General features: G+C 63.3%; 153 protein-coding genes, 2 tRNA genes and 1 pseudogene (1 of these 156 only partly in view). 72 read left to right on the top strand and 84 right to left on the bottom strand.

The window, feature by feature from the left end:
• Positions 1–108 precede the first annotated feature (108 nt).
• The 3 genes from mksF to mksB all read right to left on the bottom strand — a co-directional run bounded on the left by mksF (position 109) and on the right by mksB (position 4,899).
• The gene (gene mksF, locus CFY91_RS04885) at positions 109–2,910 is read right to left on the bottom strand and encodes an Mks condensin complex protein MksF (protein WP_093985219.1); all 2,802 of its coding nucleotides are present in this window, start codon (positions 2,908–2,910) and stop codon (positions 109–111) included.
• A complete protein-coding gene (mksE, locus tag CFY91_RS04880) occupies positions 2,907–3,584 on the bottom strand; it encodes an Mks condensin complex protein MksE (protein ID WP_093985218.1) in 678 nt (225 codons plus the stop codon). The genes mksF and mksE overlap by 4 nt, the downstream gene beginning before the upstream one ends.
• Positions 3,585–3,660: 76 nt before the next feature.
• A complete protein-coding gene (gene mksB, locus CFY91_RS04875; protein WP_093985217.1) occupies positions 3,661–4,899 on the bottom strand; it encodes an Mks condensin complex protein MksB in 1,239 nt (412 codons plus the stop codon).
• A gap of 254 nt (positions 4,900–5,153) precedes the next feature.
• On the opposite strand from mksB, the gene CFY91_RS04870 reads away from it, so the two are divergent.
• The 7 genes from CFY91_RS04870 to CFY91_RS04840 all read left to right on the top strand — a co-directional run bounded on the left by CFY91_RS04870 (position 5,154) and on the right by CFY91_RS04840 (position 12,166).
• Positions 5,154–6,251, top strand: coding sequence for a carboxynorspermidine decarboxylase (locus CFY91_RS04870; protein ID WP_093985216.1), 1,098 nt, complete (start codon positions 5,154–5,156; stop codon positions 6,249–6,251).
• Positions 6,252–6,275: 24 nt separating this feature from the next.
• Entirely contained in the window at positions 6,276–7,514 is a 1,239-nt protein-coding gene (locus tag CFY91_RS04865; RefSeq protein ID WP_093985215.1) for a saccharopine dehydrogenase family protein, read from the top strand.
• A 180-nt stretch (positions 7,515–7,694) separates the two neighbouring features.
• On the top strand, positions 7,695–9,245 hold the full coding sequence (locus CFY91_RS04860) for a 2-isopropylmalate synthase (RefSeq protein WP_093985214.1): 1,551 nt from the start codon (positions 7,695–7,697) through the stop codon (positions 9,243–9,245).
• Complete coding sequence (locus tag CFY91_RS04855) at positions 9,242–10,042, top strand: energy transducer TonB (protein ID WP_093985213.1); 801 nt, start codon at positions 9,242–9,244, stop codon at positions 10,040–10,042. The genes CFY91_RS04860 and CFY91_RS04855 overlap by 4 nt, the downstream gene beginning before the upstream one ends.
• A complete protein-coding gene (gene rimI / locus CFY91_RS04850; protein WP_093985212.1) occupies positions 10,026–10,481 on the top strand; it encodes a ribosomal protein S18-alanine N-acetyltransferase in 456 nt (151 codons plus the stop codon). The genes CFY91_RS04855 and rimI overlap by 17 nt, the downstream gene beginning before the upstream one ends.
• Before the next feature lie 84 nt (positions 10,482–10,565).
• Entirely contained in the window at positions 10,566–11,213 is a 648-nt protein-coding gene (can, locus tag CFY91_RS04845) for a carbonate dehydratase (protein ID WP_093985211.1), read from the top strand.
• A complete protein-coding gene (locus CFY91_RS04840; RefSeq protein WP_093985210.1) occupies positions 11,210–12,166 on the top strand; it encodes a DMT family transporter in 957 nt (318 codons plus the stop codon). Before can ends, CFY91_RS04840 begins: the two co-directional genes overlap by 4 nt.
• Here CFY91_RS04840 and CFY91_RS04835 read toward each other — a convergent pair.
• Complete coding sequence (locus CFY91_RS04835) at positions 12,105–13,109, bottom strand: AraC family transcriptional regulator (RefSeq protein ID WP_093985209.1); 1,005 nt, start codon at positions 13,107–13,109, stop codon at positions 12,105–12,107. The genes CFY91_RS04840 and CFY91_RS04835 overlap by 62 nt on opposite strands.
• 133 nt (positions 13,110–13,242) lie before the next feature.
• On the opposite strand from CFY91_RS04835, the gene CFY91_RS04830 reads away from it, so the two are divergent.
• From CFY91_RS04830 to CFY91_RS04810, 5 genes and pseudogenes are all read left to right on the top strand, one after another.
• The gene (locus CFY91_RS04830; RefSeq protein WP_093985208.1) at positions 13,243–14,859 is read left to right on the top strand and encodes an FAD-binding dehydrogenase; all 1,617 of its coding nucleotides are present in this window, start codon (positions 13,243–13,245) and stop codon (positions 14,857–14,859) included.
• Between the two features lie 20 nt (positions 14,860–14,879).
• Positions 14,880–16,610 carry a thiamine pyrophosphate-binding protein gene (locus CFY91_RS04825; protein WP_093985207.1) on the top strand — a complete coding sequence of 577 codons (1,731 nt, stop codon included), beginning with the start codon at positions 14,880–14,882 and terminating at the stop codon, positions 16,608–16,610.
• Positions 16,611–16,691: 81 nt separating this feature from the next.
• Positions 16,692–16,947: pseudogene (locus CFY91_RS04820) on the top strand (tyrosine-type recombinase/integrase); the annotation flags it as partial.
• A 48-nt stretch (positions 16,948–16,995) separates the two neighbouring features.
• Entirely contained in the window at positions 16,996–17,274 is a 279-nt protein-coding gene (locus CFY91_RS04815; RefSeq protein WP_093985206.1) for a type II toxin-antitoxin system RelE/ParE family toxin, read from the top strand.
• Between the two features lie 11 nt (positions 17,275–17,285).
• Positions 17,286–17,591, top strand: coding sequence for a HigA family addiction module antitoxin (locus CFY91_RS04810; RefSeq protein ID WP_093985205.1), 306 nt, complete (start codon positions 17,286–17,288; stop codon positions 17,589–17,591).
• Between the two features lie 152 nt (positions 17,592–17,743).
• Here CFY91_RS04810 and CFY91_RS04805 read toward each other — a convergent pair.
• Positions 17,744–17,820: transfer RNA gene (locus CFY91_RS04805), tRNA-Met, on the bottom strand.
• Between the two features lie 214 nt (positions 17,821–18,034).
• Here CFY91_RS04805 and nosR point away from each other — a divergent pair.
• The 7 genes from nosR (at position 18,035) to tatA (ending at position 26,146) form a co-directional block, all read left to right on the top strand.
• Complete coding sequence (gene nosR, locus CFY91_RS04800) at positions 18,035–20,215, top strand: transcriptional regulator NosR (RefSeq protein WP_093985204.1); 2,181 nt, start codon at positions 18,035–18,037, stop codon at positions 20,213–20,215.
• A 39-nt stretch (positions 20,216–20,254) separates the two neighbouring features.
• Positions 20,255–22,174, top strand: coding sequence for a TAT-dependent nitrous-oxide reductase (nosZ, locus tag CFY91_RS04795; protein ID WP_093985203.1), 1,920 nt, complete (start codon positions 20,255–20,257; stop codon positions 22,172–22,174).
• Between the two features lie 165 nt (positions 22,175–22,339).
• A complete protein-coding gene (locus tag CFY91_RS04790; protein WP_093985234.1) occupies positions 22,340–23,602 on the top strand; it encodes a nitrous oxide reductase family maturation protein NosD in 1,263 nt (420 codons plus the stop codon).
• Entirely contained in the window at positions 23,599–24,522 is a 924-nt protein-coding gene (locus tag CFY91_RS04785) for an ABC transporter ATP-binding protein (protein WP_093985202.1), read from the top strand. Before CFY91_RS04790 ends, CFY91_RS04785 begins: the two co-directional genes overlap by 4 nt.
• Positions 24,522–25,352 (top strand): ABC transporter permease, encoded by an 831-nt coding sequence (locus tag CFY91_RS04780; RefSeq protein ID WP_093985201.1) that lies wholly within the window; start codon positions 24,522–24,524, stop codon positions 25,350–25,352. Before CFY91_RS04785 ends, CFY91_RS04780 begins: the two co-directional genes overlap by 1 nt.
• Positions 25,353–25,378: 26 nt before the next feature.
• Complete coding sequence (locus CFY91_RS04775) at positions 25,379–25,972, top strand: nitrous oxide reductase accessory protein NosL (protein WP_093985200.1); 594 nt, start codon at positions 25,379–25,381, stop codon at positions 25,970–25,972.
• Between the two features lie 15 nt (positions 25,973–25,987).
• Positions 25,988–26,146: a twin-arginine translocase TatA/TatE family subunit gene (gene tatA, locus CFY91_RS04770; RefSeq protein WP_093985199.1), complete on the top strand. Its 159-nt coding sequence runs from the start codon at positions 25,988–25,990 to the stop codon at positions 26,144–26,146.
• A gap of 15 nt (positions 26,147–26,161) precedes the next feature.
• Here tatA and CFY91_RS04765 read toward each other — a convergent pair whose 3' ends face one another.
• The 16 genes from CFY91_RS04765 to CFY91_RS04690 all read right to left on the bottom strand — a co-directional run bounded on the left by CFY91_RS04765 (position 26,162) and on the right by CFY91_RS04690 (position 40,586).
• Positions 26,162–26,671 carry a DUF2878 domain-containing protein gene (locus tag CFY91_RS04765; RefSeq protein WP_093985198.1) on the bottom strand — a complete coding sequence of 170 codons (510 nt, stop codon included), beginning with the start codon at positions 26,669–26,671 and terminating at the stop codon, positions 26,162–26,164.
• A complete protein-coding gene (locus CFY91_RS04760; RefSeq protein WP_093985197.1) occupies positions 26,664–27,935 on the bottom strand; it encodes an SAM-dependent methyltransferase in 1,272 nt (423 codons plus the stop codon). The genes CFY91_RS04765 and CFY91_RS04760 overlap by 8 nt, the downstream gene beginning before the upstream one ends.
• A complete protein-coding gene (locus CFY91_RS04755) occupies positions 27,922–28,734 on the bottom strand; it encodes a DUF1365 domain-containing protein (protein WP_093985196.1) in 813 nt (270 codons plus the stop codon). Before CFY91_RS04755 ends, CFY91_RS04760 begins: the two co-directional genes overlap by 14 nt.
• Positions 28,731–29,978 (bottom strand): NAD(P)/FAD-dependent oxidoreductase, encoded by a 1,248-nt coding sequence (locus CFY91_RS04750; RefSeq protein WP_093985195.1) that lies wholly within the window; start codon positions 29,976–29,978, stop codon positions 28,731–28,733. The genes CFY91_RS04755 and CFY91_RS04750 overlap by 4 nt, the downstream gene beginning before the upstream one ends.
• A complete protein-coding gene (locus CFY91_RS04745) occupies positions 29,975–30,751 on the bottom strand; it encodes an SDR family NAD(P)-dependent oxidoreductase (protein WP_093985194.1) in 777 nt (258 codons plus the stop codon). Before CFY91_RS04745 ends, CFY91_RS04750 begins: the two co-directional genes overlap by 4 nt.
• Positions 30,748–31,173 (bottom strand): nuclear transport factor 2 family protein, encoded by a 426-nt coding sequence (locus CFY91_RS04740; protein ID WP_093985193.1) that lies wholly within the window; start codon positions 31,171–31,173, stop codon positions 30,748–30,750. The genes CFY91_RS04745 and CFY91_RS04740 overlap by 4 nt, the downstream gene beginning before the upstream one ends.
• Positions 31,166–32,596, bottom strand: a complete 1,431-nt coding sequence (gene phrB, locus CFY91_RS04735; RefSeq protein ID WP_093985192.1) for a deoxyribodipyrimidine photo-lyase — start codon at positions 32,594–32,596, stop codon at positions 31,166–31,168. Before phrB ends, CFY91_RS04740 begins: the two co-directional genes overlap by 8 nt.
• On the bottom strand, positions 32,593–33,522 hold the full coding sequence (locus CFY91_RS04730) for a MerR family transcriptional regulator (RefSeq protein ID WP_093985191.1): 930 nt from the start codon (positions 33,520–33,522) through the stop codon (positions 32,593–32,595). The genes phrB and CFY91_RS04730 overlap by 4 nt, the downstream gene beginning before the upstream one ends.
• 3 nt (positions 33,523–33,525) lie before the next feature.
• The gene (locus CFY91_RS04725) at positions 33,526–34,485 is read right to left on the bottom strand and encodes a YbgA family protein (RefSeq protein ID WP_093985190.1); all 960 of its coding nucleotides are present in this window, start codon (positions 34,483–34,485) and stop codon (positions 33,526–33,528) included.
• A 179-nt stretch (positions 34,486–34,664) separates the two neighbouring features.
• Positions 34,665–35,033 carry a PilZ domain-containing protein gene (locus tag CFY91_RS04720; protein ID WP_101193231.1) on the bottom strand — a complete coding sequence of 123 codons (369 nt, stop codon included), beginning with the start codon at positions 35,031–35,033 and terminating at the stop codon, positions 34,665–34,667.
• A gap of 176 nt (positions 35,034–35,209) precedes the next feature.
• A tRNA-Trp gene (locus CFY91_RS04715) sits at positions 35,210–35,285 on the bottom strand.
• 51 nt (positions 35,286–35,336) lie between these two features.
• Positions 35,337–36,590: a serine hydroxymethyltransferase gene (gene glyA / locus CFY91_RS04710; protein ID WP_093985188.1), complete on the bottom strand. Its 1,254-nt coding sequence runs from the start codon at positions 36,588–36,590 to the stop codon at positions 35,337–35,339.
• 104 nt (positions 36,591–36,694) lie between these two features.
• Positions 36,695–37,189: a TIGR00645 family protein gene (locus CFY91_RS04705; RefSeq protein WP_093985187.1), complete on the bottom strand. Its 495-nt coding sequence runs from the start codon at positions 37,187–37,189 to the stop codon at positions 36,695–36,697.
• 73 nt (positions 37,190–37,262) lie between these two features.
• Entirely contained in the window at positions 37,263–37,598 is a 336-nt protein-coding gene (locus CFY91_RS04700; RefSeq protein WP_093985186.1) for a PA4575 family protein, read from the bottom strand.
• A 50-nt stretch (positions 37,599–37,648) separates the two neighbouring features.
• Positions 37,649–40,117, bottom strand: coding sequence for a Lon protease family protein (locus tag CFY91_RS04695; RefSeq protein ID WP_093985185.1), 2,469 nt, complete (start codon positions 40,115–40,117; stop codon positions 37,649–37,651).
• A 145-nt stretch (positions 40,118–40,262) separates the two neighbouring features.
• The gene (locus CFY91_RS04690) at positions 40,263–40,586 is read right to left on the bottom strand and encodes a TraR/DksA family transcriptional regulator (RefSeq protein WP_093985184.1); all 324 of its coding nucleotides are present in this window, start codon (positions 40,584–40,586) and stop codon (positions 40,263–40,265) included.
• A gap of 192 nt (positions 40,587–40,778) precedes the next feature.
• On the opposite strand from CFY91_RS04690, the gene CFY91_RS04685 reads away from it, so the two are divergent.
• Positions 40,779–41,267 carry a DUF3015 domain-containing protein gene (locus CFY91_RS04685; RefSeq protein ID WP_093985183.1) on the top strand — a complete coding sequence of 163 codons (489 nt, stop codon included), beginning with the start codon at positions 40,779–40,781 and terminating at the stop codon, positions 41,265–41,267.
• A gap of 70 nt (positions 41,268–41,337) precedes the next feature.
• Entirely contained in the window at positions 41,338–43,182 is a 1,845-nt protein-coding gene (locus CFY91_RS04680) for an Lnb N-terminal periplasmic domain-containing protein (RefSeq protein ID WP_093985182.1), read from the top strand.
• Positions 43,183–43,232: 50 nt separating this feature from the next.
• Here CFY91_RS04680 and gdhA read toward each other — a convergent pair whose 3' ends face one another.
• Positions 43,233–44,570: an NADP-specific glutamate dehydrogenase gene (gene gdhA, locus CFY91_RS04675; protein ID WP_093985181.1), complete on the bottom strand. Its 1,338-nt coding sequence runs from the start codon at positions 44,568–44,570 to the stop codon at positions 43,233–43,235.
• A gap of 188 nt (positions 44,571–44,758) precedes the next feature.
• The gene (gene ettA / locus CFY91_RS04670) at positions 44,759–46,426 is read right to left on the bottom strand and encodes an energy-dependent translational throttle protein EttA (RefSeq protein ID WP_093985180.1); all 1,668 of its coding nucleotides are present in this window, start codon (positions 46,424–46,426) and stop codon (positions 44,759–44,761) included.
• On the opposite strand from ettA, the gene CFY91_RS04665 reads away from it, so the two are divergent.
• Positions 46,425–46,715 carry a hypothetical protein gene (locus tag CFY91_RS04665; protein ID WP_093985179.1) on the top strand — a complete coding sequence of 97 codons (291 nt, stop codon included), beginning with the start codon at positions 46,425–46,427 and terminating at the stop codon, positions 46,713–46,715. The two genes, ettA and CFY91_RS04665, sit on opposite strands and share 2 nt — an antisense overlap.
• 271 nt (positions 46,716–46,986) lie before the next feature.
• Complete coding sequence (locus CFY91_RS04660) at positions 46,987–51,162, top strand: EAL domain-containing protein (RefSeq protein ID WP_188390275.1); 4,176 nt, start codon at positions 46,987–46,989, stop codon at positions 51,160–51,162.
• A 21-nt stretch (positions 51,163–51,183) separates the two neighbouring features.
• Here the strand turns inward: CFY91_RS04660 and CFY91_RS04655 are convergent, their stop codons facing one another.
• Genes CFY91_RS04655 through CFY91_RS04640 form a run of 4 tightly spaced genes read right to left on the bottom strand, consistent with a single transcriptional unit; the run spans position 51,184 to position 55,735 of the window.
• A complete protein-coding gene (locus CFY91_RS04655) occupies positions 51,184–51,759 on the bottom strand; it encodes a cob(I)yrinic acid a,c-diamide adenosyltransferase (RefSeq protein ID WP_093985178.1) in 576 nt (191 codons plus the stop codon).
• A gap of 35 nt (positions 51,760–51,794) precedes the next feature.
• Positions 51,795–53,813 (bottom strand): ATP-binding protein, encoded by a 2,019-nt coding sequence (locus CFY91_RS04650; protein ID WP_093985177.1) that lies wholly within the window; start codon positions 53,811–53,813, stop codon positions 51,795–51,797.
• Between the two features lie 56 nt (positions 53,814–53,869).
• Entirely contained in the window at positions 53,870–54,775 is a 906-nt protein-coding gene (locus CFY91_RS04645; protein ID WP_093985176.1) for a putative 2-dehydropantoate 2-reductase, read from the bottom strand.
• The gene (locus CFY91_RS04640; protein WP_093985175.1) at positions 54,776–55,735 is read right to left on the bottom strand and encodes a GGDEF domain-containing response regulator; all 960 of its coding nucleotides are present in this window, start codon (positions 55,733–55,735) and stop codon (positions 54,776–54,778) included.
• Between the two features lie 163 nt (positions 55,736–55,898).
• Between CFY91_RS04640 and CFY91_RS04635 the strand changes: the two genes are divergently transcribed.
• Together CFY91_RS04635 and CFY91_RS04630 are read left to right on the top strand one after the other, a co-directional pair.
• Complete coding sequence (locus CFY91_RS04635; RefSeq protein WP_093985174.1) at positions 55,899–56,378, top strand: YajQ family cyclic di-GMP-binding protein; 480 nt, start codon at positions 55,899–55,901, stop codon at positions 56,376–56,378.
• A 105-nt stretch (positions 56,379–56,483) separates the two neighbouring features.
• Positions 56,484–57,317: a mechanosensitive ion channel family protein gene (locus tag CFY91_RS04630; RefSeq protein WP_093985173.1), complete on the top strand. Its 834-nt coding sequence runs from the start codon at positions 56,484–56,486 to the stop codon at positions 57,315–57,317.
• An 11-nt stretch (positions 57,318–57,328) separates the two neighbouring features.
• Here the strand turns inward: CFY91_RS04630 and CFY91_RS04625 are convergent, their stop codons facing one another.
• The 16 genes from CFY91_RS04625 to dksA form a co-directional block, all read right to left on the bottom strand.
• Entirely contained in the window at positions 57,329–57,637 is a 309-nt protein-coding gene (locus tag CFY91_RS04625) for a DUF2845 domain-containing protein (RefSeq protein WP_093985172.1), read from the bottom strand.
• Position 57,638: 1 nt separating this feature from the next.
• Positions 57,639–57,950 (bottom strand): DUF2845 domain-containing protein, encoded by a 312-nt coding sequence (locus tag CFY91_RS04620; RefSeq protein WP_093985171.1) that lies wholly within the window; start codon positions 57,948–57,950, stop codon positions 57,639–57,641.
• Positions 57,947–60,901 carry a DUF748 domain-containing protein gene (locus CFY91_RS04615; RefSeq protein WP_443096543.1) on the bottom strand — a complete coding sequence of 985 codons (2,955 nt, stop codon included), beginning with the start codon at positions 60,899–60,901 and terminating at the stop codon, positions 57,947–57,949. Before CFY91_RS04615 ends, CFY91_RS04620 begins: the two co-directional genes overlap by 4 nt.
• 59 nt (positions 60,902–60,960) lie before the next feature.
• On the bottom strand, positions 60,961–61,977 hold the full coding sequence (locus CFY91_RS04610; RefSeq protein WP_093985169.1) for a class I SAM-dependent rRNA methyltransferase: 1,017 nt from the start codon (positions 61,975–61,977) through the stop codon (positions 60,961–60,963).
• Positions 61,978–62,139: 162 nt separating this feature from the next.
• Positions 62,140–63,321, bottom strand: a complete 1,182-nt coding sequence (locus CFY91_RS04605) for an acetyl-CoA C-acetyltransferase (RefSeq protein ID WP_093985168.1) — start codon at positions 63,319–63,321, stop codon at positions 62,140–62,142.
• A gap of 83 nt (positions 63,322–63,404) precedes the next feature.
• On the bottom strand, positions 63,405–65,069 hold the full coding sequence (gene pgi, locus CFY91_RS04600) for a glucose-6-phosphate isomerase (RefSeq protein WP_093985167.1): 1,665 nt from the start codon (positions 65,067–65,069) through the stop codon (positions 63,405–63,407).
• Between the two features lie 91 nt (positions 65,070–65,160).
• On the bottom strand, positions 65,161–65,541 hold the full coding sequence (gene panD / locus CFY91_RS04595; protein WP_093985166.1) for an aspartate 1-decarboxylase: 381 nt from the start codon (positions 65,539–65,541) through the stop codon (positions 65,161–65,163).
• 79 nt (positions 65,542–65,620) lie between these two features.
• Positions 65,621–66,472, bottom strand: coding sequence for a pantoate--beta-alanine ligase (gene panC / locus CFY91_RS04590; protein ID WP_093985165.1), 852 nt, complete (start codon positions 66,470–66,472; stop codon positions 65,621–65,623).
• On the bottom strand, positions 66,469–67,269 hold the full coding sequence (gene panB, locus CFY91_RS04585) for a 3-methyl-2-oxobutanoate hydroxymethyltransferase (RefSeq protein ID WP_093985164.1): 801 nt from the start codon (positions 67,267–67,269) through the stop codon (positions 66,469–66,471). Before panB ends, panC begins: the two co-directional genes overlap by 4 nt.
• Positions 67,270–67,372: 103 nt before the next feature.
• Complete coding sequence (folK, locus tag CFY91_RS04580) at positions 67,373–67,882, bottom strand: 2-amino-4-hydroxy-6-hydroxymethyldihydropteridine diphosphokinase (protein ID WP_093985163.1); 510 nt, start codon at positions 67,880–67,882, stop codon at positions 67,373–67,375.
• A 1-nt stretch (position 67,883) separates the two neighbouring features.
• The gene (locus CFY91_RS04575; protein ID WP_093985162.1) at positions 67,884–69,290 is read right to left on the bottom strand and encodes a polynucleotide adenylyltransferase PcnB; all 1,407 of its coding nucleotides are present in this window, start codon (positions 69,288–69,290) and stop codon (positions 67,884–67,886) included.
• A 636-nt stretch (positions 69,291–69,926) separates the two neighbouring features.
• Complete coding sequence (locus CFY91_RS04570) at positions 69,927–71,336, bottom strand: sigma-54-dependent transcriptional regulator (protein ID WP_093985161.1); 1,410 nt, start codon at positions 71,334–71,336, stop codon at positions 69,927–69,929.
• Positions 71,337–71,379: 43 nt separating this feature from the next.
• Positions 71,380–74,328, bottom strand: a complete 2,949-nt coding sequence (locus CFY91_RS04565) for a sensor histidine kinase (RefSeq protein ID WP_093985160.1) — start codon at positions 74,326–74,328, stop codon at positions 71,380–71,382.
• Positions 74,312–74,488, bottom strand: a complete 177-nt coding sequence (locus CFY91_RS04560; protein ID WP_093985232.1) for a hypothetical protein — start codon at positions 74,486–74,488, stop codon at positions 74,312–74,314. The genes CFY91_RS04565 and CFY91_RS04560 overlap by 17 nt, the downstream gene beginning before the upstream one ends.
• Before the next feature lie 78 nt (positions 74,489–74,566).
• Positions 74,567–75,451, bottom strand: coding sequence for a tRNA glutamyl-Q(34) synthetase GluQRS (gene gluQRS / locus CFY91_RS04555; RefSeq protein ID WP_093985159.1), 885 nt, complete (start codon positions 75,449–75,451; stop codon positions 74,567–74,569).
• A 92-nt stretch (positions 75,452–75,543) separates the two neighbouring features.
• On the bottom strand, positions 75,544–75,987 hold the full coding sequence (gene dksA, locus CFY91_RS04550) for an RNA polymerase-binding protein DksA (RefSeq protein WP_093985158.1): 444 nt from the start codon (positions 75,985–75,987) through the stop codon (positions 75,544–75,546).
• Positions 75,988–76,179: 192 nt separating this feature from the next.
• On the opposite strand from dksA, the gene CFY91_RS04545 reads away from it, so the two are divergent.
• Both CFY91_RS04545 and sfsA read left to right on the top strand, forming a co-directional pair.
• On the top strand, positions 76,180–77,361 hold the full coding sequence (locus CFY91_RS04545) for a pyridoxal phosphate-dependent aminotransferase (RefSeq protein WP_093985157.1): 1,182 nt from the start codon (positions 76,180–76,182) through the stop codon (positions 77,359–77,361).
• Positions 77,351–78,061, top strand: coding sequence for a DNA/RNA nuclease SfsA (gene sfsA, locus CFY91_RS04540; RefSeq protein WP_093985156.1), 711 nt, complete (start codon positions 77,351–77,353; stop codon positions 78,059–78,061). Before CFY91_RS04545 ends, sfsA begins: the two co-directional genes overlap by 11 nt.
• Before the next feature lie 11 nt (positions 78,062–78,072).
• Here the strand turns inward: sfsA and yjgA are convergent, their stop codons facing one another.
• Positions 78,073–78,594 (bottom strand): ribosome biogenesis factor YjgA, encoded by a 522-nt coding sequence (gene yjgA, locus CFY91_RS04535; protein ID WP_093985155.1) that lies wholly within the window; start codon positions 78,592–78,594, stop codon positions 78,073–78,075.
• An 84-nt stretch (positions 78,595–78,678) separates the two neighbouring features.
• Here yjgA and pmbA point away from each other — a divergent pair, with 84 nt between their 5' ends.
• Positions 78,679–80,025: a metalloprotease PmbA gene (gene pmbA, locus CFY91_RS04530; protein WP_093985154.1), complete on the top strand. Its 1,347-nt coding sequence runs from the start codon at positions 78,679–78,681 to the stop codon at positions 80,023–80,025.
• A 102-nt stretch (positions 80,026–80,127) separates the two neighbouring features.
• On the opposite strand, the gene CFY91_RS04525 is transcribed toward pmbA, so the two are convergent.
• The 10 genes from CFY91_RS04525 to CFY91_RS04480 form a co-directional block, all read right to left on the bottom strand.
• The gene (locus CFY91_RS04525; RefSeq protein ID WP_093985153.1) at positions 80,128–80,400 is read right to left on the bottom strand and encodes an HPr family phosphocarrier protein; all 273 of its coding nucleotides are present in this window, start codon (positions 80,398–80,400) and stop codon (positions 80,128–80,130) included.
• A gap of 10 nt (positions 80,401–80,410) precedes the next feature.
• Entirely contained in the window at positions 80,411–81,268 is an 858-nt protein-coding gene (rapZ, locus tag CFY91_RS04520; RefSeq protein ID WP_093985152.1) for an RNase adapter RapZ, read from the bottom strand.
• An 8-nt stretch (positions 81,269–81,276) separates the two neighbouring features.
• Entirely contained in the window at positions 81,277–81,741 is a 465-nt protein-coding gene (ptsN, locus tag CFY91_RS04515) for a PTS IIA-like nitrogen regulatory protein PtsN (protein ID WP_093985151.1), read from the bottom strand.
• 4 nt (positions 81,742–81,745) lie between these two features.
• Positions 81,746–82,054 carry a ribosome hibernation-promoting factor, HPF/YfiA family gene (gene hpf, locus CFY91_RS04510; RefSeq protein WP_093985150.1) on the bottom strand — a complete coding sequence of 103 codons (309 nt, stop codon included), beginning with the start codon at positions 82,052–82,054 and terminating at the stop codon, positions 81,746–81,748.
• Between the two features lie 99 nt (positions 82,055–82,153).
• Positions 82,154–83,644 (bottom strand): RNA polymerase factor sigma-54, encoded by a 1,491-nt coding sequence (locus CFY91_RS04505; RefSeq protein ID WP_093985149.1) that lies wholly within the window; start codon positions 83,642–83,644, stop codon positions 82,154–82,156.
• A 137-nt stretch (positions 83,645–83,781) separates the two neighbouring features.
• Positions 83,782–84,507: an LPS export ABC transporter ATP-binding protein gene (gene lptB / locus CFY91_RS04500; RefSeq protein ID WP_093985148.1), complete on the bottom strand. Its 726-nt coding sequence runs from the start codon at positions 84,505–84,507 to the stop codon at positions 83,782–83,784.
• On the bottom strand, positions 84,507–85,037 hold the full coding sequence (gene lptA, locus CFY91_RS04495; protein WP_093985147.1) for a lipopolysaccharide transport periplasmic protein LptA: 531 nt from the start codon (positions 85,035–85,037) through the stop codon (positions 84,507–84,509). The genes lptB and lptA overlap by 1 nt, the downstream gene beginning before the upstream one ends.
• On the bottom strand, positions 85,024–85,602 hold the full coding sequence (gene lptC, locus CFY91_RS04490; protein ID WP_093985146.1) for an LPS export ABC transporter periplasmic protein LptC: 579 nt from the start codon (positions 85,600–85,602) through the stop codon (positions 85,024–85,026). The genes lptA and lptC overlap by 14 nt, the downstream gene beginning before the upstream one ends.
• Positions 85,599–86,123, bottom strand: coding sequence for a KdsC family phosphatase (locus tag CFY91_RS04485; RefSeq protein WP_093985145.1), 525 nt, complete (start codon positions 86,121–86,123; stop codon positions 85,599–85,601). Before CFY91_RS04485 ends, lptC begins: the two co-directional genes overlap by 4 nt.
• A 2-nt stretch (positions 86,124–86,125) precedes the next feature.
• A complete protein-coding gene (locus CFY91_RS04480; RefSeq protein ID WP_093985144.1) occupies positions 86,126–87,100 on the bottom strand; it encodes a KpsF/GutQ family sugar-phosphate isomerase in 975 nt (324 codons plus the stop codon).
• A 212-nt stretch (positions 87,101–87,312) separates the two neighbouring features.
• Between CFY91_RS04480 and CFY91_RS04475 the strand changes: the two genes are divergently transcribed.
• The 10 genes from CFY91_RS04475 (at position 87,313) to hisC (ending at position 95,281) form a co-directional block, all read left to right on the top strand.
• Positions 87,313–88,125 carry an ATP-binding cassette domain-containing protein gene (locus CFY91_RS04475; protein WP_093985143.1) on the top strand — a complete coding sequence of 271 codons (813 nt, stop codon included), beginning with the start codon at positions 87,313–87,315 and terminating at the stop codon, positions 88,123–88,125.
• On the top strand, positions 88,122–88,919 hold the full coding sequence (gene mlaE, locus CFY91_RS04470) for a lipid asymmetry maintenance ABC transporter permease subunit MlaE (RefSeq protein ID WP_093985142.1): 798 nt from the start codon (positions 88,122–88,124) through the stop codon (positions 88,917–88,919). Before CFY91_RS04475 ends, mlaE begins: the two co-directional genes overlap by 4 nt.
• Entirely contained in the window at positions 88,919–89,386 is a 468-nt protein-coding gene (gene mlaD, locus CFY91_RS04465) for an outer membrane lipid asymmetry maintenance protein MlaD (protein ID WP_093985141.1), read from the top strand. The genes mlaE and mlaD overlap by 1 nt, the downstream gene beginning before the upstream one ends.
• Positions 89,387–89,417: 31 nt before the next feature.
• Positions 89,418–90,056 carry an MlaC/ttg2D family ABC transporter substrate-binding protein gene (locus tag CFY91_RS04460; RefSeq protein ID WP_093985140.1) on the top strand — a complete coding sequence of 213 codons (639 nt, stop codon included), beginning with the start codon at positions 89,418–89,420 and terminating at the stop codon, positions 90,054–90,056.
• Entirely contained in the window at positions 90,053–90,361 is a 309-nt protein-coding gene (locus CFY91_RS04455) for an STAS domain-containing protein (protein ID WP_093985139.1), read from the top strand. The genes CFY91_RS04460 and CFY91_RS04455 overlap by 4 nt, the downstream gene beginning before the upstream one ends.
• A 91-nt stretch (positions 90,362–90,452) precedes the next feature.
• Complete coding sequence (locus CFY91_RS04450) at positions 90,453–90,692, top strand: BolA family protein (protein ID WP_093985138.1); 240 nt, start codon at positions 90,453–90,455, stop codon at positions 90,690–90,692.
• 25 nt (positions 90,693–90,717) lie between these two features.
• Positions 90,718–91,983: a UDP-N-acetylglucosamine 1-carboxyvinyltransferase gene (murA, locus tag CFY91_RS04445; protein ID WP_093985137.1), complete on the top strand. Its 1,266-nt coding sequence runs from the start codon at positions 90,718–90,720 to the stop codon at positions 91,981–91,983.
• A 64-nt stretch (positions 91,984–92,047) separates the two neighbouring features.
• Entirely contained in the window at positions 92,048–92,680 is a 633-nt protein-coding gene (gene hisG / locus CFY91_RS04440) for an ATP phosphoribosyltransferase (RefSeq protein ID WP_093985136.1), read from the top strand.
• A 131-nt stretch (positions 92,681–92,811) separates the two neighbouring features.
• Positions 92,812–94,122: a histidinol dehydrogenase gene (hisD, locus tag CFY91_RS04435; RefSeq protein WP_093985135.1), complete on the top strand. Its 1,311-nt coding sequence runs from the start codon at positions 92,812–92,814 to the stop codon at positions 94,120–94,122.
• Positions 94,123–94,228: 106 nt separating this feature from the next.
• Complete coding sequence (gene hisC, locus CFY91_RS04430; protein WP_093985134.1) at positions 94,229–95,281, top strand: histidinol-phosphate transaminase; 1,053 nt, start codon at positions 94,229–94,231, stop codon at positions 95,279–95,281.
• 62 nt (positions 95,282–95,343) lie between these two features.
• On the opposite strand, the gene CFY91_RS04425 is transcribed toward hisC, so the two are convergent.
• On the bottom strand, positions 95,344–96,330 hold the full coding sequence (locus CFY91_RS04425) for an outer membrane protein assembly factor BamD (RefSeq protein WP_093985133.1): 987 nt from the start codon (positions 96,328–96,330) through the stop codon (positions 95,344–95,346).
• Between the two features lie 146 nt (positions 96,331–96,476).
• On the opposite strand from CFY91_RS04425, the gene rluD reads away from it, so the two are divergent.
• The 3 genes from rluD (at position 96,477) to clpB (ending at position 100,898) form a co-directional block, all read left to right on the top strand.
• Positions 96,477–97,451: a 23S rRNA pseudouridine(1911/1915/1917) synthase RluD gene (rluD, locus tag CFY91_RS04420; RefSeq protein ID WP_093985132.1), complete on the top strand. Its 975-nt coding sequence runs from the start codon at positions 96,477–96,479 to the stop codon at positions 97,449–97,451.
• Positions 97,441–98,169, top strand: coding sequence for a peptidoglycan editing factor PgeF (gene pgeF / locus CFY91_RS04415; RefSeq protein WP_093985131.1), 729 nt, complete (start codon positions 97,441–97,443; stop codon positions 98,167–98,169). Before rluD ends, pgeF begins: the two co-directional genes overlap by 11 nt.
• Positions 98,170–98,333: 164 nt before the next feature.
• Positions 98,334–100,898 carry an ATP-dependent chaperone ClpB gene (gene clpB / locus CFY91_RS04410; RefSeq protein WP_093985130.1) on the top strand — a complete coding sequence of 855 codons (2,565 nt, stop codon included), beginning with the start codon at positions 98,334–98,336 and terminating at the stop codon, positions 100,896–100,898.
• A 63-nt stretch (positions 100,899–100,961) separates the two neighbouring features.
• On the opposite strand, the gene CFY91_RS04405 is transcribed toward clpB, so the two are convergent.
• Positions 100,962–101,930: a polyprenyl synthetase family protein gene (locus CFY91_RS04405; protein WP_093985129.1), complete on the bottom strand. Its 969-nt coding sequence runs from the start codon at positions 101,928–101,930 to the stop codon at positions 100,962–100,964.
• A 265-nt stretch (positions 101,931–102,195) separates the two neighbouring features.
• On the opposite strand from CFY91_RS04405, the gene rplU reads away from it, so the two are divergent.
• The 5 genes from rplU (at position 102,196) to CFY91_RS04380 (ending at position 105,792) form a co-directional block, all read left to right on the top strand.
• Positions 102,196–102,507 (top strand): 50S ribosomal protein L21, encoded by a 312-nt coding sequence (gene rplU / locus CFY91_RS04400; protein ID WP_093985128.1) that lies wholly within the window; start codon positions 102,196–102,198, stop codon positions 102,505–102,507.
• 25 nt (positions 102,508–102,532) lie between these two features.
• On the top strand, positions 102,533–102,790 hold the full coding sequence (rpmA, locus tag CFY91_RS04395) for a 50S ribosomal protein L27 (protein WP_093985127.1): 258 nt from the start codon (positions 102,533–102,535) through the stop codon (positions 102,788–102,790).
• 119 nt (positions 102,791–102,909) lie between these two features.
• On the top strand, positions 102,910–104,133 hold the full coding sequence (gene cgtA, locus CFY91_RS04390) for an Obg family GTPase CgtA (RefSeq protein WP_093985126.1): 1,224 nt from the start codon (positions 102,910–102,912) through the stop codon (positions 104,131–104,133).
• Positions 104,134–104,199: 66 nt separating this feature from the next.
• Positions 104,200–105,318, top strand: coding sequence for a glutamate 5-kinase (proB, locus tag CFY91_RS04385; protein ID WP_093985125.1), 1,119 nt, complete (start codon positions 104,200–104,202; stop codon positions 105,316–105,318).
• 9 nt (positions 105,319–105,327) lie between these two features.
• Entirely contained in the window at positions 105,328–105,792 is a 465-nt protein-coding gene (locus CFY91_RS04380; RefSeq protein ID WP_093985124.1) for a CreA family protein, read from the top strand.
• Positions 105,793–105,850: 58 nt separating this feature from the next.
• Here the strand turns inward: CFY91_RS04380 and rpsT are convergent, their stop codons facing one another.
• Positions 105,851–106,126 (bottom strand): 30S ribosomal protein S20, encoded by a 276-nt coding sequence (gene rpsT, locus CFY91_RS04375; RefSeq protein WP_093985123.1) that lies wholly within the window; start codon positions 106,124–106,126, stop codon positions 105,851–105,853.
• Positions 106,127–106,284: 158 nt separating this feature from the next.
• Between rpsT and murJ the strand changes: the two genes are divergently transcribed.
• The 6 genes from murJ to ispH all read left to right on the top strand — a co-directional run bounded on the left by murJ (position 106,285) and on the right by ispH (position 113,655).
• On the top strand, positions 106,285–107,832 hold the full coding sequence (gene murJ / locus CFY91_RS04370) for a murein biosynthesis integral membrane protein MurJ (RefSeq protein ID WP_093985122.1): 1,548 nt from the start codon (positions 106,285–106,287) through the stop codon (positions 107,830–107,832).
• 73 nt (positions 107,833–107,905) lie between these two features.
• A complete protein-coding gene (gene ribF, locus CFY91_RS04365; protein ID WP_093985121.1) occupies positions 107,906–108,844 on the top strand; it encodes a bifunctional riboflavin kinase/FAD synthetase in 939 nt (312 codons plus the stop codon).
• Positions 108,845–108,859: 15 nt separating this feature from the next.
• Positions 108,860–111,691 carry an isoleucine--tRNA ligase gene (gene ileS, locus CFY91_RS04360; RefSeq protein ID WP_093985120.1) on the top strand — a complete coding sequence of 944 codons (2,832 nt, stop codon included), beginning with the start codon at positions 108,860–108,862 and terminating at the stop codon, positions 111,689–111,691.
• Positions 111,692–111,706: 15 nt separating this feature from the next.
• Positions 111,707–112,207: a signal peptidase II gene (lspA, locus tag CFY91_RS04355; RefSeq protein ID WP_093985119.1), complete on the top strand. Its 501-nt coding sequence runs from the start codon at positions 111,707–111,709 to the stop codon at positions 112,205–112,207.
• Positions 112,200–112,637: an FKBP-type peptidyl-prolyl cis-trans isomerase gene (locus tag CFY91_RS04350; protein WP_093985118.1), complete on the top strand. Its 438-nt coding sequence runs from the start codon at positions 112,200–112,202 to the stop codon at positions 112,635–112,637. Before lspA ends, CFY91_RS04350 begins: the two co-directional genes overlap by 8 nt.
• 73 nt (positions 112,638–112,710) lie before the next feature.
• Positions 112,711–113,655 carry a 4-hydroxy-3-methylbut-2-enyl diphosphate reductase gene (ispH, locus tag CFY91_RS04345; RefSeq protein ID WP_093985117.1) on the top strand — a complete coding sequence of 315 codons (945 nt, stop codon included), beginning with the start codon at positions 112,711–112,713 and terminating at the stop codon, positions 113,653–113,655.
• Between the two features lie 65 nt (positions 113,656–113,720).
• Here the strand turns inward: ispH and CFY91_RS04340 are convergent, their stop codons facing one another.
• From CFY91_RS04340 to CFY91_RS04310, 7 genes are all read right to left on the bottom strand, one after another.
• Positions 113,721–114,143: a type IV pilin protein gene (locus CFY91_RS04340; protein WP_093985116.1), complete on the bottom strand. Its 423-nt coding sequence runs from the start codon at positions 114,141–114,143 to the stop codon at positions 113,721–113,723.
• A 1-nt stretch (position 114,144) separates the two neighbouring features.
• Complete coding sequence (locus tag CFY91_RS04335; RefSeq protein ID WP_093985115.1) at positions 114,145–117,945, bottom strand: pilus assembly protein; 3,801 nt, start codon at positions 117,943–117,945, stop codon at positions 114,145–114,147.
• 13 nt (positions 117,946–117,958) lie between these two features.
• A complete protein-coding gene (locus CFY91_RS04330; protein WP_093985114.1) occupies positions 117,959–118,591 on the bottom strand; it encodes a PilX N-terminal domain-containing pilus assembly protein in 633 nt (210 codons plus the stop codon).
• Positions 118,588–119,406: a prepilin-type N-terminal cleavage/methylation domain-containing protein gene (locus tag CFY91_RS04325; RefSeq protein WP_093985231.1), complete on the bottom strand. Its 819-nt coding sequence runs from the start codon at positions 119,404–119,406 to the stop codon at positions 118,588–118,590. The genes CFY91_RS04330 and CFY91_RS04325 overlap by 4 nt, the downstream gene beginning before the upstream one ends.
• Positions 119,403–119,975 carry a type IV pilus modification protein PilV gene (pilV, locus tag CFY91_RS04320; RefSeq protein ID WP_308809871.1) on the bottom strand — a complete coding sequence of 191 codons (573 nt, stop codon included), beginning with the start codon at positions 119,973–119,975 and terminating at the stop codon, positions 119,403–119,405. Before pilV ends, CFY91_RS04325 begins: the two co-directional genes overlap by 4 nt.
• A 4-nt stretch (positions 119,976–119,979) precedes the next feature.
• On the bottom strand, positions 119,980–120,516 hold the full coding sequence (locus CFY91_RS04315; protein WP_093985113.1) for a GspH/FimT family pseudopilin: 537 nt from the start codon (positions 120,514–120,516) through the stop codon (positions 119,980–119,982).
• Between the two features lie 156 nt (positions 120,517–120,672).
• On the bottom strand, positions 120,673–121,176 hold the full coding sequence (locus tag CFY91_RS04310; RefSeq protein ID WP_093985229.1) for a GspH/FimT family protein: 504 nt from the start codon (positions 121,174–121,176) through the stop codon (positions 120,673–120,675).
• 99 nt (positions 121,177–121,275) lie between these two features.
• Between CFY91_RS04310 and thiO the strand changes: the two genes are divergently transcribed.
• On the top strand, positions 121,276–122,370 hold the full coding sequence (thiO, locus tag CFY91_RS04305) for a glycine oxidase ThiO (protein WP_093985112.1): 1,095 nt from the start codon (positions 121,276–121,278) through the stop codon (positions 122,368–122,370).
• 46 nt (positions 122,371–122,416) lie between these two features.
• Here thiO and pta read toward each other — a convergent pair whose 3' ends face one another.
• Both pta and CFY91_RS04295 read right to left on the bottom strand, forming a co-directional pair.
• Positions 122,417–124,498 (bottom strand): phosphate acetyltransferase, encoded by a 2,082-nt coding sequence (pta, locus tag CFY91_RS04300; RefSeq protein ID WP_093985111.1) that lies wholly within the window; start codon positions 124,496–124,498, stop codon positions 122,417–122,419.
• Positions 124,499–124,545: 47 nt separating this feature from the next.
• Positions 124,546–125,733 (bottom strand): acetate kinase, encoded by a 1,188-nt coding sequence (locus tag CFY91_RS04295; protein WP_093985110.1) that lies wholly within the window; start codon positions 125,731–125,733, stop codon positions 124,546–124,548.
• Positions 125,734–126,219: 486 nt separating this feature from the next.
• On the opposite strand from CFY91_RS04295, the gene CFY91_RS04290 reads away from it, so the two are divergent.
• The 5 genes from CFY91_RS04290 (at position 126,220) to CFY91_RS04270 (ending at position 130,042) form a co-directional block, all read left to right on the top strand.
• A complete protein-coding gene (locus CFY91_RS04290) occupies positions 126,220–126,705 on the top strand; it encodes an FKBP-type peptidyl-prolyl cis-trans isomerase (RefSeq protein ID WP_093985109.1) in 486 nt (161 codons plus the stop codon).
• A gap of 145 nt (positions 126,706–126,850) precedes the next feature.
• On the top strand, positions 126,851–127,333 hold the full coding sequence (locus CFY91_RS04285) for a glutathione peroxidase (protein ID WP_093985108.1): 483 nt from the start codon (positions 126,851–126,853) through the stop codon (positions 127,331–127,333).
• A 126-nt stretch (positions 127,334–127,459) separates the two neighbouring features.
• Positions 127,460–128,179 (top strand): nitroreductase family protein, encoded by a 720-nt coding sequence (locus CFY91_RS04280; RefSeq protein WP_093985107.1) that lies wholly within the window; start codon positions 127,460–127,462, stop codon positions 128,177–128,179.
• A gap of 104 nt (positions 128,180–128,283) precedes the next feature.
• Positions 128,284–128,877 (top strand): TetR/AcrR family transcriptional regulator, encoded by a 594-nt coding sequence (locus CFY91_RS04275; protein ID WP_093985106.1) that lies wholly within the window; start codon positions 128,284–128,286, stop codon positions 128,875–128,877.
• 55 nt (positions 128,878–128,932) lie between these two features.
• Entirely contained in the window at positions 128,933–130,042 is a 1,110-nt protein-coding gene (locus CFY91_RS04270) for an NADH:flavin oxidoreductase (protein WP_093985105.1), read from the top strand.
• Here the strand turns inward: CFY91_RS04270 and CFY91_RS04265 are convergent.
• The 3 genes from CFY91_RS04265 to CFY91_RS04255 are packed head-to-tail and all read right to left on the bottom strand — an operon-like array spanning position 130,011 to position 134,032.
• Entirely contained in the window at positions 130,011–131,228 is a 1,218-nt protein-coding gene (locus CFY91_RS04265) for a glycosyltransferase family 4 protein (protein WP_093985228.1), read from the bottom strand. The genes CFY91_RS04270 and CFY91_RS04265 overlap by 32 nt on opposite strands.
• Before the next feature lie 45 nt (positions 131,229–131,273).
• A complete protein-coding gene (gene cysZ / locus CFY91_RS04260) occupies positions 131,274–132,023 on the bottom strand; it encodes a sulfate transporter CysZ (RefSeq protein WP_093985104.1) in 750 nt (249 codons plus the stop codon).
• A 32-nt stretch (positions 132,024–132,055) separates the two neighbouring features.
• Positions 132,056–134,032 (bottom strand): sensor domain-containing diguanylate cyclase, encoded by a 1,977-nt coding sequence (locus tag CFY91_RS04255; RefSeq protein ID WP_093985103.1) that lies wholly within the window; start codon positions 134,030–134,032, stop codon positions 132,056–132,058.
• A gap of 169 nt (positions 134,033–134,201) precedes the next feature.
• Here CFY91_RS04255 and CFY91_RS04250 point away from each other — a divergent pair, with 169 nt between their 5' ends.
• Positions 134,202–135,038: an ATPase gene (locus CFY91_RS04250; RefSeq protein WP_093985102.1), complete on the top strand. Its 837-nt coding sequence runs from the start codon at positions 134,202–134,204 to the stop codon at positions 135,036–135,038.
• Here the strand turns inward: CFY91_RS04250 and CFY91_RS04245 are convergent, their stop codons facing one another.
• From CFY91_RS04245 to olsB, 3 genes are all read right to left on the bottom strand, one after another.
• On the bottom strand, positions 135,039–135,341 hold the full coding sequence (locus CFY91_RS04245; protein WP_093985101.1) for a hypothetical protein: 303 nt from the start codon (positions 135,339–135,341) through the stop codon (positions 135,039–135,041). It abuts the gene before it with no gap.
• 174 nt (positions 135,342–135,515) lie between these two features.
• Positions 135,516–136,289, bottom strand: coding sequence for a lysophospholipid acyltransferase family protein (locus CFY91_RS04240; protein ID WP_093985100.1), 774 nt, complete (start codon positions 136,287–136,289; stop codon positions 135,516–135,518).
• 42 nt (positions 136,290–136,331) lie between these two features.
• Positions 136,332–137,102, bottom strand: coding sequence for an L-ornithine N(alpha)-acyltransferase (gene olsB, locus CFY91_RS04235; protein ID WP_093985099.1), 771 nt, complete (start codon positions 137,100–137,102; stop codon positions 136,332–136,334).
• Between the two features lie 138 nt (positions 137,103–137,240).
• Here olsB and CFY91_RS04230 point away from each other — a divergent pair, with 138 nt between their 5' ends.
• The 6 genes from CFY91_RS04230 (at position 137,241) to CFY91_RS04205 (ending at position 141,804) form a co-directional block, all read left to right on the top strand.
• Positions 137,241–138,119, top strand: a complete 879-nt coding sequence (locus CFY91_RS04230; protein ID WP_093985098.1) for an acyl-CoA dehydrogenase middle domain-containing protein — start codon at positions 137,241–137,243, stop codon at positions 138,117–138,119.
• A 65-nt stretch (positions 138,120–138,184) separates the two neighbouring features.
• Positions 138,185–139,297: a serine hydrolase domain-containing protein gene (locus tag CFY91_RS04225; protein WP_093985227.1), complete on the top strand. Its 1,113-nt coding sequence runs from the start codon at positions 138,185–138,187 to the stop codon at positions 139,295–139,297.
• Positions 139,294–139,611, top strand: coding sequence for an amidase (locus tag CFY91_RS04220; protein ID WP_093985097.1), 318 nt, complete (start codon positions 139,294–139,296; stop codon positions 139,609–139,611). The genes CFY91_RS04225 and CFY91_RS04220 overlap by 4 nt, the downstream gene beginning before the upstream one ends.
• Positions 139,608–140,780 (top strand): phospholipase D-like domain-containing protein, encoded by a 1,173-nt coding sequence (locus CFY91_RS04215; protein WP_229727177.1) that lies wholly within the window; start codon positions 139,608–139,610, stop codon positions 140,778–140,780. Before CFY91_RS04220 ends, CFY91_RS04215 begins: the two co-directional genes overlap by 4 nt.
• Positions 140,781–140,869: 89 nt before the next feature.
• Positions 140,870–141,451, top strand: coding sequence for a DJ-1/PfpI family protein (locus tag CFY91_RS04210; RefSeq protein WP_093985095.1), 582 nt, complete (start codon positions 140,870–140,872; stop codon positions 141,449–141,451).
• A 38-nt stretch (positions 141,452–141,489) separates the two neighbouring features.
• Positions 141,490–141,804 carry a ribbon-helix-helix domain-containing protein gene (locus CFY91_RS04205; RefSeq protein ID WP_229727176.1) on the top strand — a complete coding sequence of 105 codons (315 nt, stop codon included), beginning with the start codon at positions 141,490–141,492 and terminating at the stop codon, positions 141,802–141,804.
• Between the two features lie 199 nt (positions 141,805–142,003).
• Here CFY91_RS04205 and CFY91_RS04200 read toward each other — a convergent pair whose 3' ends face one another.
• On the bottom strand, positions 142,004–143,206 hold the full coding sequence (locus tag CFY91_RS04200; protein WP_093985094.1) for a GGDEF domain-containing protein: 1,203 nt from the start codon (positions 143,204–143,206) through the stop codon (positions 142,004–142,006).
• A 272-nt stretch (positions 143,207–143,478) separates the two neighbouring features.
• Between CFY91_RS04200 and CFY91_RS15980 the strand changes: the two genes are divergently transcribed.
• Complete coding sequence (locus CFY91_RS15980) at positions 143,479–143,841, top strand: DUF2946 family protein (RefSeq protein WP_165765299.1); 363 nt, start codon at positions 143,479–143,481, stop codon at positions 143,839–143,841.
• Positions 143,842–143,939: 98 nt separating this feature from the next.
• Positions 143,940–146,222, top strand: coding sequence for a TonB-dependent receptor (locus CFY91_RS04190; protein ID WP_093985092.1), 2,283 nt, complete (start codon positions 143,940–143,942; stop codon positions 146,220–146,222).
• A 54-nt stretch (positions 146,223–146,276) separates the two neighbouring features.
• On the opposite strand, the gene CFY91_RS04185 is transcribed toward CFY91_RS04190, so the two are convergent.
• The 3 genes from CFY91_RS04185 to CFY91_RS04175 all read right to left on the bottom strand — a co-directional run bounded on the left by CFY91_RS04185 (position 146,277) and on the right by CFY91_RS04175 (position 150,212).
• On the bottom strand, positions 146,277–146,579 hold the full coding sequence (locus CFY91_RS04185) for a hypothetical protein (protein WP_093985091.1): 303 nt from the start codon (positions 146,577–146,579) through the stop codon (positions 146,277–146,279).
• A 24-nt stretch (positions 146,580–146,603) separates the two neighbouring features.
• Positions 146,604–148,607: a peptidase U32 family protein gene (locus tag CFY91_RS04180; protein WP_093985090.1), complete on the bottom strand. Its 2,004-nt coding sequence runs from the start codon at positions 148,605–148,607 to the stop codon at positions 146,604–146,606.
• A gap of 81 nt (positions 148,608–148,688) precedes the next feature.
• Positions 148,689–150,212, bottom strand: a complete 1,524-nt coding sequence (locus CFY91_RS04175) for a fumarate hydratase (protein WP_093985089.1) — start codon at positions 150,210–150,212, stop codon at positions 148,689–148,691.
• 218 nt (positions 150,213–150,430) lie between these two features.
• Here CFY91_RS04175 and CFY91_RS04170 point away from each other — a divergent pair, with 218 nt between their 5' ends.
• From CFY91_RS04170 to CFY91_RS04160, 3 genes are read left to right on the top strand one after another with little or no spacing between them, the layout of a single operon-like run.
• Positions 150,431–151,561 carry a GGDEF domain-containing protein gene (locus CFY91_RS04170; RefSeq protein WP_165765298.1) on the top strand — a complete coding sequence of 377 codons (1,131 nt, stop codon included), beginning with the start codon at positions 150,431–150,433 and terminating at the stop codon, positions 151,559–151,561.
• Complete coding sequence (locus tag CFY91_RS04165) at positions 151,551–152,483, top strand: iron-sulfur-binding ferredoxin reductase (RefSeq protein WP_093985088.1); 933 nt, start codon at positions 151,551–151,553, stop codon at positions 152,481–152,483. The genes CFY91_RS04170 and CFY91_RS04165 overlap by 11 nt, the downstream gene beginning before the upstream one ends.
• 50 nt (positions 152,484–152,533) lie before the next feature.
• On the top strand, positions 152,534–153,295 hold the full coding sequence (locus tag CFY91_RS04160; protein ID WP_093985087.1) for an enoyl-CoA hydratase-related protein: 762 nt from the start codon (positions 152,534–152,536) through the stop codon (positions 153,293–153,295).
• Here CFY91_RS04160 and CFY91_RS04155 read toward each other — a convergent pair.
• The 5 genes from CFY91_RS04155 to CFY91_RS04135 all read right to left on the bottom strand — a co-directional run bounded on the left by CFY91_RS04155 (position 153,285) and on the right by CFY91_RS04135 (position 160,058).
• Entirely contained in the window at positions 153,285–154,916 is a 1,632-nt protein-coding gene (locus tag CFY91_RS04155) for a methyl-accepting chemotaxis protein (RefSeq protein WP_093985086.1), read from the bottom strand. The genes CFY91_RS04160 and CFY91_RS04155 overlap by 11 nt on opposite strands.
• A 141-nt stretch (positions 154,917–155,057) precedes the next feature.
• Positions 155,058–156,149 (bottom strand): DUF1513 domain-containing protein, encoded by a 1,092-nt coding sequence (locus CFY91_RS04150; RefSeq protein WP_165765297.1) that lies wholly within the window; start codon positions 156,147–156,149, stop codon positions 155,058–155,060.
• 3 nt (positions 156,150–156,152) lie between these two features.
• A complete protein-coding gene (locus CFY91_RS04145) occupies positions 156,153–157,226 on the bottom strand; it encodes an imelysin family protein (protein ID WP_093985085.1) in 1,074 nt (357 codons plus the stop codon).
• A gap of 8 nt (positions 157,227–157,234) precedes the next feature.
• Complete coding sequence (locus tag CFY91_RS04140; RefSeq protein WP_093985084.1) at positions 157,235–158,665, bottom strand: di-heme oxidoreductase family protein; 1,431 nt, start codon at positions 158,663–158,665, stop codon at positions 157,235–157,237.
• A 76-nt stretch (positions 158,666–158,741) separates the two neighbouring features.
• Positions 158,742–160,058, bottom strand: a complete 1,317-nt coding sequence (locus tag CFY91_RS04135) for an imelysin family protein (protein ID WP_093985083.1) — start codon at positions 160,056–160,058, stop codon at positions 158,742–158,744.
• Positions 160,059–160,259: 201 nt separating this feature from the next.
• Between CFY91_RS04135 and CFY91_RS04130 the strand changes: the two genes are divergently transcribed.
• Together CFY91_RS04130 and CFY91_RS04125 are read left to right on the top strand one after the other, a co-directional pair.
• On the top strand, positions 160,260–160,832 hold the full coding sequence (locus tag CFY91_RS04130; protein ID WP_093985082.1) for a LemA family protein: 573 nt from the start codon (positions 160,260–160,262) through the stop codon (positions 160,830–160,832).
• A 1-nt stretch (position 160,833) separates the two neighbouring features.
• Positions 160,834–161,721: a GIDE domain-containing protein gene (locus tag CFY91_RS04125; RefSeq protein ID WP_093985081.1), complete on the top strand. Its 888-nt coding sequence runs from the start codon at positions 160,834–160,836 to the stop codon at positions 161,719–161,721.
• Between the two features lie 3 nt (positions 161,722–161,724).
• On the opposite strand, the gene CFY91_RS04120 is transcribed toward CFY91_RS04125, so the two are convergent.
• From CFY91_RS04120 to CFY91_RS04110, 3 genes are all read right to left on the bottom strand, one after another.
• A complete protein-coding gene (locus CFY91_RS04120; RefSeq protein ID WP_093985080.1) occupies positions 161,725–163,788 on the bottom strand; it encodes a putative bifunctional diguanylate cyclase/phosphodiesterase in 2,064 nt (687 codons plus the stop codon).
• A gap of 203 nt (positions 163,789–163,991) precedes the next feature.
• Positions 163,992–164,573, bottom strand: coding sequence for a superoxide dismutase (locus CFY91_RS04115; protein ID WP_093985079.1), 582 nt, complete (start codon positions 164,571–164,573; stop codon positions 163,992–163,994).
• A gap of 184 nt (positions 164,574–164,757) precedes the next feature.
• Positions 164,758–164,835, bottom strand: partial view of a LysE/ArgO family amino acid transporter gene (locus CFY91_RS04110; RefSeq protein ID WP_093985078.1) — the final stretch only. It continues 519 nt past the right edge of the window; the window shows 78 of its 597 coding nt (coding positions 520–597); its start codon lies beyond the right edge, outside the window; its stop codon occupies positions 164,758–164,760.

Below are 164,835 nucleotides of genomic sequence, written 5' to 3'. Positions count from 1 at the left end.
CACCTTGGCATCGGGACGCATCATGGGATGAACTCCAGTGAAAACGGGAGCTCAGCATCCAATGATCTGCGGCCTATGGGCAGGTGGGGTTTATGGAGCGCTTACGTTTCAGCTGGGGCTGGGTAAGTTCTCGCGACGCTTGATGTACTTCCAGTCAGCTTCGTCGATGTAGATACCCGCAGGGCCGCTGCCGGCCTCGAGGTCAATGGCCACGTGCGCGCACACCTGCGGCTTGACCGAAGCGAGGATTGGTACGAAGCCCAGTTGCAGGCTGGTTTCAATCAGGGCCTGTTGGTTACGTTCATCAATGTCGGCTGCCTCGTCGAGATAGTAGGGCAGGCGTACCTTGCCGGCCTGCTCGCGATCCATGAGGTGCAGCAGCAGATACATATTGGTCAGTGCCTTGATGGTCATGGTCGTGCCGTTCGACGCCGCACCATCGATATCGGTATGGATGATTGGTTGTCCACCCATCTTGGTGATCTCGAAGGCCAGTTCAAACAGGTCCTTGAGGCCCAGTTGGTTGCCATTCGCCGCGACCAGGCGGGCCAGGTATTCCTTGGCTTCCTCGTTGCGCGCATCCTGATCGGCTGACTGGCTGAGGTCGAAGACCGACAGGGTTTCGCCCTCCTCGTATTGCCCGGCACTGTGAATGATCTGGTCGATGTGTCGCAGGGCTTCCTTGTTGGGAGCCAGTACGATGCGGAAACTCTCCAGGTTGGAAACCTGGCGCCGGTTGATCTCGCGGTTGAACAGCGCCAACTGGTGTTCCAGATTGTCATAGTCGCTGCGGATATTGCGCAGGGTACGGGCGATATCGGTTACTGCGGCACGTCGTGCCTTGGCCAGGGTCAGCGCTTCGTCCTGGCGGTGCTGGTAAGCATTGAGCAATAGTTGCAGGCGTCGCTCGGGATCGTCTTCGCTGTCGAACTTGGCTACGCCTTTGAGGCGCACCTGGGCATACAGCGCTTCGATCTGCCCGTCGATGCGCTGCAATGCCTGCCAGCTGTCCTGGTAGTCGTTGAGCAGCGGCAGCAGGTTGTCCAGGCTGTCATCCAGCGCGTCCAGGCAGGGCTGGCCGAAAGGCAGGCTGGCGGGTAGTAACTGGCGGCGCCGCAGGGCGTCATCCAGCGTGCGCTGTTTGGCTTCCATGTCGGCCAGCTGGCGGTTGACCAGCTGCAGTTTGGCGGCCAGTTGTTGAACGCGCTCGGTGAAGCTGTCGCTGTGCCGCTGGCATTCGTCCTGTGCTGCCTGCAACTGACTGAGTAGCTGCAGTTTGTCTTCTTCTTCAACCGCCAGTGTTTCCAGTCGACGGTAATCTTCCAGCGCCTTCTGGGCATCCAGTACGGCCTGGTAGAGCTGCTCGGCCTGAGTCTTGCTGGCCGCGCGATCGGTGGCCACGGCCTGTTGTGCCTTGAGCTGCTTGAGTTCGCGCTCCAGGCGATCCTTCTGGTCGCGCAAGGCGGCACGGTCAGCCAGTGCCTGCAGTGCCGGAGGTTCGATGCTGGACAGGTCGATGCTCAGCCCAGGGGCCTGGAAGTGCTCGCCCTTGAAGTGCGCGAGGATGGCTTCCAGTGTCGGAATCCAGGCCTCGCCCTCGGTCTGAATGCCTTTTTCACCAACCGGCAAGCTGAACAGCTGACCATTGAACAGGCGCATCAGACGATCGACATCGGCCTGCGAGAACTCTTCGCGCAGGCGTGCGTAGCTGTTGTTGTCCGCGTGATCGAACTGTTGGCGAACCGCTTTGAGGCGTTGCTGCAGGTCGCGCAGGCGTTCTTCGATGTCGCTGGTGGAAAACTGGCGGGCCTGGGCCAGCGCGCCGGCCAGTTCGTCATGCGCGTCCTTGGCCGCCAGCAACTGCTCTTCCAGTGGCCTGGCATCCTCCAGCAAGGCAAAGCGATGCTTGAGCACGGCCAGTTCGCCCAGCCAGCGTTGCAGTTCGCTGATCTCGCGCTGCAGGCGCAGTAGTTCAGCGGTGCCGTGGCGTTGTTCTTGTTGCAGGCCGTCCTGTTCGCGCTGGTAGTGTTCGGCCTGGATCAGCAGCTCTTCGCGGCGGGCACCGGCATAGTCCTGCCAACTGCCGAGCAGGTTGTCGAGCAGTGGCGACAGGCGATGCAGCCGGCCGCGCAGGATTTCACGCTGTGTCACGCCGCTGGCCAGTGCTTCGATCAGCGGCGCGGCATTGACCAGCGCCTGGTAGTCCTGCTCCATGCGGCGCACGTCGCGGAATGCCTCTTCCGTGGCGGCGATATAGTCGACGCTGCCGGAGCGCAGACTGTGCTCGAAGGCATCGAGGAACAGCTGCTTGAGCTTCGCCGCGGTAATCTCGCGCATATGCAGCAGGTTGATGAACAGTGCGCGGAAGGTCTTCAGGCTTTGTTCGCTGGTCGAGCGCAGAGGGATCAGTGTCAGGTCCAGCGGTATGCTGGTATGCCCGCCGACCAGCAGTCGGCGCAGCTCCTCGGGCTTGATTTCATAAGCCTTGAGGCCGTGCTGCTCAAGGTTGGCGAACAATTCGCGTTGGCGCAGGCAGGTACCGTCTTTCTGGTAGTGGGCCAGATCCAGTGCGCCCTGGTAGGCGAAGAACTGGTGGCCAAAGCCCCCCCCGGGGCCGCGACCGGCTACGCCGATGACATGCGGGCCGTGGGGCAGGGCGACTTCCACGAGGATGTAGCTAGTGTCTGCGGCAAAGTAGAACTTGCGCGATTGCTCCAGGCTGTACTTGCCGAAGCTCATGTCCGACATGCGGGCCAGGATGGGGAACTGCAAGGCGTTGATCGAAGCCGACTTGCCCAGGTTGTTGGCGCCGTACACCGACAACGGGTGCTCCAGCGGGAAGATCCCCAGGCTGTAGCCGGCGGTATTCAGCAGGGCAAAACGGCGAATGCCATAGCTTTCCTGGCTCATTGCAAGTCCTCCTGAGCCGCACGCTCCGCGGCGATGGCGCGGGCCAATTGCTGTTCTTCGTCGTCATCTTCAGCGGCGCTGGCGGATTCGCTGTCGTCGCCCAGCGCGGGGGTGGGCAGGGGCAGGTGGCTGTGCAGGCTGGCCGCCAGGTCGCGATCCTGCTGCACGGCCAGGCACACATCGAGAAAGCGGTGCATGGGTGCCAGGAAGCGATACACCCCCTGTTCTTCGCTGGCGAAGCCCAGCTGGGTGAGGCGGCGCATGATTTTCTCTTCCAGTTCGTCCTGGCTGGCGACTTCGGCCTGGACGAACAGGTCGCTGTATTTGTCCAGCAGGCCGGGCAGTTCATCGCGGCCCAGGCTGCCGCCATCCAGCACGCTCAGGGGATCGCGCCCCTGGTCGGCGAGGTGTTCGACGAGGATGAAGGTGAACAGTGCCAGGCGTTGCGCAGTCTTGTTGACCTGGGCGCCCATCTGTTCCGGGACGAAGTAATAGAAACCGCGGCTATCGCACACCAGCTCGAAGCCCTGTGCCTTGAACAGTGCGCGATAGGCGTCCTGCAGGGTGTTCAGCTGGGCATACAGCTCGGCATCGCGGCGGCTGATGTGGCCACCCTTGAGCAGCTCGCGGAAGATCGCCGCCAGCAGGGTCATTTCTTTGAGGTCGATGATCATGCGTGGGCCTCACAGACAGAGGGCGGTTGTGCGGGATGGCTGCCAGCACCAGCCGCTGCAAGAAAGGACAGACCGCTCATGCTTGGCGTCCTGTCAGGGCATAGGAACTCAGGCTGACCTGATGTTCGCGGGTCAGGTAGTCGCGACGTGCCAGGCGCTCGCGCTGGAAGCGGCTGTCGCGCGACAGGCGGGAAAACCAGTAGAGCAGCTCGTCGGTGGCGCCCTCGGGCACCTGATCGAGCAGCCATTGCATCAGGTCCGGCAGTGGCAGGGCCTGCTCGCAACGCTCGATCATCTCCCGCGCAGTCAGTGGCGCCCGGCTGGGCATGTGGCGACGTGTCCCGCCTGCCCGCGGGAAATGCGCCGGTTTGGCTTCAAAGCGCGCCAGCGCGTAGACATAGGCTTCCACCTGGTTGGCCGTGCCGAGGAAGATGCTTTGCGGACGGCTGAACAGCGGCAGCGCAGCTTGTGGGACGCCGTCCAGGCCCTTGCGGCGGATGGCTGCCAGGGCCAGCGCGGCGCCGCGGGTCACGGCATTGTGACGGCGCGCTTCTTCACGCAGCGGCAGGAGCAGCTCGCGGGCGCGGCGCAGCGTCAATTGCGCGGTGGTCTGCATGTCGAGAATGCGTGCGTGGGTGCGTAGCAGCAGGTCGTCATCGACCAGTTGTCCCAGGCGCTGCTGCTCGCCGAGCAGGTGCAGCAGGACCTGTTCGGCGCGTCGCACGCCCTGCTCGAACGCGCCGTCGGCTGCCACCAGCTGGATCATTGGCTCGACGTACTCGTCCCAGGTGGCCAGTACCTCGGCGTAGCGTTGGCGCAGGGGAATCTGCCGGTCCGAGGTCTTGGCACGCTCGGCCACGCCAACCAGCGCCTGCTCATCGTTGGCGAGCTTCTTCAGGACGTCACGCACACGCATGTCGAGCAGGCGTAACTGGCGGGCGAGATCCTGGCTGTCGCGTTGCGCGAAGGCCTCCTGGATATGCCCGGCCAGGCGTTCCAGGTGGCGCAGGTAGGCTTCGATTTCCAGGCACAGGCCAAGCCGGTGTTCACGGCGCAGGTAGGCGAGGAAGTCGTGAATCTGCGCGTTGAGCTCAAAGCGGTTGGGGCTCTTGGCCACGGGCACGAGGATGTCCAGGCGGATCCACTGGTCAAGCAGGGCGGTGATTTCCGCCGCATCGGCCGTGCCGCGTTGAGCGGCCAGTTGGGCGCGCAGTTCGACCAGACTGAGCGTGCCGCTGTCAAAGCGTTCGCACAGTGGGTCGAGCAGCGACCAGTGTTCGGCAAGGGCGCGTAGCACGCGCTTGGGGTCAATCATGACGGGCTGTCTGGGCTGTCCATAATGGGCGCGCATTGTACTGCAGGGACCCGCGCGGTCGTGGAAAAACTCGACAGATCGGTGCTGCCGTGGATTGTCACAATGCAGCCATGCAGACGCTACATGCTGGCCAACAAATGACGAAAGGGTCACGAATACCCTTTCGATCCTGGCCGCGCATAGGCACAATTCGCCTCCGCTTTTCGGGGTGGGGACGCGGTGCCCCAGGTGGCCGGACCAAGAGGGGCCAGAAGATGCTCAAGACGCCTTACTATCTGATCGACAAGCAGAAGCTGCTGGGCAACCTGCAGAAGATTGCCTATGTGCGCGAGCACTCCGGGGCCAAGGCCCTGCTGGCACTCAAGTGCTTTGCCACCTGGTCGGTGTTCGACCTGATGGAGCAGTACATGGACGGCACCACCTCCAGCTCGCTGTATGAGCTCAAGCTTGGCCGGCAGAAGTTCGCCGGTGAGACGCATGCCTACAGCGTGGCCTGGGCGGATGACGAAATCCCCGAGATGCTGGAAAACTGCGACAAGATCATTTTCAACACCATCAGCCAGCTGGAGCGTTTCGACGCAGCGACCGCCGGGGCCATTCGCGGCCTGCGCGTCAACCCGCAGGTAAGCAGCTCCGACTACCTGCTGGCTGACCCGGCGCGCCCGTTCAGCCGCCTCGGCGAGTGGGACCCGGTGAAGGTCGAGGCGGTGATCGGCAAGATCTCCGGCTTCATGTTCCACAACAACTGCGAGAATGGTCGTTTCGAGCTGTTCGACGAAATGCTCGGGGTGATCGAAGCGCGCTTTGGCCACCTGCTGCACCAGGTCGAGTGGGTCAGCCTGGGCGGCGGCATCCATTTCACCGGCGAAGGCTATCCGCTGGAACAGTTCTGTGCGCGACTCAAGGCGTTCTCCGAGAAGTACGCCGTGCAGGTTTACCTGGAGCCGGGCGAGGCAGCCATCACGCAGAGCGCGTCGCTGGAAGTGACAGTGCTCGACACCCTCTACAACGGCAAACACCTGGCCGTGGTGGACAGCTCGATCGAGGCGCACATGCTCGACCTGCTGATCTACCGACTGAATGCAAAGATGGCGCCTTGTGCCGGCGAGTACACCTACATGGTGTGCGGCAAGTCCTGCCTGGCCGGCGACATCTTCGGGGAGTACCAATTCGATCGTCCGCTGGCCATCGGCGATCGCCTGTCGTTCATTGATGCGGCGGGGTACACCATGGTCAAGAAAAACTGGTTTAACGGACTCAAGATGCCGGCGATCGCCGTGCGCCAGCTCGACGGCAGCGTCGAAGTGGTTCGCGAGTTTGGTTTTGACGACTACCTGCAGAGCCTGTCCTGACGGCCTGCGATTGGGGGAGCTAAATTGAAGAAAAACGTTCTGATCATCGGTGCGGGAGGTGTGGCCAAGGTTGTGGCCCATAAATGTGCACAACACAATGATGAGCTGGGCCAGATCGCCATTGCCTCGCGCAATGTCAACAAGTGCCGGGCGATCATCGACAGCGTGACGGCCAAGGGCAGCCTCAGGCAGCCGGCCGAGCTCAAGGCCTATGCCCTGAACGCGCTGGATATCGAGGCGACCAAGGCGCTGATCCGCGAGACCCACTCGCAGATCGTCATCAACGTCGGCTCGGCCTTCCTCAACATGTCGGTGCTGCGCGCCTGCATGGATACCGGTGCGGCGTATCTCGATACCGCGATCCACGAAGAACCGGGGAAAATCTGTGAAACCCCGCCGTGGTACGGCAACTACGAGTGGAAACACCTGGCCGAATGCCAGGAGAAGGGCGTCACCGCCATTCTCGGCGTGGGCTTCGATCCGGGCGTAGTCAACGCCTGGGCGGCGCTGGCGGCCAAGCAGCATTTCGATCAGATCGACTCGATCGACATCCTCGACGTCAATGCCGGCTCGCACGGCAAGTACTTCGCCACCAATTTCGACCCGGAAATCAACTTCCGCGAGTTCACCGGTCAGGTGTGGAGCTGGCAGAGCCGCCAGTGGACCAGCAACAGCATGTTCGAGGTGAAGCGGACTGATGACCTGCCGGTGGTCGGCGTGCAGAACCTGTACATGACCGGGCATGACGAGGTGCACTCGCTGTCCAAGCACCTCGATGTGCCGAACATCCGTTTCTGGATGAGCTTTGGTGATCACTACATCAACGTCTTCAGCGTGCTGAAGAACCTTGGCCTGCTCTCCGAGCAGCCGGTGAAAACCGCCGAGGGTGTCGAAGTGGTGCCGCTCAAGGTGGTCAAGGCCGTACTGCCCGATCCGGCTTCACTGGCGCCGGGCTACAGCGGCAAGACCTGCATCGCCGACCTGGTCAAAGGCCGCAAGGATGGCCAGGCGCGCGAGGTGCTGATCTACAACGTCGCCGACCACGCCGAAGCCTATGCCGAGACCGACAGTCAGGGCATTTCCTATACCGCCGGTGTGCCACCGGTCGCTGCCGCGCGGCTGATTGCCCGTGGTGACTGGGACGCCGGGCAGATGGTCAACGTCGAACAGCTACCGCCGGAGCCCTTCCTGCACCTGCTGGACGAGATGGGGCTGCCGACCCGCATCAAGGATGAACAGGGCGACCGTCCCTGGGATCAATAAGGGCGTATCCGCTCGCCAGCCATCAGCAAAAGCCCTGCGGTCCTGGTCGTGGGGCTTTTTGCTGTCTGCCACGCGCCAGCGTGCAGCTGCTCCTTCCCGCCCGCGGTATTTCACGCGACAATCACTGGTATGAGGGCCCACCCGGCAAGCGTGGGTTGAGATAGCCGTGAGGAGTTTTCCATGAGCAGCAATGATCGCGTCATCATCTTCGACACCACGTTGCGCGATGGCGAGCAGAGCCCCGGCGCGTCGATGACCAAGGAAGAAAAGCTGCGCATTGCCCGGGCCCTCGAGCGCCTGCGTGTAGATGTCATCGAGGCGGGTTTTGCGATTGCCAGTCCCGGTGATTTCGAAGCGGTCAAACTGATCGCCGACAGCATCAAGGACAGCACCGTGTGCAGCCTGTCGCGGGCTGTCGATGCCGATATCGAGCGCGCCGCCGAGGCGCTGCGCGGGGCCAATTCCGGGCGTATCCACACCTTCATTGCCACCAGCCCGATCCATATGCAGTACAAGCTGCGCATGCAGCCCGATCAGGTAGTCGAGCAGGCGGTGCGTGCGGTGAAGAAGGCGCGCAACCTGTGCAGCGACGTGGAGTTTTCCTGCGAGGACGCCGGGCGCTCGGAGATCGACTTCCTCTGCCGCATCATCGAGGCAGCCATCGATGCCGGCGCACGCACCATCAATATTCCGGACACTGTCGGCTACGCCATCCCGCACCAGTACGCCGACACCATCCGCCAGCTGCTGGAACGCATCCCCAATGCCGACCAGGCGGTGTTCTCCGTGCACTGCCACAATGACCTCGGCCTGGCCGTGGCCAACTCGCTGGCTGCGGTGGTCGCTGGTGCGCGCCAGGTCGAGTGCACCATCAACGGCCTGGGCGAGCGCGCTGGTAACGCCGCGCTGGAAGAAATCGTCATGGCCATCAAGACCCGCCAGGACCTGCTCAAGGTGCATACGCGCATCGAGACCGAGCATATCCTCGCCGCCTCGCGTCTGGTTTCCGGCATCACCGGGTTTCCGGTACAGCCGAACAAGGCCATCGTCGGCGCCAATGCCTTCGCCCACGAGTCGGGTATCCACCAGGATGGCGTGCTCAAGCACCGCGAAACCTACGAGATCATGTCGGCGCAGTCGGTGGGCTGGAACACCAACAAAATGGTCATGGGCAAGCACTCTGGACGTGCGGCGTTCCGTGCCCGCCTGGAAGAGCTGGGTATCGAGCTGGCCGGCGAGGCGGAGCTGAACGCGGCCTTTGCGCGCTTCAAGGAGCTGGCCGACAAGAAACACGAGATCTTCGACGAAGACCTGCAGGCGCTGGTCAGCGACACGCTGGCCGAGGAAGCGCCGGAGCACTTCAAGCTGGTGACCCTGGAAGTGGCCAGCAAGACCGGCGAGGTGCCCCAGGCGCAGATCGTGGTCAGCGTGGCAGGGCAGGAGCAGCGTGCCACGGCGCAGGGCTCAGGGCCGGTAGATGCCGCCTTCAAGGCCATCGAGTCGATCGCCCATTCCGAGGCCAGCCTGCAGCTCTATTCGGTCAACGCCATCACCCAGGGTACCGACTCGCAGGGTGAAGTGACGGTGCGTCTGGAGAAGGGCGGGCGCATCGTCAATGGCAACGGCGCCGACACCGATATCCTGGTGGCATCGGCCAAGGCCTACATCAATGCGCTGAACCTGATGCAGGCCGGAGCCCCCAAGGCCCATCCGCAAGCGGCTGACGTGTGATCGAAGAAAGCCGTCGTCGTGCCTACCTGAGCGCCATGCAGGTCGACTGCTGGCTGCCGCGCCTGTTGCTGCCGTTTGCCGCGCCCTCGCGCCCGGACTGCCTGGCCGAAGTGGTTGCCGCACCCAGCCTGACGCCGCCGCGCCCGGCCAGTGCCGCGCCCGCGCCGAGCGCAGTGCCGGCCGAGCCGGCGTTGCCCGGAGAAGTACTGGCGCGCCTGCCATTGCGGCGTCCGGCGCCCGTTGCCCGTGCGCCACTGGAAACCCCGGATAGTCCGCCCGAGGTGCCGGTCGAGCCCGTCGCCCGTCCGGTTACTCCGCGTTTTACCCTGCAGTTGTACCGCGCCGGCGCTTGCCTGCTGCTGGTTGAATTGCCGACCGGTGAGCCGTTTCAGCGGCGCGATCCCTCCTACCTGCTGCTCAAGGACCTGCTGCGCGCTGCCGGTCTGCCGGACAGCCCGCAACTGCTTGGCGAACCGCTGCGCTGGCCGTTGCTCAATAGCCGTGATTTCGACCAGGGCCCGCAGGCGGCGCGTGCGGTGATCGAGGACCTGCTGTACGCCCAGCGCGAGCGTGGCGAGCAGTGGGCCTGCCTGTGGTTGCTCGGCCTGCCGGCACTGCGCTATGCCGCGGGAGCGGATAGCCAGGATTACCTGCGCGAGCTGGACCTGGCGCAGCTGGGGCGTGCCTGGGCGCTGCCGGGGCTGGAGTTGCTGATCGACGAACCGCAGCGCAAGGCTGCGCTGTGGCAGGCCATGCAGGGTGTGCAGGCGCGCTGGAGGGATGATGAGCCAGGTTGAATTTAGCCCCATGCAGGCCGCCGATCTGGATACGGTGGTGGCCATCGAACAGGCGGCCTTCTCGCATCCCTGGTCGCGTGCCCTGTTTGCCGACGCGCTGAACAGTTACCAGTGCTGGGTGATGCGTGTGGACGGCGAGCAGGTCGGCCATGCGGTGTTGCAGATGATCCTCGATGAGGCGCACCTGCTGAATATCACCGTGGCGCCGGCCTGGCAGGGGCGTGGCCTGGGGTTGCGGCTGTTGCAGCAGATCATGCAGGAGGCCGGGCGCCAGGGAGCATGCGAGTGTTTCCTGGAGGTGCGCGCGAGTAATCAGCAGGCCTACCGGTTGTACGAGCGCTATGGCTTCAATGAAGTCGGCCGGCGTCGTGACTACTACCCGGCCGCCCAGGGCGGGCGCGAGGATGCTCTGCTGATGGTTTGCACCCTGCTCGACTGATGCGCCACTGTGACCCTTGCCGGGGCAGGCCAGTCCAACCGGGCCACGCACTGAGAATGACAGCCCCGCCGGGAGAGCTGACGGATGAATGAGCTGCAACACCTGTTCGACAACAATGCACGCTGGGCCGAAGCGATCAAGGAGGAGGACCCGCAGTTCTTCGCCAAGCTGGCCCAGCAACAGCTGCCGGAATACCTGTGGATTGGCTGTTCGGATGCCCGCGTGCCGGCCAACGAGATCGTCGGCTTGCTGCCGGGTGATCTGTTCGTGCACCGCAACGTCGCCAACGTGGTGCTGCATACCGATCTCAACTGCCTGTCGGTGATCCAGTACGCGGTGGACGTGCTCAAGGTCAAACATATCCTGGTGACCGGTCACTACGGTTGCGGCGGTGTGCGGGCGGCGATGCAGGACACCCAGTTCGGCCTGATCGATGGCTGGCTGCGCAGCATTCGCGATCTCTGCTACGAGCAGCGCGAGCACCTGGCGCAGTTCGCCTGCGAGGAGGAACGTGTCGACCGGCTGTGTGAGCTCAACGTGATCCAGCAGGTGGCCAATGTCAGCCATACCAGCATCGTGCAGAACGCCTGGCATCGCGGCCAGTCGCTGGCCGTGCATGGCTGCATCTACGGTATCCGCGATGGTCGCTGGAAGAACCTGAATGTCACGGTCAGCAGCCTGGAGCAGGTGCCGCCACAATATCGCCTGCGCTCGCCTGTTCGTGTGACATGACCCGCCCGCTGCTGTGGGCCTGGCTGGGTCTGGCCCTGGCCAGCCTGTGCTGGGCGGGCAATGCCCTGGTAGCTCGTGCCTTTGCCGGGGATATTCCGCCGTTCAGCCTGGGTTTCTGGCGTTGGGCGCTGGCCCTGGGCTTGTTGTTGCCGCTGGCTGGAGCCTCGCTGTGGCGACATCGTCAGCTGCTGCGCCGCGCGGGCTGGCGCCTGTGGCTGGCCGCGCTGCTGGCCATCACCACCTTCAACAGCCTGCTGTACAGCGCCGCGCATAGCACGGCGGCGATCAATATCACCCTGCTGAGTACCTGTTTGCCGCTGGCGACCTTTCTCATGGCCGGCCTGTTGCTCGGCGAGTGGCCGCCGCGGCGTGCCTGGTTGGGGTTGTTACTGGCGTTCGCCGGGTTGCTCTGGCTGCTTTCGCGGGGGCAGTTGAGCTTGCTCTGGCAGTTGTCCTTCAGTCGCGGTGATCTGCTCATGCTGCTGGCCACCCTCGACTGGGCGCTTTACTCGGTGCTGCTGCGCCGCTGGCAAGGCTATTTCCAGGTGCCGCCGCTGACCCTGCTGACGGCCCTGGTGCTGCTCGGCCTGCCATTGCAGGCGCCGCTCTACCTGTATGAGTTGAGCCAGGGGCTGCGTTTCGCGCCAAGCTCGGGCAACCTGCTGGCGATTGCCTACACCGCCGCCTGTGCCTCGGTGCTCGCCTACTTCCTGTGGAACCAGGGCGTGCGTGTGCTGGGCGCTGCACGTGCGGCGATGAGCAATTACCTGATGCCGGTGTTTGCCGCGCTGCTCGGCAGCCTGTGGCTGGATGAGCAGCTGCAGCATTACCACTGGAGTGGGGCGGCGCTGATTTTCAGTGGCCTGCTGCTGGCCGGGCGCGGTACAGGCTTCAATGCGCCGCGCGTGCCGCCAGCCGCCACGGTTGGGGCGCCTGGCCGCTCCAGCGTTTGAACGCGCGGGAAAACGCAGTCTCGTCGGCATAGCCGAGGTGCAGGGCCAGGTCGGTGATCGACTGGTTGGATTGACGCAACTGCTGCCGTGCTTCGGCATAGCGCACTTCATCGAGCAGCCGGCGAAAGTTCAGGCCCTGCGCGTGCAGCGCCTGTTGCAGGCTGCGTGGGTGCTTGTCGAGCAGACGGGCAACCACCGGCAGGCTGGCTTCGCCAGTGGAGAGAATCGACTGCAGGACGAAGCGAATCCGTGTGGCCAGGTCATCGACCAGTTGATGACGCTGGGCATATTGCTGCAGCAGATGGGATTTCAGCTGCTGACGTTGCTCCAGAGGTCGCAGGGTGGCGGTCGCCGGATCGGCGACCAGCGCAGTGAGCGGTTGCTCGAACAGCACCGGGCAGTTGAAAAAGCGCTGGTAGTCGCTCGGCTGCCCCTGGCAGGCGTGGCGGATGAGAAGCTGGCGCAGTTGCCACTGCTCGCCAAACAGGCTCTGCATGGAACGATGCACCACGCCCAGACCCAGTTCGAGCAGCTGCCGCTGGTCGACGTTTTCCTGCAATTGCAGGCGGTATTCCACCTGCAGATGCTGGCGGTCCAGCCTGGCCTGCAGAGCTATGCCCTGGGCGTGCAGGTGCACGTACTGCTGGGTGAGCTTGAGGACATCGGCAAAACTCTCGGCCTGGGCGAGCAGCAGGCCGAAGGGGCCTAGCACCAGGTAGTCGTGGTATTCGCTGAGTTGCAGGCCGAAGCTCGGGCATTCGGCCTGTGCCGCGGCGAGGCTGAGAACCTGGGCGAAGCGCGCATAGGGCAGGTAAAGATCCTGGCGACGCAGCAGCAGTGGGTCGAGCTGGCACTGTTGCAGCAGCGCATGGGGATTCAGCCCATGTTGTCGACACAGGCTGTCGAAACCGATGAATACGGCACTGCGGGCTATCTGGGTCATCGCGGCGTGTGGCTCGGCGTGCGGTGCTCCAGCGTGCCTGTGTATTCGTAAAATGTCAGCCTTTGCTTCGTAAAATGTCAGGCTGCATGACGGTTCTCTGCCTATTCTCTGCGCAGCAACAGGAGAAGCGGTCATGTCGAGTAAGCAATACCACTGTGACACCCTGGTTATCGGTGCCGGCCTGGCCGGTATTGCCACGGCCCTGGAGTTGCTGGATCTGGGGCGTAGCGTGCTGTTGGTGGATGGCGCGCCGCGCAGTCAGTGCGGTGGGCAGGCCAATGATGCCTTTGGCGGATTGCTGCTGTGCGACACCCCGGAGCAGCGGCGCAACGGCGTACATGACTCGCCGCAGTTGTTGCTGGATGACTGGCTGCGCAGCGCTGCTTTTGCCGAGGAAGACCTGTGGGGGCAGCGCTGGGCGGCGGCCTACGCCGAGCGCAACCGGGCGGACATCTACGACTGGCTGCGTGCGCGGGGCATTAGCTTCTTTCCGGCGGTGCAGTGGGTGGAACGGGGCAATCACGGCGATGGCAATTCGTTGCCGCGCTATCACGTGGCCTGGGGCTGTGGACGTGGCATTGTCCAGCCGCTGGTGCGGCAGCTCTTCGAACACTCCGCGGCTGAGCGCCTGCGCAGCCTGTTCGAACACCGCGTGGAGCGCCTGCTGCAACACAACGGGGCGATTGTCGGCTGCCAGGGGCGCGGCCCGGACGGTGACTTCAGCCTGGCGGCCGAGCAGGTAGTGTTGTGCAGTGGCGGCATCAACGGCAACCTAGAACTGGTGCGGCGTCACTGGGACCCGCTCTACGGACCCTGCCCGGACAACCTGCTCAACGGTACCGATCCGCGTGCCGACGGTGCTTTGCATGGCGAAGTGCAGCGCCTGGGCGGCCAGGTAGTGCGGCTGGGGCAGATGTGGAACTACGCCGCCGGCATTGCCCACCCGCAACCGCGCTTCCCGGCGCATGGCATCAGTCTGATCCCGGCACGTTCGGCGCTCTGGCTGGATGCCAGTGGCCGGCGCATCGGCCCGCAGCCGCTGGTGACCGGCTTCGATACCCATGACCTGTGCAAACGGATTGGCCATCTGCCCGGGCAGTACGGTTGGCAACTGCTCAATTGGCGGATTGCCATCAAGGAACTGGCGGTGTCCGGTACCGATGCCAATCCGTTGTTCCGTGACCGCAAGCTGTTGCGTCTGCTCTGGCAGACCCTGACGGGCAATCAGGCGCTGGTGCGCGAGTTGATCGACACCTGTGCGGATGTGCTGGCCGCCGACAGCCTGGAGGCGCTGGCTGCACAGATGGCCGAGCTGGCCGGCGATGGGCGACTGGACCTGGCGGCCATGCGTACCGATATCCAGCGCTACGATGCCATGCTGGCGCGGGGCCCGGCGCTGCACAATGATGAACAGTTGCGCCGCCTGCAGCAGTTGCGGCAATGGCGCAGTGACCGCCTGCGTACTTGCCGCTTCCAGGCGATCCTCGATCCCAAGGCCGGACCGCTGATCGCCATCCGTACCCGGCTGATCAGCCGCAAGAGCATGGGTGGCATGCTGACCGACCTGCAGTCGCGGGTGCTCGATGCCCAGGGCCAGCCAATCCGCGGGCTGTATGCCGCTGGCGAGGCCGCGGGGTTTGGCGGCGGTGGCATCAGCGGTATCCGTTCGCTGGAAGGCACCTTTCTCTCCAACTGCATCTTCAACGGCCGGCGAGCGGCGCAAGCCATCGCCAACCGTCCGACACAATAATGACAAGCGAGGACCGACCCATGAAGAAAACCGGCGCAGCACTGGCGCGCTTTGCCCTGGAGCAACTGGGCGTCAGCCACACCTTCGGCATTCCGGGGGTGCACAACACTGAGCTGTATGACGAGCTGAACGCCTCGCCACACATCCAGCCGGTGCTGGTCGCCCACGAGTGCGGGGCGGCCTTCATGGCCGACGCCTTCAGCCGCACCGGGCAGCGTATCGGCACGCTGGTGATCGTCCCGGCAGCCGGGGTGACGCATGCCGCCAGCGGCATCGGTGAGGCGGGGCTGGATGGCATTCCCATGCTGATCATTTCCGGCGGTATTCATAGCGAGAATGGCCGGCAGTACCAGTTGCACGATATCGACCAGCATGCCCTGCTCAAGCCGATCACCAAGGCGACCTTTCGCATTCTCAGCCATGCCGAGGTGATTCCCACGCTATACGAGGCCTACCGCATCGCCACAGGTGGCGAACCGGGGCCGGTGTTTGTCGAACTGCCCTACAACATCGGCAATTTCCTCGGCGAGGTCGAGGACATGCCGTTGTTCCAGCCTGCGCCTCCAGCTGCGACGGCCGACCAGCAGACCCTCCGCGAGATGGCCCGGCAACTGGTTGCGGCGCGTCATCCCGGGTTGTTTCTCGGCTGGGGGGCAATGGCTGCCCAGCGCGAACTGATCGAGCTGGCCGAATGGCTGGGCGCGCCGGTCTGCACCACCCTGCAGGGCTTGAGTGCGTTCCCGGCCAATCATCCCCTGCATGTCGGCATGGGCTTCGGCGCCTATGCCGTACCCGCTGCCGAGCAGGCCTTCGCGGCATGTGACTGCCTGCTGGCGGTGGGCACCCGCTTCTCGGAAATCCCCACCGGCAGTTACAGCATGCCGGTGCCGGAACAGTTGCTGCACATCGACATCAACCCGCAGGTGTTCAATGCCAACTTCCCCGCCAGCCTGTGCCTGGCAGGTGATGCTGCGCTGATTATTCCCGCCCTGCTCGGTGAAGTGCGCGCGCTGCTCGGCCAGCCGCGCAGCAGCAGCCTGCCGGCGCAGATTGCCCGTGACAAGGCCGCCTACCTGCAGCAGTGGCTGCAGCACGACAGCGGCAGCCGGGTCAATCCGGCCGTGTTCTGTCAGGCCCTGCGCGCACAGCTGGCCGACGATGCGCTGGTGGTGGCCGATGATGGCAATCACACCTTCCTGCTTGCCGAGCTGCTGCCCATCCACGGTCCGCGCGGTTTCATTTCGCCCAGTGACTTCAATGCGATGGGCTACTGCGTGCCGGCCGTCATCGGTGCCAAGCTGGCCAATCCGCAGCGGCAGGTGGTCGGGGTGGTGGGCGATGGCGCGTTGCGCATGACCGGACTGGAGCTGGTCACCGCCAGTAGTCTGCAGCTAGGCGTGCCGCTGTTTGTGTTCAACGACGGCGAGCTGTCGCAGATCGCCCAGGCTCAGGAAATTCCCTACAACCGCAAGACCTGCACGGTGCTCAAGCCGCTCAACCTGGCCGCACTGGCCGAAGCCACCGGTGCGGCCTTCCTGAGTATCGAAAGCAATGCCGAGTGTGCCGCCGGTATCGCTCAGGCCATGCAGCTGGCCGAGGCCGGGCAGCCGGTTCTGGTGGATGTGCGCATCGACTACAGCAAGCGCACGCGCTTTACCGAAGGCGTGGTCAAGGCCACCCTCAAGCGCTTCACGCCGCGCGATAAGGTACGGGTGATCGGCCGCGCACTGTGGCGCCGCGTGACCGGCTAGACCGAGGTACAGCCACCCCGTCACGGCAGGGTGACGGGGTGGCTGAGCAGGTTCCTGCCGGCCAATAAAAAGGGGCCTGCCTTGTGCTGCCGCTCGGCATTCCGCAGTGCCTACCAGCGTTGCGGCTTTGATACTCCGGGGCAGATGACCCACATTCTTCGGCATACCTTCGCCAGCCATTACCTGATGGCCGGAGGCGACATTCTCGGCCTGCAGCGGATCCTGGGGCATTCCTCAATCACCATGCCCCATGCGTTACGCGCACCTGTCGGCTGATCACTTGGAGTCTGCATTGCGCTTATCTCCGCGTGCTCAGATTGGCAGCGTGACAGCTTGAGTGGGGCGGTGTATGGTCATATTAACGCTTAACGTTAAGGATTAAAGCGTGAGCCTGAGTTTCAGATGTGCAGAAACCCAGGCTCTGTTCGAGTCAGGGAGTTCAAGGCGCTGGGCTAACGTGCTTAACGTGGCCACGCGGAAACTGACGATGCTGAATGCGGCTGTTGAACTGCGGGGTCTGCGCTCGCCATCGGGTAACTGGCTGGAGCAGTTGCAGGGTGATCGCGCTGGCCAACATAGCATCAGGGTTAATGATCAATGGCGGATCTGCTTTGTTTGGACTGACTCGGGTCCAAGCCAAGTAGAAATAGTCGACTACCACTGAGGAGGTGGAACATGGCAATCAACGGCATGCGCCCCGTCCACCCTGGTGAAGTGCTGCGCGAAGAGTTCCTTGAGCCGCTGGGAATTACCCCGGCTGCATTGGCTCGCGCTCTGCATGTGTCGGCTCCGACCATCAATGACATTGTGCGGGAGCGTCGGGGGATCACTGCCGATACGGCGATTCGCCTGGGCCGTTACTTCGACACGTCCGCGCAGTTCTGGATGAATCTGCAGACGGAATACGCCCTGGCGACTACGTATGCGGTGGCCGGCGAAGAGATCGAGCATGAGATCGAACCGCTGCGGGCAGTCGGCTAGCAGCAATCGCCCTGGGGCCTGTTAGCGTCAACGGTTCAAGCTGAGATCGGCGCTGAAGGCCTTGGGCGACGATGTAGGCAAGGGGTAGTCACTTTGTAGTCACTACCCCAGAAAGCACAAAGGCCTACCCGAAGGTAAGCCTTTGTTTTGTATGGTAGCAACGAGTGGACTTGAACCACCGACCCCAGCATTATGAATGCCGTGCTCTAACCAACTGAGCTACGTTGCCATTTGTGGCGCGCATTATTCTCTTGCTCTTGTGCGCTGTCAACCTTGGCGGGCAAATTTTTTTCTTTGTGCATTCAGTCGCTTAGCGATGCTCATTGAGAGCGCATAGTGGGTGCGGTATAGCGCCGCACAAACTCTTTCTTGACCAGGGTCAAGGGCAGTCTAAGGTTAGTCGGTAACCATGCACGCATCTTAACGGGCAAGTCAGAATTCTCATGTTCAGCCACGGGCGAGTCGGTACAGGGTTGCAGCTATCCATAAGATGGCTGTTGGTGTGGGGGCTGGTGCTGGCGGGGATGCAGCAGGCCCTTGCGGATCCACCGGGCGCGCTAGAGCGTGAGCGCATGCTGGTTGCCTTCCCGGCGCTGACCAGTATCTCCGAGCCTGCGGGCGAGTTTGCCGTACGTACCCTCAAGGCTGGGGAGGACGTACTGGGCTACGCCTTTCAGAGTAAGTCGGTGATCGATTTGCCGGCTTATTCGGGTAAGCCGATCAATATGCAGGTGGTGCTGGATCCTCAGGGGATCATCCAGGATGCCTATGTGCTTGAGCACCATGAGCCGATCCTGTTGACCGGTATTCCCGAGTCGAAACTGCATGAGTTCTCTGCCAAGTACACCGGCATCGGTGTTAACCAGCGCGTGGTGGTGGGGCGTTCCAGTGATCCCAATGCAGTGACTGTGGATGCGGTGACGGGGGCCACGGTGACGGTCATGGTACTCAGCGAGACCGTGATGCGTGCCGCGCATAAAGTGGCAGTGTCGCTGGGACTGGTCGAGGCGCATGCCGCGATCAAGAGTAAGCCGGCCACGATTCGCCAGGCTGTCTACAGCCCCAGCGATTGGACAACCCTGACCGGCAATGGGGCGATTCGCCGGCTGCTGCTGACCCGTGGGCAGATCGACCAGGCCTTTGTTGGCAGTGAGGCCGAAGGTATTGATGAAGCAAGTGCCGAGCAGAAAGATGACACCTTCATCGATCTGTATGTGGCGCATCTCAATGCTCCGACCATCGGGCGCAATCTGCTTGGCGACAGCCAGTACGACTACCTGATGGGGCAGTTGAAAGAGGGTGAGCAGGCCATCGCGGTACTTGGCAATGGGCTGTATTCCTTCAAGGGCTCGGGTTATGTGCGTGGTGGGATTTTCGACCGCGTACAACTGCGCCAGTTTGGTGACCTGATCAGCTTCCGCGATCTCGATTTTCAGCGCCTGGATGATGTCTATCTGGACGGCATGCCGGCGTTTGCCGAGAAAGCGATTTTCATCGTGCGCAACCAGTATGCCTTCGATCCGGGGTCGGACTGGACGCTGGAGCTGTTGGTGCGTCGCCAGACCGGTCCTGTGGATGGCGTGTTCACCAGCTTCGAGATGTCCTACCAGATCCCTGAGGACTATATCGAGCGGCCACTGCCTACGGCTGAAGAACTGGCAGCCATCGAGGAGGCCAATCGGCCGATGTGGGTGAACATCTGGTATGCCAAGAGCTTCCAGGTGGCCGTGCTGGGCGCGGCATTGTTGCTGCTGATGGCCATTTTGTTCCTGCAGGATCGTTTTACCCGCTATCCGGCTTTCCTGCACTGGTTGCGCCGAGGCTATCTGATGTTCACCGTGGTGTTCATTGGCTGGTATGCCCTGGGGCAGCTGTCGGTGGTCAATGTGCTGACCTTCGTGCATGCGGTGATGCAGGACTTCCGCTGGGAGCTGTTCCTCAGTGACCCGGTGATCTTCATGCTCTGGGTGTTCACCGCAGGGAGCATCCTGCTCTGGGGGCGTGGCGTGTTCTGTGGCTGGCTATGCCCGTTCGGTGCCTTGCAGGAGCTGATCAACGAGGCTGCACGCAAGCTGAAGATTCGTCAGTACGAGCTGCCCTTCGCCGTACATGAGCGCTTGTGGGCGGTGAAGTACATCATCCTGCTGTTGCTGTTCGGCCTCTCACTGGAGTCGCTGGCCACGGCCGAGCGTTACGCCGAGGTCGAGCCCTTCAAGACCGCGATTACCCTGAAGTTCGGCCGTGAGTGGTGGTTCGTGGCCTACGCCGTGCTGCTCCTGGTGATCAATATCTTCACCCGCAAGGTGTACTGCCGCTATATCTGCCCGCTGGGGGCGGCCTTGGCCATACCGACCAAGCTACGCCTGTTCGACTGGCTGAAACGCCGCAAGGAGTGCGGTCAGCCTTGCCAGCTGTGCGCCAATGAATGCGAGATCCAGGCCATCCACCCGGATGGACGGATCAATGCCAACGAGTGCCACTACTGTCTGGATTGCCAGATGACGTACCACAACGAGCACAAGTGTCCCCCGCTTATCGCCCAGCAGAAGAAGCGAAAGCGCGACAAGGCGGCCCCGGCCGACCCGCAGCTGATCCCGGTAGTCGAGATGGATCCGCGCACTTAATAACGAGAAAGAAAAATCCCCTTCCCAAGGAGAAACACCATGTCTAACAGCAAGAAACCCGAGAACGAGGTGGAAAAAACCGGCCTGAGTCGCCGTGGCTTCCTCGGCGCCACAGCCATGACCGGTGCCGGTGCTGCCCTGGTGGGGGCTGCGGGTCTGGGTTCGGCGGTGATGAGCCGCGAATCCTGGGCGGCAGCGGTCAAGGATGCCAAGCTGAAATACCATGTGGCCCCCGGTGAACTGGATGACTACATCGGTTTCTGGAGCGGTGGCCACCAGGGCGAAGTACGCGTGCTGGGTATCCCGTCGATGCGCGAGCTGATGCGTATTCCGGTATTCAACGTCGATTCGGCTACCGGCTGGGGCATCACCAACGAAAGCCGGGCGATCATGGGCGAGAGCGCCAAGTTCCTCAACGGCGACTGCCACCACCCGCACATCTCGATGACCGACGGTAAGTACGACGGCAAGTATGTGTTCATCAACGACAAGGCCAACACCCGCGTTGCACGTATCCGCCTGGATATCATGAAGTGCGACAAGATGATCACTATCCCCAACTGCCAGGCCATTCACGGTCTGCGCCTGCAGAAGGTGCCCTACACCAAGTACGTGTTCGCCAACGCCGAATTCGTCATCCCGCACCCGAACGACGGCAAGATCTTCGACCTGCAGCATGAAAACAGCTACACCATGTACAACGTCATCGACGCCGAGAAAATGGAAGTGGCCTTCCAGATCATCGTCGACGGTAACCTCGACAACACCGATGCCGACTACACCGGGCGTTTCACTGCAGCGACCTGTTACAACTCGGAAAAGGCCTACGACCTCGGCGGCATGATGCGCAACGAGCGTGACTGGGTTGTGGTATTCGATATCCACGCTGCCGAGAAAGCGGTCAAGGCCGGCAAGTTCATTACTCTGGGCGACTCCAAGGTGCCGGTACTGGATGGTCGCAAGAAAGGCGACCAGGACAGCGAATTCACCCGCTACATCCCGGTGCCGAAGAACCCGCACGGCTGCAATACCTCTTCGGATGGCAGGTACTTCATCGCCAACGGCAAGCTGTCGCCGACCGTCTCGATGATCGAGATCGCCAAGCTGCCTGACCTGTTTGCCGGCAAGCTCAAGGATCCGCGCGATACCATCGCCGCCGAGCCGGAGCTGGGCCTCGGCCCGCTGCATACCACCTTCGACGGCCGCGGCAATGCCTACACCACGCTGTTCATCGACAGCCAGGTGGTGAAGTGGAACATGGCTGACGCCGTGCGTGCCTACAAGGGTGAGAAGGTCAACTACATCAAGCAGAAACTCGATGTGCACTATCAGCCGGGGCACATCCATGCGTCGTTGTGCGAAACCAGCGAGGCTGATGGCCAGTGGCTGATTGCCCTGTGCAAATTCTCCAAGGACCGCTTCCTGCAAGTCGGCCCGCTGCACCCGGAGAATGACCAGCTGATCGATATTTCCGGTGAGGAAATGAAGCTGGTGCACGACGGCCCGACCTATGCCGAGCCGCATGACTGCATCCTGGCGCGCCGTGACCAGATCAAGCCGAAGAAGATCTGGGAGCGCAACGATCCCTTCTTTGCCGGCACTACCGCCATGGCCAAGAAGGACGGCATCAACCTGGAGACCGACAACAAGGTTATCCGTGACGGCAACAAGGTGCGTGTCTACATGACCTCCATGGCACCCAGCTATGGCGTGCAGGAGTTCACCGTCAAGCAAGGCGATGAAGTCACCGTGGTCATCACCAACATTGACCAGATCGAAGACGTGTCGCACGGCTTTGTCATGGTCAACCATGGTGTGAGCATGGAAATCAGCCCGCAGCAGACGGCCTCGGTGACCTTCGTGGCCGACAAGCCCGGCCTGCACTGGTACTACTGCAGCTGGTTCTGCCATGCCCTGCACATGGAGATGGTTGGCCGCATGCTGGTAGAGCCGGCCTGAGTCCTGCCGGTGGATGTCCCGTTGCTTGTGCGACGGGGCAGCCGGGAGGCTTAGTGTCTATTGTTCCTGCCAGTCAGCAGACGGGCAGGAACAATTCTCTGGCTAGCTAAGGACAATTTCGTGCAGCTTTTCTCGGCGACTCGCCTGCGCCTGCTGGCGTTGTGCATGCCTCTTTTTTTCAGCGCGTCGGCCTTGGCCGAATCGCGCGCGATCACCGAGCTGCCGCTGCAGGCGCTGGGTGATGATCGCTGGCAGCTGCCTGCCGGCGATTATTTCGGACAGTTCCATATCGAGAGCAGTCTGAGCCTTGAGTGTGCGCCAGGCGCGCGCATTGATGCCCAGGGAAAAGGGCACGCCCTGTTGATCAAGGCGCCGCAGGTGCGCGTACAGGGCTGTACCCTGGAAAACTGGGGCCATGACCTCACCCAGATGGACTCGGCCATCTTCGTCGGCCGAGGTGCCGATGGCAGCGTGATACGGGGCAACCAGATACGCGGCCGTGGTTTTGGCATCTGGCTGGATGGTAATCGTGACGTGCAGGTGCTGGATAACCAGATTAGCGGCGACGCCAGCGTGCGCTCGCAGGATCGTGGTAACGGCATCCACCTGTTTTCCGTGAAAGGCGCGCGGATTCTCGGCAATACCGTACGCGAGGCGCGGGACGGCATTTATATCGACACGTCCCACGGTAACCACCTGGAAAACAATCTGCTGGAAGACCTGCGTTACGGCGTGCACTACATGTTCGCCAATGACAACACGGTGATCAGCAACATCACCCGGCGTACCCGGACCGGTTTCGCCTTGATGTCCAGCCGCAACCTGACGGTGGTTGGCAATCGCTCGGAGTTCGACCAGAACTACGGCATCCTGATGAACTACATCACCTATTCGCGCATTTACGACAACTACGTCAGCGATGTGCAAAGCGGCTCTACCGACGGCGACAGCATGATCAGTGGCGCCGAGGGCAAGGCGCTGTTTATCTACAACACGCTGTTCAACGATATTCGTGGCAATCATTTCCAACGCAGTGGCCTGGGTGTGCACCTGACCGCCGGCTCGGAAGGCAACCGCATCACCCTCAACAGCTTTATCGACAACCAGCAGCAGGTGAAATACGTCGCCATGCGTACCCAGGAGTGGTCGATTGATGGGCGTGGCAATTACTGGAGTGACTACCTGGGCTGGGATCGTAACGGCGATGGCTTGGGCGACGTGCCCTATGAGCCCAATGACAATGTCGACCGTCTGCTGTGGATGTACCCGCAGGTGCGTCTGCTGATGAACAGCCCGAGTATCGAAATGCTGCGCTGGGTGCAGCGTGCCTTCCCGGTGATGAAGTCGCCGGGCGTGCAGGACAGCCACCCCCTGATGCGTATGCCGACGGAAAAACTGCTGCCGGCAGCCAAGGAAACCCGACCATGAATGCAGTGGAAATCCAGCGCGTCCAGCAGCGCTACGGCAGCATGCAGGTGCTGCACGATCTTGACCTGACCCTCGGTGAGGGTGAAGTGCTGGGGCTGTTCGGCCACAACGGTGCGGGCAAGACCACCACCATGAAGCTGATTCTCGGCCTGCTCAGTGCCAGCGAAGGCAGCGTACGGGTGCTCGGTGGCGCGCCGGGCGATGCCCAGGTACGCCGTCTGCTTGGCTACCTGCCGGAGAACGTGACGTTCTACCCGCAGCTAAGCGGTCGGGAAACCCTCAGTCACTTTGCCCGTCTCAAGGGGGCGGAGCAGCGGCAGGTCGATCAGTTGCTCGAGCAGGTGGGGCTGGCCGGCGCGGCGCGGCGTCGGGTGAAAACCTATTCCAAGGGCATGCGTCAGCGCCTCGGGCTGGCGCAGGCTTTGCTGGGCACACCCCGTCTGTTGCTGCTCGACGAACCCACCGTGGGCCTCGACCCGATCGCCACCCAGGCGCTCTACCAGTTGATCGAGCAACTACGCAGCCAGGGCACCAGCATCATCCTCTGCTCCCACGTACTGCCGGGGGTGGAGCGCTATATCGACCGTGCGGCAATTCTCGCCAACGGACGCCTGCAGGCGGTGGGCGACCTGCCCAGCCTGCGTGCCGCGGCCGGTTTGCCCACGCTGATCCGCGCCAGCGGGCTGAGCCAGGCCCAGCACTGGCAGGCACGGTTCAGCGAGGCCGGGCATAGTGCCAGCAGCAGTGCTGAAGGCCTGCTTGAGGTGGCGGCGCACAATGGTCACAAGCTGGGCCTGTTGCGTCAGTTGCTGGGCGAAGGGCAGGTCGCGGACGTGGAAATCCAGCAGCCGTCCCTGGAGGACCTGTACTGCTACTACATGCAGCGTGCGGAAAGCACCGCGCCTGCCGGGGAGTCGTGATGAATCAGATCTGGAATATCGCCCGCAAGGAACTCAGCGACGGCCTGCGCAATCGCTGGTTGCTGGCCATCAGCCTGTTGTTCGCCATGCTCGCCGCCGGTATCGCCTGGCTTGGCGCAGCCGCCTCCGGGCAGGTGGGGTTCACCTCGATTCCGGCGACCATTGCCAGCCTATCCAGCCTGGCGACCTTCCTCATGCCGTTGATTGCCTTGCTGCTGGCCTATGACGCCATCGTCGGCGAGGAGGAGGGCGGTACGCTGCTGCTGCTGCTCACCTACCCACTGAGTCGTGCGCAGATCCTGCTAGGCAAGTTCATCGGCCACGGGCTGATCCTCGGTCTGGCTACGCTGATCGGTTTCGGCTGCGCAGCGCTGGCCATCGCCGTGCTGGTCGCCGATGTCGAGCTGGGCATGCTGGTCTGGGCCTTTGCCCGCTTCATGCTGTCGTCGACGCTGCTGGGCCTGGTGTTCATCGCCCTGGCTTACCTGCTGAGCAGCCTGGTGCAGGAAAAATCCAGCGCAGCCGGGCTGGCGCTGGGCGTGTGGTTCGTCTTTGTGCTGGTCTTCGACCTGGCCCTGCTGGCGATCCTGGTGCTCAGCGAAGGGCGCTTCAATCCCGAACTGCTGCCCTGGCTGCTGCTGCTCAACCCCACCGATGTGTTCCGCCTGATCAACCTGGCCGGTTTCGAGGGGGCCAGCAGCATGGTTGGGGTGATGGCTTTGGGCAGTGACCTGCCGGTGGGCAACGGTCTGCTCTGGCTGTGCTTGCTGGGTTGGGCGGGGCTGGCGCTGGGCCTGGCGTTTCTGGCCTTCCGCCGCCGCGAATTGTGAATCCTCCTGGGTGTAAGGTGATGACGATGCAAATCAATCTGGCAAAAAGTGCGGCGCTGGCCGCGTGTCTGTTGGGTGCCAGCCTGCTGGCCGGGTGTGGGGAAAAAGCCGAAGAGGTACGCGAGATCGTGCCGGTAGCCATCCATGACAGTGATGAATGCCATGTCTGCGGCATGATCATCGAAGAGTTCCCCGGAGCCAAAGGGCAGGCGGTGGAAAAGCGTGGCGCGGTGCGCAAGTTCTGTTCCAGTGCGGAAATGTTTGGCTGGTGGCTGCAGCCGGAAAACCGCCTGGCCACGGCAAAAATGTTTGTGCATGACATGGCGCGCAGCGACTGGCAGGCTCCCGATGATGAGCACCTGATCGACGCCAGCACGGCTTACTACGTGGTAGCGCCCAACCTGCAGGGGGCGATGGGTGTGCCGCTGGCTTCCTTTGCCGAGCAGGCGGCTGCCGAGCAGTTCGCGCAGATGCAGGGCGGTCAGGTGCTGCGCATCGACGACATCACGGCTGAGTTGCTGCAACAGGGCGCCGCCATGGGACATGGGCATGCGCCCATGAGCCAGCAAACCGACAGCCAGGCTGCCGAAGCCGGCCATGACGCCCACGCGCACCATTAATCGAGGAGCAGGACCATGGGAATCAGTGTCTGGCAATTGCTGATCATTTTGCTGATCGTTGCCCTGCTGTTCGGCACCAAGCGCCTGCGTGGCCTGGGCAGCGACCTGGGAGGCGCCATCAAGGGCTTTCGCCGTGCGGTGGGCAGTGACGAACAGCCCGGTGAGAAATCCTAAGCGCCTGAGGGTGGGTCACTGACTGGCCAGACGTTGCCGTTGCAGGCTGGCGAAACCATGCAGCAGCGGTAGCAAGACGGCCCAGCAGCCGGCGAGGATCAGCAAGCTGGGCCACAGGCCCAGCGGCATCCCGACACCGGCCAGTTGCGCGCCAGCGTAGTAGGACAACGGCCCGCCACATGCGCCGAGCAGGCTGGCACGCCACCAGGGCCGTGCGCTCCAGGCCAGGCAATGATTGAGCGTGGTGCCGAACAGCAGCCACAGGGTGGCCAGCCAGAGTGGCAGCAGCAGGCTGTCGCCAGCAAAGTCGAGCACGCCCATTTGCAGCAAGGTACTGTCCAGTGCCGCGCCGCTCAGCAGCACGCTGACCAGTAGACGGCCTTCGGCGTGCCAGCCGGCCACCCAGCGCAGGTGGATGGCCAGCAGCAACGGCACGCCGAGCAGCAACCAGGGCTGCTGGGCGGCGAATACGCAGAGGAACCAGCCGAGCTGAAACAGCAGGGCGTTGAGCAGCAGTTTATTCATCGAACTTTCCCAGGAGCGGCAATGGCCGGGCCTGCGGCTTGGCCAGCAGCAGGTGCGCGGTGCCGATGCTGCGCTCGAGGAAGCCGCCTTCGCAATAGCACAGGTAAAACTCCCAGAGACGGAAGAAGTACTCGTCGTAGCCCAGTTCGGCCAGTTTGCCGCGCGCCTGGCGCAGGCGTTCGTGCCAGTGGCGCAGGGTGCGGGCGTAATGCAGGCCGAAATCTTCCAGGTGGTGCAGGTTGAGGTCCGTGTCGCGGCCAACGATTTCCAGCATCTTGTGTACCGAGGGCAGGGCGCCGCCGGGGAAGATGTAACGCTGGATGAAGTCCACCGAGCGGCGGGCCATTTCATAGCGCTGCTCGCGGATGGTGATGGCCTGCAGCAGCATCAACCCGTCGGGTTTGAGCAGGCTTGCGCACTGGCGGAAATAGGTGGGCAGGAAACGATGACCCACCGCTTCGATCATCTCGATCGACACCAGCTTGTCGTATTCGCCACGCAGGTCGCGGTAGTCCTCTAACAGCAGGGTGATACGATCCTGCAGGCCCTGAGCCTCGATGCGCGCCTGGGTGTAGGCAAACTGCTCGCGCGACAGGGTGGTGGTGGTCACCCGGCAGCCGTAGTGGCTGGCGGCATAGATGGCCATGCTGCCCCAGCCGGTGCCGATTTCCAGCAAGTGATCGCTGGGCTTGAGGTCGAGCTTCTGGCAGATGCGCTCCAGCTTGTGTAGTTGCGCCTGCTCCAGGTCGTCGCAACCGGGCGGGAACATCGCCGCCGAATACATCATGGTCGGATCAAGGAACTGCTCGAACAGGGCATTACCCAGGTCATAGTGCGCGGCAATATTGCGGCGCGCGCCGCTGCGGGTATTGCGGTTGAGCCAGTGCAGGGCCTTGACCAGCGGTCGGCCGAGGCTGGCCAGGCCACGCTCCATGGCGTCGAGTACGTCGAGATTGGCGACGAACAGGCGCACCACGGCGGTCAGGTCGGGGCTGCACCAGTAACCATGGATATAGGCCTCGCCGGCACCGATCGAGCCGTTGCCGGCGATCAGGCCCCAGGCAGCGCTGTCGATAATTTCGATCTCGGCATGCGGACCGTGCCCACCCGGGCCGAACTCCATGCTTTCGCCCTGTTCGATGACGCGCAGCTGGCCATGGCGCAGTTGGCCAAGCTGGCGCAATACCGCGCTGCGCAGCAGGCCATTGGCCAGGCCGGTGTGGCTGAACAGGCGCGCTTTGCCGGTGAGGCTAGAGGTTTTCATCGGCTGACTCCTTGTGACGAAACTGAGCGACCTGGAACTGGCCCAGGGCCGCCTGATGGTCATGGATGGGGGTACGTTTGAGCAGCAGGCGCAAGGCCTGCCAGTAGATGCCTAGCACGGCCTTGCCGGTCATCCACGGAAAATGCCGCAGGTAGCGATGCAGGCTGCGCTGGTCCAGTGGCTCGCGGCGCAGGCTGAGGCTGGCATCGAACAGCTTGAGCGGGCCCTGCCAGTCGGCCATGTGAATGCCCAGGCGCTGGCCCGGTGGGCTGAAGTGCATGTGGTAATCCACCTCGCGGGGCAGGTAGGGCGAGACATGGAAACACTTCGCCACCGCGAAGAACTGCGGGCCGTCGCCCTGGGCGGGTAGCACGTAGTGATAGCGTTCGCGCCAGGGGGTATTGCTGACCTCGACGAGGATCGCCTGCAACTGTTCCTGGCGATCGAAACAGTAGAAAAAACTGGCCGGGTTGAAACTCAGTCCCCAGCAGCGCAGCTGGGTGAGCAGACGGACCGGGCCGTCGATATCGCGGCCGAGCGCCTCGTGCAGACGCTGGCGCACCGCTTCACGCAGTGACAGGCCGCTGCCGGTCAGGCCCGGCAGGTAGTCCTGCTCGCGGAACGCCAGTGGCCGCCAGCGCTGCGAGCCCAGGCAGCGACTGAGTTGCAGGAGCTGCGGCAGTTCGTCGAGGTCGAGGTAGAACAGGCCGATGGCATAGTTGAAGGCGTGCGCACGCGGAGCAAAACGCCGGTGCCCAACCTGGCCGAGGTACAGCGCGCTGTGCTGTAGCGCGCTCACAGTTGCTCCCCGAAGGCGCTGGCCACGCGCAGCGCGCTGACCACGCCGTCCTCGTGGAAACCGTTGGCCCAGTAGGCGCCGCAATAGTAGCTGTGCTGCACACCATGGATTTCTTCCCAGCGTGCCTGGGCGGCCATGCCGGCCAGGCTGTACTGTGGATGGGCATAGCGAAAGCGCGCCAGCACCTTGTCGGGTGCGATCGCCTCGCTCTGGTTGAGGCTGACGCAGAAGGTCTGCGGGGCCTTGATGCCCTGCAGGATGTTCATGTTGTAGGTGACCGCCGCCGGCTGCTGGCGTGGTCCGCCCAGCCGGTAGTTCCAGCTGGCCCAGGCCAGCGGGCGGCGCGGCAGCAGGCGGGTGTCGGTGTGCAACACCACATCGTTCTCGGCGTAGGGCAGGGCTCCGAGAATCTGTTGTTCGGCTTCGCTGGGTTTTGCCAGCAGGGCCAGCGCCTGATCGCTGTGACAGGCCAGTACTACCTTGTCGAAGCGTTCGCTACCCGCTGCGCTGTGTACGGTGACGCCGCTGGCATCGCGTTCGATGCGCTGTACCGGGCAGTTGCTGCGGATGTGCTGCAGGAAGTCGCGGGTCAGCGGTTCCACGTAGGCACTGGAGCCGCCCTCGATGACATACCACTGAGGGCGATCACTCACCGAGAGCAGCCCGTGGTTGCGGAAGAACCGCACGAAGAATTGCAGGGGGAAGCCGAGCATGCCTTCCAGCGACATCGACCAGATCGCTGCGCCCATCGGCACGATGTAGTGGTCGATGAAACGCTGCCCATAGCCATTCTGCTGCAGGTATTGGCCCAGGGTCAGGTCGGCGGCGATGCGCCCTTCCTCCAGGTCACGCAGCGCTTCGCGGTTGAAGCGCAAGATATCCTGCAGCATGCCCCAGAAGCGCGGTGACAGGAGGTTGCTGCGCTGGGCGAACAGGCTGTTGAGGTTATTGCCGTTGTACTCCACGCCGCTACGTGGGTCGTGTACGGAAAAGCTCATCTCGGTGGGCTGGTAGCGCACGCCAAGCTGGCGCAGCAGGTGGATGAAGTTTGGATAGGTCCAGTCATTGAAGACGATAAAGCCGGTGTCGATGGCGTAGTGCTGGCCATCCAGGCTGACCGGTACGGTATGCGTATGCCCGCCTACCCAGGACTCGGCTTCGAAGAGGGTGATGGCATGGCGGCGATTGAGCAGGTAGGCGCAGGTCAGGCCGGCAATGCCGCTGCCGATGATGGCGATCTTCATGGTCGTGATTCCTTGTGAACGGGGCGCGCCAGGCGGCGGCCAATGGCCAGCTGCCAACGTTGCGGCAGGCTGCCCAGCAGGCGCAGCAGGCTGATGAAGGGGCCGGGGAAACGGATTTCCAGCGGGCGCGCCGGCAGGCGCGTGATGATCTCGCTGGCGGCACGCTCGGCTGTCCAGCGCATCGGCATGGGGAAATCGTTACGCTGGGTCAGCGGGGTGTCGACAAAGCCGGGGCTGATCAGCGTGACTGCGATGTCCTCACTGGCCAGGGCAATGCGTAGGCTTTGCAGCAGGTAGCGCAGGCCGGCCTTGGAGCAGCCGTAGGCTTCTGCGCGGGGCAGCGGCAGGTAGGTGACCGAACTGCCCACCGCGACCAGTTGCGCCTGTCGGCCGCGGCGCAGCAGCGGCAGGCCCGCCTCGATGGCATAGGCCACCGACAGCAGGTTGCTACGCAGCATGCGTTCGATACTGGCTGCCTGGAAAGCGCCCGCTTCGACATATTCGCAACTGCCGGCATTGCACAGCAGCATATCCAGTGCGCCCCAGTGGGCATCGATGGCCTGGGCGATGGCCTGTACCTGGCTCTCCTGACCGAGGTCGCCCGGCAGGACCAGCACCTGTCCGGGATAACGTTCGGCAAGGGCCTGCAGCGGCGCCTCACGTCGCGCGCTGAGGGCCAGGCGTGCGCCCCGCTCGAGCAACTGTTCGGCCAGTGCCAAACCGATACCACTGCTGGCACCGGTCAGCCAGATCCGTTGTTCCGTCCAGCTCATGCCAACCTCCGTTTCAACCAGGCAATCACCCGCCCGAGTAGTGGCAGGTGTTCATACAGCAGGGCGCCGGCATCGAAATAGTCGCGATGGCGGTAGACCCGGCCATCTCGCCACAACAGGTGCGAGCAACCGTCCACGCGGATCAGCGCACCACCTGCCAGCCGCGGGTGGCGGTAGCTCATGGTCCAGCGCAGGTAGCCTTCGCCTTCGCGCAGGGTGTCGAAGGCGTAGACATCGAAGCGTAGTTCGCGCACGTTGCTGTACAGCTCGGCAAAGTAGCGCTGCAGGGCCGCCAGGCCCTGTATCTCGTGCAGCGGATCGCGGAACAGGATGTCCTCGCTGTACAGCTCCGCGAGCTGGTGCAAGTGTGCGGCATCCAGACTGGCGAAACGCTGGGCGAAGTGGCGCAGGAATTCACTCATGGCTGCGCTCCAGGGCCTTGAAGGCGGCCAGTGCGCGGCTGCGGCTGGCCGCCAGGTCGACCAGCGGACGTGGGTAGTCGGCTATCCCGAACAGACCGCCGAGCCGCGCTGGGTCATGGATGTCGCGCTTGTTCAGACCGGCCAGGGCCGGCAGCCAGTGGCGAATGAAGGTCCCGTCCGGGTCGAAGCGCTGCGACTGGGTAACCGGGTTGAACAGGCGGAAGTAGGGCACGGCATCGGTGCCGGTCGAGGCGCTCCACTGCCAACCGCCGTTGTTGGCGGCCAGGTCGCCGTCGATTAGCTGCTCCATGAAGAAGCGCTCGCCATGTCGCCAGTCGATCAGCAGGTTCTTGCAGAGGAACATGGCGACGACCATGCGCAGGCGATTGTGCATCCAGCCGGTGGCGCGCAACTGCTGCATGGCCGCATCGATCAGCGGGAAACCGGTGCGTCCTTCCTGCCAGGCCAGCAGCTGGTGTGGGGCATCGCGCCAGGCCAGTGCCTCGGTCTCGTGGCGAAAGGCACGGCCCATGGAGAGGCGGGGATGGGCGACGAGGATATGTTTGTAGAACTCGCGCCAGAGCAGTTCGTTGATCCAGCAGACCACCCCGGGGTTGCCGCTTTCGAACTCGCCCTGGTTGTGCTGCAGCGCCGCGTGCAGGCATTGGCGGGGCGACAGTACGCCGGCCGCCAGATAGGGCGACAGCTGGCTGGTACCGGGCAGGGCCGGCAGGTCGCGCTGGCGGTCGTAGTCCTCCAGCCGCGCTTCGGCGAAGCGCTGCAGACGTTGCAGGGCTTGCTGTTCGCCGGCCGGCCAGAGCTGGCGCAGACTGTCCGTGGGGCGGGCAAAGCCACTCACCTGCTCGGGCAGCGGATCGCTGGCCAGGGGCAGCGCGGGTTGCGCACGCGGGCGTGGCAGGGGCGTTGGCAGGTGACGGGCGAGTTGTCGATAGCAGGCCTTGCGAAACTGGCTGTACACCTGGAAGCACTGTCCAGACTGGGTCAGCAGACTGCCAGGGGCGAACAGCAACTGGTCGAGATGGCTATGCCAGGCGACGCCCGCGCGGGCCAGGCAGGCGGCTACCGACTGATCGCGACGGGTTTCATTGACGCCGTATTCGGCGTTCACCTGCACGGCACGTACCTGCAGTTGCTGGCAGAGGGTGAGGAGCAGCTCGCCAATGTCCTGCCAGTGCTCGACCTGGCGAATCAGCAGTGGTACGCCGAGGGCGTTGAGCTCGTCGCGCAGTGCGTGCAGGTTACGCAGCCAGAAATCGACCTTGTTCGGCGAGTCGTGGTGCGCCTGCCACTGGGCCGGGCTCAGCACATACAGGGCTACGGTCGGGCCATTGGCCATGGCTGCGTTGAGTGCCGTGTTATCGGTACTGCGCAGGTCATTGCGCAACCAGTAGAGCTGAGTCATGCGGGTGATCCTTGTGCGCTGCCAAGCAGTTCCAGATGTTGCAGGCTGTGCAGGGCGGCCAGCGGGCCGGCAGCCAGGTGCAGGCCTGGCAGGTCCTGCAGGCTCGCTGCATGAATCTGGCTGGCTGGGCCGGCGAGCAAGAGCGGCACCGGACTGCTGGCCAGCAAACGGGGCAGTTGTTGTTGCAGGAGGGGGCTCGGCAGGCTGTCGCTGGCATACAGCAGCAGGGCTCGCGGCTGCATGTGTTCAATGGCCAGCAGCAGTTCATTGGCCGGCAGCGGCCAGTCGAATACCTCGCTGGGGCAGGCCGCGCTGACACATAGCCAGGCGGTCAGCCAGAGGCCAGGCTCAAGCGGACGCTGCGAGAGGTTGACCAGCAGCAGCGGGGCACCGCCCAGCTGGCGATTCTGGTGATAGAGGCGCGCGCCGAGTTTGCTGCGCAGCCAGGAGTGAAAAAACACCCGCTCCAGCTCGGCGCCGAACTGGCCTTGCCAGCGTTGCTGCAGGCTGTCGAGTAACGGCAGGAGCAGCTGTGCGCAGAGGGTAGCGGGTGGATAGAGGGTAAGCGCCTGGTTGAACAGGTCATCCAGGCGTCGCTCGGCTTGCTCGGCGATGGCTTGCAGAAGCTGCTGGCGCTGCTCCTGCCAGAGGTTGTGCGCCAGCGGCTGGTGTTCCTGGCGTTGCAGCAACTCGCTGACCTGGCCGACCGAGACGCCGCGCCCCAGCCAGGTGAGAATCTGTCGGATGCGCTCCACCTGGCCCGGTGGATACAGGCGGTGGCCCTTGCCAGTGCGCTGTGGTTGCAGCAGGCCATAGCGTCGCTCCCAGGCGCGCAAGGTGACCGGATTGACGCCGGTCTGCCGGGCCACGTCACGAATCGGCAACCAGCCGGCAGCCAGTGCGCTGCTGTAATCTTCGGGCTGCATGGTTTAGAGCGCGTTGCGCAGGCTGAGGCGCTCCGGATGCGGCTGCAGATAAGCCTGCTGCGCCACATAGGGATGCGGATGGCGACGGAAGTGGTACTTGAGCAGAGTCAGCGGAACCACCAGCGGGACGATGCCTTCCCGGTACTGCTCAATGAGTTGCACGGTATCGCGCTTCTCCTCGGCACTCAGTGCATGCTTGAGGTAACCGAACAGGTGCTGCAGTACATTGCTGTGGCTGCCGCGGCTGGCGGTACGACGCAAGGCCTGTATCAGGCGGCTGAAATAGTCGGCGGCAAACTGCTCAAGGTCATGCTGGGCAATGCTGGCCAGTTGCCGGCCCAGTTCTTTGTAGGCCTGCGGATTATTGGCCAGCAGCTGGTACTTGTAGCGTGCGTGAAATTGCAGCACGCCACGTCGGCTCAGGCCGGCTCGGCACAAGCGTTGCCATTCGGCATAGGCGTATACACGGGTGATGAAGTTCTCACGCAGCACCGGGTCGTTCAGGCGGCCGTCTTCTTCTACCGGCAGGTCGGGGCGCAGCGCCATGAAACGGGCTGCATAGATACCGGCTGCCCCTCCCTCGGCCGGATAACCATTGTCCTGATAGAGCTTGACCCGCTCCATGCCGCAGGACGGCGACCTCTGCATGAGGATATGCCCGCAGATATCGTCGAGTTCGCCGGCCATGCGTTCGGCGTAGTCGCGCAGCGCATCAGTGACATCCAGCTCGCGCTGGACGGTCCCTACGGCACGCGGAGATTGCGCATCACCGACCAGGCGGATCGGTTGGCGGGGGGTGCCGAGACCGATGCCGACTTCCGGGCATACCGGAACAAACTCGAAATGTTCGGCCAGGCTCTGGCTGCACAGGCGCGATTCCTTGTGGCCGCCGTTGAAGCGCACGTTGGCGCCGAGCAGGCAGGCGCTGATGGCGAGCTTGGGCTTGGGCATCGACGTATGCATGGGGCCTCCTAGGATGTGTTGTACAAATCTGATTTGTTGTACAGCTTGTGTTCATCTTAGGTGTGCTGTTGTACAAGTCAATGCTTTTGTACAGTTAGGTCGGAAAAGTTGTACATAAAGATGGCGGGCACACAGCAAAGCGCCGCCCGGAGGCGGCGCTGTGCAGGTGGGCAGCAGTGTCAGTTGTCGCTGAGGGCGGCGAGCTCGCGTTCCAGCAGGCTGCTGTCGCCCAGGTTGAGTTCGACCAGGCGGCGTAGGTGGCTGATCGATTCGAGATCGATGTGCTGGCAGAGGAAGCCCAGTAGTCCCTGGCTGTCGCGGGTGAGCTGGACGTCCATCTGTACCTGGGTGCCGTCATCCAGGCTCAGGCGTGCCGTGAAGGGTTGTTGCGGATCGCCGTGCCAGATTGCCGGGCAGCGTACCAGCAGGCCGCGCAGGGAGATGTCGAGCAATTCTACCGGCCACTGATGATCCCCCTGGCTGAGCACGGTGGCGGCGTCGAAGGCAATGCGCTGGAAGCGCCGGCGCTCTTGGCTGGTATCGGTCATTGCTGCACTCCTGACTGGGTTTTCCACACTATAGCAAGTGTCGGGCAGAAGACGTTGTACGGCGTGTGCGTGGCGTGGCAACGCCAACGCATGGCTGGTGCGGGGAGTGCAGGGCAAGACTGGGTCGGGTAAAACACAAAGGCCCGACATAGTGCTATGCCGGGCCTTTGCCTGTTTGGCAGGCCAGGAGGGAATCGAACCCCCAACCTGCGGTTTTGGAGACCGCCGCTCTGCCAATTGAGCTACTGGCCTAAACAGTGAATGAGTAGCAGGTTGGGCCTGCCACTCAGGTAACGCAGTGTATCAGTTGCCGTACACCGGCAGACGGGCGCAGACGGCCTTGACCTTCTCGCGTACGGCGTTGATCACCGACTCATCGCCCATGTTCTGCAGGATGTCGCAGATCCAGCCGGCCAGTTCGCGGCACTCGGCTTCGCCGAAACCACGGGTGGTGACGGCCGGGGTGCCGATGCGCAGGCCGGAGGTAACGAAGGGCGAACGCGGGTCGTTCGGCACGCTGTTCTTGTTCACGGTGATGTAGGCGCGACCCAGAGCGGCGTCGGCGTCCTTACCGGTGATGTCCTGCTTGATCAGCGAGAGCAGGAACAGGTGGTTCTGCGTGCCGCCGGAAACCACGTCGAAACCGCGCTCGATGAACACGGCAGCCATGGCCTGGGCGTTCTTCACCACCTGCTGCTGGTAAGCCTTGAACTCAGGCTGCAGGGCTTCCTTGAAGCACACGGCCTTGGCGGCTATGACGTGCTCCAGCGGGCCGCCCTGGCCGCCCGGGAACACAGCGGAGTTCAGCTTCTTCTCGATCTCTTCGTTGGCCTTGGCCAGGATCAGGCCGCCGCGCGGGCCGCGCAGGGTCTTGTGGGTGGTGGTGGTGACCACGTCGGCGAACGGTACCGGGTTCGGGTACACGCCGGCGGCAACCAGACCGGCCACGTGGGCCATGTCGACGAACAGGTAGGCACCGACCTTGTCGGCGATGGCGCGGAAACGGGCGAAGTCCAGCACCTGCGAGTAGGCGCTGAAACCGGCGATGATCATCTTCGGCTGGTGCTCGACGGCCAGGCGCTCGACTTCGTCGTAGTCGATCAGGCCAGCATCGGTGATGCCGTACTGCACGGCGTTGTAGATCTTGCCGGAGAAGTTGACGCTGGCACCGTGGGTCAGGTGGCCGCCGTGGGCCAGGCTCATGCCCAGTACGGTGTCGCCCGGCTTGACCAGCGCCTGGAATACCGCGGCGTTGGCTTGCGAACCGGCGTGCGGCTGGACGTTGGCGTAGTCGGCGCCAAACAGCTCTTTGGCGCGATCAATGGCCAGTTGCTCGACGATGTCGACGTACTCGCAACCACCGTAGTAGCGCTTGCCCGGGTAGCCTTCGGCGTACTTGTTGGTCAGCACACTGCCCTGGGCTTCCATGACGGCCGGGCTGGTGTAGTTCTCCGAAGCGATCAGCTCGATGTGATGTTCCTGGCGCTGGGCTTCTTGCTCCATCGCGGCAAACAGATCGGCGTCGAAACGGGCGAGGGTCAAATCACGGCTGAACATGGCAGTCCTCTGCGGGGCGATGCTGGAAAAAGGCGGGCATTCTAACTCAAGGTTGGGGCGCTGGCATATGAAAGGCCGTCATCGGCATGACAAGTGGCGTTCACTCAGTGGTCATGCTTGGTCAGCTTGTCCAGATAGCCCATGGCGAACGCCGAGGCGACGAAGGTCAGGTGCAGGATGACGTACCACATCAGCTTGCTGTCGGGGATGTTCTTGGCATCCATGAATACCTTGAGCAGGTGGATCGAGGAGATGGCCACGATGGATGCCGCGACTTTCATCTTCAGCGAGCCGGAGTCCATCTTGCCCAGCCAGTTGAGCTTCTCCTTGCCTTCATCGATGTCCAGCTGCGAAACGAAGTTCTCGTAGCCGGAAATCATCACCATCACCAGCAGGCCACCGACCAGGGCCATGTCGATCAGCGACAGCAGCACCAGAATCAGGTTGGCCTCGGCCATGCTGAAGACATTGGGCAGGATGTGGAAGACTTCCTGGAAGAACTTCAGTGCCAGGGCCAGCAAGGCAAGCGACAAGCCGAAATAGATGGGCGCCAGCAGCCAGCGCGAGGCATACATGGCGTTTTCCAGAAAGCGTTCCATGGGGTGACTCCAAGCCGGAAAAAACGGGTCGCAAGTATACCCGTGGCCCCAATCCAGACAAGCGCGAGCCCATTCACAGATGTTGCGGGCAATGCCAGGGACGGCTATGCGGCTGGTGCTGGAGACGGCGTAGCTCGGCTTGGAGCGGCAGGCTCCACAGTGCTGGCTGGGCGCTGCTCTGGTAACCCAGCGCCTGCAGGTTGGCGATGATGGCTTGCAGCCCGCGCTGCGCCTGTAGTTCACCGTGGAACGGACCCTGGCTGCGCAGCGCACTGACTGGTTCGCCATCGCGGCCGGCGGCACATAGTATCCACCACAGGCCGCTGCCATCACGCAGGGCGCGGGCCTGGCATTCGATGCGCAGGCGCAGGCCGAGGCAGTCGCGGATCAGACAGAAGGTCGTCGGCATGGCGGCAGTCCTCGCAGCGGGGCTTATCCGCAGCTTAGCAGCCGCCTGGGTCAGGCGCCGTCGCCGCTCTTGGCTTTGTCCGCGGCCGGTTGGCGGGTGCGCCGCGATTTGCTGACCGGGGCTTCTTCGGCCTTGTCGTTGTCGTCGTCCAGGCCCTGCTCGGCAATCTCGCGCAGGCGGGCTACCACGCGGGCATTCAGGCTGCCCTCGGGGAAATTCCCCTGCGCATCGGCCTCGCCAGCCGCCTCGCCGGCCAGCAGGCTGAGTGCCTGGTCGGCATGGCTGACGGCAAATACGTGGAACTGTCCGGCGTGCACTGCCTGCAGCACGCGTTCGTCGAGCATCAGGTTGCTGACGTTGGCACGCGGGATAATCACGCCCTGCTCGCCGCTCAGCCCGCGCGCCTGGCACAGGCGGAAGAAGCCTTCGATCTTTTCGTTGACCCCGCCGACCGCCTGCACTTCGCCGAACTGGTTGATCGAGCCGGTGATGGCAAAGCACTGCTTGAGCGGCGCACGGGCCAGTGCCGAGATCAGTGCACAGACCTCGCCGAGGGCCGCGCTGTCGCCATCGACGTAGCCGTAGGACTGTTCCAGGGCGATGCTTGCGGAAATTTCCAGGGGAAACTCCTGGGCGTAGCGGCTGCCCAGGTAGCCGGTGAGGATCATCACGCCCTTGGAGTGAATCGGCTGGCCGAGGTTGACCTCGCGCTCGATATCGACGATGCCGCTGCCGCCCGGGTAGACGGTGGCGGAAATTCGCGCCGGCACACCGAAGGCCGAGTCGCCCACCTCCAGTACGGTGAGGCCGTTGCACTTGCCGATGGCCGCGCCGGCGCTGTCGATAAGGATGGTGCCATCGAGCATGTCGTCGAGAATGCGCGCCGACACGCGTCCGGTGCGGTCGGCCTTGGCCTTGAGGGCGCGTTCGATATGGCCGACGTCGGTCAGCTCGGCACCGGCCAGCTGACGGACGAAATCCGCTTCGCTGACCAGCTGGAACAAGTCGCCGATGCGTGCCGACAGGCGTCCCTGGTGTTCCGCCAGGCGCGCGCTGTAGGTGGCCAGGCGGGCCACGGCGGCCGCACTCAGCGGGGCCATGCCTTCTTCGCTGGTACGGGTTTTCAGCAGCTGGGCGAACTGTTCCAGGCTGTCCTCGGCCAGGGGGATCTCTTCGTCAAAGTCCACCAGGACGCGGAACATCTCCTGGAAGTCCGGGTCGAGGTCCTGCAGGGTGTAGTACAGCTCGCGGGAGCCGATGATCAGCACCTTGACCTGCAAGGGGATGCGCTGCGGATTGAGGGTGACCGTGGCGATGCGCCCCAGTTCGACCAGCGGCGCTTCCATCTTCAGCTGGCGCGAATGCAGGGCGCGCTTGAGGGCGTCCCAGACAAACGGTTCGGAGAGCAGTTTCTCGGCTTCGACGATCAGGTAGCCGCCGTTGGCACGGTGCAGCGCACCGGCGCGCAGCTGGCGGTAGCTGGTGTAGAGCGCGCCTTGGTCGGTGTTGTACTCGATGCGCCCGAACAGGTTGTCGTAGGTCGGGTGCGGCTCGAAGATCACCGGCGCGCCGGCGCCCTCGGCATGGCCGACCAGCAGGTTGGGGGCGTACTGCTCTTCGAGCAGCTCGCGCCGCTGCAGTTCGGGCTTGCTGTCGTCGACCAGTTGATCGACCACGGTGCGCCGCAGGTTGTCGTGCATGGCCTGCAGGTAGGCGAGGATGCCGGGGTTGTCGGCATGCCGTTGCAGCAGCGGGTCGAGCAGCGGGGCCAGGGCCTGGCTGATGGTTTCCTCGTTGAGCTGGCGTAGCTGGTTGCTTGACTCGCGCTTCCATTGCGGGAGGTTGACCAGTTCCTCGTTGAGGCACTCCTCGAGCTGTGCGATGTCCTCGTGGAACTGCTCGCGGACACTTTCGGGAAGCTGAGCGAACTCGGCCTCATCCAGCGCCTTGCCTTCCTGCATGGGGGTGAAGGCGATGTTGCTGCTGTCGCGGTACAGCGCGACGTTCTTTTCCAGCGCACGCTTTTCCAGGTTGTCCAGGGCGCGGTCGTAACGCTGGTTGAAGGCGCGGTCGATGGCGCTTTTCTTCTGTTGGTAGGTCGGCGCCTCGAACACCGCCGGGAAGGTGGCGAGCAGGTTGTCGATCAGCTGGCTGATCTCATTGCAGAAGCTGGCCGCCTGTCCTGCCGGCAGACCCAGCGCATGGGGCTCGCGGGGTTCGGCGAAATGGTTGATATACAGCCAGTCGCCCGGGGTGGGCTGGCGCTTGGCTTCGGCACGCAGGTAACGCTGGCTGAAGGAAAAGCGTCCCGTGCCCGACTCGCCCATGACATACAGGTTGTAGCCGGGGCGCGGCATGGCCACGCCGAACTGCATGGCTTCCACGGCGCGCTCCTGGCCGAGCACGCCGCGGAACGGTTCCAGTTCATCGGTGCTGGCAAAGCTGAACTGCTCGGGGCTGAACGGGCGGGCGAGGGACTGCACGGGCAGGCGCAGCGCGTTGGCAAGGGTATCGGGCATGGTGAATCCTGGGGGCGGTGGGGCGAATGCGCAGGCACATCACTGCATTGGGCGAACATTCTGGCCGTCACCTGCCCCGCCAGCAAGGTTGGCCGGCTGCACTCAGGCAGCCTGGAGCGTCCTTGCCGGCGTTTCCCGAGGCCTGTCAGCTCGCCTGGTCGGCGCAGTGCAGGCAGTATTCCGCCGCCGGCAGGGCTTGCAGGCGGGCGGGACTGATGGCTTCACCGCAGCGCTGGCACAGGCCGTAGCGGCCCTCGGCCAGGCGTAGGCGGGCCAGGCCCACCAGGCGCATGCCGGCTTCCGCTTCGGCGAGCAGGGCATTGAGTACCTCGTCGTTTTGCCGTTCCACGGCCTGTTCGGCGAAGTCGGCAGCGTGCGCCTTGCCAAGGTCGTGGCGAATCGCCGCAGCGCGCTGGCTGTATTCGGCAAGCAGTTGTTCCAGTGCGGCGGCGGGGTCGAACGTAGACATGCGGGCACCTCGGTGTGCAGGAGAGTGCTATCAGTGTGGCGCGTGTGGTGATGGGCGCCGTGACATGGATCAAACGTTGTATTTTGCGGGCTATTGCCGGCTCTGCGCCTTGACAGGGCGCGGCGCTTGCAAAATGCTGACACACAGGTTGGCAATGACGCCGACCCCATGACCAGAAGAAGAGATCAGCATATGAAACGAGTTCTGTTTGCTAGCTTGCTTGCAGTCACCTCCGCCAGCGCCTTTGCCGAGGCTCCGGGCGGCCCGAACTGTGGCTGGGGCAACATGCTGTTCAAGGGCCACAGCGGCATGCCCTCGCACTTTGTCGCCTCCACCACTAACGGCACCTCGGGCAACGCCACCTTCGGCATGACCTCGGGCACCAACGGCTGCTCCACCAGCGGCGTACTGACCTACGGTGGCAAGCCGATGCTGGTACTCAGCGGCATCATGGACGAGCTGTCCGAAGACATGGCCAAGGGTGAAGGCGAAGCGCTGACCACCTATGCCGTGGTACTGGGCGTGGCGCCGGAAGACCGCGCGCATTTTGCCGCGGTGACCCAGGCGCACTTCAGCGAGATTTTCAGCGCTGCCGATGTCAACGAGCAGCAGGTGCATGAAGCCACGCTGGCCGTGCTGAAGGCTGACGCGCGCCTGGCCAAGTACGCCAAGCAGGCCTGATTGGCGTTCTGACCCTCCCCGCGGCGGCCGGTGCACATCGGTCGCCGCTGCTTTTTCCGGTTGTCCCCCCATGCGAAGATTTTTCTTGCCGCTGCTCCTGGCCAGCGCTGGCGGCGCTCAGGCGGCTGCGTCCGCGTTGCCTCTGGCCGAACTGGCTGAACAGCCGTTCTGGCTGGCACTGGGACATTACGAAGCGGCGCGCCTGGGTGGCTGGCGTAGCCATGTCGACGATGCGCAGTTTTTCCTCGCCGAGCAGGGCGCGCACGATCCGCAGGCCGAACTGCGTGCGACCCTGGCGGCCCTGTACGCGCCGCTGAGCGACGCCGATCAGCATGCGCAGTGCCGCTACCCGGCGCGTACCCGCTGGCTGCGCGAGCAGTTGCAGCTGGATGATCTGCCGGCGGTGACCTGCAGTGAATACGAAGCCTGGCTGGCCGACGTCAATCCGCACAGCACGGTTTTGGTATTCCCCGCGGCCTACCTGAATAGTCCTTCGTCGATGTTCGGACACACGTTGCTGCGCATCGACCCGCCAGACTTTGCGCAAAGCACGGCGATGCTCAGCTATGCGCTGAATTTCGGCGCCTATATCGAGGGTAGCGACAACAGCATCCTGTATGCCTGGAAAGGCCTGATGGGTGGCTACCCCGGGCTGTTTGCCCTGCTGCCCTACCGCGAGAAACTCAGCGAGTACAGTCGTCTGGAAAACCGTGACTTGTGGGAGTACCGGCTGAATCTCTCGGCCGAGGAAACCCAGCGCATGGTCGAGCATGTCTGGGAACTCAAGCAGGTTCGCTTCGACTATTACTTCTTTGACGAAAACTGCTCCTATCGCCTGCTGGAACTCCTCGAGATTGCCCGTCCCGGCCTGCGGCTGACCGAGCAGTTCCCGCTGACCGCGATTCCCGCCGATACGGTCAAGGCCGTCAAGCAGGCGGGGCTGGTCGAGCAGATCGACTACCGGCCGTCGCGCGAGCGTGAACTGCTGACCCGCAGTGCCGGGCTGGACGCCACTGAACAAGATTGGGCTCTGCGCCTGGCCGATGATCCTGCCCGGCTGGAGGACGCACAGTTCCGCGCGCTGCCCTTGCCGCGTCAGGCCCAGGTGCAGGATACCGCCTATCGTTTGCTGCGCTACCAGGCGACGGGTGAGGCGCGTGACAGCCAGGTGGCACAGCGCAGCCTGCGTCTGTTGCAGTCCATCAACCGCAACCCTCCCGAGCCCTTGCAGGTCGAGCGGCCGGGGTTGCCGGAAGAGGGGCATCAGTCACGTACCTGGCAACTTGCCCTGGGTAGCCAGGAGGGGCGCAGCTACGCCGAGTACGGCTTGCGCATGGCCTATCACGACCTCAACGACAACGCGCAGGGCTTCCCGTTGGGTGCGCAGATCGAGATCCTGGGGATGCAGGTGCGTCAGTACGAAGGCAACCACTGGCAGCTGCAGCGCCTGGACCTGGCCAATATTCGCTCGCTGACTCCGCGCAACCGCCTGTTGCAGCCGATCAGCTGGCAGGTCGGCGGCGGCCTGGAGCGTGTGCCGGGCGAGGACGGCCAGCGCGAGCTGGTCGGGCATCTCAGCGGGGGTGCCGGCGGCAGCTGGCAACTGAGCGAGAGGCTGCTGGGCTTCGCTATGGGTACGGCGCGGGTTGAGCACAATGCCCAGTTCGGCAACCTGCTGGAGCCGGCGGTGGGTTTCAATACGGGGATCTTGTGGCGCAACGGGCTGGGTAATCTGAGCCTCGAGGGGCGTGGCGACTACTTTGCCAATGGCGAGGTACGCCGCAGTCTGGCGCTGCAACAGCAGTGGGAGTTGGGTGCTGATCTGGCGCTACGCCTGGCGGCGCGCCGTGAGTTTAGTCAGTGGACGCCAGCGCAGAACGAGGTGCAGCTACAGCTGCGCTGGTATCACTATTGAGCGGGGAGCGCCTGCCCGGGGCCAGATGGCTCGGGCAGGCGTCGGCGGGGTCAGACCACGCCTTGGGCCAGCATGGCGTCGGCTACCTTGACGAAGCCGGCGATATTGGCGCCTTTGACGTAGTTGATGCGGCCGTTTTCCTCGCCGTAGTGCACGCAGGCGTGGTGGATGTTCTGCATGATGCCATGCAGGCGCTCGTCCACTTCGCCGGCTGTCCAGTGCAGGCGCATGGCGTTCTGGCTCATTTCCAGGCCGGAAGTGGCCACGCCGCCGGCGTTCGAGGCTTTGCCCGGGGCGTAGAAAATGCCGGCCTCGACGAACAGGTCAACCGCTTCCAGGGTCGACGGCATGTTGGCGCCTTCCGCGACGCAGAAGCAGCCATTCTTCAGCAGGGTGCGGGCATCGTTGCCGTCCAGCTCATTCTGCGTGGCGCAGGGCAGGGCGATGTCGCAAGGCAGTTGCCAGGGACGCTGGCCCGCGAGGAACTGCAGGCCGTAATGCGCGGCCATTTCGCTGAGGCGGCCGCGGCGGACGTTTTTCAGGTCCATCAGGTACTGCCATTGCTCTTCGCTGAGGCCCGCTTCGATGAACAGGGTGCCTTCGGAATCGGACAGGGAAATCACCGAGCCGCCCAGCTCCATGACTTTCTGCGCGGCATATTGGGCCACGTTGCCCGAGCCGGAGATGGTCACGCGCTTGCCATCGAAATCCTGGCCATCGCGCTTGAGCATTTCCTGGGCAAAGTACACGCAGCCGTAACCGGTGGCTTCCGGACGAATCAGGCTGCCGCCATAGGTCAGGCCCTTGCCGGTGAGCACCGAGGTGAACTGGTTGGACAGGCGCTTGTACTGGCCGAACAGGTAGCCGATCTCGCGGCCGCCGACGCCAATATCACCGGCCGGAACGTCCAGGTCGGCGCCGATGTGGCGGTACAGCTCGCTCATGAACGACTGGCAGAAGCGCATCACTTCACCTTCGCTCTTGCCCTTGGGGTCGAAGTCCGAGCCGCCCTTGCCGCCGCCCATGGGCAGCGAGGTCAGCGAGTTCTTGAAGACCTGCTCGAAGGCGAGGAACTTCAATACGCCCAGGTTGACCGACGGATGGAAGCGCAGGCCGCCCTTGTAGGGGCCGATGGCACTGCTCATCTGGACACGGTAGCCACGGTTGACCTGTACCTGCCCGGCATCGTTGACCCACGGTACGCGGAACAAGATGACCCGCTCAGGCTCGACCATGCGCTCGAGGATGCCGGCATCACGGTAGTGCGGGTTGGCTTCGAGGAACGGCCAGAGGCTGCGCAGGACTTCCTCCACGGCCTGGTGGAATTCGGGTTGTTCAGGGTCACGCCGCTTCAGGCGGGCGAGGAAGGCATCAACGTTTTCGCTCATGGCAGTTCTCGATAGCTCAAAAAATGGGAGTACGCGTTTTTGCGCGGACTCTACCAAAGGAGGCGTGCCTTGCAATAGAGCAAAACGTCGCTTTCATGTACTTTTTTGGTGCAAAAACATAAAAGCTTGTGTGAAAACAAGAAAAAACGGAGCCATTAAGGCTCCGTTTCGGTGCGGCTTGCGCCCTTTTATTGGGCTAGCTTCTTGTAGCGTACGCGGTGCGGCTGCGCAGCGGCATCGCCCAGGCGCTTCTTGCGGTCGGCTTCGAATTCGCTGTAGTTGCCTTCGAAGAAGTTGACCTTGCCGTCGTCCTCGTAGGAGAGGATGTGCGTGGCGATACGGTCGAGGAACCAGCGATCGTGGGAAATCACGATGGCCGCGCCGGGGAAGTCCAGCAGCGCTTCTTCCAGGGCGCGCAGGGTTTCCACGTCGAGGTCGTTGGACGGTTCGTCGAGCAGCAGCACGTTGCCGCCCTGCTTGAGGGTCAGGGCCATGTGCAGGCGGCCGCGCTCACCGCCGGAGAGGTCCTTGACGAACTTCTGCTGGTCGGCGCCCTTGAAGTTGAAGCGCCCGACGTAGCCGCGCGACGGCACCTCGTAATTGCCCACCTTGATCATGTCGAAGCCGTCGGAGATCTGCTCCCACACGGTTTTGCTGCCGTCGAGCATGTCGCGGCTCTGTTCGACGCTGGCGATCTGCACGGTTTCACCGATCTCGATGGTCCCGGAATCCGGCTGCTCCTTGCCGGTGATCATGCGCAGCAGGGTCGACTTGCCGGCACCGTTGCCGCCGATCACGCCGACGATGGCGCCTTTGGGGATGCTGAAGGACAGGTCGTCGATCAGCACGCGATCACCGAAGGACTTCGACACGTTATGGAAGTCGATGACCTTGTCGCCCAGGCGCGGGCCGGCCGGGATGTAGATCTCGTTGGTTTCGCTGCGCTTCTGGAATTCCTGCGACTGCATTTCCTCGAAGCGTTGCAGGCGCGCCTTGGACTTGGCCTGACGCGCCTTGGCGCCCTGGCGTACCCATTCCAGTTCGGCCTTCATGGCCTTGGCGTGCGAGGCTTCGGCCTTGGCTTCCTGGGCCAGGCGGTTGGCCTTGGATTCCAGCCAGCCGGAGTAGTTGCCCTCGTAGGGGATGCCGTGGCCACGGTCGAGCTCGAGAATCCAGCCGGCGACGTTGTCGAGGAAGTAACGGTCGTGGGTAATGGCTACCACGGTGCCGGGGAAGTCGTGCAGGAAGCGCTCCAGCCAGGCCACCGAATCGGCGTCCAGGTGGTTAGTCGGTTCGTCCAGCAGCAGCATGTCGGGTGCCGACAGCAGCAGGCGGCACAGCGCCACGCGGCGCTTCTCGCCACCGGACAGGTGTTCGATCTTGGCGTCCCATGGCGGCAGGCGCAGAGCGTCGGCGGCCACTTCCAGCTGGCGCTCCAGGTTGTGGCCGTCGGAGGCCTGCAGGATGGCTTCCAGCTTGGCCTGCTCGGCGGCCAGCGCATCGAAGTCGGCATCCGGCTCGGCGTAGGCGGCGTACACCTCGTCGAGGCGCGCCTGGGCTTGCTTGATCTCGCCTACGGCCTCTTCGACGATGTCGCGCACCGTCTTGCTGGGGTCGAGCTGCGGCTCCTGCGGCAGGTAGCCGACCTTGATGCCCGGCATCGGCCGGGCCTCGCCGTCGATCTCGGTATCGACGCCGGCCATGATGCGCAGCAGGGTAGATTTACCCGCGCCGTTCAGGCCCAGCACACCGATCTTGGCGCCAGGGAAAAACGACAGAGAGATGTCCTTGAGAATTTCACGCTTGGGGGGAACGACCTTGCTCACCCGATGCATGCTGTAGACGTATTGAGCCATGACGGACCTTGCTAGCGATCTGAAATTAAAGCGCGTTGGCGGCGATTGGCTCGCCCGCGCGCGCGTGGCGCAAAGCTACCGGAATGCGCCAGACAGGGCAAACCACCCGGCGCCTGCGGCTGGCACTTTGCCGGTGAAATCGGCATTCTTGCAGGTTGGCAGGCAACCCCTGATGTGCCGGATGGTCAGACTGGTGGTGCTGCCTGTGTCTAGCAGGCCGTTGGAAAACTACCTGCGTTGGCAATACAGCGTTGAAAACAGCCTCAAAATGCTCATTTACAACACGTAAACTGCGCTTTTGACTCACTGCGTTCGCCCTGCGGGCCAGCCTGCGGCTATTACTCCGCTTCGCTACGTTGCGGCCGTTTTCGCCTTGTCTTGCCTGCCTCGCCTACGTTTTTCAACGACCTGCTAGCAGGCCGTGCGATGCGGCATTGTTTTTGCTTTTTCTGTAAGCCTCCGGCCATGCGCCGGGCGTGGGTTTGCCTTCTTCATGTATCAATTCATCCGGTGCCTGCCGGCTGACTACGGGAATGTTGTCCTTGTCCGATCTTGCACACATGCCAGCCACACCGGTTCAGCCTCCCTCCCAGGGGCGTGGCGCCTACCAGGGCATGCTGGTCGTGCTGTTGCTGGTGATGTTGTTGCTACTTGCCTGGCAGCTGCACCAGCAGTACCGGCAGGCGCAGGAAGCCGCGCAGCAACGCAGCCTGGATAGTGCCGAGCAACTGCTCAGTCAGGTGAGCCTGACCCTTGAGCTCAAGGCGCAAGTAGCCAGTGCCCTGCTCAGTCGGCAGGCGGCGCAGCCGCTGCAGGGCGCGCTGCGTGACGAGCTGCTGTTCAGTCTGCAGCAGCTGTTCCCCAACCTGCACAGCCTGGCCTGGGTTGGCCCACAAGGGTTGGTGGACAGTGCCGAGCCGGCCTTGCCGGTCGAGATGTGGCAAACCATACGGCAGCGACAGGGTGAGCAGCCCTATTACCTAAGCTGGCTGGAGGCGCCGCAGTTATTGCAGATGAGTCTGCGTCAGGCGGAACGTCCGGGGCACTACTGGCTGTTGCGCATGCATGCGCAGGCCTTGCCGTTGTGGTTGCCGGCCAGCCAGAGCGAACAGGCGCAATGGCTGCTGTTCGATCAGGTCAGCCAGCAAGTGCTTTGGCACAGTCGCGGAGGGCGTGTACAACCCGCCCCGCTGAGTGCCGAGCAGGCGGCTCGCAGCCTGCGCCGTCTGCCCCTGCCGCACAGCGATGGCGAGATCATTGCCTTGAGTCCGGCACCCGGCCTGTTGCAGGGGTGGCGGCAGTCGCTGGCCATGCAGCTGCTGTTCTTCGTGCTGTGCCTGCTGCTGGCCTTGCTGGTGCTTTATGCGCTGTTGCGTGAGCAGCGCCGCCTGCGCGAGTTGCATGCCGGCTCGCAGCGCTCGCTGTTGCAGGCCGCCAGTGCTCTGGCGGCGATCGACGAGCAGGTGCTGGTCAGTGACTGTCAGGGCCAGCTGCGTTTTCTCAATCGGCGTGCCGAACAGATGTTTGGCCTGAGCTCCGCCCAGGCCGGCCAGTATCGCCTGGCTGAGCTGCTGCCTGGCGTGCAGCTGGATGCTGACGCGTCGAGCGAGGATGAGCTATTGCCGCTGCTGCAAAATGGCACGACGCGTCTGTTTGCCGTGCACCGCAGCGAGTTGCAGGATGCTGGTGAGCGTCTCGGGCTGGTCTGGGTGTTGCGTGATGTCACCGAGCAGCAGCAGGCCCTGGCGGTGCTCGATGACACCCGGCGGCGTTACCAGGATATTTTCCAGGGGGCCGGTTGCGGTTTGTGCGTGCTCGACCTCAGTGCCTTGCGTCAGCGCCTGCAACAACTGCAGGTGCGCGACCAGGCACAGTTGCTCGACTGGTTGGCGGAGGATGGCCAGCGTCATGCCGAGTTGCTGCAACTGCTGCGCATCAGCGAGATCAATCAGCTGGGCAAACAGTTGCTGGGGGTGGCTGATGCCCGCCAGGCCTGGCGGCTACTGATCGACCATGGTCCGCTGGAGGCCGGCTCGGCGCGCCTGCATTTGCTGGTGGCACTGCTCGGGCGTCCGCAGCACCTGGCCATGGAAAGCTGCATTCGTACTGCCCAGGGGGAGACGCGCTACCTGTGGCTGACCCTCAATCTGCCGGATAACGTGGCTGATCTGGATGCGGTCACCCTGAGCATGAGTGACATCAGCAGCCGCAAGAGCAGCGAGCTGGCCCTGGTCGAGCGTGAGCACTTCTGGGGTGAAGTGATTCGTGCCGTGCCCGACCTGTTGTATGTGCACGATATTCCCGGACGTCGCGTGCTGTTCAGCAACAATCACCTGATGACGCAGTTGGGCTACGACACGGCGCAGTGGCGTGCGCTGGGCAACAATCCCTGGGAGAAACTGCTGCACCCCGACGACGGGGAGCTGTACGGGCGCCTGCGTAATTTGCAGAAGGTGATTGGCAATGGCCAGCTGATGCAGTTCGAGCTGCGCTGGCGACATCGTAACGGGCACTGGCACTGGTTCGACATCCGCGAGCAGGCGCTCAGTCGCGATCACAACGGGCGGGTCAGCCGGCTGATCGGTATCGCCAAGGACATTACCGAGCAGATTGCCGCCCGCGAGGCGTTGCGTGCCAACGAACAGCGCTACCGGCTACTGGCGGAAAGCACCAGCGATGTGATCGTCACCACCGACCGTGACCTGCGCCTGAACTACGTCAGCCCTTCTGCAGAAAAACTCTTCGGCTACGATGGCGATTGGCTGCTGGCACATGGTTTCGACAGCCTGATCGCCGTGCCGGCGCAGCTGCAACCTCTGCTCGCGCTGCTTGCCCAGGTTCGCCAGTTGCAGGGACAGCCGGCGCGCCTGCAGGCCTGGCGGGCGCGTTTCAATACCGAGGTGTTCGTCCTCGACTGCCTGCGTGCCGATGGCAAGAAGATTCCCGTCGAGCTGCGGGTCAGCCTGCTCTGGGACGAACAACAGCGCTTGCTCGGCCTGCTCGGCGTGGGGCGCGACATCAGCCAGCAGCGCCGCGCCGAGAAACAGCTGCGCATGGCGGCCACGGTGTTCGAACACTCTACCGCGGCGATTATGGTGACCGACCTGGTCGGCTACATCGTGCAGGTTAACGAAACCTTCGGGCGCATCAGCGGTTTTGCCAGTGGCGAGGTGATCGACCAGCAACCGGCCATGCTCATGGCTGACCGCCAGCAGGTTGCCAGCCTGCAGTTCATCCGCCAGCGCCTGGCCGAGCAAGGCAGCTGGGAGGGGGAGTTGTGGTTGCGCCGCAAACAGGGTGAGCCTTTCCCAGCCTGGGTCGGGATTACCGCAATTCGCGATGATGATGGCGACCTGGTCAGCTACGTGTGTTTCTTCAACGACATCAGTGAGCGCAAGGCCAGCGAGCAGCGTATCCATCGACTGGCCTATTACGACAACCTCACCCAGCTACCCAACCGCACGCTGTTCCAGGACCGCCTGCATACCGCGCTGCAGCATGCTGCACGGCATGAGCAGTGGGTGGCATTGATGTTCCTCGACCTGGACCGCTTCAAACCGATCAACGACTCGCTGGGCCACGCGGCGGGTGACCGCATGCTCAAGGAAGTTGCCCAGCGCCTGCTGACCTGCGTGGCCGATGAAGATACGGTGGCGCGCATGGGCGGCGACGAGTTCACCCTGTTGCTGGTCGCCCAGGAAAGCCGCGACCAGGCGCTGCACCGGGCCATCCGGGTTGCCGAGCGTATTCTGGAACGCCTGCAGCAGGCTTTCGTACTGGAGGGGCGCGAGTTCTTCATCAGTGCCAGTGTCGGCATCGCGCTGGCCCCGCAGGATGGCACTGAACTCAGCCAGTTGATGAAGAATGCCGATACCGCGATGTATCACGCCAAGGAAAAGGGCAAGAACAACTTTCAGTTTTACCAGGCCGAGATGAACGCCCGCGCGCTGGAGCGCCTGGAGTTGGAAAGCGACCTGCGCCATGCCCTGGAAGCCGGGCAGTTCTGCCTGTACTACCAGCCGCAGTTTTCCGGTGACGGCAAGCGCCTGATCGGGGCCGAGGCTCTGCTGCGCTGGGCACATCCCCGCCGCGGCCTGGTGCGCCCCGATGAGTTCGTGCCGGCGCTGGAGGAGTTGGGCCTGGTGGTGCAGGTCGGTGACTGGGTGTTGCAGGAGGCTTGCCGTCAGCTACAGGCCTGGCAGATGGCGGGCCTGCAATTACCCAAGGTGTCGATCAACCTGTCGGCGCGGCAGTTTGCCGATGGCCAGCTGGGGGCGCGGATCGCCGCCACCCTGGCGCAGGTCGGCCTGGCGCCGGCGGCCCTGGAGCTGGAGCTGACCGAAAGTATCCTGATGCGTGATGTGGCTGAAACCCTGCAGGTCTTGCGTGGCCTCAAGCGCCTGGGCGTGGGGGTGGCGGTGGATGACTTCGGTACCGGCTATTCGTCGCTCAACTACCTCAAGCAGTTTCCCATCGATGTGCTGAAGATCGACCGCAGCTTTGTCGACGGGGTTCCCGATGGCGAGCAGGATGCGCAGATTGCCCGCGCCATCATCGCCATGGCGCACAGTCTCAATCTGCGGGTGATTGCCGAAGGTGTCGAAGAGCAGGCGCAGCTGGACTTCCTGCGCGAGCATGGCTGCGACCAGGTACAGGGCTACCTGTTTGGTCGGCCTATGCCGGCAGCCTCATTCGCTGCGCGTTTCAGCGGGGCGGCCCTGTTCATCCTTGAGTAGCGGCCGCCGGGCAGGTCGGGGTCAGCGACGCTCGGCGGCGCGCCAGAGGATTTCGCCAATATGCATGCGCTTGCCAATCAGCCGACTGCCGACAAACAGCAGGTCGGAGAGACGATTGAGGTAGGCCAGGCCCGTACCACGTAGCGGCTCCAGGGCGTTGAGCTGCTGGCAGCGGCGTTCGGCGGTGCGCGCCTGGCTACGGCAGACATGCGCCTGGGCGAGCAGTCGTGAGCCGCCCGGCAGGATGAATTCCTTGAGCGGGCCGACCTCTTCGTTCCAGCGGTCGATGGCCTGTTCGAGGACCTCGATGTCGCTGTCCTGCAGGGCCTGGTATTCGGGCATGGCCAGCTCGCCGCCCAGATCGAACAGGCGATGCTGGCAAGGCTCGAGGACCTCGAGCAGTTCGCCGAGGGCCGGCCACATGCTCTGTTGTTCGACCAGTTCGGCGATCAGCAGGCCCAGCTGGCTGTTGAGCATGTCCACCTCGCCGATGGCTTCGATACGTGGGTGATCCTTGGCAACCCGGCGGCCATCGGCCAGCCCGGTTTCACCCTGGTCACCGGTGCGGGTGTAGATCTTCGATAGGCGATAGCCCATGACTGGCAGTCCTTCTCGACATGACGGGGCGGGCATTATTCCGTGTCTGCCCCTGCTTGTGCAGGGGGCGACGGTAAAACACCAGGTAGCGGCAGGCGCAGGGTGAAGCAGGTGCCCTGGCCGGGGCGGGCCTGTACGTCCATCTGCCCCTTGTGGTTGTTGGTGATGATGAAATACGACACTGACAGGCCCAGGCCGCTGCCCTGGCCGACATCCTTGGTGGTGAAGAACGGCTCGAAGATACGCTTGCGTACCGCGTCATCCATGCCCATGCCATTGTCCTGCAACTCGATCTGCGCCCAGGCACCACAGCGTCGGGTGCGCAGCAGGATGCGTCCGGGCGGGCTACCTGCGGGGCGCTGCTGGATGGCCTGCGCAGCGTTCTTCAGCAGGTTGAGCAGCACCTGTTCCAGTTCGCTGGCAATCACCGGCACGGCGGGCAGGTCGCTGGCATAGTCGCGCTCGATGTGCAGGTGCTGGAAATCCAGGCCTTCGACCAGCGCAAAGTCGTTGCCGGCGATTTCCAGCGCTTGCTCGAGCAGGGGCTCCAGTGCACAGGGGTGCAACAGGTGGTCGCTGCGCCGGCTGAAGCTGAGCATGTGCCGCACGATGCGACTGGCCCGGCTGCCGGCCTGCTGGATACCTTCCAGCAGGTGGGGGATGTCACGCGCCTGCAGGTAATGGTTGACTGCTTCCAGGCGCACGCCGCTGCTCAGTGCAGCGTCCTGGTTACGGGGCAGGTCGACAGACAGGCGCCGGCGGATGTTCTGTACATTGTGCAGGATGGCGCCCAGTGGATTGTTGATTTCATGGGCCATGCCGGCTGCCAGGCCGCCGATCGACAGCATCTTTTCCGACTGTACCATCAGCGCCTCCATGGCCAGACGTTCGGTGATGTCGTCGATGCGGATCACCAGACCATGTTTGCCGCTCAGTGGGTAGAGGGTCAGGTCATAGTGACGTGGCTGGCCCTGGGCATCGGGCCAGCAGACCCGCTCGATACGCTGTACCTGCTGGCGGGCCAGGCACTGCTGCAAGGGCAGCAGGTAATCGCGCAGCGCGGCGAAGGCCTGGGTACAGGGGCGGTGCAGGGCCTGTTCGGCCGTGCAGCCGGCCAGGCGGCTGGCCTGCTGGTTCCATTGGCTGACATAGAGTTGCTCGTCGACGGCGATCAGTGCCGAGGGCATGGAGTCGATGATGTCGTTGAGGTATTTCTGGAAACCGGTGAGCTTCTTCTCGATCTTGCTGCGCACCTGCACTTCCAGGGCCAGCTTACGGTTGCTGCGCTCGTGCGCCTCGCTCTGCTGGCGGGTTTGTGCATGGGCCTCCTGCAGCTCGCGTTCGCGGTTGGCCATGCGTTCGAGCATGGTGTTGAAGGCCGTGGCCAGGCTGCCGATCTCGTCCTGATTACCGGGGCGGGCGCGCAGTGCATAGTTTTCTTCGCGGGTGACCCGCTGCGACAACTCTTCCAGGCGGCGGATCGGCCGGGTGATCAGGCGGCGTACCTGGCGCAATACCCAGACGCCGAACAGCAGGCTGCACAGCAGGATCACCAGGCTGGCGCTGAGCGTACCGGTATAGAAGGCGCCCGGTACTTCGCTACTGGCCACCAGGAGCAGGTAGCCGGGCTGCCTGGCCTGTTCGGGCAGGGCCTGCAGCAGGCTGGCGCGAAACTCCTGCTGTTGCCAGTTGGCCAGTGCGCTGGCCTGTTCCGGCAGTGGCAAGGGGCTGCCGCGCTGCAGTTGCGCGAGCAGGTTGCCCTGGCGGTCGTACAGTGCGGCGGCACGCAGGCTGGTATAGCTATCCAGGTGCTGCAGCACGGCCTGCGCGGCCTGTGGCGAACTCAGCGCCTGCTGGCTGAGGGCCGGGCTGGCGATCAGGCGAGCCAGGGTGTGCAGCGATTGAGGGGTCAGGCTCTCCCGGGAGATCCAGTAGGCGGCACTGATGAACGCCAGGTTGGCCAGCAGCAGTACGGCCAGCAGGAGCACCAGCAGGGCTGCCAGCAGCTTGTGGCCGACCGGCAGGTTGTCGAGGCGTTGACGCAGCTTGTTCACACGGCAGTCTCCACGGCTGTGCGGCAGGGTAGCCTGTGTGCCGGACGGCCGCCAGCCTAGGCGCGGGCTGCTGCCTGACGCTCCTGCAGGCGTTGCAGCAGGTCTTCCAGTACCGCTAGGTGCAGTCCGTGCAGGCGCGCCTGCTGGCAGGCATAGCCGAGCAGGTAATCGGTCTCGGTGCGCCGGCCCTGGCTGACGTCCTGGTGCATCGAACTGAAATTGGCGGCGGTGGCGGCGATCACTTGCATGACTTCTGCCAGCAGGCCCTGGGCTGCGCTGCTTTGCCCGCAGGCCTGGAGTAACTGCTGGAGGGCCTGACAGAGGGTCTGCAGCGCCTCCTGATGGTCGCGCAGCTGGCCATTGCGGCAGTCGTGCAGCACGCTGAGTGGATTGATGGCGCAGTTGATGGCCAGCTTGCGCCACAGTCGACTGAGGATGTCGTCGCTCCAGCTGTGGGCAATGCCAGCCTGCTGCAGCTCTGCCAGCCAGCTGGGCGCCGCACTGGCGCCGCGCAGGTCGCCCAGCCAGGTATGCCCCTGGCCGGCAAATACCACCTGGAAATCTGCCTGGCGGAAGGCCCCTTCGGTACTCGACGCGGCCAGGCAGCGTACACCGGGCAGGCTGTCGGCAACGGCCTGCTGACTGCCCAGGCCGTTCTGCAGGAGGATCAATTCGGCGCCAGGTTGCAGACGTGGGGCCAGTTGGCGTGCCGCTGCTGGCGCGTCATAAGCCTTGCAGGCCAGTAGCAGGCGCTGGATGGGCGGGCTGTCCGTCACGCTGTGCGCGGGGAGGCGGTAATGCTGCGCCTGGCCGTGCTCGACCAGGGTCAGCCCGCCGGCACGCTGATAGTCGGCCAGGCGTTGCCGGTCGCGCAGCAGCAGGCCCACTGGCAATCCGGAACGGGCCAGGCGACAGGCCCACAGACTGCCCAGGCTGCCGGCTCCGAGGATATACCAGGTCATTCAGTGAGGCAGGCGGGTGGCAGCCATGCGGCCGCTGGCAATGGCTTCCGGAAGCAACTGGCGGGCTTCGGCGAACAGTTGCTCGGCATTGATCGGTAGCGCCTTGCCGTCCATGCCGACCAGGGCGATGGCCGCCTTGACGCTGACAAAGCCTTCGCTGGTCTTGAAGGCCTTGAGATTGAGCCCCTCATGCAGGCGCTTGAAGCTGGTCGGCGAGCATTCCTGGAGGTTTTCCAGCAGGGTGATGACGGCAAAGTGCTCGTCGTCCAGGCGCGCCAGCACATCCAGCGGGCGGACCAGTTGCTGCAGGCGGCGGGCCACGCCACGCTGCAGTTCCTGTAGATAGGCAGGGCCATGTTGCAGGCGCAGGTTGTCCACGCCCTGCAGGGCGACCAGCAGGAAACATACGGCGCCGCCGCGGGTGTCGACCTGGCGTAGGCTGTCCTGCAGGCGCTGTTGCAGCAGGCGGGCATTGCCCAGCCCGGTCAGTGGGTCGACCAGATTGCGCTGTTCGAGGCTGGCGATGTTCTGGGTGAGCAGGCGGTTTTCGATGAGCAGGCGCTGCAGGGTGTTGCACAGGCGATCAGCGGCAAAGACCCGGGGTAGCAACTGCTCGTTCATCTGGCCCTTGTTGATGAAGTCGTCGACACCGTGGTCGAAGGCTTCGCTGAGGGCGTTGTCGCCTTCCTTGCCGGTGAGCAGGATGACATAGGTGTAGTGGTTGATGCTTTCGTCGAGCTGGCGTACCTGGGCGGTCAGTTGCAGGCCGTCGGTTTCCGGCATCAGCCAGTCGGCGAGCAACACGCTGGCCGGGCGCTGTTCCAGCTGCTGCAGGGCATCGGCCGCGCTGTGGGCAAAGCGGATGTCCTGGTAGCCGGCCTGGCGCAGGCTGCGGCCGATCATGGCGCTGGAGAACTTGGCGTCGTCCACCACCAGGATGCTGAGTTGAGGATTGGGCATGCGTGTCTCGCTGGTCGCTGAGGCGGAGCGGATCATGAGGTGGCATGGCTGCCGAATCCGCAGTGTTTTGGGAGGCTCAGTTATAATGAGCCGGCCTTTTTATCGTCAAGCCAGGTACGCCCCATCCGTGATGGGCTTCGTACCGTTTATCAGGAGAGTTTTCATGCCTTCGTTCGACGTGGTGTCCGAACTGGACAAGCACGAGGTTACCAATGCCGTGGACAACGCTGTTAAGGAACTGGAGCGGCGCTTCGACCTGCGTGGCAAATGCAGCCTGGAGCACAAGGACAAGACCGTGACGATTACCGCCGAGGCCGAGTTCATGCTTGAGCAGGTGCTCGACATCCTGCGCGGCAGCCTGATCAAACGCAAGATCGATTGCCAGTGCCTGGAAGTCAAGGACGCCTATGCCTCGGGCAAGGTCATGAAGCAGGAGGTGCTGCTGCGCGAGGGGATCGACAAGGAGCTGGCGAAAAAGATCGTCGCGTTGATCAAGGACTCGAAGATCAAGGTGCAGGCGGCCATTCAGGGTGAGCAGGTGCGGGTGACCGGCAAGAAACGCGATGAGCTGCAGGAAGTGATTGCCCTGCTGCGCACGCAAAGCCTGGGGATGCCCTTGCAGTTCAACAACTTCCGCGACTGATGCGCAGCGCCGGGGGAACCCGGTGGCTTGTCGCGGGTCGGACAATGGACGTCGCCTGGTTGCGCCAGGCGACGTCTTTTTTTGTGGCAAACCAAGGAGGTAGGCATGGAGATGAACGTGCAACAACTGGAACACTGGCTGGATCGCTCGGAGGCCTGGCTGCCGGTTGTCATGCAATATGCCGGACAGTTGCTGCTGGCCTTGCTGACCCTGACGGTGGGCTGGTGGCTGGTCAACGGTTTGACCCGACGGGTCGGCAATTTGCTGCAGTCGCGTCAGGTGGACCCAACCCTGCATGGTTTTATCGGTAGCCTGGCGAACATCCTGCTCAAGGTCCTGCTGCTGGTTAGCGTGGCCTCGATGATCGGCGTGGAGACCACGTCGTTCATTGCCGTGATCGGTGCCGCCGGCCTAGCTATCGGCCTGGCGTTGCAGGGCAGCCTGGGCAATTTTGCCGGCGGGGTGTTGATTCTGCTGTTTCGCCCTTTCCGGGTGGGGGAGTGGATTGAGGCACAGGGGGTCAGTGGTACGGTGGACAGTATCCAGATCTTCCACACGACGCTGCGCAGTGCCGACAACAAACTGCTGGTATTGCCGAATGGCAGCCTGTCCAACGGGGTGATCATCAACCACTCGCGGCAGCCGACCCGTCGTGTGGACATCAACCTGGGCATTGCCTACGGTAGCGATGTGCAGCAGGCCCGCAGCGTGTTGCTGGCGGTGGCCGAGGACAGCAGGGTGCTGCGTGATCCCTCGCCACAGGTGGTGGTAACCGCGCTGGGCGACAGTGCCATCAACCTATCGTTGCGCCTGTGGGTCAATTCGCCGGACTACTGGCCAGTGCTGTTTGCCTTTACCGAGCAGGCCCAGCAGCGTCTGGCTGCGGCCGGTATCGAGATCCCCTTTCCGCAGCGCGTGGTGCACCTGCGCCAGGCGTGACGGGCGGCGCGTCAGCGGCCACGCCGGCTGCTGATGCGCACCAGGCGGTTACCCTCGAAACGCAGGAAGTAGTACATGCCATTGTACGGCCCGTAGCTCCATTCCTCGACGGCCACTTCGTGAAGGAAACCGTAGTCGTCGCGGCGTTCCCGGTAGCCCAGCGGGTCGCGGCTGTTGGGTTCGCCGCACTTGCTGTGTACTTCATGGCTGCTGTCGTCCAGGCTGACCAGCTGGTTGCCGCAGCGGTGGGTGGAGGCGGCCTGGAGCAGTGCGGGACTGCCCAGCAACAAAACCAGGCTCAGCAGGTGGCGGGGCGACATCTCAGCGGTTCCTCTTGCGTTCGATGCGCACCAGGCGGTTACCTTCGAAGGTCAGGATATTGAGCATGCCGTTGTTCGGGCCGTACACCCATTCCTCGATCAGCAGCTCGCGGCGCTCGTAAGGGCCGAGGGTATAGCCTACCGGGTCGCGGTAGCGCGGCTCGCCGCAGGCCTGTAGTACTTCGAACTTGCGATCACCCTCGCTTACCAGGCTGCTGCCGCAGCGCAGGCTGTCGGCCTGCGCTGGCAGGCTGGCTCCGCTCAGCAGCAGAAGGGTGAGGGCTAGGTGAGGTAGCGCACGGTAGTGGTTCATAGGCTATCCAGATGCAGGCGGGTTTCGCTGGCCCGCTCGGGCTCGCCGGCTTCGACGCTGACGTCGAGCAGATAGACGCGGCTGTCTTCCAGGCCGGCTTCACTGACCAGGAAGTCCTTGATGGCGGTAGCACGGGTCTGTGCCAGTTGGCGCAGTAGCAGGTTGCTGCCTTGCCAGTGTTGCAGCAGGGCCTGGCGCAGTTGCGCAGTGCGTTGCTCATCGTCTAGCTCGCGCCAGGCCGCTGGGGGCTGTTGCTTGAGGCGCGCGCGATAGATGCCTTCCAGCAGCGCCGGCTTGTCGTCTTCGGGAACCTGCAGTTCACGTGCCGAGGCGGGCACTCGCTCACCACGTCGTTGCAGGAGACGGTACCAGGTGTACTGGTATTCGCGCTCCAGGCGGGCTGCAGCGACGTGCGGGCCATCGGCGGCCGTGCTGGCCAGCGCTTCGATTTCCAGGCGCAATGCCGGGCGGTCCTGCAGCGCTTTGCCCAGCGTGCGTAGATTGTCCTGGGCCGCACCATCCAGTTGCTGGCTGCCGGCGGCGAAGGGCACCACACTGAGGTCGGCGTTGTTGCCGCCGACTAGCCCGGCGACGAACTTGAAGGGCGCCTGGGCAGCGCGCAAGACCAGGTTGCGCAGGGTCTGCCAGACGATCGGCATGACACTGAACTCGGGGTTGTTCAGATCGCCCTGCACGGGCAGGCGGATCTCTATCTTGCCTTCGGTATCCTTGAGCAGGGCCACGGCTAGACGGATGGGCAGGTCGACGGCATCCGGGCTGTCGACTTTCTCGCCCAGTTGCAGCTGCTCCAGCACCACAGCGTTGTCGGCATTCAGCTTGCCCTGTTCGATGCGATAGTGCAGGTCGAGGTTGAGCCGGCCCTTGCGAATGCGGTAGCCGGCGAACTTGCCGGAGTAGGGGGTCAGGGTGGTCAGTTCGACGCGCTTGAACTGGGTAGCGATGTCCAGTTTGGCCAGCGGGTCGAAGGGGGTGAGCTGGCCCTTGATGCTTACCGGCGCATATTTGTCGACCTTGCCGCTGATATCCACGCGGGCGGCACTGTTGCGCTGGCTGTCGAGCATGCCAATGCGTCCGTGCAACTGCTGGATGGCGGTGGCGAAGCTGGGCATCAGGCTGAAGTCGGCAAAGTTTGCCGAGCCGTCGTTGATGGCGATACCGCCGATGCGCAGGGCCAGGGGGCTGCCCGGGGCGGCTGCGGGAGGCGCGCTGGCGGGCTGGGGTATCAGCAGTTCACCCAGGTTGGTGGTGCGGTCTTCATTGATGATGAAGCGCACATAGGGCTGTTGCAGGTCGACGCTGGCGATGTGCAGGTGCTCGCCGTGCTGGTAATCCAGGCCGTCGAGGTTGAGTTTTTTCCAGCGTACGAAATCGCGTCCCTTGAGCTTGTCGAGGCTGTGCAGTTGCTCGACCTGCGCGGCGCCGCGTACCTGCAGTTGCAGGGGCGTGCCGTCGCGCAGGCTGACCTGCAGCTGGCTGCCGAGCAGGCCGCTGCGCAGCTCAAGGCGCACATACGGATTGAGATAGCCCTGAGCCAGGCGTAGATCGAGCTGCTGGGCATCGATGGTCAGCTCCACGGCCAGGGGTTGCAGTTGTATCTGGCCACTGCTTTTGAGGCGCCCCTGTTTGCCGACCTGGCTCTGCAGGCTGACCGGGAAGGCTTGGGCTGAGCGGCTGTCGAAGTTCTGCAGGCTCAGTTGCAGCTGGCTCAGCTCCAGGGCCAGCGGTGGATTGACGGTGTGGTCGGCAAGGTGCAGCTGGTAATCACGCAGGTCAAGCGCCTTGACCTGGATATGCCAGGGCTGGTTACTCGTTTCAGCCGTTTCAGCCGTTTCAGCCGTTTCACTGGACTCGTTTGGCGGCGTAGCTGCGGGCGGCGCAGCGGGGGTCGTGCGGCCAGGCGGTTGAGCCAGCACTTTCTGCCAGTTCAGCTGGCCGTCGGCTTCGCGGCTTAGCCAGGCTTGCAGTGCCTGGCTATCGATACGCCCGAGGTGCAGCTGCTGCTTGGCCAGGTCCAGTTGTCCATCGTGCAATTCCAGGCTGGCCAGCTTGAGCAGGGGCTGGTCGCTGTCGCTGTGCAGGGCCAGGGCGTTCAGGCGGGTATGCAGCTGTTGCAGGCGCAGGTCGGTGCCCTGGCTGAGATCCAGAGTGTACTGAGCGGCTACCTGTAGTTCTCCGCCCTTCAGCTGCAGCGGCAGATGTTCGCGGACATAAGGCCAGAGCGCCTGCAGTTGCACATCGCGCAGGCTGAGCTGGCCGCTGGACTGCAGCGGTTGCAGCTGCAGCGTACCCTGCCAGTCGAGCTTGCCACCTTGCGCTCCCTGGGCGCTGAGCTGCAGTGCGGCGTGCTCCGTGGCGCGGGTGTCGAGGTGCAGCAGCTGCAGATCGAGGTCCTGGTAGTCCAGGGCAATGGGTTCGGCGAGGCGCTGGTCGGCGAAGGCCAGGGCGCCCTGGCGGATGGCTAGACGCTCCAGACGTATTGCGGGCATGGGGCTGTCAGCGGATTCGCTGGGCGGCTCGCTGGTCGGGCCGGGTTTGAACAGCTGTGCCAGATTGAGTTGACCGTCCGCGGCAAAGGCTACGGCAATCTGCGGCTGCTGCAGGCGTACTTCACCTAGGTTCAGGCGACCTTGCCACAGGCTGCTCCATTGCAGGTCGGCATACAGCTGCTCGAGACGAATCGGCTCCTGCTCGGGTGTGCCGATACGTAGCCCCCAGGCCTGTACTTCCAGGGTGAAGGGATTGAGCTGCAGGCGTTGCAGACTGGCAGCTTCGCTGGCCTGCAGGCTGAGCTGCTGGTTGATCAGGCGCAGGGCCAGACCGGGAATCAGCAGAAAGCCCAGCAGGCTGTAGAGGGTGAGGGTTACGGCAAGCGCGCGCAGGGCGCGGGTCAATCCTTTGGGCATGGCTAACGGCCTTTGTGACTCATGCATAAACGCGCTGGCATGCCAGCTCGCTCGAGTATGGCACGCCTGGGCCGGGCGACGAATGATCAGAAGCGCAGAATGAGCGTCTTCAGCGGCGGTTGAGCGTCGTGCGAGGGAAAGTCAGCGGCTGGCAGTAGTTGTTGCCAGTCGCGCACCGGGCGACCCAGTTTGCTGGCGCAGCGCAATACCTGTTCCAGCCAGTCGCTGAAGGCTACCTTGGCCAGGTTGTTGTTGCAGACCAGGATGCCGTCACGTGCCGTGGTGAGGATCGCCGGTTTGAGCAGGCTCTGATAGTCGCGCAGCAGGTCCACCGTGCCGAAGGCACTGCGCGCCCAGGCCGGCGGATCGAGGAACACCATATCAAACTTGCGTTGTTCCAGGCGCGGGTAAGCCGGCAGGGCCTGGCCGCGGCGCCGCGCCAGGGGCAGGCCGGCCCACTGGCGGATGGCCGGAAAATAGTCGGACTGCACGAACTGCATGGCCGGCAAGTGCGGGTTGAGTTGGGCATTCTCCCGGCCAACCTGCAGGTTGCCCTCGGCAAAGTCGAGGTTGACCACCTCGCGGGCGCCACCGGCGGCGGCACACAGGCCGACACCACAGGTGTAGGCGAACAAGTTGAGCACGCGTTGCCCGGCGCTGTTGGCCTTGACCCAGGCACGTGCCTGGCGCAGATCGAGGAACAGCAGCGGATCCTGCCCGGCATGCCGGCCGCGCACCCGGTAGTGGATGCCCCATTCCTGGCCCTGCTGATCGGCCAGTGCCTCGGCGCTGGCGCTGTACACGCTGTCACGCCGGTCGATACGCGAGTTGCCAGCGCTACGGTCGTTGTAAACCAGCTGCAACGGGCTGGCGAGTTGTGCGCAGCACAGGGCATGCAGGTCCAGCAGGGCTTCGCGGGTCAGTGGCTGGTGGAAACTCTGTACCAGCAGCTGGCTGCCATAGCGATCCACGGTCAGGCCGGGCTGGCCTTCCTGGCTGCCGTGGAACAGCCGATAGCAATCGGTCTGTTGTTGGTGCAGCTCGGCCAGCAGCGGCCGGCGGGCATCAAGGGCGGCGCGCAGCGCCTGGTCGAGAGAGGACATGCGCGGCGTCTCGAAATGAACGGGTGCGCAGTCTACCAAGAAAAACGCCGGCTCCAGGCCGGCGTGACTTCGTGATCAGCGCAGCTTCCGAGCGCTACACCTATTCGCGAGCAGGGCTCGCTCCTGTGCTACAGGGCTGCGCTGTGGCGTATTGCGCCAGGATCAGCTGCGCTCGATGGCCAGTGCTACACCCTGACCGCCGCCGATGCACAGCGTGGCCAGGCCCTTCTTGGCGTCGCGCTTGATCATCTCGTGCAGCAGGGTCACCAGTACGCGACAGCCGGAGGCGCCAATGGGGTGGCCGAGGGCGATGGCGCCGCCGTTGACGTTGACCTTGGCGGCATCCCAGCCCAGCTCCTTGCCTACGGCCAGGGCCTGGGCGGCGAAGGCTTCGTTGGCTTCGATCAGGTCGAGGTCGGCCAGTTGCCAGCCAGCCTTGCTCAGGCAACGCTGGGTGGCGCCGACCGGGCCGATGCCCATGATTGCCGGATCGACGCCGGCATTGGCGTAGGCGGCAATGCGCGCCAGTACCGGCAAGCCGAGGGCCTGGGCCTTGCTGGCGCTCATCAGCAGCACGGCAGCGGCGCCGTCGTTGAGGCTGGAAGCGTTGCCGGCGGTAACACTGCCATCCTTCTTGAAGGCCGGCTTGAGCTTGGCCAGCGACTCGGCCGTGGTGCCAGCGCGCGGCTGCTCGTCGCTGGCGAAGCTGACCGGTTCGCCTTTGCGCGAGGGGATGAGGATCGGGGTGATTTCATCGGCGAAGCGCCCGGCTTCGATGGCGGCCACAGCCTTCTGCTGCGAGGCGGCGGCGAAGGCATCCTGCTCCTCGCGGCTGATGGCGTACTTGTCCACCAGGTTCTCGGCGGTGATGCCCATGTGGTAGTCGTTGAAGGCGTCCCACAGGCCGTCCTGGATCATCGTGTCGATCAGCTTGCCGTGGCCCATGCGCTGGCCGGTGCGTGCGGCGGGCATGACATAGGGCGCCTGGCTCATGTTCTCCATGCCGCCGGCGATTACCACCTCGGCGTCACCGCAACGAATCGCCTGGGCGGCCAGGTGCAGGGCCTTGAGGCCGGAGCCACAGACCTTGTTCAGGGTGAGCGCCGGTACGGCGTGCGGCAGGCCGGCCTTGAGCGCGGCCTGGCGGGCGGTGTTCTGCCCGGCGCCGGCGGTCAGTACGTGGCCAAGGATTACCTCGTCAACCTGGGCCGCCTCCAGCCCGGTTTGCTCCAGCAGGCGGCGGATGACCGCGGCGCCCAGGTCTACGGCGGCGACATTCGCCAGTGAACCCTGGAAGCTGCCAATGGCGGTACGGCTGGCGGCTACGATGACGACGTCTTGCATGCAATTCTCCTCTGCGCCCGCGTGCGGGCAGGGTGGGCCGAAAACACCGGCCATCTTGGCACAGCCGCGCTAGAGCGGCCAGTTCAGCCGCGATGGCGGTTACGGAAGAAACTCACCAGGCCGGCCGTGGAGGCATCCAGTGGCTGTCCACTGTCCTGGCCCTGTAGGTGCTGATAGACCTGACGTCCCAGCTGCTTGCCCAGTTCTACGCCCCACTGGTCGAAGGCATTGATGCCCCACAGCACGCTCTGTGCATAGACCTTGTGTTCGTAGAGGGCGATCAGTGCGCCGAGGCGGCGCGGGCTGACACGCTCCAGAATCAGCGTGTTGCTCGGCCGGTTGCCGGGAATCACCTTGTGTGGGGCCAGGCGTTGTACGTCCTGCTCGTCCAGGCCCTGGGCGCGCAGTTCGGCGGCGGCCTCGGCGAGGGTCTTGCCGTGCATCAGCGCCTGGCTCTGCGACAGGCAGTTGGCATACAGCCACTGGTGGTGATCGGCCAGCGGCTGATGGCTGACCACCGGCACGATGAAGTCGGCGGGAATCAGCGGCGTGCCCTGGTGCAGCAACTGGTGGTAGGCATGCTGGCCGTTGCAGCCGACGCCCCCCCAGATCACCGGGCCGCTCGGCGTGTGCAGTGGGCTGCCGTCCTGGCGTACCGACTTGCCGTTGGATTCCATGTCGAGTTGCTGCAGGTGGTCGGTGAAATTGCGCAGGTAATAGTCGTAGGGCAGGATCGCATGGCTCTGCGCGCCCCAGAAGCTGCCATACCACAGGCCCAGCAGGGCCAGCAGTACCGGCATGTTGCGGGCCAGCGGCGCCTGCAGGAAATGCTGGTCCATGCAGTACGCGCCGGCCAGCAGTTCCTTGAAGTTGGACATGCCGATGGTCAGGGCAATGGGCAGGCCGATGGCCGACCACAGCGAGTAGCGTCCGCCCACCCAGTCCCACAGCGGGAAGATGTTCTCGGCACGCATGCCAAAGTCGATGGCCGCCTGCGGGTGGCTGGTGACGGCGACAAAGTGCCGGTGCAGGCCGCTTTCGCTGCCCCCCTGGGCGAAGTACCAGGCGCGTGCCGCCTCGGCATTCTTCAGGGTCTCCAGGGTCGAGAAGGACTTGCTGGAAACGATGAACAGGGTGGTGGCGGCATTCAGCTGGGCGGTGACTTCGCGGAACTCGCTGCCATCGATGTTGGCCAGGTAGTGACAGTGCACGCCCTTCTGGTTGAACGGCTGGAGCGCTTCGGAAACCAGTTGCGGTCCGAGGAACGAGCCGCCGATACCGATGTTGACCACGTCGGTGATGGCCTGCTCGCTGTAGCCGCGCCACAGCCCGTTATGGATGCGCGCAACCAGTTCGGTCATCTGTTGCAGCACCTGGTGGACCTGCGGCATCAAGTCCTTGCCCTGCAGGTACAGTGGCTGGCCAACCGGGCGACGCAGGGCCGTGTGCAGGGCTGGGCGGCGTTCCGAGGCGTTGACCTCGGCACCCTCGAACAGCGCGCCGATGGCTTGGGACAAGCCAGCCTGCTCGGCCAGTTGCAGGAGCAGCGCGAGGCTCTGCTCGTCGATCAGGTTCTTCGAGTAGTCGAGAAACAGTCCGCAGCTTTCCAGGGAGTAGCGCTCGAAGCGCTGCGCATCGCTGGCGAAGGCTTCGCGCAGGTTGAAATGCTGCATGGCCTGGCGCTGCGCATGCAGGGCCGGCCAGGCGGGCAGGGCGGTGATGTCCACGGGGTTGAGAAAATGCGCCATGCCGGCAAAGTCCTTATGTCCTGCGGGAAATGCCCGGGCAGAAAAAAGCCCGGTGCTGACCGGGCCTGATTCTAACCGCAGTTGCCGGGTTTCAGGCGAGCTGCACGGGAATCGCGTTGCTGGTGTGGCTCAGCTCGTTGCCGGGCGCCATGTACAGCATGCGCGGCTGGAAGTGCTCCAGCTCGGCTTCGCTGTAGTGGGCATAGGCGCAGATGATCACCCGGTCGCCTACCTTGGCCTTGTGTGCCGCGGCGCCATTGACCGAAATGATCCGCGAGCCTTCCTCGCCACGGATGGCATAGGTGGTGAAACGTTCACCATTGTCGACGTTGTAGATCTGGATCTGTTCGTATTCGCGGATGCCGGCCAGGTCCAGCCATTGGCCGTCGATGGCGCAGGAGCCTTCGTAGTCGAGCACGGCGTGGGTGACTTCGGCGCGGTGCAGCTTGGCCTTGAGCATGATGGCGTGCATGGCGTTTTCCTCCTCGGGACGCGGCGGCGGCAGAGTGTGCCTAAGGGGGCTGCGCCGATCAAGCGCAGCACGCAGGGATTCAGTCGAGACTGAACTGCAGGTTGTCGATCAGTCGGGTTGTGCCTAGGTATACGGCGGCGAGCAGGACCAGCTGGCGATCGCTGTCCTGTACCTCGCGCAGCTGGACGGCCTCACGCAGCTCCAGGTAGTCGGGGCGCAGCCCGGCATCCTCAAGTTGCTGGCGGGCGGCAGCCAGCAGAGTGGACTGCGCAGACGGCTGGCGACGGATCTCTTCGGCCAGTTGCTGCAGGGTGCGATACAGCAGGGGCGCCAGGGCGCGTTGGCTTTCGTTCAGATAACCGTTGCGTGACGACAGCGCGAGGCCGTCGGCGGCACGCACGGTGGGCTCGCCCATGACCTGGATGGGCAGGTTGAGGTCGCGCACCAGCTTGCGAATGACCGCCAGTTGCTGGAAGTCCTTCTCGCCGAATAGCGCCAGGTCGGGTTGCACCATGTTGAACAGCTTGCAGACCACCGTGGCCACGCCCTCGAAGTGTCCAGGGCGACTGGCGCCGCACAAACCTTCGGAAACCAGCGGCACGCTGACGCGTGTCTGCTGCTGCATGCCGTCCGGGTAGACTTCCTCGACATCAGGGGTGAACAGCAGGTGACAACCTGCGCCGACCAGCTTTTCCTGATCGGCGACCAGGGTGCGTGGGTATTTGTCGAGGTCTTCGTTGGCGCCGAACTGCAACGGGTTGACGAAGATGCTGGCGACCACGAAATCAGCGCGCTGGGTGGCTTTTTCCACGAGAGCGATGTGCCCGGCGTGCAGGTTGCCCATGGTGGGTACCAGGGCGATACGCTTGCCCTCGCTGCGGGCACGGCTGACGGCGGCGCGCAGTTCGCGCAGGCTCTTGACGGTGATCATGCGGAGAATCCGTGTTCGGCGGCAGGGAACTCGGCGGCCTTGACCGCGCGGACATAGGCGCTGAAGGCGCCGAGCAGGCTGTCCTGGCCGCTCATGAAGTTCTTCACGAATTTCGGCGTGCGCCCGGATAGCGACAGGCCCAGCAGGTCGTGCATGACCAATACCTGGCCATCGGTATCCACGCCGGCACCAATACCGATTACCGGGATCTGTACGGCACGGCTGATTTCGGCGGCCAGTGCGCTGGGCACACATTCCAGCAGCAGCATCGCCGCGCCGGCCTGCTCCAGAGCCATGGCATCGGCGAGCAGTTGGCGCGCCTGGGCTTCGCCGCGCCCCTGCACCTTGTAACCACCGAACACATTGACCGACTGCGGGGTCAGGCCGAGGTGTGCGCAGACCGGTACGCCGCGTTCGGCCAGGCGGCTGATCGGCTCGGCCAGCCAGGCGGCGCCTTCCAGCTTGACCATGTGCGCGCCGGCCTGCATCAATGCTGCGCAGGAGGCGTAGGTCTGCTCCAGGTTGGCGTAGCTCATGAACGACAGGTCGCTGAGGATCAGCGCGCCCTGGTTGCCACGTTTGACGGCAGCGGTGTGATAAACCATGTCGGCCAGGCTGACCGGCAGTGTGCTGTCATGGCCTTGCACTACCATGCCCAGTGAGTCGCCAATCAGCAGCACATCGACCCCGGCCTGGCAGGCCAGTTTGGCGAACGTGGCATCGTAGGCCGTGAGCATGGCGATTTTTTCGCCTTTTTGCTTGAGCGCCTGCAGGGTGCTCAGGGTTACAGCGGGCATTTTTCTCGTCCTCATCGGCGCCGCCGGCACGGGGCTCGGGGCAACGGGACGCCTATAGTCCAGATGGGGGGGCGCCAAGTCAATTGCGGGTGTTACCCCGGTGTTACGCCGTTACCTCGTCGAGCAGGCGCTCTTCCAGGCGCTCCAGGCCCTGGTAAGGGCACTGTGCGAGCAGTTCGGTCAGCCGCCGTCCGTCGGGCAGGATCAGTTCCCCGGCGATCTCTGCCAGCGGATAGAGCACGAAGGCGCGGGCGTGCATGTGGTAGTGCGGTACCTGCAGGCGTGGTAGGTCGATACGCTGCTCGCCATACAGCAGGATATCCAGGTCGAGGGTGCGCGGCCCCCAGCGCTCCGCCTTGCGTTGACGGCCGTGGGCCTGCTCGATGCCTTGCAGGGCGTCGAGCAGCGCTAGTGGGGCCAGTTGGGTGTGCAGGCCGGCCACGGCATTCAGGTAGCGGGGCTGGTCGGGCGGGCCGAGAGGGTCGCTGGCATAGGCCGAAGACAGAGCCAGCAATTGACTGTCGGGCAATCTGGCCAGCGCCTGACAGGCATCGCGCAGTTGTGCCAGGGGCTGGGCAAGGTTGCTGCCCAGACCGATGTATACCTGTGGCACCTTACTCGCCTGCCTGCTCGCTACGTGGCCCGCGTCGCCGCTTGCCGCCACGGCGACGTTTGCGTGGTGCGGCACTGGCGGGCTCATCTGGCGTGGCACTGTCGCGCTGGCCTAGCTGGCGAATCATCTGGCGCCGCTGGCTGTCGCTGGCCTCCTGGTAGAGCGTCCACCATTCGCCCAGGCCATCGGTCTGCTCGCCGGCACTTTCGCGCAGTAGCAGGAAGTCGTAGCCGGCGCGGAAACGCGGATTCTCCAGCAACAGGTCGGCACGCTTGCCGCTGCGCCGAGGCAGGCGTTCCTGCATGTCCCAGATTTCCCGCATGGGGATGGTGAAGCGCTTGGGTACGGCGGTGTGCTTGCATTGCTCGATGACCAGTTCCTGAGCCGCATCCTGCAAGGCCACGCTGGCCGGCAGGCCGCGCTCCTGCAGTTGTGCCGCGCGCGGTGCCAGTGCCGGCCAGAGCAGGGCGGCGAACAGGAAGGCCGGGGTGACCGGTTTGCCCTCGGCAATCCGCTGGTCGGTATTGATCAGTGCCTGGCGAATCAGTGCCTCGCTGTAGCGCGGGTTGCGCTGCAGCGCCTTGGCGCTGGCCGGGAACAGCGGGGCGAACAGGTCGTACTGGCAGAGCAGGTCGAAGGTGATCTCGGCCTGGCCACTGAGGAACAGCTTGAGTACTTCCTCGAACAGTCGTGCCGCCGGAATGTCGCGCAACAAGGGGGCGAGGCGGCGAATCGGGGCTGCGGTGTGCCGCTCGATGTCGAAGTCCAGCTTGGCGGCAAAGCGTACCGCGCGCAGCATGCGTACCGGGTCTTCCTGGTAGCGTTGCTCGGGGTTGCCGATCAGGCGAATCAGCTGATTGCGAATGTCGTGGACACCATGCGCGTAGTCGAGGATGCGCTCGCTGCCCGGGTCGTAATACAGCGCGTTGATGGTGAAGTCGCGGCGCTCGGCGTCTTCTTCGAGGGTGCCGTAGACGTTGTCGCGCAGGATGCGTCCGCTTTCGTGATGCGCCGACTGCTGGTTGTCGGGGCGTGCCTGCTCGACATGGCCGGCGCGGAAGGTCGCTACTTCGATGATTTCGCGGCCAAAGTGCACGTGCACCAGCTTGAAGCGCCGGCCGATCACCCGGGCATTGCGAAACGCCGCGCGTACCTGTTCCGGGGTGGCGCTGGTCGCTACATCGAAGTCCTTGGGGGGCAGGCCGAGCAGCAGGTCGCGCACACAGCCACCCACGGCATAGGCCTGGTAACCGGAGTGCTGCAGTCGTTCGATCACGCTCAGCGCGTTACGACTGATCTGCTGGCGCCCCAGCGGATGCTGGCGCTTGCTGAGCACCAGCGGCGTGGTGCGTGGATGGGGCTGGCGTTTCCGTGGTGAACGCAAAGACTGGATCAGCTTTTTCAGCATGGGGGGCACTGTGTGGCGAATGAGGCGGCCGTTTACAGGCTTGACCGCAGAAGTGCCGCGGATTCTAGCACCGCTCGCCGGCAGGGTGAACGAAGTGGGTAGTCCAGGAAGCACAAGGGGGAGCCTAGGCTCCCCCTCAAATCACTGCGTGCTCTATTGTTATTATTGTCGTGGGCTTGCTTTTCTTGTTGTTTGACCCGGTCCCACTGGCTTGTGACCTGGGACAGCCCTCAGATCGAGGGGTAAGAGCAAACGGATTGCTTTGGTCGCTGGTGGGTCTCGGAGCCAAGGCTCTTTGCAGTTCGGGCGCTGCCTTGAGGCAGTTTTATTGTTCTCGGACTGCTGCCGGGATTCCCCGGCCGACCAACCCTCTCCAAAAGAATCAGTTAGCTGCGCCTCCGCCTTGTTGTTCTTGTTGTGCTGGAGTCGTTGCGTGTTGTTCTTGTTATGGGTGTGCGGTTCTTCTTGTTGTTGTGCCTGATATAAAGCATTTGCTGTGCCAGTTTTTGTTTTTTCTTTTAAAACAATGAGTTATGTTTTTTCCATTGCTGAATGAGCATAAAAAAACCGGGGCCTCGTTACCGTAAGCCCCGGTTCTGTTACGTCTCGGCCTGTGGGTAACAGGCTGGTTGCGGATTATTCGCTGCCCGCTGCGCTCTTGCGGCGCGGAATACCCAGGCGCTGGCGGCGCTCCCACAAGCACTTGCGGCTGATGCCCAGCTTGCGGGCCAGTTCGGTCTCGGTCATGTGATCCTGGTGCTCGAGCACGAAGTGCTGGAAGTAATCCTCCAGCGACAGGTCTTCACTGGGCTCCAGGCTGACGGCGGCCGCGCTGTTGGCGAAAGGATCGCCGTCGACTTCGAGATCCGGCTCGATATCGATACCCAGCAGTTCGGTGGAAATCTGCGGGCCTTCGCAAAGAATCACCGCGCGTTCAATGGCGTTCTCCAGTTCCCGCACGTTACCCGGCCAGCTGTACTGGCGAATCGCCTGTTCAGCTTCGCTGGCAAAATGCAGTGGTTCACGCTCCATGCGCTGACATTGCCGGGCGAGGAAGGATTGTGCGATTTCCAGCACGTCATTGCCGCGTTCGCGCAGCGGGGGGAGGCGCAGAGATATCACATGCAGCCGGTAGTAGAGGTCTTCGCGGAACTGGCCGATCTTCGACAGGGCCTTGAGGTCGCGGTGGGTCGCGGCGATCAGGCGCACATCGACTTTCTGTGACTGTACTGAACCGACCCGGCGGATCTCGCCTTCCTGGAGCACCCGCAGCAGGCGGGCCTGCGCCTCCAGAGGCAGTTCGCCGATCTCGTCAAGGAACAGGGTGCCACCATCGGCGGCCTCGACCAGGCCGGCCCGGCCGGCGCTGGCTCCGGTAAAGGCGCCTTTTTCATGGCCGAACAGCTCGGATTCGATGAGGGTTTCCGGAATGGCGGCGCAGTTCACCGAAATCAGTGGCGCTTTGGCTCGCCGTGACAGGTTGTGCAGGGCGCGTGCCACCAGTTCCTTGCCGGTGCCCGACTCGCCCTGGATCAGTACGTTGGAGTCGGTGGGGGCTACTTTGCGAATCTTGTTGTACAGCTCCTGCATGGGCGCGCAGGAACCGATGATGCCCAGCTCGCCAGTGGCCTGGCTGGGCGGTGTGCCAGTGGGCGAGGAGGACTGTTCGACGCTGGTTGGGCCGCGCTCGACGCGCTGGCGTTCGCTGAGGATACGCGCCACGGCCTGGAGCATTTCGTCGTGGTCGAAGGGTTTGGCGATGTAATCGACGGCACCCATTTTCATCGAGTCCACGGCCGAACGCAGACTGGCATAACTGGTCATGATCAGCACCGGGGTGCCCTGGGCCAACTTGATCAGTTCGGTGCCGGGCGCGCCCGGCAGGCGCAGGTCACTGACCACCAGGTCGAATCCGGGGATGTTGAAGCGCTCCTGGGCTTCCTGTACCGAGCCTGCCTCGCTGACCTGATACTGGTTGCGCTCCAGCAGACGGCGCAGGGCCGAGCGGATGATGGTTTCGTCTTCGACGATGAGGATGTGTGACATCAATGCGTTTCTCTCGACGGTCTGGCGGCCTGGTTACGGCCTGCTAGTTCGCTGGGGACGTCGTGTCGACATGGCGCGGCAGGCTGATCCGCAGGCGTGTGCCACGCCCGCTGTGCGGATCGACCGGGCTGTCGATGCTGATCTGTCCATAATGCTCTTCCACGATTGAATAGACCAGCGCCAGGCCGAGCCCGGTGCCTTTGCCAGGGTCCTTGGTGGTGAAGAAGGGCTCGAAAACCTGCTGGCGAATCGCCTTGGGAATCCCGCTGCCCTGATCTTCCACCAGCCACTCCACGCTGTGCTCGCTGGCCTGGCTGCTGATGCGGATCAGTCCGCCGGCGGGAGAAGCATCGCGGGCGTTGCTCAGCAGGTTGATGATGACCTGCGCCAGGCGTTGCGAGTCGCCATCCACCCAGTGTTGTGGGTCGCACTGGTTGCGGAATTCGACGTCCACGGCATGTCGGTTGAGCGAGAGCAGGGCAATGGCTTCCTCGGTGACTGCGGCCAGGCACACCGGCTCGCTGCTTTGCTGGCGGCCGCCGGCATGGGCAAAGTTCATCAGCGACTGGACGATGCGTGACACCCGGCGGGTCTGCTCGATGACTTGGCTGCTGATTTCGTTGATCTCCGCATCGCCCTCCCGCTCTTCACGCAGGTTCTGCGCCAGGCAGGCGATGCCGGTAATGGGGTTGCCGATTTCATGGGCCACGCCGGCGGCCAGGCGGCCAATGCTGGCTAGTCGCTCGGAGTGGGCCAGGCGATCTTCCAGCAGACGGGTTTCGGTGACGTCCTCGACGAGGATTACCAGGCCGCTGTTGCCGGGAGCCAGTGGTTCCTCAATGGCCGCCTTGTGCAGGTTCAGCCAGCGTGCCTGGCCATCGACACTCAGGCGCTGCTTGTGGCGGTGCGGCTCGCTCTGTCGGCTGAACTCTTCCAGCAGGTTGCGCCAGGGCGCTTCCAGGCTGCCCAGCCGCGAGCCGACCACGCGTTGCGCAGATATTCCGGTGAGTTGCTCCAGGGCGCGGTTCCACATGAGGATTTCCTGGTCCTTGGCCAGTGAGCAGACCCCCATGGGCAGTTCCTGCAGGGTTTGCCGGTGGTAGCGGCGCAGGCTGTCCAGTTCAGCGGCCAGGCCGGTGAGGCGCGACTGATAGTCCTCCAGGCGGCTTTCAATGAAGTGGATGTCTTCGCTGACGTAGCTTTCGCTGCCGGATTTGTAGGGCAGGAAGGTTTCGATCATGTCCTGTGCCACGCTGGGCCCCATCAAGCCGGACAGGTTGGCTTCCAGGCGGTCGCGCAGACGGCGCAGGGCGTAGGGGCGGCGCTCGTCGAACGGCAGTTGCAGGTCCTGCAGGGCCTGCTCGACTTCGCGCTGAGCGGTGATGGCGCCCAGTGGCTTGCTCAGTTGCGCAGCGAATTCCTGCGGCGAATTGGCCAGCAGTTCGCGTCGCTGCGGGCGACGAACGTTATCCACGGTGCAGGCGTCGGCGGCGCTTTGTTCCTCGGCGCTGCTGCGGCTGAACAGCGAAACCAGGGTGAACACCGTGACGTTGGCGGCCAGTGAGGCGATGGCGGCGAGGTGCCAGTTGTTACTGTCCAGGTGCAGGGTGTAACCGGCCAGGTGCAGGCTTTGCAGTTCAGTGATCAGCGGCAGCAGCATGCTGACCAGCCACAGGGCGATGCCGGTGAGCAGGCCGGCGATGAAACCGCGGCGATTGGCGCTGGGCCAGTAGAGAACGGAGAGCGTGGCGGGGAGAAACTGTAGTGTGGCCACGAAGGCGACGATGCCCAGGTTGGCCAGGTCCTGTTCGGCTGCCAGCAGCAGGTAGAAGCCATAGCCGGCCATGATGATGGCAATGATCAGCAGGCGACGTGTCCATTTCAGCCAGCGATAGATGTTGCCGCCAGCAGGTGGCTGGTACAGCGGCAGCACCAGGTGATTGAGCACCATGCCGGACAGTGACAGGGTCGAGACGATGATCAGGCCGCTGGCGGCAGACAGGCCGCCGACGTAGGCGACCAGGGCCAGCAGATCATTATCCAGTGCCATGCCCAGGCCCAGGGTGAAGTATTCCGGGTTGGTGGTAGCGCCCAGGCGCAGGCTGGCCCAGAGGATCAGCGGTACCGCCAGGCTGAACAGCAACAGCAGCAACGGCAGGCCCCAGCTGGCGCTGACCATGGCGCGTGGGTTGAGGTTCTCCGTGAAGGTCATGTGATACATGTGCGGCATGACGATGGCCGAGGCGAAGAACACCAGCAGCAGGGTGCGCCATGGTCCCTCCTGCAGGGGCGTGTGCAATTCGCTGAGGCTGGCTTGGTTCTGTTGTAGCCAGACCTGCAGTTCCTGCGGGCCGTCGAACACGCCATACAGCGCATACAGGCCAATGGCGCCCAGGCAGAGCAGCTTGACCAGCGATTCGAAGGCAATGGCGAAGACCAGTCCCTGGTGTTTCTCGCGGGTGGCGATATGGCGTGCGCCGAACAACATGGTGAACAGCGTGATCAACGCACAGAAACCCAGGGCAAAGCGCTCCTGCAGTGGTTCGCGGGTGAGGATGCCTACCGAGTCGGCGACGGCCTGGATCTGCAGGGCCAGCAGCGGCAGCAGGCCGAGCAGCATGAACAGGGTGGTCAAAGCGCCCGCCCAGCTACTGCGAAAGCGGAAGGCGAACAGGTCAGCCAGCGAGGACAGCTGGTAGGTGCGGGTAATGCGCAGGATCGGGTAGAGCAACACTGGAGCCAGCAGGAAGGCACCGGACACCCCGAGAAAGCTGGCCAGGAATCCATAGCCGTACTGGTAGGCCATGCCTACGGTGCCGTAGAAGGCCCAGGCACTGGCGTAGACCCCCAGTGACAGGGTGTAGGTCAGCGGATGACGCATGATCCAGCGCGGAATCAGGCCACGGTCGCTGATCCAGGCAACACCGAACAGGGTTAGCAGGTAGAGGCAACTGATCAGGATCAGTTGGCCGAGGTCAAAGCTCGTCAGCATCGCGTTGGCTCTGCAGGATAAGGGTTACCACGATGAGGATCAGCCACAGCAGGTAGGGGCGATACCAGGCGCCGCTGGGCTCGATCCACCAGTCCATGATGGCTGGAGAGAACAGGTAGATGCCGACCACCAGGATCAGCACAAGGCGATAGATGTACATGACGAGCGATGAGTCTCAGGCAGCAGGCTGCCAGTTATAAGCGCTGGGCTTCGGCTTGGCGAGTGCTGCGTGGCGTCGTCACGGCAATTGTGCTTCGGCCAGGCTCGCGCAGCGTGGAATGCGCGCCGCCTGCCAGTGCGTGATGGCCCAGCGCATCACCTCGTGCGGCATGGCGTCGTGCAGCGCTCCGGGAGGCTGCTGGCCGAGCGCACGCAGGGCGCGCAGCAGCAGGGGGGCAGCCTGTTGCGCGGGCAGCGGTGGCGAACGGTAGCGCTTGCCCAGCTTCTGTCCGTCCGGCTGGATGATCAGCGGAACGTGCAGGTAGCGCGGTTGCGGCAGGCCGAGCAGTTGTTGCAGGTAGAGTTGGCGTGGCGTGGAATCGAGCAGGTCGGCGCCGCGCACGACATCGGTCACACCTTGCCAGGCGTCATCCACAACCACTGCCAGCTGGTAGGCGAACAGGCCGTCGCGGCGGCGAATGATGAAATCGCCGGCCTCTTGCAGTGCCTGGCTGAACATACCCTGCACGCGATCGGTGAAGTGGTAGGTGCAGTCCGGGACACGCAGGCGGATGGCTGTACCCTGTAGGGCATGACCGGCTGCGCGGCAGGTGCCGGGGTAACGGCCGGCATGGCCTTCCAGTTGCTTGCGCGAGCAGGTGCAGGCATAGGCCAGGCCACGTTCCAGCAGCTGTTCGACAACCGCGGCGTAGGCCGCCAGGCGCTGGCTCTGGTAGAGCACCTGACCATCCCATTCGAAGCCGTAGTCTTCCAGGGTGCGCAGGATGGCCGCCTGCGCGCCGGGCATCTCGCGGGGTGGGTCGAGGTCCTCCATGCGCAGCAGCCACTGGCCGCCGGCATGGCGGGCATCCAGGTAGGAGGCCAGGGCGGCGACCAGCGAGCCGAAGTGCAGATAGCCGCTGGGCGTCGGGGCGAAACGCCCGATGTAGGCAGAGTCGGTCATGGCGTGCAGGCTACTGGCTGTGGCAGATACATGCCAGTCTGCAAAATGCCGACGGGGCGCCTTGGCGCCCCGTCGTGCTGCAGCGAGTGGCCTCAGGAGCCGAGCTGCTTTTCCTTGATTTCCGCAAGGGTCTTGCAGTCGATGCACAGGGTCGCTGTCGGACGGGCTTCCAGGCGGCGGATGCCGATTTCGACGCCACACGAGTCGCACCAGCCGTACTCGTTGTCTTCGATCAGTTGCAGGGTTTCGTCAATCTTCTTGATCAGTTTGCGCTCGCGGTCGCGGGCGCGCAGTTCAAGACTGAACTCTTCTTCCTGGCTGGCGCGGTCGGCCGGGTCGGGGAAGTTGGCGGCTTCGTCCTGCATGTGATGCACGGTGCGATCCACTTCCTGCATCAACTCAAGTTTCCACTTGTTGAGGATGTCGGTGAAGTGGGCGCGCATGGCCTCGCTCATGTACTCCTCGCCCTTCTTTTCTTTGTAGGGTTCGAAGCCACGAATCAGTTGGCTGTTTTGTTGCTTTGCTTTTGTGGCCATGGATGGCTGCCTCTCACTTGCTCTAATCCATCGCGCAGGGGCGTGTCCCTTGCTCGCGGTGCGAGCCCTGCGGCTGCGAGCGGGCGAACTTACCAGAAGCCTAGCAACGATGCCACTCCCGCATGTCGCACGTGCTGCCGCTTTGGCAGGCCTTGGGTACAATCGCGTGTTTTATCCTTGAAGGATAGGCCAATGGCCCGGATTTACAGTGCGCGCAGTCGCGCCATCGAACCTTTCCATGTCATGGCGCTGTTGGCGCGTGCCAACCAGTTGCAGGCGGCCGGGCATGATGTGATCCATCTGGAGATCGGCGAACCGGACTTTTCCACGGCCGAGCCGATTGTGCGTGCCGGCCAGGCGGCGCTGGCCGCCGGGCACACCCGCTACACCGCGGCCCGCGGCCTGCCGGCGCTGCGCGAAGCAATTGCCGGTTTTTATGCGCAGCGCTACGGGGTGTCGGTCGACGCCGAACGCATCCTGATTACCCCCGGTGGCAGCGGTGCCTTGTTGCTGGCCGCTGCCTTGCTGGTTGATCCGGGCAAACACTGGCTGCTGGCTGATCCGGGCTATCCCTGCAACCGGCACTTCCTGCGGCTGGTCGAGGCGAGTGCGCAACTGGTGCCGGTCGGTCCGCAGCAGCGCTACCAGCTGGATGCAGGCAGCGTGGCACAGTATTGGAATGCCGACAGCGTCGGGGCTCTGGTTGCTTCGCCCGCCAACCCGACCGGCACCCTGTTGCAGGCAAACGAGCTGGCCGCGCTGTCCGGCGCGCTGAAAGCGCGTGGCGGGCATCTGGTGGTGGATGAGATTTATCACGGCCTGACCTACGGCTGCACGGCCGATACGGTGTTGCAGGTGGATGACCAGGCGTTTGTCCTCAACAGCTTTTCCAAGTATTTCGGCATGACCGGCTGGCGTCTCGGCTGGCTGGTGGCGCCTGACGATGCGCTTGGCGAGTTGGAGAAACTGGCGCAAAACCTCTATATCAGCGCGCCGAGCATCGCCCAATATGCGGCGCTGGCCTGCTTCAGCGATGAAAGCCAGGCGATTTTCGAGCAGCGTCGCCAGGCCTTTGCCGAGCGCCGCGACTACTTGCTGCCTGCGTTGCGCGAGCTGGGTTTTGCCATCGCGGTAGAACCGCAGGGGGCGTTCTATCTGTATGCCGATGTTTCGGCCTTCACCGACGATGCCTTTGCCTTCTGCCGCTATTTTCTCGAAGAGCAGCATGTGGCCTTTACCCCGGGGCTGGATTTTGGCCAGCACCTGGCGAGCCGGCATGTGCGTTTTGCCTATACGCAAAGCCTGCCGCGTCTGGAACAGGCGGTCGAGCGGATTGCCCGCGGTCTGCGTCAGTGGTCAGGTCATGCACTTTGATCCGCCCTTGCAGGAAGCGCGCCTGCTGCGCCGTTACAAGCGCTTCCTGGCCGATGTCGAGACGCCGCAGGGCGAGTTGCTGACCATCCACTGCGCCAACACCGGCTCGATGCTCAACTGCCAGGGCGAAGGTGCTCGTTTGTGGTTCAGTCGCTCGCAGGACCCCCGACGCAAGCTGCCGGGCACCTGGGAACTGGTGGAAACCCCGCAGGGGCGCCTGGCCTGTGTGAATACCGCGCGCGCCAATGCGCTGGTGGAGGAGGCGCTGCTGCAGGGGGTGATCAGTGAGCTGGCAGGCTTCACCCGGCTGCGTCGTGAAGTGCCGTTTGGCGAGGAAAACAGCCGCGTGGACTTTTGTCTGGACTACCCCGGCGGGCCGGCCTATGTCGAGGTGAAGAGCGTCACCCTGGGCTTTGCCAACAGCCCGTTGGCGGCTTTTCCCGATGCGCGCAGCGTGCGGGCCTGCAAGCATCTGCGCGAGCTGGCGCGTCTGGCTCAGCAAGGCGTACGGGCTGTGCAGCTGTACTGTGTCAACCTCAGCGGGGTCGATGCTGTGCGGGTCGCCGAGGAAATTGATCCCGCGTATGCCGCCGAGTGCCGCCGAGCGCGGGACGCCGGGGTCGAGTTCCTGGCCTATGCCAGCCACCTGGATGTACAGGGTGTCTGGCTGCGCGAGTCTCTGCCGGTGTCCTGCGCTTAGGCTGGGGGCCTTCAGCGCAAGCCGCGCTGGCGCTCGTCGAGTTCGCGGATGTACTTGAAGACCTTGCGTGCGGCGGCCGGTGGCTTGTTGTGGGCCGCTTCATGCTGGGCATGGCGGATCAGCCCGCGCAGGTGCTGGCGGTCGGTATCCGGGTAGTCGCTGACGAACTGTTCGAGGGTCTGGTCATCGCCATTGAGCAGGCGGTCACGCCAGCGCTCCAGGGCATGGAAGCGTTCGTTGTATTCGCGGGTGGAGGCGTCCAGCTGGTCGACCAGCGCGCGAATCGCCTCGACATCAGCGCTGCGCATCAGTTTGCCGATGTATTGCAGGTGGCGTTTGCGGGCAATATGCGCATGGTGCTTGGGGGCGTCGAGCAATGCCTTGTGCAGGGCGTCGCTGAGTGGCAACTTGGCCAGCATGTCGGGCGTCAGGGTGGTCAGGCGCGCGCCCAGCTCCTGCAGTTCGTGCAGTTCGCGCTTGATCTGGGATTTGCTCTTCTCGCCAGAGAAGTCGTCATCGAAAAAATCGGCCATGGGCAGGGTCCAGTGGGAAACCTGCCCATGATAACCAGTCCGGCAGCGCTTGTCCGAGCGACTGCCGGGTAGTGGAGTAAGGCAATGAGTGCAGTGCAAGGGGTAGGGCCGCAAGCTCAGCAACAGCTGGCCGAGCAGGTCGAACAGATTATCGATGAGGCGCGCCGGCAGGGCGCCAGTGCCTGCGAGGTGGCGGTGTCGCTGGAGCAGGGGCTGACCACCAGTGTACGCCAGGGTGAGGTGGAGACCGTTGAGTTCAATCGTGACCAGGGCTTTGGCATTACCCTCTATCTAGGGCAGCGCAAAGGTTCGGCGAGCACCTCGGCCAGCGGCACAGAGGCCATTCGCGAAACCGTGGCCGCCGCGCTGGCGATTGCCCAGCATGCCAGCGAGGATGACTGCGCTGGCCTGGCCGACGCGGCGTTGATGGCCCGCGAGCTGCCCGACCTGGATCTTTACCATCCCTGGTCGATCGAGCCTGAGCAGGCCATCGAGCTGGCCCTGCAGTGCGAGGCCGCAGCGTTTGCCCATGATCCGCGCATCCGCAATGCCGATGGCAGCAGCTTGTCCAGTCACCAGGGCTGCCGGGTCTATGGCAACAGTCACGGCTTCATCGGCGGCTACACCAGCAGCCGGCACAGCCTGAGCTGCGTGATGATTGCCGAGCAGGCCGGGCAGATGCAGCGTGACTACTGGTATGACGTGAACCGTCGCGCTGAGCGCCTGGAAAGCCCCGAGCTGATTGGTCGGCGTGCTGCTGAACGGGCGGTTCGGCGTCTGGGTGCGCGTTCGGTGCCGACCTGCGAGGTGCCGGTGCTGTTTGCCGCCGAATTGGCTGGTGGCCTGTTTGGTCATCTGCTGGCGGCGATTTCCGGTGGCAACCTGTACCGGCGCTCCTCGTTCCTGGTGGATGCATTGGGCCAGACGCTGTTCCCGGAGTGGATGACCATCGATGAACGCCCGCGGCTGCCGGGTGGACTGGCCAGTGCGGCGTTTGACGGCGATGGTCTGGCCACCTACGACAAGGCGTTCATTGAGCAGGGGCGTCTGGTCTCCTACGTGCTGGGTACCTACTCCGGGCGCAAGCTGGGCATGCCCAGCACCGCCAATGCGGGCGGTGTGCACAACCTGTTCGTCAGCCATGGCACGGATGACCAGGCCGCGCTGCTGCGGCAGATGGGGCGTGGCCTGCTGGTCACCGAGCTGATGGGGCAGGGCGTGAACTTGGTGACCGGTGACTATTCGCGGGGAGCGGCAGGCTTCTGGGTGGAAAACGGCGAGATCCAGTTCCCCGTCGAGGAAGTGACGATCGCCGGAAACCTGCGCGATATGTTCCGCCAGATAGTCGCGGTGGGCGCTGATCTGGAGTGGCGCGGCAATGTGCGTAGCGGTTCGCTGCTGATCGAACGGATGACCGTGGCGGGCAGTTAAGAGCAGGGTGTAAACACCAGCCCTGCACTGCACATCGCGGCGGGGCTTGGTTGCTCAGGCGGGCCGTGGACGGGCCGTTGATGTGCTTGCGACGTGCAGTCGCTATTCGCCTTCCTCGAAGAAGTCCTCGATCAGCGCGCACAGCGCGTCCAGCGCTTCTTCGGCCTGTTCGCCTTCACCATGCAGGCGTAGCGGCGTGCCCTTGCCGGCCGCCAGCATCATTACCGACATGATGCTTTTGCCATCCACCAGGCTGCTGTCGCAGCGCCCCAGGCGAATCTGGCAGGGGAAACGATTGGCCACGCCGACGAACTTGGCCGCGGCGCGGGCATGCAGGCCGAGCTTGTTGATGATGGTGATGTCGCGCGCGGGCATGGGCTGGTCCTTAGTGCAGATCGCGATGGCGAATTTGCACGTTCTTCAGCAGTGGACGCAAGGCTTGTCCGAGGCGTTCGGCCAGGTAGACCGAGCGGTGTTGGCCGCCAGTGCAACCAATAGCCACGGTGACATAGGCGCGATTGCTCGCGGCAAAGCGTGGCAGCCACTTGTGCAGGTAGGCCAGCAGGTCGTTAAGCATTTCGCCGACATCGCTCTGCGCGGCCAGGTATTCCTGTACGCCCTGATCCAGTCCGGACTGGGCGCGCAGTTCAGGCTTCCAGTAGGGGTTGGGTAGGCAGCGCACATCGAATACCAGGTCGGCATCCACGGGGGCACCGCGCTTGAAGCCAAAGGACTCGATCAGGAATGCGGTGCCGGGCTCGGGGGTGTTGAGCAGACGCAGCTTGAGAATATCGCGCAGCTGATAGAGGTTCAGCTGGGTAGTATCGATACGCAAGTCGGCCAGGTCGGCAATACTGCCGAGCAGGACCTTCTCGTCGGCAATAGCCTCGCCCAGTGAGCGCTGGTCGTTGGTCAGCGGGTGGCGGCGTCGGGTTTCGGAAAAGCGCTTGAGCAGGGTCTCGTCAGCAGCATCCAGATACAGGACATGGCATTGGATATGCCGGGCGCGTACGTCAGCCAGGAGTTCGGGAAAGCGTTGCAACTGGCTGGGTAGATTGCGCGCATCGATGGATACGGCGACCCGTGGATGCATCAGTTCGGTATGCAGCAGAGCGCGTTCGGCCAATTCCGGCAGCAACGCTGCCGGCAGGTTGTCGATGCAGTAGAAACCATGGTCTTCCAGCACATCCAGTGCCGTACTCTTGCCCGAGCCGGAGCGGCCGCTGACGATGATCAGCTGCATGGCCAGGCTTAACTGCCGCTCTGCACGGCCAGTACCACCTGCAACAGGGCCTCGTTGCTGTCGGCCTGGCGCAGGCGTTCCCGTACGTCGGCGCGATCGAGCATGCTGGCGATCTGTCGGAGTAGTTCCAGGTGTTCGTCGGTAGCTGCTTCCGGAACCAGTAGGACAAACAGCAGATCCACCGGGGCGCCGTCGATGGCGTCGAAGTCCACGGGGGCATCCAGGCGCAACACGGCGCTCAGTGGCTGGCTGCAACCGGGTAGACGGCAGTGGGGAATGGCGATGCCGTTGCCAAAGCCGGTCGAGCCAAGCTTCTCGCGGGCAATCAGGCTTTCAAAGATTTGTTGTGCATCCAGGTCGGGCAGGTCGCGGGCAATCAGCTGAGCGATCTGTTCGAGGACGCGTTTCTTGCTGCCGCCCGGCACGTTCACCAGGGAACGGCCGGGGGTCAGGATATTTTCGAGACGGATCATGGGATCAGCGGACGGTTGCGCCCTGCTGGCGGTCGAGGTGCTTTTCCTTGTGCTTGATCAGCTGGCGGTCCAGTTTGTCAGCCAGCAGATCAATGGCCGCGTACATGTCTTCATGCTCGGCGTTGGCGACGACTTCGCCGCCGGCGATGTGCAGGGTGGCTTCGATTTTCTGCTTGAGCTTCTCGACCTCAAGGATGATCTGCACGTTGGTGATCTTGTCGAAATGGCGCTCCAGACGGCTGAGTTTCTCGCCGATGTAGTCGCGCAGGGCGTCGGTCACATCCAGTTGGTGTCCACTGATGTTGACTTGCATACCGCTTCTCCTTGTTGCCCGGTGGGTAGTGACAGGCTAGCTCAGCCGTCGGGGTAATTACTTGGCCTGAATCAATTTCCGGCCGTTGTCTGAGTGTATTCAGAGTAGCCGCTTGCGTTCGCTGGAGGGTGCAATACCCAGTGACTCGCGGTATTTGGCCACTGTACGGCGGGCTACCTGAATGCCTTGTGCTTCCAGTAGACCAGCGATCTTGCTGTCGCTCAATGGCTTTTTGCTGTTCTCCGCCGCCACCAGTTTCTTGATGATGGCACGTATTGCAGTGGACGAGCATTCGCCGCCTGCTGCCGTGCTCACATGGCTGGAGAAGAAGTATTTCAGTTCGTAAATGCCCCGTGGGGTGTGCATGTATTTCTGCGTGGTAACCCGCGAAATGGTTGACTCGTGCATGCCCACTGCTTCGGCAATGTCATGCAGCACCAGCGGCTTCATGGCCTCGTCACCGTAGTCGAGGAAGCCGCGTTGGTGTTCGACGATCTGGGTCGCCACCTTCATGAGGGTTTCATTGCGGCTCTGCAGGCTTTTGATGAACCAGCGGGCTTCCTGCAGCTGGTTGCGCATGAAGGTGTTGTCGGCGCTGGAGTCGGCGCGGCGTACGAAACCGGCGTATTGTGGGTTGACGCGCAGGCGTGGCATGGCCTCCTGGTTAAGTTCGACCAGCCAGCGCTCATTGTCCTTGCGCACGATGATATCGGGCACGATGTATTCGGGTTCGCTGCTTTCGATCTGTGCGCCGGGGCGTGGGTTGAGGCGCTGGATCAGTTCGACGACCTGGCGCAGTTCGTCTTCCTTGAGGCGCAGGCGCCGTCCCAGTGCGGCATAGTCACGGCTGCCCAGCAGGTCAAGATGTTCCTCGACCAGGCGTTTGGCTTCTTCCAGCCAGGCGGTTTGCGCAGGCAGTTGACGCAGTTGCAGCAGCAGGCACTCACGCAAATCGCGTGCGCCAATACCGGCGGGCTCGAATTGCTGGATGCGGTGCAGAACGGCCTCGATCTCGTCGAGTTCGACATCCAGTTCGGGATCGAAGGCTTCGAGGACTTCTTCAAGGGTTTCCTCAAGGTAACCCTGGGGGTTCATGCAATCGATCAGGGTGACCGCGATCAGCCGGTCCTTGTCGCTCATCGGCGCCAGATTGAGCTGCCAGAGCAGATGGCTGTGCAGGCTTTCGCCGCTGCTGGTGCGGCTGGTGAAGTCCCATTCATCGTCATCATTGCTCGGCAGGCTACTGGCGCTGGTCTGGTAGACATCTTCCCAGGCGGTATCGACCGGCAGTTCGCTGGGAATGCGCTCGTGCCACTCACCTTCTTCGAGCTGTGCTTCGTGTTGTTCGCTGCTGGTACTGGCAATTTCCTGCGGGCTGGTCAGGGTCAGACTGTCGCCTTCGGCCAGCGGGTCGCTGTTGTCGAAGTCTTCGCCTTCTTCCTGGCGTTCGAGCATCGGGTTGGATTCCAGCGCTTCCTGGATTTCCTGCTGCAGGTCCAGTGTCGAGAGCTGAAGCAGGCGAATGGCTTGTTGCAGCTGCGGTGTCATCGTCAGCTGCTGGCCCATCTTGAGTACGAGCGATGGTTTCATAGCAGGGGGCTAGCACCTTGTTTGCCGGCGCCTTCGCGCCATCCACTACAGGGCGCCTTGAGGCGCCGCCAGGAAGCAAGATATATGCCTGATTTTTTGCGCTTTGCCTAGCAGGTCGTTGCCTGAGAGGCGCGGCTTTATAAGCGGAACTCGTGGCCGAGGTAGACTTCCTTGACGTGCTGGTTGGCCAGAATGGCTTCAGCGTTACCTTCGGCAATCAGTCGCCCTTCGCTGACAATATAGGCGGTTTCACAGATGTCGAGGGTCTCGCGGACATTGTGGTCGGTGATCAGGATGCCGATGCCGCGATTCTTCAGGTGGTGGATGATCTGCTTGATATCGCCCACCGAGATGGGGTCGACACCGGCAAAGGGTTCGTCGAGCAGGATGAACTTGGGTTCGGTGGCCAGGGCGCGGGCAATTTCCACGCGGCGCCGTTCGCCGCCGGACAGGCTCATGCCCAGGCTGTCACGAATGTGGTGAATATGGAACTCCTGCAGGAGGTCCTCCAGGGCCTGGCGGCGACCGGCGCGATCGAGGTCCTTGCGGGTTTCCAGGATCGCCATGATGTTGTCGGCAACGCTCAGCTTGCGAAAGATCGAGGCCTCCTGGGGCAGGTAGCCGATGCCGGCACGGGCGCGGCCATGCATGGGCTGGTGGCTGAGATCCTGCTGATCGATGAGGATGCGCCCCTGATCAGCCTGTACCAGGCCAACGATCATGTAGAAGCAGGTGGTTTTGCCGGCGCCGTTGGGGCCGAGCAGGCCGACGATCTGCCCGCTGTCGATGCTGAGGCTGACGTCGCGAACCACCTGGCGGCCTTTGTAGCTCTTGGCCAGGTGCTGAGCTTGGAGAGTTGCCATTATTGGGCCTGGTTCTTGCGCGGTTGCAGGATCATGTCGATGCGCGGACGCGGCGTGCTGATGGCATTGCCGCTGGCACGACCGGCGTTGACGATCTGGCGGCGCGTGTCATAGACGATTTTTTCGCCCTCGAAGGTGTTGCCCTGCTGCACGACCTTGGCCTGATCGATAAGGATGATCCGTTCGTTGGCGGCAAAGTACTGGATAGTGCGGCCGTAGGCCTTGACGATGTCCTTGTCGACGGCCGGCTTTTGTTCGTAGTAGGCGCGATTGCCGACCGCCGTGAACACTTCGATATCACCATTCTTGTCTTGGGTGATGGTCACTGTGTCGCCGGTGATCTTCAGGGTGCCCTGGGTGATCACCACGCTGCCGCGGTAAACGGCTACACCCTGGCGTTCGTCCAGTTCGGCACTGTCGGCCTGCACGCGGATGGGTTGCTCGCGATCGCTGGGCAGGGCCATGGCGACGCTGCTGGCGCAGGCCAGGGCGAGCGAAAAAAACAGGGGGATTGGGTTATCGAACCTCATGCTGGCCTCTTACGTTGGACAGCAGGTGCATCCGGCTGTCTTGCAGGTACGCTTTCATTCCTTGTGCCGTGGTCACCCCGTTGGCGGCGTCGATTCTAACGGCTTGCCGGGTTTCGGCATATTCCTTGTCGGGAAAAACCGTCAGCCGGCTGGTGGTCAGCAGGGTCGGGCGGCCGCGTGCGTCGGTACGGGCAATGCGTACATTGTCGATCAGTTCCACCTCGCTGCCGTCGCCCTTGGCTTCGCCGCGGGTGCTTTGTACATGCCAGGGGTGTGGGTTGCCGCGGTATAGCAGCAGGTCGGGCTGCTCGACCAGGGTTAGTTCGCTGCGCTGCAGGTGCTCCAGGCGCGGGGCCTGCAGGCGGTAGTCGAGGGTGCCGTCGGCCTGGTACTGCACGGTTTCCGTGCCGATGATGTAGAAGTCCACCTGCTCGGCGCTGCTGGTGTTGGCGGTCCGGGCCAGAAAGGTTTCCGGTCGGATGTTCCAGTAGCCCAGCGCCAGCAGACCAATAAGCACCGGCAAGCCCAACAGGACCGGGCGCAGGTTTTTGTTCGGTCGTTTCACAGGTAGGCCGCCTGTGCCTGTTCGAGGGTGCCCTGGGCACGCATGATCAGTTCGCAGAACTCGCGTGCGGCGCCCGCACCGCCGGCGGCACTGGTAATGCCGTGAGCGTGCTGGCGTACGAAGGCATCAGCGCTGGCTACGGCCATGCCCAGGCCCACCCGGCGGATCACCGGCAGGTCGGGCAGGTCGTCGCCGAGGTAGGCAACTTCCTCGTAACCCAGGCCCAGTTCGCCGAGCAGCTGCTCCAGTACCACCAGTTTGTCCTCACGCCCCTGGATGAGGTGTTGGATGCCCAGGTTGGCGGCGCGTCGTTCAACCACTGGCGAACTGCGTCCGCTGATGATCGCGGTTTGTACGCCGCTGGCGATCAGCATCTTGATGCCGTGGCCGTCCAGTGTGTTGAACGTCTTGAATTCACTGCCGTCGGCCAGGAAATACAGGCGCCCATCGGTCAGCACGCCGTCGACGTCGAAAATGGCCAGGCGTACGGCCTTGGCGCGTTGCAGTAGGGCATTGCTCATGTTCAGAGAACTCCGGCACGTAACAGATCGTGCATGTTCAGGGCGCCCACCGGACGGTCGTTGCCGTCGACTACCACCAGGGCGTTGATCTTGTGGTCTTCCATGATTTTCAAGGCTTCCGCGGCGAGCATCTCGGGGCGAGCGGTCTTGCCGTGCGGGGTCATCACCTCGTCGATTGCCGCGCTGCGCAGGTCAATGCCCTTGTCCAGCGTGCGGCGCAGGTCGCCATCGGTGAAGACGCCGGCCAGGCAGCCGTCACCTTCAAGAATTACCGTCATGCCCAGTCCCTTGCGGGTCATTTCCAGCAGGGCTTCACGCAGCGAGGTGCCGCGGGCGACGCAAGGCAGGCGCTCGCCGCTGTGCATGACGTGCTCAACCTTGAGCAGCAGGCGCCGGCCCAAGGCTCCGCCGGGATGCGAGAAGGCGAAGTCTTCGGCGGTGAAGCCGCGTGCCTCGAGCAGGGCAATGGCCAGGGCATCGCCGAGCACCAGGCTGACCGTGGTGGAGGCGGTGGGTGCCAGGTTCAGCGGGCAGGCTTCCTGCTCGACGCTGGCGTCAAGGTTGACTTCCGCGGCCTGTGCCAGCGGAGAGGCGCTATTGCCGGTCATGCTGATCAGGGTGATGCCCATGCGCTTGATCAGTGGTAGCAGCGTGACGATTTCCGAGGTGCTGCCCGAGTTGGACAGGGCCAGCACCAGGTCATCACGGGTGATCATGCCCATGTCGCCGTGACTGGCCTCGGCGGGATGCACGAAGAAGGCGGGGGTGCCGGTGCTGGCCAGGGTGGCGGCTATCTTGTTGCCGATATGCCCGGACTTGCCCATGCCGACCACGACCACGCGGCCCTTGCAGGCGAGGATCAGCTCGCAGGCACGGGTGAAGTCGCCGTTGAGGCGGGCACGCAGGCTGTCGATGGCTTGGCGTTCCAAGTCGATGGTGCGTTGCGCGGAGTGCAGCAGGGTGCGTGTGTCGGTCATGGGCGTAACAGCTGGCAACAAAAGATGCAGAGTATACCGCCAAAGCCCGGTATGCCTGCCAGTGCCTGTGTTGCAGGCTGTGCGCTGCAGATGCTGCCGGATGTTGCCAGGTTGGGGTGCGCGGGGGGCGGTGGTATAGTGCGCGGCCAATTCGCCGGGGCGCGAGATGCCGGCCCGGCCAGCGACAGGACGAGGGTCGCCAAGGAGAGATGATGAGCGTCGATAATGCCTATGCCGTCGAACTGAAAGGACTGACCTTTCGGCGCGGTGCGCGCACCATTTTCGACAAGGTGGATATCCGTATCCCGCGTGGCAAGGTCACCGGGATCATGGGGCCGTCCGGTTGCGGCAAGACCACCTTGCTGCGCCTGATTGCTGCGCAGTTGCGCCCACATGCCGGCGAGGTATGGGTGAACCAGTGCAACCTGCCGCAACTGTCGCGTAGCGAGCTGTTTCACATGCGCAAGCAGTTCGGTGTGCTGTTCCAGAGCGGCGCGCTGTTTACCGATCTCAATGTATTCGAGAACGTAGCCTTTCCGCTGCGCGTGCATACGCACCTGCCGGAGGAAATGATCCGCGACATCGTGCTGATGAAGTTGCAGGCGGTGGGCTTGCGAGGTGCCGTGGAACTGATGCCGGACGAATTGTCGGGCGGTATGAAGCGTCGTGTAGCACTGGCTCGGGCGATTGCTCTGGATCCGCAGATTCTCATGTATGACGAACCGTTCGTCGGTCAGGACCCGATTGCCATGGGGGTGCTGGTGCGCCTGATTCGGCTGCTCAACGATGCGCTGGGAATTACCAGCATCGTGGTATCCCATGACCTCGCCGAGACGGCGAGCATTGCCGACTATATCTATGTGGTCGGTGATGCACGGGTGTTGGGGCATGGCACGCCGGCGGAACTGATGGTCTCTGAGGATCCGCAGATTCGCCAGTTCATGCAGGGGATTCCTGATGGACCGGTGCCTTTTCATTTCCCCGCCGTGGATTATCGGAGCGACTTGCTGGGAGGTGCGCAATGAAGCGCCGCAGCCTGTTGGAACGGGTGCGTCTGCTCGGCGTCAGTGGCCTGGCGGTGCTGCAGGCCATGGGGCGTGCCGTGCTGTTCCTCGGTCATGCGCTGATCGGTCGCAGCGGTACGCGCAATGGTTTTGCCCTGCTGGTCAAGCAGCTGTATGGCGTGGGCGTGCTGTCTCTGCCGATCATCATCGTCGCCGGCGTTTTCATCGGTATGGTGCTGGCCCTGCAGGGCTACAGCATTCTGGTTGACTACGGTTCGGCGCAGGCCGTCGGGCAGATGGTCGCGCTGACGCTGCTGCGTGAGCTGGGGCCGGTGGTCACCGGCCTGCTGTTCGCCGGGCGTGCCGGTTCGGCGCTGACCGCGGAAATCGGCAACATGAAGTCCACCGAGCAGATTTCCAGCCTGGAGATGATCGGCGTCGATCCGCTCAAGTACATCATCGCGCCGCGCCTGTGGGCCGGCTTCATTTCCATGCCGCTGCTCGCCGCCATTTTCAGTGTGGTGGGAATCTGGGGGGGCGCCATGGTCGCGATCGACTGGCTGGGTGTGTATGAGGGCTCGTTTTGGGCCAACATGCAGAACAGTGTCAGCTTCTATGACGATGTGCTCAATGGCGTGATCAAGAGCGTGGTGTTTGCCTTCGTGGTGACCTGGATTGCGGTATTCCAGGGCTATGACTGCGAACCCACCTCGGAAGGTATCAGTCGTGCCACAACCCGTACCGTGGTCTATGCCTCGCTTGCCGTGCTGGGACTGGACTTCATCCTGACTGCCCTGATGTTTGGAGACTTCTGATGCAAAACCGCACCCTGGAAATCGGTGTCGGCCTGTTCCTGCTGGCCGGACTGCTGGCGTTGTTGCTGCTGGCCCTGCGGGTCAGCGGGCTGACGGTCAGCCCGAGCGCCGAGACCTATCGCATACAGGCCTATTTCGACAACATCTCCGGCCTGACTGTACGGGCCAAGGTCACCATGGCCGGCGTGGTGGTCGGCAAGGTCACGGCCATCGATCTGGATCGTGACAGCTACATGGGGCGTGTGACTCTGGAGATCGACAAGCGCGTCGATAACCTGCCGGTCGACTCGACAGCTTCGATTCTTACTGCGGGCCTGCTCGGCGAGAAGTACATCGGCCTGAGCGTAGGGGGTGAAGAAGAGGTTTTGGTGGACGGCAGTACCATCCACGACACCCAGTCGGCTCTGGTTCTCGAGGACCTGATCGGTAAGTTCATGCTTAATTCGGTCAACAAAGACAGCGAGTGATGGCGGCGCGGGCTGCCTGGAGGAAAAACAGATGTTCAGTCGTGTTCGTCAACTGGCCCTGGGGCTGCTGCTGGCCCTGCCGCTGAGCGCCCTGGCAATGCCGGCTGCACAGCAGGTTGTGCAGCAGACCACCGACACCCTGCTGGCTGACCTGAAGGCTAACAAGGTGCAGTACAAGGCTGATCCGGCGGCGTTCTACGCCAGCCTGGAACGCATTCTGGGCCCGGTGGTCGATGTGCAGGGAATTGCCCGTGGGGTGATGACTGTGCGCTACAGCCGGCGCGCCAGTGCCGAGCAGTTGCAGCGTTTCGAGGAAGAGTTCAAACGCAGCCTGATGCAGTTCTACGGCAATGCCCTGCTTGAGTACGACAATCAGGATATTCGCGTACTACCGGTGGCCAATGCCCAGGATGCCCAGCGCAGCACGGTAAACATGGAGATTCGCGATGCCCGCGGCACGGTCTACCCGCTGTCCTACACCATGGTGCGCCTGGATGAGCAATGGAAGCTGCGCAACATGGTGATCAATGGCATCAACGTCGGCAAACTGTTCCGTGACCAGTTTGCGCAAAGCATGCAAAGCAATCGCAACGACCTGGACAAGACCATTGCCGGCTGGGCTGAGCTGGTGGCGCGCTCCCGCCAGGGCGAGCAGGCTGCAGCGCAATGAGTGAAGCCCAGGTCAATCTGCAGGGTAACTGCCTGAGCCTGAGCGGTGTGCTCGACTATACCAGCGGGCCGCAGTTGCGCGAGCAGGGCGGGCGCTTGTTGCGAGGGCTGGCTGGCGAGCAGCTGCAGATCGACTGTCAGGCCGTCAGCAAGTCGAGTAGTGTCGGTCTGGCGTTGTTGCTGGCCTTCATGCGTGACGCTCAGGCGCAGGGCAAGACGGTACGCATTGTCGGCCTGCCCGAGGACATGCGGCAGATTGCCGAGGTCTGTGCGCTGGATGAATGCTTGCCGCTGGGCGACAGCTGAGGTTTCGCCGGCGCGGGGCTTTTTGTATGATGGCCGGCTCCGAGAGGGGCCGTAGTCGGCTCCTTGGTTACCCGCTCGAATGAGGACGCCCATGCAGGCTGTTGAAGTGAAGCGCCTTCTTGAAGAGAAGATGGCCAATACCCAAGTCGAGATCGAAGGTGAAGGCTGCAACTTCCAGCTCAACCTGATCAGTGACGAACTGGCAGCCCTGAGCCCGGTCAAGCGCCAGCAACAGGTATATGCCCATCTCAATCACTGGATTGCCGATGGCAGCATTCATGCCGTCAACATGAAATTCTTCTCCCGCGCCGATTGGGCGCAACGCACCTGAGCGCCCGGCGGGCCAGAGACCCTATATGGACAAGTTGATCATTACCGGCGGCACACGCCTGGACGGTGAAATCCGTATTTCCGGCGCGAAGAACGCCGCGCTGCCGATCCTGGCAGCTACCCTGCTGGCCGATACGCCGGTAACGGTCGGCAACCTGCCGCACCTGCATGACATCACCACCATGATCGAGCTGTTCGGTCGCATGGGTGTGCAGCCGGTGATCGACGAAAAGCTCAATGTCGAGGTGGATGCCAGCACCATCACCACGCTGGTGGCACCTTACGAGCTGGTCAAGACCATGCGCGCCTCGATCCTCGTGCTGGGGCCGATGGTGGCACGCTTTGGCGAAGCCGAAGTGGCCCTGCCGGGCGGCTGCGCGATTGGCTCGCGTCCGGTCGACCTGCACATTCGCGGCCTCGAAGCGATGGGCGCGAAGATTGATGTGGAAGGCGGCTATATCAAGGCCAAGGCCCCTGAGGGTGGCCTGCGCGGCGCGCACTTCTTCTTCGATATCGTCAGCGTGACCGGTACCGAGAACATCATGATGGCAGCAGCCCTGGCCAAGGGGCGCAGTGTGCTGGAAAATGCTGCGCGTGAGCCGGAAGTGGTCGACTTGGCCAACTTCCTCAATGCCATGGGCGCCAAGGTCAGTGGTGCTGGTACCGATACCATTACCATCGATGGCGTCGAACGCCTGGGTGGCGGGCGTTACAACGTGATGCCTGACCGCATCGAGACCGGCACCTATCTGGTGGCGGCGGCGGCTACCGGTGGACGCGTCAAGCTCAAGGATACCGATCCGACCATCCTCGAAGCAGTACTCGCCAAGCTGCAGGAGGCCGGTGCGGAAATCACCAGCGGCAAGGACTGGATCGAGCTGGACATGAAGGGCAAGCGTCCGCGTGCGGTCAACCTGCGTACCGCACCCTATCCGGCCTTCCCGACTGACATGCAGGCGCAGTTCATTGCCCTCAATGCGGTCGCGGAGGGGACGGGTACCGTGATCGAGACCGTCTTCGAGAACCGCTTCATGCATGTCTATGAAATGAACCGCATGGGCGCGCAGATTCTCGTTGAAGGCAATACCGCGGTGGTCACGGGCGTGCCGAGCCTGAAAGGGGCACCGGTGATGGCTACCGACCTGCGGGCATCGGCCAGCCTGGTGATTGCTGCGCTGGTGGCCGAAGGCGAGACGCTGATCGACCGCATCTACCACATCGACCGTGGCTACGAGTGCATCGAGGAAAAACTGCAGCAGCTGGGCGCGAAGATTCGCCGCGTGCCGGGCTGATTAGCCAACCCTTACTGCCTGCCCGGCGTAGCGCCGGGCTGCCCGTTGCCAAGGAATTCGCTGCATGCTGACCATCGCCCTGTCCAAAGGCCGTATTCTCGACGACACCCTGCCGTTGCTGGCGGCGGCGGGTATCGCACCGACCGAGAATCCGGAAAAGAGCCGTAAGCTGATCATCCCCACCACGCTGGACGATGTGCGCCTGTTGATCGTGCGCGCCACCGACGTCCCGACCTATGTCGAGCACGGTGCCGCGGATATCGGCGTGGCCGGCAAGGATGTGCTGATGGAGTACGGTGGCCAGCTGTACGAACCGCTGGACCTGCGCATTGCCCAGTGCAAACTGATGACCGCCGGTAAGGTGGGCGCTGCCGAACCCAAGGGGCGCCTGCGCGTGGCCACCAAGTTCGTCAACGTTGCCAAGCGTTACTATGCCGAACAGGGGCGCCAGGTAGACATCATCAAGCTGTATGGCTCGATGGAGCTGGCGCCGCTGGTCGGCCTGGCCGACAAGATTATCGATGTCGTGGATACCGGAAACACCCTGCGTGCCAATGGCCTGGAGCCCCAGGAATTGATTGCCACCATCAGCTCGCGGCTGATCGTCAACAAGGCGGCGATGAAAATGCAGCATGCGCGCATCCAGGCGCTGATCGAGACCCTGCGCGAGGCGGTCGAGGCGCGACATCTGGGCTGACTTTTCGCACGGCACTGCGCTGCCCGTGCATATCCCGGCCCTATCCGTGTCATAGAGACTTTTCTCGGGCGTCCAGGCGGAGGGCTTGCTAGTCTAGCGACGCCCGAGTATTTGCCATCAAGAGGCTCGTCATGACTGCACCTACCGCTATTCGCCGACTCAATGCCGCTGACCAGGACTTTGCCCAGCATCTGGATCATCTGCTGAGCTGGGAGAGCGTTTCGGACGACGCGGTCAACCAGCGCGTGCTGGAGATCATTCAGGCGGTACGCGTGCGTGGCGATGCCGCGCTCGTCGACTTTACCCGGCAGTTCGATGGCCTGGACGTTGCCAGTATGGCCGAGCTGATCCTGCCACGTGAGCGTCTGGAGCTGGCGCTGACGCGGATCAGCAGCGAGCAGCGTGCGGCTCTGGAAAAAGCCGCCGAGCGCGTGCGGGTATACCACGAGCGGCAGAAACAGGACTCCTGGAGTTACACCGAAGCCGACGGCACCGTACTGGGGCAGAAGGTTACTCCGCTGGATCGCGCCGGCTTGTATGTGCCGGGTGGCAAGGCCTCCTATCCCTCGTCGGTGCTGATGAATGCCATTCCGGCCAAGGTGGCCGGGGTGCCGGAAGTGGTCATGGTGGTGCCGACGCCGCGTGGCGAGGTCAATAAACTGGTACTGGCCGCCGCCTGTATCGCCGGTGTCGACCGGGTCTTCACCATCGGTGGGGCGCAGGCGGTTGCCGCGCTGGCCTACGGCACCGAGAGCGTGCCGCCGGTGGACAAGATTGTCGGTCCGGGCAATATCTATGTGGCGACTGCCAAGCGCCACGTGTTCGGCAAGGTCGGTATCGACATGATCGCCGGCCCGTCGGAGATTCTCGTGGTCTGCGATGGGCAGACCGACCCGGACTGGATCGCCATGGACCTGTTTTCCCAGGCTGAACATGATGAGGATGCCCAGTCGATCCTGGTCAGCCCGGATGCAGCGTTCCTCGACCGCGTAGAGCAGAGCATCGAACGCCTGCTGCCGACTCTGGAGCGCGAGGCGATAGCACGTACTTCGCTGCAGGGGCGCGGCGCGCTGATTCAGGTCGCCGATATGGCCCAGGCTATCGAGGTGGCCAACCGTATCGCCCCCGAGCACCTGGAGCTGTCGGTAGAGAACCCCGAGCAATACCTGGCGCAGATCCGCCATGCCGGTGCCATTTTCATGGGTCGCTACACCGCCGAAGCACTGGGCGACTACTGTGCCGGGCCTAACCACGTGCTGCCGACCTCCGGTACTGCGCGCTATTCCTCGCCGCTGGGTGTGTATGACTTCCAGAAACGCTCGTCGATCATCCATTGCTCGGCTGACGGCGCCTCGGAACTGGGCAAGGTGGCGTCGGTGTTGGCGCGTGGTGAGTCGCTGACCGCGCATGCGCGCAGTGCCGAATACCGCATCAAGGGCTGAAAAGCCGATAAAAGCGCCGGGGGCTGAAGGTTGGACGAGGTACATGCTGCTTTCGTCCAGCCTCCAGCCTTCGGCCTCCAGCGATTTTTAGAGGAGAGAAGGGCAGATGAGCAAATTCTGGAGCCCCTTCGTCAAGGACCTGGTGCCCTATGTGCCGGGCGAGCAGCCCAAGCTGAGCAAGCTGGTCAAGCTCAATACCAACGAGAATCCCTATGGGCCTTCGCCCAAGGCGATTGCCGCCATGCAGGCCGAACTGAACGATGACCTGCGCCTGTATCCTGACCCGAATGGCGAGCGCCTCAAGCAGGCGGTGGCCGACTACTACGGGGTGAGCAGCAAGCAGGTGTTCGTCGGCAACGGCTCCGACGAGGTGTTGGCGCATGCCTTCCATGGCCTGTTCCAGCATGGCCAACCCTTGCTGTTCCCGGATATCAGCTACAGCTTCTACCCGGTGTATTGCGGTCTGTACGGCATCGACTTTGTGCAGGTGCCTTTGGATGAACAGTTCCAGATCCGCGTGGAAGATTACGCTCGGCCCAATGGCGGGATTATCTTCCCCAACCCCAACGCCCCGACTGGCCGGGTCTTGGCGCTGCAGGCCATCGAACAGCTGCTCAAGGCCAATCCGCACAGCGTGGTGCTGGTGGATGAGGCCTATATCGATTTCGGGGGCGAAACGGCAATCAGCCTGGTCGATCAGTACCCCAATCTGCTGGTCACCCAGACCCTGTCCAAGTCGCGCTCGCTGGCCGGGCTGCGGGTCGGCATCGCAGTCGGCCATCCGGACCTGATCGAGGCGTTGGAGCGGATCAAGAACAGCTTCAACTCCTATCCGCTGGATCGCCTGGCGATTGCCGGTGCTGCGGCGGCGTTCGAGGACAAGGCGTACTTCCAGCAGACCTGTCGGCAGGTGATCGATAGCCGCGAGCGCGTGGTGGCCGGGTTGCAGCAGCTGGGATTCGAGGTATTGCCGTCCGCAGCCAACTTCGTGTTTGCCCGCCATCCGCACAAGGAAGCCGCCCAGCTGGCCGCCGGCCTGCGCGAGCAGGGGGTGATCGTGCGTCACTTCAAACAGCCGCGCATCGAGCAGTTCCTGCGCATCAGCATCGGTGACGAGGCGCAGAACAGCGCGCTGCTGGACGCCCTGCGCGGGCTCTGAAAACAGGCATTAAAAAGCCTCTGTCAGGTTGCCCTGGCAGAGGCTTTTTGTGGCGCGTTGACTTAGTCGAACAAGCCAAAGGTCAGGCGGCTGAACCAGCTGCGCTTGGCCGGCTGCTCCTGTTGAACGCCTTCGAGCAGTTCGCTGGGGATGGCCTCGGCGGCGTCTTCGTATTGCTTGATGACGTCCTGGCTGGCACGGGTCTGGCCCGGTGGCAGCGGGTCGCTGCTTTCCAGGAAGCCCAGTGCGGTGCGCGACAACCAGTTGCGCTCGTCGGCTTCGCTGACGCGCGGCTGGAAGCTGCCGCTGGCCAGCGACGGATGCTCTGGGTAGTTGAGCTGCAGGGTTTCCAGGCTGCTGGCGGCCAGATCATCCAGGGTCAGGCGCTGGTAGGCTTCGACCATGATGGCCAGGCCATCGCCGACGGCCGGGGTTTCCTGGAAGTTCTCCACCACGTAGCGGCCGCGGTTGGCGGCGGCGACATAGGCCTGACGCTTGAGGTAGTAGTGGCCGACATGCACTTCGTAGGCAGCCAGCAGGTTGCGCAGGTAGATCATGCGCTGCTTGGCATCCGGGGCGTAACGGCTATTCGGGTAGCGGCTGGTGAGCTGGGCAAACTCGTTGTAGGAGTCGCGTGCCGCACCGGGATCGCGCTTGGTCATGTCCAGCGGCAGGAAGCGCGCCAGCAGGCCGCGGTCCTGGTCGAACGATGCCAGACCTTTCAGGTAGTAGGCGTAGTCGACGTTGGCATGCTGCGGATGCAGGCGAATGAAACGCTCGGCGGCGGCGCGTGCAGCCTCCGGTTCAGCATTCTTGTAGTAGGCGTAGATCAGTTCCAGCTGGGCCTGCTCGGCGTAACGGCCGAACGGATAGCGTGATTCCAGGGCCTTGAGGCGGGCGATGGCGCTGCTGTAGCTGCGCGAGTCGAGATTGTCCTGGGCCTGCTGGTACAGCTGGGCTTCACTGAGGTTCTCGTCCACCACTTCCTTGGACGAACAGGCGGCGGTGAGGCCGAGAATGGCGATCAGCAGCAGGTGTTTCACGTGCATGGCGGCTTGCGTCCCTGTGACGGCCGGCTGTCGTGTGCGTAGCCGTCCTGTTATGATGAGCGCCCCGCTTCGGTCGGGGCAAAGACGCCGTATTTAACCACAAGCGTGCCGCCGAAACCAAAGGCCGCACCCCGCCGCAGTAGCCCATGTCCAACTCGCCGATCCAGACTATTCATTTGCAGGCCGAAGTGCCTTACGAACTGGGCAGCCAGCGCCTTGACCAGGTCGCCGCGCAGCTGTTCCCGGAGCACTCGCGTTCGCGCCTGAGCGCCTGGATCAAGGAGGGGCGTCTGACCGTGGATGGCGCCGTGTTGCGTCCGCGCGACCCGGTACATGCCGGTGCGCTGCTGGCGTTGCAGGCCGAGCAGGAGGCCCAGGGCGAATGGCTGGCCCAGGACATTACACTGAATATCGTCTACGAAGACGAGCACCTGCTGGTCATCGACAAGCCTGCCGGGCTGGTGGTGCATCCGGCTGCCGGGCATGCCGACGGTACGCTGCTCAATGCCCTGCTGCACCATGTGCCGGATATCGTCAATGTGCCGCGCGCCGGTATCGTGCATCGCCTGGACAAGGACACCACCGGGCTGATGGTGGTGGCCAAGACCATCGAGGCGCATACCCAGCTGGTGGCGCAGCTGCAGGCGCGCAGTGTCGGGCGCATCTACGAGGCCATCGTGATAGGCCAACTGACCTCTGGCGGCACGGTGGATGCGCCGATCGGGCGCAGTTCGGCGCAGCGTCAGCGCATGGCGGTGACCGCCGGTGGCAAGCCCGCGGTGACCCACTACCGGGTGCTGGAGCGCTTCCGCTCGCATACCCATGTGCGCGTCAAGCTGGAGACTGGGCGTACCCACCAGATTCGTGTGCACATGAGTCACATCGGTTATCCGCTGGTGGGCGATCCGGTATATGCCGGGCGTTTTCGCATTCCTCCGGGCGCTAGCCCGACCCTGGTGCAGGAACTCAAGAGCTTCCCTCGTCAGGCGCTGCATGCGCGCTTCCTCGAACTGCAGCACCCGGCCACCGGGCTGCGCATGAAGTGGCAGTCAGCGCTGCCGGATGACTTCGTGTGGATGCTCAGCCTGCTGCGACAGGATCGTGAGTCCTTTGTCGGCTGACTGGCTGTGCCCGGACTGGCCGGCGCCGGCCCGGGTGCGCAGCTGTGTGACGACCCGTCAGCCCGGGGTGAGCCTGCCGCCCTATGACGCCTTCAACCTGGCCCTGCATGTCGGCGATGATCCCCGGCGGGTGGCGCACAACCGTGCCTTGCTGTGCCAGCGCCTGGCCTGCCAGCCGGGCTGGCTGGAACAGGTGCATGGTACGCAGGTGGTGGCGGTCGATCCGCAGCAGGTGCTGGTGGCTGATGCCAACTGGACCGATCAGCCGGGGCTGGCTGCCTGTGTCATGACGGCTGACTGCCTGCCGGCGCTGTTCTGTGATCGCACCGGCCGTTGTGTTGCGGCAGCGCATGCCGGGTGGCGCGGTCTGCTGGATGGCGTGCTGGAAGCGACGCTACGGGCCTTGCCGGCGGCGCCCGAGGACGTGCTGGTGTGGCTTGGTCCGGCGATTGGGCCGGCGTCCTTCGAGGTGGGTGATGAGGTGCGCGAAGCCTTTGTGGCCCGCCAGGCGCAGGCGGCGCAGGCCTTCCAGCGTGCCGCGCAGCCTGGCAAATGGCTGGCCGATCTGTACCTGCTGGCGCGTCAACGCCTTGCCGGCTACGGAGTGACGGCCATCTATGGCGGTGGCTTCGATACCTTCCGTGATCCGCGCTTTTACTCCTATCGCCGTGGCACGCCGACCGGGCGTTTTGCTTCGCTGGTCTGGCTGCAGGACTGATTCGCGGCCGCTACGTCTTGCGTGCGGCGTCCGCCGAACGGGGTATTGACCCCGGCCCCGCTTGAAAGCCTGTTAAACGCCCCTATGTTGAGTGCATCTCGGCAGGTTTTTCCCAGGGGGCGTTTGTCTGGCTCCGCCTGCCCAACACGAGGAAGGAAAGCCCTATGCGTATCGATCGTTTGACCAGCAAGCTGCAATTGGCCCTGTCCGACGCCCAGTCCCTGGCGGTGGGGATGGATCATCCGGCCATCGAGCCTCTGCACCTGCTGCAGGCCCTGCTGGAACAGCAGGGTGGCTCGATCAGGCCGCTGCTCCTGCAGGTCGGCTTCGACATTAACGGCCTGCGCCAGGCGCTGGCCAAGGAGCTGGATCAGCTGCCGAAGATCCAGAACCCCACAGGTGACGTCAACCTGTCCCAGGACCTGGCGCGCCTGCTCAATCAGGCCGATCGCCTGGCCCAGCAGAAAGGCGACCAGTTCATTTCCAGCGAGCTGGTGTTGCTCGCCGGCATGGATGAAAACACCCGTCTTGGCAAGCTGCTGCTGGGCCAGGGCGTGACCAAGAAGGCCCTGGAAAATGCCATCGCCAACCTGCGCGGCGGCGAGGCGGTAAACGACCCGAATGCCGAGGAGTCGCGCCAGGCGCTGGACAAGTACACGGTCGACCTGACCAAGCGCGCCGAAGACGGCAAGCTGGATCCGGTGATCGGCCGTGATGATGAAATCCGCCGCACCATCCAGGTGTTGCAGCGCCGTACCAAGAACAACCCGGTGCTGATTGGTGAGCCAGGCGTGGGCAAGACCGCCATCGTCGAAGGGCTGGCCCAGCGCATCGTCAATGGCGAGGTGCCCGATGGCCTGAAGGACAAGCGCCTGCTCTCGCTGGATATGGGCGCGCTGATCGCCGGCGCCAAGTTCCGCGGCGAGTTCGAGGAGCGCCTCAAGGCCGTGCTCAATGAGCTGGGCAAGCAGGAAGGGCGGGTGATCCTGTTCATCGACGAGCTGCACACCATGGTCGGTGCCGGCAAGGCCGAGGGCGCCATGGATGCTGGCAACATGCTCAAGCCGGCGCTGGCGCGTGGCGAACTGCACTGCGTGGGTGCCACCACGCTGGACGAATACCGCCAGTACATCGAGAAGGATGCCGCGCTGGAGCGGCGTTTCCAGAAGGTACTGGTCGATGAGCCGAGCGAGGAAGACACCATCGCTATCCTCCGTGGCCTTAAGGAGCGCTACGAGGTGCACCACAAGGTGACCATCACCGACGGGGCGATCATCGCCGCCGCCAAGCTCAGCCATCGTTACATCACCGACCGCCAGCTGCCGGACAAGGCCATCGACCTGATCGATGAGGCGGCCAGCCGTATCCGCATGGAGATCGACTCCAAGCCCGAGGAGCTGGATCGTCTGGAACGCCGGCTGATCCAGCTGAAGGTGGAGCGTGAGGCGCTGAAGAAGGAAGACGACGAGGCTGCGCTCAAGCGTCTGGAGAAGCTCAAGGAGGACATTGCCCGCCTGGAGCAGGAATATGCCGACCTGGAAGAAATCTGGAAGTCGGAGAAGGCCGAAGTGCAGGGCTCGGCGCAGATCCAGCAGAAGATCGAACAGGCCAAGGCCGATCTTGAAGCGGCACGCCGCAAGGGTGACCTCAACCGCATGGCCGAGCTGCAGTACGGCATCATTCCGGATCTGGAACGCAGTCTGCAGATGGTCGATCAGCACGGCAAGCCGGAGAACCAGTTGCTGCGCAGCAAGGTGACCGATGAAGAAATTGCCGAAGTGGTTTCCAAGTGGACCGGTATCCCGGTCAGCAAGATGCTCGAGGGCGAGCGCGAGAAGCTGCTGAAGATGGAAGGCCTGTTGCACCAGCGGGTGATTGGCCAGGAGGAGGCCGTGGTGGCGGTCTCCAATGCGGTGCGCCGTTCGCGCGCCGGATTGGCGGATCCGAACCGGCCGAGCGGTTCCTTCCTGTTCCTTGGCCCGACCGGGGTGGGTAAGACCGAGTTGTGCAAGGCGCTGGCCGAGTTTCTCTTCGATACCGAGGAAGCGCTGGTGCGCATCGACATGTCCGAGTTCATGGAGAAGCACAGCGTGGCGCGGCTGATCGGCGCGCCGCCCGGCTACGTGGGCTACGAGGAGGGCGGCTATCTGACCGAGGCGGTGCGCCGCAAGCCGTATTCGGTGGTGCTGATGGATGAGGTGGAGAAAGCTCACCCGGATGTGTTCAACGTGCTGCTGCAGGTGCTGGAGGACGGCCGGTTGACCGACAGCCACGGGCGTACCGTGGACTTCAAGAACACGGTGATCGTGATGACCTCCAACCTTGGCTCGGCGCAAATCCAGGAACTGGTCGGTGACCGCGAGGCGCAGCGGGCGGCGGTGATGGATGCGGTGAGCGGCCATTTCCGCCCCGAGTTCATCAACCGTATCGACGAAGTGGTGGTCTTCGAGCCGCTGGGCCGTGAGCAGATCGCCGGTATCGCCGAAATCCAGCTGCAGCGCCTGCGTCGCCGTCTGGCCGAGCGCGAGCTGAGCCTGGAGCTGACCCCGCAGGCGTTGGACAAGCTGGTGGCGGTCGGCTACGACCCGGTGTATGGCGCGCGTCCGCTCAAGCGGGCGATCCAGCGCTGGATCGAGAACCCGCTGGCCCAGCAGATCCTGTCCGGGCAGTTTGCCCCGGGGGCGGTGGTGCGCGCCGAGGTGTCCGGCGAGGAGATTGTCTTCGCCTGAGCTATCGGCACCCTTAAAAAACCGGCCTGCGGGCCGGTTTTTTAAGGGCTGTCTGCGTGTCGCTTAGTGGCTGCGTGCTACCGCGAAACGGGTCAGTTCGATGAGCGCCTGGCGGTGTGCGTTGTCCGGCAGTTCCTGCAGGCAGGCGATGGCCAGTTCGGCGTGTTGCTGGGCCAGGCGGGCGGTGTAGTCGAGTGCGCCGGCGGCTTCGACAGCGGCGCGAATACCTTCGATATCCTGGCTGCCGCCCTGCTGGATGGCTTGGCGCACCTGCGCGGCCTGCTCGGCGTTGCCGTCGCGCATGGTGACGATCAGCGGCAGGGTGGGCTTGCCTTCGGCCAGGTCATCGCCGACGTTCTTGCCCAGTTCGCTGGCGTCGCCGCGGTAGTCCAGCAGGTCGTCAACCAGTTGGAAGGCGATGCCCAGGTGGTCGCCGAAGCGTTGCAGGGCCTGGCGTTGACTGTCGCCGGTCTGCGCCAGGGCGGCAGCGCTGTGCGTCGAGGCTTCGAAGAGCATGGCCGTCTTGCCGCGGATAACCTCCATATAGGTTTCTTCGGTGGTGCTGGCGTCGCGCACCTTGGAGAGCTGCAGGACTTCGCCTTCGGCGATGACCCGTGTGGCATGCGAGAGAATCTGCATGACCGGCATGGAACCGAGCTCGACCATCATTTCAAAAGAGCGTGAATAGAGGAAGTCGCCGACCAGTACGCTGGGTGCGTTGCCCCACTGCGCGTTGGCAGTGGCGCGCCCGCGGCGCATGCCCGACATGTCAACTACGTCGTCGTGCAGCAGGGTCGCGGTATGCAGGAACTCGATGGTCGCGGCCAGCAGGCGCAGGTCGTCGGCCTGGTAGCCGAGCGCACGGCCGCTGAGCAGTACCAGCAAGGGGCGCAGGCGCTTGCCGCCAGCGGAGATGATGTAGTCACCGATTTTCTGTACCAGCGGTACACGCGACACCACCTGCTGCCGGATGATCTCGTCAACCGCCTGGAAATCCTCGGCGACTACACGGTAAAAGGCGGGCGACTGCATGGTGGACGGTACTCCTGGCGACGTGCGCGGCATGCTAGGCGGCAGGTGGGGGGGTGTCAAGGAAAGCCCCGGCCTGGCGCCTGGATTGCCGCTTGGGATGGCTTGCAGTGCGCGCGGCGCTTGCGTACAATCGCGGCCCCTAACTTTCTTGGGCATTTCCCTGCCTTACGCAATTGCACAGGTGTCAGTCCGGCCTTGTGCAGCCATGCCGGCCAATAGCTATTTTCATAAAGCGTCGGGTGAGCAGGTTTAACGGAGAAGATCCATGTACGCAGTAATTGTTACCGGTGGCAAGCAATACAAAGTCGCCGAAGGTGAATTCCTGAAGGTCGAGAAGCTGGAAGTCGCTACTGGCGAATCCCTGACTTTCGATCGCGTTCTGCTGGTCGCCAATGGCGACGACGTCAAGATCGGTGCGCCGGTCGTAGATGGTGCCAAGGTGACTGCCGAAGTGGTCAGCCAGGGTCGTCACGACAAGATCCGCATCATCAAGTTCCGTCGCCGTAAGCATCACATGAAGCGTCAGGGCCACCGCCAGTGGTTCACTGAAATCAAAATCACCGGCATCCAGGCCTAATATTCCTTTTTGGAGGATTTGACACATGGCACACAAAAAAGCTGGCGGTAGTACTCGTAACGGCCGCGACTCAGAAAGTAAACGCCTTGGCGTGAAGATGTACGGCGGCCAGGCCATCAAGGCCGGCAACATCATCGTGCGTCAGCGCGGCACCCAGTTCCACCCCGGTGTAGGTGTGGGCATGGGCAAGGATCACACCCTGTTCGCCAAGGTCGAAGGCGTGATCAAGTTTGAAGTGAAGGGCGCTTTTGGCCGTCGCTATGTAAGTGTTGTGACTGCCTAAGTCCGCGCTTGCTGGAAAAGCCCTGTCTTGCGACGGGGCTTTTTTGTTTGTAGGCCCGCTGTGGGCCGCACTGTATTCTTTTGTTGTTTTTGACCCGCTGCCTGGCGGGAGGCGCCTAGATGAAATTCGTCGATGAAGTATCCATACACGTGAAAGCGGGCGACGGCGGCAATGGCTGCATGAGCTTCCGTCGCGAGAAATTTATCGAGAAGGGCGGCCCCAACGGCGGCGATGGCGGCGATGGCGGCTCGGTCTTCCTGGTGGCTGACGAGAACCTCAATACCCTGGTGGACTATCGCTATACCCGCCGTTTCGATGCCCAGCGTGGGCAGAATGGTGGTAGCTGTGACTGTACCGGGCGCAAGGGTGATGATCTGGAACTGCCGGTGCCGGTGGGAACCACGGTGATCGATGCCACCACCCAGGAAATCATTGGCGACCTGGTCAAGCCGGGGCAGCGCCTGCTGGTGGCTCAGGGCGGCTGGCACGGGCTGGGCAATAGCCGTTTCAAGTCGAGCACCAACCGTGCGCCGCGTCAGACCTCGCCGGGCAAGCCGGGTGAGGCGCGCGATCTTAAGCTGGAGCTCAAAGTGCTGGCCGATGTGGGGCTGCTCGGTCTGCCCAATGCGGGCAAGAGCACCTTCATCCGTGCCGTCTCGGCGGCCAAGCCCAAAGTGGCGGATTATCCCTTTACCACCCTGGTGCCCAACCTGGGGGTGGTCAGTGTCGGTCGCTACAAGAGCTTCGTGGTTGCCGATATCCCCGGCCTGATCGAGGGTGCTTCCGAGGGCGCTGGCCTGGGGATTCGCTTCCTCAAGCACCTGGCGCGCACCCGTCTGCTCCTGCATCTGGTGGATATGGCGCCGCTGGACGAGTCCGATCCGGCCGAAGCGGCAGCGACCATCATCGAGGAGCTGGCGCGCTTCAGTCCGGCGCTGGCCGAGCGGGATCGTTGGTTGGTACTGAACAAGGCCGATCAGTTGCTGGACGAGGAGCGTGACGAGCGCCTGCGCGCCGTGGTCGAGCATCTTGACTGGCAAGGGCCGGTGTTCGTGATTTCTGCACTGGAGCGCGAAGGTACCGAGGCGCTGAGTCAGGCGATCATGCGTTACCTGGATGAGCGCGACCTGCGTATCGCCGAGGATCCGGCTTATGCCGAGGCGTTGGCTGAGCTTGATGAGCGTATCGAGGGCGAGGCGCGTGCTCGTCTGCAGGCTCTGGATGACCGCCGTGCGTTGCGCCGTGCCGGGGTGCGTAGTGTCGATGATCTGAGTGATGAGGATTGGGGCGACGACTTCCTGGATGAAGAAGATGGTCCCGAGATCATCTACGTTCGCGACTGATTGCGATGTGTTGTTCGGCGCCGCTGTCTCCAGCGGCGTTGTGCTATCTGGCTGGGGTTGGATGAGATGCGAGACAAGGTGACTGGCGCGCAGCGCTGGGTGGTGAAGATCGGCAGTGCCTTGCTGACTGCCGATGGCAAAGGGCTGGATCGTGCCGCCATGGCGGTATGGGTGGAGCAGATGGTGGCGCTGCGCGAAGCTGGCGTAGAGCTGGTGCTGGTGTCTTCCGGTGCGGTGGCGGCAGGCATGAGTCGCCTGGGCTGGGCGGCGCGGCCCAGTGCCATCCATGAGCTGCAGGCGGCGGCAGCGGTCGGCCAGATGGGCCTGGTGCAGGCCTGGGAGTCGAGCTTTGCCGAGCGCGGCCGGCAGACCGCGCAAGTGCTGCTGACCCATGATGATCTCTCCGATCGCAAGCGCTACCTGAATGCGCGCAGCACCCTGCGCACCCTGGTCGAGCTGGGCGTGGTGCCGGTGATCAATGAAAACGACACGGTGGTCACCGACGAGATTCGCTTCGGTGACAACGATACCCTGGCGGCCTTGGTAGCCAACCTGGTGGAGGCTGACCTGCTGGTGATCCTCACCGACCGCGATGGCATGTTCGATGCCGATCCGCGGCATAACCCCGATGCACAGCTGATTTTCGAGGCGCGTGCCGACGATCCTTCGCTGGATGCGGTGGCTGGTGGTACCGGTGGTGCGCTGGGGCGTGGCGGCATGCAGACCAAGTTGCGTGCGGCGCGCCTGGCGGCCCGTTCGGGGGCCTATACGGTGATTGTCGGTGGGCGTATCGAGCGGGTGCTGGATCGCCTCAAGGCGGGCGAGCGCCTGGGCACGTTATTGGCCCCCGAGCGTGGCTTGCTGGCGGCACGCAAGCAGTGGCTGGCCGGCCATCTGCAGACGCGTGGTGCGCTGCAGCTCGATGAAGGAGCGGTCAAGGCGCTGTGCGAGGGCCGCAAGAGCTTGCTGCCGGTGGGCGTACGCGGCGTGCAGGGCAGTTTCCGGCGTGGCGAGATGGTGGTGTGTCTGGCGCCGGATGGTCGTGAGGTGGCGCGCGGGCTGGTTAATTACAGTGCCCTAGAGGCACAGAAGATCATGGGGCAGCCTTCGGATGCCATCGAGCGCCTGCTGGGCTATGTCGATGAGCCGGAGCTGTTGCACCGCGATAACCTTATCCTGGTCTGAGGAGTCGTCATGCAGCGTAGCATTCTGCTGGGTGGCTTGCTGTTCGGTCTGTGTGGCAGCGTGCAGGCCGAGTCGATTGGCGAGGTGTCGACGGTCTTCAAATGGCTGGGGCCGAACGACAAGGTGGTGGTAGAGGCGTTCGATGACCCCAAGGTGGCCGGGGTGACCTGCTACCTGTCGCGGGCCAAGACCGGCGGCGTCAAGGGTGGCCTGGGGCTGGCCGAGGATCGTTCGGAGGCCTCGCTGGCCTGTCGCCAGGTGGGGCCAGTCGAGTTTCTGGCGCCGTTGGAGGAGGGCGAGGAAGTGTTCAAGGAGCGCACCTCGCTGGTCTTCAAAACGCTGCAGGTCGTGCGCTTTCATGACCGCAAACGCAACGTGCTGGTGTACCTGGCCTACAGTGACCGGGTTATCGAGGGGAGTCCGCAAAACAGCATTAGTGCCATTCCGCTGATGCCCTGGCCCGTCGAGCGCTGAGTGAGCAAGCATAAAAAAACCGGCGCTAGGCCGGTTTTTTTATGACAAGAACGGGCGCTTAGGCAGCAGCTTGGCTGAGAGCCTTGATGTGCGCGTTCAGACGGCTCTTGTGACGAGCGGCCTTGTTCTTGTGGATGATGCCTTTGTCGGCCATACGGTCGATCACCGGAACAGCTGCAGTGTAGGCAGTCTGGGCCTTGGCGAGGTCTTTGGCATCCAGGGCCTTGACCACGTTCTTGATGTAGGTACGGACCATGGAGCGCAGGCTGGCGTTATGGCTACGACGCTTCTCAGCCTGTTTGGCGCGTTTTTTGGCAGAAGGTGAGTTGGCCACCGTCAAGCTCCTCGAAAAAAAACAGGGGGGTTACAAACAAATAAGGCCGCGAATCATGCGGATCTTAACCCGGCTTGTCAACCCCGCTAGCGGGGTGGCGGGCTGGCTGTGCTGCCCGGCTGTCGGTACACTCGGCGACCTTGCAGGCGAGGTGGTCGATGTCCGAGAAATCCGGTTCAGGCGGTTTGTTGCGTTCCAGTGCGGTAGTCAGCCTGATGACCCTACTGTCGCGGGTGCTGGGCATGGTACGCGATGTCGTGGTGGCTGCCTACTTCGGTTCCGGTGCCGCGGCCGATGCCTTCTTCGTGGCGTTCAAGATTCCCAATTTCCTGCGTCGTCTGTTCGCCGAGGGCGCTTTTGCCCAGGCCTTTGTCCCGGTGTTGTCGGAGTACCGTGAAAAGTACAGCCCGGCGCAGGTCAAGCAGCTGATCGACCGCACCGCCGGTATGCTTGGCCTGGTGCTAACGGCCCTGACCGCGTTGTGCGTGGTGGCCTCGCCCTACCTGATCATGCTGTTCGCACCGGGTTTTCGTGGCGAGCCGAGCAAGCTGCAGTTGGCAGGCGAGCTGCTGGCCATCACCTTTCCCTACCTGCTGCTGATTTCGCTCACGGCCTTCTGTGGCAGCATTCTCAACAGCTTCGGTCGTTTTGCCGTGCCTTCCTTTACCCCGGTGCTGCTCAATCTCAGCCTGATCGGCGCTACGCTGTTCCTTACGCCGTTCTTCGCTGAGCCGGTGATGGCTCTGGCCTGGGGGGTGTTCATCGCAGGGGTGGCGCAGTTGCTGTTCCAGTTGCCCTTCCTCGCGCGCATGCAGCTGTTGCCCGTGCCGCGGCTGGTGCCCGGTGATCCGGGCGTAAAGCGGATCATGTTGCTGATGCTGCCGGCGCTGTTCGGCGTCTCGGTCAGTCAGATCAATCTGCTGCTGGATACGGTGCTGGCTTCGTTCCTGGCCACCGGCAGCGTGTCCTGGCTGTATTACGCGGATCGCCTGACCGAGCTGCCGCTGGGGGCCTTCGGGATTGCCATCGGTACGGTGATCCTGCCCAGCCTGTCGCGCCAGCATGCGGCGCAGGATCCCAAAGCTTTTTCCGCCACCCTCGACTGGGCACTGCGTATGGTGTTGCTGGTGGGTGTGCCGGCCGCCCTGGCCCTTGCGCTGCTGGCCGAACCGCTGATTGCCACGCTGTTTCTGCGCGGGGCGATGACCAGCGAGGCCGTGGTGCAGTCGGCGGCGGCCTTGCAGGCTTACGCGCTGGGGGTGCTCACCTTCATGCTGATCAAGGTGTTGGCGCCGGGCTACTTTGCCCGCCAGGACATGAAGACCCCGGTGCGCATCGCGGTGATCAGCATGCTGGCCAATATGTTGTTCAATCTGCTGCTGATCTGGCCATTGCAGCATGTTGGCCTGGCCCTGGCGACCTCGTTGTCCGCCATGCTCAACACCAGCCTGTTGTTCTGGGGGCTGTACAAGGCCGGTATCTATCGCCCGCAGGCCGGCTGGCTGGCGTTTGCCATGCGCCTGCTGGTGGCCTGTGCGCTGATGTGTCTGGTGCTCTGGCTGCTCGCGGGCGATGCCGGGCAATGGTTTGTCTGGGGCGAGTGGCGGCGCATCGGCGAGTTGAGCCTGCTGGTGGCGGCTGGCTTGCTGGCTTATCTGCTGGGGCTCGGCCTGGCCGGGCTGCGCCCACGCCATTTGCGTCATTGAGCAGCCTTGCGCGGGCTTACCGCGGGGGGCTGGAGTGTCTATAATCGACCACTTTTTCGACAAGTAGCGGGCTATGCAACTGGTTCGGGGTCTCCACAATCTGCGCGCGGAACATCGCGGCTGCGTTGCCACCATCGGTAACTTCGATGGGGTGCATTGCGGTCATCAGGCGATTCTGGCGCGCTTGCGCGAGCGTGCCGCCGCCTTGGGCGTGCCTGCCTGCGTGGTGATCTTCGAGCCGCAGCCGCGTGAGTTCTTCGCGCCGGACAGCGCGCCGGTGCGCTTGTCGCGTCTGCGTGACAAGCTGCAGCTGCTGGCTGCGCAGGGTGTGGAACGGGTGCTGTGCCTGGCTTTCAACCGCCGCCTGCGCGAACTGAGTGCCGCGCAGTTCGTTCAGCAGGTACTGCTCGATGGGCTGGGGGTGCGTCATCTGGAAATTGGTGACGATTTCCGCTTCGGTTGCGATCGCGCCGGGGATTTCGCCTTCCTGGAGCAGGCCGGGCAGCAGCACGGCTTTACCGTCGAAGCCGCTGCCACTGTGGCCCAGCAAGGGCTGCGAGTGAGTAGTACCGGCGTGCGCGAGGCGCTGGCCGTAGCGGACTTCGCTTTGGCAGAGCGTCTGCTCGGTCGTCCCTATGCGATTGCCGGGCGGGTGTTGCATGGCCAGAAACTGGGCCGCCAACTCAATGCGCCCACCGCCAATGTGCAGCTCAAGCGCAAGCGTGTACCGCTGAGCGGGGTGTACCTGGTCAGCGTGCGCCTGGATGGGCGTCTGTTGCCTGGAGTGGCCAATATTGGTGTGCGGCCTTCAGTGCAAAGCGATGGCTTTGCCCATCTGGAAGTGCACCTGCTGGATTTCAATGGCGACCTGTATGGTCGCCGCTTGGAAGTGATCTTCCACCGCAAGCTGCGCGATGAGCAGCGCTTTGCCTCGCTGGAGGCACTGAAAACGGCGATCGATGCGGATATCGCTGCCGCCCGGGCCTACTGGCTCGGTCAACCGCTTCAATAACGAGCCTGACTGACGATGACCGACTACAAAGCGACCCTCAACCTGCCGGAAACGGCATTCCCGATGAAGGCCGGCCTGCCGCAACGCGAGCCGGAGATGCTGGCGCGCTGGGACAGCATTGGCCTGTACCGCAAGCTGCGGCAGATCGGCGAGGGACGCCCGAAGTTCATCCTGCATGACGGCCCGCCCTACGCCAACGGCAGCATTCATATCGGCCACGCGGTGAACAAGGTGATCAAGGACATGATCATCCGTTCCAAGACCCTGTCCGGTTTCGATGCCCCCTACGTGCCGGGCTGGGACTGCCACGGCCTGCCGATCGAGCACAAGGTCGAGGTCAGCCACGGCAAGAACCAGCCGGCCGACAAGACCCGCGAGCGCTGCCGCGAATACGCCGGTGAGCAGGTCAAGGGGCAGATGGCCGACTTCATCCGTCTCGGCGTGCTGGGCGAGTGGGACAATCCCTACCGCACCATGGAGTACGCCAACGAGGCCGGTGAGATCCGCGCGCTGGCCAAGATGGTCGAGGCCGGCTTCGTCTTCAAGGGGCTGAAACCGGTGAACTGGTGCTTCGACTGCGGCTCGGCGCTGGCTGAAGCTGAGGTCGAATACCAGGACAAGAAGTCCGATGCCATCGACGTCGCCTTCGTCGTCGAGGATGCCGACAAGCTGGCCGCGGCCTTCGGTCTGTCCAGCCTGGCCAAACCGGCCAGCATCGTCATCTGGACCACCACGCCCTGGACCATTCCGGCCAACCAGGCGCTCAATGTCCATCCCGAATTCATCTACGCGCTGGTGGATACCGGCGAGCGTCTGCTGGTCCTGGCCGAGGAGCTGGTCGAGTCCTGCCTGGCACGCTACGGCCTGTCCGGCGAAATCATCGCGCGTTGCGAAGGCCGTGCGCTGGAGCTGATCCGCTTCCGTCATCCGTTCTACGAGCGCTTCTCGCCGGTGTACCTGGCCGACTACGTCGAGACCGGCTCGGGCACCGGCATCGTTCATTCGGCGCCGGCCTATGGCGAGGACGACTTCCGCTCCTGCAAGCACTACGGCATGCAGAATGACGACATCCTCAGCCCGGTGCAGAGCAATGGCGTGTATGTGGCCGACCTGCCGTTCTTCGGCGGCCAGTTCATCTGGAAGGCCAACCCGGCGATCGTCGAGAAACTGCGCGAAGTCGGCGCCCTGCTCAGGCATGAACCGATCCAGCACAGCTACATGCACTGCTGGCGGCACAAGACGCCGCTGATCTACCGCGCCACCGCGCAGTGGTTCGTCGGCATGGACAAGGTCGCGCATGACGGCAGCACCCTGCGTGCCCGTGCGCTCAAGGCGGTGGAGGACACCCAGTTTGTCCCGGCCTGGGGCCAGGCGCGCCTGCACGGCATGATCGCCGGTCGTCCGGACTGGTGCATCTCGCGTCAGCGCACCTGGGGCGTGCCCATCCCGTTCTTCCTGCACAAGGTCAGCGGCGAGTTGCACCCGCGCACCGTCGAGCTGATGGAAGCGGTGGCCCAGCGGGTGGCGCAGGGCGGTATCGAGGCGTGGTTCCAGCTGGACCCCAGCGAGCTGCTCGGCGCCGAGGCGGCCGACTACGACAAGATCAGCGACACCCTGGACGTCTGGTTCGACTCGGGCACCACCCACTGGCACGTGATGCGCGGTTCGCACCCCATGGGCCACGACCAGGGGCCGCGTGCCGATCTTTATCTGGAAGGCTCCGACCAGCACCGCGGCTGGTTCCATTCCTCGCTGCTGACCGGCTGCGCCATCGACGGCCACGCACCCTATCGTGGCCTGCTGACTCACGGTTTTGTGGTCGACGAGAACGGCCGCAAGATGTCCAAGTCGCTGGGCAACGTGATCGCCCCGCAGGAGGTCAATGACAGCCTGGGCGCCGACATCCTGCGCCTGTGGGTGGCTTCGAGCGACTATTCCGGGGAGATGGCGGTGTCCAAGACCATCCTCACCCGCAGTGCCGATGCCTACCGGCGCATCCGCAATACCACGCGCTTTTTGCTCTCCAACCTCAATGGCTTCGACCCGGCGCGCGACCTGCTGCCGGCCGAACAGATGCTTGACCTTGATCGCTGGGCGCTGGACGCCGCGGCGCGCCTGCAGGACGAGATCATCGAGGCGTACGAGCAGTACCGTTTCTGGAACGTCTACCACAAGGTGCACAACTTCTGCGTGCAGGAGCTGGGCGGCTTCTACCTGGATATCATCAAGGACCGCCAGTACACCACGCCGGCCGACAGTGTGGCGCGGCGTTCCTGCCAGAGCGCGCTGTATCACATTGCCGAAGCGCTGGTGCGCTGGATCGCTCCGGTGCTGGCCTTTACCGCCGACGAGATCTGGCAGTTCCTGCCGGGTGAGCGCAACGAGTCGGTAATGCTTAACACCTGGTACCAGGGGCTGGTGCGCCTGCCGCAGGACATTGCTCTGGATCAGGCCTACTGGGAGCGCCTGATGGCCGTGAAGAGTGCGGTCAACAAGGAGCTGGAAAACCTGCGGGCGAACAAGACCCTGGGGGGAAGCCTGCAGGCCGAGGTGACCCTGTATGCCGATGCCGCACTGGCGGGCGAGTTGGCCAAGCTGGGCGATGAGCTGCGTTTTGCGCTGATCACTTCGGCAGCCTGTGTGGCGCCGCTGGAGCAGGCACCTGCCGATGCGGTAGTTAGCGAGGTTGAAGGTTTGCGCCTGAAGATCGTCAAGTCGCAACACGCCAAGTGTGCACGCTGCTGGCACCTGCGTGCCGATGTGGGCAGCCATGCGGAGCATCCGGAGTTGTGTGGACGCTGTGTCGACAACATCGACGGTGCCGGCGAAGTTCGCCGGCACGCCTGACGGGGGAGTTGGCGCATGAGCCGTTTTGGCAAGCTGCCCTGGTTGGCATTGAGTGTGCTGATTTTTCTGCTCGACCAGTGGAGCAAGTTGTACTTTGAAAACAGCCTGCAGCTGTACCAGCAGGTCGTGGTCATCCCGGATTACTTCAGCTGGACGCTGGCCTATAACACGGGCGCGGCTTTCAGCTTCCTGGCTGATGCGGGAGGCTGGCAACGCTGGTTTTTCGCGCTGATCGCGCTCGTGGTCAGTGCTGTGCTGGTGGTCTGGCTCAAGCGTCTGCAGGCTCATGAACACTGGCTGGCCCTGGGCCTGGCGCTGGTGCTGGGCGGGGCGCTGGGTAACCTGTTCGATCGCGTGGTCTATGGCCATGTGATCGACTTCATCCTGGTGCACTGGCAACAGCGCTGGTACTTCCCAGCGTTCAACCTGGCCGACAGCGCCATTACCCTGGGGGCCATTCTTCTGGCCCTGGACATGTTCAAGGCACAGCCGAGCGGAGCCACCAAAGATGACTGAGCAACGTATCGGGTCGCAGACCCAGGTTACCCTGCACTTCGCCATTCGTCTGGAGAACGGCGATCTGGTAGACAGCACCGAGGGTAAGGCCCCGGCCACTTTCTGCGTGGGCGATGGCAACCTGTTGCCTGGCTTCGAGCAGGCACTGTTCGGTCTCAAGGCCGGCGACAAACGCAGCCTGCCAATCAGTCCGGAGCAGGGCTTTGGCCAGCCTAATCCACAGAATGTGCAGGTCATGCCGCGCAGCCAGTTCACCGACATGCCGCTGAGCGAAGGTCTGCTGATCATCTTCCAGGATGCCGCCAAGGGCGAGCTGCCGGGGGTGGTCAAGGCGTTCGACGAGCAGCAGGTCAGTATTGACTTCAACCATCCGCTGGCCGGCAAGCCGCTGACCTTCGAGGTAGAGATCATCGAGGTCAAAGGGCTCTGAATGCCTGACGCGCGGCCTGTGCTGTCGCGCCGCACCTTGCTCGACTCACCTATCCCTTATCGAGATCACCTGCATGCAGATCAAACTCGCCAACCCGCGTGGCTTCTGTGCCGGCGTCGATCGCGCCATCGAGATCGTCAACCGCGCACTGGAAGTATTCGGGCCACCCATTTATGTGCGTCACGAAGTGGTGCATAACAAGTTCGTGGTCGAAGACCTGCGTGCACGTGGCGCAGTGTTCGTGGAACAGCTGGATCAGGTGCCGGATCAGGTGATTGTCATCTTCAGTGCCCATGGGGTTTCCCAGGCGGTACGCCAGGAAGCCGAGCGACGTGGTCTGAAGGTGTTCGATGCCACCTGCCCGCTGGTGACCAAGGTGCACATGGAGGTGGTGCGCTACAGCCGCGAAGGTCGTGAGTGCATTCTCATCGGCCATGCCGGGCATCCCGAGGTGGAAGGCACCATGGGACAGTATGACTGCAGCCAGGGTGGTGCCATCTACCTGGTGGAAGATGAGCAGGATGTGCAACGCTTGCAGGTGCGTGATCCGCAGCGCCTGGCCTTTGTTACCCAGACAACCTTGTCCATGGACGATACCAGCCGGGTCATCGATGCGCTGCGTGCACGCTTCCCGGCTATCGGCGGGCCGCGCAAGGATGACATCTGCTACGCCACACAGAACCGCCAGGATGCCGTGAAGCATCTGGCTGCCGAATGCGATGTGGTGCTGGTAGTCGGCAGCCCGAATAGCTCCAACTCCAATCGCCTGCGCGAGCTGGCAGAGCGCCTGGATACTCCGGCTTATCTGATCGACGGCGCCGATGACCTGCGCGAGGAGTGGTTTGCCGGCCTGCAGCGTATCGGCATTACCGCCGGTGCCTCGGCGCCCGAGGTGCTGGTGCAGGGCGTTATCCAGCGCCTGCAGTCCTGGGGGCTTGGCGAAGCACTGGAAATTCAGGGGCGTCCGGAGAATGTTACCTTCTCGATGCCCAAGGAATTGCGTGTCAAGCAGCTGTAGCCGAGCCTGATGTATACAAAAAGGCCCAATCCGAGGATTGGGCCTTTTGCATTATGCGCTGAAGCTTATCGCCAGCATTCGGCAGCGGTTTTCTTGGTGCCAGTTCGGTTACGAACACCCAGGGCATTGAGCGTCAGGTTGCCACAGTCGGTATCACTGAATTGCTGGGTAGCTGTCAGCAAATAGCCTCCGTCAGTGGCAGCACCTGCACCCAGCGTCAGGTTGTACTTGCCAGTGGGGGAGCTGGTTTTGCCTTTGAGCTTGGTGGCGATATCGGCGGTGGCCGTTACATAGACAAAGTTTTGCGCATAGTAACGTTCCTGCAAGGCCGCCGTGTCGTTGAGCAAGGCCTGCCCTTCACTGCGGTTGCCCCGTTTCACGTACTCGCTGTAACTCGGGTAAGCCACCGCCGCCAAGATGGCGATGATGGCAACCGTGATCATCAGTTCAATCAGGGTAAAGCCCTGTTGTTGTGTATGTCTGTTCAACTTACTGCTCCTCGACAATCCGCCAGGATTGGCGTCCAGTGCTACCAGGATCAGCAAAAACCGGTACACAAGTTAGGCCGGTGCAAAGATCAAAGCTACCATCTGGATTTTGTGTGCCTGTGATACCACCTTCGCCATCCTGTTTGCGACCAGAGATGATGTCATTCTCTTTGCCGGGCGTTGTGAAGCGCAGATCAAACGCATGATGCTGGGTCTTGCCGCCTGTAGCCGGGTTGATGGCATAGGTCCAGTTACTAGATCCGTCTGCACAGGGGTCGTCATTGGGAACGAGCGATTGGAAGAACAGGGTACGCCCTAAGGTCACCATATCCTCGATGACCATTTCGCCATCCAGCGTGCTGCCTACTTTCAGGTCAAGTGCCCAGCCAAGTTTCCCGGAGCTCCAGACCACCGCGTCATCACTAATCGTTCTGACTTCCGAGGTTGTCGAGCCAACAAGGCTTTTGGCCGTGGATTCCAAAAGGATGCGTTGCTCAACCAGCTGGCTACGGGTGATGCTGAGTGACTTACCGCTAGCGTCGAGGTCTTCTTCAGTGAGTCGGGTGTTTTTATCCCAGATTCCATAAACGGTTTGAGCAATCGAGCGGTCACCTTGTGTGTCACCGGTCTCGAAGTACTTGCCTGTACCAAATACCAGCAGGTGGCCTTGACCTGTTGGGTGCCGGACAAGAGAGGGCGGAGCTGTAATGGGCTGAGGTTTCGAGCCTGTGCTGCTACGTGTTGTGAACATGGGCTTTTCGGCATACGCAACCTTGTATGCGCCCGAGGTGCTATGCAGATCAAAGCGCCAGAGATTGCCCTGCAAGTCACCGGCATAGGCGAACTCGGCAATACCGTCGCCGTTGAAGTCGGACAGCTTGGGCGTCGACAGACCGTTGGCTACTCCTGCAGTACCTGCAACTTCCAGGCCTTTGTCATTTGCCGTCAGCATGGCACCGGTGACTGCATTCAAGACAAACAAGGCGGCTTTACCATTAGTGTGACTGGCTGCATCGTAGCCGTTGCCGAACACCACGGCCCAGTTACCGGTGGCCAGGCGGGCAACCGTCGGCTTGGAGAAGCTATAGCCCATTTTCACAGCATCAGTGCCGGTTATTTTGCTGTCGTTAAACTCCCACAAAAGCTTCTCGCTGCCCGGTGTCGTAATGTCCAGGGCAAAAACACTCTTTCCACCGGCGCGCAATGTACCCACTAGAATGGTTCGCCAGTTATTTCCGTCATATACGTCGGCAATGACAGGTGAGCCATCAACATAGAACTCATGGGTATATTTTTTACCCGTGTATTTGCTGAGTTTTGGGTAAACAGCAGTGGGAATGAACGCAAACTCTTCAGCACCAGTGTCGGCGTTGAATCCATGCAGCATGCCATCGTTGCCGCCTACATAAACCATGGCTTTGCGATTCTTCACTGATTCAGCAAAGGTAGTGTATTTCGTGTTGTTTTCCAGTCGGTTGCCAAAACTTGGCAGATAGCGCGCGCCGCGAACAACCGCGGGGCTGGATGCATACAAACTACCCAGTACGCTAGTGCGGGTACGGAACGTGGTGCCTTCAAGGGAGCGGTCACCGCGTAGGTAATCCAGACGTGCACTTCCCAGTGTGTCCGTGGTGCTGGCATCCAGCTCTTCCGGATTGCGACTCAGATAAAATGCCAAACTGTTGGGGGTGCTGACACTTCCAGCATTGGCCCATGTGAAGTCTTGCAGGCCAGACGAGCCGCTGCTTGCAATTTTAATGTTGCGTGAGCCGGCGGCAGGTATCTTGTCTTTAGCTTGCCAGCGCTCCCCGGATGACTCAGTTTTATCGTTATTCGCTTTGTTATATTCGACTTTTTTGTCTTTACGGATCAGGTTGCCAGCCCAGTTTTCTTCACTTGAGTAGGAGGTTTGATAAAAAGAAGTCGTGACGCTATAACCGTCTGAGCTTTCGTCCGCCACCTGGCCAGAGTTTGTAGCAGGTTTGGCGGCTACCGACTTGCGCGCAGCAATCCGATCAATAATATCGTTGAAGGCTTGTACCATGCTTTGTGGTGAATCAACACTGAAGAATTCACCGCGCGAATTGATTGCCGCATGCCATAGGTCGTAGACATTATTATCCGAGCTCGAAGATGCTTTAGGCCAGTTCTGTGTTCCATTTTTGAGCGCTTCATAACCTGCACCACTAAAAGTGCTGCCTTCCCATTCCCGTCCTGATTGCTGTAGGGAGTTGGTCAGGCCGAGACCCATCATATAATTGGTCATGTGTTGCCAAGTGGCAGGGTTGTTGCGCGGGTCCCAATATGTTTCGTCGTCAGTTTTTCCGGTGAACGGTGTGTAGGGTTTCAATTTGTTAGCGAGTCCGCTGTTCAAGTCGGTCGCCCAATAATGCATGGCGATATCGGCTAGCGTAGCGTTAGTGGCGTCTTTGTAGGGAGTCAGAGTATTAGTATATTTTTTGCCATCAGGGAGTGCGATTTCTGCGCTGTTGTCATGATTTGTTGGATTTGCAAATTCATCGTCACTGTTCCACATGCCGTCTGTCATGACGATTTGATAGCTTGGGCGGCAAGCGTAGGTGTTTGCTGAATTATTTTCAGCAGGTTTGTCAGGGGTCTTTTGCCAGGCTTTGTCAGTGCTTAAAAAATCGCCGGCGCGAGTCATCGCTGAACGAAGTGGTGTGCCTTTGGGGTCATTGAACTTTGTTTTATTTTGCAGCCAGTCAATGAAATTTTTGCGTTGTGTGTTGTCATATGTGCGAAAGGTGCTTGTTCCGCAGTTGGTAGTTGATGTATCGAGGCTTTTGCAGTGAATAAGACTTTGCCAAGTCAAACGCGAGGAAGAGGAGAATTTCATGAAGGCCAAGCTGGCGGATGACAAGGTGGCAAGTGCCCTGGTCCTGTAAAAAGAATACCAGATGGCAAAGTTCTCTCGCTCGTCGGTGAGAATGGTTTTGTCAGGCTTGATGGCCGTGCCTGATGTTGAGGAAACAAAAACTAGTCTATAGCAGTTTTCATCGTCTTTTTTTAAGGCGTCGCAGTTGGTTAGAGTGTTGTCGCGTACGTAGTAGTATGCGGGTACACCTTTATTTTTAAGGCTTGCAGTGTAATAGTCGTCTGATCTATCACAATCTGGAGTGATAGCTGTTAGTGTTGGGGGTGAAGTTACCTCGCAAGTGTAACGGTTGCCGCGTGTTCCTCTGGTTATCTTGAATGTAATGCCTGCAGGTGTTGTGATTTCTCTTGCAGTGTTATTTGTAGTTATGGCTGTTGTTGCGGAAAAGTCAATGGCTGGGTTTTCTGCTAATACGTTATTTGTCCCTCCGGAGTTGATATTGCCAGTATTCCCGCGGCCTGTGGTTTGGGTGTCTTTGACATAGTTCCAGTTTGGTTGATAGTCGTTGCTGAGGTTGGCCCAGTCTATGCCAGAGTTCTTTTCTGGAGAGTAGCCATCATAAAAAGCTTTGCTAAACGAGGTTGTTAATTCTGTCTCGTTGCCGTTGCTGTCGACTTTTGCCGGCTTTTTATAAATGGTGTTTGGGTTGTAGTATAAAGCGTTGAAGTGGGAAGATAGTGCGTGTCGTTTATTTTGACTTCCCTTAATGCTATCGGGCACGTAAGCAGCATTCATACTGGTTGAGTCATCAAAAGTGAAGATGACATTAGGCGGTACACTGGTGGTCAGGCTGAGCGGGCTTTGTGATACGGAGGCTTGGGCATCAAGTGTGGCGACAAGCAGGCTTGTAGTGAACAATGCGCTGCTCAGTGTTTTCAGCGGAAATGCCGGGGTGATACGCTTCATTTTTTAATCCCCTTTATTTGTTAAGGCCAAGTGAGATGACAGCATTCGTCGACTGGCTGGCTAGTTTGTCATTGGCTTGTGCGGTGATCAGGTAAAAGTAAGTACCTTCGCCAGTCAGCGCGGCTCCGTACTCGGGATTGATTTGATCAATCAAAGTGGTATTCCAATAGGCTTTTGCGGACAAGCTGGAGTTGGCTTTATGGTCTGTGCCGCGGTAAGGCATCCAGTACACGCGGTCGTTGTTGGAGGCGGCATCAGTGTCTGAGCCTTTCCAGTTGAAGCTAGTGACAATCGCTTTGAGTGGATTGTTGACCATGGCCGTGAGGAAAGTGCTTTTGTTCGCACTGGCAAGAATGCACGGTTTATTGGCAAACGCTCGGTATGCGTTGTTTTTCATGCAGTTTTCGTTGCGGGGCTCAATCTTGTCGATGACATTGACAGTCGTATCGAAGCGTTTCTCGGCTTCACGTAGTGCCGCTTCGGTTGCATTGATCAAGTGCAGGCTCTCTGCCCGGTTAGCAGTCATGCGGCCTTCCAGGGTGACTTCGCGCATGTTACTTACCGTCAGTACAGTGATAACTGCCAGCAACACCAGAGCAATCAGCAAAGCAGCGCCATTTTGATTTTTGGGTGTGCTGGAGATCATGGCATTTGATTCCTTAAGGTGAAAGTGTTGCTGGCTATCTGGAATATCTGCCCTTTATCACCTGCTGTTAAGCGCGCAAGCTCTGCCGTGGTGGTATCGGTTTTCCAATTGGTGAGCGCAATGCTGTCTGTTGATGAACGTACATTATTGCCGCTGGCCATGAGGGCTGAGTAGTTAACTTGCATGATGCGCTTTTCTTTAGCCTGGTTATCATTAATGGCTACCAGTGTGTCTACTTGGCGATCTGCGCTCATGGATATGCCGAAGTTAAAGCGGAAGTCGGCAATTCCAGTGACTATTTCTGCGCTGCGATTGTCCACTTGGCACGTGAGTGTGCCGTTCAGGTCGTTGGCAGCGTTATAGCGTAAAATCATGACTATATGGCTGCCGCTTGACTCAAAGGGCGACGCTCCGGCTGAGAGTGTTGGGGTGCTTCCGGTGCAGTCCAGTTCGTTGGCAAGCAAGGGGTAGTAACGTATGCAAATGCCAGTGTGATCCTTTGTCGGGACGATCGATTGCTCGCTCTTGAATACACAGCCTGTATCGCCGCCAACTGTTTCCGCAGGAAATGCTACGACCGGATCTTGCAGTGGTGAGCGTCTGAAGCCAGCTTTGTTAATGTATTGGCTCAGAAGTAAGTCAAGGAAGCGCAGATTTTCCTGGTTCGCTGCCTGAGTTTGTTGGAAAAGATAATTTCTTTTATTGTCGATGTATATTTGTGTGATCCCCAAGATCAGGAAGCTGCTGATGGCTAAGGCGATTAGTAATTCGATCATGGATAAACCATGTTCTTTTGAATTAATCATGTGGCTCATAATTCCACCCTGGTGCGATAAATGCAGGTGCTGTCATTGGGGGCGCGGTCGTCCGGGCAGGTTCCCTTCTTACTTGCCCAAGCCAGTTGAATCTCAATGATTGAGCCTTTCCCGTCGCACGTAGGCGTTTTAGTTGCGCTGGGGGTTGAGCTTTGGCAAATATAAAAGCCATCCTTGATCAGATTGGCTGCATTAGGTAATCGGCTTTTTACTTTTTCCAGCCAGCAGTCTCGTTGCTGTTGTGGGCTGCTGGGGGTGTTGCAGGCTCGGGCACTTAGTGTGGCAGGTGCGGGTGAGAAGTCACTGCCTGCTTTTTTCAAAAGCATGGAGCTGCTTTTGATGTCGTAATTAAAGTCCTTGCTCTTGTTGAAGAGTTGGTTGGGGTTGCTGCGCATTAGCTCGATAAGCTGGCTGGTGAGTTCAATCGCTGAATTGGTGTTTGCAGATTCTGCGGTGTACTGAATGCTGCGGCTTTGCAGGGCGACCATGCCAAGGATGCCCAGCGTGGTGAGCAGCAGGGTGACCAGTACTTCAATGAGGCTGAAGCCTTTTGACCTGTTCAAGGGCATCTCCTTATTCACATTTAGCCAGCGCGGTGCCGCTGTTGTCTGACTTGCCGCGCGGGAACAGCGCTGCGCTGCCGTTTGCGGCGATGCTGGTCAGGTAGCCGGTGCTGGCGTCCTTGTTGCGGCATACGGTAATCAGGGCGCCCACGTTGGCAGTGCCATTGGGGCGGTAGAGCAGTTGGTTAATGGCGGTTCCGCCTGCATTGGTGAGGACGAGTTTTGCGATGCTGCTATCGACTTCCAGGTTGCGCAGGGTATTGGCGTCGTCCGGGCATTTATTGCTGCCGGGGGCTGCGCTGGCGAAGCAGACTTTCCAGAGTGCGCTGTTCAGTGCGTCGATCTTGATGGCTCTGCGCTGGGTAACCGCTTCACTGCGTGCGAAGACCAGAAAACTTTTAAGTTCTTCCGCCTTGGCCTGGAGCTGATTGTTGCGGGTCAGCTGGGTGAAGCTGGGTATGGCGATGAAGGCCATGATGGCCAGCAGGGCCAGGGTAATCATCAGCTCCACCAGGGTGAACCCGCGACTGTGGGATGGACGAGACATGCGCTGCTCCGATCGGTCTTGTGAGTGAATCATGGCCGCCGGGGGCAGGTTTGTCTGCCTGCTCAGGATGTGCGGTGGCTTGCTAAGGATAACCGGCATCTGCGTGCCATAAAGCGTGCGCTGTCGCACCTTTGCCGGGTGCCGTGGCGATCTGCTTTAGAGGCAGCGGCTGCTTTCCTGGCGGTTTTCCTCGGCGCTGGCTCGGCGTATTCTGCCCTGCCGGTTGATGACCAGTTGCTGGGTGATTTGACGGTCGGCGCAAATGAAAAAGCGCCCATTGCTCAGTGGGCTGGTGCCGTTGCTGTGAAAACGGATATGCCCGGTGAAGCCTGCCCAGCGCAGGCGGTTTTGCCCTGCATAAGGTGCACTCCAGCTCAGCGGCTGTTGCTCAAGGCTTTGTAGTAGCCAGGGCAGGTTCCAGTCACTTTGGCAGTTTTTTCCATCGCTGCTGGGGCATAGCAGCAGGCTTCGGCGTTGTTGTACGGCCTGGCTGCGCGCATGGTTGAGCAGTGTCAGTAGTTCTTCCGTGGCGGCTTCATCGCGGGCGTTTTGTCTGAGCTGAGCCAGCGCAGGCACGGCCAGGTGGGCGAGGATGCTGAGCAGCAGGAGCGTCGTGAGCAGTTCTACCAGGGTGAACCCGCGGGGGCGATGGTTGGGCATGGCAAGACATCCGTGTAATGGCTGGGAGCGCGAAATCCGTTCGCGCTCGTTGGGTATAGACCAGGCCGTGAGCCTGTAAAGCGTTGACGGGGAGGTGCTGTGGGCAAGGTGATTGTGGTGGGGGCTGGGGCTATCGGGCTGCTGATGGCGCGCCAGCTGGCGGATGCTGGTCGGCAGGTGCTGTTGCTGGAGCAGGGGCGTAGTGGTGGTGAGGCGTCTTGGGCGGGTGGCGGGATCGTCTCGCCGCTGTATCCCTGGCGCTATAGCCCGGCGGTATCGGCGTTGGCGCATTGGTCTCAGGACTTCTATCCACAGTTGGCACAGTCCTTGGCTGAGGAGACTGGCATCGACCCGCAATTGCACGTGACCGGGCTGTACTGGCTGGACCTGCCCAACGAACAGCGTGCGCTGGCTTGGGCAGAGGAGCAGCAGCGGGAGCTGCGTGCGCTACCGATCAGCCAGGTGCGTGCTGTGTTGCCAGCGCTGGGCGCCGGCTTTAGCCGGGCCTTGTACATGCCGGGTGTGGCGAATATCCGCAATCCGCGCTTGTTGCAGGCGCTGCGTGCCAGCCTGGCGCTGCGCCCGGCGGTTACCCTGCTGGAGCACTGTGCAGTGCAGGGTTTTCTGACCGAGCAGGGTCGTGTGGTGGGGGTGCGCAGTACGCAGGGCGAGTATCGGGCGGATCAGGTGGTGGTGGCTGCCGGCGCCTGGAGTGGCGACTTGCTGCGTGATATGGGCCTGCAATTGCCGGTCGAGCCGGTCAAGGGACAGATGATTCTCTACCGCTGCGCTGAGGATTTTCTGCCGGCGATGGTCCTTGCCGATGGACGCTATGCGATTCCGCGTCGCGATGGCCATGTACTGGTCGGCAGCACCCTGGAATACCAGGGGTACGACAAAACCCCTACCGACGAGGCGCTGCACAGCCTGGAAGCTTCTGCTCAGGCATTGTTGCCGGAGCTGGCACATGCCGAGCGGGTCGGGCACTGGGCGGGATTGCGGCCGGGTTCACCGAATGGCGTGCCATACATTGGCGAGGTGCCGGAGTGGCCGGGCTTGTGGCTCAACTGCGGGCATTTCCGTAATGGCCTGGTGCTGGCGCCAGCCTCATGCCGGTTGCTCTGCGATCTGTTGCTGGCGCGTACGCCGATCATTGATCCGCAGCCCTACAGACCACAGGCACTACGTGGCTAGCCGGGGGGGCCGCACCTGCCGGGGCGGCAGGTGCGGGAGGCGCTTGCTACACCTTGTCGCTGGCAGCCTGGATGGCGGTGAGGGCGATGGTGAAGACGATGTCGTCGACCAGCGCGCCGCGTGACAGGTCGTTGACCGGCTTGCGCAGGCCCTGCAGCATCGGGCCGACGCTGATCACGTTGGCACTGCGCTGCACCGCCTTGTAGGTGGTGTTGCCGGTGTTCAGGTCGGGGAACACGAACACCGTGGCGCGACCGGCGACCGGGCTGTTGGGGGCCTTTTGCCGGCCGACGCTGTCGATGGCCGCAGCGTCGTACTGCAGCGGACCATCGATGAGCAGTTGCGGGTTGCGTTCGCGGGCGATGCGCGTAGCGCTGCGTACTTTCTCGACCTCTTCACCGCTGCCTGAGTCGCCGGTGGAGTAGCTGATCATCGCGACCCGCGGGGGGATGCCGAAGGCTTCGGCCGAGGCGGCGCTCTGCAGGGCGATTTCCGCCAGCTCTTCGGCATTCGGGTCCGGGTTGACTGCGCAATCGCCGTAGACCACTACTTCGTCGGGCAGCAGCATGAAGAACACCGAGGACACCAGGCGGTAGCCGGGGGCGGTCTTGATCAGTTGCAGGGCCGGGCGGATGGTGTTGGCGGTAGTGTGGATGGCGCCGGAGACCAGGCCGTCGACTTCATCCAGGGCGAGCATCATGGTGCCCAGTACCACGCTGTCTTCCAGTTGGGCGGCGGCCATGGGCGCGTTCAGCCCCTTGCCCTTGCGCAGCTCGACCATCGGCTCGACGTAGCGCTCGCGAATCTGCTCGGGGTCGAGGATTTCCAGCCCGGCGGGCAACTCGATGCCCTGTGCCTGGGCCACCGCATGCACGTCCTCGGGTTTGGCCAGCAATACGCAACGGGCAATACCGCGCGCCTGGCAGATGGCCGCGGCCTGGATGGTACGTGGCTCGCTGCCTTCCGGCAGGACGATGCGCTTGTTGGCCTGCTGGGCGCGCTGCACCAGCTGGAAGCGAAACGCGGGTGGCGACAGGCGCAGCTCGCGCAGGGTGCCGCAACGGGTGCGCAAGGCGTCGTGATCGAGGTGTTCGGCGACGAAGTCCGTGACCTTCTCGGCGCGCTCGCGGTCATCCACCGGAATTTCCTTGTTCATCCGGTTGAGGTTGGTGGCCGTGTCGTAGGAGCCGGTCTGCACGCTGAGTACCGGCAGGCCGGCGTTCAGCGCGCCCTGGCACAATTCGAGGATGCGCGGGTCGGGTGGGAAATCGCTGCACAGCAGGAGACCGGCGAGCGGTACGCCGCTCATGGTGGCCAGGCTGGCGGCGAGGATGATGTCGTCGCGGTCGCCGGGGGTGACGACCAGCACGCCGGGCTTGAGCAGTTGCACGGTATTGGGCACGGCGCGTGCGCAGAGCACGATTTTCTGTACTCGACGCTGCTCCATTTCCCCGGCACTGATGATCTGCGCGCCGAGCAGGTCGGCGACATCGCGCACGCGCGGGGCATTCAGTTCTTCCTGCCAGGGGATGCAGCCGAGCAGGCGGAAATGCTGGTTGCGAAACAGCGACGAGTGGCTCTGCAGGCGCTCGCCGAGATCGGCTTCGCGCACCTTGTTGAGGATCACCCCAAGCATTTTCGGGTCCTTGGGGCCACCGAACAGCTGGGCCTGGATCTCGATGCGGTCGGACAGTTCGCGCAGGGTTTCCTGTTCCGGGGCGCTGACCAGGATCACTTCGGCATCCAGGCACTTGGCCAGGTGGAAGTTCAGGCGAGCGGCGTAACTGGCATGCCGGGTCGGCACCATGCCTTCGACCACCACCACGTCAGCGCCGGCGGCAGCCTGCTGGAAACCGCTGACGATTTCTTCGAGCAACTCGTCGAGGTGGCCTTCGCCGAGCATGTGCTCGACCTTGGGCAACGGCTGGGGGGCTGGCGGGGTCAGGCCGTGGGTGCGCGCGATCAGCTCGGTGGAGCGCTCCGGCCCGGCATCGCCAGGGTGGGGTTGGGCAATCGGCTTGTAGAAGCCGACTTTCAGGCCGTTCTGTTCCAGGGCGCGAACCAGGCCCAGGCTGATGGAGGTCAGGCCGACACCGAAGCCGGTGGGGGCGAGGAAAAAGGTATGCATGGGCACTCCTATCGGGGGCTGTGCCGCCGGCGGCGGCACAGTGACTGTCAGGCTGGCAACAGGGCCAGGGTATCCAGGGCGATCTGGCGTTCTTCGTTGGTGGGTACGACCAGTACGCGCGGGTGGCCGGCGGCCTGGATGGCGCCTTCCTGGCCGCGGATGCACTGCGCGTTGGCGGTTTCGTCCAAAGCCAGGTTGAGCAGGCGCAGGTGGGCGACGGTGCGGCTGCGGATCAATGGCGAGTTCTCGCCGATGCCGCCGGTGAAGATCAGCCCATCCAGGCGCGGCAGGGCACAGCCCATGGCGGCCAGCGATTTGGCCAGACGGTAGCAGAACACCTCGATGGCCAGCGTGGCGCCGGCATGCCCCTGCTCGCGGGCCTCTTCCAGCGCGCGCATGTCGTTGGACAGCCCGGAGAGACCGAGCAGGCCGCTTTCCTTATTCAACATCTGGTCGATCTGCTCCAGGCTCCAGCCCAGGGTGCGGGCCAGGTGACCGTGCAGGTTGGGGTCGACATCGCCGCTGCGCGTGCCCATCACCAGGCCTTCCAACGGGGTCAGGCCCATGCTGGTGTCCTGGCTGTGGCCGTTGACCACGGCGGCCGTGGAGCAACCATTGCCCAGGTGGGCGGTGAGCCAGCAGCTGGCCTGGTAGTCCAGCTGACACAGTTCGCTGGCGCGCTGGCTGACGAAGCGGTGGCTGGTACCGTGGAAACCGTAGCGGCGCACGCCGTGCTGGCGATACAGGGCTTCCGGCACGGCATAGCGATAGGCATGTTCCGGCATGCTCTGGTGGAAGGCCGTGTCGAATACGGCGACTTGCGGCAGTTGCGGGAACAGCTTGAGTGCCGCTTCGATACCCTGCAGGTTGGCAGGGTTGTGCAGGGGAGCGAGGGCCGCCGTGGCGGCAATCGCCTGCAGCGCGGCCTGGTCGATCAGGCAGGCACTGGTGAAGTGTTCGCCGCCATGCACGACGCGGTGGCCGATACCGTGCAGTTGTCCGCCGGCAGCTTTTTCAGCCAGCGGCAGGATGCGGCTCAGGGCTTGGCGGTGGTCGGCACCCTGGATCAGTTCGCTGCGCTTGCCTTCGGCATTTTTCCAGTGCAGCTCGGCTTGCGGCGAACCCAGGCGCTCGGCCAGGCCGGACAGGGTGAAATGAGGTTGCGCTTCATTGATCAGGGCGAACTTGATCGACGAGCTGCCGCAGTTGATCACCAGGATATTGCGTGCAGACATTGGGGAATCCTTAGCTTGAATACGTATAAACCTGTGTACAGGGTGCCAATTGACTGACCGACTGCACTATAGCGGGCTGGCCTGATGACTACTGTGCCTTGCCTGGTGTTGCAGGCACAACCAGACGCCCGCCAGGCTTGGGCGAGGGCAGGGTAGTCACGGGGTTCGCGGGGCAGCGGACAGAATCACGTAAAGAATTATTGATCTGTGTCTGTCAGGTGCTGGCGCGGGGCAGTCAGGCGTTATGTATTGTTATGCTGCCTGCCGGGCGCGGGTAAGCGCTAGCCGTCATCGGGCGCCATAGCGGCCTCTGTACGTAGCAGTGCGATTATCCTGCACTGTTGCCGGACAAGCATGCCGGATGACCGAAGATGTCGCCCTGACGATAATCAAGCGTTTCATCGGCGGGGAGCGGGGCGGGTCGCTTTCGCCGCGAGGCAGGGTTAAACTGCGTGGCCTATTCATTTTTTGCCGAAGGTTTTCAGCATGCAGATCGCCGCCAACAAGGCCGTTTCCATCGATTACACCCTGACCAACGATGCCGGTGAGGTGATCGACAGCTCTGCCGGTGGTGCGCCGCTGGTCTACCTGCATGGCTGCCGCAACATCATCGTCGGCCTGGAAAAGGCCCTCGAAGGCAAGCAGGCCGGTGATGAACTGACTGTGACCATCGAACCCGAAGAAGCCTACGGCGAGTACAGCGTTGAGCTGGTAGCGACGCTCAACCGCAGCATGTTCGAAGGCGTAGACCAGCTGGAAGTGGGCATGCAGTTCCACGCGTCCGGCCCGGACGGTGGCATGCAGATCGTCACCATCCGTGATATCGAAGGTGATGATGTCACCGTCGATGGCAATCACCCGCTGGCCGGCCAGCGCCTGACCTTCCAGGTCAAGGTGGTCAAGGTGCGTGATGCCGAAGCCGAAGAAATCGCCCATGGTCATATTCATGGTGAAGGTGGTCACCACCACTGATGTTCCCGGTTTGCCGGGCCGTCGCAGACGGCTCGCACTTGCCGACAGGCGCCGTGCCGACCAGACTCAGGCCTGACCATGACAGGCGCAGAGCAGGTGGTTCAGGCGCCTTTGCTGTCTGTGTACCCTGTTACAGGAGTGTGCCATGAGCGCTATCCATGACCTCACGCTGAACGACCTGACTGGCCAGCCGTTGCCGTTGGCACCTTATGCCGGGCAGTTGTTGCTGGTGGTCAATGTGGCTTCCGAATGTGGCCTGACCCCGCAATATGCCGGCCTTGAACAGCTCTACCAGCAGTACCGGGCGCGCGGCCTGACCGTACTGGGTGTACCTTGCAACCAGTTTGCCGGCCAGGAGCCGGGCACGCCGGAGCAGATTCTGCAGTTCTGCCTGCACAATTATGGCGTCAGTTTCCCGCTGACCGCCAAGCTGGAAGTCAATGGCCAGGATCGCCACCCGCTGTATCGCCTGCTGGCTGGCGAAGGTGCGGATTTCCCAGGCGACATCAGCTGGAACTTCGAGAAGTTCCTGGTGGCCGGCGATGGTCGGGTGCTGGCGCGCTTTGCGCCGCGAACTGCACCGGATGATCCGGCACTGTTGCAGGCCATCGACAACGCCCTGGGCTGATTGCGCCCAGGGCTGTCCTGGCGCCTGAGGGCAGATGCGCCAAGCTCAAGGTCGTTTTGCCGCATCGCTTGCCTGTTCGGCGGGCGGGCGGCTAAATCGGCGGCATTGCCCTGACGAGACTGCCGCATGTCGCCTGAACACCCCGCCACACCCCAAGCCTTGCGCGCGCTGATCGAGCAGCGCCGTGCGGTACGTCGTTTCACGGCCGAGCCGGTGCCGGATGCGGTAATCCGCGATTGCCTGGAACTGGCCATTCTGGCACCCAATTCCTGCAACCTGCAGCCCTGGAGCTTCCAGGTGATTCGCGATGAACAGCTGCTGCAGCGCCTGCGCTCGGTGTGCATGGGCCAGCAGGCGGCCAAGGCGCCGCTGATCATCGTGGTCCTGGCGCGTCCGGACTGCTGGCGTGACAGTTGCGAGCAGATCATCGCGCAGTGGCCGGAACCCGAGGTGCCGGCGCCTATCCGGCATTTCTACAGCAAGACCGCACCCTTCCAGTACAACCAGGGCTGGCTGGGCTGGCGCGGCCTGCTCAAACGTCAGCTGGTGCGTGTGCTGGGCTGGCGTCGCGCATTGATGCGCACGCCCAACAGCCACGCTCAGATGCGTCTGTGGGCGGTCAAGTCCACGGCACTGGCGGCCGAGAACCTCATGCTGGCGTTGCAGAGCCATGGCTACTGCAGCTGCCCGCTGGAAGGTTTCGACGAGGTACGTCTGCGCCGTGTTCTGGAGATTCCCCGCGCTGCCGTGCCGGTGATGCTGCTGGCAGTTGGCAAGCCGGGAGAGCGGGCGGTATACAACCCGCGCCTGCGCTTTCCCCTGGAGCAGCGCGTGGAGTGGCACTGATTGCAACGGCCTGCCAAGGCCCGGGGGCCGCTTGTCGCATGGCGGATGATCAGCGCAATCAATAGTGCTGGGAAGGGCGAGACGACCGGTCATATGCTTGGCCCATGAACAGCCGAATCCGACTCGACAAGCGTGACCTGATCCTCAGCAAAGGCGCTGCGGTGATGACCCGTCGTGGTTACCACGGTACCGGGGTGCAGGAGATCGTCCAGGCCGCGGGGATTCCCAAGGGCAGCTTCTACCATTACTTCGCGAGTAAGGAAGACTTTGCCCTGCAGGCGCTCGAGCAGGTCTATCGACCACGCCTGCAGCGCTATGCCGCCGCCCTGGACGATCCGCAGCGTTCGCCACGGGCGCGCATCCTGGGCTATTACCGTGAGCTGCTGGCGCATTTTGCGCGCCAGGAAAAACTCGAATACCACTGTTTCATTGGCAGCCTGAGCTTTGAGATGAGCGAGCATGTGCCGGCCATCGGCGCGCAGGTCGCGGCCATCCATGGTGAATCGGCGCACCTGTTGGCTGCCTGCCTGCGCGAGGCGCAGGCCTGTGGCGAGCTGCCGGCCGACGAGGACTGTGCCAACCTGGCCGCCTTCATCAGTTGTGCCTGGCAGGGCGTGCTCGGCCAGCTCAAGGTCGGCCGTGACCTGGCCCCTCTGGAACAGTTTGTGTCACGTCTGGAGCGGCTGCTGGCCGCCTGACTTTTTTGCCGTAAAACCGAGACGACCGGTCAGTTGGCCGGCCACAGGAGACTCCATGAACAATGCCGCACACGCACTCTTCCAACCCTTCCGCCTGGGCAATCTGGAGCTGCCGACCCGCGTGGTCATGGCACCGATGACCCGTTCCTTCTCGCCGGGCGGCGTGCCGAATGCCGGTGTGGTGGAGTACTACCGTCGCCGCGCCGCTGCCGGTGTCGGGCTGATCGTCACAGAAGGCACCACCATCAATCACAAGGCGGCCAACGGTTATCCGAACGTGCCGCGCTTCTACGGCGAGGACGCTCTGGCCGGCTGGAAGCAGGTGGTCGATGCGGTGCACGCGGCAGGCGGCAAGATCGTCCCGCAGCTGTGGCATGTTGGCAATGTGCGCAAGCTGGGCACTGAGCCGGATGCCAGCGTGCCGGGCTACGGGCCGATGGAGAAGCTCAAGGATGGCCAGGTGGTGGTGCATGGCATGACCCAGGCGGATATCGACGAAGTGGTTGCGGCCTACGCACAGGCTGCACGTGACGCCCAGGCCATCGGCATGGATGGTGTGGAACTGCATGGTGCGCATGGCTACCTGATCGACCAGTTCTTCTGGGAAGGCAGCAACCAGCGCAGCGATGGTTACGGTGGCAGCCTGGCCAACCGTTCGCGCTTTGCCATCGAGGTGATCAAGGCTGTGCGTGCAGCGGTTGGTCCGGACTTCCCGATCATCTTCCGCTTCTCGCAGTGGAAGCAGCAGGACTACACCGCGCGCCTGGTGCAGACCCCGGAAGAGCTGGCAGCCTTCCTCAAGCCGCTCAGCGACGCAGGCGTGGACATCTTCCACTGCTCCACCCGCCGCTTCTGGGAGCCGGAGTTCGAGGGCTCGGACCTCAACCTGGCCGGCTGGACCCGCCAGCTGACCGGCAAGCCGACCATCACCGTCGGCAGCGTGGGTCTGGATGGCGAGTTCCTGCAGTTCATGGTGAAGACCGACAAGGTGGCCAAGCCGGCCAGCCTGGAGAACCTGCTGGAGCGTCTGAATCGCCAGGAGTTCGACCTGGTGGCGGTGGGGCGTGCCCTGCTGGTGGATGCCGACTGGGCGCTGAAGGTGCGCGAGGGGCGCGAGCAGGACATCCTGCCGTTCAGTCGCGAGGCGCTGATGTCGCTCGACTGAGTGTGCCGGCGGCAGGTCGCTGAGCGACCTGCCGTGTGTTCAGGGTGTTTTGCGTCGCCTGGCGCAGCAACGCCTCGAACTGCTCGACGATCTGTGGCCAGCCGCACTGGCTGGCCTCGCGGCGTGCATTAAGGCGCATGCGCCTGCGGCTTTCGCCGTCGTCCAGCAGCCAGCCGGCGGCCTCGATAAAGCCCCGCTCATCGCCTGGCATGGCCAGCACACCGTTGTAACCATGGCGGATGTACTGGGCGGCGGCTGCCTGGTCATAGGCAATGACCGCCAGGCCCGAGGCCAGCGCTTCGAGCACGACGTTGCCGAAGGTTTCCGACAGGCTGGGGAAGACGAACAGGTCGGCCGAGGCATAATGCCTGGCCAGTTCCTCGCCCTGCTTGACCCCGCAAAACACCGCCTGCGGCCATTGCCGTCGCCACTGTCCGGCCTGTGGGCCGTCACCCACCACGACCAGTCGCAAACGCCGTTGCCCGGCGTGTTGCTGCAGGCTGGCAAAGGTGCGGCCAAGCAGCGCCAGGTTCTTTTCCGCGGCCAGCCGGCCGACATACAGTACGACCAGTTCGTCTTCCGCGACGCCCCATTGCTGGCGCAGGCTGTGGCAACGCCGTGCCGGATGAAACAGCTGGGCATCCACGCCGCGCCCGAGCAGGTGCAGGTTATGGAAGCCACGGCGGGTCAGTTCGGTGTGCTGGAATGGACTGGGCACCAGGGTGGCCTGGCAGCGTTCATGGAAACAGCGCAGGTAGTGCATCAGCAGACGTTCCAGCAGACCCAGGCCGTAGTGGTCGAGGTACTGCTGGAAGTTGGTGTGGTAGCCACTGACCACGGGGATCTGTAACTGGCGGGCGGCCTGCAGGGCTGACCAGCCCAGCGGGCCTTCGGTGGCGATGTAGAGCACATCCGGGCGTACCCGTCGCCACTGGCGCAGCAGCTTGCCGCGTGCACTATGTCCCCACTGCAAGCCTGGGTAGCCGGGTAGCGGCCAGCCACGGGTCAGCAACAGGTTGCGGTCGGCGCAGGCCGCTTCTCCGGGTTGGCGCGGACGTACCAGTTGCAGGTGATGGCCGCGTGCCTGCAGCCCCCGGTAGAGCTGCTGCAGGGTGTGAGCCACGCCGTTGACCTGCGGAGCAAATGTCTCGCTGACCAGGGCGATATGAAGAGAGGTATCAGGCATGCCGGCAGTCTGCAGGCCCGGCATTGCCTGTTGATGACAGGCGAGTTACCGCCCGGTGACGCGTTCTACGCCGCCTTCGCGGACCCAGAACAGGGTGGCGCCGGCCACCGCCACGGGCATGACCAGGATATTTGCGAAGGGCACCAGCAAAGCCAGGTACACCGTGCCGCCGAATCCCAGACTTTGCCAGCGTTTCTCACGCAGCCAGGCGAGCATGTCCGGCCAGGACAGCTTGTTGTTGTCCGCCGGGTAGTCGACGTACTGGATGGCCAGCATCCATACGCCAAACAGCAGCCAGAGGGGGATGGCGATCAGGTTGATCAGCGGAATGAAGGTCAGCAGCAGCAGGGGAATGGCGCGGGGCAGGAAGTAGGCCAGCTTGCGCAATTCACGACCGACCGTGCGCGGCACCATGGCGGCGAGTTCCTGCAGGCTGAACGGCGGGAAGTCGTCGCGTCCGCGCAGTACCACTTCGATCTTTTCGGCGAGAAAGCCGTTGAACGGCGCGGCGATCAGGTTGGCAAGCAGGCTGAAGGTGAAGAATACCGTCAGTAGCATCAGCACCACGAACAAGGGCCAGAGCAGCCAGTCCAGCCAGCTCAGCCAGTCCGGTACGCTGCTCATCAGTTGCGCCAGGGTGTCATTGAACAGTTGCAGCGCGAAGACGATCAAGCCGCCAAAGACCAGCAGGTTGACCAGCAGTGGGAGAATCACGAACAACCGCAGGCCGGGGCGCAGCAGCAGTGGCAGTGCTTCACGGAAATAGCTGAATCCTTGGGCGACGGGCGAGTGCATGAAGAGGCTCCAGGGAAAACGGAGAGCAGACCTTACTGGCTTTGCCCCTCCTCGAAAAGCCTGGGGCCGTTGTACAGACATGCGCTGTTACGCTGTTTCTTGGCTTGGTACATGGCCTGGTCAGCGGCGCGGATCAGCGACTCGCTGTCCTCTGCGTGTTCGGGGGAAACGGCAATGCCGATGCTGCAGGTGATGTAGTCAACCGGATGGCCATTGAGCTGGAAAGGCGCGGCCAGCTCCTGCAGCAGGCGTGCCGCCAGACGTTGTGCTGCGTTGGCCGGGGTGTCTGGCAGCAGCAGGGTGAATTCGTCGCCGCCCAGTCGGTAGATCTGGTCGGGCCCGCGCACGACCTTGCGCATGCGTTCGGCAATCCCTTGCAGCAGCAGGTCGCCACAGTCATGACCGAGACTGTCATTGACCTCCTTGAAGCGGTCCAGGTCCAGGTAGAGCAGGGCCAGGGGCTGGGCGCGGCGTACGCTGTCGCCGAGCAGGTGTTGCAGCTGTTCGGCAAAGGCCTTGCGATTGCCCAGCTGGGTCAGCGGGTCGCGATAGGCCATATCGAGCAGGCGGTTCTGGTAGTCCAGTTGTGCGCTGACGTCGCGCAGGATGCCGTTGTAGCCCAGCAGGCGGCCGCGGTTGTCGCGCAGTACCGAGACATGCGTATCAAGGTGGCCGCCGCTGCCGTCGGGGCGGCGGAACGGCGCGGAGAAGTGACTGCTGCCGGCCTGCAGGCGCTCCTTGAACAGGTTGCGGGCGCGCAGCGTATCGGCTTCGCCGAGCAGTTCGCTGTAGGAGCGGCCGAGCAGCATTTCCACGGGTAGCCCCAGCAGACGCGCCAGTGCCGGGTTGGCGTCCACCACCTGGCCCTTGCGATTGAGCTCGAAGTAACCGTCCTCGATGTGCTGAAGGATCAGTTTGTCGCGGCTTTCGCTGCGCGACAGGCGTTCCAGCATGCCGTTGAGTTCCTGGCTCAGCTGGCCGATCTCGTCATGTCCCTGGTCGCTCAGGCGTGGCAGGTACTGGCTACCATCGATGCCACTGATTTCCAGGTTGAGTCTTGCCAGGCGGCGCAGCACCCAATACTCGAAGACAGCAAAGGCCAGCGCCGAAGACAGCAGAATGATCAACAGGGTGGCGCCGAAAAACAGGTTGATGGTCTGCTGGCCCTGCAGGTAGTTGGGGCGCTCGCGTTCCAGGTGAAAGGTCAGCCCAGGCTGGCCCTGGCGATCGAGCAGGGTCAACTCGCTGTACTGGTGTTGTTCGTCGAGGCGCCGCGGGCCGAGCAAGGCATGGCTGGTCAGGGCGTTGTAGCTCACTTCGAGCTGCTGCTGGGCGCTGCTGTGCAACTCTTCGCTACTCAGGTGGAAGCGTGCGATGACCTGATTTTGCTGGGCACTGAGCAGTTCGCGGGTGAAGTAACTGCCCATCACCAGCATGCCGCGCGACTCGCCCTGCGCGCTGGACGGCAGGATCGGCGTGGCTGAAACCAGCAGGGCCAGGTTGACCTGGCTGAGGGTTTCTACGCGGCCATTGCGACTGCCCGGGTCTGCCAGGTTCAGACCGCGTTCACGCAGCAGGGCCAGGGTCTGTTCCTTGAGCTCCTGGGCGCTGGCCGGTGGCTGGGTGTGGAAGATCTGCAGGCTGGCCATCTCCGGCATGCGCCAACGCTGGCCGAGCAGGCGACCTTGCGGGTCGTAGAACAGGATGAAGTGCAGGCGCAGGTTATCCAGGGCCTGTTCATCCAGGTTGCTGCGGATAAAGGCCTGGTTGCCGTCCTGGATAAACGCATAGCTGTCGTCCCACCAGGCCCAGTCCTGGCCGATGGCCCGGTAGTGGAGCATTTCCTGGTGCCACTGGCGGTGCAGTTTGTGCGCGGTTTCTGCCAACTGCATGGCGTCCAGTTGATCGAAACGCTGCAACAGCAGGTTTTGGCTCAGCCACCAGATCCCCGTCAGGCTGGCCAGGGTCAGCAAGGCATAGTGGATGAGCAGACGCAAACGTATGGGCATGCCGGCACTCGCAGTGGATACGCTTGTCCAGTATAGGCAGTTGGCGGTGCTGGCGACTTGATATGAATCGCCTTTGTCTGCACGGGTTGGCCGCTGGCTGGTAAGCCGTTGCCGTGGCAGAGCCGGTATACTGCGCGCCGCTGATTTTTTCCCTTGCTATGGGTTTGCCATGCGTAACGATGCCCTTGATGAACTGGACGATATTCCCAGCCTGACGGCTGGCCGCGACGAGCGCGAGCCCCTGGCTGCAGTGACTGCTGAAGCGCAGCCGCGCACGCTGCAGGTGGCGCCACGTGCGGCCAGTCAGGGACCGCTGTGGGCGCTGCTCGGCGCCATGGGCATCGCCCTGGGTGGCCTGGCCTGGTGGAGCATGCAGCAGCAGAGCCTGTTGGCTCAGCAGCTGGTGGCGACCCAGGAAAGCTTTGCGCGGATCAGCGAAGAGGCGGCTGGGCGCATCCAGGATATTTCCGGTCAGGTGGTTGCCACCGAGTCGAGCGTACTGAGTGACAGCGAAGCGCTGAAGTTGCGGGTCAAGCAGTTGGAGGAGCGCCTCGCCGCGCTGCAGGCGGAGCAGCGCAAGGCACAGGCTGAACGCCAGCAGCAGGCGAGTCGCCAGGCGGCGCTGGATAAGCGTGTGGAACAGTTGCTGGCCGAACAGAAACGCCAGTTTGAGGTGCTGGATGGGCGTTTGGCCAAGCTGGGCGAACTGCCGGGGCGCCAGGCTGAGCAGGACAAGCGCCTGGCTGCTGTGCAGGAAGCCCAGCAGGGCTTGCGCAAGCAACAGGACAAGCTGGCCGCTGAGCTGGCTGGGCTGGCCAAGCGCAGTGATCCGAGTGCGGCGCTGGGACGTGTCGAGCAGGAATTGCTGGTGCTGCGCAGCCAGCTGGACAACCAGGCACCGAGCAGTACCGCCGAGTTCGATGCCTTCCGCGCCCAGGTCACCCGCAATATCAATGCACTGCAGGCGCAGATGCAGACCCTGCAGCAGCAGCTCAATGCGCGCTGATCAGGCGTATACGCGCTGGCCGCGATAGATGCGTACGGTCGTCCCGCTGGGTGGCAGCGTTGTGCTGCTGGCCGGCGGCGGGCTGCTGGGGCGGCTGGGCGGCTCGACAGGCAGGCTGTGCCCGCTCAGTTGCGCCAGCTGGCGACCTAGCGCGCGGGTTTCTGTGGAGCGTGAGGCGTGACAGGCCTGCAGCATGCGGGGCAGGGCGTCACTGTGGCTGAGGCGAATGTCTTCGCCGGTTTCCGCGCGCAGGCGCCGGCGCAGGGTCTGCATGCAATCCAGTACGGCCTTGTTCAGTTCCATGTGTCATACCCCAAGGTGGCTTTAATACGTGCTGGGGTATGCCAAGCAAAGGCTGTGCCGCTCTAGCATAGGCCTTTGCGGGCGGGCTGGGCGGCAGGTGACGGGCTTGTACAACGGCTCCGGCTGCCCTGGCATGGGGCGCTGCGCACTGTGTTGGCGCAGTCGGCGAGCCACTCAGGCCGCTGCCGCGGCTTGCTCGTCACGCTCGCCATACAGTGCGTTGCCAATCACCTGTTGTGCCTGGCGGGCCAACTGGTTGCGATTGAGGCCACGACTGCAGAGTGGCGGCAGCAGATGAATTTCCACGTCGCGTACTTCACCCCGCAGCAGGCGCAACAGGTGGCTGAGCATGTCGTCGTCGCCGACGAAGGGGGACAGGCTGCAAGGCTGACCGCGGTGCAGGTAGCGAATGGCGACCGGTTGCAGCGGTATCTGTAGCTCGATGGCACTGCTCAGCAGGCGACCATGGAAGGTGCGCAAGGTGCTGCCATCATGAGTGGTGCCTTCGGGAAACAGCAGCAATGGACGACCGTCCTTGAGGTAGCGCTGCAGTTGCTGATTGAGCCACTGGCTATCGCCGGCACCGCGACGAATGAACAGCGTGCCGGCCTTGTGCGCCAGCCAGCCGGCCAGTGGCCAGCTGCGTACTTCGGCCTTGGACAGGAAGGACAGCGGGGTGAGCTGGCCGAGCAGCGGGATGTCTGCCCAGGAAACATGGTTGGCGACCCACAGCATCGGCTGCTCCGGGAGCTGGCCAGTGATGCGCAGCCGATAGGGCAGGGCATTGCTCAGGCGCGCCATGAACCAGCGTGTCAGCCGTTGGCGCAGGGCTGGCTGCTCAGCGCCGCGCAGCCGTTCCAGCAGGCTGATCAGGCCACCCAGCAGGCCACCCAGTACGAGCACCAGGCTCAGGCGCAGTAGGCGCAGTGCAAGACGCACGCTCGTCATGGCTTCCTCGATTCAACCCAGTGGGCAGCCAGTATGCCTGCTTTACACCGCTGCCTTGAAGTGCCGGGCATAGCGCGGGCACAGTTCATCGCGCTTGAGCAGGATGAACACGTCGGCCACCTGGAAGTCCGGGTCCCAGCACGGCTCGCCGCAGACCTTGGCCCCCAGGCGCATGTAGGCCTTGAGCAACGGGGGCATTTCGCTGATCAGGTTGTCTGGCAGTTCCAGGCGCGGTAGCGGCTGGCGGGGCTCGGCACGCAGGTACTCGGTGCACAGGTGACGTTCGCGCAGGCGCTGCATGATCGCCTGGGCCTGCAGGCCGCCGTCGCGCATCGGAATGCTCGCGCAGCCCATCAGGTAGCGATAGCGCCCCTCGTTGAGGATTTCCGCCAGTTCGCTCCATAGCACGGCGATGGTCGCGCCGTTGCGATAGGCCGGATCGACACAGGTGCGACCGATCTCCAGCAGCGGCCCTTCAAGGCCAGCCAGTCCGTGCAGGCGGAACTCTTCTTCGCTGTAGAAACGACCAAGATCAGCGGCGGCCTGATGATCGAGCAGGCGGGTGGTGGCTACCAGCTCGCCATTGCTCAGGTCACGCACGCCGATGTGCTGGCAGTGTGGGTCGTAGTCATCCATGTCCAGACCGAACTCGGCGCCCTTGAGCTTGGCGGCGAATTCGCTGCTGAACACTCGGTAGCGCAGGGCCTGGGCTTCGCGCAGGGCAGCGATACCCTGCAGGCGTTCGGCGCGCAGGCGGCGGCTCGGTTTGCCGGTGGTCTGGCTGGCGGTACGGTGGCGGGCGATCTGGGTCATGGGCAGGCCTCGATGGACCGGTGCAAGGCGGTTGCAGCCGGAGGGTCTTGTTGGGCAAGCTCAGGCTAGAAAAAGCAGGTGTCACGCCCATGAACATTGCATGATGCTTGCGTGACAACCACGACAAGGAGAATGGCCATGCCCTGGAGCGAACTGCTCAGCCTGCGCGAACGCCTGGACGATGCCCCGCTGGCGGAATGGTACGAAGCCTTGCTGGCGCGTGCCGGGCAACAGCCCTTGCGCCTGGCGCTACTGGGTGGGCGCCTGGCCAGCACGCCGGGGCGTGCGTTCCTGGCCGGCTACCAGGCGGCGTTGCGTGCCTTGTGGCCGGCGGCACCGCCCAGCCTGGGCGCGTTGTGTGTGACCGAGCAGCGTAGCGTGCGCCCGGCGGATATGCAGACCCGCCTCGATGGCCTGACCCTGACCGGCAACAAGGACTTCGTCACGGCCGCCGAGGCGGCCGACTGGCTGCTGGTCGCAGCACGCGAAGAGCCGGCCGGAGCCGCGCCGCAAATCGCTCTGGCGGTGCTGTATGCCGGTGCGCCGGGCGTGGTGCTGCAGGGCTTGCCGGGTATGCCGCTGCTGGCGGATATCCCGCATGCCCGTCTGCGCTTGCAGCAGGCACAGTGCGAACGGCTGCCGGGTGATGGCTGGGCCGAGTACTGCAAGCCGTTCCGCAGCCTGGAGGACCTCTACGTGCTCTGCGCGCTGCATGCCTGGCTGCTCGGCGTGGCCCAGCAGTGCGCCTGGCCGCAAGCCCTGCAATTGCGTGTACTCAGCCTGCTGGCCGGATGCGCCGAGGTGGCGCGCCAGCCGGCCAGCGACGCAGCGGGGCACCTGCTGCTAGCGGGGCTGTTTGCCCAGCAGGAAGCCCTGTCTGCCGATATCGACGCGGCGTTCGCCAGCAGCCCAACTGCCTGGCAGCAGCTCTGGCAGCGTGACCGTGCGGTGCTTGGCCTGGCAGCCAAGGCGCGGGCGCGCCGTCTGGACGTGGCTGTGCAGCGCCTGGGCCTGTGATGGTCATCCTCCTGTCACGGTGCGCTGCTGTGCTGGGCCGGGTATTCGGCGGCTCGGGGTGGCGCATGCGTGGTGTTCTGCGGGGAATCTGCGGGCTGTTGCTGCTGGTTTCGCCGGCTTGGGCAGAGGAGGTATGGCCTGTGCCGGACTGGCAGGTGCAGCCCGTGGTGGCCGATCAACGCCTGGCAGCGTTGCAGGCTTACGCCTTTGCGCCGCGTGACGAAACCACCCGCCAGGGCGTGCGCAGCAACGCCCTGCTGGTGGTGCGTGATGGCCGGGTAGTGTTCGAACATTATGCCGCCGGTGGCGGTGCGGACATCCCGCAGTTGAGCTGGTCGGTGAGCAAGAGCCTGATGGCTAGCGTGCTGGGCGTGGCCTGGAGCGAGGGGCGTTTTCGTCTGGATGATCCGGTGCAGCAGCATTACCCGCCCTTTGCTGCCCACCCGCAGGTCAAGATGGGCCACTTGTTGAACTGGGCGTCCGGGCTGGACTGGCAGGAAGACTACGAATTCGCTCCCTTGCGCTCGTCCGTGGTGGCCATGCTGTATACGCGCGGGCGCAACGACATGGCTGGCTTTGTCGCCGCGCGCGATGCCGCGGCAGCGCCCGGTACACGCTTCAACTATTCGAGTGGCGACAGCAATGTGCTCAGCGCCGCACTGCAGCAGATGCTTGGCAGCGCCTATGCCGATTACCCCTGGCGGGCCCTGTTCGAGCCACTGGGCATTCGTTCGGCGGTGTGGGAGCGCGATGGACAGGGGCGCTTCGTGGCGTCCTCCTATGCTTACCTGAGTGCCCGCGACCTGGCGCGGGTCGGCCTGCTCATGCAGCGCCAGGGGCGCTGGGTGAATCGCCAGCTGATCGACCCAGCCTGGGTGGATTTTGTCCTCAGCCCCTTTGCCGGCTACCAGGCCAGTCAGCAGGCGCCCGGCGCGCCGTTGCCGGGCGCGCACTGGTGGCTCAACCGGCCGCCTGCCGGGCAGTCGGCGCGGCCCTGGGCGGATGCCCCGGCAGACACCTTTGCGGCGCTGGGGCATTGGGGGCAGGCGCTCTATGTGGTGCCCAGCGAAGGGCTGGTCGTGGTGCGCTTTGCCGATGACCGGGATGGCCGTTTCAGCCATAACCAGCTGTTGGCCCTGGTGCGTGCCGCCTTCAGCGCGCCGCAGGAGCACCCATGAAAACGCTGCTCAAGGTCATTCTGCTGCTGGGTGTGCTGCTGGGGCTGTTGGCCTGGAGCCAGCGCGAACACCTGGGCGCCTTTGCGCACATCCTGCCGTCCTATGCGGCCAAGGAGTACTGTTCCTGCCGTTATGTCATGCAGCGCTCGATGAGCGACTGCCAGGCCTATGTGCGCCAGTGGTTGCCGCTGCAACGTCTGCTCGATGAGCCGCAGGCGCGCCGTGTGGTGGCCTATGGCCTGGGTCAGCGCCATGCCGCGCAATGGCGGGGGCCGCGCGAAGGCTGCCGGCTGGAAGCCTGGAGCGCCGAGTGACGGGCCTGCCGGACAGCCGGTTGTTTCCCTGGCGTGCCGGCAATCGCTGCGAATTGCTGGTGGATGGCGAGTGCTTTTTTCCGCGGCTGCTCGCGGCGATTGCCGCGGCGCGCCAGCAGGTGGCACTGGAACTCTATCTGGTGGAGCCCGGCAGCTGCTGGGCGGCTCTGGAAGCCGCGTTGTGCCAGGCGGCACGACGCGGAGTACGCGTGCGTTGCCTGTTCGACGGTTTTGGCAGCCTGGCGCTGGGGGCCTTGCCGGCGCAGCGCCTGAGCGAAGCCGGGGTTGAACTGCAGCGCTATAACCCGCTGCGCTGGCGTGCCGGCTGGCGCAACCTGCACCGCGACCACCGCAAGCTGCTGGTGGTGGATCGTCAGTGCGCCTTCATCGGCGGCAGCGGGGCGACCGATGCCTTCTGGCATCCGCCCAGCGCCACGAGTCCCTGGCATGAGGTGATGGTGCAGGTACAAGGCCCGCTGGCGGCGGACTGTCAGCAATTGTTCGAGCGCTGCTGGTCAGCCTGCCAGGCCGGCGCGCTGCCCTGGCGACAGTCGCAGCGTCAGCGTGCGGGTAGCCTGCCACCACGCCCGCTGCTGGGCTTGGGCATGGCCCGCCTGGCGTTTGCCGATGCCCGCCAGCAGCGCGATATCGTCCAGTCGCTGCTGGGGCAGCTGGCCCGTGCCCGGCAGCGCATCTGGCTGGCCACCCCCTATTTCCTGCCCAGTCGCAAGGTGCGCCGCGCATTGCGCCAGGCGGCACGGCGCGGCGTCGAAGTGCGTCTGTTGCTGACCGGGCGGCTCACCGACCATCCGCCGGTGCGCTATGCCGGGCAGCGCTACTACCCTCAGTTGCTGCGCGCCGGGGTACGGATTTTCGAGTATCAGCCGCGTTTCCTGCACCTCAAACAGGTGCTGGTTGATGACTGGGTGAGCGTGGGTTCCTGCAATTTTGATCACTGGAACCTGTACTGGAACCTTGAGGCCAATCTGGAAAGCCTCGATCCCGGCCTGGCGCAGGCGGTGGCCGACTGCTTTGTCGAAGACTTCCGGCACAGCCTGGAAATCGACCAGGCAAGCTGGCGGGCGCGGCCCTTGCTGGTGCGCCTGCGTCAGCGCCTGTGGGGCTGGCTGGACCGTCTGCTGGTCAACCTGCTGGACCGTCGTCGCTGAAATAGCCGCTTCGGTAGTATCCGGCTGTTACCCGCAGCGGGCACCGAGCGCGGATACTGGCGGCTCATCGAACCCATAGGAGTGCTGTCATGACTGCGCCGAAACTGCTGATGCTGGTTGGCGACTACGCCGAAGACTACGAAACCATGGTGCCCTTCCAGGCCCTGCAGATGCTCGGCTACGTCGTGCATGCGGTGTGCCCCGGCAAGCAGGCCGGGCAGTTTGTGCGTACCGCCATCCATGACTTCGAAGGCGACCAGACCTACAGCGAGAAGCCCGGGCACAACTTCGTGCTCAACCACGACTTTGCCCAGGTGCGCGCCGAGGACTACGCCGGCCTGCTGGTGCCGGGTGGTCGTGCGCCGGAATACCTGCGCCTCAACGAGCAGGTGCTGGCGCTGGTGCGCGCCTTCGATCAGGCCGGCAAACCCATCGCCGCGGTGTGCCACGGCGCGCAGCTACTGGCCGCCGCGGGTATCCTCAACGGGCGCGAATGCAGTGCCTACCCAGCCTGTGCTCCCGAAGTGCGTCTGGCCGGTGGCCGTTATGTGGAGATTGCCGTTGACCAGGCGCATGTGCAGGGCAATCTGGTCAGTGCACCGGCCTGGCCGGCACACCCGCAATGGCTGGCGCGTTTCGTTGCCCTGCTCGGTGCACGGATTACTCTGTAAGGCTTTAGACTGCCGGTTCTGGCAGGCGGGAGAAGGCGATGTGCGAGCTGTATGTCAAAGCCGATCCGATTCTCTACGAATCGCGTTCGCGCTCACTGCGTATTCGCGGTGTGGTGACCACGCTGCGTCTGGAAAACCAGTTCTGGGACATCCTCGCGGAGATTGCCGCCAGCGATGGCATGACCACCAATCAGCTGATCAGCAAGCTGTATGACGAGGTCATGGACTATCGCGGCGAGGTGGTCAACTTCGCTTCCTTCCTGCGCGTCAGCTGTATGCGTTTTCTCCGCCAGCCGGCCCACAGCGTGGCGCCAAGCGCAGCGCCGGGCCGGTTACGCGGTGTGCCTCACTGATACATCCAGAAATTCGGATGCTCCGTGTTCTTGCTGCTGTTCGCCGGGCGTGGCTGGGCGGAGAGTAGCAGGCGGTGCAACAGTTTCATGGTCATTCCCCCGGGGTGTGCGTTTTTCTGTGGGGGCGATGATGGTCTGTGCCGCGCCGGTACGGAATTCGATTGTGCCTATGCCGGCGATTGGTAAAAGCCAATAGCCTTCAGGGCTCGCGTTCCTCCAGCAGGTTGGCCGGCTGCCAGGCGCTGTGTGCATGGTGGCCACAGACCTGGTTGCGGCCGCCCTGTTTGGCCAGGTACATGCGCCGGTCGGCCAGCTCCAGCAAGCTCCGGCAGTCGGAGGCATGGTCATGCAGACGTTCGGCCAGGCCGATGCTGGCGGTCAGTGCCTGGCCGTCCGGGCGTCGGCCAAAACCGCGCTGTTGCAGGCGCTGCAGGGCCAGGCGAGCCTGCGCCAGGTCGGTATTGGGCATGACCAGCAGGAACTCTTCGCCGCCCCAGCGCAGCAGGCTGTCGGAGTCGCGCAACTGAGCCTGCAGGTGGCTGGCAAAGTCGCACAGGGTGCGATCGCCTGCTTCGTGGCCAAAGTGATCGTTGATTGCCTTGAAATGATCCAGGTCGATGAACGCCAGGCTCAGCGGCGCTGCGTTGCGTTGGGCACAGGCCCAATGCAGGTCGAGGATTTCTTCGGCGCTGCCACGTGACAGGATACCGGTCAGCGGATCGTGGATGGCCTGGCGAACCAGGGTGATCATGAAGGCCAGCTGGCTCATGCTGGCCAGGGCGGTTACCCCGGCAATGAGGATCAGCAGCCAGAACCCCCCGGCATAGGAAGGCCAGTTGAGGGTGGACCAGCCCAGGTAGCCGGCCAATCCCTGGGCGAGCAGCAGCAGGCTGGCCAGGGCGAGGTTTTCCTGCAGGCTGAGCGGGAAGATGGCCAGCCCGGCCATCAGCACAAAAGGCAGGAAGGCATAGCCGGTGGCCACGGCAGCGGAAAACTCGCTGAGCTGGTGGGTGCCGAGCAACGTGTGCGAGGCCACGTAGAACAGCGTGGGAATGGCAAACAGTAGCGTAATGGCCCGGTAGGCATCGAACAGATCGCCGCTGGGGCGATAGAACAGCAGCAGACAGACAAAGGCGCTGCTGGCCAGCAGACGGAACAGTGCCAGGCCCGACCACAGAGCGAAGTCGAAGACCATGATGTCGATCACTGCCCAGAGCGGTGTCAGCACGGCGAACAGCAGGGCAAACAGACGCACACGGTTGACGATCATGGTCGCCCGCCGCTGGTCGAGCAGCAGGGAGTGACGGGCCGGGGAGAGCAGTTGCGGCAATTCACTGGGCAGCAGCTCGCCAGGCAGCAGGCTACCCAGGCGGCGGCTCAGGGAGTCGAAGAGGACTTTCATGGTGTTCTCGCACGCGCTATCCGGCAGCGTCCTGCTACCGGCACCCTGCCAGTATCCTGCCGGGTATGCCAGGAAATCCTGATATGGATCATGAAGCCTGCGCGCGGCGAGAGGCTATGCTGCGCCGCAGACAGTTGCCGAGGCCCAGTAACCACGGGCATTGCCGCGTGTTTGCAGGCGGCCCTGCGACCATCTGTCTCAGTCGGTGCGACGGCAGGCGTGCGCTAGCATGCCGTCGCCATAAACCTTGTAGCCTGCTCGGGAACCTGCCCTTGACCTATTTGCAACGACGCCGCACGGCAAGCTGGCTTGGCCTGGTGGCCATGCTGTTGCTGCTGGTCGGCCCGTTGTTGGGGCAGAGCCTTGCGCAAACCACCAGTGCTCCGGCCTGGCTGAGTGAACTGAGCTGTGCGGAAGGCCATGAGGCGCCCACGCAACCGGCTCAGGCGCACATGGACTGGGCCAAGTGTGGCTACTGCACCCTGCTGTTGCAGTCGCCCGCCCTGACCAGTGCCCAGCTACCCCTGCCGGCCCCGCTGCCCGCCGTCGAGGCAGCGCTCTGCACGCGTACCCTGGTAGTCCAGGGCAGCCCGGTGTTCCCCGGTGCCCTGACCCGTGCCCCACCGTATGCCTGAACCGTGCAGCACGGCTGCACATGCTGCTTGCCGGCCATGAGGCCACGGTGCTTGACCGTGGCGTGCCGTTGTCTTGTCTTTGTTCAGGAATACCTTTTATGTCCCGCTCTCTGCGTATCGAAAAGCAGGCCTGTGCCGCCCTGCTGATGTTGCTCAGCCCCTTGGCCCTGGCGGTAGAAGCCGCCAACCAGGATCCCCACGCCCATCATCAGATGGCTTCCGCCGAACTGGATGCCACGCTGATCGAGGCTGCCGCGGATGAACTGGGCGCCCGCCAGGTCAGCCAGGAAAGCCTGCGTAGCCTTGCGCCAAGCACCAGTGATACGGCCAGCCTGCTGCGCGGCACACCGGGCGTCAGCCTGAACGGTGCGGGGGGCATCTCCAGCCTGCCGGCGATTCGCGGGCTGGGTAACGACCGCCTGCGCGTCAAGGTGGATGGCATGGACCTGATTGCCTCCTGCCCCAACCATATGAACCCGGCGCTGTCCTATGTTGCGCCGAGCAACCTCGGCAAACTGCAGGTATTCGCCGGGATCAGCCCGGTCAGCGTGGGCGGCGACAGCATTGGCGGTACCATCATCGCCGACCGTGTGGCCCCGGAGTTTGCCGCGCCGGGCGCCGCCAGCCTGAGCAAGGGCGAGGTGGGTGGCTTCTATCGCAGCAACAATGATGCGCGAGGCGGCAATTTCTCGGCGCTGCATGCCACCGAGCAGTTCCACATCCGCTATGCCGGCAGCTACAGCAAGGCCAACAACTACACGGCGGGTGGCAAGTTCAAGAACAGCCGCGCCACCGGGCGCCTGGGCGAGGGGGCCGGGCTGGACGAGGTGGCCTCCACCGCCTTCGAGCGCCGTGACCATGAACTCGGCCTGGCCTACAAGCTGGGTGAAGACTTGCTGGAACTGACCCTGGGCTACCAGCACGTGCCGCAGGAGCTGTTCCCCAACCAGCGCATGGACATGACCGACAACACCCAGGAGCGCATCAACCTGCGCTACCTGAGCCAGTTCGCCTGGGGCAGCCTGGAGACCCAGGTCTACCACGAGAAGGTCGAGCACGAGATGGATTTCGGTCCGGACAAGCGCTTCTGGTACGGCATGCAATCCATGGTGCCGGGTTCCACGGACAGCCGCCCCTGTGGGCCGATCGGCACGACCTGTGCTGCCGGCATGCCCATGGAAAGTGAAGGCAAGACCCTGGGCGCGAGTATCAAGGCGAATATCGAGCTGAGCGCCAGCGACCTGCTGCGCGTGGGTAGCGAATACCAGCGTTATCGCCTCAACGACTACTGGCCGGCCTCCGGTGGCAGCATGTGGCCGGGTACCTTCGAGAACATCAACGATGGTCAGCGCGATCGCCTGGCACTGTTCGGCGAGTGGGAGCAGCAGGTCAATCCGGCCTGGCTGACCCTGGTAGGCCTGCGCTTCGAGCATGTCGCCACGGATGCCAGTGAGGTGCATGGCTACGGTGGTGCGCAAGGCAACCAGATTCCCGAAGCAGCGGCCTTCAATGCCAGCGACCGCAGCCAGCGCGACAACAACTGGGATTTCACTGCCCTGGCCCGCTACAACCACAGTGCCAACCTGGACCTGGAATTTGGTGTGGCACGCAAGGTGCGCTCGCCCAACCTGTATGAGCGCTACACCTGGTCGAGCTGGCCGATGGCGGCGACCATGAACAACTTCGTCGGCGACGGCAATGGCTATGTCGGTGATGTCGATCTCAAGCCGGAAGCGGCGCATATTGCCTCGGTGACCTTCGACTGGCACAGCGCAGACCGTAGCCACGAACTGAAGGTCACGCCGTTCTATACCCGCGTCAACGATTTCGTGGATGCCGTGGCACTGCCCGGCGCGACCGTGACGCCCAACCAGTTCAACGTGCTGCAATATGCCAACCAGTCGGCGCGCATCTATGGCGTAGACATCGCCGGGCGCATGCCGCTGCTGCGCAACGAGCTTGGTCAGTGGGGCCTGGAAGGGGTGATCAACTACAGCAACGGCAAGAACCGCGAAACCGGCGATCAGCTGTACAACATCATGCCGCTCAACACCACCCTGGCCTTGACGCAGCAACTCGGCAACTGGAGCAACAGCCTGGAAATGGTCAGCGTGCAGGCCAAGAACGACGGTTCCGACTTGCGCAACGAAATCCAGACGCCCGGCTACACCCTGTTCAACCTGCGCCTGAGCCATCGTTGGGACAACCTGCGGGTCGACTTCGGAGTGGAGAACCTGGCCGACAAGTTCTACTACCTGCCGACCGGTGGCGCCTACACCGCCCAGGGCCGCACCATGTCGATGACCATGGGCCCCGCCTGGGGCACGGCAGTGCCGGGTATGGGCCGTTCCGTCTACACCGGCTTCAACCTGAGCTTCTAAGCCGCTGCGCCGTCCGCGTAGCGCCAGGTGGATCGGGCGATACGCGGACTGTGCTCAGGATTGGTCCCAGGCTTCGACAATCAGCCACTGCTCGGGCTGGCAGGCTGCCACGCGCTCTGGATGGTAGCTGCTGAGCGGGCCTTTGCCCGGGGCGCCCGCCTGCAACAGGGGCAGTACGGCGTGCGCCGCCAGGCGATAGCGATTGGGGTAGCCGTTGCCCTGCAACTGGCTGGCGTGACCACTGTCGAGTAGCGGACGCAGCCAATCCAGGCCACCCAGGCCGCTTTCCCAGCTGGCCAGGGTGTGTTCCGGTATCGTGCCGGTTTCCGGGTAAATCACTATCCACCAGCCGAGCATATGGCCTCCTTGCCTTGCGCCTTGTCAGGGGTTGCGTCTAATGGTCTTGAGCAGCTCTTCCGGGGTGATCTGCCCAACGATATGCCGTTGACCGGCAGCACTGCCGGGCGGCGGTTGCTGCAGGATATGTCCTTTCATCTTGCCGATGATGTGCATCTCGCACGGTTTGCAGTCGAACTTGAGGGTCAGCACTTCGTCGCCATGCACCAGCTGCATGGGTTCCACCTTGGTGCGTACGCCGGTGACGCCCTTGGCCTGCTTGGGACACAGGTTGAAGGAGAAGCGCAGGCAGTGCTTGGTGATCATCACCGGCACTTCGCCGCTTTCCTCGTGGGCCTCGTAGGCCGCATCGATCAGCTGTACCCCGTAGCGTTGGTAAAAGGCGCGCGCCTTGGCGTTGTAGACATTGGCCAGGAAGGTCAGGTGGCTGTGCGGGTACACCGGCGGCGGTACGCTGACCGGCTTGCGCGTGCCGCGCGGGTGCGCCTGCAGGCGTGCGGCATCCAGGGCGGCGATGGCATCGCGGCGCAGCGCCTTGAGTTGCGAGCCGGGGATGAACGGCACGAGGTCACCCTGCAGCTGTACGCCGCGGCTGTAGTAGAGGGTCGTGCCCAGCTTGCTCAGCGTGTCGCAGAGTTGCTCGTGCGCCTGTTCGGCGTTGTTGGCGGCGACTACGGCGCCACTCAGCTGAGCACTGGCGGTGATGCCTTCCTCGCTGCTGACCTGCAACTCCAGGTGGTCTGCCTGGACGAGCAGTTGCCAGTGCACGGCCACCCGCCGCTCGGCGGAAGGCTTGAGCAGGGCCTGCTGCCAGTTATGGTCGAGGTTGCGGTTGAGCGGGTGCAGCGGACGCAGGCGGCTCAGCGCGGCGGGCAGCTCATTGGGCTCGATGCGGTAGCGCAGGCGTGGCTGGCCGTCTTCCTCGAAGCTGTCGAGCAGTTCCACCACATTGGCGCGAAAGCCCACCACTTCGCGCTTGATCAGCACGTTCAGGCCGTCGCCGTTGGCCAGCGGGGTATCGGTGACGGCGACCAGCGTGCGCTTGTCGACCTTCTCCACCTGGCCGACCGGCAGGCCGGTGAAGGTGGGCGAGTCGAAGGCACCGATGTCGATCAGCCGGTCGCGTACGAAATAGTCAGTGCTGCCACGATGGAAGGTCTTGTCCGGATCCGGGCGGAAGAAGTGCTCGGTACGGCCACTGGAAGCGCGGCACAGGTGCGGGCGCTGTTCGAGGATGGCATCCAGCTCGCGGCGATAGTGGGCGGTGATGTTCTTCACGTAGCCGACATCCTTGTAGCGCCCCTCGATCTTGAAGGAGCGCACGCCCGCGTCCACCAGGTCGGCCAGGTTGGCGGTCTGGTTGTTGTCCTTCATGGATAGCAGGTGCTTCTCGAAAGCGACCACCCGGCCCTGTTCGTCCTTGAGGGTGTAGGGCAGGCGGCAGGCCTGCGAACAGTCACCGCGATTGGCGCTGCGTCCGGTTTGCGCGTGGGAGATGTTGCACTGGCCGGAGAAGGCCACGCACAGCGCACCGTGGATGAAGAACTCGACGGTGGCATCGACGTTTTCGCTGATGCTGCGGATTTCCTGGAGGTTCAGTTCGCGGGCCAGGACGATCTGCGAGAAGCCGGCCTGAGAGAGGAACCTGGCCTTGTCCAGGCTGCGGATATCGCACTGGGTACTGGCATGGATTTCGATAGGCGGAATGTCCAGTTCCATGACGCCCATGTCCTGGACGATCAGCGCATCCACCCCGGCATCGTAAAGCTGGCGGATCAGCTGCTGGGCGCCCGGCAGTTCATCGTCATGCAGGATGGTATTGAGGGTGACGAACACCCGCGCATGGAAGCGATGGGCAAAACCCACCAGTTCGGCGATCTCGCCGACCGTATTGCTGGCATTGTGCCGCGCGCCGAAGCTGGGGCCGCCGATGTATACGGCATCGGCACCGTGCAGGATGGCTTCGCGGGCAATGCCGACATCGCGGGCCGGACTGAGCAGTTCGAGATGATGCGCGGGTAGGGACATGGCGGAGACGACTAGTCGAAAAGGAACAGAAAATAATAGCCCCGGCCTGCATAGGCAGGCCGGGGCTGTGGGGCTTCAGGCTCAGTTGATCTCGACAGCCAGGCTGTCGTGGATCTTCTTCTGCCAGATGGCCGGGCCGGTGATATGCACGGACTCGCCGTTGCTGTCGACGGCCACGGTGACCGGCATGTCCTTCACTTCGAACTCGTAGATCGCTTCCATGCCCAGCTCGGGGAAGGCCAGCACCTGGGACTTCTTGATCGCCTGGGCGACCAGGTAGGCGGCGCCGCCGACAGCCATCAGGTACACCGCCTTGTTGTCGCGGATCGCCTCGATGGCAATCGGGCCGCGCTCGGACTTGCCGATCATGCCCAGCAGGCCGGTGCTTTCGAGGATTTGCCGGGTGAACTTGTCCATCCGCGTGGCGGTGGTCGGGCCGGCCGGGCCGACCACTTCGTCGCCGACCGGATCGACCGGGCCGACGTAGTAGATGAAGCGGCCCTTGAGGTCCACCGGCAGCGCTTCACCCTTGTTGAGCATGTCGACCATGCGCTTGTGCGCGGCGTCGCGGCCGGTGAGCATCTTGCCGGAGAGCAGGATTGTCTCGCCGGTTTTCCAGGTCTGTACTTCCTCGGGCGTGACGCTGTCGAGGTTGACCCGGCGCACGCCGGCACCGACTTCCCAGGTGATGTCCGGGTAGGCGTCGAGCGGCGGCGGGGTCAGTTCAGCCGGGCCCGAGCCGTCGAGCACGAAATGCGCGTGGCGGGTGGCGGCGCAGTTGGGGATCATGCACACCGGCAGCGAGGCGGCGTGGGTCGGGTAGTCCATGATCTTCACGTCGAGCACGGTGGTCAGGCCGCCCAGGCCCTGGGCGCCGATGCCCAGCTGGTTGACCTTGTCGAACAGTTCGAGGCGCAGTTCCTCGATGCGGTTCTGCGCACCGCGGGCCTTCAGCTCGTGGATGTCGATGTGCTCCATCAGCACTTCCTTGGCCATTACCGCGGCTTTCTCCGCGGTGCCGCCGATACCGATGCCGAGCATGCCCGGCGGGCACCAGCCGGCGCCCATTTCCGGTACGGTCTTGAGTACCCAGTCGACGATCGAATCGGACGGGTTGAGCATGGCCATCTTCGACTTGTTCTCGGAGCCGCCGCCCTTGGCCGCGACGTCCACTTCTACCTTGTCACCGGGGACGATGGCGTAGTGGATCACCGCCGGGGTGTTGTCCTTGGTGTTCTTGCGGGCACCGGCCGGGTCGGCCAGGATCGAGGCGCGCAGGACGTTCTCCGGCAGATTGTAGGCGCGGCGCACGCCCTCGTTGATCATGTCGTCGACGCTCAGGGTGGCACCGTCCCAGCGCACGTCCATGCCGACCTTGATAAACACGGTGACGATGCCGGTGTCCTGGCAGATCGGCCGGTGGCCGGTGGCACACATGCGCGAGTTGATGAGGATCTGCGCCATGGCATCCTTGGCCGCCGGCGACTCTTCACGCAGGTAGGCTTCGTGCATGGCCTGGATGAAGTCGACGGGGTGGTAGTAGGAGATGAACTGCAGGGCGTCGGCGACGCTCTGGATCAGGTCGTCTTGCTTGATCACGGTCATGCTGGGCGCGCTCCTCTATGAACGGGAACATCTGTAGGAAACGCCGGACCACGACCCGGCGCAGTGCTGAATGCGAAGGGCCGGCAGTATAACCGCTGTCAGGGTGCTATGGCCTTATACGTTGCGTTAATTGCCCGGATAGGACAAAGCCTGTCCCTCTGGTCAGGCCAGGTGGCAAAGAGTACAGTCGGCCGAATTACCTGACCGGGATGGAACCCATGTCCAGCCGTACTGCAGAGCACGCCAGACAGCCTTCGCAGCGCCTGTTGCTCAAGCGTTTTGCCATGGCGCTGGGCAGTTATGCGCTGGTGATCCTGCTGGTGCTGTTGGCCTATGCGCTGGGGCTCTATCAGGCCGATGGCCCGGCCTTGGCGCTCAATTTGCTGCTGTTGCTGTTGAGCCAGCTGGTCTTCCTGTGTCTTTACCTGTCAGGTATCAACCAGCGACTCTGTGATCCCAGTCTTACCGAGGCCCAGGTGCTGGTGGCGCTGGCCTGGTTGAGTCTGTTTCTCTGGCATGTGCCGACCGCCCGGGGCGCCTTGCTGGGTATTTACCCGCTGGTCATGCTGTTTGGCGCTTTTCAGCTACGGCCCTGGGTATTTGCCCGCTGTGCGGCGCTGGCCTGGCTGTTGTTTGCCGGCATGAATGGCTGGGATGCCTACCACCTGCAACTGGACAGCGCGCCTCAGGCGCTGTTGCAAACCGCTGTGCTGGGCGTGTTGCTGCTCTGGCTGAGCCTGTTCGCCGTGTATGTGCAGGACCTGCGGCGGCGCATGATGCGTCGCCGTTCGGCCCTGCTGGCGCATCGCGATACGCTGCGCGGGATGATGCAGCAGCTGGAGGAACTGGCCGCTACCGACGAGCTGACCGGGCTGTACAACCGCCGGCATTTCCTGCAGCTGGCCGAGCGCGCGCTGCTGACCTTGCAGCCTGGCCAGCGCCTGGGCCTGGCGCTGATCGATCTGGATCATTTCAAGCGCATCAATGACCAGCATGGGCATGCTGCGGGGGATCGCGCCCTGCAGGCGTTCGCCGCCGTGGCGCGCGTCTGCCTGCGTGATCACGACATCCTGGCCCGTTACGGTGGTGAAGAATTCGTTCTGTTGTTGCCTGAGTGCGATGCCGAGCGCCTGACCGCCTGTTGCGAGCGCTTGCGCCTGGCCTTCAGTCAGGCCGAACCGCTGGAGCAGCCGGTGCAGGGGCTCAGCCTGTCGGCGGGCATGGCCCTGCTGGGGCCGGGCGATGACCTGGATCGCGCGTTGCATGCCGCGGACCAGGCGCTGTACCGCGCCAAGCATGAGGGACGCAACCGCTGCCTGGCTGCGTGGACCGCCGGCCATGTCGATTGAGCTGTTCCTCGACCAGCAGCGATTCAGCGCCGAACCAGGGGAGAACCTGCTGGATGCGCTGAATCGACAGGGCGCGGCGATTCCCTTCAGTTGCCGCGCCGGCCAGTGTTATGCCTGTCTGGTGCAGTGTGTACAGGGGCGGCCGGACTGTCCGCCGCCACCGGGGCTGGCCGAAGGCTGGTATCCGGCCTGCCAGTGTCGGGTGCGCGAGCCCTTGCAGTTGCGCCGAGGCGAGCTGGTCGGGCAGTCGCTGGGCGTGCAGGTGCAGGCGCTGGACTGGTTGCCTGGCGAGTTGTTGCGGCTGCGCCTGCAGACGGAGCGGCCGTTGCGCTACAGCGCCGGGCAGCATCTGCTGCTGTGGGCTGACGAGCACCTGGCGCGGCCCTATTCGCTGGCCAGTCTGGCGGGGGAAGATGACTTTCTGGAACTGCATATTGCCGGCCATCGTCCCGGAGCCTTCGCCGACCGGTTGCGCCAATGGCAGGTCGGTGACCGCCTGCGCATCAGCCAGTTGCGTAGCGGCGCGCTGCACTATGACCGGCAATGGCAGCAGCAGCCACTCTACCTGCTGGCCAGCGGCAGCGGCCTGGCGCCGCTCTGGGCTGTGCTGCGTGAGGCGCTGCGTGCCGGACATAGCGGGCCTGTGGTGCTCTACCACCTGGCGCGTGATCGACACAGCCATTACCTGGCCGAGTCGTTGGCCGAGCTGGCGCAGCGTGCCGGCAATCTTGAGGTGCATTTGCCCTGCACGGCCGAGTTGCCTTCTGTCCTGGCGCAATTGCGCCTTGTTCCCCGTCAGGCGCAGGTCTTAGTCTGCGGGGCTGCCGAGTCCCTGGAGCCGCTGTGCCGCACGCTGTTCATGGCCGGCCTGCCGCGCCAGCAACTGCTGGTGGAAACCTTTACCCGGCGCGAGCATCGCTGAGCTGTTGCATGGCTCGGCGTTTGCCCGTGCGCCCTCGGAGAGCCGACACGATGGCCGTAGAACAGCATCTGGAGCAGGGTGTACTGACCCTGCAGTTGCATCGCCCGGACAAGAAGAATGCACTGACCCGCGCCATGTACAGCACCCTGGCGAGCGCGCTGGATGCCGCCCAGGATAATCCTGAGGTGCGTGTGATCTTGCTTACCGGCGGTAGTCAGTGCTTTACCAGCGGCAATGACCTGCAGGACTTTTTGCAGGGTGGCGCACTGGCTGAGGACAGCCCGGTCTTTCATTTCATGCGCGCACTGTTCGACTGTGGCAAGCCGGTCGTGGCTGCCGTGGCAGGGCCGGCGGTGGGCATTGGTACGACGCTATTGCTGCATTGCGATCTGGTCTATGTGAGTGCCGATGCCTACTTGCAGATGCCCTTTGTCACCCTTGGGCTATGTCCAGAATATGGTTCCAGCCTGATTTTGCCGCGCCTGCTCGGCATGCAACGGGCCAATGCCTTGTTGTTGCTCGGTGAGGCCTTCAGTGGTGAGCAGGCGGCCGTCTGGGGCCTGGCCAATGCGGCGCTGGCCGATGGCCCGCAAACCCTGGCGCATGCCCGCCAGCAGGCGCTGCGCCTGGCCGAGCAGCCTGCTCAGGCGCTTGCGCTGAGCCGCCAGCTATTGCGTGCGGAGCAGCGTGAAGCCTTGCGTGCACGCATTCACGAAGAAGGACGGTTGTTCGCCGAGCGCCTGCAGTCTGCCGAGGCGCGCACGGCATTGCTTGCGTTCCTGCAGCGCCGCAAGCAGGCCGTCAGCTGCTGAGCCGAGCCGTCAGTCCGTTGAGCGCGGCTGACAGTTCATGCAGGTGACTGCTGGCCTGTTCGGTACGCTGCACCGTCTGTTGGTTGCGCGTGGCGATGTCGGTGATGTCGGTGAGGTTGCGCGAAATGTCTTCCGCCACGGAGGTCTGCTCCTCCGCCGCCGTGGCAATCTGCCGGTTCATGTCGCGGATGGCTTCTACCGCCTGGGTAATCTGCTCCAGCATGCCGCCGGCGGCATTGACCTGCTCCACACCGGCCTGGCTGCGTTGCTGGCCGCTCTCGATGGCACGTACCGCGTTCAGCGCACCCTGTTGCACGGTGTCGATGATCTGATTGATCTCCGCCGTGGACTCGGCCGTACGCTGCGCCAGGGTGCGGACTTCGTCGGCGACCACGGCAAAGCCACGACCCTGCTCGCCGGCACGGGCGGCTTCGATGGCGGCGTTGAGTGCCAGCAGATTGGTTTGTTCGGCAATGGCGCGGATGACATCCAGCACCTTGCCGATACGGCTGCTGTCTTCCTGCAGGCGGCGGATGACCTCGGCGGTGGCGGTGATTTCCTCGCTGACACTGCTGATGGTGGCAATGGTCGCGCGCATGACCTGCTGGCCCTGTTGCGCCGAGCTGTCCGCCTGGTCGGCAGCCTGGGCCGCGTCACCGGCGTGGCGTGCCACCTCCTGTGCCGTGGCAGACATTTCATGCATGGCCGTGGCCACCTGGTCGGTGCGCTCGAATTGTTCGTGGCTGCCCTGGCTCATGATTCCGGCGATGGCGCGCAACTCGTTGCTGGACAGGTCCAGTTCGCTGCTGCTGTGGCGTAACTGGCTGCTGGTGTCGGCGAGGAAATCGCGCAGGCGGTTGGCGGCGTCTGCCAGGCGCCCCAGCTCGTCTTCACGACGCAGGTCGATGCGTTGCCCGAAGTGTCCCTGGCTGAGGGTGTCGATATGCCTGATTACCCGGGCAATTGGCGCGATGATATTGCGATTGACCAGCCATAGGCAGGCCAGGCCGATGAGCAGGCTAGCCAGCAGCAGCACCGCCAGGCCGATGCTGTGCGTGCGGTCGGCGGCTGCGCTGATTTCCCCCGCTTCGTGCAGGGCCTGCTGGTTGAGCTGCTCGCTAAGTTGGGCCATCTGCTCGCTGGTGGCGCGGTCGATGCCGCGCACCGCCTGGTCGCCGGCCAGGTGATCGGCGTTGGCGGCGAGAAAGTCCTGGTTACCCTGGCGGTAGGCCTGGCCCATGCGCTGGTGCTCGTTGCGCAGCTGTTCAATCTGCTGGCGTAACGCCTGGCTGGCGTGGCGTGCGGCCAGTTGCTCGGCTTCGCCAAGCAGGCGCTGCACCTTGGCTTCCTGTGCCTGGAAACTGCTCCAGTGCTTGCTGTGGCTGTCGCTGTTGGCGCCGCGCAGCAGCACGTTCTTCCATTCCTGTACCTGGGTCTTGAACTCCAGGTTGGCGGCATTCACGCGATTGGCGATCTGTTGGGTGCCGTCGAGCAGTTGCCGGTAGCTGTCGATGCCGGTCGACAGCGCGCGAAAACTGCCCAGGGAAATCAGCAGGGTCAACAGGAGACCGACGCTGATCAGCGTCAGCAGTTGGGCGCGCAGGGAGCGTTGCAGGAACATGGTGAGAGACTCGTGATAGCGGGACTAGCTAAACGGTAGTAGTCCGCAAAAAGGAAGGTGTTACGTTTTTGTGACAGCGCACGGACGTCGCGTTGCGACGGCTGTTTGACGGGGTAATTTTGACGCGTTGTGCGGTCGTGCTCAAGCGCTTCGCCAATGGTTGTCCCACAGGCCCGCGGGCAAGCTCAGTGGCGTGACGCGCGGGGTAGGCGTGCGGCAGTCCAGCAGGCGGCAACGCCCCTGTCCCGTGCTGACCAGGAAGCCTTCGGTGCAGGCAGTGATACCGGCACAGTCGGCCAGCGGCAGGCTCAGGCGCAGCGTTTCCCGGTCCAGGTCCCAGAGCAGGCAGTGTCCGCCGCGCGGGGCGGTGACGGCAAGCAGGCGCAGCTCATCGTGGATGGCCAGGCTGGCCGTGTACTGATTCATCAGCTGGCGCTGTGCTTCGCCAATGGTGAAGGCGCGCAGCAGCTGGCCGGGGCGTTTGATCGCGAGCAAGGGCACGGCCTGCTCTGCGGCGCCCATGAACTGTTGGCCGCAGACGATGGTGCCGTCGCTGGCCACGGCGAGGTGGCGAATGCTGTTTTGCTGATCGGCCAGGCGCTCATGGGAGAGCAGTTGGCCGTCACGCTGCAGCAACACCAGGCTGGCATCCATGGCGTCGAGGTTCATTGCCTGGCGACTGTCGGCTTCGGTGCGGATACCGCCGTTGGCGATCACCAGGGTTTCGCCGTCGTTTTGCCAGAGCAACTGATGTGGCCCCACGCCATGGCTGCTGTGCTCGCCAACACGTTGCAGGCGACCCTCGGCGAGCCGGTAGCAGCCGATCACCCCGCGACCGGGTTGGGCGGTGTCATTCTCGCAGCTGTACAGCCACTCACCCGCGCCATGGAACACCGCATGGCCCTGGAAGTGTCGCTCGGCGGCGCTGTGCAGGGTTTGCAGCAGACGGCCGTCGCGCGTGTCGATCAGGTAGCTGGCGCGACTGGGACGGCGACCGACGAACAGCGCCAGGGGCAAGTGCGGGTGCACGGCGATGTCATGACAGCGTTCGGCAACCGGCGTGGCGAATTGGCAGCGCCCGTCCTGGCGATAGCCAACGGCGTAATGGCGACCTTGGCTGTCGTCGCGGGCTGACAACAGCAGCGGTGCCTGACCACCTAGCCATTGCCAGCTGGCCAGGCCGCCCAGGGCCATGCCGCCAGCGGCCAGTCCGAGGAGTGTACGGCGTTGCACGTTTCAGTCTCCATCGTGGGCGTTAAAGCCCAGCTGGATGCCCAGTGCGCCGGCGAGGTCGCGTTCCTGCAGGCGGTGCAGGCGATCCAGGCTGACATACAGCGCATCCAGTTGGGCACGCCCGGCGTCGTTGCTCAGCAGCTTGTCGAGCGGTTGCTGGAGCGCGGCCAGTTGCTGGCGGATATCGGCATAGGCCTGGTCAATGCGCTGACGCAGCGGTTGCTGGGTGTCGTCGAGCAGGCTGGCGATACCCTGATCCGCCTGGCCTTGCCAGAGTTGTTCGGCGCTGTGTACGGCCGCTGCCAGGCTGTCGAGGCTGGCCTGGCTGCGCCAGAACTCGGCTTGCAGAGGTTGCGGGATACCCTTGCTGAGCTTGCCGATGGCGGTACCGAGTTTCTTCTTGAGCAGATCCAGGCCGTTGACCTGGGCGCGTAACAGCTCAGCCAGCGCTTCGTCGGCCTCGGCAAAGCGTGTGTTGGGGAACTGCTGCAGGTGCTTGAGGAAACCCTGTTCGCCTTGCAGTTCGGCGAGGATCTGCGCGCTCAGTTGTTGTTGGTGTCCGGCGATATGGCCGAGCAGGGCGCAATAGCGCTGCCGGTCAGCCGGGCGGGCGAGATCCAGTTGGCTATCGAACAGCAGGTATTCGTAGGCGCTCAGGCCCTGTACCACGACACTGGCGCGTTCCAGCTGTGCGCGGCTCAGTGCGGGGTGTTGGTCAATCAGGTTCTCCACCTGACGGCGTACCAGGTTCTTCTTGTCGGGCCAGAACTGCACCTGCCAGGCGCGGTTGCCTTCGCTGAGTGGGCCGAGTTGTAGAGGCTGCAGGGCTGCCCATGAGCGCTGCGCGGTTTGCAGGTCTTGGCGCGCCTGTGGCAGTGCATTGTCCGCTGGCTGCGGCGTAGCGCAGAGGGCCTGAGCACTGACCGGCAGCTGGGCGCTGGCGCTGGCCCAGGCCTGATAGGCCGGCAGCAGCATGTCGTTGGCCAGGCTGGCACTGGCGGACTGACGTGGGTCGCTGGGGCTGCAGGCGACGAGGCCCAGCGCGGAACAGAGCACGAACAGATGGAGGGGGCGCATGGTGACTCTCACAGCGAGTTGAGGAAGGCCAGCAGCGCGGCACGCTGGCTGGCATCGAAGGTCAGGACATGGTCTCGGGCGGCCTGGGCTTCGCCGCCGTGCCAGAGGATGGCCTCCAGCAGGTTGCGCGCACGACCATCGTGCAGGAAGCGCGTGTGACCGCTGACGGCGTGTGTCAGGCCAATGCCCCACAGCGGCGTGGTTCGCCACTCACGGCCGTTGGCGAGAAACTCGCTGCGCTGGTCGGCCAGGCCTTCGCCCATATCGTGCAGCAACAGGTCGCTGTAGGGATAGATGCGCTGTCCGGCCAGCTCCGGCTCGGCGGCGTCGCGAGACGTGGTGAAACTGGGGGTATGGCAGCTGGCGCAGCCGGCCTGGTGGAACAGGCGCTTGCCGGCCAGTACCTCGGCGCTGCCCGGCTCACGACGCTGCGGGACGGCCAGGTTGCGTGTGTAGAAGAGGACTTTGGCGAGGATGTTGTCGCTGACTTCCGGCTCGCCGCCGTGCGGCGCCTGGCGACAGGCCTGTTGGCTCGGGCTGCAGTTGTCATGGGGAATCAGCGAGGTGGTCAGGCCCATGTCATTGGCAAAGGCATCGGCATTTTGCTGGTTGAGGGTTGGCTGTCCGGCCTTCCAGCCGAAGCGGCCCAAGGCATAGTCCTGGCGGGCGTGATCCCAGACCTGGTTGGCGCGACCGCTGATGCCGTCGCCGTTACGGTCGTCGGGGTCGGCGTTGGCAAGAATGTCGCGCGCGTCGATGGCTTCGAGCAGACCCAGGCCAATCATCGGCGGGGCGATGCGCACGGAAAACTGTGTGTCGGGATGCAGTGGGCCGTAGCCCAGGCGATCGATCTGCAGCTCGGGTTGCTGTAGTTCAACCTGCAAGCCGTCGGCGAAGCGCACCGTCTGCTGGCTGTAGCTCAGGCGTACCCGACCTTCCGGAGCGTGGCCGGGAATCGCCACATCCTGCAGCTGACCACCGTAGTTGGGTTCGGGGAGCACGCCCAGGCGAGCAGCCAGCGCGCGTTCCTGTGCAGTGCCTGGCGGAATCGACAGGCGTACCAGCAGCGACACAGCATGCTCGGCGTTGGCGGCCGGCGGGTGGCCGCGGCCGTCCTTGATGTGGCAGTTCTGGCAGGCATTGGTGTTGAACAACGGGCCGAGGCCATCGCGAGCGGTGGTGGAAGCCGGGGCAATTACCCATGGATTGCGAAAGAAGCTGTTGCCGACACTGAAGTCCAGGCGTCGCGAAGGCGCCAGGTTGGCCGACGGCAGGGAAAAGGCGTTGTGGTCGCGCTGGCTGACCGAGGTGCTGCCGCCAGACAGGGCTTCGCCGGGTTCGGCCTGGGCAAAGGGATCGGCTTGCTCGCAGGCCGTCAGCGGGGTGAGCAGTACCAATACGAGCCAGATGGGGCGGCGCAACAGGGCAGGGCGTTTCATGGTTACCACGCTTGAGCAGAAACAAGTCACCCCGCAACCCTTACGGGTGCGGGGTGAGTGAGGGCCTATCGACGGATCAGAAACTGTGGTCGGCGGTGTCCGGGTTGAGGTCGCTGATGCCCAGGCGTGCGGCAGCCTGCTCGATGGATGCAGTCTGCTTGACCAGCGCGGCGATGGCGTTACGGACGATCTGCTGGCCGGCGCTGTTGTCGGCGGCAATCAGTTGATCGAAGTGTTGGCCTTGCTCGGCACTGTCGACCATGGCCTGCAGGGCCTTGTCGGTCGCCTGCAGGTCGGCCTGCAGTTGCTGGTCGGCGGTCGCATCGATCTTGGCGACCAGGCTGGCCAGGCTTGGGCCACTCAGCAGGCTGCCGTCGGCTTTCTGGTACTGGCCGAGGTAGACGTTCTGCACGCCCTTGGCGTTGTAGTAGTGCGAGTTGTGTGTGTTGTCGCTGAAGCAGTCATGCTCGTCTTCGGTGGACTGTGCCTCCAGCGCGACTTTCATACGCTCGCCTGCCAGTTCGCCGAGCGACAGGCTGCCCATGCCGAAGAGCATCTTGCGCAGGCCATTGGCTGCCGGTTCGGCTTCCAGGCTGGCGCGGTAGTTGCCGGTCTGGTTGGCTTGCCACTGGCCGACCATTTCCGCCAGGTCGCTGACCAGCAGTTCGGTGGCGGCGCGCAGGTATTGGGCGCGGCGTTCACAGTGGCCGCCGCTGCAGGCTTCACCCTGCGCGTAGTCGCTGGCCGGACGGTTGCCGGCACCGGCTGCGCTGCCGTTGAGGTCCTGGCCCCAGAGGAGGAATTCGATGGCGTGGTATCCGGTCGCCACGTTGGCTTCCGAACCGCCCAGCTCATTCAGGCTGGCCAGCAGTTGCGGGGTCAGGGTGCTGACATCCAGGCTGTCTTCGCCGACCTGGATGGTCTGGTTGGCGATGATGTTGGCAGTGGCGCCCGGATTGCCCTGGGCGTGATCGTAGCCGGCCGCAACATAGTCGATCAGGCCTTCGTCAAGCGGCCAGGCGTTGAGCTGTCCCTCCCAGTCGTCGACCACCGGGTTGCCGAAGCGGAACACCTCGCTTTGCATGTACGGGGTGCGCGCGGCCAGCCAGGCATTGCGTGCTGCCTGCAGATTGGCTTCATTTGGTTCGGCGAGCAGGGTCTCGATGGCTTGCTGCAGGGCGAGTGCAGTGCTGTGGGCATCGCTGAACACTGCCAGGGCCAGGTCGGCGTAGTGCTTGACCACGGCTTGCGCAGCCGCTTGCTCGAAGGGCGCCGAGCTGGCGCTGTTCGCGGTCGGCGCGGCCTGGGTGCTCGGGGCCGGGCTTTCACCGCATCCGGCAAGGGTGATGGCGAGGGCCAGCAGGCTGGCGGTTGCCAGGGGAGTGCGCAGCATGGGGATATCCTTATGAGTAGGGTGGCTTTACTGTGCGCAATATAATGCGAAAGATTTGCATTTTTGAGAAGCATTTATTGTCGTTAATCAAGGCGTGCCCTGCGTGATTGCGTAGAGCGAGTGCTCCAGGTTGCGAACGGTGATTTACCCAAGAGCAGCGGGAGCCCCTAGAATGTCGGCAACCATTGTGGAGGTGTAGAAATGTCGATGACTGCCGTAATCCTGCTGGTCGGTGTGTTGCTGCTGGGCGGCTATGCCGTGCTGGTGTACAACGCGCTGGTGCGTTTGAAGCATGGCGTGAGCAAGGCCTGGGCGAATATCGACGTGTTGTTGCGCCAGCGTCATGAAGAGCTGCCCAAACTGGTGGAGGCCTGCAAGCAGTACATGCAGCATGAGCGCAGCACTCTTGAGCAGGTAATCCAGGCGCGTAATGCCGTAGCCCAGGCGCGTGACCGGCATGACGTGGCTGCCCTGGGCGCGGCCGAAACCGGTTTGCGGGCGGGGCTTGGGCAGTTGTTCGCACTGGCCGAGAATTACCCGCAGCTCAAGGCCAACGAAAGCTTCCAGCATCTGCAGCAGCGCATCAGTGGTCTGGAAAGTGGCATTGCCGATCGCCGCGAGCTGTATAACGAGGCGGTCAACCTGAATAACGTGCGCATCGAACAGTTCCCCGATGTCGTGCTGGCGCGCCTGTTTGCTTTCCAGGCTGCCGAGCTGCTGCGTTTTAGCGAAGCCGAGAAGGCTGACGTGGACCTCAAGCAGTTGTTCAGCTGATATGTACGACGGTCGCTGGGTCGCCCTGGCATTCAGCCTGGCGGCGCTGGTCGGTGGGGCCTGGTGGTGCATGTGGCGTTTGTCGCAGGCGCATCACCTGCGTGATACACCGACCTCGAAGATTCGCTCGGCCGCCCAGGGCTTTGTCGAGCTGTGCGGGGTGTTGCATGAGCAGGGGATGCCGCAGCAGGCCCCGCTGACACGCCAGGCCTGCCTGTGGTGGCGTTATCGTATCGAGGAGTACCGGCGGGCAGGCAAGAACAGTCGCTGGCAGGTTGTCGAGAGCGCTACCAGCGACGCCTGGCTGTTGCTCGACGATGGCAGTGGCCAGTGCCTGATCGACCCGCTGGGGGCTGAGGTGCGCCCGGCTACCCGCCAGGTGTGGGAAGGCAGCCTGCGCCATCCACTGGGTGAGGCGCCGAGTGGCTTCAGGGCTTTGCTGAGTTTCGGCAAGCGCTATCGTTACACGGAAGAACGCCTGCATGCGGGGCAGCCACTGTATGCCATCGGTTGGCTGCAAACTCAGGGCGGCGGCCGTCAGGCCAATAACGAGCAACGCCGGCAGGCGGAACTGATCCGCCAGTGGAAGGCCGATTACCCCGACCTGTTGCGACGTTTCGACCGTAACCGCGATGGTCAGCTGGATGCTCAGGAGTGGCAGCGTGTGCAACTGGCGGCCCGCCTGGAAGCTCAGGAGGAACAGCAGCGTGCCGTACAGGCGCCGCTGCAGCAGGTGTTGAGCAAGCCCGCTGAAGGGCTGCCGTACATTCTGTCCTGTGCGGGAGAGGATGAGTTGCTGCGCAAGTTCTACTGGCAGGCGCTGGGCGGTGCGCTGCTGTGCCTGGCGGGGGCGGCGGCCAGCCACTGGCTGTGGCAGCGCCTCTGGTAGACCTCAGACTTGTGAAGCGGCCGGATGGCCGGACTGCTCGCGACTTTGTTTGAGGTAGAGGGTCAGGTCGCGGGCAGCCAGTGGTTTGCTGTACAGGTAGCCCTGCCCTTCGTTACAGCCCTCGGCAATGATGTACGACTCCTGTTCGCGGGTTTCCACGCCTTCGGCAATCACCTGCATGCCCAGGCTGCGGGCCAGTTGGATGATGGCGCGGACGATGGTGGCATCGTCGTCGTCGTCCAGCACGTCCTGTACGAAACTCTTGTCGATCTTGATTTTGTCCAGCGGCAAGCTTTTCAGGTAGCTGAGCGACGAGTAGCCGGTGCCGAAGTCATCAATGGCAATCAGTGCTCCGCAGCGGCGCAGGCTTAGCAGGTGCTGAGCCGCGGTGCCGATGTCTTCCATCAGACCGGTCTCGGTGACTTCCAGCTCCAGGCTGCGCGGCGGCAGACGGTAAGCCTGCAGCAGGTTGTTGACCATGCGTGGCAGCTCGGCATGGTGCAGCTGCACGGTCGACAGGTTGACGGCCATGCGCAGGTCGCTGAAGCCCATGTCGTGCCATTCGCGCAGCTGCCGGCAGCTCTGGTCGAGCACCCACTCGCCAATGGCAATGATGCTGCCGTTCTGCTCGGCCAGGGGAATGAACAGGTCTGGGGCGACAAAGCCGTGTTGCGGATGCTGCCAGCGCAGCAGGGCTTCGACCCCTACCACGCGCATGTCGCGGTAGTCGATCTGTGGCTGGTAGACCAAGTGCAACTGGTTCTGCGCCAGGGCATCGCGCAGGTCTTTCTCCAGCTCGCGGCGCCGGCGCATTTCGCTGTCGACGCTGGCGATATAGAACTGGTAGCGATTGCGCGAGCGGCTCTTGGCCAGGGTCATGGTCTGCTCGGCTTTCTGCAGCAGTTTCTCGGTGTTCTCGCCGTCCTCGGGGAACAGGGTGATACCGATGGTGGCGCGCAGACGAACCTGCTGGTCGCCGAGGCTGAACGGTTCTTCCAGGTCATCGAGGACCAGTTGTGCCAGTTCGGCCGCTTCGTAAGGCTGTTCGATATCCGCCTGGATCAGGGCGAACTGGTCACCACCCAGGCGCGCCAGGGCGCCCAGTCGGCCACTGTGCCCGCGCAGGCGGTCAGCCAGGGCCAGCAGCAGTTGGTCGCCGGTCTGGTAGCTGAACTGTTCATTGATGCCCTTGAAGTCGTCCAGACCGACACAAAGCACGGCGACACGGCGTTGCAGGCGGCCGGCATCGGCGAGTATCTGGTCAAGCTGTTGCTGCAGTTGCTGGCGGTTGGGCAGGCCGGTGAGGAAGTCGTACTGCGCCATGCGCAGCAGGCTGCTTTCCGCCTGGTGGCGCAGGTGGGTATTGCGTTCGATGGAGGCAAGCAGCTGATTGGCGGTGTTGATCCACAGACCCAGTTCGTTGCGTTCGTTGCCCTTGAGCATGGGCAGCTTGTGTTCGCTGGGACGATCCGGGTTGATAGTGGACAGGTGATCGATGATCCGTGACAGCGGGCGGGTCAGCAGCCAGTGGTAGACCAGATACAGCACCAGGCTCATGGCCAGTGCGCGCAGCACACCGGAGACGAAGATGATGACCGAGTTGGTGACGAACTGCTCGCCGTAGGGGGCGGTGTCCAGGGTGATGCTGAGGTCGCCGTAGTATTCGCTGTAGGGGCCTTTGCCAACCAATTGCGTGGTGAAGGTCTGCTCCTTGCCCAGCAAGGGATCGGTCAGTACGCGGTAGGAGGCATCCAGCAAGGGGCGCGCCCGCTCGGCGAGCATGGGTTCGTTGGGGTGGCCGATGGCGGCAAAACGCACCGATTCGTGCTGGAACAGTCCCTCGATGACTTGCATGCCCATTTCCCGGTCCAGGCTGTAGACCGCCTGTGTGGAGGGGTCGCGGAACATGCCGAGAATACGATGGGCATCATTGGCAACCGCCTGGCGGGTCTTGTACACGTCGAAGATGATCTGTGCGCAACTTAGCACTACGCCGACCAATAGCGCGGCCAGCAGTACCACGCGCAGCAGTTTCAGCGACAGGCTGTGCTTGAGATCCAGCTTCAAAAGGCGGGTCCTTGTACGACAGGCAAGGGAGGTTGGCCTTGAGTATTGGCAAAGTGCCGGCAGGCGTCAAAGGGCCTGGGGTAAAATTTACTGGTTTTTTAGCCGTCGCTGCGATGCGCAGAGGGCGATAAAAGCACAACCCGGCACGCGGCCGGGTTGTGTGGAGCGGATTCCGGGGTGCGCGGCGCGCAACCCGGTGGGCATTACGCAGCGTAGTTGGCCGCCACGAAATCCCAGTTGACCAGGTTCCAGAAGGCCTCGACGTACTTCGGACGCAGGTTGCGGTAGTCGATGTAGTAGGCGTGCTCCCACACGTCGCAGGTCAGCAGCGGGGTGTCACCGCTGGTCAGCGGGCAGCCGGCACCGATGGTGCTGGCCAGGGCCAGGGAGCCGTCGGCCTTCTTCACCAGCCAGCCCCAGCCGGAGCCGAAGGTGCCGATGGAGACCTTGCTGAATTCTTCCTTGAACTTGTCGAAGGAGCCGAAAGCTGCGTTGATCGCGTCGGCCAGGGCGCCAGTCGGCTGACCACCGCCGTTCGGCGACAGGCAGTTCCAGTAGAAAGTGTGGTTCCAGATCTGTGCAGCGTTGTTGAACACGCCACCGCTGGAAGTCTTGATGATTTCTTCCAGGCTCTTGCCTTCGAACTCGGTGCCCGGCACCAGGTTGTTCAGGTTTACCACGTAGGCGTTGTGGTGCTTGCCGTGGTGGAATTCCAGGGTCTCGGCGGACAGGTGCGGCTCGAGGGCGTTCTTCTCGTACGGCAGCGGCGGCAATTCGAAAGCCATGGTGTGTCTCCTATCAGGTCAAGGCGGGGGTGCGACAAGCGCTGGGGCCGTTCTATAGCGGCCGTTGGCGCGGTTACCGCATCCGGTATGGGTAATCGCGGGGAGCGATGGTAGCACCCGCTCCGTTGCATATCCACGCGCCAAGCGTAGGGGTAAAGCCTTGCCTGGTGACCTGGCGCGGTCGCTACCAGTGGATCAGCTGCCAGGCCACGCTGAACATCATGCCGGCTACCAGTATCTCGAGAATACGCCAGGTGGCGGG

The organism is Pseudomonas fluvialis, assembly GCF_002234375.1.
Taxonomy (GTDB): Bacteria; Pseudomonadota; Gammaproteobacteria; order Pseudomonadales; family Pseudomonadaceae; genus Aquipseudomonas; species Aquipseudomonas fluvialis.
Note: the sequence above shows the minus strand (reverse complement) of the source record. Positions and strands in the feature narration are given on the sequence as shown.

Excerpts from the sequence above, each read along its gene's own strand:
- mksF (WP_093985219.1), bottom strand. The coding sequence starts at position 2,910 with ATGAGCCAGGAAAGCTATGGCATTCGCCGTTTTGCCCTGCTGAATACC.
- mksE (WP_093985218.1), bottom strand. The coding sequence starts at position 3,584 with ATGATCATCGACCTCAAAGAAATGACCCTGCTGGCGGCGATCTTCCGC.
- mksB (WP_093985217.1), bottom strand. The coding sequence starts at position 4,899 with ATGATTGACCCCAAGCGCGTGCTACGCGCCCTTGCCGAACACTGGTCG.
- CFY91_RS04870 (WP_093985216.1), top strand. The coding sequence starts at position 5,154 with ATGCTCAAGACGCCTTACTATCTGATCGACAAGCAGAAGCTGCTGGGC.
- CFY91_RS04860 (WP_093985214.1), top strand. The coding sequence starts at position 7,695 with ATGAGCAGCAATGATCGCGTCATCATCTTCGACACCACGTTGCGCGAT.
- rimI (WP_093985212.1), top strand. The coding sequence starts at position 10,026 with ATGATGAGCCAGGTTGAATTTAGCCCCATGCAGGCCGCCGATCTGGAT.
- can (WP_093985211.1), top strand. The coding sequence starts at position 10,566 with ATGAATGAGCTGCAACACCTGTTCGACAACAATGCACGCTGGGCCGAA.
- CFY91_RS04840 (WP_093985210.1), top strand. The coding sequence starts at position 11,210 with ATGACCCGCCCGCTGCTGTGGGCCTGGCTGGGTCTGGCCCTGGCCAGC.
- CFY91_RS04835 (WP_093985209.1), bottom strand. The coding sequence starts at position 13,109 with ATGACCCAGATAGCCCGCAGTGCCGTATTCATCGGTTTCGACAGCCTG.
- CFY91_RS04830 (WP_093985208.1), top strand. The coding sequence starts at position 13,243 with ATGTCGAGTAAGCAATACCACTGTGACACCCTGGTTATCGGTGCCGGC.
- CFY91_RS04825 (WP_093985207.1), top strand. The coding sequence starts at position 14,880 with ATGAAGAAAACCGGCGCAGCACTGGCGCGCTTTGCCCTGGAGCAACTG.
- CFY91_RS04810 (WP_093985205.1), top strand. The coding sequence starts at position 17,286 with ATGGCAATCAACGGCATGCGCCCCGTCCACCCTGGTGAAGTGCTGCGC.
- nosR (WP_093985204.1), top strand. The coding sequence starts at position 18,035 with ATGTTCAGCCACGGGCGAGTCGGTACAGGGTTGCAGCTATCCATAAGA.
- nosZ (WP_093985203.1), top strand. The coding sequence starts at position 20,255 with ATGTCTAACAGCAAGAAACCCGAGAACGAGGTGGAAAAAACCGGCCTG.
- CFY91_RS04790 (WP_093985234.1), top strand. The coding sequence starts at position 22,340 with ATGCCTCTTTTTTTCAGCGCGTCGGCCTTGGCCGAATCGCGCGCGATC.
- CFY91_RS04785 (WP_093985202.1), top strand. The coding sequence starts at position 23,599 with ATGAATGCAGTGGAAATCCAGCGCGTCCAGCAGCGCTACGGCAGCATG.
- CFY91_RS04780 (WP_093985201.1), top strand. The coding sequence starts at position 24,522 with ATGAATCAGATCTGGAATATCGCCCGCAAGGAACTCAGCGACGGCCTG.
- CFY91_RS04775 (WP_093985200.1), top strand. The coding sequence starts at position 25,379 with ATGCAAATCAATCTGGCAAAAAGTGCGGCGCTGGCCGCGTGTCTGTTG.
- tatA (WP_093985199.1), top strand. The coding sequence starts at position 25,988 with ATGGGAATCAGTGTCTGGCAATTGCTGATCATTTTGCTGATCGTTGCC.
- CFY91_RS04765 (WP_093985198.1), bottom strand. The coding sequence starts at position 26,671 with ATGAATAAACTGCTGCTCAACGCCCTGCTGTTTCAGCTCGGCTGGTTC.
- CFY91_RS04760 (WP_093985197.1), bottom strand. The coding sequence starts at position 27,935 with ATGAAAACCTCTAGCCTCACCGGCAAAGCGCGCCTGTTCAGCCACACC.
- CFY91_RS04750 (WP_093985195.1), bottom strand. The coding sequence starts at position 29,978 with ATGAAGATCGCCATCATCGGCAGCGGCATTGCCGGCCTGACCTGCGCC.
- CFY91_RS04745 (WP_093985194.1), bottom strand. The coding sequence starts at position 30,751 with ATGAGCTGGACGGAACAACGGATCTGGCTGACCGGTGCCAGCAGTGGT.
- CFY91_RS04740 (WP_093985193.1), bottom strand. The coding sequence starts at position 31,173 with ATGAGTGAATTCCTGCGCCACTTCGCCCAGCGTTTCGCCAGTCTGGAT.
- phrB (WP_093985192.1), bottom strand. The coding sequence starts at position 32,596 with ATGACTCAGCTCTACTGGTTGCGCAATGACCTGCGCAGTACCGATAAC.
- CFY91_RS04730 (WP_093985191.1), bottom strand. The coding sequence starts at position 33,522 with ATGCAGCCCGAAGATTACAGCAGCGCACTGGCTGCCGGCTGGTTGCCG.
- CFY91_RS04725 (WP_093985190.1), bottom strand. The coding sequence starts at position 34,485 with ATGCATACGTCGATGCCCAAGCCCAAGCTCGCCATCAGCGCCTGCCTG.
- CFY91_RS04720 (WP_101193231.1), bottom strand. The coding sequence starts at position 35,033 with ATGACCGATACCAGCCAAGAGCGCCGGCGCTTCCAGCGCATTGCCTTC.
- glyA (WP_093985188.1), bottom strand. The coding sequence starts at position 36,590 with ATGTTCAGCCGTGATTTGACCCTCGCCCGTTTCGACGCCGATCTGTTT.
- CFY91_RS04705 (WP_093985187.1), bottom strand. The coding sequence starts at position 37,189 with ATGGAACGCTTTCTGGAAAACGCCATGTATGCCTCGCGCTGGCTGCTG.
- CFY91_RS04700 (WP_093985186.1), bottom strand. The coding sequence starts at position 37,598 with ATGCCGACGACCTTCTGTCTGATCCGCGACTGCCTCGGCCTGCGCCTG.
- CFY91_RS04695 (WP_093985185.1), bottom strand. The coding sequence starts at position 40,117 with ATGCCCGATACCCTTGCCAACGCGCTGCGCCTGCCCGTGCAGTCCCTC.
- CFY91_RS04690 (WP_093985184.1), bottom strand. The coding sequence starts at position 40,586 with ATGTCTACGTTCGACCCCGCCGCCGCACTGGAACAACTGCTTGCCGAA.
- CFY91_RS04685 (WP_093985183.1), top strand. The coding sequence starts at position 40,779 with ATGAAACGAGTTCTGTTTGCTAGCTTGCTTGCAGTCACCTCCGCCAGC.
- CFY91_RS04680 (WP_093985182.1), top strand. The coding sequence starts at position 41,338 with ATGCGAAGATTTTTCTTGCCGCTGCTCCTGGCCAGCGCTGGCGGCGCT.
- gdhA (WP_093985181.1), bottom strand. The coding sequence starts at position 44,570 with ATGAGCGAAAACGTTGATGCCTTCCTCGCCCGCCTGAAGCGGCGTGAC.
- CFY91_RS04665 (WP_093985179.1), top strand. The coding sequence starts at position 46,425 with ATGACGGACCTTGCTAGCGATCTGAAATTAAAGCGCGTTGGCGGCGAT.
- ettA (WP_093985180.1), bottom strand. The coding sequence starts at position 46,426 with ATGGCTCAATACGTCTACAGCATGCATCGGGTGAGCAAGGTCGTTCCC.
- CFY91_RS04660 (WP_188390275.1), top strand. The coding sequence starts at position 46,987 with ATGCCAGCCACACCGGTTCAGCCTCCCTCCCAGGGGCGTGGCGCCTAC.
- CFY91_RS04655 (WP_093985178.1), bottom strand. The coding sequence starts at position 51,759 with ATGGGCTATCGCCTATCGAAGATCTACACCCGCACCGGTGACCAGGGT.
- CFY91_RS04645 (WP_093985176.1), bottom strand. The coding sequence starts at position 54,775 with ATGACCTGGTATATCCTCGGAGCCGGCAGCCTGGGCAGTCTGTGGGCC.
- CFY91_RS04640 (WP_093985175.1), bottom strand. The coding sequence starts at position 55,735 with ATGCCCAATCCTCAACTCAGCATCCTGGTGGTGGACGACGCCAAGTTC.
- CFY91_RS04635 (WP_093985174.1), top strand. The coding sequence starts at position 55,899 with ATGCCTTCGTTCGACGTGGTGTCCGAACTGGACAAGCACGAGGTTACC.
- CFY91_RS04630 (WP_093985173.1), top strand. The coding sequence starts at position 56,484 with ATGGAGATGAACGTGCAACAACTGGAACACTGGCTGGATCGCTCGGAG.
- CFY91_RS04625 (WP_093985172.1), bottom strand. The coding sequence starts at position 57,637 with ATGTCGCCCCGCCACCTGCTGAGCCTGGTTTTGTTGCTGGGCAGTCCC.
- CFY91_RS04620 (WP_093985171.1), bottom strand. The coding sequence starts at position 57,950 with ATGAACCACTACCGTGCGCTACCTCACCTAGCCCTCACCCTTCTGCTG.
- CFY91_RS04615 (WP_443096543.1), bottom strand. The coding sequence starts at position 60,901 with ATGCATGAGTCACAAAGGCCGTTAGCCATGCCCAAAGGATTGACCCGC.
- CFY91_RS04610 (WP_093985169.1), bottom strand. The coding sequence starts at position 61,977 with ATGTCCTCTCTCGACCAGGCGCTGCGCGCCGCCCTTGATGCCCGCCGG.
- CFY91_RS04605 (WP_093985168.1), bottom strand. The coding sequence starts at position 63,321 with ATGCAAGACGTCGTCATCGTAGCCGCCAGCCGTACCGCCATTGGCAGC.
- pgi (WP_093985167.1), bottom strand. The coding sequence starts at position 65,069 with ATGGCGCATTTTCTCAACCCCGTGGACATCACCGCCCTGCCCGCCTGG.
- panD (WP_093985166.1), bottom strand. The coding sequence starts at position 65,541 with ATGCACGCCATCATGCTCAAGGCCAAGCTGCACCGCGCCGAAGTCACC.
- panC (WP_093985165.1), bottom strand. The coding sequence starts at position 66,472 with ATGATCACCGTCAAGAGCCTGCGCGAACTGCGCGCCGCCGTCAGCCGT.
- panB (WP_093985164.1), bottom strand. The coding sequence starts at position 67,269 with ATGCCCGCTGTAACCCTGAGCACCCTGCAGGCGCTCAAGCAAAAAGGC.
- CFY91_RS04575 (WP_093985162.1), bottom strand. The coding sequence starts at position 69,290 with ATGCTGAAAAAGCTGATCCAGTCTTTGCGTTCACCACGGAAACGCCAG.
- CFY91_RS04570 (WP_093985161.1), bottom strand. The coding sequence starts at position 71,336 with ATGTCACACATCCTCATCGTCGAAGACGAAACCATCATCCGCTCGGCC.
- CFY91_RS04565 (WP_093985160.1), bottom strand. The coding sequence starts at position 74,328 with ATGCTGACGAGCTTTGACCTCGGCCAACTGATCCTGATCAGTTGCCTC.
- CFY91_RS04560 (WP_093985232.1), bottom strand. The coding sequence starts at position 74,488 with ATGTACATCTATCGCCTTGTGCTGATCCTGGTGGTCGGCATCTACCTG.
- gluQRS (WP_093985159.1), bottom strand. The coding sequence starts at position 75,451 with ATGACCGACTCTGCCTACATCGGGCGTTTCGCCCCGACGCCCAGCGGC.
- dksA (WP_093985158.1), bottom strand. The coding sequence starts at position 75,987 with ATGGCCACAAAAGCAAAGCAACAAAACAGCCAACTGATTCGTGGCTTC.
- CFY91_RS04545 (WP_093985157.1), top strand. The coding sequence starts at position 76,180 with ATGGCCCGGATTTACAGTGCGCGCAGTCGCGCCATCGAACCTTTCCAT.
- sfsA (WP_093985156.1), top strand. The coding sequence starts at position 77,351 with ATGCACTTTGATCCGCCCTTGCAGGAAGCGCGCCTGCTGCGCCGTTAC.
- yjgA (WP_093985155.1), bottom strand. The coding sequence starts at position 78,594 with ATGGCCGATTTTTTCGATGACGACTTCTCTGGCGAGAAGAGCAAATCC.
- pmbA (WP_093985154.1), top strand. The coding sequence starts at position 78,679 with ATGAGTGCAGTGCAAGGGGTAGGGCCGCAAGCTCAGCAACAGCTGGCC.
- CFY91_RS04525 (WP_093985153.1), bottom strand. The coding sequence starts at position 80,400 with ATGCCCGCGCGCGACATCACCATCATCAACAAGCTCGGCCTGCATGCC.
- rapZ (WP_093985152.1), bottom strand. The coding sequence starts at position 81,268 with ATGCAGCTGATCATCGTCAGCGGCCGCTCCGGCTCGGGCAAGAGTACG.
- ptsN (WP_093985151.1), bottom strand. The coding sequence starts at position 81,741 with ATGATCCGTCTCGAAAATATCCTGACCCCCGGCCGTTCCCTGGTGAAC.
- hpf (WP_093985150.1), bottom strand. The coding sequence starts at position 82,054 with ATGCAAGTCAACATCAGTGGACACCAACTGGATGTGACCGACGCCCTG.
- CFY91_RS04505 (WP_093985149.1), bottom strand. The coding sequence starts at position 83,644 with ATGAAACCATCGCTCGTACTCAAGATGGGCCAGCAGCTGACGATGACA.
- lptB (WP_093985148.1), bottom strand. The coding sequence starts at position 84,507 with ATGGCAACTCTCCAAGCTCAGCACCTGGCCAAGAGCTACAAAGGCCGC.
- lptA (WP_093985147.1), bottom strand. The coding sequence starts at position 85,037 with ATGAGGTTCGATAACCCAATCCCCCTGTTTTTTTCGCTCGCCCTGGCC.
- CFY91_RS04485 (WP_093985145.1), bottom strand. The coding sequence starts at position 86,123 with ATGAGCAATGCCCTACTGCAACGCGCCAAGGCCGTACGCCTGGCCATT.
- CFY91_RS04480 (WP_093985144.1), bottom strand. The coding sequence starts at position 87,100 with ATGACCGACACACGCACCCTGCTGCACTCCGCGCAACGCACCATCGAC.
- CFY91_RS04475 (WP_093985143.1), top strand. The coding sequence starts at position 87,313 with ATGAGCGTCGATAATGCCTATGCCGTCGAACTGAAAGGACTGACCTTT.
- mlaE (WP_093985142.1), top strand. The coding sequence starts at position 88,122 with ATGAAGCGCCGCAGCCTGTTGGAACGGGTGCGTCTGCTCGGCGTCAGT.
- mlaD (WP_093985141.1), top strand. The coding sequence starts at position 88,919 with ATGCAAAACCGCACCCTGGAAATCGGTGTCGGCCTGTTCCTGCTGGCC.
- CFY91_RS04460 (WP_093985140.1), top strand. The coding sequence starts at position 89,418 with ATGTTCAGTCGTGTTCGTCAACTGGCCCTGGGGCTGCTGCTGGCCCTG.
- CFY91_RS04455 (WP_093985139.1), top strand. The coding sequence starts at position 90,053 with ATGAGTGAAGCCCAGGTCAATCTGCAGGGTAACTGCCTGAGCCTGAGC.
- CFY91_RS04450 (WP_093985138.1), top strand. The coding sequence starts at position 90,453 with ATGCAGGCTGTTGAAGTGAAGCGCCTTCTTGAAGAGAAGATGGCCAAT.
- murA (WP_093985137.1), top strand. The coding sequence starts at position 90,718 with ATGGACAAGTTGATCATTACCGGCGGCACACGCCTGGACGGTGAAATC.
- hisG (WP_093985136.1), top strand. The coding sequence starts at position 92,048 with ATGCTGACCATCGCCCTGTCCAAAGGCCGTATTCTCGACGACACCCTG.
- hisD (WP_093985135.1), top strand. The coding sequence starts at position 92,812 with ATGACTGCACCTACCGCTATTCGCCGACTCAATGCCGCTGACCAGGAC.
- hisC (WP_093985134.1), top strand. The coding sequence starts at position 94,229 with ATGAGCAAATTCTGGAGCCCCTTCGTCAAGGACCTGGTGCCCTATGTG.
- CFY91_RS04425 (WP_093985133.1), bottom strand. The coding sequence starts at position 96,330 with ATGCACGTGAAACACCTGCTGCTGATCGCCATTCTCGGCCTCACCGCC.
- rluD (WP_093985132.1), top strand. The coding sequence starts at position 96,477 with ATGTCCAACTCGCCGATCCAGACTATTCATTTGCAGGCCGAAGTGCCT.
- clpB (WP_093985130.1), top strand. The coding sequence starts at position 98,334 with ATGCGTATCGATCGTTTGACCAGCAAGCTGCAATTGGCCCTGTCCGAC.
- CFY91_RS04405 (WP_093985129.1), bottom strand. The coding sequence starts at position 101,930 with ATGCAGTCGCCCGCCTTTTACCGTGTAGTCGCCGAGGATTTCCAGGCG.
- rplU (WP_093985128.1), top strand. The coding sequence starts at position 102,196 with ATGTACGCAGTAATTGTTACCGGTGGCAAGCAATACAAAGTCGCCGAA.
- rpmA (WP_093985127.1), top strand. The coding sequence starts at position 102,533 with ATGGCACACAAAAAAGCTGGCGGTAGTACTCGTAACGGCCGCGACTCA.
- cgtA (WP_093985126.1), top strand. The coding sequence starts at position 102,910 with ATGAAATTCGTCGATGAAGTATCCATACACGTGAAAGCGGGCGACGGC.
- proB (WP_093985125.1), top strand. The coding sequence starts at position 104,200 with ATGCGAGACAAGGTGACTGGCGCGCAGCGCTGGGTGGTGAAGATCGGC.
- CFY91_RS04380 (WP_093985124.1), top strand. The coding sequence starts at position 105,328 with ATGCAGCGTAGCATTCTGCTGGGTGGCTTGCTGTTCGGTCTGTGTGGC.
- murJ (WP_093985122.1), top strand. The coding sequence starts at position 106,285 with ATGTCCGAGAAATCCGGTTCAGGCGGTTTGTTGCGTTCCAGTGCGGTA.
- ribF (WP_093985121.1), top strand. The coding sequence starts at position 107,906 with ATGCAACTGGTTCGGGGTCTCCACAATCTGCGCGCGGAACATCGCGGC.
- ileS (WP_093985120.1), top strand. The coding sequence starts at position 108,860 with ATGACCGACTACAAAGCGACCCTCAACCTGCCGGAAACGGCATTCCCG.
- lspA (WP_093985119.1), top strand. The coding sequence starts at position 111,707 with ATGAGCCGTTTTGGCAAGCTGCCCTGGTTGGCATTGAGTGTGCTGATT.
- CFY91_RS04350 (WP_093985118.1), top strand. The coding sequence starts at position 112,200 with ATGACTGAGCAACGTATCGGGTCGCAGACCCAGGTTACCCTGCACTTC.
- ispH (WP_093985117.1), top strand. The coding sequence starts at position 112,711 with ATGCAGATCAAACTCGCCAACCCGCGTGGCTTCTGTGCCGGCGTCGAT.
- CFY91_RS04335 (WP_093985115.1), bottom strand. The coding sequence starts at position 117,945 with ATGAAGCGTATCACCCCGGCATTTCCGCTGAAAACACTGAGCAGCGCA.
- CFY91_RS04330 (WP_093985114.1), bottom strand. The coding sequence starts at position 118,591 with ATGATCTCCAGCACACCCAAAAATCAAAATGGCGCTGCTTTGCTGATT.
- CFY91_RS04325 (WP_093985231.1), bottom strand. The coding sequence starts at position 119,406 with ATGAGCCACATGATTAATTCAAAAGAACATGGTTTATCCATGATCGAA.
- pilV (WP_308809871.1), bottom strand. The coding sequence starts at position 119,975 with ATGCCCTTGAACAGGTCAAAAGGCTTCAGCCTCATTGAAGTACTGGTC.
- CFY91_RS04315 (WP_093985113.1), bottom strand. The coding sequence starts at position 120,516 with ATGTCTCGTCCATCCCACAGTCGCGGGTTCACCCTGGTGGAGCTGATG.
- CFY91_RS04310 (WP_093985229.1), bottom strand. The coding sequence starts at position 121,176 with ATGCCCAACCATCGCCCCCGCGGGTTCACCCTGGTAGAACTGCTCACG.
- pta (WP_093985111.1), bottom strand. The coding sequence starts at position 124,498 with ATGCATACCTTTTTCCTCGCCCCCACCGGCTTCGGTGTCGGCCTGACC.
- CFY91_RS04295 (WP_093985110.1), bottom strand. The coding sequence starts at position 125,733 with ATGTCTGCACGCAATATCCTGGTGATCAACTGCGGCAGCTCGTCGATC.
- CFY91_RS04290 (WP_093985109.1), top strand. The coding sequence starts at position 126,220 with ATGCAGATCGCCGCCAACAAGGCCGTTTCCATCGATTACACCCTGACC.
- CFY91_RS04285 (WP_093985108.1), top strand. The coding sequence starts at position 126,851 with ATGAGCGCTATCCATGACCTCACGCTGAACGACCTGACTGGCCAGCCG.
- CFY91_RS04280 (WP_093985107.1), top strand. The coding sequence starts at position 127,460 with ATGTCGCCTGAACACCCCGCCACACCCCAAGCCTTGCGCGCGCTGATC.
- CFY91_RS04275 (WP_093985106.1), top strand. The coding sequence starts at position 128,284 with ATGAACAGCCGAATCCGACTCGACAAGCGTGACCTGATCCTCAGCAAA.
- CFY91_RS04270 (WP_093985105.1), top strand. The coding sequence starts at position 128,933 with ATGAACAATGCCGCACACGCACTCTTCCAACCCTTCCGCCTGGGCAAT.
- CFY91_RS04265 (WP_093985228.1), bottom strand. The coding sequence starts at position 131,228 with ATGCCTGATACCTCTCTTCATATCGCCCTGGTCAGCGAGACATTTGCT.
- cysZ (WP_093985104.1), bottom strand. The coding sequence starts at position 132,023 with ATGCACTCGCCCGTCGCCCAAGGATTCAGCTATTTCCGTGAAGCACTG.
- CFY91_RS04255 (WP_093985103.1), bottom strand. The coding sequence starts at position 134,032 with ATGCCCATACGTTTGCGTCTGCTCATCCACTATGCCTTGCTGACCCTG.
- CFY91_RS04250 (WP_093985102.1), top strand. The coding sequence starts at position 134,202 with ATGCGTAACGATGCCCTTGATGAACTGGACGATATTCCCAGCCTGACG.
- CFY91_RS04245 (WP_093985101.1), bottom strand. The coding sequence starts at position 135,341 with ATGGAACTGAACAAGGCCGTACTGGATTGCATGCAGACCCTGCGCCGG.
- CFY91_RS04240 (WP_093985100.1), bottom strand. The coding sequence starts at position 136,289 with ATGACGAGCGTGCGTCTTGCACTGCGCCTACTGCGCCTGAGCCTGGTG.
- olsB (WP_093985099.1), bottom strand. The coding sequence starts at position 137,102 with ATGACCCAGATCGCCCGCCACCGTACCGCCAGCCAGACCACCGGCAAA.
- CFY91_RS04230 (WP_093985098.1), top strand. The coding sequence starts at position 137,241 with ATGCCCTGGAGCGAACTGCTCAGCCTGCGCGAACGCCTGGACGATGCC.
- CFY91_RS04225 (WP_093985227.1), top strand. The coding sequence starts at position 138,185 with ATGCGTGGTGTTCTGCGGGGAATCTGCGGGCTGTTGCTGCTGGTTTCG.
- CFY91_RS04220 (WP_093985097.1), top strand. The coding sequence starts at position 139,294 with ATGAAAACGCTGCTCAAGGTCATTCTGCTGCTGGGTGTGCTGCTGGGG.
- CFY91_RS04210 (WP_093985095.1), top strand. The coding sequence starts at position 140,870 with ATGACTGCGCCGAAACTGCTGATGCTGGTTGGCGACTACGCCGAAGAC.
- CFY91_RS04205 (WP_229727176.1), top strand. The coding sequence starts at position 141,490 with ATGTGCGAGCTGTATGTCAAAGCCGATCCGATTCTCTACGAATCGCGT.
- CFY91_RS04200 (WP_093985094.1), bottom strand. The coding sequence starts at position 143,206 with ATGAAAGTCCTCTTCGACTCCCTGAGCCGCCGCCTGGGTAGCCTGCTG.
- CFY91_RS04190 (WP_093985092.1), top strand. The coding sequence starts at position 143,940 with ATGTCCCGCTCTCTGCGTATCGAAAAGCAGGCCTGTGCCGCCCTGCTG.
- CFY91_RS04185 (WP_093985091.1), bottom strand. The coding sequence starts at position 146,579 with ATGCTCGGCTGGTGGATAGTGATTTACCCGGAAACCGGCACGATACCG.
- CFY91_RS04180 (WP_093985090.1), bottom strand. The coding sequence starts at position 148,607 with ATGTCCCTACCCGCGCATCATCTCGAACTGCTCAGTCCGGCCCGCGAT.
- CFY91_RS04175 (WP_093985089.1), bottom strand. The coding sequence starts at position 150,212 with ATGACCGTGATCAAGCAAGACGACCTGATCCAGAGCGTCGCCGACGCC.
- CFY91_RS04170 (WP_165765298.1), top strand. The coding sequence starts at position 150,431 with ATGTCCAGCCGTACTGCAGAGCACGCCAGACAGCCTTCGCAGCGCCTG.
- CFY91_RS04165 (WP_093985088.1), top strand. The coding sequence starts at position 151,551 with ATGTCGATTGAGCTGTTCCTCGACCAGCAGCGATTCAGCGCCGAACCA.
- CFY91_RS04160 (WP_093985087.1), top strand. The coding sequence starts at position 152,534 with ATGGCCGTAGAACAGCATCTGGAGCAGGGTGTACTGACCCTGCAGTTG.
- CFY91_RS04155 (WP_093985086.1), bottom strand. The coding sequence starts at position 154,916 with ATGTTCCTGCAACGCTCCCTGCGCGCCCAACTGCTGACGCTGATCAGC.
- CFY91_RS04145 (WP_093985085.1), bottom strand. The coding sequence starts at position 157,226 with ATGCGCCCCCTCCATCTGTTCGTGCTCTGTTCCGCGCTGGGCCTCGTC.
- CFY91_RS04140 (WP_093985084.1), bottom strand. The coding sequence starts at position 158,665 with ATGAAACGCCCTGCCCTGTTGCGCCGCCCCATCTGGCTCGTATTGGTA.
- CFY91_RS04135 (WP_093985083.1), bottom strand. The coding sequence starts at position 160,058 with ATGCTGCGCACTCCCCTGGCAACCGCCAGCCTGCTGGCCCTCGCCATC.
- CFY91_RS04130 (WP_093985082.1), top strand. The coding sequence starts at position 160,260 with ATGTCGATGACTGCCGTAATCCTGCTGGTCGGTGTGTTGCTGCTGGGC.
- CFY91_RS04125 (WP_093985081.1), top strand. The coding sequence starts at position 160,834 with ATGTACGACGGTCGCTGGGTCGCCCTGGCATTCAGCCTGGCGGCGCTG.
- CFY91_RS04115 (WP_093985079.1), bottom strand. The coding sequence starts at position 164,573 with ATGGCTTTCGAATTGCCGCCGCTGCCGTACGAGAAGAACGCCCTCGAG.